This is a genomic window from Streptomyces fractus, assembly GCF_049844455.1.
GTDB lineage: Bacteria > Actinomycetota > Actinomycetes > Streptomycetales > Streptomycetaceae > Streptomyces > Streptomyces fractus.
In genome coordinates this window covers 6,770,563-6,993,583 of sequence record NZ_JBMYHI010000002.1, presented here as the reverse complement: position 1 = coordinate 6,993,583, position 223,021 = coordinate 6,770,563, and the positions used below count along the sequence as shown (strand labels likewise).

The following is a 223,021-nucleotide window of genomic DNA, read 5'->3' as shown; positions in this document are numbered from 1 at the left end:
TTCGAGTTCGGTGCCGCGTGCGCCCGGGCGGGTCGCCGCCTCCGCCGCGAGGTCGACGAGGTACGCGCGCGTGGCGGGCTGCGCGATGCACGGCGCCCAGGGGTAGCGGTCCCCGTAGGCGTTGACGACGGAGGTGTGCGGATGTTCGGCGCCCATGCGGGAGTTGTGGGCGAGCACGACCCACGTGTGGACGTCGAGCCCGGCGCCCGCGAGGGCCTCGGCGGCCTCTCCGTGTGCGTCACCGGGGGCCCAGTCGCCGGCCTCGTACGGGATCAACTCCCGCCCCTGCCAGCGCTGTCGGTCGATCGGATAGAGCACGGCGGCGTGCTCGGCCGTCACGATGCGGTGGCGCGGGTGGCGGGGTGTGAGGGCCCGCGTGGAGTGGTAGGCGGCGGCGAGGGTGACCTGCTGGACGCCGAGGTCGGCGATGCGTCGGGCGGCGTCCGGGTCGCCGTTGACGTCCCAGGGGTAGACGAAGGCGGATGTCCTCATGCGTCGGATCCTTCCAGCAACTGCGCGCCTCGCTCGATGAGTTCGGCGAGCTGCTTGACGTGTTCCTCGCTCGGCTCGTGCAGCGGCGGCCGCACCCCGCCGACGTCGAGCCCGCCGAGCCGCACCCCCGCCTTCACGAGGGAGACCGCGTACCCCCGCCCCTGGTTGCGGAGCTCGACGAGCGGCCGGTAGAAGCCGTCGATGAGCCGGTTCACGGTGGTGTCGTCGCCCGCGCCGAGCGCCTTGTGGAAGGCCTGCGCGAGCTCGGGCGCGAAGGCGAAGACGGCGGAGGAGTAGAGCGTGACGCCGATGCCGCGGTAGGCGAGGCCGGTGAGTTCGGCGGTGGGGAGGCCGTTGAAGTAGAGGAAGTCGGTCACCCCCTCCGCCCGTACGGCGCTCACGGTGCGCTGCATCAGGTCCAGGTCGCCGAGCCCGTCCTTGAGCCCGATCACCTTGGGGTGCCGGGAGAGCGCGACGACGGTCTCCGGCGTGAAGACCGCGTTGTCGCGCTGGTAGACGATGACGTCGAGGGAGGTCGAGTCGGCCAGCTCGGTGTAGTGGCGCAGCAGCCCCTCCTGCCCGGCGACGACGAGGTAGGGCGGCATCGCCAACAGGCCGTCCGCGCCCGCCCGTTCGGCCGCACGCGCGTAGCGGACCGCGAGCGCGGTGCCGTATCCGGCGCCCGCGACGACGGGCACCCGGCCCTCCGCCGCCTCGACCGCGGCCGCGACACAGGCCTCGTACTCCTCGGGCGTGAGCGCGTGGAACTCCCCGGTGCCGCAGCAGGCGAACACGGCGGCGGCGCCGGCCTCGACGCCGCGCCGGACGTGGGTGCGGTACGTGTCGAGGTCCACGGCACCGTCGGGTCCGTAGGCGGTGACGGGGAAGAACAGCGGCCCGCTGGGAATGCTGAGGCGAGCGGCGAGAGGGACTGCGGTCACGGACTCTCCCTGGACAAGTACACGTTCATGATTGGCGTTTACATTTCTGAACAGCCACCGTAAGTGGGCCCTATGCGGCGGTCAAGCGCACGAACTTGCCTTCAGTACGCCGCCCTTGACGGGTGTCACACCACTCCTTAGCGTTCGTAGCATCCACGAATGTGAATACGGCTCACGGACACGGAGATCACGCGCATGCCCCGCACACTCCTCCTCACCGGCGCGGCCGGCGGACTCGGCACCCTGATGCGGGAGCTGCTGCCCCAGTACGGCTACGAGCTGCGGCTGCTCGACGTGCGCCCGGTCGAGGGCGCGCCTGACGCGATCGTCGCCGACCTCAATGACACGGCGGCGCTGCGCGAGGCGGTGCGCGGCGTGGACGGCGTGCTGCACCTCGCCGGGATCAGCCTGGAGTCGACCTTCGAGAAGATCCTCGAGTCGAACATCAAGGGCACGTACCACCTCTACGAGGCCGTACGGGAGGAGGCCGCGTCCCGCGCGGACGGCACGGCGCCCCGCGTCGTCTTCGCCTCCTCCAACCACGCGATCGGCTACACGCCGCGCCCGCGCGTGGAGGACGGCGAGCCGCTGGTCCCGGTCGGGACCCTGCGCCGCCCCGACACGTACTACGGCCTGTCGAAGTCGTTCGGCGAGGACCTCGCCCAGTTCTCCTGGGACGAGCACGGCATCGAGACCGTATCCGTGCGCATCGGCTCCTGCTTCAAGGAGCCCACGGACGTCCGCATGATGTCGGTGTGGATGAGCCCCGCGGACGGCGCCCGGCTCTTCCACGCGGCCCTGACCGCCGAGAAGGTCGGCCACACCGTCGTCTACGGCTCGTCCGCCAACACCCGCCTGTGGTGGGACCTCTCCAGCGCCCGCGCCCTCGGCTACGAGCCGCAGGACGACTCGGAGGCGTACGCGGAGAAGCTGCTGGCCGAGCACGGCCCGCTCAGCGACGACAACCCGGCGCACCGGTACATGGGCGGCCGCTTCATCAACGACCCGCCGATCTGGCCGTACTGATCACAGCGCCGAGGCGGCGGGCGGGCACCGAACGGGCCCGCCCGCCGCCTTGTTCGGGCATCCGCCCCGCCCGAACCCACATGATCCCCCGCTCCCCCGCAGGTCCGCGCCGGACCGCGCGCCCCGCGAAACGGGCAGGAACGGGCGGCATCGGGCCCGCTACAGGCCTGTTCACCTCGACGTACCCCCGGTACAACTTCCGGTGCGGGCCCTTCCGGGCCCGAACGGGCAGTGCCGGGCAGTGACGGACACGAGGGAGGTCGACGGGCATGAGCGCGGAGGAACGACAGCGGGAGATCGTGCGGGCGGCGCGGCACTCCGGCTCCGTCGACGTCACGGAACTCGCGGCCGCGCTCGGCGTCGCGAAGGAGACCGTGCGCCGCGACCTGCGGGCCCTGGAGGACCACGGCCTGGTGCGGCGCACGCACGGCGGGGCGTACCCAGTGGAGAGCGCCGGGTTCGAGACGACGCTGGCGTTCCGCACCACGATGCACGTGCCGGAGAAGCGGCGGATCGCGACGGCCGCCGCGGACCTGCTCGGCGACGCCGAGACGGTCTTCGTCGACGAGGGCTTCACTCCGCAGCTGATCGCCGAAGCGCTGCCGCGCGACCGGCCGTTGACCGTCGTCACCGCCTCCCTCGCCACCGCGGGCGCGCTCGCCGGGAACGACAACACGACCGTGCTGCTGCTCGGCGGCCGGGTCCGCGCGGGCACGCTCGCGACCGTGGACCACTGGACGTCGAAGATGCTCGCCGGATTCGTCGTCGACCTCGCCTACATCGGCGCCAACGGCATCTCCCGCGATCACGGTCTGACCACCCCCGACCCGGCCGTCAGCGAGGTGAAGTCGCAGGCCATCCGGGCGGCGCGGCGCACCGTCTTCGCCGGCGTGCACACCAAGTTCGGCGCGGTCAGCTTCTGCCGCTTCGCGCCGGTGGGCGCCCTGGAGGCGATCGTCACCAGCACCCAGCTGCCCGCGTCCGAGGCCCACCGCTACTCGCTGATGGGGCCGCAGGTCATCCGCGTCTGACAACCCCACGGCTCCAGGAGCATCGATGCGAACCCAGAGCCGCCGCAGGCCACCGGGCCCCCTGCTCGCGATGGCCGCCGCGGGGACGCTGCTCACCCCCCTCCTGTCCGGCTGCTGGGCCGGCGCCGGCGGGCTCGGCACGGGCGGTGACTCCCTCAACGTCCTGATGGTCAACAACCCGCAGATGGTCGAGCTGCAGAAACTCACCGCCCGCCATTTCACCAAGGAGACCGGCATCAAGGTGAACTTCACCGTCCTGCCGGAGAACGACGTCCGCGACAAGATCAGCCAGGACTTCGCCAACCAAGCGGGCCAGTACGACGTCGCGACGCTCTCCAACTACGAGATCCCGATCTACGCCCGCAACGGCTGGCTGCGCTCGCTCGGCCCGTACGTCAGCAAGGACAAGGGCTTCGACCAGAAGGACATCCTCGCCCCCATGCGCGAGTCGCTCACCGGCGACGACGGCAAGCTCTACGGCGAGCCGTTCTACGGAGAGTCGTCCTTCCTGATGTACCGCAAGGACGTCTTCGCGAAGAAGGGCCTGAAGATGCCCGCGCACCCGACCTGGCAGCAGGTCGCGGACCTGTCGGCGAAGGTCGACGGCGCCGAGAAGGGCATGAAGGGCATCTGCCTGCGCGGGCTGCCCGGCTGGGGCGAGTCCATGGCCCCGCTGACGACGGTCGTGAACACCTTCGGCGGCACCTGGTTCGACAAGGACTGGAAGGCCCGCCTCGACGACAAGGGCTTCAGGGACGCCACCAAGTTCTACGTCGACCTCGTCCGCAAGCACGGCGAGTCAGGCGCCGCCCAGTCCGGCTTCGCCGAGTGCCTCAACAACCTCACCCAGGGCAAGACCGCCATGTGGTACGACGCGACCTCCGCGGCCGGCTCCCTCGAAGCGGCCAAGTCCCCGGTCAAGGGCAAGATCGGCTACGTGGCGGCGCCCACGGAGCGGACGGAGTCCAGCGGCTGGCTCTACACCTGGGCGTGGGGCCTGCAGAAGGCGTCCGCCAACCCGGACAAGGCCTGGAAGTTCATCTCCTGGGCGTCCGGCAAGGAGTACGAGAAGCTCGTCGGCGAGAAGTTCGGCTGGGCCAACGTGCCCGCGGGCAAGCGCGCCTCCACGTACGACATCCCGCAGTACCGCGCGGAGGCGGCCCCGTTCCAGGCACAGACGCAGGCCGCCATCGAGGGCGCTCGGGTGCGTGACCCGGGCGTGCAGCCGCGGCCCGCGCCCGGCATCCAGTTCGTCGGCATCCCCGAGTTCACCGACCTCGGCACCAAGGTCTCGCAGGAGATCAGCGCGGCCGTCGCCGGACGCCAGTCGGTCGATTCGGCGCTGGCCAAGTCCCAGAAGCTCGCCGCCGAGATCGCGAAGGAGTACGAGGGCCGATGACCACGACCACCGCTCCGGCGCCCCGCACCGCTCCCGCGCCGGTCGCCCCGAACACCCCGAGCAGGCTGCGCGCCTGGGCGACCCGCGCGCCGCTGCTCCCCGCCCTGGTCTTCATGATCGTGGTCACCCAACTCCCCTTCGTGGCCACGCTCGTGATCTCGTTCTTCGACTGGAACGCGCTGTACCCGGACGCCCGCCAGTTCACCTGGTTCGGCAACTACTCCGAGGTCCTCACCGACCCGGACCTGCGCAAGTCCGTGCTCACCACGATCGTCCTGACGGTGTCGGTGGTCGTGGCGAGCCTGGTCATCGGGCTGTGCCTCGCGCTGCTGCTCGACCGCCGCTTCAAGGGCCGCGGCCTGGTCCGTACGCTGCTGATCGCGCCGTTCCTGATCGTCCCGGTCGCCGCGGCGCTGCTGTGGAAGCACGTCCTCTACAACCCCGAATACGGGCTGCTCAACGGCCTGTTGCACTACGTGGGAGGGCCGCAGCCCGACTGGATATCCAACACCCCGCTGCTCGCGGTGGAGATCTCCCTCATCTGGCAGTGGACGCCGTTCATGATGCTGATCCTGCTCGCGGGCCTTCAGTCGCGCTCCGCCGAGCAGATCGAGGCCGCGCGCGTGGACGGCGCGGGACCGTGGCAGATCTTCCAGCACCTCACGCTGCCGCATCTGCGCAGGTACCTGGAGCTGGGCGCGCTGCTCGGCTCGATCTACATCGTGCAGAACTTCGACGCCGTCTTCACCATCACGTCCGGCGGCCTCGGCACGGCGAACCTGCCGTACACCGTCTACGAGTCCTTCTACCAGGCCCACGAGAACGGTCTCGCCTCGGCGGCCGGCGTCCTGGTCGTCATCGGCTCGATCGTCATCGCGACGTTCGCGCTGCGCGTCGTGTCGTCGCTGTTCCGCGAGGAGGTGTCACGCTGATGACGTTCTCAACGTTCCTGCGCGGCAAGGGACTTGGCCTGCTCGCGTGGCTGGCCGGCATCGTCTTCTTCCTGCCGATCGCCTGGATGGCGCTGACGTCCTTCCACTCGGAGTCGGACGCGGCCACCAACCCTCCCTCCTTCGCCGCGTCGCTCACCCTCGACGGCTACCGCGACTTCTTCGGCGCGGACGGCGGCGCGAGCCCCTGGCCCGCGCTCATCAACTCGACGGTGGCGTCGGTCGTCGCGACGGTGTGCGTGCTGCTCCTCGCGCTGCCGGCGGCGTACGCGCTGTCGATCCGCCGGGTCCGCAAGTGGACCGACGTCCTGTTCTTCTTCCTCTCCACGAAGATGCTGCCGGTGGTGGCGGGCCTGCTCCCGATCTACCTCTTCGCGAAGAACACCGGCTTCCTCGACAACATCTGGCTCCTGGTCATCCTCTACACGTCGATGAACCTGCCGATCGCGGTGTGGATGATGCAGTCGTTCCTGGCGGAGGTGCCGGTGGCGGTGATCGAGGCGGCGCAGATCGACGGGGCGCGGCTGCCGACGGTCCTGACCCGGGTCGTCGCCCCGATCGCCCTGCCCGGTATCGCGGCGACGGCCCTGATCTGTTTCATCTTCTCCTGGAACGAACTCCTCTTCGCGCGGGTGCTGACCGGCGTCGTCGCCCAGACCGCACCCGTCTTCCTGACCGGCTTCATCACCAGCCAGGGCCTGTTCCTGGCGAAGGTGTGCGCCGCGTCCCTCGTGATCTCCCTGCCGGTGCTCGCCGCGGGGTTCGCCGCCCAGGACAAGCTCGTCCAGGGCCTGTCCCTCGGAGCGGTGAAGTGATCGGGGGACTGAACGGGGGACCGAACGGGGGATCTTTCAACATCCGTACGTGTCTTGGAGGTTGCACATGAAGGCCGCGATCGTCGAATCGGTGGGCAAGGTCGTCGTCGGCGAGGTGCCGGACCCGACACCGGGCCCCCGCGACGTGATCGTCGAGGTCGCGGCCTGCGGGCTCTGCGGCACCGATCTGCACATCCTGCAAGGCGAGTTCGCCCCTACGCTGCCCGTGGTGCCGGGACACGAGTTCGCGGGCACGATCGCCGAAGTGGGGCGCGACGTCACGGAGTTGCGGGTCGGCGACCGGGTTGCGGTGGACCCCTCCCTGCACTGCCACGAATGCCGCTACTGCCGGGCCGGGCGGGGCAACCTGTGCGAGCGGTGGGCGGCGATCGGGGTGTCGACAGCGGGCGGGGCCGCGCAGTACGCCGTCGCGCCGGTCGCCAACTGCGTCCCGCTCCCCGACCACGTACAGACCCAGGACGCGGCCCTCATCGAACCGCTGTCCTGCGCGGTGCGCGGCTACGACGTCCTCCAGTCACGGCTCGGCTCGCACGTGCTGATCTACGGCTCCGGCACGATGGGCCTGATGATGCTGGAGCTGGCCAAGCGGACGGGTGCGGCGAGCGTCGACGTGGTGGACCTCAACGCGGACCGGCTGGCGACGGCCCAGCGCCTCGGCGTCTCGTCCTCCGCGGCCAACCCGGACGAGCTGGACCGGCCCACGGGCTGGGACGTCGTCATCGACGCGACCGGGAACGGGGCGGCGATCCAGGACGGCCTCGGCCGCGTCGCCAAGGCGGGCACGTTCCTCCAGTTCGGCGTCGCGGACTACGCGACGCGCGTGACGATCGACCCGTACCGCATCTACAACCAGGAGATCACCATCACCGGCTCGATGGCGGTCCTGCACAGCTACGAACGCGCGGCGGAGCTCTTCGCGGGCGGCGTCCTGGACCCGTCCGTCTTCATCAGCGACCGCCTTCCGCTCGACAACTACCCGCAGGCGCTCGACCAGTTCGCGTCGGGCGTCGGCCGGAAGATCGTCGTGGTGCCCTGAGGCAGCCCTGAGACAGCCTTGAGACACAGGAGTGCGGGCCCGCCCTCTCGGCCGGGCCCGCACTCTGCCTGCTGCGGTCGGTGTCGTACCGCGGTCAGTGCCGCGGACCGCCACGGCCCGTCCGGCCCTCGCCGGGCATGCCGTCGTCCTTCGGGCTGTCGAACTCGATCTTCTCCTTGCGGACGGTGTCGGAGACCTCCTTCGTCTCCGTGACCTTCTCTGTCTCCAGCCGGACACGCTCGACCGGAACGGTCTCCTTGCGGACGACCGGACGCTCCGCGTGCAGCGTCACCTCGGTCTCCGCCTCACTGATCGTGGCCTTCCTGCTGCCGTCGCCCTCGCGGATCGGTTCGCGCACGACGCGGACCTCTTCATGGGACACGGGCACCGACGTGGTGACGTTCTCCGTCTCCACCGTCTTGCGCAGGTGCGCGTGGCCGACCTCCTGCTCCTCGACGCCCACCCGCAGGCGCTCCTCGGAGCGGATCATCTCGTCGGCCTTGCCGTCGCCATCGGCGCCGGCCCCGGCGCGCATGGCCGGCTCGCGTGCGGCGGCACCCGCGTGCCGACCGGCGTCCGACCGCGCACCGGCTCCGGCACCCATGGCGCCGACCGCGCCCGCGGCACCCGCCGTACCCGCAGTGCCCGCCGTACCTGCCGTGCCCATCCGGCCCGTGTCGGTCTGGCCCGGCCTCTGGGGCTGCGTGCCGGCGGCGCCCGCCGAGGGGCGTGTCATGCCGTAGTGCGTGTAGAGCTCGTTCTTCTCGGACTCGTCGAGGTGCTGGTCGGCGTCGACCCGGGGGGCGTCCTTGACCGCTTCCTTCGTGTACCGCACGTTGAGCCGGTCGCTGTCGTGCGTGGCACCCCTCAGCGGCACGAAGGTCTCCTTCATGCCGAAGAGGCCCGTCTTGACCGTGACCCAGTCGGCGTTGCCGGTCCGGTCATCGAGGTAGACCCGCTCGACGCTGCCGATCTTTTCCCCGGTGCGGTCATAGGCGGTGAGCCCCACCAGGGCATCCGGGTTGCTGATCTCGCCCTGCGTCATGCGTGATCACTCCCTTCGGGACATGGAGGCGGCTGGTGACCGCCACGTGGGCCATGTGCCTCAGATCCATCGCGCGTCGGACCCGGGGAGTTCGCAACAAGGAGCTTCACTGGGCGTAGCCGTAACGCCTGGTGGGAGGGCCTTTGCGGCCCCATGGAGGGCCGCCGGGCCGGACCGGGCCGGATACGCCGAGTGCCGCCATACGGGTGAACGGTTGGCGTTCACAACAGTCCCGCCGCTACAGCGCCTTCGCCGCGGGCTTCACCATCCCGCGCACCGTCCGCGACTTCACGAACTCGCCGATCGCCGTCATCTCCCACTCGCCGGAGAACTGCCTGATGAGCTTCGCCATCATCACGCCCGTCTGCGCCTCGGCGTTCGTGAGGTCGAAGCGGACCAGCTCCTCGTCCGTCGCCGCGTCGACGAGGCGGCAGTACGCCTTGGCGACCTCGGTGAACTTCTGGCCGGTGAACGAGTTCACCGTGAAGACCAGGCCCGTGATCTCCTGGGGGATGCGGCCCAGGTCCACGACGATCACCTCGTCGTCACCGCCGCCCTCGCCCGTGAGGTTGTCACCGGAGTGCTTGATCGCGCCGCCCGCGATCGAGAGCTTGCCGAAGTAGCAGCTGTCGACGTGGTTGCGCTGCGGCCCGTACGCGACGACGGAGGCGTCCAGGTCGATGTCCTTGCCCCGGTAGGCGGGCTCCCAGCCGAGGCCCATCTTGACCTGGGAGAGCAGCGGCTTGCCGCCCTTGACCAGGGACACCGTCTGGTTCTTCTGGAGGGAGACGCGGCCCTTGTCGAGGTTGATCTTCCCGGCGCCGGGGGCCGGGGCCGGCGCGGCGGCGGCAGGCGCGGCGGCCGGCGGGGGCGGGGCCATCCGCGGGTCGACCGGCGGCGTCGTCGGCGCGGGCATCGCGGCCGGCGGGGCGGGCGGAGCCTGCGGGGCGGCCGCAGGGGCCGGGGCAGGAGTCGGGGTCGGGGCCGCGGCAGGGGCCGCCGGCTCCTCCACCGACACGCCGAAGTCCGTGGCGATACCCGCAAGGCCGTTCGCATACCCCTGGCCCACCGCGCGTGCCTTCCACGCGCCGTTCCTCAGGTACACCTCGATGACCACCAGCGCCGTCTCCGCGCCGAGCTGCGGCGGCGTGAACGTGGCGAGAACCGAGCCGTCGTCCGCGCCGCGGATCGTGGCCGTCGGCTCGATGCCCTGGAACGACTGGCCCTCGGCGTCGGGGCTCGCGGTGACGACGATCTTCTCGATGCCCGGCGGGACGGCGGCCGTGTCCACCGTGATGGAGTCCGGTGAGGTGCCGCCGCCCGACGTGTACGTCACGCCGGGCCCGGAGGGCTGGTTGTAGAAGATGAAGTCGTCGTCCGAGCGCACCTTGCCGTCGGCGGTGAGCAGCAGGCCCGATACGTCGAGCCGCACGGGCGCCGTGACGTCAACCGCCACGCGCTGCACGGTGAGCGGGATGTTCGAGCCGGGAGTCATTGCGGTCATGCCTGGGGTAACGATCGACCCCGCTTTACCGTTCCCTTACCCGGGACTTTCGCCGTGGACTTTTCTCGCCCCAGCACGCCTGCGGCGCGTAGCTGCGACCTCGGGCGCTTAATTTGCGAGAGTGCCCGTCGTGAACATGCACAAAGGCCACCAAACCGGACCGGCGGGTGAAGACCCCCACCTGGACGACCCGATCACCGCCGAGGGGGTCACCGACGCCGGCGACCTCGGATACAGCAAGAGCCTCCAGCCCCGTCACATCAGCATGATCGCGATCGGTGGAGCGATCGGCACGGGCCTCTTCCTCGGTGCGGGCGGCAACCTCGCCAAGGCGGGGCCCGCCCTCGCGTTCGCCTACGCGATCTGCGGCGTGTTCGCCTTCTTCGTGGTGCGCGCGCTGGGCGAACTGGTCGTGCACCGGCCGTCCTCCGGCTCCTTCGTGAGCTACGCGCGCGAGTTCCTCGGCGAGCGGGGCGCCTTCGTGGCCGGCTGGATGTACGTACTGAACTGGTCCTCGGCCGGCATGGCCGACATCACCGCCGTCGCCCTGTACGTGCACTACTGGTCGATGTTCACGACCATCCCGCAGTGGGTCCTCGCCGCGGTCGCCCTCGCGATCGTGCTGACCATCAACCTCATCTCCGTGAAGAGCTTCGGTGAGATGGAGTTCTGGTTCGCCATCGTGAAGGTCGCGGCTCTGGTCCTTTTCCTGCTGATCGGGATCTTCTTCCTCGTGACGGGGAAGCCGGTGGACGGGACCCACGACCCCGGCGTCTCACTGATCAGCGACAACGGCGGACTCTTCCCGCTGGGCGTGCTGCCCGTCGTCCTCATCACGCAGACCGTGGTCTTCGCGTACGCGGCGGTCGAGATGGTCGGCGTGACGGCCGGCGAGACCGCGGAGCCGGAGAAGGTCGTGCCGAAGGCCGTGAACTCGATCATGTGGCGTGTCGGCATCTTCTACGTCGGCTCGGTCGTGATGCTGACGCTGCTGCTGCCCTGGACGGCGTACTCGGCGGGCGAGAGCCCGTTCGTGACGGTCCTGTCGAAGATCGGGGTGCCCTCGGCCGGCGGCATCATGAACCTCGTCGTGCTGACCGCGGCCATGTCCTCGCTCAACTCCGGGCTCTACACCACGGGACGCATCCTGCGCTCCATGTCGATGGCGGGCTCCGCCCCCTCGTTCACGGCCCGGATGAGCGGCAGCCACGTCCCGTACGGCGGGATCATGCTGACGGCGACGGTGGCGCTGTTCGGGGTCGCGCTCAACGCGTGGCTGCCGGACGACGCGTTCGCCATCGTCACGAACGTCTCCTCGCTCGGCGTCATCTCCACCTGGTGCATGATCATGCTCTGTCACCTGGTGTTCGTGCGGCGCGCGAAGGAGGGCGTCGTGCACCGGCCCGCGTTCCGCCTGTGGGCCTCGCCGTGGATCGAGCTGACGACGATCGCGTTCCTGCTCGCCGTGATCGTGATGATGTGGTTCGACAAGGACGGCGCGGGCCGCAAGACGGTGCTGATGCTCGTCCCGATCGCGGTGTGTCTGACGATCGGCTGGTACGCGGTGCGGGGGCGGGTCCACCGGATCGCCTCGGAGCGCGAGGCGCCGCCGGTGGACCCCCTGGGCTGAACCCTCAGCGCTGGCGCTTCCAGGGGCCCTTGATCGCCAGCATGATGCCGGGCGTCTGGATGTTCGCGTAGAGGGTCGAGCCGTCGGGCGAGAAGGTCACGCCCGTGAACTCGCTGTACTCCGGCTCGTCGGCGGTGCCGATGTTGAGCTCGTTGCGCGCGATCGGGTACGTACGGCCGCGCTCGGTCGCCCCGAACAGGTGCTGGATGCCCTCGCCGTCCTCGGCGATGACCAGACCGCCGTACGGGGAGACGGTGATGTTGTCCGGGCCGTCGAAGGCGCCGTCCTTCGACGGGTCGGGGTTCACGCCGAGCAGCACCTTCAGGGTGAGGGTGCGGCGCTTGGGGTCGTAGAACCAGACCTGCCCGTCGTGCGCGACGGGGCTCTCCTCGCGGGCGAACGACGCGACGACGTAGGCGCCGCCGTCACCCCACCACATGCCCTCCAGCTTGCGGGCGCGGGTGATCTCGCCGTCCTTGAACTGCTTGCGCGTGGAGACGGACTTGGCGTCGCGGTCGGGTACGTCGACCCAGTCGACGCCGTACGTCGTGCCGAGCTTCGTGGCGCGCGACAGGTCGTCGACGAAGCGGCCGCCCGAGTCGAAGCACTTGAATGCCTGGAGCACACCGGCGTCGTCGGCGAGGGTGCGGAGCTTGCCGCGGCCGTGCTCGAAGCCCTTCGGCGGAACCCAGCGGTACAGCAGGCCGTTGGGGCCCGAGGCGTCCTCGGTGAGGTAGGCGTGGCCGCGCTTGGGGTCGATGACGACGGCCTCGTGGGCGTAGCGGCCGAACGCCTTGATCGGCTTCGGGGACTTGTTGGCGCGCCGGTCGGCCGGGTCGACCTCGAAGACGTAGCCGTGGTCCTTCGTGAAGCCCTTCGACCCGGCCTTGTCCTCGGTCTCCTCACAGGTCAGCCAGGTGTTCCACGGGGTGTGGCCGCCCGCGCAGTTGGTGGCGGTGCCGGCGATGCCGACCCACTCGGCGACCTCGCCGCCGCGGCGCACCTCGACGACCGTGCAGCCGCCGGCCGCCATCGGGTCGTAGACGAGGCCGTCGGTCAGCGGCACCGGGTGCGGCCAGTCGGCGCGGGCGCCCGCCAGCTCGTGGTTGTTGACGAGCAGCGTGGCGCCGCGCGGGCCCGCGAAGGTGGCGGTGCCGTCGTGGTTGGAGGGCGTGAACTCGCCGGACTCCAGCTTGGTCTTCCCGGAGTACGTGATGACCTTGTACGAGAAGCCCTCGGGCAGCGAGAGGAGGCCGTCGGGGTCGTCGATCAGCGGGCCGTAGCCGACGCCCTTGTCCTTGCCCTTGAGGACATCGACGGAGGCGTCGTCGGTGGCGGCGAGGGCGTTCGGCGCGGTGGCCAGGGAGCCGACGGACCCGGCGAGTGCGATGCCGGCGCCGGTGACCGCGGATCGTCTGGTGAAGTCCCTGCGAGTGAGCGACATGCTGGCTGTCTCCCGTAATGATCGATGAGAGTGAACGGGCCCTGTTTTCGGGCATACGTTCTCGCTCGCGTATAAACGGCGGTTGAACACCGTCCGACGCCGAGGGGCCCGCTTACATGACTTCCGTGAACCTGCAACCGTCCGATCGCCGCGTACTCGTCTCCGGGGCCTCGCGCGGCCTGGGCCGGGCGCTCGCCCGCGCCTTCGCGGCCAACGGCGACCGGGTGGCCGTGCACTTCGGTTCGCGGGAGGACGAGGCGCGGGCCACGCTCAACTCCCTTGCGGGGGACGGCCATGTCCTCGTCGGCGGCGACATCTCCGACCCGGCGGGCGCGGCATCCGTCGCCGAACGCGCGGCCGAGGGCCTCGGCGGCCTCGACGTCCTGGTCAACAACGCGGCCGTCAACCTGCCGCACCCGCCGGCCACCACCTCGTACGAGGAGTGGACCCGGCTGTGGCAGAGCCACGTCAACGTGAATCTGCTCGGCACGGCGAATCTCAGCCACCTCGCCGCGCGCCGGATGATCGAGCAGGGCACGGGCGGCCGCATCGTCAACATCGGCTCGCGCGGCGCGTTCAAGGGCGAGCCCGACCACCCGGCGTACGGGGCGACGAAGGCCGCCGTGCACGCGCTCGGCCAGTCCCTCGCGGTGGCCCTCGCGCCGCACGGGATCGGGGTTGCGTCGGTGGCGCCCGGCTTCATCGAGACGGAGCGGGTGGCGCACCGGCTGACCGACGAGGTGCGCGCGCAGAGCCCGTTCGGCCGCGTGGCGTCGGCCGAGGAGATCGCCGAGGCCGTCCTGTGGCTCGCCTCGCCGGCCGCGCAGTGGTCCTCCGGCACCGTCCTCGACCTGAACGGCGCTTCGTACCTGCGTACGTGACGTGTGACCCGTGACCCGTGATCCTGGAACCGTGACGCGCCTGGCGGAATCTTCGTAAAGAAGGTCAACAGGCGCATCTCACACCCAAGGCCAAGATTTCACGCAGAACGCCTTGACCGGACTGCCGTGCGGCAATAGACAGACGACAGCAGACAGTTCAGGGGGAGCGAGCCGAATGGACGTACGTCAGGCACGCGGCCTCCATGAGAGCCGGCTGATGAAGCTGGCCAATGTCACCGGAGTCGGGACCGGGAAGGACGAGCACTCGGGCGAGGACGTCATCGTCGTCTTCGTGACCCGCAAAGTGCCCCGCGACCGGCTCCGTGCGGAGGACGTCATCCCCGAAGCGCTCGACGGGGTACCGGTGCGTGTGCTCGCGATCGGCGATGTGCACGCCCAGGACGACGAGGCGTGAGGGGACCCTCCGCACTTCAGCGGTAGGTCAGGGGAATAGAGGTGGTCTGGCGTGCGCCAGCCCGAATTGATGCGCGGACCGGCCGGAGGGCAGCTCAGCGACAGCTCCCGGCAGCAAGCGACGAGCGATTTCCTGCGGCGCGAGGCGCCACTTGCCAATGTGGTCGGCTTCGGCCACGGCGTGAAATGGTCGAACGGCGAGCCGACGGGCGAGGAGGCCGTCCTCGTCTTCGTGACCCAGAAGGTTCCCGAATCCCTGCTGCCTGAACGGGATGTGATCCCGCGTCAGATGGATGACGGGACCCCGACCGACATCGTGGCCGTCGGCCACATCTCCGCCCAGCGCCGACAGAGCCGCCCCTCCGGAGCCCGCTCCGAGGACGTCACGTACGACCCCGACGGCGGTATCGCCCAGCAGTTCTCCGGCCTCGCCCAGCCCCGGCTCGAGGAGCTCGGCGGGCTCGGGACCTTCGAACCGCAGCAGCTCGTGCGCCGGATGCGACCGTGCCCCTCCGGGTTCTCGGTCGGCAACGTCGCCATCACCGCGGGCACCCTCGGCAGCGTGGTCTACGACTTCCTGCCGGGCGCCACCGTGGACCCGCCGGGGCCCGGCCTCGGCACCCCGGCGAAGTTCTACATCCTCTCCAACAACCACGTCCTCGCCGACTCCAACCGGGCCCAGCTGGGCAGCGCCATCGTGCAGCCCGGCCGGTTCGACGGCGGCACGGACCCCGCGGACCGCATCGCCACGCTGTCCCGCTTCATCACCATCCAGTTCGCCCCGCAGACGCCGCTGGAGCGGCAGAACAACGTGGTCGACTGCGCGCTCGCCGAGGTCCAGTTCCAGGACGCCACGCGCGAGCAGTACTTCAGCGGGGCGCCGCGCGCCTGGCGCCGCAAGGCGAACGTCGCGGTCGGCGACCTGGTGAAGAAGACGGGCCGCACGACGAACGTGTCCTTCGGCCGGATCGTCTCGGTCGACGCCACGATCGACGTCAACTACGGCACGGCGGGCACGGCCCGCTTCAAGGACCAGATCCTCACCACGAACATGTCCGCGGGCGGCGACTCCGGTTCGCTCGTGACGTCCTACGACAACGTGGCGGTCGGCCTGCTGTTCGCGGGGTCGTCGACGGTCACGGTCGAGAACCACATCGAGAACGTACGCACCCTGCTGCGTATCGAGATCTCCGAGCAGCTGGCATAGGAGGTGACGTCATGACCACTCAGGCACGCAAGGGCAAGGGCCAGTCCCGCGCGGAACACCGCTTCCACAATCCGCAGGGCGCTGAGGTCAAGACCCGCGACGAGGCGTTCGCCGCGCAGCGCGAGGTGACCGCGGAGGCGCTGACGGTCGACTGCAAGCTGGAGCTGAACAACGGCTCGGTCACCTTCGCCATCACCGCGAAGATAAACCCGAACACACACCCCTTCGTCGTGACCGGCGGCCAGATCACGTCGGGCATCTGCGGGGCCCCATGGGACATCACGGGCGGCTTCGTCGGTGACACCATCCGCCTGGACGCGAAGCGGGCGGGCCAGGGTTCGTGCGCCTCCACGATCACGGTGGTCGGCGAGTACCAGAACCCGCCGTCCTTCAGGGGCACGTACGGCTTCGACGGCGCGTCCTCGTCCTTCAAGCACACGACGCGCTATCTCTGCTAGGCGCACAGCGCCCGGCCGCCGCGTCCAAGCGGCGGCCGGGCGCATTTCAAGCCCCTGCGGCGATTGAGCAGCGGGGCCCGGGGCAGAGCCCCGCGACCGCAACCGCGGCGCCACGAAACCTCAACTCCCGCCGGCGGACCTCGCCTTGAACGCCGCCTTGCGCGCCTCCTTGGCCACCTTCTTGTCCGGGTGAAGCCGCCCCATCGCCTCCAACACGTCGGCCGTGGCGGGGTGTTCGACCCGCCAAGCCGCCGAGAAGAACCCACTGTGCTGCGCGGCAAGCCCCTCCACGAGAGCCTGCAACTCGTCCGAGTTGCCCTCCAGGGAGAGCTGCGCGGCGATCGTGTCGACGGTCAGCCAGAACACCAGGTCCTGCGACGGCGCGGGCACGTCCGAGAACCCGTGCTCGGCCAGCCACACCCGGGCCAGCCCACCCAGCTCCGCGTCGTCGAGCACCTCGCGAAGCGCCGGCTCGGCCTCCGCGCCGACCAGCGAGAGCGCCTGCTGGCAGCGCAGCCGCCGCAGCGGCGCCCACTCGTCCGCGCCGCGCGCCGCACCCAGCAACTCCCGCGCCGCGGCCAGCGGTTCGCGCCGCGCGAGCCACTGCTCGATCTCGACCTGCGCCGCGGCCTGCGGGAACGTGGCGGTGCCGTCGAGCAGCGCGTCGGCGCCCTTGTCGGCGAGGTCGCCGACGGCCGGGGCGTCGAGGCCCGCTTCGAGCATCCGCGCCCGGACCCCGTACAGGCCGAGGGGGGTGAGCCGCACCATCCCGTAGCGGGACACGTCGGCGTCGTCGACAGGGTCGGCGACCGACTCGTCGGCGTCGGCCATGAGCGCCTCGTCGACCGGCTGGAACTCCACGAGGCCGATCGGGTCGAGCAGCCGGAACTGGTCGTCGAGCCGCATCATCGCGTCCGAGACCTGCTCGAGCACGTCGTCGGTGGGCTCGCCCATGTCGTCGGGCACGATCATCGACGCGGCGAGCGCGGGCAGCGGCACGGCCTCGTCGCCGGCGCCGCCCTCGCTGACGGTCAGCAGATACAGGTTGCCGAGCACGCCCTCCAGGAACTCGAACTCCGCCTCGGGGTCCCAGTCGAGCTGCGAGAAGTCGATCTCGCCGCCCTCCTCCATGGCGCCGACCAGGTCGTCCAGGTCGGGCACGCTGGCGTCGGCGAGCACGGTGTCGAGGGCGCCCAGCCACACCGACAGCACGTCGGAGGGGCCTCCGGAGCTGAGCGTACCGAGCTCCTCACCGACCGCGACGGTGCCCTCCTCCTCGTCGACGACCTCCACGAGGCCCGTGTCGACGGCGACGCGCCAGGCCTCGCTCGCGTACGCGGCGCCGTCAGCCTCGTCGACGGCGCCGGTGAGCCCAAGCTCCGCCGCGGCGGCGGACAACTGCTCCTCGACGAGTTCACCGCCCGCGCCGACCCGGGTCTCAGGACCGGCCCAGCGGGCGAGCCGCACCGCGCGGGACAGAAGGGGTGTGGCAAGGGCGTCCCGCGCCAGCTCCGCTTCGGCGGGCAGCCGCACCGGCGGCAGGGGGAGCTGTCTGACATCGGCTGGTTCTCCTCAAGGGCGTACGTTGCGACCGCCAAGCGTAGACGGATTTGCACCCACGCCGCCGGGTTCATGTACCGGTCAGGTTCCCCTCACGCCACCGACATCCGTGGAACCTTGACAACTCGCCGGCTCAGGACGGAAATTGACGCGCGTAGAAGTACACGGGGGCGTACGAAGCCCACGGCGCGCGCCGTGCCGTCCCCGTGGTCCCAGGCCCTGCTCCGCCACCACGTCCCGGCACGCGCCGGCCGCACGTTCCCGGAGGAACCCGTATGCCGAGCAAGCCCGCCCTGTCCCGCTCGCGCCTCGCCGCGCTCGCCGTCGCCTGCGCCGCGGTGTCCGGCACCCTCGTCACGCTCCCGGCCGGCGCGGCCACCGCCGCCGGCGTCGCCATCCACGACATCCAGGGCGCCACCCGGATATCCCCGCTCGCCGGACAGCAGGTCACGGGCGTGACGGGGGTGGTGACGGGCGTCAGAACGTACGGCTCGTCCCGTGGCTTCTGGTTCCAGGACACCAAGCCGGACGCCGACCCGGCCACCAGCGAGGGCATCTTCGTCTTCACGAGTTCCACGCCCACCGTGAAGGCGGGAGACGCCGTCACCGTCTCCGGAACGGTCTCCGAGTACGTGCCCGGCGGCGCCTCGTCCGGCAACCAGTCGCTCACCGAGCTGACGAAGCCCACCGTGACCGTGAACTCGTCGGGCAACCCGGTGCCGGTCACCACGATCAGCGACAAGTCGGTCCCGAGCACGTACGCGCCGCAGGGCGACCCGGCGGCGGGCGGTTCGATCAACAAGCTGCCGCTGCGCCCGAGGGCGTACGCCCTCGACTACTACGAGTCCCTGGAGGGCCAGAACGTGCGCGTCGGCTCCTCCCGGGTCGTCACCGCGTCCGACGCGTACGCGGAGCTGTGGGTCACGGTGAAGCCGCACGAGAACCGCACGAAGCGCGGCGGCACCCGCTACGCCTCGTACGAGGACCAGAACGGGGGCCGCCTCCAGATCCAGTCGCTCGGGACGGTCGACGACTTCCCCGTGGCCGACGTCGGCGACGTCCTGACCGGCTCCACCGAGGGCCCGCTCGACTTCAACCAGTACGGCGGATACACGCTGGTGGCACGGGAGTTGGGGAGCCTGAAGCAGTCCGGCCCCGAGCCCGAGACGACCCGCGCGCAGAAGCCGGGCGAGCTCGCCGTGGCCACGTACAACGTGGAGAACCTCGACCCGTCCGACGCCACCTTCGACGCGCACGCCGCCGCGATCGTCGACCACCTGCGCTCGCCCGACATCGTGTCCCTGGAGGAGATCCAGGACAACAACGGCGCCAAGAACGACGGAACGGTCGCCGCCGACGCGACGATGGGCAAGCTCATCGACGCGATCGTCGCCGCGGGCGGCCCCCGCTACGACTGGCGTTCGATCGACCCGGAGAACAACAAGGACGGCGGCGAGCCGGGCAGCAACATCCGCCAGGTCTTCCTTTTCAACCCGCAGCGGGTCTCCTTCACGGACCGCGCGGGCGGCGACGCCACCACGCCGGTGGGTGTGACCAGCGCGAACGGCAAGGCGGCGCTCACCGCCTCCCCGGGCCGCGTCGACCCGGCGAACACGGCATGGGCGAACAGCCGCAAGCCACTGGCCGGCCAGTTCACGTTCCGCGGCAAGCCCGTCTTCGTGATCGCCAACCACTTCGCGTCCAAGGGCGGCGACCAGGGCCTGACGTCCCAGTACCAGCCGCCCGCGCGCTCCTCGGAGACGCAGCGGCACGCGCAGGCGACGGTGGTGAACACCTTCGTCAAGGACATCCTGAAGGCGCAGCGGGACGCGGACGTGATCACGCTCGGCGACATCAACGACTTCGAGTTCTCCGGCACGACGCAGCGCCTGGAGGCCGACGGCGCGCTCTGGTCGGCGATCAAGTCCCTGCCGAAACAGGAGCGTTATACGTATGACTACCAGGGCAACAGCCAGGTCCTCGACCAGATCCTGATCAGCCCGTCGATCGCGGCGAAGGACGCGTTCGCGTACGACAGCGTGCACATCAACAGCGAGTTCCACGACCAGATCAGCGATCACGACCCGCAGGTGCTGCGCTTCCGTCCCTGACGGGGCGGGCGCGTCACGCGAAGACCCGCGCCAGCCAGTCGGCCCACTCCGCCTCGTTCCGCCCGGCGTCGGCGTCCACCGCGAAGTCGTGGACGCTGACACCGAGGGGCGCGCCCCAGCGGCCGCGGCCGAAGAAGCGGTACAGGGCGTCGTCGGTCCGCAGCCCCACGAAACAAGCGTCGCGGTAGTCGAGCACGGCGTCCAGGGCCGCTCCGGCCGGGCCCTGGACGCGGACCCGCGCGCCGTCCCTCGCGTCGGCGGGCAGGCCGAGCGCGCGGCCGACGGCGGTGAGCGCCTCGCGGTTCGCGGAGGCGCCGGGCCCGTCGAGCGTGGCGAAGGCGATCGGGCGGCCCGCGAAGTACGTCACGTACTGGCGCAGCGTGTGCAGGTAGAAGTCGGTGTGCTTGTCGGCGCCGTCGTAGAGGTCGCCCCAGTTCTCGGTGAAGACGCCGCTGTGGACGTACCGGACCCGGGACCGGCTGCCGCCGTCGCGGGGCTCGATGGCCCAGTCGATCTGGTTGAGCGGCTGACCGGGCGGCAGGGCGGTCGGGTCGTCGGAGCGGACGGTGAGCCGGCGCGGCGGGTCCCACACGGTGAGCACGGAGCGGAAGGGGCCCTCGCCGCCCTCCTTGGGCTCGAACTCCATGGGCCACAGCCAGCCGCCGGACCCCTTGGTGACGGCGTCCCACAGCTGCTGGGGGCGGGCGTCGACCTCGAACTCGCGCGGGATCTCGAACGGCTTTCCGCCGCCACGGGACCCGCTCATGACCGCCGCCCTCGTCGCATGGACCTACGGTCCCACAGGTCGCCCCGGCCCGCCCCCGCGCGACTGTCCACCCTCGTCCGTCCCCCGCCCCAGGCGTGCCAACTGCCCCTGGAACCAGTCGAGTCGGGCCTGGAGCAGCGCCGCCTCCGCGGCCAGTTCCGGCATCCCGGGGGCAGGCCCGGGCGGCCCCGCGCCCGGCGCGGCGCGCACCCGCAGCCCGTCGCCCGCGAGCCGGGCGAACGCCTCCAGGGTCCAGCGCGGACGCCCGCCCACGCACCCCGCGCACGCCGCTTCCAACACCAGCCGCCCGGCGCGCCCCCACCCGGCGTCCGCGAGCACGGCCGCCTCGGCGCCGCACGGGCACGGCCCGAGGGTGGCGGCGCGCACCCGCTGGCGCCCGTAGCGGAAACCGCGCTCGAACCGGATGTAGGGACCGAGGACGGAGACTTCGAGCAGCACCGCCCTACGGTGCACGGACTGCACCAACAGCCCTTCCGCGCACCGGCGTTCGTGGACGCAGTGGAATCCGCAGTCGCAGCGCCGGTGCGGTGCGCGGTGCCGCCGCCCGTACACGCAGCGCGCCTCGTCGAGCACCTTGTAGGGCGCGGCGGCGCCGAGCGAGACACCCAGAAAACCGGCGCCCGCACCGTCCGCGTCGAGCACGGGGTGGGCGATCTTGTAACCGGTGGGCGGCTCCGTCGGACGCTCCTGTGGGAGCCGCAGCCTCATCGCGCGGCCGGGACCTCGGCGGGCTCCGGTGCAACATCGCGCACGGCGACCTCGACGACCAACTCCTGTTCCCGCCCGTCCACTTCGGGGCGCTCGCTCTCCCGCGGCGCTTCTTCGGCGATTCCGGTGGCGAGTGCTTTGCCGAGCCTCATGGTGCCTCCCCTGAACGGCCTTCGGCGACCCGGTTGCCGGTCACCGGCCTCTCATGGTGGCGCATACGACCCGATTTGGCACCAGTGCGTTCGGCGTCCTGGACGAGCAGGGCGTGCTCGTCGGCCACCACGGCCTCGGCCACGGCGACCGCCCGCTCCCCCGCGAGCCGCAGCCCGGCCTGCGACCAGGGCGCGGGCGCCGGGTGTCGGCGCCGCCACCACACGGCGCATGCCGCGTAGATCCCACTCGCACACATCACCGCGGGCGCGGCAAGCGCCATCACCACGTCTCGCACCACACGCACCTCGCCAACGGACCAGCGTCTTCACTGCGGTTCATCGGGTTCCCGCTGTGCCGCCTGAAGCACCCATCTCAGCCAAACCGGACGCTGGACGTCGAATTCAAGCCCCGCCGTTCCGCTTCCGCCTCGACACTTCAGCGGTGCTTCGCACCACCTCGTAGCAGAATTAAGTGGAGCTACATCGCGCCCGGGCCGACACTCCCCTCATGACCGACGCAGCCCCGCACCCCTCCCCCTTCAACCGCGCCCTGTGCGCCATGGTCACGCCCTTCACACGGACGGGTGCGCTCGACCTGCCGGCCGCCCGGAAGCTGGCCGATCGGCTGGTCACCGAGGGCTGCGAGGGCCTCGTCCTGTCCGGCACGACCGGCGAGTCACCGACGACGACGGACACGGAGAAGGCGGACCTCGTACGCGCGGTACGCGAGGCGGTCGACGGCCGCGCGAAGGTCGTCGCCGGCATCGGCACGCCCGACACCCGCCACACCGTCGACCTCGCCCGCCAGGCCCAAGAGGCGGGCGCCGACGGCCTGTTGGTGGTCACCCCGTACTACAGCCGGCCGCCGCAGGACGCGATCGAGGCCCACTTCCGCACGGTCGCCGACGCCACGGACCTGCCCCTGATGCTGTACGACATCCCCGGCCGCACCGGCACCCGCATCGAGCCGGACACGATGATCCGGCTCGCCGACCACCCCCGGATCGTCGCCGTGAAGGACTGCGCGTACGACCTGCTGGGCACCCAACGGGTCATGTCCGAAACGGACCTGGCGTACTACACGGGCTGCGACGAGTACGTCCTGGCGCTCTACGCGCTGGGCGGCGCGGGCTATGTCTCGACGGTCTCGAACGTGGCGCCCGCCGCCTTCCGCGCCATCATCGACGCGTACGACGCCGGCGACACGGCGGAGGCCGCCCGCCGCCAGCGACTCACCGTCCCCCTCACCCACTTGATGATGAACGCGGGCCTGCCCGGCACGGTCACCGCGAAGGCCCTCCTCGGCATCCCGGTCCGCGCACCCCTGCGACCCGCCGGCCACGAGGCGACCGACGGGTTGCGGGCGGCGTGCGAGCGGCTGCTCAGCGCGCGAACCAGGTACGGATACTCATGACGTGACCGCGGGCCCGGCGTGACCATGGGGTAGAAGGCACCATCACCCACGGGGAGACGAGACCGATGAACGCCCGCACCCTGCTGCGCCTGACCGTCACCAATCCGGTGTCCGCGATCTACCTCGGCCTCGTCGGCGCGTCGGTCGTGTTCGAGATCGTCGTCGTGCTCACCTCGTCCGACCCCGGTTTCGTCGGCGTCTGGCCCTTCTTCTTCACCGCCCCCACGTCCCTGGTCGCGGTGGCGGTCATCGACGCGATCGGTGGCGTGGACGCCCATTACTGGGTCCTCACCGTCGGCCTCGCGGTGAGCGCGCTGCTCCAGTCCCTTGCCCTCGGTGCGACCTACGAGGGACTGCGCGGCCGCCTCCGACCGGGGCGGCCCGCCTGACGTCCCCCGGAAAACGGACGAGCGCCCTCCCGTGCGTACGGGAGGGCGCTCGCCTGTACCGGCTGACGCAGGTCAGTTGTGGCTGTGCAGCACCTCGTTGAGGCCGCCCCACACCGCGTTGTTCGGGCGGGCCTCGACCGTGCCGGTCACCGAGTTGCGGCGGAAGAGGATGTTGGAGGCGCCGGAGAGCTCACGGGCCTTGACGACCTGGCCGTCGGGCATCGTCACGCGCGTGCCCGCGGTGACGTACAGGCCGGCCTCGACGACGCACTCGTCGCCCAGCGCGATACCGACGCCCGCCTCGGCGCCGACGAGGCAGCGCTCGCCGATGACGATGCGGACGTTGCCGCCGCCGGAGAGCGTGCCCATCGTGGAGGCGCCGCCGCCGATGTCCGAGCCGTCGCCGACGACGACACCGGCGGAGATGCGGCCCTCGACCATCGACGTACCGAGCGTGCCGGCGTTGAAGTTCACGAAGCCCTCGTGCATGACCGTCGTGCCCTCGGCGAGGTGCGCACCCAGGCGGACGCGGTCGGCGTCGGCGATGCGCACGCCCTTGGGGGCGACGTAGTCCGTCATGCGCGGGAACTTGTCCACGGAGGTCACCTGGAGGTGCAGGCCCTCGGCGCGGGCGTTCAGCCGAGCCGTCTCCAGGTTGTCGACGGCGACCGGGCCGAGCGAGGTCCAGGCGACGTTGGACAGGAGACCGAACAGGCCGTCCAGGTTCTGGCCGTGCGGCTTCACCAGGCGGTGGGAGAGCAGGTGCAGGCGCAGGTACGCGTCGTGCGCGTCGAGCGGCTTGTCGTCGAGGGACGCGATGACCGTGCGGACGGCCACGATCTCCACGCCGCGGCGGGCGTCGGGGCCGATCGCCTTCGCCGCGCCCGCACCGAGCAGCTCCACGGCCTTCTCGGCGGAGAGCTTCTCGGTCCCGGCCGGTCCCGGCTCGGCGTCGAGCCCCGGGGCGGGGAACCAGGTGTCGAGAACGGTGCCGTCGGACGTGACGGTGGCGAGGCCGGCGGCGACGGCGCCGGTGGAGCGGGGAGCAGTGGTGTCGGTCATGGCCCCAAACTTAATCGGCACGGCCCCGCGGAGGCGAACCCGGTCGTCCCCCCGTCTCACCTGCCGGGCGCCCGGCACTCACCGGGAACCGGCCTCACGGAATCAGCCGCTCCAGCATGTCCCGCGTGTACCCGGCGTCGTACTCGCCGCCCGTGAGCAGCACTTGGAGCGAGATCCCGTCCATCAGCGCGACCACTGCCCGCGCGGTGACCGGGTCGGTGCGCCGGGAGACGACCTCGGCGAGCTCCTCGCACCACTCGGCGGCGACGGGCCGCAGCGCCGGCCTGCGCAGCGCGGCCAGGTACAGCTCGTACTCCAGCTCCACGCCGTCCCGGTCCCCCGCCAGCCACTCGCCGAGCACGGCGGCCAGCTCGGCCGGCAGATCGCTGCGCGCGTCCTCGATGGCGTGGTGCGCGGAGAGGACCTTCGCGAAGCCCTCGTTGGCCTGCCGCAGCGCGGCCACCATCAGCTCGTCGAGTGTCTTGAAGTGGTACGTGGTCGAGCCGAGCGGCACGTCCGCCTCGGCGGCGACGGAGCGGTGACTGAGCCCGCCGATGCCCTTCGAGCCGACCACCCGGATCGCGGCGTCGATGATCCGCTGGCGGCGCTCGGGGTCGTAGCGACGCGTCCCCATCAGTGCGCCCCGCCCACATTGAGCAGCACGACCCCGCCGATGACGAGGGCGATCCCGCCGACCTTGGCGAGTGTCAGGCCCTCACCGAGGAACAGCATGCCGATCGCGGCGATGACGGCGGTGCCGGCGCCCGCCCAGATCGCGTAGGCCGTGCCGATCTGCACGGTCTTCAGCGTCTGCGCGAGCAGCGCGAACGCGACGATGTAGCCGGCGACGGTGAGCAGCGAGGGCCAGAGCCTGCTGAACCCCTCGCTGTACTTCATGGCGGTGGTGGCCCCCACCTCGGCGGCTATGGCGCCGGCCAGCAGCACGTATCCCATGTGTACGAGTGTACATAACGGTGGCACGAAAAAGCCCCGCCGGCGATCGGGGCGTGCGGTCGCGGGGCTCTGCCCCGGACCCCGCGCCTCAATCGCCGGCGGGGCTTGATCAGCTCACACGTTGAAGCCGAGCGCCCTCAGCTGCTCACGGCCATCGTCCGTGATCTTGTCCGGGCCCCACGGCGGCATCCAGACCCAGTTGATCCGCAGCTCGTTGACGATGCCGTCGGTCGCGGACTTCGCCTGGTCCTCGATGACGTCCGTGAGCGGACAGGCCGCCGACGTCAGCGTCATGTCGATCGTCGCGATGTTCGCGTCGTCGATGTGGATGCCGTAGATCAGGCCCAGATTGACGACGTCGATGCCCAGCTCGGGGTCGACGACGTCGTACAGCGCCTCGCGGACCTCCTCCTCGGAGGCCGGCTTCATCTCCACTGCCGTGCTGTCGCTCATGCGGTCTTCGCCTCCTCCGCGAAGGCTTGCGCCGTCGCTTCCTTCCACGCCATCCAGCTCAGGAGGGCGCACTTGACTCGGGCCGGGTACTTGGAGACCCCGGCGAACGCGACGGCGTCCTCCAGGACCTCCTCCATCGCGTCGTCGGGCTCGATCTGGCCCTTCGACTGCATCAGCTCCAGGAAGCTCTCCTGGATCCGGCGCGCGTCGGACAGTTCCTTGCCGACCAGCAGATCGTTGAGGACGGACGCCGAGGCCTGGCTGATGGAACAGCCCTGCCCCTCGTACGACACGTCCTCGATCGTCTCGCCGTCATACTTCACGCGCAGCGTGATCTCGTCACCGCACGTCGGGTTGACGTGGTGCACCTCGGCGTCGCCATCCCGCAAGCCCCGGCCGTGCGGGTGCTTGTAGTGGTCCAGGATGACTTCCTGGTACATCGAATCCAGCTTCATGCGATTCCTCGCCAACCCCTCAACCGAAGAAGTTCCGTACGTGCTCCAGGCCGTCGACCAGAGCGTCGATCTCGCCGGGCGTGGAGTACAGATAGAACGACGCTCGCGTGGTCGCAGGAATTCCGTACCTCAGGCAGACCGGCCGTGCGCAGTGGTGACCGACCCGGACCGCGATGCCCTGCTCGTCGAGGACCTGGCCCACGTCGTGCGGGTGGATGTCGCCGAGCGTGAAGGAGATCGCGGCGCCCCGGTCCTCGGCCGTGGCCGGGCCGATGATCTTCAGGTCGGGGACCTCCTGCAGCCGCTTCACCGCGTACTCGGTGAGCGCCTGCTCGTGCTGGAGGACCTTGTCCATGCCGATCGACTGCAGGTAGTCGATCGCCGCGCCGAGGCCGACGGCCTCCGCGATCGGCGGCGTACCGGCCTCGAACTTGTGCGGCGCGGGGGCGTACGTCGAGGAGTGCATGGACACCGTCTCGATCATCTCGCCGCCGCCGAGGAAGGGCGGCAGGTCCTCGAGCAGCTCCTGGCGGCCCCACAGGACGCCGATGCCGGTCGGGCCGCACATCTTGTGTCCTGTGAAGGCCACGAAGTCTGCCTGCAGCGCCTGCACGTCGACCGGCATGTGCGGGGCGGCCTGCGAGGCGTCGATCAGGACCAGGGCGCCGACCTCCTGGGCGCGGCGCACGATGGCCTCGACCGGGTTGTGGGTGCCGAGGATGTTCGACACGAGCACGAAGGAGACGATCTTCGTCTTCTCGGTGATGACCTCGTCGATGTTGCTCAGGTCGAGACGGCCGTCGTCCGTCAGACCGAACCACTTCAGCTTCGCGCCGGTGCGCTGCGAGAGCAGCTGCCACGGAACGATGTTGGAGTGGTGCTCCATCTCCGTGATCACGATCTCGGTCTCGTGGTCGACCTTGTACGGCTCGTCGGCCCAACCGAGCATGTTGGCAACGAGGTTGAGCGACTCCGAGGCGTTCTTCGTGAAGATGACCTCGTCGCGGCTCGGCGCGTTGATGAACGCGGCGACCTTGTCGCGCGCGCCCTCGTACAGCGCCGTGGCCTCCTCGGCCAGCACGTGCACGCCGCGGTGGACGTTGGCGTTGTGCCGCTCGTAGTACCCCGTCATGGCGTCGAGGACCTGGCGCGGCGTCTGCGAGGTCGCCGCGTTGTCCAGGTACACGAGGTTCTTGCCGTCGTGGAGCACCCGGTCGAGGATCGGAAAGTCCTTGCGGATCGCCTCGGTGTCGAGGAGGCCCGGCAGCTGTGTCACGCGGATACGCCACCCTTCGTGTACTTCTCGTAGCCCTCGGCCTCGAGGGTGTCGGCCAGTTCGGGGCCACCGGACTCGACGATGCGGCCGCCCGAGAAGACGTGCACGAAGTCCGGCTTGATGTAGCGCAGGATGCGCGTGTAGTGCGTGATCAGCAGGGTGCCGACCTCACCGGTCTCACGGACGCGGTTGACGCCGTCGGAGACCTGGCGGAGGGCGTCGACGTCGAGGCCGGAGTCGGTCTCGTCGAGGATCGCGATCTTCGGCTTGAGGAGCTCCATCTGGAGGATCTCGTGGCGCTTCTTCTCACCGCCGGAGAAGCCCTCGTTCACGTTGCGCTCGGCGAAGGCCGGGTCCATCTGGAGGGTCTCCATCGCGCCCTTGACCTCCTTCACCCACGTGCGCAGCTTCGGGGCCTCGCCGCGGATCGCGGTGGCCGAGGAGCGCAGGAAGTTGGAGACGGAGACGCCGGGGACCTCGACCGGGTACTGCATGGCCAGGAACATGCCGGCGCGGGCGCGCTCGTCGACGGACATCTCGAGGACGTCCTCGCCGTCGAGGGTGACGGTGCCCTGCGTGATCGTGTACTTGGGGTGACCCGCGATGGAGTACGCGAGGGTCGACTTGCCGGAGCCGTTGGGGCCCATGATGGCGTGCGTCTCACCCTGCTTCACGGTGAGGTCGACGCCCTTGAGGATCTCCTTCGTGGCGTTGTCGGCCTCGACGGTGACGTGCAGGTCTCGGATTTCAAGCGTAGCCATGGGTGTCTCAGGACTCCTGGGTGAGGGAGGCGCCGACGTCGACGAGGACGCTGCCCCCTTCGATCTGTACGGGGTAAACGGGGACGGGGCGCGTGGCGGGAAGGCCGGACGGCTTGCCGGTGCGCAGGTCGAAGGCGGAGCCGTGCAGCCAGCACTCGATCTGGCAGTCCTCCACCTCGCCCTCGGAGAGGGAGACGTTCGCGTGCGAGCAGATGTCGTTGATCGCGAACACCTCGCCCTCGGTGCGGACGACCGAGACCGGCGTGCCGTCGAGCTCGACCCGCTTGGGGGTGTCGCTCTCCAGCTCGCTGAGGTCACAGGCGCGGACGAAGGCCATCAGACCGTCGCCTCCAGCTCGGCCGCGATCTTCTCGAGCAGGCGCTCCTCGATGTCCGGGACACCGATCTGCTGGACCAGCTCGGCGAAGAAGCCGCCGACGACGAGGCGGCGCGCCTCGTCGGCGGGGATGCCGCGGGCCATCAGGTAGAAGAGCTGCTCGTCGTCGAAGCGGCCGGTCGCCGAGGCGTGGCCCGCGCCGACGATCTCGCCGGTCTCGATCTCGAGGTTCGGCACCGAGTCGACCCGCGCGCCGTCCGTGAGGACCAGGTTGCGGTTCAGCTCGTACGTGTCCGTGCCCTCGGCGGCGGCCTCGATGAGGACGTCACCGATCCACACGGCGTGTGCGTCGTCGCCCTGGAGCGCGCCCTTGTAGACGACGTTGGACTTGCAGTGCGGGGTGGCGTGGTCGACCAGGAGGCGGTGCTCCTGGTGCTGGCCCGCGTCGGTGAAGTAGAGGCCGAAGAGCTCGGCCTCGCCGCCGGTGGACGCGTACGTCACGCGCGGGTGCAGGCGGACGACGTCGCCGCCGAAGGTGACGACGACCGACTTGAAGGAGGCGTCGCGGCCGACGAGCGCGTTGTGCTGCGCCACGTGGACGGCCTTGTCGTCCCAGTCCTGGACGGAGACGACGGTCAGCTTCGCGCCGTCACCGAGCAGGTAGTCGACGTTGGCGGCGAGCACCGCGTCACCGGTGTGGTCGATGACGACGACGGCCTCGGCGAAGGCGCCCAGCTCGATGACCTGGTGGCCGTAGGCGACGCCGCCCTCGCCGTGCACGGCGATCCGGATCGGCTCGTCGAGGACCGTCTCCTTGGGCACGGAGACGACCGACGCCTGCTCGAACGCCGAGTACGCCTGCGCGGCGACCCGGTCGACGGGCTTGCCGGCCTTGCCGACGCGGGCGTCGTCGCGGCCGACCGACTCGACGGTGACGCCGGCCGGGGCCTGGACGTCGACCTTGACGCCGCCGGTCGCGGTGGCGGTGCCGTCGTGCAGCCCGCGAAGGCGCTCCAGCGGCGTGAACCGCCACTCCTCCTCACGGCCGTGCGGGACGGCGAAGTCCTGCACGTCGAAGGACGGGGGCGCGCTCATGCGCGTGGCGACGGTCGACTCGGCGGCCACCGCGATGTTTCCGGTGGTCGTCGACCCCGCGGGGATGTTCTGAGCCTCAGCCATGGCTGTCGTGGTGCTCGCTTTCGTGACGTACGTAAGTGGCTTGACGGAGAAGGCGGTTGGGGCCCTTGCGGGCTAGCCGACCGACCCTTCCATCTGGAGCTCGATCAGCCGGTTGAGCTCGAGCGCGTACTCCATGGGCAGCTCCTTGGCGATCGGCTCGACGAAGCCGCGCACGATCATCGCCATGGCCTCGAACTCGCTCATGCCGCGGCTCATCAGGTAGAAGAGCTGGTCCTCGGAGACGCGGGAGACCGTCGCCTCGTGGCCCATGGACACGTCGTCCTCGCGGACGTCGACGTACGGGTACGTGTCGGAGCGCGAGATGGTGTCGACGAGCAGGGCGTCGCACAGCACGTTCGACTTCGAACCGGGGGCGCCCTCGCCGATCTCGACGAGACCGCGGTAGGAGGTGCGGCCACCGCCGCGCGCCACGGACTTCGAGACGATGTTGGACGACGTGTTCGGCGCCATGTGGACCATCTTGGAACCGGCGTCCTGGTGCTGGCCCTCGCCCGCGAAGGCGATGGACAGCGTCTCACCCTTGGCGTGCTCGCCCATCAGGTAGACGGCCGGGTACTTCATGGTGACCTTGGAGCCGATGTTGCCGTCGATCCACTCCATGGTCGCGCCCTCGTACGCCACGGCGCGCTTGGTGACCAGGTTGTAGACGTTGTTCGACCAGTTCTGGATGGTCGTGTAGCGGCAGCGGGCGCCCTTCTTGACGATGATCTCGACGACCGCGGAGTGCAGCGAGTCCGACTTGTAGATCGGCGCGGTGCAGCCCTCGACGTAGTGGACGTAGGCGTCCTCGTCGACGATGATCAGCGTCCGCTCGAACTGGCCCATGTTCTCCGTGTTGATACGGAAGTAGGCCTGGAGCGGGATCTCCACGTGCACGCCCTTCGGCACGTAGATGAAGGAGCCACCCGACCACACGGCGGTGTTCAGCGCGGCGAACTTGTTGTCGCCGGCCGGGATGACGGTCCCGAAGTACTCCTTGAAGAGCTCCGGGTGCTCCTTCAGGGCCGTGTCGGTGTCCATGAAGATGACACCCTGCTCCTCCAGGTCCTCACGGATCTGGTGGTACACGACCTCGGACTCGTACTGGGCCGCGACACCGGCGACGAGGCGCTGCTTCTCCGCCTCGGGGATGCCGAGCTTGTCGTACGTGTTCTTGATGTCCTCGGGCAGGTCCTCCCAGGACTCCGCCTGCTTCTCCGTGGAGCGCACGAAGTACTTGATGTTGTCGAAGTCGATGCCCGACAGGTCCGAGCCCCAGTTCGGCATGGGCTTCTTGCCGAACAGCTTGAGGCCCTTGAGACGCAGCTTGGTCATCCACTCCGGCTCGGACTTCTTGGCGGAGATGTCCTTGACGACGTCCTCGTTGATGCCGCGCTTGGCAGAGGCACCGGCCGCGTCGGAGTCCGCCCAGCCGTATTCGTACTTGCCCAGGCCGTCGAGCTCAGGGTGGGCAGTCTCCTCGATGGGGAGAGTCATGCGGGGTTCCTCCCGGCCGTGCTTGCAGATGCGTTTGTGTCGGTTTGTGGGGCGATGTTGGGGGTGTTCTTGGGGATGAACGTCGTACAGACCCCGTCGCCATGGGCGATGGTGGCCAGTCGCTGTACGTGAGTGCCGAGCAACTGCGAGAACATTTCTGTCTCGGCCTCGCACAATTGCGGGAACTGCTCGGCCACGTGGGCGACTGGGCAGTGGTGCTGGCAGAGCTGCTCACCGACCGGTGCGCTACGCGCCGTAGCAGCGTACCCGTCCGCGCTCAAGGCCCTTGCCAGGGCCTGGGCGCGCTCCTCGGGGGCCGCGGCCTCGACCGCCGCCTTGTAGGGACCGGCCTGCGCGGCGATCCGCGCGCGGGCGAACGAGACGAGCGCCTCGTCCCCGCCGGCCTGCTCCTTGATCCAGCGGAGCGCTTCCGCGGCGAGCTTGTCGTAGGACTGGTCGAAGGCGTCCCGGCCGCAGTCGGTCAGCGCGAACACCTTCGCGGGGCGGCCGCGGGTGCGGGCTCCGTAGACGCGCTGGTCCCTGGGCTCCACGACATTGTCGGCAACGAGTGCGTCGAGGTGGCGGCGGACGGCGGCCTGGGTGAGGCCGAGGCGCCCGGCGAGCTCGGCGACCGTGGACGGGCCGTGGTCCAGGATGGAACGCGCGACCCGGTTGCGGGTGGACCGCTCCCCGGTCGTGAGCTCCTCTTGGGCCTCGCCGACGTTTTTCACAACGCCATTGTTGCGTAATTCCTCAGACCCTGACAAGCGCGGCGGTGATCGGCTCTCGGTGCCGTGCATCACTTAGGCAGACCTAAGTAGTCACATGCCGTGACCTGCGGAAACGATCTTTGATCGATCGGAACGCCCACCCGGGCAGGGTCGGCGCCGACAAATTCCGTGGCGCCCGGGCAACCCCTCCAGGACACTCACCCCATGCCCACACCCCTCCCGACCGGCCCACTCGTCACACAGGCGTCCCTCACGGCGGACCTGCGCGCACTCGGCGTCCGACCGGGCGACACCCTCCTCGCCCACACCTCCCTCAGCAGCCTCGGGTGGGTGAACGGTGGGGCCGTCGCGGTCGTCCGCGCCCTCCTCGACGCGCTCGGCTCCGACGGCACACTCGTCGTCCCGACCCAGTCCGGGGAGCTCACGGACCCGGCCGAGTGGATCCGCCCGCCGGTCCCCCGGGAGTGGTGGGAGACCATCCGCGCCACCATGCCCGCGTACGACCCGGCGATCACGCCCACGCGCGGTGTCGGCGTCGTCCCGGAGACCGTGCGGACCTGGCCGGGCGCCCTGCGCAGCGCTCACCCGCAGACGTCCTTCGCGGCGCTCGGGCCGCGTGCCGCCGCGGTGACCGAGGGGCACGCGGCCGACTGTCGGCTCGGCGAGCGCAGCCCGCTGGCCCGCCTGGAGGAACTGCACGCGCGCGTGCTGCTCCTGGGCGCCGGATACGAGGCGTGTACGGGCTTCCACCTGGCCGAGTACCGCGTCCCGGCCCGCTACGAGGACGCCGGGCGGCCGGGCCCCCACGGGTGGGAGCACGTGCGCGAGGTGGCCATCGACAGCGACCGGTTCGACGAACTGGGCGCCGCCTTCGAGCGCGACACCCCCGTCGTCCGCGGCCGGGTCGGCGCCGCCGGGGCCCGCCTCTTCGGGCTCGCGGACGCCGTGGCGTACGCGGAGAAGTGGCTCCCGGCACACCGCCCCGACACCGACTGACACGGGCGGGCCCACCCGCACCGCCCCGCTCGTCCGCGGAGCGCGCCGCGTCCCTAGACTTGCCCACCATGCGAAGCGAGCCAGTCGTCCACATCACCGGTCTGGTGAAGCGGTACGGATCCAAGACCGCGGTCGACGGCCTCGACCTCACGGCTGCCCCCGGCATCACGGCCGTACTCGGCCCCAACGGCGCGGGCAAGACCACCACGATCGAGACCTGCGAGGGCTACCGCAGGCCGGACTCGGGCACCGTCCGCGTCCTCGGCCTCGACCCGGTCAAGCAGGCCTCCGCGCTGCGCCCCCGGATCGGCGTCATGTTGCAGTCCGGCGGCGTCTACTCGGGCGCCCGCGCCGACGAAATGCTCCGCCACATCGCGAAGCTGCACGCCCACCCGCTCGACGTGGACGCCCTCATCGAGCGCCTCGGCCTCGGCAGTTGCGGCCGCACGACCTACCGGCGGCTCTCCGGCGGCCAGCAGCAGCGGCTCGCGCTCGCCATGGCCGTGGTCGGCCGGCCCGAGCTGGTGTTCCTCGACGAGCCGACCGCGGGCCTGGACCCGCAGGCCCGGCACGCCACCTGGGACCTGGTGCGGGACCTGCGCGCCGACGGCGTCTCCGTCATCCTCACCACGCACTACATGGACGAGGCGGAGCAGCTCGCCGACGACGTGGCGATCGTCGACGCCGGGAAGGTCATCACGCAGGGCACCCCGGAGCAGCTGTGCAAGGGCGGCGCCGAGAACACGCTCCGCTTCTCCGGGCGGCCGGGCCTCGACGTGGCCTCGCTGCTCAAGGCCCTGCCCGCCGACGCCGCGGCCGCGGAACTGACCCCCGGCTCCTACCGCGTCAGCGGCAAGGTCGACCCGCAGCTCCTCGCGACGGTCACCTCCTGGTGCGCCCAGCACGGCGTGATGCCGGAGAAGATCTCCGTCGAGCGGCACACCCTGGAAGACGTATTTCTTGAGATGACCGGCAAGGAGCTGCGCGGATGAGCGCCACCGAAACGCACCGCGGCGCCGGTACGTACACCCCCCACCCGGGAGCCGCCCCGCTCCCCCGCATGATCGCGACGCAGGCCGCGCTCGAGACGAAGATGCTGCTGCGCAACGGCGAGCAGCTGCTGCTCACCGTCGTCATCCCGACGCTGCTGCTCGTCCTGTTCTCGGCCGTCGACATCGTCGACACGGGGTCCGGGAAGGCCGTCGACTTCCTCGCTCCCGGCATCCTCGCGCTCGCCGTGATGTCCACGGCCTTCACGGGCCAGGCCATCGCCACCGGCTTCGAGCGGCGCTACGGCGTCCTCAAGCGGCTCGGCGCCTCGCCGCTTCCGCGCTGGGCGCTGATGACCGCGAAGACGCTGTCCGTCCTGGTCACCGAGGTGCTCCAGGTCGTCCTCCTCACCGTCATCGCGTTCGCGCTCGGCTGGTCCCCGCACGGGAACCCGTTCGCCGTTCTCCTCCTCCTGGTGTTCGGTACGGCGGCGTTCTCCGGCCTCGGCCTCCTCATGGCGGGCACGCTCAAGGCGGAGGCCACGCTCGCCGCGGCGAACCTGGTCTTTCTGCTCCTCCTGGTCGGCGGCGGCGTCATCGTGCCGCTCGACAAGTTCCCCGACGCCGCGCAGTCGGTCCTCGGCCTGCTGCCGATCTCGGCGCTCTCCGACGGCCTGCGGGACGTGCTCCAGCACGGCGCGGCGATGCCGTGGGGCGACCTGGGGATCCTGGCCGTGTGGGCGGTCGTGGGGCTCGGCGCGGCGGGGCGCTTCTTCCGCTGGGAGTGACGTACGGGCCGGGGCGGGGGGGACGTAACCCCCGTCACAGTTGGCCCAGTTACGTCCCCCTCGTGAAGCCGTGCACAAGCGGCGGCCTACGATGGGCCCGTGCCAAAGCTGACCCCCACCGACGCCGCGCGGGCGCTGCGCAATCCGCTCGCCTTCATCGCCGAGTACTGGACCCCCACTCAGCGGACCGTCCAGCGCGCGGCCATGTCCGCCGTCGTCATGACGGTGATCATCGTCTGCACCGGCGGCGCCGTGCGCCTGACCGGGTCGGGGCTCGGCTGCCCGACCTGGCCCAAGTGCACCGACCAGTCGCTGACCGCGACGAGCGAGATGGGCTTCCACGGAGCCATCGAGTTCGGCAACCGCATGCTCACCTACGTGCTGTGCGCCGCGGTCGGCTGGGCGATCATCGCCGCGCGTTCGCAGAAGCCGTGGCGGCGCACGGTGACCCGGCTCGGCTGGGCCCAGTTCTGGATCGTGATGGGCAACGCGGTGCTCGGCGGCATCGTCGTCCTGGTCGGCCTCAACCCGTACACGGTGGCCGCCCACTTCGTCCTGACCACCGCCCTGCTCACGGTCGCCGTCCTGATGTGGCAGCGCACCCGTGAGGGCGACGCCGCGCCGCGTCCGCTGGTCGGCGGTGCCATCAAGCAGCTGGTGTGGTTCCTGGTGGTGGCGGCGTCGCTGCTGATCCTCGTCGGCACGGTGGTGACCGGCGCGGGCCCGCACGCGGGCGACTCCCGCGAGGTCCACCGGATGCCGCTCGACTGGGAGACGGTCGCGAAGGGGCACGCGGTCCTCGCCTGGATCGTCGTGACCCTGACCTTCGCGCTGTGGTTCGTCCTGAAGGCGGTCGACGCCCCCAAGGGCCCGCTGCACCGCACCCGCGACCTGTTCCTGATCCTGCTCGCGCAGGGAATCATCGGCTACGTCCAGTACTTCACGGACCTCCCCGAGATCCTGGTCGGCCTGCACATGCTGGGCTCGGCGCTGGTGTGGATCGGGGTGCTGCGCGTGGTGCTCTCGCTGCGCGAACGCCCGCTGTCGGAGCCGGACCTCCCCTCGCAGACGGGCCAGGCGCTCTCGGCGGTCTGACGCCCCGTACGGGCCCGGGAACGCTCAGGCGGCTCCGAGCCCGTACACCCTCCGCGCCGTCCCCGACGCGATCATCGTCGCCACCCGCTGCGCGTCGCTCAGCGACCACGCGCCGTCGGCGACCCACTCCCCGAGCACCCGCCCGAGCGCCTGCCGGAACAGCCGCGCGCCCACGACGTGCAGCTCGGGCAGGCCCTGCGCGCCCGTGGAGAACAGCAGCTTCCCGAAGGGCGCCAGCTCCAGGAACTCCGCGAACAGCCCCGCCGCCCGCGCCCCGGTGCGGGCGAGTGCCGGGCCCAGGTCCGCGTAGACGTGCGGGAAGACGCCCGCCAGATGCGCCGCGTGGCGGTGGTACGGGTAGCCGTGCAGCAGCACGACGTCCGTTCCGAGCCCCGCCGTGGCGCGGGCGAACTCGGCGAGGGCCACCGGGTCCGTGTGGTCGAGGTGCCCCCAGCGCAGTTGCAGCGGGCGGCCCGATGCGACCGCGATCCACAGCAGGTGCCGCAGCAGCACGGGGTCCGTGAGGGCGCCGCCGACCTGCCGCCCCGCCAGCCACCGGCCCGCCGCGCCGCGCACCTCGCCGGGGCCCGGCGGCTGCGGGGCGAGCGCGAGCCCGTGGCGCACCCCGGCGACCGAGGTGAAGGCGACCGCGCCGGAGGCCGCGGCGTGCACCGATTCGGCGAGGTTCGCGAGGAGGGAGTCGACGGTCCCCGAGGTGTCCGCGACCTGCTCCGCGAGGAGTTCGAGGCGGACGATCTCGTGGGCCTCGCCCTGGGCCGCGGAGGCCAGCTCGGCGGGTCCGGTCAGGTCGTCGGCAAGACCCGTGTCCACGAGGTACGTGGTGATGCCGCTGCCGCGCAGCAGCCTGCGCCCCGCCTCGACGACGCCCAGCTCGCGGCGCCTGGCCAGATAGCGGGCGGGCGGACAGTGGGGTTCCAGACCGAGCAGCGGCGGGCACCAGCGGCGCACCGCGAACCCGGTCTGGGTGTCGAAGAAGGTGGTGCCGGGGGCGGGCGGCCCCTCGCCCCGGCCGAGGTGGGCCTCGAACGTGCCGAGGCCCAGCTCCGTACGCAGCACCCCATGGCAGTACTGATCCACGAGGGACGGCGTTTCGATCATCCGGGCTCCCCGTATATGGACCGTGCTCCTACAGTCCTAACGGGTGAACGGGCGCCTGGTGTTGCTCTAAATTCAACCGCCGAGCTGGATGCCCGCCATCCGCTTCCATTCGTACGGTCCCGTCTCGACCTTCGCCGCGAAATCGCCGTCGAAGTCCTCGTGGACGGTGATGCCCGCCTTCTCGACGGCCTTCTGCGCGACCTCGTACGTCGACGCGACCAGGTCGCCCCAGCCGCCGTCCTCGCCGACGAGCACGATGCGCGTGCCGTGCTCCCCGATGTACGCGAGCTGTCCCTCGACGCCGCCGTGCGCCTTGGCGAACACGCCGATCTCCTTGGCCAGCTTGGCCGCGCGACGCTCGTCCTTGGCCGCCCTGCGGGGTGCCTCAACCGTTTGAGTCTCTGCCATGGACAGGATGCTACCGACGAGTAGTCAAACAAGCGATAAGTGGGGTGCGTGGCCTGGGCCACGCACCCCACTTGTCGAGACCTACCGGGGAATCCTTCTGAGGATCAGCGCAGGAACGGGTCCACCGCGATCGCCACGAACACCAGCGACACATAGGTGATGGACCAGTGGAACAGCCGCATCTCCTTGAGCTTCGCGCCCGAGATCTCGGCCTTGGCGCGGCTCTGCAGCCCGTGCGCCTCCCACAGCCAGAACCCGCCGGCGAGCAGCGCGACCGCCGTGTAGAACCAGCCGGTGTAGCCGAGCGGCTGGAGCAGCAGCGACACCGCCACCATCACCCAGCTGTAGGCGACGATCTGCTTGGCCACGACCTTGTTGGAGGCGAGGACCGGAAGCATCGGAACGCCTGCGCGCGCGTAGTCGTCCTTCACCTTCATGGAGAGCGGCCAGTAGTGCGGCGGCGTCCAGAAGAACATGACCCCGAAGAGGATGATCGGCGCCCACGACATGGAGTTCGTGACCGAAGACCAGCCGATGAGGACGGGCAGGCAGCCCGCGATGCCGCCCCACACGATGTTCTGCGCCGTACGACGCTTCAGGATCATCGTGTAGACGACCACGTAGAAGAGCAGTGCGCCCAGGGACAGCCAGGCCGACAGCCAGTTCACCGCGAAGCCGAACAGCAGCGTCGAGATCACCGCGAGGGCGATGCCGAAGGCCAGGCACTCGTTGGGGCTGACCATGCCGGTGACCAGTGGACGCTGCGACGTGCGCTCCATAAGAGCGTCGATGTCGCGGTCGTACCACATGTTGAGGGCGTTGGCACCGCCCGCCGACAGGTAACCGCCGACACAGGTGATGAGCACGAGCCAGAGGTCGGGCACTCCCTGTTCGGCAAGGAACATCACCGGAACCGTGGTGATGAGAAGCAGCTCGATGATTCGCGGCTTGGTCAGGGCCACGAACGCCTTGACGCGGGCCCCGAACGGCCGCGGGCCCCGACTGCTGCTCGTCAGCGCTCCCGCTGGACGGGATTCGACGGCCGTCACGCACACCCCTGACAGAGACTCCAGCGAGCCCCCGTTGCGGACCACTTGATGTGAAGTCCCGGTAAAGGCTCGCGCGTACCACGCCACTCTAGACGTTGCCCATACCCAGCCCTTCGTGGGGGTGGGTCGTGTTGGTCCGCATGCCGTAAAGCCACTTGGGGAGCCCTTCCGGATGAGCAATTCCGACCACGGATGAGCCCCCATCTGAGCGGCCGCGTATTCACGTGTCGAAAGCGCGCCGACCCCCGTCAGGAGGCGGATCCGACAGACTCCCGGCAGTCTGGAATGACTCGAAAAAAGCACGTCCCAGCGAAGGTAGGCTCGACAACAGCCGGTGACAGACGTCACCGGCATGAGACATGTGGAGAGGAGCCCTGACCCAGGGTGAGCACCAAGCCGACCACCACAGACTTCGAGTGGACCGATGTGGACCAGCGGGCCGTTGACACCGCTCGCGTCCTGGCCGCCGACGCCGTACAGAAGGTCGGCAACGGCCATCCCGGTACGGCGATGAGCCTGGCCCCGGCCGCGTACACCCTCTTTCAGAAGGTGATGCGGCACGACCCGGCGGACGCCGACTGGGTCGGGCGGGACCGTTTCGTCCTGTCCGCGGGGCACTCGTCCCTGACCCTCTACATCCAGCTCTACCTGGCCGGCTTCGGCCTGGAGCTGGACGACCTGAAGGCGTTCCGCACCTGGGGTTCCCGGACGCCTGGCCACCCGGAGTACGGGCACACCACCGGTGTCGAGACGACGACCGGTCCGCTCGGCCAGGGCGTCGCCAACGCCGTGGGCATGGCCATGGCCTCCCGCTACGAGCGCGGCCTGTTCGACCCCGAGGCCGCGACGGGTGAGAGCCCGTTCGACCACTACGTCTACGCGATCGCCGGTGACGGCTGCCTCCAGGAGGGCATCTCCGCGGAGGCCTCCTCCATGGCAGGACACCAGCAGCTCGGCAACCTGATCCTGCTGTGGGACGACAACCACATCTCGATCGAGGGCGACACCGAGACCGCCGTCTCCGAGGACACCTGCAAGCGCTACGAGGCCTACGGCTGGCACGTCCAGCGCGTGGAGCCGAAGGCGGACGGCGACCTGGACCCCGAGGCCGTCTACAACGCCATCGAGGCCGCGAAGGCCGTCACCGACAAGCCGTCGTTCATCGCGCTGCGCTCGATCATCGCCTGGCCGGCCCCGAACGCGCAGAACACCGAGGCCGCGCACGGCTCGGCGCTCGGCGACGACGAGGTGGCCGCCACCAAGCGCGTCCTGGGCTTCGACCCGGAGAAGTCCTTCGACGTCTCCGACGAGGTCATCAACCACACGCGCGGCGCCCTGGAGCGCGGCGCGCAGGCCAAGGCCGAGTGGGACAAGCAGCTCGCCGAGTGGCGCGCCGCCAACCCGGAGCGGGCCGCCGAGTTCGACCGGATCAACGCGGGCGAGCTGCCCAAGGGCTGGGAGGAGAAGCTCCCCGTCTTCGAGACCGGCAAGGGTGTCGCCACCCGTGCCGCCTCCGGCAAGGTCCTCCAGGCGCTCGGCGGTGTGATCCCCGAGCTGTGGGGCGGCTCCGCCGACCTCGCGGGCTCGAACAACACGACGATCGACAAGACGTCGTCGTTCCTCCCGGCGGGCAACCCGCTGCCGGAGGCCGACCCGTACGGCCGCACGATCCACTTCGGTATCCGCGAGCACTCGATGGCCGCGGAGATGAACGGCATCGCGCTGCACGGCCACACGCGCATCTACGGCGGCACCTTCCTGGTGTTCTCCGACTACATGCGCAACGCCGTGCGGCTGTCCGCGCTGATGTCGCTGCCCGTCACGTACGTGTGGACGCACGACTCCGTCGGTCTCGGTGAGGACGGCCCGACGCACCAGCCGGTCGAGCACCTCGCCTCGCTGCGCGCCATCCCCGGCCTCAACGTCGTGCGCCCCGCGGACGCCAACGAGACGGCGATCGCCTGGCGCGAGATCCTGCGGCGCGGCAAGAAGGAGTACGGCGTCTCGCACCCGCACGGCCTGTCGCTGACCCGCCAGGGCGTGCCGACGTACGAGGCGAACGAGGACACCGCCAAGGGCGGCTACGTCCTGGTCGAGGCCTCCAAGGCGACGCCGGACCTGATCCTGATCGCCACCGGTTCCGAGGTGCACCTGGCCGTCGAGGCCCGTGAGCAGCTGGAGTCCGAGGGCATCGCCACCCGCGTCGTCTCGATGCCGTGTGTCGAGTGGTTCGAGGACCAGGACCAGGGGTACCGGGACAGCGTCCTGCCGCCCGCGGTGAAGGCGCGTGTCGCGGTCGAGGCCGGGATCGGTCTGACCTGGCACCGCTTCGTCGGGGACGCCGGTCGCATCGTTTCGCTGGAGCACTTCGGCGCGTCCGCGGACGGCAAGGTCCTCTTCAAGGAGTTCGGCTTCACTCCGGAGAACGTGGCGGCCAAGGCGAAGGAATCCCTCGCCGCGGCCCAGCGCTGACGCCTGTACGACACGACACGTAGGAGATGCAATTTCCATGACAGACGCACTGAAGCGCCTCTCCGAGGAAGGCGTCGCGATCTGGCTGGACGACCTGTCGCGCAAGCGGATCACGTCCGGCAACCTCGCCGAACTGATCGACGAGCAGCACGTCGTGGGCGTCACCACCAACCCGTCGATCTTCCAGAAGGCGATCTCGCAGGGCGACGGTTACGAGCAGCAGCTCGCCGACCTCGCCGCCCGCAAGGTCACCGTCGAAGAGGCCGTCCGCATGATCACGACGGCGGACGTCCGCGACGCCGCCGACATCCTGCGCCCGGTCTTCGACGCGACGGGCGGCCAGGACGGCCGCGTGTCGATCGAGGTCGACCCGCGCCTCGCGCACAACACCAAGGCGACGGTCGCCGAGGCCCGCCAGCTCGCGTGGCTGGTGGACCGGCCGAACACGCTGATCAAGATCCCGGCGACCAAGGCGGGCCTGCCCGCGATCACCGAGACGATCGGCAACGGCATCAGCGTCAACGTCACGCTGATCTTCTCCCTCGAGCGCTACCGCGAGGTCATGGACGCCTACCTCGCCGGCCTGGAGAAGGCCAAGGCCAAGGGCCTGGACCTGTCCACGATCCACTCGGTCGCCTCGTTCTTCGTGTCCCGCGTGGACGCCGAGATCGACAAGCGGATCGACGCCCTCGGCACGGACGACGCCAAGGCGGCGCGCGGCAAGGCCGCCCTCGCCAACGCGCGGCTCGCCTACGAGGCGTACGAAGAGGTGTTCGGCAGCGACCGCTGGGCCGCGCTCGACAAGGCGCAGGCCAACAAGCAGCGCCCGCTGTGGGCGTCGACGGGCGTCAAGGACAAGGCGTACAAGGACACCCTGTACGTCGACGACCTGGTCGCTCCCGGCACGGTGAACACCATGCCGGAGGCCACCCTCGAGGCGACGGCCGACCACGGTCAGATCACCGGCAACACCATCGCGGGCACGTACGACGAGTCCCGCAAGGAGATCGAGGCCGTCGAGAAGCTGGGGATCTCGTACGACGAGGTCGTGCAGCTTCTGGAGGACGAGGGCGTCGAGAAGTTCGAGGCGTCCTGGAACGACCTGCTGAAGTCGACCGAGGCGGAGCTCAAGCGCCTCGCCCCCTCGGAGGGCTGATCCCTTGACCGCACACGGAGCGAACAGCAATCCGCTCCGTGACGCCGCCGACCGACGGCTCCCGCGCATCGCGGGGCCGTCGGGCCTGGTGATTTTCGGCGTTACGGGCGATTTGTCACGTAAGAAGCTGATGCCTGCCGTTTACGACCTCGCGAACCGAGGTCTGCTCCCGCCCGGCTTCTCGCTCATCGGGTTCGCCCGCCGCGAGTGGCAGGACGAGGACTTCGCGCAGGAAGTGCACGACGCGGTCAAGCAGCACGCGCGCACGCCGTTCCGCGAAGAGGTCTGGCAGCAGCTCATCCAGGGGATGCGCTTCGTCCAGGGCAACTTCGACGACGACGACGCCTTCGAGCAGCTCAAGGCGACCATCAACGACCTGGACAAGTCGCAGGGCACGGGCGGCAACTTCGCGTTCTACCTCTCGGTACCCCCCAAGTTCTTCCCGAACGTGGTCCAGCAGCTGAAGAAGCACGGCCTCGCCGACGCCCCCGACGGCTCCTGGCGGCGCGCCGTCATCGAGAAGCCCTTCGGCCACGACCTCGCCTCCGCCAAGGACCTCAACGCGATCGTGCACGAGGTGTTCGACCCGGACCAGGTGTTCCGGATCGACCACTACCTCGGCAAGGAGACCGTCCAGAACATCCTGGCGCTGCGCTTCGCCAACCAGATGTTCGAGCCGATCTGGAACCGGTCCTACGTCGACCACATCCAGATCACGATGGCCGAGGACATCGGCATCGGCGGCCGCGCCGGCTACTACGACGGCATCGGCGCCGCGCGCGACGTCATCCAGAACCACCTGCTCCAGCTGATGGCGCTGACCGCCATGGAGGAGCCCGCCTCCTTCGACGCGGACGCGCTCGTCGCCGAGAAGGCCAAGGTGCTCGGCGCGGTGAAGCTGCCGAGGGACATCGGCAAGGACACGGTGTTCGCTCAGTACGCGGCCGGGTGGCAGGGCGGCGAGAAGGCCGTCGGCTACCTCCAGGAAGACGGCATCGACCCGAAGTCGAAGACCGACACGTACGCGGCCGTGAAGCTGGAGGTGGACAACCGCCGCTGGGCGGGCGTGCCCTTCTACCTGCGGACGGGCAAGCGCCTCGGCCGCCGCGTCACCGAGATCGCCGTCGTCTTCCAGCGGGCGCCGCACTCCCCCTTCGACCACACGGCGACGGAGGAGCTCGGCCAGAACGCGATCGTGATCCGCGTCCAGCCGGACGAGGGCATCACGGTCCGCTTCGGCTCGAAGGTGCCGGGCACGTCCATGGAGATCCGGGACGTGTCGATGGACTTCGCGTACGGCGAGTCCTTCACGGAGTCGAGCCCCGAGGCGTACGAGCGGCTGATCCTGGACGTGTTGCTGGGCGACGCCAACCTCTTCCCGCGCACGGAGGAGGTCGAGCTGTCCTGGAACATCCTCGACCCGATCGAGGAGTACTGGGACAAGCACGGCAAGCCCGCGCAGTACCCGTCCGGCACGTGGGGGCCCGCCGAGGCGGACGAAATGCTCGCACGAGACGGACGGAGCTGGCGCCGGCCATGAAGATCGATCTCACGGACACCACCTCCAGCAAGATCAACAAGGCGCTCGTCAAGGGCCGCCGCGCCATCGGCACCCCCGCCGTCGGCATGGTGCTGACCCTCGTCATCGTCACCGACGAGGAGAACGCCTACGACTCCCTGAAGGCCGCCAACGAGGCCTCGCGCGAGCACCCCTCGCGCACCCTCGTGGTCATCAAGCGCGTCTCTCGCTCCCCCCGCGACCGCACGAAGTCCCGGCTCGACGCCGAGGTGCGGGTGGGCGCCGAGGCGGGCACCGGCGAGACCGTCGTGCTCCGCCTGTACGGCGAGGTGATCAACCACGCCCAGTCGGTCGTGCTCCCTCTGCTGCTGCCCGACGCCCCGACGGTCGTCTGGTGGCCCGTGGACGCGCCGCTGGACCCCGCGAACGACCCGCTCGGGGCGCTGGCCCAGCGCCGCGTCACGGACACGTACGCGGCCGAGCAGCCGGTTCACGAGCTGGAGGCGAGGGCCGAGTCCTACGCTCCCGGTGACACCGATCTGTCGTGGACCCGGATCACACCGTGGCGCTCGATGCTGGCCGCCGCGCTCGACCAGGTGACCTGCGACGTCACCTCGGTCGAGGTCGAGGGCGAGGAGTTCAACCCGAGCTGCGAGCTGCTCGCGATGTGGCTCGCGGACCGGCTCGACGTCCCGGTGAAGCGCAACCTGTCGGCGGGCCCGGGCCTGACCGGCGTACGCATGGAGTCCACCTGCGGCCCGATCGTCCTCGACCGGGCCGACGGCACGCTCGCCACGCTCTCCATCCAGGGCCAGCCGGACCGCGCGGTCGCGCTCAAGCGCCGCGAGACGTCCGAGCTGATCGCGGAGGAGCTGCGCCGGCTCGACCCGGACGACACGTACGCGGCCGCACTGCGGTTCGGCGTGGACCGGCTTGGCGAGCCCGAGGACCAGAAGGCGGTGCCGGAGACGGTGTCGTCGGCGGCCTCGGCCGCGCCCACGGCGGCGCCCGCCCAGAAGGCGGCCGCGAAGAAGGCACCGGCCAAGAAGGCCCCTGCCAAAAAGGCTCCGGCCAAGAAGGCAACGACGAAGTGAGCGCAGACAAGTGAGTGCAGCACCCCAACTCGTCGTCCACCGCGACAAGGAGCTGATGGCGCAGGCGGCAGCGGCCCGGCTGATCACCAAGATCGTCGACGCCCAGTCCGCCCGCGGCTCCGCCTCCGTCGTCCTGACGGGCGGCCGCAACGGCAACGGCCTGCTGGCCGCCCTCCACGCGGCCCCCGCCCGGGACGCGATCGACTGGAGCCGCCTCGACCTGTGGTGGGGCGACGAGCGCTTCCTGCCGGACGGCGACCCCGAGCGCAACTACACACAGGCGAAGGAGGCCCTGCTCGACGCGGTGCCGCTCGACCCCGCGCGCGTGCACCCGATGCCCGCCTCCGACGGGCCGTTCGAGGCGGACGCCGCGGCCGAGGCGTACGCGGCCGAGCTCGCCAACGCCGCGGGGCCCGAGGACCACGGCCCCGTGCCGACCTTCGACGTCCTGATGCTCGGCGTCGGCCCGGACACGCACGTCGCGTCGCTCTTCCCTGAGCTTCCGGCGGTCCGCGAGACGGAGCGCACGGTCGTCGGCGTGCACGGCGCCCCCAAGCCCCCGCCCACCCGCACCACGCTCACGCTCCCGGCGATCCGGGCCGCGCGCGAGGTGTGGCTGCTCGCCGCGGGCGAGGGCAAAGCGAAGGCCGCCGCGATCGCCCTGTCCGGCGCGGGCGAGATCCAGGCCCCGGCGGCGGGCGCGTACGGCCGCGCCCGCACGCTGTGGCTGCTGGACGCCGCCGCGGCGTCGCAGCTGCCGCCGGAGCTGTATCCGCCGGCCGTCGCGTAACGGCGCCCCGCGCAGACCCGAAGGCCCCGCTTCCTCAAGAACTCCCTTGAGGTAGCGGGGCCTTACGCGTACTGCGGCACCCGGTAGTCCGAACCGTCCTTCTCGCGTACGAGGAGCCCGTCCGTGACGCAGTGGCGGCGCAGCGCCGCCGTGTCGTCGTGGACCGTGCGCAGCGCCTCGTTGACCTCGCGCTCGCTGTAGGTGCGCTCGGCGTCGAAGAGGGTGCCCGTGAGGTGCACGAGGAGTTCGTGGCGGACGGCGGGCCGAACCGGTATGGCGGTCAGCCGGCCCCGGGAGAAGAACCCCGTGAGGTGACGCGGAACCCCCGTGGTGGGCTCGGGCGCCCGGTGGTGGCGGAAGACCTCGGGCCCCGCCCGCAGCGAACCGTCATCGAGACGCTCGACGAGTCCCGCGCCGATCAGCTTGCCGAGATGCTTGCGGGCCACCGGGGAGTCGGCTTCACGCGGTGGAAGTTCCTCGAGGACGATGCGCGCGTAGAGCCTGAGTCGTTCGGGGTCGGCGAGCGCCGACATGAGCTGGTCCACAGGGTGCCTCCCGGCTGGGTCACGAACCGGCAGTCTCACGTGCGGAGAGGACTTTGCGCACCCCAATAACGGTTAACGTCCCCGCAGCTCCCGGTACTTCCCGACCAGCGCCCGCGTCGACGTGTCGAGCCCCGGCACCTCCGTGCCCTCGGTGAGCGCAGGCTCGACGCGCTTGGCGAGGACCTTGCCGAGTTCGACGCCCCACTGGTCGAAGGAGTCGATGTTCCAGACGGCGCCCTGCACGAACACCTTGTGCTCGTAGAGGGCGACCAACTGCCCGAGCACGGACGGCGTGAGGTCCTTCGCGAGGATCGTGGTCGTCGGGTGGTTGCCCTTGAACGTCTTGTGCGGCACCAGCTCCTCGGGCACCCCCTCTGCGCGCACCTCGTCGGGCGTCTTGCCGAAGGCCAACGCCTGGGTCTGCGCGAAGAAGTTGGCCATCAGGAGGTCGTGCTGGGCGACGAGCCCCGGCAGCAGATCGGCGACGGGCTCGGCGAAGCCGATGAAGTCCGCCGGGATCAACTTCGTTCCCTGATGGATGAGTTGGTAGTAGGCGTGCTGCCCGTTCGTGCCCGGCGTGCCCCACACCACGGGGCCGGTCTGCCAACCGACCTCCTCGCCATTCCGCTGCACGTACTTCCCGTTCGACTCCATGTCGAGCTGCTGAAGGTACGCCGTGAACTTGGAGAGGTAGTGCGAGTACGGCAGCACGGCGTGCGACTGCGCGTCGTGGAAGTTGCCGTACCAGATGCCCAACAGGCCCATAAGCAATGGGACATTGGACTCGGCGGGCGCGGTGCGGAAGTGCTCGTCGACGAGGTGGAACCCGTCGAGCATCTCGCGGAACGCGTCCGGACCGATCGCGATCATCAGCGCGAGCCCGATCGCGGAGTCATACGAATAGCGTCCGCCGACCCAGTCCCAGAACTCGAACATGTTGGCCGTGTCGATGCCGAACTCCGACACCTTCTCCGCGTTCGTCGAAAGCGCCACGAAGTGCTTGGCGACGGCTTCCTGACCGACCCTCAGCTCGGTGAGCAGCCAGTCGCGCGCGGACGTCGCGTTGGTGATCGTCTCGATGGTGGTGAAGGTCTTCGAGGCGATGACGAACAGCGTCTCCGCCGGGTCCAGGTCCCGTACGGCCTCGTGCAGATCGGCCCCGTCGACGTTCGACACGAAGCGGACGGTGAGGTCGCGGTCCGCGAAGGAGCGCAGCACCTCGTACGCCATCGCGGGACCGAGGTCGGAGCCGCCGATGCCGATGTTGACGACGTTCCTGATCCGCTTGCCGGTGTGCCCGGTCCACTCCCCCGACCTGACCCGGTCGGCGAAGGCGGCCATCTTGTCGAGCACGGCGTGCACGCCCGGCACCACGTTCTCACCGTCGACCTCGATCACGGCGTCCCGCGGAGCACGCAGCGCGGTGTGCAGGACAGCCCGGTCCTCGGTGGTGTTGATCTTGTCGCCGCGGAACATGGCGTCGCGCAGACCGAACACGTCGGTCGCCTCCGCCAGCTCGCGCAGCAGCCGCAGCGTCTCGTCGGTGACGAGGTGCTTGGAGTAGTCGACGTGCAGGTCACCGACCCGCAGCGCCCAGCCGGACCCGCGCGCGGGATCGGCCTCGAACAACTCCCGCAGCTGTACGTCGCCCAGCTGCCCCCGGTGCTTGGCGAGCGCCTGCCATTCGGGCGTCTGCGTGAGTGCTGTCTGCTTGTCGGACGCGTTCATCTCGAACTTCAGCCTTCTCTCGTACCTGCGCACGTACGGTGCCCCGCTGCTGCCGTCCAACCTAATTGATCAGGGTGAATCGGGCCTTTCGGTGCCCACACGAATGAGGGATGAGAGGAGATACGGCTAAGGGCCTGGCACCTTCTCAAGTGCCCGGCCCTTTCGGCGGGTCAGATCTCGCCCCGTAGTTTCGCGAGCGCCTCGGCGAGGATCGCCTCACCGTCCGCGTCGCTGCGCCGCTCCCGCACGTAGGCCAGGTGCGTCTTGTACGGCTCCGTACGCGGCGGGTCCGGCGGGTTGTCCCTGTCCTGCCCGGCCGGGAAGCCGCAGCGCGGACAGTCCCAGGTCTCCGGCACCTGCGCGTCGGAGGCGAAGCTCGGCTGCGTCTCGTGCCCGTTCGAGCACCAGAAGGAGATGCGCAGGCGCGGCGCGGACTCGCCGCGCTCGGCCTCGCCCATCGGCCCCGCCCCGACCCGACTTCCTCGGATCGCGTTGCCACTTGCCACGGTCGTAACTCCCTGCGTGATGGTGCCGCGAAGCGTGTCGGCGTTCGCGCTTCGCCGCGGAGCGCCTCAGTCTACGTAAGGCCCAACGCGCGTCCAGTGCTTGGAGTTACATCGCTCCCCAGACGCAAGCCCCATGATAGGCCGCGTTGTTGAGCGCGTACCGAACATGGGGCTTTACGTGAGAGATATGCGGTTGTGGCGGGCCGGCCCCAGGGACCGGGACCCGAAAGTCAGTTGTTGATCTTCATCAGAATGCCGAGCACCACGATGCACGCGAACCACAGAAGACCGATCACGATCGTGATCCGGTCGAGGTTCCGCTCGGCGACCGAGGAGCCACCGACGGAGGACTGCATGCCGCCACCGAACATGTCGGAGAGGCCGCCACCCTTTCCCTTGTGCATCAGCACAAGGAGCATCAGCAGCAGGCTGAAGACGATCAGGGCGATCGAGAACCCCATAACCACGGCTGGACCAACTTCCTCGGACTTATATGTCGGACTTGTTTGGACGACGGGGCCGAAGCTCGGTGAAGAGCCTCGGCCCCGCAAGGGTACGACGTATGGCGGCTAGCGCCTACTCGCTGCTCGTGTCACTGCTCGTGGAAGCGAACGATCTTGACGAACTCGTCCGCGTCCAGCGAGGCGCCGCCGATCAGCGCGCCGTCGATGTCGGGCTTGGCCATGATCTCCGCGACGTTCCCGGACTTCACCGAGCCGCCGTACTGGATGCGGATCTTGTCGGCGACGTCCTGCGAGTACAGGTCGGCGAGCTTGCCGCGGATCGCCGCGCAGACCTCCTGCGCGTCGTCGGCGCCGCACACCTTGCCGGTGCCGATGGCCCACACGGGCTCGTAGGCGATGACGATGGTCTCGGCCTGCTCGGCGGGCAGGTCCTTCAGGCCGCCCTCGACCTGGGCGAGCGTGTGGGAGACGTGGTTGCCCGCCTCGCGGACGTCCAGCTCCTCGCCGACGCACAGGATCGGCGTCAGGCCGTGCTTGTACGCGGCCTTCACCTTGCCGTTGACGACCTCGTCGGTCTCGTCGTGGTACTGCCGGCGCTCCGAGTGGCCGATCGCCACGAAGGTGCACTTCAGCTTGGCGAGCATCGGGCCGGAGATCTCACCCGTGTACGCGCCGGAGTCGTGCGCCGAGAGGTCCTGGGCGCCGTACTTGATCTTCAGCTTGTCGCCGTCGACCAGCGTCTGCACGGAGCGCAGGTCGGTGAACGGCGGAAGAACGGCGACCTCGACGGCGTCGTAGTCCTTGTCCGCGAGAGCGAAAGCGAGCTTCTGGACGTGCGCGATGGCCTCGAGGTGGTTGAGGTTCATCTTCCAGTTGCCCGCCATCAGCGGCGTGCGGCCCTGTACGGGAGCAGTCATGCGGGGTCAGTCCTCCAGTGCGGCGAGACCGGGCAGCGTCTTGCCCTCGAGGTACTCGAGGGAGGCGCCACCGCCGGTCGAGATGTGGCCGAATGCCTTCTCGTCGAAGCCCAGGGTACGGACCGCCGCGGCGGAGTCTCCGCCACCCACCACGGTGAAGCCCGGGGCGTCGATGAGGGCCTGGGCGACCGCCTTGGTGCCCTCGGCGTAGTCGGGGTGCTCGAAGACGCCCATCGGGCCGTTCCAGAACACGGTCTCCGCGTCGGCGAGCTTCGAGGCGTACAGCTTGCGGGTCTGAGGGCCGATGTCCAGGCCCTCCTGGTCGGCCGGGATGGCGTCCGCGGCGACGGTCGACGGGTTGGCCGGCGTCTTGCCCTTGAGGTCCGGGAACTCGGACGAGACCAGCACGTCCACGGGAAGCACGAGCTCCACGCCGTTCTTCTCGGCGCGCTCCATGTACTCCGTGACGACCGGGATCTGGTCCTCCTGGAGGAGCGAGATGCCGACCTCGTAGCCCTTGGCCTTGAGGAAGGTGTACGCCATGCCGCCGCCGATGAGGAGACGGTCGGCCTTGCCGAGCAGCTGGTCGATGACGGCCAGCTTGTCGGAGACCTTGGCGCCGCCGAGCGCGACCACGTAGGGGCGCTTGACGTCGTCGGTGAGCTTCTTGAGGACGCCGACCTCGGTGGCGATGAGGTAGCCGGCGTAGTGCGGAAGCCGCTTCGGCAGGTCGTACACGGAGGCGTGCTTGCGGTGCACGGCGCCGAAACCGTCGCCTACGTAGACGTCGGCAAGGTTCGCGAGCTGCTCGGCGAAGTCGCCGCGCTCGGCGTCGTCCTTGCTCGTCTCGCCGGCGTTGAAGCGCAGGTTCTCGATGACGGCGATCTGGCCGGGCTCGAGGCCGTCCACGGCCTCGTTGGCGGCGGGGCCCACCGTGTCCTGGGCGAACGCCACCGGCTTGCCGAGGAGTTCGCCGAGGCGCTCGGCGGCGGGCAGCAGCGAGAACTGCGGGTCCGGGGCGCCCTTGGGGCGGCCCAGGTGGGAGGCGACGATCACCTTGGCGCCGGCGCCGGCCAGGGCCTGCACGGTGGGCAGGACGGCGCGGATGCGGCCGTCGTCGGTGATGAGGCCGTCGGCCAGCGGCACGTTGAGGTCGGCGCGGACGAACACCCGCTTCCCGTCGACCCCTTCGGCGAGAAGTTCCTCAATCGTCTTCATGGATGGGCTCCTTGAGAGGGCTGGTCGTGCACGTTCTTGAAAGGCGAGCCTTGGAGGCTGACGCGCGAAGGGTCCGGACTGTCGCGCGGCCTCGCGCGGGTCCGGACCCTTCGCTCACATCTCAGTGCCTTGCTGCTCCAGAACCTTAGAGGCTCAGAGCTGGCCGCCGACGAAGACCGTGAGGTCGACGAGACGGTTGGAGTAGCCCCACTCGTTGTCGTACCAGCCGAGGATCTTCACCGAGTTGCCCTCCTGGACCATGGTCAGGGAGGAGTCGAAGGTGCAGGAGGCCGGCTCGCCGACGATGTCCGAGGACACGATCGGGTCCTCGGTGTAGTACAGGATGCCCTTGAGCTCGCCGTCCGCGGCCTTCTTGAACGCGGCGTTGACCTCTTCCTTGGTGGTCTCGCGCTGGAGCTCCACGACGAGGTCGGTGGCCGAGCCGGTCGGGACCGGGACGCGCATCGCGATGCCGTCGAGCTTGCCCTTGAGCTGCGGCAGGACCAGGGCGGTGGCCTTGGCGGCGCCCGTCGTGGTCGGGATGATGTTCTCCGCGGCGGCACGCGCGCGGCGCAGGTCGCTGTGCGGGAAGTCCAGGATGCGCTGGTCGTTCGTGTACGCGTGAACCGTCGTCATCAGGCCACGGTTGATGCCGAAGTTCTCGTCGAGCACCTTCGCCATCGGCGCCACACAGTTGGTGGTGCAGGACGCGTTCGAGATGACGTGGTGGTTCGCCGGGTCGTACTGGTCCTGGTTGACGCCCATCACGATGGTGATGTCCTCGTCCTTGGCCGGAGCCGAGATGAGGACCTTCTTGGCGCCGCCGGCGATGTGCTTCTCGGCGTCTGCCTTCTTCGTGAAGATGCCCGTGGACTCGATCACGACGTCGACGCCGAGCTGACCCCACGGAATGTCGGCAGGGTTGCGCTCGGACAGCACCTTGATGGTGTGACCGTCGACCGTGATGGTGTCCTCCGTGTGCGACACCTCGGCCTTGAGTCGGCCCAGGATGGTGTCGTACTTCAGAAGGTGTGCGGTGGTCGCGGTGTCACCCAGGTCGTTGACAGCCACGATCTCGATGTCTGCACCCTGCTCAAGGAGGGCGCGGAAATAATTGCGACCGATGCGGCCAAAGCCGTTGATGCCTACGCGGATCGTCACGAACCGATCTCCTCGTTGGTACGCCGGAGTATCGACGCCGGCGAGATTTATTTGGGATGTCCCCGACCGCCTCCGACCCTACCTCCCATAAGCGCTTGAGGTGACATCGAGCGACTCCATGCAGGACACAGCGGCCCGTACTGATGAGTAACGTACGGGCCGCCGTGTATTTCGCGGGTAATTCAGGCTCCGATCAGTCGCTAATTGAGCGCAGGGCCTTTCTGATGAGCGCATTTCGATCGGCCGTCGCGGTGACGTGTTCCAGACCGAATCCGAGGAGCACCGTGTCCGGCGTGCTGATCGCCCCGTAGGTCGTGAACAGGTCCTTGGCGAGCGCCCAGTCCTTCACGGCGGGCGGGCTGCCCGCGGGCGGTCCGGGGACGTTCCAGGCGCCCAGGGACGTCTCGAAGTCCTCGGTCTCGGTGGCCTGGCCCCCGATGACGACGGAGGCGTTGTCGGCGCGCACGCCCTCGCCCCCGGTGCCGGGGTCGGTCACGTAACTCAGGGACACCTCGACGGACTTCCCGGCGTAGGCGCTCAGGTCGTACGTGACCGTCTTCCAGTCGTCCGATGAGCCGGTGAGGCTGTTCCACTGGCCCGAGGTGCCGGAGTTGCCGCAGGCGGCGCCGTCCGGCGTCAGGTAGCGGGTGAGCGCCGGGTGGTCCTGGACGAAGAATCCCGCCTCGCACTCCGTGGGCACCTTGTTCGAGGTCAGGCCGTCCTTGTCGGGCAGGGTCGTCCAGTCCTCCGCACCGGTCGTGTGCGCCTCCAGGAGTACGTGGTCGTAGCCCGGTTCGGTGTCCCACAGGAGCTGCATCCGCAGGGACGGCTGCTGGGCCGCGGTGACCCCGGAGAGGTCGATGGTGCGGGTCAGGCGCTTGTACGCGTCGTCCGTGTGGACGGCGGCCGCCATGCCCGCGCCTTCGTACTGGCCCGCTCCCGCGCTGCTGAACTTCGGCAGCGTGGCGGAGGTCGCCTCGTACAGGCCCGCGCCGTTCAGCGGGTTGCCGGGGGCGTCGCCGAGGGACGCGGCGATCCCGTCGAGGGCGCCGGAACCGTCGAAACGGGTCGCCACGGGGGACGCCGTGCGCGAGTAGGCGCCCAGGTAGTACTGGCTGAAGTCGTTCGTCGTGGTGTCGCCGATGTCGACGGAGCCGCCCGCCTTCTCACCGGCCTCGACGAGCTTGCCGCCCTCGTTCAGGTAGTCGCGTACGGCGAGTTGGGTGGCGAGGGCGGGACGGTCCGCGCTCGTGTAGTGGACGACCGCCTTGAAGTGGCCGAGGACGCCGAGCGGGTCGGGAGCGCCCTGCTTCGCGACGTTCCAGACGACCGGCGAGCGGCCCGCCGCCTTCAGTGCGTTCACGTAGGCGGCCGTTTGCACGCCCGCGGCGTCGTTCTCCGCGACGACAAGTGTGTCGCCCTTGTCGCGTGCGGCGACGGTGTAGGTGAAGTGCTCGCTGCTTGTGTTCTTTCCGGATTTTGTTCGTCCCGTGAACCACACCTCTACCTTGTCGCCCACATCGGCGTCCTCGACCTTCGCCCTATAGGCGTCGAAGTGCAGATTGTCGTCGCCCCCGTAGGTCTCGCCGCCCTTCCAGGCGCGCAATTCCTCATCGTGCGAACGGCCGCCATTGACCCGGTAGTTCAGCTCCTTGTCACGCACGGACTTCCGCGCGGTCACGGAAACTTCCTGGTCGCCACCGCGGGCGTACGAAGTCGTGAACTTCGCCGGGGTGAAGTCGGGCGCCTCCATGCCGACCGAGGACGACGGCTGGTCGGGGTGCGAGGCGGTCTCGGCGACCGACATCGCGAAGGGGATGTTCTTCTCGAACTCGGCCTGGATGAGCTTCTCGTCGTCCGGGAACGTGAAGACCGACGCGCAGTCGCCGGGGTTCCACGCGTCGTTCGGGTCGACGTTCGACGCGGTCTGGCAGGTGCTCATCTCGGGCGTGAACATCGAGGTGCCGTTGACGTTGCCGGCGTGCCCGTCGGCCTCGCCGTTCGTCGTGTACAGCTCCGAGGAGACCTGCGGGTGGTAGCCGGGGATCGCGGACTTCTCCGGGGTGCCGGCGAGCGCCTTGTAGAGCACGTCGTCCGGGGTCGGCGTGGCGACCTGCCAGCCCACTCCGTAGAGCAGCAGTTCGGCGGCGGAGTGGTAATTGATGGCGTAGTCGAAGCCGACGCGCTTCTCGAAGGCGTCGAGGGCCTTGGTCTCCGGCTCGGAGTTCGGGCTCGCGCCGCGGTAGGTCTGGTTCACGGGGTCGGGCGACGAACCCTCGTCGTCGTAGCCCCACTTGTAGGCGAAGTTGCGGTTGAGGTCGACGCCGTCGCCGGTGGTGTACTTGCCGTCGCCGTTGTTGTCGCGCATGTTCTTGCGCCACTGGCGGTTGGCCGCGTCCTTGAACGTCCAGTCGTAGCCGTCGGGATTGGCGGAGAGGACGAACCACATCTCCGTGGAGTCGACGAGCTTCTTGATGCGCCCGTCCTTGGCGTAGTTGTCCACGTAGTGGTGCATCAAGCGGCGGGTCATCTCAGGGGTGATCCACTCGCGCGCGTGCTGGTTCGACATGTAGAGCACGGACGGCTTCGTGCCGTCCTTGGCCTTCTTGGCGTTCTTGCTGAGCTTGAGGGCGAGGATGTCCTGGCCCTGGAGCGTCTTGCCGATGGAGACGACCTTGGTGAGGTCGGGATGCTCCTGAGCGGTGCGGAGGATCTCCTCCTGGAGGCCGCCCTTGCCGCTGTACGGGCGGAAGACACCGTCGCCCGCGGCCTTCACGCGGGCCGTAGCCCTGGCGGTCAGCTTGTGCTCGGTGAGGTCGACGCCCTTCTTGCGGAGGCTGTCGGCCTGCTTGTCGGTGAGGTAGACCTCGACCTTCGAAGTGCCCTTGCCGGGCGCCTGCTCGCCGAGTTCGTGGCCGTCCTGGCCGGCCTGGAGGAGCAGCGGTATCTGCTCCTTCGACACCTCGGCGCGGAACACCTTGACGGCGTCCGCGCCTGGATTGCCTTTCGCCGGACCGTCGTCCGCGTGGGCGACGGGCGCCAGTGCGGCGCCTCCCACCCCGAGGACGAGCGCTCCGACAGCGAGGATCGATCTCGCTCTTCGTCCCGCTCTTCGTCCCGCTCTTCGACGCATGAGCCCCCCCCCTTGCAGTTGTCTGCCACGGTTGTGGCGTGATGCCGCAGAAGCGAACAAACGCCAGACTCGTGACAGTTCATGGTCAAGTCAAGGGGGCGTCCAAGGGGGCCTCAACTCCCGTTCGCGGACGCGGAAAAGCCGGTGGCGGCGCCCGGGATCGGGCGCCGCCACCGGCTTTTCGGAGCTGTCGTGCGAATCAGCCCGCCATGTTCTGCGCGAGGCTCTCCGCCATCTCGTCCGTCATCTCCTCCGCCATGTCCTCCGTGATGTTGGACTCCGTGCCGGGGATGCCGAGGTCCTGGGCCCGCTTGTCCGCCATGGCCAGCAGGCGGCGGATGCGGCCCGCGACGGCGTCCTTGGTCAGCGGCGGGTCGGCGAGCGCCCCCAGCTCCTCCAGGGAGGCCTGCTTGTGCTCCATGCGCAGGCGGCCCGCCGCGGCGAGGTGCTCGGGCACGTCGTCCGCGAGGATCTCCAGGGCGCGCTGCACCCGGGCGCCGGCCGCGACCGCGGCGCGGGCCGAGCGGCGCAGGTTCGCGTCGTCGAAGTTCGCGAGGCGGTTCGCCGTGGCGCGCACCTCGCGGCGCATCCGCCGCTCCTCCCAGGCGAGCACCGACTCGTGCGCCCCCATACGGGTGAGCAGAGCGCCGATCGCGTCACCGTCGCGCACCACCACGCGGTCCACGCCGCGCACCTCACGGGCCTTGCCCGCGATCTGGAGCCTGCGGGCGGCGCCGACCAGGGCGAGCGCCGCCTCGGGGCCCGGGCAGGTCACCTCCAGCGAGCTGGAGCGCCCCGGCTCGGTGAGCGAGCCGTGCGCCAGGAACGCGCCGCGCCAGGCCGCCTCCGCGTCGCAGGTGGCCCCCGAGACCACCTGCGGCGGCAGGCCCCGGATCGGACGGCCTCGGCCGTCCACCAGGCCCGTCTGGCGAGCCAGCTGGTCGCCGCCCGCCACCACTCGTACAACGAACCGCGAGCCGCGGCGCAGCCCGCCGGGCGCCATCACGATCAGCTCCGAGCTGTGCCCGAAGATCTCGAGAATGTCCCGCTTGAGCCGCCGTGCGGCCATCGCGGTGTCCAGCTCCGCCTCGATCACGATGCGGCCGCTCACCAGGTGAAGGCCGCCCGCAAACCGCAGAATGGCCGAGACCTCGGCCTTCCTGCAGCAGGTCCGGGTGACGGGAAGCCGGGAGATCTCGTCCTTCACCGCTGCCGTCATCGCCATGGGCCGATCCTTCCATGCATCCGAAAAATACGGTCGTACGCGGCGGCCAACAGCTCCGGGTCGTGCCTCGGAGTTCCGTCGGGCCTGGCCACCGGCGCCAGCTCGACCGCGGCGCCGAAACGCTCACGCGCGGTTTCGGTCAGGGACTCGCGATCGGGCACGGCGGCCTCGTCGGCCAGCACCACGTCCAGGGCGAGTTTAGGTGCGTGTCGTCCCAAAACTTCCAAATGACGCTGCGGGGAGAACCCCTCAGTTTCTCCGGGTTGCGGCGCGAGGTTCAGCGAGAGGACCCGGCGGGCCTTCGTCTCGACCAGCGCGTCGAGCAACTCGGGGACCAGCAGATGCGGGATCACGGAGGAGAACCAGGAGCCCGGGCCGAGCACCACCCAGTCCGCGTCGAGCACCGCGGCGACCGCCTCGGGGACGGCCGGCGGGTCGTGCGGCACCACATGCACGGACTGGACCTCGCCGCGGGTCAGCGCAACCGTGGCCTGCCCCCGCACCGTCTCGATGTCGTCCGGGCGTGTCGGATCGTGCCCCTTCACCTGGGCCTGGAGCTCCAGCGGGACGGCGGACATGGGCAGCACCCGCCCCTGCGCGCCGAGCAGCTTGCCGACCAGGTCCAGGGCCTGCACATGATCGCCGAGCTGTTCCCACAGGGCGACGATCAGCAGATTGCCGACCGCGTGCTCGTGCAGGTCGCCCTTGGACTGGAAGCGGTGCTGGATGACGCGGGACCACGTCTGCCCCCAGTCGTCGTCCCCGCACAGCGCCGCGAGTGCCTTGCGCAGGTCGCCCGGCGGCAGCACGCCCAGCTCGTCGCGCAGACGGCCGCTGGAGCCGCCGTCGTCGGCGACCGTGACGACGGCGGTGAGGTTGTTCGTGATGCGGCGCAGCGCGGCCAGGGACGCCGACAGGCCCATGCCGCCGCCGAGGGCGACGACCTTGGGGGTGGTGCCCTTGCCCGGCTTCACCGGTGAGGTTCTGCGGCGGATCCTGCTGGTGAGCCGCAGGGTACGTCCCGTCATTCCCGTCCCATGTCGCGGTGGACGACCACGGTCTCCACGCCTTGCGCGGCGAGGCGGGCGGCGAGCTTCTCCGAGGTGGCGACGGAGCGGTGCTTGCCGCCCGTGCAGCCGACGGCGATCGTCACGTAGCGCTTGCCCTCACGGCGGTAGCCGGCGGCGATCAGCTGGAGCAGCTCGGTGTAGCGGTCGAGGAACTCCTTGGCGCTGGGCTGCGAGAAGACGTAGTTCGACACCTCCTCGTTGAGCCCGGTGAAGGGGCGCAGCTCGGGGACCCAGTGCGGGTTCGGCAGGAAGCGCATGTCGACCACGAGGTCCGCGTCGACCGGAAGGCCGTACTTGAAGCCGAACGACATGACGGTGGCCCGCAGCTCGGGCTCCTCCTCGCCGGCGAACTGGGCGTCCATCTTGGCGCGCAGTTCGTGGACGTTGAGGCTGGAGGTGTCGATGACCAGGTCGGCGTCGCCGCGCAGCTCGCGCAGCAGCTCGCGCTCGGCCGCGATGCCGTCGACGATGCGGCCGTCGCCCTGGAGGGGGTGCGGGCGGCGCACGGACTCGAAGCGGCGCACCAGCGCCTCGTCGGAGGACTCCAGGAAGACGATGCGGCGCGTGACGTGCTTGGCCTCCAGGTCCGCGAGGGACTGCCGGAGGTTGTCGAAGAAGCGCCGTCCCCGTACGTCGACGACGACCGCGATCCGCGCCACGTTGCCCTGCGAGCGGGCGCCGAGCTCGACCATGGTAGGGATCAGCGCGGGCGGCAGGTTGTCGACGACGAACCAGCCGAGGTCCTCCAGGCACTTCGCCGCCGTGGAGCGGCCCGCGCCCGACATCCCGGAGATGATCACCAGCTCGGGGATGGCGGCGTCGGGGACGCCCGGCGCGTCGGCGCTCTTGCCGGCTCCCGCTCCGGTGTCGGGGGCGGCGTCCGTGCCCGGTTCCGTACCTGGTCCTGTCCCTGCTCCGGTGCCCGTGCTCACTTGTGCTCCGTGCTGTGGTTGCGGTTGTTCGTGTGCCGCGGGGCCCTGTGGCGTGCCGCTGCCGTCGCTGCTCTCGTGGTCCTGTCCGCTCATGACTCCTGCCCCCGTCGTTCCTCCGGGGCGCCCGCGCTGACGGGGTCCCCGCCGGTCGGCACGTCCGTCATGCCGACCGCTTCGTCTTCGTTTTCAATGATCTCTCCGGTGGCCGTGTTCACCGCGGGCGCGGCGGGGGCGGCCTTGGCGAAGGCCACCACGATGGCCTCGGCCGTCTTGCGGCCTATGCCGGGGACCTCGCAGATCTGGTCGATGGTGGCGGCCCGCAGCCGCTTCACCGACCCGAAGTGCTTGAGCAGCGCCTGCTTGCGCGAGTCCCCGAGCCCCGGCACCTCGTCCAGCGGGCCCGCCCGGAAGCGCTTGGCCCGTTTGGCGCGCTGGTAGGTGATCGCGAAGCGGTGCGCCTCGTCGCGCACGCGCTGGAGCAGGTAGAGCCCTTCGCTGGTGCGGGGAAGGACCACCGGGTCCTCCTCGTCGGGCACCCAGACCTCTTCGAGGCGCTTGGCAAGGCCGCACACCGCGATGTCGTCGATCCCGAGCTCGTCCAGGGCCCGCTTGGCCGCCGCGACCTGCGGCTGCCCGCCGTCGACCACCACGAGCTGGGGCGGGTAGGCGAACTTCTTGGGCCGTCCGTCGTCCTCTGTGAGGCGCGACTCCTCGGGGGCCGCGTCCTCCGGGACCGTCTCGCCCGTGTCCGGCCCCTCGTCCGACCACTCCCGCGACTTCTCCTGGGCGGAGAGGTAGCGCTTGAAGCGGCGGGTGATGACCTCGTGCATGGAGCGGACGTCGTCCTGCCCCTCGAAGCCCTTGATCTCGAAACGGCGGTACTCGCTCTTGCGGGCGAGGCCGTCCTCGAAGACGACCATGGACGCCACGACGTCGTCGCCCTGGAGGTGCGAGATGTCGTAGCACTCGATGCGCAGCGGGGCACTGTCCAGGTCGAGGGCCGCGGCGATCTCCTCCAGCGCGCGCGAGCGCGTGGTGAGGTCGGAGGCGCGCTTCGTCTTGTGCAGGACGAGCGCCTGCTGCGCGTTCCTGTGGACCGTCTCCATGAGTGCCTTCTTGTCGCCGCGCTGCGGGATGCGCAACGACACGTTCGACCCGCGGCGCTCGGTGAGCCAGGCCTGGACGGGCTCCAGGGGGTCGGGCAGCGCGGGGACGAGGACCTCCTTGGGGACGGCGTCCCCGGTCTCCTCCCCGTAGAGCTGCTGGAGCGCGTGCTCGACGAGGTCACCGCTGGTGACCGCCTCGACCTTGTCGGTGACCCAGCCGCGCTGGCCGCGCACGCGTCCGCCGCGCACGTGGAAGATCTGGACGGCCGCCTCCAGCTCGTCCTCGGCGAGGGCGATGAGATCGGCGTCGGTGGCGTCGGTGAGGACGACGGCGCTCTTCTCCATGGCCTTCTTGAGCGCCTCGATGTCGTCGCGCAGGCGGGCCGCCCGCTCGTACTCCATCTCGTCGGCGGCAGCGGCCATGTCCTTCTCCAGGCGCCGGATGTACGTCCCCGTACGTCCCGCCATGAAGTCGCAGAACTCCTCGGCCAGTTCGCCGTGCTCCTCGGGCGTGACGCGGCCCACACAGGGCGCCGAGCACTTGCCGATGTAGCCGAGCAGGCAGGGGCGGCCCGTGCGCTTCGCGTTGTTGAACACGCCCTTGGAGCAGGTGCGCACCGGGAAGACGCGCAGGAGCAGGTCCACGGTGTCGCGGATCGCCCACGCGTGCCCGTACGGACCGAAGTAGCGCACGCCCTTCTTCTTCTGGCCGCGCATCACCTGGACCCGCGGAAACTCCTCGTTCATCGTCACCGCGAGGTACGGATAGCTCTTGTCGTCGCGGTACTTGACGTTGAACCGGGGGTCGTACTCCTTGATCCAGGAGTACTCCAGCTGAAGCGCCTCGACCTCCGTGGACACCACGGTCCACTCCACGGACGCGGCCGTGGTGACCATCGTGCGCGTACGGGGGTGCAGGGTCGCCAGGTCCTGGAAGTAGTTCGCCAGGCGCTGGCGCAGGCTTTTCGCCTTCCCGACGTAGATCACCCGGCGGTGCTCGTCGCGGAACCTGTACACCCCTGGGGAGTCGGGGATCTGTCCCGGCTTGGGGCGGTAGCTGGAGGGGTCGGCCATGTCAGACACCCTACTGGCGGTGTGTGACAGTTCGGGGTGCCGTCAGTGGGGTGGGCGCCGCGGTGTGGGGCGAGTCTTGTCCGGGGCGTTGTCCGGGGCGGGTCGACACGCTTCAATGCCGGTGCCTCACGGCAGTGAATGGCGTCGCACGAGCAGGAGGCCCGGATGCGGTTCGGCGAACGGCGTACGGAACCGGCGCAGGCGCAGACACAGGGCCAGGTGCAGGGCCAGGTGCAGGGCCAGGTGCAAGCGGAGGCGCAGGCGCCGGAGCTGGACGCGGCCCTGCGCTTCGGTCCGTTCCACAACGCGCTGCGGGCCGCGATCGTCGCCCGCGGACTCCCCCTGCACCGCGTGCGCCATCACCTCGCCCGTCACGGGGTCAACATCGGTGTCACCAGTCTCAGTTACTGGCAGCAGGGCGCACGGCGGCCGCAGCGTCCCGAATCGATGCGGGCCGTGCGCGCCCTGGAGGAGATCCTCGAACTGCCCGAGGAGTCGCTGATCCGGCTGCTCGGCCCGGTCGCCGACACCGACGTGCCCAAGCGCCCCGCGACCAGCTCGTACCGGTCGCTCGTCGAGGCGTCCGGGGCCGTCGAGCGGCTGCTCGCGGAGCTGGAGTCCCCGCTGGACGGCGGACTGCACACCGTCGGGCACCACGAGCGGGTGCGGATCGGCGCGCACCGGCAGCTCCTCGGCAGGGAATCGCAGCACATCGTGCGGGCGCACCGCGACGGAGTGGACCGATATGTGGCCGTCCACCATGGCGACCCGGGCTGTTCCCCGGCGGATGTGGCGGTCTACGCCGTGGAGAACTGTCGTACGGGGCGCGTGCGTTGGGACGACGGGACGGGCGTCCTGGTCGCCGAGTTGCTCTTCGACGCGCGGCTCCGGGCGGGTGACACGCATCTGTTCCACTACGGCTTCGAGGACGGGACGGCCGGTTCCGTGTCCGAGTGCGTCCGCGGATTCGGCTTCGCCGGCGGGCAGTACGCGCTCCAGGTCCGGTTCGCGGACGACGCGCTGCCCGTGCGCTGCCACCGCTTCGCCCAGCGGTCGGCCGCGGGACCGCGCGGCGGCCGCCACGAACTCACGCTGAGCGGCCCGCACCGATCGGTGCACATGGTGGAGCCGCAGGTGCGGGCGGGGCTTGTGGGCATCGGGTGGGACTGGGAGTGAACCGTTCCGGGATAATCGTGCCCGGATGCAGGGTCTACGTGCCCGGGTGCACGGCGTGCGTGCCCGGTTCGCGTGAGGCGGTGCCGCGCTCGGCGTGAGGCTTTAGCGTCAGCGTCAGCGTCGAGGTTGCCCGCGGACCCCCACCGTCCGCTCACTCGCTCGCCCGCGCACTCGCTCGCCCGCTCGAAAGGACACACCGTGATAGTCGTCGCCGGAGAGGCGCTGATCGACCTCGTCCCGCAGGACGTGCCCGTCGACGGCGGACCCGTCACCGAACTGCCCGCCCTCGCCCCGCGGCTCGGCGGCGGCCCGTACAACACGGCGGTGGCGCTCGGCCGCCTCGGCTCGTCCGTGGCGTTCTGCTCGCGGGTGTCGCGGGACGCCTTCGGGGAGGCCCTGCTCGGCGGCCTGCGGGCGGCCGGGGTGGACGTGTCCCCGGTCCAGCGGGGCGACGAACCGACGACGCTCGCTGTGGCGTCGATCGGCGCCGACGGCTCCGCCGGGTACTCCTTCTACGTGGAGGGGACCGCCGACCGGCTCTTCGCGGTGCCCGAGGCGCTGCCGGCGGGCACGCGCGCTGTGTCGTTCGGCACTTGCTCGCTGGTGCTCGAACCGGGCGCGAGCGCGTACGAGGACGTGATGCGTTCGGCCGCCTCGCAGGGCCTGTGCACGGCGCTCGACCCGAACATCCGGGCCGGTCTGATCCCGGACGCGGACGCCTACCGGGCCCGCTTCAAGAACTGGCTCGCCTCGACGACGCTGCTGAAGCTCTCCGAGGACGACGCCGAGTGGCTGGGCGGCACGCCGCAGGAGTGGCTGTCCGCGGGCCCCGAAGCCGTGGTGATCACGCGCGGCGGGGAGGGGCTCACGGCGTTCACGCGGGACGGGGGCGAGTACTCGGTGCCGGGCGAGCGGGTCGACGTCGTGGACACGATCGGCGCCGGTGACACCGTCAACGCCGCGCTGCTACACGGGCTTTCGCACCAGGACGCCCTCTCCCCCGCCGCCATCGCCGGGCTCAGCGGCGACGACTGGTCCCGCCTACTGCGGTTCGCCGCGCGGGCGGCGGCAGTCACCTGCTCCCGGCCGGGCGCGGAGCCGCCGTACGCCACCGAACTGGTCGATCCCGCTTGGTGAGACCCGGGCACGGCACCCCGCCCGGCGAGAATCGGGCGCCCCGCCTGGATCGGATCTGGCACCCCTACCCGGCGAGAAAGGGCACCCCACCTGGTGAGGCCGAGAGCCCCTGCCCAGTGAGAACGGGCGCCCCGCCTGGATCGGACCAGGCACCCCTACCCGGCGAGAAAGGCGCCCCGCCTGGAGAAACCCGAGAACCCCTGCCTAGTGAGAACGGGCGCCCTGCCTGGAGAGGGCCATGCGCCCCTACCCGGTGAGGCTCGAGAGCCCCTGCCCAGTGAGAATCGGGCGCCCTGCCTGGAGAGGGCCATGCGCCCCTACCCGGTGAGGCTCGAGAGCCCCTGCCCAGTGAGAATCGGGCGCCCTGCCTGGAGAGGACCAGGCACCCCTACCTGGTGAGGCTCGAGAGCCCCTGCCCAGTGAGAACGGGCGCCCTGCCTGGAGAGAGCCAGGGACCCCTGCCTAGCGAGAAAGGGGCGCACCGCCAGGAGAGGACCGAGAGCCCGTGGCCAGTAAGAACAGGCACCCCGCCTGGAGAGGACCAGGCGCCCCCTTCCCGGCGAGAAGGGCGCACCGCCTGGGGAGAGCCGCGCGGCCCTGCCCGGTAGAGAACCGGGTCCTGTGAACGCTTGGCGCCCCGTGGGGAGTATCCACGGGGCGCCTTCGCTTGTCGGCCGGTGAGGCCGGACCGCCGTCAGGCCTTGCGGGTCTTCCCGGTCGCCTTCTTCGCGGCGGCCTTGGTGGTGGTCGACTTGGTGGCCGCCTTCTTGGCGGTCGTCGCCTTCACCGCGGCCGTCTTCTTGGCCGGGGCCTTCGTCGCCGCCACGGTCTTCTTCGCCGCCTTACGGGGGCGCGCCGCGGGCACGGCCGCGTCGCTGACCCGGTCGGCGCCGAGGACGTCGCGCAGGAACTTGCCGGTGTGGCTCGTCGGGACGGCCGCGACCTCCTCCGGGGTGCCCTCGGCGACGACGAGACCGCCGCCGTTGCCACCCTCGGGGCCCATGTCGACGACCCAGTCCGCGGTCTTGACCACGTCGAGGTTGTGCTCGATGACGATGACCGTGTTGCCCTTGTCGACGAGGCCCGAGAGCACCGTGATGAGCTTGCTGATGTCCTCGAAGTGCAGACCCGTGGTCGGCTCGTCGAGCACGTACACCGTGCGCCCAGTGGACCGCTTCTGCAGCTCGCTGGCGAGCTTCACGCGCTGCGCCTCACCACCGGAGAGCGTCGGCGCGGGCTGACCGAGCCGGACGTAGCCGAGGCCCACGTCGTTGAGCGTCTTGAGGTGGCGGGCGATCGCCGGGACGGCCTCGAAGAAGGTGTGCGCCTCCTCGATCGGCATGTCCAGGACCTCGGAGATGGACTTTCCCTTGTAGTGGACCTCAAGGGTCTCCCGGTTGTACCGCGCGCCGTGGCAGACCTCGCACGGGACGTACACGTCCGGCAGGAAGTTCATCTCGATCTTGATGGTGCCGTCACCGGAACAGTTCTCGCAGCGGCCGCCCTTGACGTTGAAGGAGAAGCGCCCCGGCAGATAACCGCGGACCTTCGCCTCGGTCGTCTCGGCGAACAGCTTGCGGACGTTGTCGAAGACTCCCGTGTACGTCGCCGGGTTGGACCGCGGCGTGCGGCCGATGGGCGACTGGTCGACGTGCACGACCTTGTCGACGAGGTCGTCGCCGTCCACGCGCGTGTGCCGGCCGGGGACGGAGCGCGCCCCGTTCAACTCCCGCGCCAAGTGCGTGTACAGGATGTCGTTCACCAGCGTCGACTTGCCGGACCCGGAGACTCCGGTGACGGCCGTGAGGACGCCCAGCGGGAACGACACGTCGATGTCCCGGAGGTTGTTCTCCTTGGCGCCGTGCACCGTGAGGCGGCGCCCCGGGTCCACGGGCCGCCGGATGTCCGGCATCGCGATGACCTTCTTGCCCGCCAGGTACTGGCCGGTCATCGACTCGGCGTTGCTCAGCAGCTCCTTCAACGGGCCGCTGTGCACGACCTTGCCGCCGTGCTCGCCCGCGCCGGGGCCGATGTCGACGATCCAGTCGGCGACCTTGATGGTGTCCTCGTCGTGCTCGACCACGATGAGCGTGTTGCCCATGTCGCGGAGCCGGACGAGCGTCTCGATGAGCCGGTGGTTGTCGCGCTGGTGCAGGCCGATGGACGGCTCGTCCAGCACGTATAGGACGCCGACGAGGCCGGAGCCGATCTGCGTGGCGAGCCGGATGCGCTGGGCCTCGCCGCCGGAGAGCGTGCCCGCCGCGCGGTTGAGCGACAGATAGTCGAGGCCCACGTCGACGAGGAAGCGCAGCCGCTCGTTGACCTCCTTCAGGACGCGCTCGGCGATCTTCTTGTCGCGCGCGTTGAGCTTCAGTTCGCTCAGGAAGTCGGCGCAGTCGCTGATCGACATGGCCGAGACCTCGGCGATCGACTTGCCCATCACCGTGACGGCCAGGATGAGCGGCTTCAGTCGCGTGCCCTCACAGGTCGGGCAGGGCACCTCGCGCATGTAGCCCTCGAAGCGCTCACGGCTCGCGTCCGACTCGGCCTCGCTGTGGCGGCGCTTCACGAACGGCACGGCGCCTTCGAAGGGCGTCGTGTAGCGGCGCTCGCGCCCGTACCGGTTGCGGTAGCGGACCTCGATCTGCGTCTTGTGGCCGTTCAGGAGCGCCTTCTTGGCGCGCTGCGGAAGGCCCGCGAAGGGGATGTCCGTACGGAAGCCGAGGGCGTCCGCGAGGGCTCCGATGAGGCGGCCGAAGTAGTCCTTGGTGTGCCCGTGCGACCACGGGTGGATGGCGCCCTCGTCGAGCGACTTGTCCTCGTCAGGGACGATCAGCTCGGGGTCGACCTCCATGCGCGTGCCGATGCCGGTGCAGTCGGGGCAGGCACCGAAGGGCGAGTTGAAGGAGAAGGAGCGCGGCTCCAGCTCCTCGAAGGACAGGTCGTCGTACGTGCAGTACAGGTGCTCCGAGTACATGCGCTCGCGCTCCGGGTCGTCCTCGGGGAGGTCGACGAAGTCGAGCACGACCATGCCGCCGGACAGGCCGAGCGCGGTCTCCACGGAGTCGGTGAGGCGGCGCTTGGCGGAACTCTTCACGGTGAGGCGGTCGACGACCACCTCGATCGTGTGCTTCTCCTGCTTCTTCAGCGTCGGCGGCTCGGACAGCTGGATCGTCTGCCCGTCCACACGCGCGCGGGAGTAGCCCTTGGTCTGGAGGTCGCTGAAGAGGTCGACGAACTCGCCCTTGCGCTCGCGCACCAGCGGCGACAGGACCTGGAAGCGGCTGCCCTCGGGCAGCTCCAGGACCTTGTCGACGATGGCCTGCGGCGACTGACGGGCGATGGGCCGGCCGCACTCCGGGCAGTGCGGCTTGCCGACGCGCGCGAAGAGCAGGCGCAGATAGTCGTAGACCTCGGTGATGGTGCCGACCGTGGAGCGCGGGTTGCGCGACGTCGACTTCTGGTCGATCGAGACGGCCGGGGAGAGGCCCTCGATGAAGTCGACGTCCGGCTTGTCCATCTGGCCGAGGAACTGGCGCGCGTACGAGGACAGCGACTCGACGTACCGGCGCTGGCCCTCGGCGAAGATCGTGTCGAACGCGAGGGAGGACTTACCGGAGCCGGACAGACCGGTGAAGACGATGAGGGAGTCGCGCGGGAGGTCGAGCGAGACATTCCGAAGATTGTGCTCGCGCGCGCCACGGACGATGAGACGGTCGGCCACGCCGGTCCGCACCTTTCTGGAGATAAGTGACAGGGGCGGGCCCCCGCCTCTCGAGGTCTGACTCTCGAGGCGCTCACGCCGCGATCTGAGGCGGAGCGGCCCTGAGAAGGCTGTCCTTCGAAGACTAGAGGGAGCCACTGACAACGCCGGTCGGATTCCCTGGTTGGTAACAAACTGGGCCCCGCGGAACTTCCAGGATGCCCGACGCCGCCCTCGACCATATAGCACGCACATTCGATTCATGCGGATCGTAGGCCACCTTCACCCGAACGTGTGGCGGGGCTATCGTCGGCGCCATGAGTGATCATGTGCGCGACCTGGCCTCAGTACGCGAAGCGACCGACCGGCTGCTCGCCGCGGTCGGCACCCTGGACAACGCCGCCGTGGCGGAGCCGTCACGGCTTCCAGGGTGGAGCCGCGGGCACGTCCTCGCCCACCTGGCCCGCAACGCGGACGCGCTCGTCAACGTCCTCGAGGGCCGCCCCATGTACGAGAGCGCCCGGTCCCGCGACGCCGACATCGAACGGGATGCCCCGCGCGGACTGCGCGAGCAGCTCGGCGACGTACAGGACAGCGCCGAGCGCTTCCGGCGCCTGGGGGCCGAGGACGCCGACTGGGCCCGCACGGTGGAGCTGCGCAACGGCGTGAAGGATCTCGCCTCGAACGTGCCGTTCCGGCGCTGGGCCGAGGTCGAGCTGCACCACGTGGACCTCGGGATCGGATACGAGCTGGAGGACCTCTCCGCCGAGTTCACCCAGCGGGAGATCAACTTCCTCGCGAGGCGGTTCCGTGACCATCCGGGCCTGCCGCCCCTGCTGATCAAGCAGGACGACGGCCGGATGATCTCCACGGGCGCCGTGCAGAAGTACTCCCTGGAGGAGATCAAGTCCGGCGCGAGCCCGGACCCCGAGCTCGGCATCGTCGTCAAGGGCCGCCAGGCGGACCTCCTGGGCTGGCTCGCGGGCCGCAGGGACGGCGGCGCCCTCACCGTCGACCGGGGCGCCCTCCCGGCCCTTCCCCCTCTGTAGAGACTCCGTAGAACAGGATTAGGCTGAACTCCATGACGTACAGCGGAGCGGTGAAGGTCGGCGGCCCGGCGGATGTGCACGAGTTGCAGGACCTGATGATCTCCAAGGTCGCGGTCGGCCCGATGGACAACAACGCGTACTTGTTGCGCTGCCGCGCGACCGATCAGCAGCTCCTGATCGACGCGGCGAACGAGCCGGAGACGCTGCGGCACCTCATCGGCGAGGACGGCATCGCGGCCGTCGTCACCACCCACCGGCACGGCGACCACTGGCAGGCCCTCCAGGAGATCGTGGAGGCGACCGGCGCGCGCACGTACGCGGGGCGCGAGGACGTCGAGGGGATCCCGGTGGCGACGGACGTCCCCGTCGCCGACGGGGACACGATCGAGTTCGGCCGGATCACGCTCACGGCCCGCCACCTCGTCGGCCACACGCCCGGCTCGATCGCCCTGATCTACGACGACCCGCACGGCCACCCGCACGTCTTCACCGGTGACTGCCTTTTCCCGGGCGGCGTAGGCAATACGTGGAAGGACCCCGAGGCCTTCGCGAGCCTCATCGACGACGTGGAGACGAAGATCTTCGGCACGCTGCCGGACGAGACGTGGGTCTACCCGGGACACGGGAACGACACGTCGCTGGGCGCCGAGCGTCCCCACGTCCAGGAGTGGCGCGAGCGGGGCTGGTGACCCGCGCGCGACGCTACGCCCGCGCCGTCCCGGGCGCGGCGAGCGCCGCCACTCGCTCCACACCGAACGCGTAGCCCTGCACGCCGCATCCGGCGATCACGCCGTCGGCGCGCAGCGATACGTAGGAGTGGTGCCGGAACTCCTCGCGCTGGTGGATGTTGGAGATGTGGACCTCCACCACCGGCATGCCGTCGCAGGTGTTGAGCGCGTCCAGGATCGCCACCGAAGTGTGCGAGTAGGCGGCCGGGTTGATGACCACGCCGACGTGGTTCTCGCGCGCCTCGTGGATCCAGTCGACGAGTTCGCCCTCGTGGTTGGACTGGCGGAAGTCCACGGTGGCGCCGAGCGCGGCGGCCGCCTTCACGCACAGGGCCTCGACGTCCGCGAGGGTGTCGCGGCCGTAGATCTCCGGCTGGCGCTTGCCGAGCAGGTTCAGGTTCGGGCCGTTGAGAACCATGATCGGGGCGTTGGCGAGCGTGCGCGGCACGAGGGACCTCCGTAGAAGAGCGTTTGCTCCTTGAGGGTCTATCACGGCGCCAATACCGCCCGGAGGGGCGGTGGGTACCGGGCGGTCAGGGCGTGACGGCGAGCTCGATGTACGCGGCCAGGATCACCAGATGGACGCCGCCTTGAAGTGGTGTGGCACGGCCCGGAACGATGGTGAGGGTCGAGACCACCATGGTCAGCGCGAGCAGCACCATGTGCGTCGCGCCGAGTCCGAGGACGAGCGGCCCGGTCAGCCAGTACGAGGCGATGGCGACGGCCGGCACCGTGAGGCCGATGCTGGCCATGGACGAGCCGAGCGCGAGGTTGAGGCTGGTCTGCACGCGGTCGCGGCGGGCCGCGCGGAGCGCCGCGATGGTCTCGGGCAGCAGCACGAGCAGCGCGATGATCACGCCGACGACCGCCTGCGGCATGCCGGCCGCCTCGACCCCTCGCTCGATCGTCTTCGAGACGCCCTTGGTGAGTCCGACGACGGCGACCAGGGCGAGCGCGAGCAGGCCGAGGCTGAACAGGGCGGTCCGGGTGCTCGGCACGTCGGCGTGGTCGTCGGCGTCGATCACCTCGCCGTGCTTGGTGATCGGCAGGAAGTAGTCGCGGTGGCGCACGGTCTGCGTCGCGACGAAGAGCCCGTAAAGGACGAGCGCGGCGACGGCCGAGAAGACCAGCTGGGAGGTGGAGAACTCCGGGCCGAGCTTGCTGGTGGTGAAAGTCGGCAGCACCAGGCAGAGTGTCGCGAGCGTGGCCACGGTGGCGAGGGCTCCGCCGGTGCCCTCGGACTGGAAGATCGCCACGCGGTGCCGCAGCGCGGCCGCGAGCAGGCTGACGCCGACGATGCCGTTGCAGGTGATCATGACGGCGGCGAACACGGTGTCGCGGGCGAGCGTGGAGCTCTTGGCCCCGCCGTCGGCCATCAAGGTGACGATCAGCGCGACCTCGATGATCGTCACGGCCACGGCGAGCACGAGCGAACCGAAGGGTTCACCGACCCGGTGGGCGACGACTTCCGCGTGGTGCACGGCGGCGAGTACGGAGGCCGCGAGGACCACCGCGACGACGGCGACCACGACGCCCGGCAGATCGCGCCCCCAGGTGAACGCGAGCAACACGATCGCGATCGCTGGCACCACCGCGGTCCACTGCGTACTCAGCGCCCGCACTCTGGTGATCATTCATCGATGGTGCCCGTGGCCGGGTGGGGGCGCGACTTCACGGGCGGCGGCGCCCCGGCGGGCGCGGGGCGCCGCGCGCGTACGTCACTTGAGTTCGCGCATGTCCTTGAGGTCGCAGTTGATGAAGGCCGGCGGGCGGGTGCACAGGGCCGACAGCTGCTGGTTGAGCTCGGCCACCTCGGGGCGTTCGTTGCTGCGCATCGCGTCCTCGTAGGACTCGAACTCGATGACCGCGAGATAGCGGCCCGTGGTGTCCCGGTCCTTGAGCATCATCCGGTGCGTGGGGCCGCCCGTGGTGCCCTGCATCCGCTGCTCGAAGGCGTCGAGCACCTCCCGCATCTCGCCGAACCGCTGGGACTCGAAGTCGATGATCTGGATGAACTTCATGGGGTCCTCCCCCGTCGTGCCCTCGCGCCCCCGCGGGACGCGCTCAGGGCACAACGAAGCACCGGGAGCGGCGCGCGGCAATCGGCCGCGTACCGCTCCCGGTGCTGGTAATTCCTACGCTCGACGCCGTCAGGCCTCGATGCTGTCCTTCTGAGCCGCTTCGGCCGCGTCCCTCTCGGCCTGCTTCTTCGAGGCGATGAGGCTGGTGATCGTCGTGATGATCAGGACGCCGCAGATGACGGAGAGCGAGACCGGGATGGAGATCTCCGGTACGTGCACCCCGGATTCGTGCAGCGCGTGCAGGATCAGCTTCACGCCGATGAATCCGAGGATGACCGACAGGCCGTAGCTGAGGTGCACCAGCTTCTTGAGCAGGCCACCGATGAGGAAGTACAGCTGGCGCAGGCCCATCAGCGCGAACGCGTTGGCGGTGAAGACGATGTACGGGTCCTGGGTCAGGCCGAAGATCGCCGGGATCGAGTCCATCGCGAACAGCACGTCGGTCATGCCGATGGCGAGCATGACGACCAGGAGCGGTGTCATGACCTTCTTGCCGTGCTGCTGGATGAAGAGCTTCGTGCCGTGGTACCGGTCCGCGACGCCGAACTTCTTTTCGATCGACTTAAGGACGCGATTCTCCTCGAACTCCTCCTCTTCCTCGTCCGCCATGGCCTCCTTGATGAGCTTCCAGGCGGTGTACAGGAGGAAGGCGCCGAAGATGTAGAAGACCCACGAGAAGTTGGCGATGACCGCCGCACCCGCCGCGATGAAGATCGCCCGCAGTACGAGCGCGATCAGCACGCCGAACAGCAGCACCCGCTGTTGCAGGTGGGTGGGCACCGAGAACTTCGCCATGATCAGGATGAAGACGAAGAGGTTGTCCACGCTGAGCGACTTCTCGGTGATGAAGCCCGCGAAGAACTCGCCGCCGGCCTGGCTGGAGCCCCAGACCATGACGCCGACGCCGAACAGCGCGGCGAGCACGATCCAGACGACCGTCCAGATGCCCGCTTCCTTGATCGACACGTCGTGGGGCTTGCGCCCGATGAAGAAGTCGACCGCGATGAGGGCGCACAGACCGAGAACGGTCAGCACCCACACAGTCATTGATACGTCCACTACTGCGCCTCCGGCGTCGTACGGCTACTGATCAGCGTCGTCGCTGCCGGAGGTCTCTTCCACCCGAGCGCCTTGCGCGTCTCGGGCCGGCGCCCCGGGATCGACCGCCTTCTGGCCTGTCGTCCGTACTGACGGGAACGCCGCGTTGGAGTACTCCCCTCCGCGTCAAGGAGCGTACTAGAAACACCCATGAAAGGTAAAGGTAAAGGTAAAGACGTCACCAAAAGTGCAGGTCAGAGGTCCGCCTTCCGACGGGCTTTTGTCACCTCCGCGAGCACCTGTCGCAGGATTCCGCTGCCCGGCGGGAGCGTCGGCGGCTCGTACGTCCATGCGTGGCCCACCCAGGGGTCGGCCAGGTGGTCGTCGGGGACGGGCGTCAGGCGCAGGAGCGTGCGCCACAGCGGGTCCAGCAGCGGTCCGTACTCGGCCGCGTCCTCCCGGTCGACCACGAGCATCAGGTGCACGCCGACCCCCGGCCCCTCCTCCGCGAGGTAGCGCAGCCGGGTGACGGACCGGTCGTCGAAGCCGTGCGGGAAGTCGTGCACGATCAGGAGCTGCTCGGCGACGTCCAGGTCCGCCGGCAGCGCGTCGGCCGCGCCCGCCCGGACCGCCATCTGTACGAGGTCGACGCGCTCGGTCAGCCGCGTCAGCGTGTCCGCGGTGGCCTTCCCCAAGCTCTCGAATCCGCTCGAGCAGGGGAGACCCCATTGGTCGATGACGTGCACGCTGAACCCGCCCGCCGGATGAGCCGCGAGCAGCCGGGCCGCGTGGAGGACGGCGGTGTGGGCGGCACGCGCGAGCAGCACGGTGGCGCGGTGCACGTCCTACGGCATCGCGTCCAGGTCGACGGCCGGGCGATGGTCGGCCGCGGCCTGGCGCGGGACGTCGAGGCCAGGCCGCGCGGGCGCGCCGGGGTGGGCGATCCGGTCCGCGCCCCGCACGGCGCCCCGGTCGTCGGCGAGCGTGGCGCACGCGACGACCGGGTGGCCGGCCGACACCCGGATCTCCAGACGGGTCCGGGTGAGGGGGTGGTTCTGACCCCTCACCAGTTCGGCCGCCATCGTGGGGCCGCTACAGGCTGGGCAGGATCGCCGGCATCAGGTCCTGGAACGTGCGGCCGTTGGCCGCCGCGCCCAGGGCCGTCATCTTCCAGCCACTGCCCGCACGGTGCACCTTCGCCATGATCTGCGCCGTGTACTTTCCCCCGCCGTCGAGCGTGTAGCGGGCGAGCTCCTGCCCGTTCGTCTCGTCGACCAGGCGGCAGAACGCGTTCTGCACCTCCTGGAAGGTCTGTCCCGTGAAGGAGTTGACCGTGAAGACGATCTGGTCGATGTGGACCGGGACCCGCTGCAGGTCGACGACGATCGATTCGTCGTCGCCGCCCTGTCCCGCGCCACCGACCAGGTTGTCACCGGTGTGCCGCACCGAGCCGTCGTCGCTGACGAGGTGGCGGAAGAACACCACGTCGACGGGCTGCTTGTCGGCGAAGAGGACCGCCGACGCGTCGAGATCGATCTCGCGCGTGCGGGTGCCGAACAGGCCGCGCCGAGGGGCCGCCTGCCAGCCGAGTCCCATCCGTACGGCGGTGAGGGTGCCCCCGCCCTGCTTCTCCAGGCTGATGGCCTGACCCTTGGTCAAGTCGATGCCCACGCACTGTCCCCTCTCGAACCGTCCCCTGTTGCCGCGCCATGTACGCGGTTGGTCCAAACCCTAGAGGGCCGCACTGACAACACGGCCATCGCGGGCGGGGTTTTGTGGCGGTCCTGCGACACGTCCCCGCCACCCCGCCCGTCGTGGCAGGTCAGGCGATGCCTGCCTCCTTCATCTGCCGCAGTTCCTTCTTCATCTCCGACACCTCGTCGCGCAGCCGTGCCGCGACCTCGAACTGAAGGTCGGCGGCGGCGGCCCGCATCCGCTCGGTCAGCTCCTCGATCTCCTCGGACAGCTCGGCCGCGGGCCGGTCGGTGGGAACCGTCTCCTCCGCCTTGCCGCGCTTCTTCCTGGCCGGCGCCTTGTCCGCCTTGCCGGCCGAGGACACGGGGGTCTTGGCACCCTTTCCGTCCTTGCCGCCCTTGCGGTAACCGGTGCCGAGCAGCTCCTCCGTGTCGACGTCCTCGCGCGCGATGGACGCCACGATGTCGTTGATCTTCTTGCGGAGGGGCTGCGGGTCGATCCCGTGCGCCTCGTTGTACGCGACCTGCTTCTCCCGGCGGCGGTTGGTCTCGTCGATGGCCTTCTCCATCGCCGGGGTGATCTTGTCGGCGTACATGTGGACCTGCCCCGAGACGTTTCGCGCCGCGCGGCCGATGGTCTGGATCAGGGACGTGCCGGAGCGCAGGAAGCCCTCCTTGTCCGCGTCGAGGATCGCGACCAGGGAGACCTCGGGGAGGTCGAGGCCCTCACGCAGCAGGTTGATGCCGACCAGCACGTCGAACTCGCCCGCGCGCAGCTCGCGCAGCAGCTCGACGCGGCGCAGCGTGTCGACGTCGCTGTGCAGATAGCGGACCTGGATGCCGAGCTCGATGAAGTAGTCCGTGAGGTCCTCGGCCATCTTCTTCGTGAGCGTGGTGACCAGGACGCGCTCGTCCTTCTCCGTCCGCGTACGGATCTCGTGCACCAGGTCGTCGATCTGCCCCTCGGTGGGCTTCACGACGACTTCCGGGTCGACGAGCCCGGTGGGGCGGATGATCTGCTCGACGTGCCCGTCCGCGCGCGAGAGCTCGTAGTTTCCGGGGGTCGCCGACAGGTAGACGGTCTGGCCGATGCGCTCCTGGAACTCCTCCCACTTCAGGGGGCGGTTGTCGAGCGCGGAGGGCAGGCGGAAGCCGTGGTCCACGAGGGTGCGCTTGCGGGAGGCGTCGCCCTCGTACATGGCGCCGATCTGCGGCACCGTGACGTGCGACTCGTCGATGACGAGCAGGAAGTCGTCCGGGAAGTAGTCGAGCAGTGTGTTCGGCGGGGAGCCGGGCTCGCGGCCGTCGAAGTGCATCGAGTAGTTCTCCACGCCGGAGCAGGAGCCGATCTGGCGGAGCATCTCCAGGTCGTACGTGGTGCGCATGCGCAGGCGCTGGGCCTCGAGCATCTTGCCCTGCTTCTCCAGCTCGGCGAGGCGCTCCTCCAGCTCCTTCTCGATGTCGTTGGCCGCGCGCTCCAGGCGCTCCGGGCCCGCCACATAGTGCGTCGCCGGGAAGATGTACAGCGAGTCGTCGTCGCTGATGACCTCGCCGGTGAGGGGGTGGAGGGTGGACAGCGACTCGATCTCGTCGCCGAACATCTCGATGCGGACCGCGAGCTCTTCGTAGACGGGGAAGATCTCGATGGTGTCGCCGCGCACCCGGAAGGTGCCGCGCTGGAACGCCATGTCGTTGCGCGTGTACTGGATGTCGACGAAGCGGCGCAGCAGGTCGTCCCGGTCGATCTCGTCCCCGACCTTCAGGGGGACCATGCGGTCCACGTACTCCTGCGGGGTGCCGAGGCCGTAGATGCAGGAGACGGAGGCGACCACGACGACGTCCCTGCGGGTCAGCAGCGAGTTCGTCGCGGAGTGGCGCAGGCGCTCCACCTCCTCGTTGATCGAGGAGTCCTTCTCGATGTACGTGTCCGACTGCGGAACGTACGCCTCGGGTTGGTAGTAGTCGTAGTACGAGACGAAGTACTCGACCGCGTTGTTCGGAAGCAGCTCGCGGAACTCGTTCGCCAGCTGGGCGGCCAGCGTCTTGTTCGGCGCCATCACGAGCGTGGGGCGCTGGAGCTTCTCGATCATCCACGCCGTGGTGGCGGACTTGCCGGTGCCGGTGGCGCCGAGCAGGACGACGTCCTTCTCGCCTGCCGTGACGCGCTTCTCCAGCTCGGCGATGGCCGCTGGCTGGTCACCGCTGGGCTGGTACGGGCTGACGACCTCGAAAGGTGCCACCGTGCGTTCGATCTTGGATACGGGCCGCATGGAATCCACCGTACGACCCACCACTGACAACCGGGCCCGAACCACTGTCGGGCCCGGCCTTCAGGGACTCCGGGGTGTCAGTCCCGCGGGATGCGAGAGGCGGGTCGCCCCAGGGGGCGGCGCAGGCGCGGGGCGGCCGGCGCGGGGGTGCCGAGCCGGTCCTCCGCCGCTCGGCTGTCACGCCAGTCGGGGCGGCCCGTGACCAGCAACGGGTCGAACACGACGACCACGCCGGCCAGGAGCAGGAAGCCCAGCGGGCCGATCAGCATGGGCCAGAGGATGGCGGCGGCCGAGTCCCCTCCGGGGGAACCGACGGCGTCCCTGTGCGCGTGGACGCTGACTCCCGCCATCGCCATGTAGTGCATCCCCGAGACGGCGAGCCCCATGATCAGACTCGCGCCGAGGCTCCACATGATGCCCCGCACCTGGACGGCCGCCCACAGGGCGGCGGTCGCCGCCACCATGGCGATGATCACGGACGCGACCACGGTGAACGTGCTGTAACTGATCGTCCCGTGAAGACGCATTCCGGCCATTCCGAGATAGTGCATGGACGCCACTCCGAGGCCCGTGATGGTGCCCCCGGTGAACAGAGCGGTGCCGGTCGCGCCCTTGTAGCCGACGATGAAGACGCCGATGCCGACCATGAGGATGGCCACACCGAGACTCGCGAACGTCGTCAGCGGGTCGTAGCGGATCGGCATGTCCTCCACGCTGAAGCCCATCATCGCGATGAAGTGCATGGTCCAGATCCCGGAGCCGATCGCCGCGGAGCCGAGCGCGAGCCAGCCCACCCGCCAGGTGTGGGCGACGAGCAGGGACCTGGTGGTGCAGCGCAGCCCCAGGGCGCCTCCGAGGCAGGCCATGAGATAGGCCACCACCGGCGTGACGATCCCGTAACTGAAGCCGTCGACCGAACCCTGCATGCGTGACAGCCCTTCCGCCCGTTTTCCGTGAGGTGTGCAGCTCGTCCCTTCGCGCACGGCAACCGAGGCGACCGCGGGTGAGGCAGAAATTAAAGCGCACACGGGAACGTCCGAACGATTCTCCGGCAAAGAAACCGGCCGCGCGGCACGGGGGTCGACCGCAGTTGAGTGACTCCGTTCAACTCGTGACCATCCTGCGCCTACTCTTCGTTCGCTCCCTGCTGTCAATCTCGTACAGTCCGTGATCCCACGACGCATGAGGAGCACACGTGTACGCACGCGCAGCAGCCGCCCTGACCGCAGCGGCGGGCTCCGTCGTCATCGGTGTCCTGGTCCTGCCCACCACCGCGCAAGCCGCCTCCGGACACAACAGCCCCGTGGTCGTCGGCCACCGCGGTGCCTCCGCGTACGCACCCGAGAACACCCTGGCCGCGATCGACAGGGCGCACGCCCTGGGGGTCACCTGGGTCGAGAACGACGTGCAGCGCACCAAGGACGGCGCACTCGTCGTCCTCCACGACACCACGCTGGCTCGCACCACCAACGTCGAGCAGCTCTATCCCGACCGCTCCCCGTGGAACGTGGCCGACTTCACCTCGGGCGAGATCGCCAAGCTGGACGCGGGCAGCTGGAAGGGCGCCGAGTACACGGGCGCGCGGATCCCCACGCTCCACCAGTACCTGCGCCGCGTCGACCACAACCACCAGAAGCTGCTCATGGAGATCAAGTCGCCCGAGCTGTACCCGGGCATCGAGGACCAGATCCTGCTCCAGCTGCGCAGGGACGGCTGGCTGGACCCCGGGGACGTCAAGCACCGGCTGATCATCCAGAGCTTCAACGCGGACAGTGTGCGGACCGTGCACGCGCGGCGCCCGGACATCAAGACGGGCTTCCTCGGCACACCCGCCGTGTCCGAGCTGCCCGCGTACGCGAAGTTCGCCGACCAGATCAATCCGTCGCACACGACGATCTCGGCGGACTACGTCAAGGCGGTGCACGCGCTCAAGGGGCCGCACGGCAAGCCGCTCGAGTCCTACGCCTGGACCGTGAACGACGCGAAGACCGCGCAGAAGGTGGCCGGCCTCGGCGTGGACGGGATCATCAGCAACGCCCCTGACGTGGTGCGGAAGGCCGTCGGCGGCTGACCCGTCCGGCGTTGTCAGTGCCCGGTCGTACCGTGGTCGGCATGAACGCCACTGGACCGATCGAGACCACTACCGCCGAGCCGCGGCAGGCGGTGTGGGCCGTCGTGCGCAGCGGCGGCATCGGACCGCTGCTGCTCGCCGCGACGGACGCCGGTCTGGTGAACGTGGTCTTCCACGCCACCGACGCGGTGCGGGACAAGGCACTCGACCGGCTCGGCTCCCGGCTCGGGACCGAGCCCGTCGAGGCGCCCGACTCTCCCTTGCTCGCGGAGGCGATACGGCAGTTCGCGGAGTACTTCGCCGGCCGTCGCCGCGAGTTCGACGTGCCGCTGGACTGGTCGCTTATCACCGGGTTCAACCGGGAGGTACTGCGCGAGCTGTTCGCCGGGGTGTCGTACGGGGCGGTCGTCGGGTACGGGGATCTGGCCCGCCGGGTCGGACAGCCGGGAGCCGCGCAGGCCGTGGGCCTCGCGATGGGTTCGAACCCGCTGCCGGTCGTGGTGCCGTGCCACCGGGTCGTGGAGCGCGACGGCGGGATCGGCGGCTTCGGGGGCGGCCTCGAGACGAAGCGGAAGTTGCTCGCGCTTGAAGGGGTGTTGCCCGAGCCGTTGTTCTGAGACGGTCCTGGGGCGTGGCGGACGCGCGGAGTCCGCAGGGGTGATCGGGGCGGGGGGTGTGCGTTGAGCACGGACGAGGAACGACTCGAACGACCGAAGGCCACACCCACGGGGGCCGGCCACACGCCGGACAACGGCCAGCCCAAGGGCGTCGAACACACCGACGACACTGGGCGCGCGGGAGACCTCGGCCACGCTGACGACACCGGGCGCACGGCAGGCGCCGGACCCGCCAACGACACCGGGCGCGCGGCAGACCTCCGGAGGGCCGAAGACCACAGGCGCGCTGCAGACTTCGGACGGGCAGGAGGCCTCGGGCGCGCAGGACACCTCTGGCGAGCCGGCGGCTTCAGGCAGGCCGAGCATCTCGGGCCAGCGGGAGACTTCGGACGCGTCGACGACACCGGGCGCCCTGAAGACTTCAAGCACGCGGGAGACGCCGGACGGGCCGAAGACGTCGGGCGCGCGGCAGGCCTCGGGCCGGCCGCGGAACCCGGGGCCGGGCTTGGGGTCGGGCCTCTGCAGCGGCGGACGCAGCGGGTGCTTGTGGCGTCGCAGATTTTGGGTGGGCTCGGGACCGCCACCGGGATCGCGCTGGCCGCCGTGCTCGCCAAGAAGGTCAGTGGGGACGAGGCGCTCTCCGGTCTTGCGTCCACGGCGAGCGTCGCGGGGACCGCGGTGCTCTCCGTGCCGTTGGCGGCGCTGATGAACGCCCGGGGGCGGCGGGCCGGGCTCGTACTGGCCTATCTGATCGGCATGTTGGGCGCCGTCGTGACCGTCGTCGCCGCGGCGATCGGCAGCTTTCCGCTGCTGCTCATCGGGCTGATGGGTTTCGGCGCGGCGTCCTCCGCCAACCTCCAGGCCCGGTACGCGGCCGCCGATCTGGCCGAGCCGGACCGGCGGGCCCGCGCCATCTCGACCGTCGTGTGGGCCACCACGATCGGCGCCGTCCTCGGGCCGAACATAGCGGCGCCCGCGGGCCGCAGCGTCTCCGGGCTCGGCATACCGGCGGAGGCGGGGCCTTTTGTGTGGGCGGCCGGGGTGTTCCTGATATCGGCGGTCGTGGTGCACGTACTGCTGCGCCCCGACCCCCTGTTGACCGCGCGGGCCCTGGCGCCCGCCGAGGAACAGTCGCCCGCCGCGCGCTCCATACGCGCGGGCTTCGCGGCCGTGTCCGCCTCGCCACGCGCCCGGCTCGCGCTCGTGACGGTGGCGGTGTCGCACACGGCGATGGTGTCCGTCATGTCGATGACCCCTGTGGACCTCGAACACCACGGCGCTGGCATCGAGTTGATCGGGCTCGTGATCAGCGGGCACATCGCCGGCATGTACGCCTTCTCGCCGGTGATGGGCCGTCTGGCCGACAAGTTCGGGAGGCTCACGGTGATCGGGCTCGCCGTGGGACTCCTCGCGTGCGCGGCACTGCTCGCCGGTACCGCGGGCGCAAGCCACGGGCAGAGCGCGGCGGCGCTGTTCCTGCTCGGGCTCGGCTGGTCCGCCGGGCTCGTGGCGGGCTCCGCGCTGCTCACCGACTCCGTGCCGCAGGCCGCGCGGGCCGCCGCGCAGGGGCTCTCCGACCTGACGACGAGCCTGTCGGCGGGAATCGGCGGCGCGACGGCGGGCATCGTGGTGGCGACGGCCAGCTACGCGTGGCTGAACCTGGCCGCGGCCTGCCTGCTGCTCCCGCTCGGGGCGTTGGCCCTGTTCACGCGGCGGGCCCAACTCCCGTAGCGGCAGCGGACGTTCGCGCGGAGCTCAGCTCAGGGTGATGTGGTACGCCTTGCGCAGGGTCTCGTGCACCGTCCACGTCGTCCGGTCGCCCTCGCGCAGCACCGCGGCCGTGCCGGGACCCAGTTCCAGGCTTTCGCCGCCCTCGACCTCCACGGTGGCACGACCGCTGACGACCACGAACAGCTCGTTCGCCTCGGTGTCGGTGACCACGCCGGGCGTGATCTGCCAGATGCCGCGCAGCTGCTTGCCGTCGGGCGACTCCCACAGCACCTTTCCGGTCACCTCGGGGGCGCCGGAGACGATCTGTGCGGGGTCGAGGGGCTCGGGTTCGAGGTCCACGTCCGGGACGCGGACGGCGAAGGAGCCAAGGGCGGTTGCGGGTCGATCGTTCGTGGTCATGGCCAGTCACCGTAGATGACCTGCGCCTCTCCTCTCACTGGACGGCCTGTGCCGTAGAGGTCCCGCCGACTGGACGGCTCGTCGAGGCTTCAACAACTCCGTCCGGAAGGCTCCTCAGAACGCCGATTCGGTAGCAGACTCCGCCGTGCGCACAGCCGGAGCATCCGCCGTAGACGAGCCGCAAACGAGTTCACTGAGCCGAAGGGACGGCGATCAGGCATGAGCGGAAACAGGGCAGTCGCATATATCAAGCCGGGAGCGGTGGAGGTCAGGACCATCGAGTACCCGACGCTCGAGCTGAAGGACGGGCCCGGCGTGGCCCCGAAGAACGTGGGCAGGACCTGTCGGCACGGTGTGATCCTCAAGGTGCTCGCCACCAACATCTGCGGCAGCGACCAGCACATGGTGCGCGGTCGCACCACGGCGCCCGAAGGCCTCGTCCTGGGCCACGAGATCACCGGTGAGATCGTCGAGAAGGGCCCGGACGTCGAGTTCCTGAACGTTGGGGACATCATCTCCGTGCCGTTCAACATCGCCTGCGGGCGCTGCCGCAACTGCAAGGAGCGCAAGACCGGCATCTGCCTGAACGTCAACCCGGCACGACCCGGGGCGGCTTACGGCTATGTCGACATGGGCGGCTGGGTCGGCGGCCAGGCCGAGTACGCGATGATCCCCTACGCGGACTTCAACGCGCTGCGCTTCCCCGACGCCGACCAGGCACGCGCGAAGCTCCTCGACCTGACCATGCTCTCCGACATCTTCCCGACCGGCTTCCACGGCGCGGTGACAGCCGGCACCAAGGTCGGTTCGACGGTGTACGTGGCCGGAGCCGGGCCCATCGGGCTCGCGGCGGCGGCATCGGCGCAGCTGCTTGGCGCGGCCGTCGTGATCGTCGGGGACATGAACGCCGAACGGCTCGCCCAGGCAAGGAGTTTCGGCTGCGAGACGGTCGATCTGACGCGCGGCACGGTGGAGGAGCAGGTCGCCGAGATCCTCGGCGTCCCCGAGGTGGACGCGGCCGTGGACGCGGTCGGCTTCGAGGCCCGCGCGCACGGCCCGGACGCGCCCGAGGCACCGGCAACCGTCCTCAACTCCCTGATGGGGCTCACGGCGGCCGGGGGCGCGCTCGGCATCCCCGGCCTGTACGTCACCGACGACCCGGGCGGCGTCGACCAGGACGCGCGCACCGGAACGCTGAAGGTGCGGCTCGGCCTCGGCTGGGCGAAGAGCCACCAGCTCACGACGGGGCAGTGCCCGGTGATGCAGTACCACCGGGGCCTGATGATGGCGATCCTGCACGAGCGCGTGCACATCGCGAAGGCCGTCAACGCGACCGTGATCGGCATCGAGGACGCGCCGCGCGGCTACGCGGAGTTCGACCAGGGCGCGAGCCGTAAGTACGTCCTCGACCCGCACGGCGTCCTGAGCGGCGTCCGACCGGTCTGAGGCGGGCCCGAATCCGGCCCGGGTCGGCCCTCCGTGTCGGCAGGAGGCAGCCGAAGAAAGCCGGAGGAGGCGGGCTCCACGCGCGCGTGGGGCCCGCCTTCCGTCACCTTCCGGCCACTGTCCGGTTCATGGTGCCTCGGGGCGCGACACGCGTCCGCCCGCCGGAGGTGAAGGGCTACTTCCTGCCCCACGCCGAGATCAGCGGCGCCGTCGCCAGGTCCATGGAGCCCTCGGCCACATTCGCCAGGTGCTGGTCGATCTCGTCGTCCGTCGCCAGGCCCGCCGTCACGAGCTGCGCGCGGATCTGCCCGACCGTCGCCGTCTCCAGCGCCGTGCAGGCCGGTGACGCCAGCGGGAAGTACGCGTCCGCCTCGACCTGCCTCAGGCCCACCGCACGCAGCAGCCCGGGCAGTTTGCGGCCGTACGACAGGTCGGCGCCGCGCTCCGCGAGCAGGGAGCGGAAGCCGTGCCGCAGGCGGTTGGCCAGCTGCTGCGCGGGGCCCGCCTCGTCCGGGCAGAGCAGGGGCTGAAGCGCGGGGTCGGCGTCCTCGATGAGCAGCCGGCCGCCGGGGCGCAGCGCCCGGATCATCGACGCCAACGCCCGCTCCCGGTCCGGGACATGGACCAGGACGAGCCGTGCGTGCACCAGGTCGAAGCTCTCCGCGGGCGGCTCGTCGACGCCGACGTCGTGGCGCCGCACCTCGACGGGCGTGCGCGGCGTGGCGGTCTGCCAGGACGTGTCGATGTCGGTGGCCAGGACCCGGCCGGTCGGCCCGACCTTCCGCGCGAGCCACGAGACCACCGACGTGCCACCGGCCCCGACCTCCCAGCAGCGCCAGCCGGAACCGATGCCGAGACGCTCGATGTGCCGGAACGTCGTCGGGTCGAAGAGGACCGAGAAGGCGTCGAAGCGCCGCCCCGCCTCGGGCTGCTGGTTGTCGAGGAGGTACGCGTGCTCGCCTGATCGCATCATGAACCGATCATCCCAGCCCAATCGTTGGATACGGGACATTGCCCAGCGGAGCGGAGTCCTCCGTTCCCCCAGGGGTAGACGCGCTGTCGGTGGCCGCTGGCAGACTGAACCACCACGTCGCCTTCGGGCCGGACACGGGAGGGGCCGAGCATGTCGATGGCGGGCAATCTGCGGAAAGTCGGCGGCCTGCGCAGGGTCGGCAGCCTGCGCAAGGTCGCACGGCTCGCGCGGCGCGCGCCCAAGGTCGACCTGAGCCATCCGGCGCGCTCCCCGCTGGGCTCCGCGGTGGTGAACTGCGTGACCTATCGGGATGGCGTGCGCGAGTCGGGCGACAGCGATCTCGTCGAAGCGGTGCGCGCGGTGCGCAAGTCGGCGGACGGGTTCGTCTGGCTGGGGCTGCACGAGCCGTCGGAGCTGGAGTTCGCGGACATCGCCGAGCTGTTCGACCTGCACCCCCTGGCCGTCGAGGACGCGGTGCACGCGCACCAGCGACCCAAGGTGGAGCGGTACGGACAGACGCTCTTCGCGGTCCTGAAGACGGTCTGCTACGTCGACCACGCGGAGCTCACCGCGACCAGCGAGGTGGTGGACACCGGCGAGATCATGGTGTTCCTCGGCCAGGACTTCGTGATCACGGTGCGGCACGGCCGGCACGGCTCGCTCGGCCCCGTGCGCGAGCGGATCGAAGCGGACACGGAGCAGTTGGCCAAGGGCCCTGCGGCGGTACTGCACGCGATCGCGGACAGCGTCGTCGACGACTACCTGACGGTGATCGACGAGGTCCAGGCCGACATCGACGAGGTGGAGGCGGACGTCTTCGCGGAGAACGGCGCGAAGGCCGACCCCGGCCGGATCTATCAACTCAAGCGTGAACTGCTGGAGTTGAAGCGGGCCGTGGTGCCGCTGTCCCGCCCGATACAGGAGCTTTCGGGACGCCCCTTCCCCGCCGTGCCGCCCGAGATACAGGCGTACTTCCGCGACGTGTCGGACCACTTGCTGCGGGCGGCGGAGCAGATAGCGGCCTTCGACGAACTGCTCAACTCGATCCTCCAGGCCCATCTGGCACAGGTGACGGTCGCGCAGAACGAGGACATGCGCAAGATCACGGCGTGGGCCGCCATCGTGGCCGTGCCGACGATGGGCTGCGGCGTCTACGGCATGAACTTCGAGAACATGCCGGAGGTGCACTGGCGGTTCGGCTATCCGCTGATGATGTCCGTGATAGCGGTGATCTGTTTCGTCGTGTACCGGGGGTTCAAGCGCAACGGCTGGCTGTGAGCCGCGGAGCCGCGCGGGGTGGCGCGTTCACCCGGACCACGCCGGGTGGCGCGGGTCGTCCGCGCGGATGACCACGTCGGCGCTCGCGGCGGGCCCGGTCTCGGAGTCGTAGCGCTCGAAGGCCGGGAGCGTCCACTGCTCGGACTCGGGGGTGCGTCGCCGCAGCGCGCCCGGCGACAGGCTCACGTGAACGGTCAGATCGAAGGGGAACCAGTGGTGCAGCAACAAGGGGCCGTGCATCAACAGCACGCCACCGAGAGGGAGTTGGACGTAGTCGCTGCGTGTCGCGCGGTCCGTGACCGGGTCCCACAGGTCGGGCAGGACGCGGCCCGTGCCGTCCGGTTCGAGCGGTCCGAACACCTCGCGCCACAGGGCGCCCGTGTCGAACCAGCCGCTGTAGTACGCCTCGACGTCCCGGTGCCCGTACTCGAACCGGAGCGAGGCCGGGCGCAGAAAGCCCTCGGTGCCGACCGTGAGCGAAGACCGACCGCGGATGCGCAGGGCCTCGGAGACGAGCGCCGCGAGCTCGCCCGGGCGGGCGGCCGGCGCTCCGTCGAGGGCGACCTTCAGCCACGGGCCGCCGTCGGCCGGCTTCAGGTCGAGCAGCCGCTCGGCGAGGGCGTCGCCGAGCCGTTCCCAGGTGATCGCTTCGAGTCGCACGCACTCCATGATGCAGGGCACGCGCGGGCGGGCATCACGCTCGTATGACCAGAGCCGTCCCACCACCGACCGGGGCCGCACGCAGCCCCCTCGTCTTCCAGCCCGTCAAGCGCAAGCGGTGCGGCGCCTGCCATCGGGGGCCGCTCGGGCTCCTGACCCTGGAGGACGGGCAGCCCCGCTGCCTGGACTGCGCCGACCTGGGGCATCTCGTGTTCCTGCCGCGCGGGGACACGGCGCTGACTCGCAGGGCGCGCGAGGAGAGCGCGCTTTCTGCCGTCGTCGTGCGCTTCCACCGACGGCGCGGGCGGTACGAGCGGCAGGGCGTGCTCGTCGAGGAGCCGGCGCTCGCGCGGGCCGAGGCGCGCTGCCTGGCGGACGCGGAGGCGCGGGCCCGGCGGAGGGTGCGGGACGCGGCGCGGCGGGCGGCGCAGGACGCGGTGTTCGTGGCGGAGTTCGCGGCGCGGATCCGGCGGCTGTTTCCCGGCTGTCCGGAGGACCGGGCGGCGGCGATCGCCGCGCATGCCGGGGCGCGCGGGAGCGGACGGGTGGGCCGGAGCGCGGCGGGACGGGCGCTTTCGGAGGGCGCGGTCGCGGCGGCGGTGCGGGCCGCCGTGCGCCATGTGGACACGCCCTACGACCGGTTGCTGATGGAGGGCGTGCCCCGGTGGGAGGCGCGGTCGCGGGTGGCCGAGACCGTGGCAGCGGTCCTGGACGGGTGGCGGGGGACGCCTCCCGCCCCATCCACCACACCCGCCCCCACCACCGCGCCCGCCGTACTCCACAGAACCGACACAAGCGGCACCGTTCGCTCAATGTAATCGTGAAATCACTGTCCACAACCGACAAACTGCGGCATGATCCCTCTTGATGGGGGGACGCATGATCGAAGGTCCGTATTTCGCGCTGGTCGTGCTGGGGGCGGTCTGGTGCGGGGTCAGCTCAGGGGTGTTCATCGCGTTCTCGACGTTCGTGATGCGCGGGCTGGGCGCGCTACCCAGTACGCAGGGGATCGCCGCGATGAACGCCATCAACGTCGCCGCCCTCACGCCGCCGTTCATGGTCGTCTTCCTCGGCGCGGCGGTGCTGTGCGCGGTGATCGCGGTCGTGACGTTCGTGCTCTGGCCCGACCCGGGCACCATCGAGCTGCTGCTCGGCTGCGCGCTGTATCTGGCGGGCTCCTTCGGCGTGACGGTCCTGGCGAACGTGCCGCGCAACGCGGCGCTGGCCGGGCTCTCCGGCGACGAGGCGACCGAGAGCAGTGCCGCCCAGTGGCGGGCGTACCTCGTCGAATGGGTGCGGTGGAACCACGTACGGGCCGCGACGGGCGCCGCCGCCTCGATCATGTTCGTGCTCGCCCTGACGTGAGCCCGGGCGCCCCGCGCCCGCCCGACGTATCGTGACGAAAAGAGCCACAGCCAGGAGGCAAGAGCCACGGCGTAGGGAGACGGCCATGGCCGACCCCAAGGGCTTCCTCACCACGTCCCGGCAGGAGGCGCCGCGCCGCCCCGTCGGGGAGCGGGTCCGCGACTGGGACGAGGTGTACGCCCCCGGCGGCCTGCTGCCCATCGTCGAAGCGCAGGCCGACCGTTGCATGGACTGCGGGATCCCGTTCTGCCACGAGGCGTGCCCGCTGGGGAACCTCATCCCCGAGTGGAACGACCTGGTCTCGCGGGGCGACTGGCAGGCCGCGAGCGAGCGGCTGCACGCCACGAACAACTTCCCGGAGTTCACCGGCCGCCTCTGCCCGGCCCCCTGCGAGGCCGGCTGCGTCCTCGCCATCAACCAACCGGCCGTGACCATCAAGAACGTGGAGGTCGCCATCGCCGACCGGGCCTGGGACGAGGGCTTCGTGTCGGCGCAGCCGCCAGAGCGGCACAGCGGCCTGACCGTCGCCGTCGTCGGCTCGGGCCCCGCCGGGCTCGCGGCCGCGCAGCAGCTGACGCGGGCCGGACACACGGTCGCCGTGTACGAGCGGGACGACCGGCCGGGCGGGCTGCTGCGCTACGGGATCCCCGCGTTCAAGATGGAGAAGCGCCAACTGGACCGCCGCCTCGACCAGTTGACCAAGGAGGGCGTCCGGTTCCGTACGTCGGTGGAGGTCGGCCGGGACGTCCGAGCCGCCGACCTGCGGGCCCGCCACGACGCCGTGGTGATCGCCACCGGAGCCACGAAATGGCGCGAACTCGATGTCCCTGGGCGCGAGTTGACAGGCGTCGAGCAGGCGATGGAGTACCTGCCATGGGCCAACCGCGCCTACGAGACAGGGGAGAACACGGCACAAGCGTCACCGCTCAGCGCCACCGGCAAACACGTCGTCATCGTCGGCGGCGGCGACACCGGCGCCGACTGCCTGGGCACGGCGGTGCGCGAACGAGCCGCGTCCGTCACGCAGTTGGACATCTACGACAGGCCCGGCGAGGCGCGCGACGAGGACGCCGAGCCCTGGCCGACGTACCCGAAGCTGTACCGGCTCTCCGCCGCGCACGAAGAGGCCGACGAGCTGCGCACGGCGCCCGCGGCCGACGCGGACGCCCGGCTCTTCGCCGCCTCCACGCTGCGCTTCACGGGGGACGCGGCGGGGCATGTGCGCGCCCTGCACCTCGTGGAGGTGGACGCGGCGCGCAGGCCGCTGCCGGGGACAGGGCGGACGCTGCCCGCCGATCTGGTGCTGCTCGCGCTCGGCTTCCACGGGCCCGAGCGTCAAGCAGGCGGTCTCATCGACCAGTTGGGCCTCGACCTCGACGAGCGGGGCCGGCTCGCGCGGGACGCCGCCTTCGCGACGGGCGTGCCGGGCGTGTTCGTCGCGGGTGACGCGGGGCGGGGCGCTTCGCTCGTGGTGTGGGCGATCGCCGAGGGAAGGGCGGCGGCCGCCGCTGTCGACCGCTGGCTCACGGGACGGACCGGGCTGCCGGAGCCGATCGGGGCGCACGACCGCCCGATGACCGTCTGAGCGGACCGTCCGCCGAAGCGGCCGGCCCGTGGCGCGTCACGACAGCAGAAAGTCCGCGGCCCCCGCCTTGGCCCCCTCGATGAACGCGGTGATCTCACCGATGGTGTAGATCAGCGCGGGCCCGTCCGGGTCCGACGACTGGCGTACGGCGACGCGCCCGTCGGCCAGCTTCATGGCTTCGAGGCAGTTGCCTCCGTTGCCGCCGCTCCACGGCTTGTGCCAGCCTTCGCTGCCGAGTTCGCGCGCGGGCATGCCGTTGTAGATCGGCTCGCCGTCGACGCCTCGTATTCGGTCCTTGATCGAGTCCATTCACAGCTCCTTGCGGAGATCGCGGAGGATCTCCTTTGTGCGTTGCGCCGTCGCGGCATGCGCCGCCATGCGGTCCATGACTTCCAGGTGGGTGGCCACCTCGGGGCGCGCGTCGAGGTAGACGGCCCCTGTCAGGTACTCGCTGTAGACCATGTCCGGCAGTTCTGACATGGCAAATCGGAACAGGACGAAGGGTCCGTACGTGCCCGGGTGCGGGCCCGCGGCGAACTCCGCGACCTGAAGCGTGATGTTGGGCTGCTCCATCGCCTCGAGCAGTCGGTCGATCTGGGCGCGCATCACGTCCACGTCGCCGACCGGGCGGCGCAGGGCGGTCTCGTCCATCACGACCCACAGGCGGGGCGCGTCCTCGCGGGTGAGCAGGGCCTGGCGCTGCAGGCGCAGGGCGACGTGCCGCTCGACGACATCCGGGTCCTCGGCGAGCGCGCGGCCTATGGCACCGGACTCGAACACCCCGCGCGCGTAGTCCTCGGTCTGCAACAGGCCCGGCACGAAGTGCGGGTCGTACGACCTGATGAGCCGGGCCGCGCCCTCCAGGCTCACGTACATGGAGAACCAGCCGGGCAGGATGTCGTGGTAGCGCTGCCACCAGCCCGGCTTGTTCGCCTCCTCCGCGAGTCGCACGAAGGAGGCGGCCTCGTCGTCGCCGACGCCGTAGGCCTTCAGGAGCAGTTGGACGTACGGGATCCGCAGCGAGACCTCGGCGGTTTCCATGCGGCGGATCGTCGCGGCGGTCACGCGGAGTACCTTCGCGGCCTCCTCGCGCTTGAGCCCGGCGCCCTCGCGAAGGTCCTGCAGGCGGCGGCCGAGAACGACCTGGCCGACCGTCGGCGCGGACCGAGGTTCGCTCACGCCCCCTACCTCCCAGTAGTCCCGATGTCTGAATCCCGCCACTTTTTATCGCGGGAGAAGGCCCGAAAGAGGTCCCTCACCGGCCGTTTCCCTGCGATTCACCCCCGATGAGGGCCGCGTGGCGCGCTGCTGCGAGCAGTGTGCCATGCCCACTCCACACGGCATACGCCACTCTGCACTTTTCAGAGTGGCTCTTGCCAAGTGTTCATGGCGGGGAGATAGTGGCAAGCGTGACTCCGTCTGCGCCTTTAGGAACAGAAGCCGGCGAAACTACGCTCGGTGACCGTTCGGGTACCCCGACAGGGGCCCACCCGTCGGCGACCCGTCGCAGCAGTTTCGAACTGGCTCCCCACCCGGGCTCCGCCGCTCAGGCCCGGCGCGTGACGCGTACCCACCTCAGTGCGTGGGGCGCGTGCGAGGACACCTGTGACGCGGCGGCCCTCGTCGTGTCCGAACTGGTCACGAACGCGATCGTGCACACCGCGAGCCGGCGCATCCACTGCGAACTGCGCGAACTGCGCGACGACGCCGGTGACCGGCTGCGCATAGCGGTCAGGGACGAGGGCTGCATCCCCGGTGACGCCCGCGCGGGCCGCGTCGCGCCCGAGGAGGAGCACGGCAGGGGGCTCCTCCTCGTGGCCGCGGTCGCCACGGCGTGGGGCGCCCAGGAGACCGGGCCCGGCCTGCTCGTCTGGGCCGAACTGCCCCGTGACGAACGGGCCCCGCGGTCGGCGGGCCCCATCCCCGGCGCATCGGACGGCGCCGGATGGGCCTGGTGAACGCCCGCCCCTGCCGGACGGCGGGCGGAGGAACGACGAACGTGCGAAACAGGATCGGATGGGCGTGGTGACAACGGGCAAGCGGACGATGCACTTGAACTCGCTGGCCGGGCTGGCCCGGAGGCGTCGCCCCCGGCGCCCCGACCACACGGACGCCGCGCGCCCCGGCTGCACGCCCCCCGTGCGGCTCAGCGTGCCTGCGGGCATGACCGCGCCGCTCGGCTGCGACGCCGTCGCGGTGCCCGAGGAGTTCGGCCGGGCGATGGCGAAGCGCCTGCCGCGGATGGGCTGTGTGTACGCGGACGGGGCGCACTGGTGGTGGCTCGTGCCCTCGGACTCCGATGTGTCCCTGGAGTGGCCCGCGCCCGCGTGCTACACGGCGGGCGCCCTGGTGCTCGACGCCCCGCGGACGCCCGACCTGGTGCACTGCCCGGAGGGTTCGGTGCCGTACACGCCGCCGATTCCGCTGTATCTCGCGCTGTGCCGGGTCACGGGGACCACGCCGGTGTGGTCGCGGTCGGTCGGCGCTTCCTGAACCGCGCTCGCCGGCAGGGCGTCAGGCCACGGGTTCGGCCACCGGCGCCCGCACGACGACCAGGAACGCGTCCGTCGCCAGGTCCATGACCACCTCGGCCGCCTGGCCCTCCTGACGGCGCCGGTTCGCGTACTCCTCCGCGGGCCAGGACCCGCGGGGCCCGCCCGCCGGGAAACGTTGCAACACCACTCGTCCGTTGATCATCGCTCGTCCCTGCCCCCGTGATCGTGCCGGTGTGCGGCGCCCGGTGCGTCCGGGCGCTTCATGAGGGAGAACGTTGACAGGGGCGGTTCCGGCTCGCAACGTGACGAGAATGACACCGAGTTGATACCAGGTCAGGTCGTACGCACGGAGATTTGGGCGGGTCTCAGTCGACGTACTCGTCGTGATAGCGCACCCGCGCACTGCCTGCGGGCGCCCCGAGAGCCGACGCGCGCCCCTCCGGTTTCTCCCACTCCTCCTGGCGGCCGAGAGCGGTGAGGTCCAGGAGGTTCGTGGTGAACCCGATGTGGTCCATGCCGCGGGCGAACGTCGAGTACGTGTGGAACACCCGCTCCCCCTCGCGCAGGAAGCAACTGATCGCGGGCTGCTCCTGGATGCTGCCGTCCTCGCCCACGACCGTGGCGCCGAAGTCCTCGTTGAAATCGCCGAGATGGGACGAGTACCAGGGAACCGTCCACCCCATCCGCGCCTTGAACGGCAGGATCCGGGTGAACGGCGCGCGGGACACCGCCGCGAACTCCGTGCCACGCGCGCGCAGATGCGCCAAGTGCCCGATCTGGTCGAGGAATCCGGAGCAGCTGCGGCAGCCCGCGTCCCAGTCGGGCGCGAACATGAAGTGGTAGACGACCAGTTGGGGACGTCCCTCGAACAGGTCGAGCAGTTCCGACTTCCCGTCCGGGCCCTCGAAGACGTACGACTTGTCGATCTCGACCATGGGCAGCTCGCGCCGCCGTGTGTTCAGCGCGTCCCGCGCGCGGGTCGCCGCCTTCTCCAGGGCGAGCAGTTCCTCGCGCGCGGCGCGCCACTCCTCGCGCGTGACCACCTTCGGCAGCCCCATGGTTCCTCCTCCGGTCGTGTCTCTCGTGAGGTGTGACCGGAGGGCTGTGCGGAACTCATCGCTGCCGCGAAAGTTTTTCTGAAGGAAGTCGTGGAGGAGTCCTGTCGTCCCTGCGCGGCCGCTGGGACGCTGGCCGCCCCGGCCCGTCCGGGCCGGCCGGAGGACGGAGCACACCATGCTCGTCGGAACCTGGAACCTGGAGAACCTCTACCGCCCCGGCGGCCCGTACGGCCCGCGCGACAAGGCCACGTACGAGGCGAAACTCGCCTCGCTCGCCGCCACCTTGAACCGGCTGAGCCCCACCCTGCTCGGCGTGCAGGAGGTCGGCGACCCGGCGGCGCTGGACGATCTGGCGCAGCTGCTCGACGGCCGCTACACCGCGACGCTGTCGCAGTACCCCGACGAGCGCGGGATCCGGGTCGGCTTCCTCGCCGACGTCGGCGTGAACGTGGTCGCGGACACGGCCGCGTTCCCGGAGGCCGTGCGCCCCGTGCAGGTCGACGACGGCGGCAGGATGGCTGAGCGGGCGGGCCGCGGCGTGCTCGCCGTGCACTTCTCGACGCGGGCGACCTGGCTCACGGCCGCCGTCTGCCACCTCAAGTCGAAGCTGCTCGGCTACCCGGGCGGCAGGTTCGTGCCGCGCGACGAGGGCGAGCGGGCGCGCTACGCGGCGTACGCGCTGGAACGGCGCGCGGCGGAGGCGGCGACCGTACGCGCCCTCGCGGACACCCTCATCAGGGAGGACGGCCGCCGTGAACGCGTCGCCGTCCTGGGCGACTTCAACGACGAGATGTCCGCCGCGACCACCCAGATCCTCCAGGGGCCGCCCGGCTCCGAGATCGGCACGCCCGGCTTCGACCACGCCGACAGGGGCGACGCGAAGCGGCTGTGGAACGTGGCGCCGCTGATCCCCGAGGAGCAGCGGTACTCGCGGGTGTACGCGGGCCACCGCGAGCTGATCGACCACATCTTCGTCTCGCACGAACTGCTCGGCCACGTCGTGCGCGCCGGGACCGGGGTGCCGCACGAGGAGGACGCCGCGCTCGTACCGCTGCCGTCGGTGGGCGCGGATCCGCAGGAGCGGCGGGACGCGCCGGGCTCCGACCACGCGCCCGTCTGGATGGACCTGCGTCCGTAGGGTCTGCGGCTACGCGGCGAGTTCCGCGAGCAGCACGTCGATCTTCCGCGCGTGCTGCTCGGGCACCCGCCCGGTGTCGTCGACCTGTACGGCGCACGCGGTCGTCGCGTCGACGAGCCGCTCCAGTACGACGGTCACCTGCCGCGAGCCGTCCGAGTGCCGCGCGAGCACCGGCAGTTCGGCTGCGGCGAGGTCCACGGCGGCCCGGGCCTGCGCGAGCGTCCGGTACGCCTCGCGCCGCAGCGCCCACCGCCCGTGCCGGTCGATCCCCTCGGCGCCCGGTGCGGACTCGCTCAGCACATGCCGTACGTAGGCGTGGGCGGCGTCGTGCGCGACGGCGAGCCGCACCCGCACCCCGCCCCCGCGGTGCCCGCCCGGCAGCGGCAGGTGCCCGGCGACCAGCACGATGGCGCAGGCGAGCAGCGTCTCGGTGATCCTGCTCCAGGACGCCTGCGGCTCGCCGCCCACCATCACCAGGGACAGTACGAGGACGGTGACGACGGCGGTCTGCGCGGCGAAGTGCCGGGTGGCGACGGGGATCAGCGCCCCGCAGGCGGCGACGAGCGCGACGAGCCCGAGGGGCTGGGGCAGCACGGCGGCGAGCCCCGCGAAGAGGACCGCGCCCGCGATGGTCCCGGCGGCCCGGCACAGCGCGCGCGAGGCGAGCGGCCCGAGGTCCGGCTTCACGAGGAAGACGGCGGTGGCGGGCAGCCAGTACCAGTGCAGCGGGTGCAGGGCCTGGGCGACGGCGGCGCTGGCGCCGAAGGAGAGTCCGACCCGGACGCCGTACTCGCGCCCGGCGGGCCCGGCCACCCTCCGCAGCACCCCGCCCACGGACGCGCGCCGCCGGCCCGACGGCAGGTGGACGCCGGCCCCGTCGAACGCCTCGGCGGCCCGCAGCAGCGCCTCGTCCAGGGCTCGCAGCCCCGCGTCGGCGCGGGCGGGAGCGGGCAGCGCGCCGGGCGCCTCCCCGTTCCGTATGGCGGCGGCGAGCCGGCGCGGCCCCTCCGCGGCCCGCGCGGGCACCGGCCGCTCGGCCCAGGCGAGCGCGGTGGCGGCCTCGGCGAGCGGGAGGGCGGCGGAGTACTGGCGGCGCAGCCGCAGGGTGGCCCGCGAGCGGCCGGGCAGCAGGGCGTCCTGCGCCTGGTCGAGCGCGGCGGTCAGCGCGACGCGGCGCGCCTGGGCCTCGGGTCCGCCGACGGCGTCGAGCAGCCGGGCCACGGCTTCGTACACGGAGGCGACGGCGGCGCGCTCACCGTCGTACAGGTATCCGAGCCCCTTCGTGCGTACGGGAGAGGGCAGCAGCACCCGCAGCAGGATCAGCCACGCGGCGCCCCCGGCGAACAGCAGCGCCCGCTGCCAGCCGGGCTCCGGCAGCGGCATCCCGGCACCTATGGCGACGGTGACGAGGAACTGGGTCCCGGCGGAGGACGCGACGGGCCCGACGGCGCTGAACGCACCGCCCACGAGCCCGAGCACGGCGAAGATCCCGGCGATCAGGACCCCGGCCGGGACCGTTCCCCCGACGAGACTGCCGACGGTCATCCCCAGCGCCCCGGCGAGCGCGGGCCCGCCGAGCCGCGAGACGGCGGCGAGCCGCGGCCCCGGCCGGTCGTTGACCCCGGCGAGCATGGCCCCGAGCGCGAGCAGCACCCCGCTGGACGGATGCCCGGCGGCGACGGCGACGAGCAGCAGCGGCCCACCGGCCAGGGCCCCGCGCACGACGGCGGGCCACGGCACGGGCGCACGCTGGGCGCGCAGGGCGTGGCTGAGCCAGGGCGGAAGCGATTGCAGGCGGCGCATGGGGCTGAGCAGACTCCTGTCGTACGAGCACGGGGGCGGTGCCGGACGACGTTGGCCAGCCTGAACTGGTTCCCCAAGCGTAAGCGGAGTTGTTGGAGGGGAGGAAACGCCCAGGTTTCCGCAATGTGACACTTGACCGTGCCCACGCGACGTACTGCTCAGGACCACGGCGGCTGGCCGGACCTCCCCGGCGACACGGCCCTGACGATCCACGTCCCGGAGGCGGACGCGCTGGTCCGCACGCCGTCGCGGGCGCACATCACGCTCCTGTACCCGTTCCTCCCGCTGGACCGGATCACGCCGGAGGCGGACGACGGCCTGCGCGCCCTGTTCGCGGCGACACCGCAGATCGCGCTCACCTTCTCCGAGGTGCACCGCTGGCCGGGCGTCCGCTACCTCCGGCCGACACCGGACGACGTCCTCCGCGCCCTGACGAAGTCGATACGGCACCGCTGGCCGGAGGCGGTCCCGTACCGCGGGATCTTCGGCGACGAGGGCCTGGACCCGCACCTCACGCTGGCGAGCGGCGCGGGTACGGACGACATCCCGGAGACGGAGTTCACGGGGGCGCTGCCGCTGCACGCGCGCGTGGAGTCGGTGAAGCTGATCGTGACGGAGGGCGCGGGAACGGGCTGGCGGGACCACCACACATACCCCCTGGGACCGCCCGGCTACTGAACGCGAACTCCGTCGACGGCCCGCACCATCAACTCCCGCGCCTGGTCGATGAGTTCAGTAAGCGGAAGCGCGGGGTCGGCCACCACTCGGTCGATCCCCCGCAGCCCGGCCCGCTCCAGCAGCCGCTTCTCGTTGGTCACCCACTCCCCGCGCGCGGCGAGCACGGCATGGGCGGCCTGCATGGCCGCGACGGCGACCGCCCCCACGACCTCGGTGCGCCCGCCGAGCGGCGCGTTGTTCCCCTTCGCGTACTCCAGGGTGATCGAGGCCCGCCCCCACCACTCCTCGGAGGCCGCCTTGCGCAAGGCGGCCGGATACCCGTCGGGCCTGGGCGTCTCACCGCGCAGCACGCGATTGACGGCGAGCTCGGCGACGACGAGGTAGCTCGGAATCCCGGCGAGATGAAACATCAACGGCTCGACCCGGAGCCGCCCTGCCTCGGCCTCGGCCAACTCGTGCTCGACGACGTCGAGATCCCGGTAATGCACGTCGACACGCCGCCCGTCGACACACAGCCAGGCCCCACCATTGAAGACACCCCCGCCCCAGCCCCCGATCTCGGACACTTCCCCGTCCCACCCGCCGTCCCGCAGATACCGGGGCTCGAAGACCCCCTCGCTTCCCCGGTAGTACACGGCGGTGTCCCAGTCACTCGCGTCGGTGTGCGTGCCTTGGGCCCGGGACCCTCCGAGGGTGACGGCGTGCACACCGGGCAGGGCGTGGAGCCGGTCGGCGAGGCGGTCGAGGAAGACGTCGTCGGTGACGGAAGCGGGTTCGACGGTCATGCGGTCACGGTACGCGCGCGGCGGCCGCCCCGGATCGACCGCCTCACTGCGCCCGACTGGCGGCGGAGTGGGAAGCCCCACGTCAGTTCGCTCCGGCGAGGATTCGCTCCGCCGTTCCTGTCAGGTACCCCTGCCGGAAGAGCTCCCTGATGTCGAAAGTGAGCTCCCCACGGATGTCGGGCCCGAGCCGTTTCCAGCCGAAGAACTCGCAGGCCTGCTTGAGGAGTTCCTCCTCCGTCATGCCCGGACATTCGGCGGCAAGTTCGGCGAGTACCAACCGCCGTTCGACGGGCGGGATGTGCGCGATCTTGCGAGCGCACCGCGGCTGTGAGTGCCTGATCGTCGACTTGCGCTCATACCACCGCGCGCGCGGTGATGTTGCTCCAGTTGCGGTTGGCCTGGATGGCCCGGTCGGTGCCGACGGCGCCAGGCGAACCAGTGCGGGACGTGCGCGAGGCCCAGCAGGGAGGGCGGTGGCCCACAGGCCGATCAGGACCTCCCGGCTGCCGGTCGGCACGAGTTCCATGTTGGGGGCTCGCGTGGTGCGGGCACGGGAAGCGACGACCGACCACCACCCATCAGCACGGGGAGCACCTTCAACTTCCCGCTCGCCGGCTTCGACGAGTTCTAGGACCGCGCCCGCAGCCGCCTGAGGCAGATCCCGTACCGCCCCGACGTGATCGTCAGCCGCCCCACCGAGCCGAGACCGGGCCGCCATAACTCCGATCCCTAACGTTAAGAATTCAACCTGAGGGGACCCTTAACAGGAGGATGAATTCCACACCAACTCGGTTCCATTCACGGGGAGTTACCCTTCTCATGGATGACTCACCCAATCCCTGACACCCACTCGCCATAGGATCCACCTCGCGGAATCCACCGCCTTGCGAATGTCTCCACTTCAGGGGAATTCGGGACTGCAAGATCGAGGTATCCATGCGAGTGAAAATAATCAGCCGCACGTCAGCCGCCCTGTTCGCCACAGCACTCAGCGCGACATTAATGGCCACCGTCCCGGCGGCCGCCGAGACCACCACCCCCACCACGCACGTCGCGCCCGCATCGTCAGCCGCCGCGTCAAATCCGTGCAAGCGACAGAGCTACCGCAAAGTGGTCTACACGTTCTACCGCGGGCCGTCCAAGGTCATCATGAGATGCGGCACCTCTTCAAGGTAGTTTACAATCAAGGCCCTTACGGAGGGCCTGGCTCGAGGGTCAGCCCGCAAGGCATCATCACCGCCACCGTCGAATACACCACTTTCGCAGCAGTGAATTGTTGAGACTGAAATGGCCACAGCGGAGCAGGTTCAAGAGCAACTCATCCAGCGGATCTCGGGAGTTCAGCGGCAAGGCCCTGGCGTTCCCATCGAAGTCCTCGCGGTACGCGTTCCCTCAATCCGTCCGACACTGAACATCGAGATGGATGTCCAGGTGTCCGAGGAGCGCTGGCGGGTCTCGCTCGCCTACGGCGGACCCGACGCGAGCATGGTGAGCGGAGACCTCACCGAGAGTTCGGTGCACACCCTTGAGCTTCTGGTGCGCACCAACCTGTTCGACTGGTGGCACACGAAGGACACGGAGCGCGCGTCCGCCCGCATGGGCCGGCGACTGACCTGACGGCGAAGCCAACGGCGCCATGCGACTCACTCGGCGTGAGGGCCTGCGCCCTGAGGATTCCATACTGTTCCTCGAACTCACGGACCGAACTCCGCTCCGTGAAGAGGCGGCTCTCCTTGTGCACCTCTACGTAGGCGATCCTGCGCCCGTCCGTTGTCTCGATCAAAGTGAACGGACCACCCAGCGCCGCATGTTCGTCGCGACGGAACGGCATCACCTGGATCTCTACATCGCGACGCTGCCCGCACAAGAGCAACTGCTCCAACTGCCCCCGCATGACTCGCTCTCCGCCGATGAGGCGCCGGATCACGGGCCACGGTGTCCTCGTCCAGCAGGGGCCGACGCATACGGAAGACCGCCTCCGCATACTCCTCCGTCTGTAGGAGCCCTGGGACCGCCATGACGGGGAGTCGGAACGGGACGCCATCGCCGAGCTGATCGCCGCCTGGGGCGACATCCCACGAGAGCAGATCGCCATCTGCGTGCCGACCAACGAGATGGCCCAGCAGATCGCGGTGACGCCGGCCCATGCCGGCGTGCGTGGTGTCGAGATCGGCCCCGACGGGCCACGTGGCAGCGAGGGCGTCCACATCGGCACGATGTTCCGGTTCAAGGGCCTTGAGTACCAGCGCATGATCATCGCTGGTGTGAGCGAGGGACTCGTGCCACGGCAGGCCGTGCTCCGGCTTCAGCGCACCGACGCACTGCGCTACAAGCGCGAGCTGCTGCGCGCGCTCGTTGCTGTTCGTCGCCGCGACGCGGTCCCGTGACTCAATGGCGATCTTCTGGCACGGGACGCCCAGCCGGTTCCTCGAACCGCTGCTGACCGCGTGAGGACCGTTCCCGCTCCCCCCAACACACCACCCCATAAACCCCCGCCCCCACCGCCGTCCCGATGAACCACGAATACGCGGCCACCGAGTCGAAGTACGGGACCAACGCCAACACCACCGCCAGCGCCGCCGACGGGACGAATGCCGCGACCGCCTTCGGGTTCACGCCGTGCCGGTAGTAGTAGCGCGAGCCCGGCCGCGCGTCGAAGAGCGCCTCCGTGTCGACCCGGCCGCGCTTCACCCAGAAGTAGTCGAGCATCAGGATGCCGAACAGCGGGCCCAGGAATGCCCCGAGCCCGCCCAGGAAGTAGTTCACGACGTCCGGGTTCGAGTACAGGTTCCACGGCGTGACCAGCAGGGCCAGGACCGTCGAGATCGCCCCGCCCACCTTGAACGTGATCTTCTGCGGCCAGACGTTCGCCAGGTCGTAGGCCGGGGAGACGAAGTTGGCGACGATGTTCACGCCCATCGTGGCGATCGCGAAGGTCAGGGCGCCGAAGACCAGGACCCAGGTGTTGCCGATCTTCGCCACCAGCAGCGCCGGGTCGGTGATCGCCTCGCCGAAGACCTCGACGCTGCCCGCAGTGACCACAACGGACAGCACCACGAAGGCGGTTGAGTTGATCGGCAGGCCCCAGAAGTTGCCGCGGCGGACCGTCTTGTAGTCCGGTGCGAAGCGGGAGAAGTCGCAGAAGTTGAGCATCAGCGTGCCGTACGTGGCGAGGATCAGGCCGATCGCGCCGAACCACTGGCGGAACTGTTCGCCCGTGGAGACCGGGTGCGGCGTCGACGTCAGCGAGATCGTCCAGCCCGCCTTCGCCCAGATCCAGATCGCGAGGGCGAGCATCACCACCCAGATCGCGGGGCCGCAGAAGTCCTGGAACTTGCGGACCGACTCCATGCCGCGCGTGATGATCAGGGACTGCACCAGCCAGAGGAGGAGGAAGGACGCCCAGCCCAGCGCGTGCAGGCCCAGGAACGAGTGCTCCGTCCACGACTTCGTCCCCGGGAACGCCGCCAGCACCATCACGTTCACCGCGACCGACGCCAGATACGTCTGGATTCCGTACCACATGATGGCGATCACGGCCCGGACGAGCGCCGGGATGTTCGCTCCCCAGACGCCGAAGCTGATCCGGCTGACGACCGGGAACGGGACGCCGTGGCGCTGGCCGATGCGGCCCATCGCGTTGCAGCCGATGTAGATCAGGACGAAGCCGACGAGCAGCGAGGTGAAGACCTGCCAGGCGTTGAGGCCGAGCACCAACAGGCCTGCGGCGAACGTGTAGTTGCCGAGGTTGTGGACGTCGGACATCCACAGGGCGAAGAGGTCGTAGACCTTCCACTTGCGCTCGGCCGCCGGCGCGAGATCCGCGTTCGTCAGGCGCGGATCCGGCGGCACGGGGGCGACGGACTGAGAGTGCACTGGCTCGGCCACGGACATGGCGATCCTCCGGCAAGAAGGTTTGGTATACCAATACCGCGCGATCGTCCCGCCGCCGACCCCACCCGGCAATGTCCGTGCGGTTACATCTCCGTAAACCCACCCCGCTCCCCCTGCACCTCCCGGACATCGACGAAGATGGACCCATGACGACGGCAGGATCGGTGGAGCCCCTGGGCGCGGTGCGCGAGCGCGTACTCGCCGCCCTGCGCGAGGACATCATCGGCGGGCGCCGGCGACCCGGCGACCGGCTCGTCGAGCGGGAGCTCGCCGAGCGGTTCGGGGTGTCCCGGGTTCCCGTCCGCGAGGCGATCCGGGCGCTGCTCGCCGAGGGCTTCGTGGCGTACGAGACGCCCCGCAGGGCCGTCGTGCGCACCCTGACCCGCACCGATGTCACCGAACTGTACGAGCTGCGCGAGGCCTTGGAGGTCTACGCCGCCGGGCTCGCGGCCGAGCGGGCCACCAAGGACGACCTGGCGGAGCTGGAGGGGCTGCTCGAGCGCGCCACGCGCGCGACGCGCGAGGGCGACGCCGAGACCAACACCGACGTCAACACCCGTTTCCACGACCGGCTGTTGGAGATGGCGCGCAACGAACTCATCGTGTCGGTGATGCAGCCCGTCAGCGGGCGGCTGCGCTGGCTCACCCGGCGCGGCGAGGAGTGGGCCCAACAGCTGGCCGAACACCGGGAGTTGTACGAGGCGATGGCCGAGGGCGACGCCGACCGCGCGCGGGCGACGGCCCTCACCCACGTCCGCACCAACCACCGCTCCACCGTCCGTCATCTCTTCGGAGACGGCGGAGACGGCGGAGACGGCGGAGACGACAGAGACGATGGCGACGACCCCATCGCGTGACCGTCCATCCGTAACCACAGGAGTCCCACCCCCGTGCCCACCCTCATCGGCGCTGCCCGCACCCGCCCCTGCACCCTCGTCGTGTGCCGGGGCTGCTGTTGCGGCGACGCCCGCAAGTACCCCGGCTACGACCACGACTGGCAGCTGGAGCGCTGGCAGGCGGCGGCGCGGGCCTCGCAGGGGCGGTTCGCCGTGCGGGTCGTCGACTGTCTCGGGCCGTGCGACCAGGCGAACGTCGTCGTGCTCCAGCCCTCCGCCCAGGGTCGCGCCCGCGGCGGGAAGGCCGCGTGGATCGGCTGGTCGATGGGGGACGACGTGACCGACGAGGTCCTGGCGTGGGCGGAGGCCGGAGGGCCCGGTCTCGCGCCCGCCCCGGCCGCCCTGGAGTTGCAGTTCATCGAGGCGCAGGGCGAGCGGGTCAGGCGACGCCGCGGGCGCTGACCCCGACCCCACAGCCGCCGAACCTGTCCAGCGCGGCGACCAGTTCATCGGCGATGCCCGGCGCCCCCGCGTTGTGCCCCGCCTCGTCCACGACGATCAGCTCCGCGTCCGGCCAGGCCCGCGCGAGCCGCCACGGGATGCCGAGCAGATTGCCGAGGTCGACCTGCCCCTGCACCACCACCGCCGGCAGCCCCTTGAGCAGCGGCAGGTCGCGCAGCACCGTGTCGGGCCCGTCCAGGAAGTGGCTCTGCGACCAGTAGTGCGTGACGGTGCGCGCGAAGCCGTAGCGGAAGTCCGGGTCCTGGTAGCGGGGCACGGAGCGCGGCGGCTGCGAGGCGACCGCCGTCTCCCAGTCGGTCCAGGCCAGCGCGGCCCTCTCGCGTACGGCCGGGTCCGGGGATTCCAGGAGCCGGTTGTACGCGGCCGCGAGATCGCCGTCCCGCTCCCCCTCCGGCAGCCCGTCGAGGAACGCCGCGAACGCCTCCGGGAACACCCTCCCGAGGCCCCTCGTCAACAAGTCGACTTCTTCCTGGCTGCCGGTCGCCAGGCCTGTCAGGACCAGTTCGGAGACGGCGTCCCGGTGCGTCTGCGCGTACCGCAGGGCCAGGACGGACCCGAAGGACACGCCCCACACCAGCCAGCGTTCGATGCCGAGATGAGCGCGCAGCAGCTCCAGGTCGGCCATCAGCTTCGGCAGCGTATTGACGCTCATGTCGGTGTCGTACGCGCTCGCCGGCGGCGTGGAGCGGCCCGCGCCCCGCTGATCGAGCAGCACGATCCGGTAGCGCTCCGGGTCGAACAGGCGCCGGGTGAAGGGCGTGGCCCCGGAGCCGGGACCGCCGTGCAGCACGACGGCGGGCTTGCCGTGCGGGTTGCCGCAGGTCTCCCAGTGGATCCGGTTTCCGTCACCTACGTCGAGCAGGCCGTGGTCGTACGGTTCGACAGGCGGGTACAGAGGCATCCGGCGAACCTACTACCCGCCCGCCGCGCCCCGCCTCCGAGTCAGTGGACCTTGATGCTGCGCATGCGCCCGAACGCGTACACACAGCCCGCGAGCGCCAGGTCGGACAGCAGCATGAAGCCGATGGAGTAGGAGTTCTGCGCGGTGTAGATCGCGCCCATGACCAGTGGCGGGACGAAGCCGCCCAGGCCGCCGATGGCGCCGACGATGCCGGTGACCGAGCCGACCTGGGACGGTGGGGTGACCTGTGCGACGAGGGCGAAGACGCTGCCGCTCGCGGTGCCGAGGCCCGCGGCCATGACGAGCAGGTCGATCGTGCCGCCGGGCGCCAGGTGCGGATTGAAGGCCTGCACGATGGCGAAGATCGCGACGACGGCGAGCGCCGTGGCGGTGACGACCGCCGGGTGGATCCGGTCGGAGAGCCAGCCGCCGATCGGCCGGAAGATCACGGTGACGAGGGCGAACCCGGCGGCCTTGGTGCCCGCGTCGACGGGGTCGAGTTCGTACCAGGTCTTCAAGTACGTGGGCAGATACGTGCCGTACGCGACGATGCCGCCGAAGCCGATCGCGTAGAGCGCCGACAGTTCCCAGGTCACCCGGAGCTTCCCGGCCTGGCCGAGGCGCTCGCCGAGCGAGGTCGTCGGGATGGTGCGGCCGGGGTGGTCGCTGATGAGGAACCAGCCGACCACCACGAACGCGGCGAGCGCGATCGCGACGATGTAGAACGGCAGGTTCTCGCCGTGCTTGGCGATGCGCGGGGTGAAGTACCCGGACAGCGCCACACCGCCCATGCCCATGCCGAAGATGCCGACCGCCGCGCCGCGCTTGGCGGGCGGGAACCAGGAGTTCACCAGCGGGACACCGATGGCGAACGTGGTGCCGCCGAGGCCCAGCAGAAAACCGACGATGATCATCGCGAGGTACGAGTCCCTGGCCACCGTCACCAGGAGCACAGGGACGATCGTCGCGGCGGTCACCAGCGGGAACATCAGCTTGGCGCCGAACTTGTCGGTCAGGGCGCCGACCGGGATCCGGCCCAGCGAACCGACGATCACCGGCACGGCGACCAGGAAGGACTGCTCGAACGAGCTGAGTCCCAGGGACTCGCCGAAGGCACTGCCGAGCGGGGCGATGAGGTTCCATGCCCAGAACGTGAGCGCGAAGCCCACGGTCGCCACGATGAGGTTGCGGTAGGCCGCCGCGGGCGGCTTGGGCGTCGTCTCCTGCGCTGTCTCTGCTGCCACACGGCCACGCTAGGAAGCGGGCGGGCCCCCGGCCTGCGGAGCTGGGCCGAACGGGTGGAGCCCGGCGGTGCGCGCCGCGTCCCGCAGAACGCCGCGCAGCATCTCCGGGGTGAGCCTGCCGGTGAAGGTGTTGCGCTGGCTCACGTGGAAGCAGCCGAACAGGGAGAGGTCTTCGCCGCCTTCAGCCCTTGGCAGGTCGACTCGGGCGCCGTGGGCGAAGGCTGGGCGCGGGCGGGGCACCGTCCACCCGGCCTCGGCGAAGGCGGGCAGCGCCGCCTGCCAGCCGAACGCGCCGAGCACGACGACCGCGCGCAGGGTGGGCCGCAGCAGGTTCAGCTCCTGGACGAGCCAGGGCCGGCAGGTATCGCGCTCGGCCGGCGTCGGCTTGTTCGCGGGCGGCGCGCAGTGCACGGGCGAGGTGATCCGGACGCCGTGCAGGGTCAGCCCGTCGTCGGCGCTGACGGCGTCAGGACGGGAGGCGAGCCCGATGTCGTACAGGGCCCGGTAGAGGACGTCGCCCGAGCGGTCGCCCGTGAACATGCGGCCCGTGCGGTTGGCGCCGTGCGCGGCGGGCGCGAGGCCGACGACCAGGAGGGAGGCGTCGTGCGGGCCGAAGCCGGGCACCGGGCGCCCCCAGTACGTCCAGTCGGCGAAGGCGGCGCGCTTGGTGCGCGCGACCTCTTCGCGCCACTCGACGAGACGGGGGCAGGCCCGGCAGCCGCTGATGCGCTCGTCGAGTTCACCGAGACCGCCCATGCCGTCCATGCCGTCCATGACTCCGACGATAGGCGCTACGTGAACGCGGCCCCCAGTGCCACGAACGCGCAGACCAGCACGAACAGGATGGCCAGCAGCGGCCACACGAACCGCAGGTACTTGTCGTAGCCGACCTTGGCGAGGGCCACGCCGCCGATGGTGACGGCGGTCGTCGGCACCCACAGGTTCATCCAGCCGCTGGCCGCCTGCCACGCGGTGACGACGACCGCGCGCGAGACGTCCGCGAAGTCGGCGAGCGGCGCGAGGATCGGCATGGCGAGGGTGGCGTGCCCGGACGTGGACGGGATGAGGAAGGCGAGCGGCAGGTTCACGACGAAGACGATGATCGCGAAGATGCCCGACGAGGTGCCCTTCACGACGCCCTCGATGGCGTGCAGGACCGTGTCCGTGATCTTCGAGTTGTTCATGATCACGGTGACGCCGCGGGCCAGCAGGATGACGAGCGCGGGCGAGACGAAGTCGGCGACCCCCTGGATGATCGTCGAGCTGAGCTTCTGCTCGCCCATCCGCGCGACGAGCCCCACCAGCACGGCGGCGACCAGGAACAGCGCCGCCAACTGCGGGAAGGACCAGTCGAGTTCGAAGCCGTACGGGGTCGCGTCGGCGTCGCCCGTCAAGGCGCTCGCCCAGGGCACCACCGAGAAGATCATGAAGGCGAAGACCAGCGTCGTGGCGACCAGAACGCCCTTGTGCAGGCCTGTGAGTTCGGGCGCCTCGGCCGCCCCGGCGGCCGTCTCGTCGAGGTCCCGGTCCCCCGGCAGGAAGCCCGAGATCGAGCGCTCCGGATCGCTCCGCACGCGCTTCGCGTAGCGGATGACGTACGCGATGGTGACCGCGGTCAGCACGATCCACATCGCGAACCGCAGCGCGATGCCGTCGCCCAGCGAGATGTCGGCGGCCGAGGAGGCGACGCCGGTCGCGAACGGGTTGACGGTCGAGCACAGCACGCCGACGCCCGCGCCGAGGATGATCGCGCCGACCGCCGTCATCCGGTCGTAGCCGAGCGCGAGCATCAGCGGCACGATCAGTCCGTAGAACCCGAGCGTCTCCTCGGCGAAGCCCTCGACCGTGCCGAGGACGGAGAAGACGGCCATGACGCCCGCGATGAGCAGCGCCCCGCGCTCGCGCAGCCGGTGGGCGAGGCGGCCGATGCCGCGGTCGAGGGCGCCGGTCGCGAAGACGACGGTGATGAACGCGCCGATGGCGAGCACGAAGAGGAAGACGCCCGCACTGCCGTACAGATCACCGGAGTTGTCCGGCGAGACGAGGGCGGTCTTCGGGTCCTGGATGCCGTAGAGGCCGTTGACCGGGGCGAGGAAGAGGTCGTTGAGGCGGTCGACGAAGGTCTGCCCGGAGTCGACGCGCTGGTACGTGCCCTCGACGGGCGCGCCCGCGCTGTTCCTGTCGTACGCCCCCGAGGGGATCAGGAACGCGAGCAGCCAGATCGCGATCGTGACGACGGCGAGGACGGTGAGGGCGCTGGGGAAGGTGAACTTCCTCTTCGCCGGGGGCTGTTCGGGGGCCCCGGTCGTGCTGTCCGTGCTGTCGGTGCTGTCCGTGCTCATGAGCCGCTCCGGAAGTCGGCCGCGTACTCCCGCACGAACGCGCACATCGCGACGACGGTCGCGCGCAGTTCGGAGAACAGGACGCGTTCGTTGGGGGCGTGCAGGTTGCAGAGGTTGTCCTGGGCGCCGAAGAGCAGCACCTCGGCGTTCGGCGCGGCCTGCGCGAGGCCGTTGACCAGCGGGATGGAGCCGCCGGTCGCGACGTACGAGGCGTCGGTGCCCCACGCCTCCTTGAGCGCGGCGCGGGCCGCGCGGTAGGCGGGGCCGCCGGTGTCCGCCTCGTATCCGGGGCCGGTGTCGCCGGGGGTGACGGTGAGCTCGATGCCGAAGGGCTTGAGCGAGCGCAGATGCCGTACGAGGAGGTCCTGGGCCTCGCGCGGGTCCTGCTGGGGGTGGAAGCGCAGGTTCAGCTTGGCGCGGGCGTGCGGGACGACGGCCGACGCGGCGTGCTCCACGCTCGGCGCGTCGAGGCCGATGACGGTGATCGCGGGACCGCTCCACAGGCGTTCGCCGAGGGTGCCGCTGCCGAGCAGCGGGAGGCCCTCCTCGACGCCGGCGAGCTCGCGGAACTCCTCGTCGGAGTAGCTCGTGCCGGTCCACTTGTCGCGGCGCAGGCCCTCCACCGCCACGTCCCCGTGCACATCGTGCAGCGTGGACAGGGCCTTGAGGAGGACGAGCAGGGCGTCGGGGGCCGCGCCGCCGAACTCGCCGCTGTGGCGGGCCTCTTGGAGCGTGCGGACCTCTACGGTGACTTCCGCCGCGCCCCGCAGGCCGGTGGTGAGGGTGGGGGTGCCGGGGCGGATGTTGCCGAGGTCCGCGATGACCATGGCGTCGCAGGCGAACCGGTCCGGGTCGGTGGGCGGATAGCCGTCGAAGGGGCTGCCGTACTCCTCCTGGCCCTCGAAGACGATCTTCACGCCGGCGGGCGGCCGGCCGCCGAAGGCCCGCAGCATGCCGAGGTGGGCGATGACGTTCGACTTGTCGTCCGCGATGCCACGGGCCCGCAGCCCGCCCTCGATCGCGGTCGGTGTGAACGGCGGCGACTTCCACAGGCTCTCGTCGCCGGGCGGCTGCACGTCGTAGTGGGAGTAGAGCAGGACGGTCGGGGCGTCGGGCGTGGGCGGCGGGATCTCGCCGAAGATCACGGGTGCGGTGTCGGGCAGGTCGAGGGTCTCGATGTGCTCCACGCCCGCGTCCCGCAGCAGCCCGACGAGCAGGTCGTGGGCCTCGCGCACGGGCTCCGCCGGGTAGCCGGGGAAGGCGACGGACGGGATGGCGGCCAGCCGTTCCAGGTCGGACCGCAGCCCGTCCATCAGTCGGTCGACCGCGGCCCGCGGGTCGCCGGTCGGGTCGATGGCATCCGTGCCGTCCATGTCGTGTGCACCCCTCGCTGTCGAATACGCTCCTTTCGCCCGGATTATCCGGGCTGGGCGGGGACAGTTCGGCCGGGGCTCGCCGACGGGGGCGACAACGGGTTCGGGGCGCGGCCCGCGCGGGACTATCGTCGGACACATGGCATCGCAGACACCGGGGACACCGCAGGCGCCGGACGGTTCGGGCGGCGGCGGGAGCGTGCGGGTCGACAGCTGGATCTGGGCCGTACGCCTGGTCAAGACGCGCTCGGCGGGGGCGGCCGCCTGCAAGGCCGGGCACGTCAAGGTCAACGGGACGAGCGCCAAGCCCGCGCAGGCGCTGCGCGTCGGGGACGAGGTGCGGGTGCGCAGGCCCGGCGAGCGCGAGCGCCTGGTCAAGGTCGAGCGCCTGATCCGCAAGCGGGTCGGGGCGCCGGTCGCCGCCGAGGCCTACGTCGACAACTCCCCGCCGCCGCCCCCGCGCGAGGTGATCTCCCCGGTCGGCATCCGCGACCGCGGCACGGGCCGCCCGACGAAGCGCGACCGCAGGGAACTGGAGCGGCTGCGCGGCGTGTTCGGCCAGGGGCCGCAGGCGCCGGGCGCCCCGGGCCCCGGACAGGACTGAGCCGAGGCCACCAGGAGGGGACCTCGGCTCGGGGCCGGACGACCGGACGACCCGGCGCCGTTACAGCGCCGGGGCCGGACGACGTCAGCGCCGCAACAGCGCCACCAACTCCCGGTTCCGCCCCCGCCGCACCCACGCCAGCACGACGAGCGGCACCAGCAGGATCAATGGCGTCGCGGCGTTCTCCCCGTCGAACGCCACGACCTGCATGAAGAACGCGCCCACCATCAGCAGGCTCAGACCGATCGCCGCGAGCCCGGAGAGCACGGGCACCAACAGGCCGACGGCGCCCGCGACTTCGAGCAGCCCGATGGCGTACATACCGGGCCTGCCCCAGCCGATGCCATTGAAGGCCTCGACGGCCGTGGGGTGCGCGATCAGCTTCGGCAGTCCGCTCGCGATCCCGTAGAACAGGGCGAGCACGATGGTGACGGTGTGCAGCGAGATCCGGGCGGCGCGGGAACGGACGGGCGCGGCCACGACGGCGTTCGACATGACGGTCTCCTCGGTGACGGAAGGGGGGCGCGGCCCGCACGATGCGGTGCGCTGTCACAGAGTTGGACCGGGAGCGGCGCCCGAACTCATCGGCCGCCGCCCGCCGTCACGCCGGTACCGCGCGCACCCAGGTCCCGTCCTCCGTCAGCACCCGGTCGACCTTCAAGTCGGCCTGCGCCAGCGCCTGTTCGAACTCCTCCTGGGTGAGCGGGCGGGCCCGGTACGTCTGCGTCCACACCGCGTCGGGGAACACGTACTCGACCTTCACCGAGCGCACGCCGTCGCCGACCGGCTCCGAGTGCAGCTTGCGGATCGTGAACCCGCCGCCGGGCCCGGTCACCTCACGCGGCAGGTTCTCGTGCGCCCCCGGCCGCTCGCGCTGGATCAGCACGCAGCCGTCCTCGGCGACATGGCGCCGGCACGCGGCGAGCATCCCCGCGCGCACCTCCGCCTCCCCGGTGTGGACGAGGATCGACCCGAGCAGCACCGCGTCGAAGGTCTCCCCGAGGTCGAGGCTCTCGATGGCGCCGCGCACCGTGCGCGCGCCCCGGACCCGCTCCAGCATCTCGGGCGACTCGTCCACCGCCGTGACCTTGAAGCCCCGATCGACGAGCGAGTGCGTCACGCGGCCGACCCCGCAGCCCAGCTCCAGCAGCTTCGCACCCGCGGGCACGGCGCCCGCGACGACGTCCGGCTCGTCCTCGACGGCGAGCCGCGAGTACAGCTCCACGGCACAGCCGTCCGGTGTGATGGCGCCCGGCCCCGTGCCTTCGTATCCCGTACGCATCTCAAGACCCATGCAGGCCCAACGAACCACCCTCACGCGGCGTTCCCCGCCCGCGCCGTTCCCCGTGCGCGGGTTCTGCGTGGCACTCTGGAAGAGGTGCAACGAAAGGAGTGCACATGCCGCATCCGGCGCACTTCATCCGCACCGGTGACGAGCCGGTCACCGCCCGCAGCCCGCTGCGCCTGCGGCTCGGCCTCGCGCTGTTCGGGCTGGTGTGGACGGTCTTCGGCACCGTCGCGTTCCTGCTCGCGCACCGCCCCTGGTGGGCGCTGGCCTGCGGAATCCTGTGGCTGGTCACGACGGTCGACCTGTTCATGATCCTGCGGCACATCCGCCAGGGCCCGCACTACCAGCCGGGCCGGGACGTCCCGCCGTACCACAAGCCCCAGTAGCGGCGATCAGTCGTCGAAGCGCGCCGCCGCCAGGTAATCCGGCTGCGGGTCGAGCGCCGCGGCGAGCCGGAAGTGCCGCCGGGCCTGCTGCGGGCGCGACCACCGCTCGTACGTCCTGGCCAGCGCGAAATGCGCGAACGCGTTGTCCGGCTCGCGCTCCAGGACGATCGTGAACTCCAGCTCGGCCGCCCGCAGTTGCGCGGCGGCGAAGAACGCGCGGGCCCGCAGCAGCCGGGCCGCGGTGTGCTCCGGGTAGACGGCGATCACGTCGTCCAGAAGCTTCACCGCTCCGCGCGGATCGCGCGCGGCCAGGAGCTGCTCGGCGGCGCGATAGTCGATGACGTGCGTCTCCGGTGTGGATTCGGGCACGACGAACCTCCTCCTGGTGTCGACCAGGTCAACACCGTGGACCGTAGGGGCTATTCCTGCCCGCGGCCCGCCGGCGGAACACGCGGCACCGTCAGCGCGAGCGGCTCAGGGACACCGTGAGCACCATGCCCACGAGCACGAGCAGGGCGCCCGCGATCATGAAGGCCCGGTCCACGCCGGGGCGTTCGCCGCCGAGTAGCACGGTCTCGCGCGGGTCCTCGGTGTCGTACGCGACGCTGACGACCCCGCCGGCGGGCAGCGGGCGCCGCTTGCTGGGCGGCACGGGCGAGACGACCTCCACGACCCGCCCGTCGTCCGTCGCGAACTGGAGCAGAGGCCGCTCGGACCCCGGCTGCGGCGGTTTGACCAGGGCCTGCGCTATGTTCCCCGCGCCCTGGACGCGACGGCTGCGCTGCAGGCCGTACGCGCCCGCGACGAGCGCCACCAGGCCGCCGAGCGAGGTGCAGGCGGCGAGGACGATCACGCGGTCGCGGCACGCGCCCGGCGCGCCAGCTCCGCCCAGACCTCGTCGACCCGCTCCCTCAACCGCTCCAGCGGTACGTCGTTGTCGATCACGATGTCCGCGATCTCCAGGCGCTTCTCGCGGGTGGCCTGCGCGGACATCCGGGCCCGCGCGTCCTCCTCGCTCATGCCGCGCAGACGGGTGAGGCGGTCAAGCTGGGTATCGGTGCTCGCGTCGACGACGATCACCAGGTCGTAGAGCGGCGCCAGCCCGTTCTCGGTGAGCAGCGGAACGTCGTGGACGACGACGGAGTCGGGGCCCGCGGTGGCCTCCAGCTCGGAGGAGCGGGTACCGACCAGCGGGTGCACGATCTTGTTGAGCGTGGCCAGCTTGTCGGCGTCCGCGAACACGACCGAGCCGAGTTTCGGCCGGTCGAGGCTGCCGTCCGGAGCGAGCACCTCGTCACCGAACGCCTCCACGACGGCCGCGAGCCCCTCGGTCCCGGGCTCGACGACCTCCCGCGCGATCTTGTCGGCGTCGATCAGTACGGCTCCCCGCTCCACGAGCAGCCGTGACACCTCACTCTTCCCGGCGCCGATTCCGCCGGTCAGCCCCACCTTCAACATAAGCGGAAGCTTAGGCGCTGTGATCAGGCGTCGCCCTCGCGTTCGGCCAGGAACTTCTCGAACTCCTGGCCGATCTCGTCCGCCGACGGGATGTCCAGCGGCTCCGCGAGCATGTTGCCGCGCTGGTCCGCTCCTGCCGCCGCGTCGTACTGGTGCTCAAGGCCCTGGACCAGGGAGACCAGCTCCTCGTCGCCCTCCTGGACCTGGCGGTCGATCTCCGTCTGCGTACGGTGCGCGTCCGTGCGCAGTCCGTGCGCGACGCCCGGCAGCACCATCCCGGTCGCAGCGGTGATCGCCTCCAGGACGGTCAGCGCGGCGTCCGGGTACGCGGAGCGGGCGATGTAGTGCGGCACGTGCGCGGCGACGCCGAGGACGTCGTGCCCGGCCTCCATGAGGCGGTACTCGACGAGGGCCGCGGCGCTGCCCGGCACCTGCGCCTCGTCGAACGGGCTGGCGTGCCCCGGCACCAGGTCGGTGCGGTTGCCGTGCGGGGTGAGGCCGACGGGGCGGGTGTGCGGGACGCCCATCGGGATCCCGTGGAAGTTCACCGCGAGGCGCACTCCAAGGCGCTCCACGATCTGCCCCACCGCGGCCGCGAACCGCTCCCACTCGACGTCCGGCTCCGGCCCTGCGAGCAGCAGGAACGGCGCCCCCGTCGCATCCTGGACGAGCCGCACCTCGAGCACCGGCACCTCGTACTCGGACCACCGGTCGCGCCGGAAGGTGAGCAGCGGCCGGCGCGCCCGGTAGTCGACGAGCCTGTCGTGGTCGAAGCGGGCCACCACCTGGTGCGGCAGCGAGTCGATGAGCCGCTCGACGATCTGGTCGCCGGTCTCACCGGCGTCGATGTATCCGTCGAAGTGGTAGAGCATGACCAACCCGGCCGACTCCTGGGCAAGCGCCATGTCCACGGCGGCGAGCCCCTTCGGCTCCCATGAGTACAAATCCTGCGGATCAAGCACAGTGACCGCTCCTCCTCGTGTTCCAAGACAAGAACGCGCGGAGAGGGTGCGCGCATTCCCGCCCGCACCCATTCTCAGCAGCCTCTTATGCGGATAAGCAGCGCATCAGTACATGTCAGTTGGCCATCACGCGCGCGTGCAGCTTGCCGACGGCCCGCCGCGCGGACGTGAACGCCCCGTGCTGCCAGGCGTCCGTGTAGCTGAGCCAGTCACCGGCGAAGTAGACGCGGCCCGTCGGTTCGTCGAGCGGCTTGTAGCGGGGGTCGTCGGGCCCGCCGGGGGTGTCGTGCCATGCGGCTTCCAGGTGCGGCGTCTGCCGCCAGTGGTGCGAGAACGAGGTCGCCAGCTCGGTCCGGTACTTCTCGCCGTAGATCTTGACGCCCTGCGCGACGGCCCGCGCCTCCCGCTTCTCGGGCGTGAGCTTCGCGTACGCGTCGGCGTCGGTGTCGTAGTTGTAGTAGCCGATCATGAGGCCGCGCTCGCCGTGGAACCCGTACGAGGGGTGCCAGATGTGGCTGAGGTCCATGTCGGTCTCGGTGATGCCGCCGTAGATCCGGTGGTCGGTCTCCCACCACCGGCTCCGGTACTCCAGGCCGATCTTCCCCGCGGACTGCGGCTTGATGGCCTCCAGGGCGCTCTGCACGCCGGAGCCGAGGTTGTGCGGGATCTTGGCGAGGATGTTCGGCGGCAGCGCCCCGACGCAGTAGTCCGCCTCGACGACCCGGGTCCGCCCGCCCTGTGTATACGTGACGGCGACCCCGTCACCCTTGTCCGTGATCTTGCTGACGGCGGCCCCTGTACGTATCCGGGAGGCCCCTATCGCGCGCGTCAGCGCCTTCGGTATCTGGTCCATGCCGCCGACCGGCTGGAACATCAGCATGGCCTGGTCGAAGCCGAACTCGAAGGAGAAGTACCGCCCGACCCCACTGGCGAACACCTCGGACGCGGAGGGCACGCCACCGAGCACCTTGCCCGGCGTCCCGGCCGCGGCGGGCACGGTCGTGTACCCGCGCCGGTCGGACCCTTCGTAGCCGAGCTTGTCCCCCAGCGACCCGAAGTCCTTCAGGAACTCGACGAGCCGCTCCTGGTCGCCGCCGGTCAACTCCTTGTCGAGCGCCCCCTTGTTGGAGGCCTTCGCCAGCAGCTCGGACACATACCCGTACACGTCGGCCTTGGCGGTCCGGTACCGCACGGGCTCGGTCATCCCGGCGCCCTCGTTGAAGATGTAGGCGTCGGCGTTCGTATTGGTGAACACCTCGATGGGCACGCCGAGTTCACGGCAGTAGTCGAGCGTCACCATCCACTGCGGAAGTCTCGCCGGGCCGGCGTTCATGTACTGCCCGTCACTGAACCGCGCGGTCTGCTTGTTCCCGTACGTGTCGACGGTCGAATCGCCGCCCCGCACCGTGAAGTTGCGCCCACCGGTGCGGTCCCTGGCCTCCAGGACCGTACAGTCGTAGCCCGCCTTGCCCAGCTCGTACGCGGTGGCGAGCCCGGCGATACCACCACCCACGATCACCACCTTCGCGGCGCCGCGCCCGCTGAGCGAGAAGTCCCCCGACCGCGGCGCGCGATACGGCAGTTCCCGCTGCGCCGCCTGCGCGGTGGGCGCGAGCCCGAGCGCCCCCATGGTGGCGAACATGGCCCCGGCACCCCCACTGACCCCCACCTTCCGCAAAAACGCCCGCCGACTGCTGCCCGTCCCTGCCGCCTGCTGTGCTGCCATGGCCCGGCTCCCCTCAGGATCAGTGCGATCTTGACTGACCCGGGGATGCTGGCAACACCGTGTTACGCCCCACCACCACTCGGTGTATCCCCCACGTAACGGCTGCCCAGGGGCCCGGTGACCTTTTTTGGGGGCGCGGGGAACTGCGCGCGTAACTACGGCCTACGCCGCACAGCGGACGAGGCCCCCCTCTGTTGCCCAGGGCACAAAAAACGGTTGGCCCGCACCAAAAGGTGCGGGCCAACCGCTAACTACCTGCTAGCGCAGAGCGTTTCAGCTCTGGCCACCCGCCAGCTTCTCGCGAAGCGCGGCGAGCGCCTCGTCCGAGGCGAGCGCGCCGGAGTTGTCGGCCGTCTCCGAGGAGTACGAGCCGCCGCCGCCACCGCTGCCGCCGGACGCGGCCGGAGCCGCACCGCCGGCCGGAGCCGCGGCACCCTCGGCCTCGGCCTGAGCGTCGGCCTCGCGGGACTTGATGACCTGAGCCTGGTGCTGCTCGAAGCGCTGCTGCGCCTCGGCGTACTGGGTCTCCCAGGCCTCGCGCTGGGTGTCGAAGCCCTCGAGCCAGTCGTTGGTCTCGGGGTCGAAGCCCTCGGGGTAGATGTAGTTGCCCTGGTCGTCGTAGGACGCGGCCATGCCGTACAGGGTCGGGTCGAACTCGACGACCGACGGGTCGGCGCCGAAGGCCTCGTTGGCCTGCTTCAGCGAGAGGCTGATGCGACGACGCTCGAGGTCGATGTCGATGACCTTGACGAAGATCTCGTCGTTGACCTGGACGACCTGCTCCGGGATCTCCACGTGGCGCTCGGCCAGCTCGGAGATGTGGACCAGACCCTCGATGCCCTCGTCGACGCGGACGAACGCACCGAACGGAACCAGCTTCGTGACCTTGCCGGGAACGACCTGGCCGATCTGGTGCGTACGGGCGAACTGCTGCCACGGGTCTTCCTGCGTCGCCTTCAGCGACAGGGAGACACGCTCGCGGTCCATGTCGACGTCGAGAACCTCGACGGTGACTTCCTGGCCGACCTCGACAACCTCGGAGGGGTGGTCGATGTGCTTCCAGGAGAGCTCGGAGACGTGGACGAGACCGTCGACGCCACCCAGGTCCACGAAGGCACCGAAGTTGACGATCGAGGAAACGACGCCGGAGCGGACCTGACCCTTCTGCAGGGTGGTGAGGAACGTCTGGCGGACCTCGGACTGGGTCTGCTCGAGCCAGGCACGGCGGGACAGGACCACGTTGTTGCGGTTCTTGTCCAGCTCGATGATCTTCGCCTCGAGCTCCTTGCCCACGTAAGGCTGAAGGTCGCGAACGCGGCGCATCTCGACGAGGGAGGCCGGCAGGAAGCCACGGAGGCCGATGTCGAGGATGAGACCACCCTTGACGACCTCGATGACGGTACCGGTGACGATCCCGTCCTCTTCCTTGATCTTCTCGATCGTGCCCCAGGCGCGCTCGTACTGAGCGCGCTTCTTGGACAGGATCAGACGGCCTTCCTTGTCCTCCTTCTGGAGAACCAGGGCCTCGATCTCGTCGCCGACGGCCACGACCTCGTTCGGGTCGACGTCGTGCTTGATCGAGAGCTCGCGGCTCGGGATGACACCTTCGGTCTTGTAACCGATGTCGAGGAGAACCTCGTCCCGGTCAACCTTGACGATGACGCCGTCGACGATGTCGCCATCGTTGAAGTACTTGATCGTCTCGTCGATGGCGGCGAGGAATGCTTCCTCGTTACCGATGTCGTTGACCGCAACCTGCGGGGTGGTGGCGGTGGTCTCGGTGCTGCTCGTCATGTGGGAAAGGGCTCCGGCGGACATTGAAAGTCGGTGGGTACTGCTACGCCGGGAGCCCGTTTCGCTCTGAAGAAGCCGGACAGCCTTGGAAGCGCCGAATCCGGGCTTCCGTGAGGAACCGGTGGCGCCTCGACAACCGAGGGGACATACAACAGATGCGAGCACAGCCTGCTATGTCCGAGGTGCGCAGGCCCGCAGCGCAACTTGTAGCATACGGGGGCAGCCGGACAGGGTCAATGCGCGAAGGCGCACACCCGGGGCGGATCGCCGCATACCCGGCAGAAAACCAGTCACGCGAGGCCACTGACACCGCAGGGCCCGCAGATTATTACGAGGGAGCCGATCATCCAAGAGTCCGGACCAATGGAAGCGCACGACTCCCCCTCCCCGGTCTCCCCGGTCTCCCCGACCTCCACGGTCGACGACGACTCGACGGCGACCCGGCGGGACGCGGACACCACGGAGAGCGCGCGGGCCAACCGTGGCTGGTGGGACAGGAACGCGGACGACTATCAGGTGGAGCACGGCACGTTCCTGGGCGACGACCGTTTCGTGTGGTGCCCCGAGGGGCTCGACGAGATCGAGGCCGAGCTGCTCGGCCCGCTCGACGAGCTCGCCGACAAGGACGTCCTGGAGATCGGGGCCGGCGCCGCGCAGTGCTCGCGCTGGCTGCTCGCCCAGGGCGCCCGTCCCGTCGCCCTCGACCTCTCGCACCGCCAGCTCCAGCACGCTCTGCGCATCGACGGCGGCAAGGTGCCGCTCGTGGAGGCGGACGCGAGCGTGCTGCCCTTCAAGGACGGCTCCTTCGACCTCGCCTGTTCCGCGTACGGGGCGCTCCCCTTCATCGCGGACCAGGTGCAGGTGATGCGCGAGGTGCACCGCGTGCTGCGGCCCGGCGGACGGTTCGTCTTCTCGGTCACGCACCCGATCCGCTGGGCGTTCCCCGACGAGCCGGGCCCCGAGGGCCTGTCCGTCTCGGCCTCGTACTTCGACCGCACTCCTTATGTGGAGCAGGACGACGACGGGCAGGCCGTGTACGTCGAGCACCACCGCACCGTCGGGGACCGGGTACGGGACGTGGTGGCGGGCGGCTTCCGGCTCGTCGACCTCGTGGAGCCCGAGTGGCCCGAGTGGAACACGCAGGAGTGGGGCGGCTGGTCGCCGCTGCGCGGGAACCTGATCCCAGGTACGTCGATCTTCGTGTGCGAGCGAGACTGAAGGTGTGACCTCACCCTCCTCACCCTCTTCACCCCCTTCTCTTCGTTACGACGCGCTGCACGCCCTTCCCGTACGGTCCGCGCTGCCCGCGCTGCGCTCCGCTCTCGACGGTGCCGGGGTCGCGGTGCTCGTGGCGCCGCCCGGCACCGGCAAGACGACGCTCGTACCGCTGGTGCTGGCCGGGCTGCTCGACGAGGACGCTCCCGTACGTCGTGTGGTGGTCGCCGAGCCGCGACGGATCGCGGCCCGGGCGGCGGCGCGGCGGATGGCGTGGCTGCTCGGCGAGAAGGTCGGGGAGCGGGTCGGCTACACGGTGCGCGGCGAGCGCGTCGTCGGGCCGCGCACCCGCGTCGAGGTGGTCACGACGGGGGTGCTGCTGCAACGGCTGCAACGGGACCAGGAGTTGAACGGCGTCGATGCCGTGATGCTCGACGAGGTGCACGAGCGGCACCTGGACGCGGACACCGTGGCCGCCTTTCTGTGGGACGTACGGGAGGCGTTGCGGCCGGAGCTGAAGCTGGTCGCGGCGTCCGCGACGACGGATTCCGAGGCGTGGGCGTCGCTGCTCGGGGGCGCTCCGGTCGTCGAGGCCGAGGGCGTCTCGTACCCGGTGGACGTGGTGTGGGCGCCGCCCGCGCGTCCGGTGCGGCCGCCGCACGGGATGCGGGTGGATCCGGCGCTGCTCACGCATGTGGCGTCCGTGGTGCGCCGTGCGCTCGCCGAGCGGGACGGGGACGTGCTGTGTTTCCTGCCGGGCGTCGGGGAGATCGCGCGGGTGGCCGGGCAGTTGGGCGCCTTGGGCGATGTGGACGTGTTGCAGGTGCACGGGCGGGCGCCGGCCGCCGTGCAGGACGCGGTGCTCGCGGCGGGGGCGCGGCGGCGGGTGGTGCTCGCCACGGCCGTCGCCGAGTCGTCGTTGACCGTGCCGGGGGTGCGGGTCGTCGTGGACGCGGGGCTCGCCAGGGAGCCGCGGGTGGACCACGCGCGCGGGTTGAGCGCACTGACGACCGTACGGGCCTCGCGGGCGGCCGGGACGCAGCGGGCGGGGCGGGCCGGGCGTGAGGCGCCGGGAGTGGTGTACCGGTGCTGGGAGGAGGCGGAGGACGGGCGGCTCGCGCGCTTCCCCTCGCCGGAGATCAAGGTGGCCGACCTGACGGCGTTCGCGCTTCAGGTGGCGTGCTGGGGCGCCCCGGACGCGTCGGGGCTCGCGCTGCTGGACGCGCCTCCCGGTGGGGCGATGGCGGCGGCGCGGTCCGCTCTGGCCGCGGTGGGTGCGGTCGACGGGGATTCAGGGAGGGCCACCGCGCGGGGTGGCCGGTTGGCCGGGCTCGGGCTGCATCCCCGCCTTGGACGTGCCCTGGTGGATGCGGCTCCCGTGGTGGGCGCGCAGCGGGCGGCCGAGGTGGTGGCACTGCTGAGCGAGGAGCCGCCGCGGGAGTACGGGGATGATCTTGGCGGGGCGTTGCGTTCCGCTCGGCGGGGGCGTGACGCATATGCCGGGCGGTGGGCACGTGAGGTTCGGCGGCTGGCCCGTCTGGTCTCGGGGTCCGCGCCTTCGGCGCGGGAGACGACCCACCCACCCACCCGAAACGCCGCATTGGACGACCCGGCCGGCGGGACCGGGGGCGGGGTCGGCCGCGGCACCGGGGGCAGTACCGGGGCGGGGGTCGACGGCGGCAGAAGCTCCAGCTCCAGCTCCAGCTCCAGCTCCAGCTCCAGCAGCGACGATCACGTCGTCGGGACCGTCGCCGCGCTCGCCTTCCCCGAGCGGGTTGCCCGGCGCCTCGGTGGGTCGCTGCTCATGGTGTCGGGCACCCGCGCCGACGTTTCCGACGGGTCCGCCCTGCGGGACGCCGAGTGGGTCGCCGTGGCCGTCGCCGACCGGCCCGTGGGGGCCGGGCACGCGCGCGTGCGGCTCGGCGCGGTCGTGGACGAGGAGACCGCGCGCCGGGCCGCCGCGCCACTGCTCCACGAGGGCGACGAAGTGGCGTGGGCGGACGGCGAGTTGGTGGCCCGGCACGTCACCCGGCTCGGCGCCGTCGAACTCGCCGTACGGCCGCTCAAGAACCCCGCCCCCGGCCTCGTACGGGACGCTCTGCTGGAAGGGCTGCGGCGCGAGGGGCTCGGGTTGCTGCGGTGGAGCAAGGACGCCGTGGCGCTGCGGGAGCGGCTGGCGTTTCTGCGGCGGCACGTCGGGGAGCCGTGGCCGGACGTGAGCGACGACGCGCTGCACGCGCGCGTGAACGAATGGCTGGAGCCGGAGTTGAGCGCGGCGCGGCGCCGGGCGGACCTCGGGCGGATCGACGCCGGGGAGGCGTTGAAGCGGCTGTTGCCGTGGGCGGGCGGTCAGGCCGCGCGCCTTGACGAGCTGGCGCCGGAGCGGCTCGCCGTGCCGAGCGGCTCGCGGGTGCGGCTCGACTACTCCGATCCCGAACAGCCCGTGCTCGCCGTGAAGTTGCAGGAGATGTTCGGGCTGCGCGAGACGCCGCGCGTGGCGGGGGTGCCGGTGCTCGTGCATCTGCTGTCGCCGGCCGGGCGGCCCGCGGCCGTCACCGCGGACCTGGCGTCGTTCTGGGGCGACGGCTACCGCTCCGTACGAGCCGATCTGCGCGGCCGCTACCCCAAGCATCCGTGGCCGGAGGACCCGGCGGCGGCCGAGCCCACGCGGCACACGAACGCCCGCCTCAGACGCTGACCGGGTCGGGCTCCGGCTCGGCCACCGGTGTCTCCTCCGGCTCGCCGGGGCGCCGGCTGCGCGCCTCCAGCCACAGCGAGAGCGCGAGCAGCAGCGCGCCGAGGATCAGGAAGCCCCACGGCAGGTACGAGGTCAGCAGCAGGACCAGGACGCGCTGGGACTTGACCAGGTCGACCGTCGACTTGATGAAGTCGGGGCGCATCTTGACGTGTCCGGCGAACGCGGTGATCTTCTTGTCGGGATCACTGGCGAGGAGCGTGCCGCCGCGCATCTGCTCCTTGTGGATCTCCTCGCCGTACACGGGGGCACCGGTTGTCGGGTCGACCCAGAACTTGCGGACCGTCGTGTAGTACATCTTCGTGCCGGTCTTGGCGACGGACTCCGGGGTGATGCCCTTGACGGGGAGCTTCTTCGGGAAGGGGACCTGCGTCCACGGGATGGTCTGCTCGAAGTAGTAGACGCTCAGGCCGTGGAAGTTCTGCGTGCCCTTGTAGTGGATGGGCCGAGTGACGCGGGCGCGGGCGTCGAAGTACTCGTAGTCCCGCTTTTCCGTCAGGAAAGGCCACTTGAACTCGATGCCCTGGCGCTTGACCGGGTCGCCGTCGACCGACTCACCCTTGGCGTGCACGGGGGCGGAGCTGTGGGCGTCGAAGATGTAGCGCTCGGGGATCTGGGAGACCATCTTGCCGTCGGGCCCCACCACGTAGGTGAGGCCGTCCCAGACGACGACGTCGCGTCCGGCGGTCTTCTCCACCTTGTTCGACTCTTCGACGTTGCCTTTGAGCGTCTGCACGATGCTGAGCTTGGGGACCTTCTTCTCCTTCATGGTCCCGTAGTCGACAAGGGTCGCGTTCTTCGCCTCCAGGACCATCGTCTGGTACTGGCTCGGTGGGATTTTCGCGAGGCGCGGGAACGCGTACCAGCGCATCAGCGGGGACATCGCCGTGAAGAACACGGCGAAGGCGAGCAGGATCAGGCTGGCCTTGCGGCGCATCGCGGCGGCCCTCCTCAGCTACGGGCGTGGCTCGGGCTCTTACGGGTGTTTGGGTACGGAGTGCAGCAGCGGTTTCGGGGACGTCTCGCCCGGCGGCGCACCGACCGCGGTCATGGTGAGGACCAGGGCGAGCGCCGCGGCGAGACCGATCGCGGCGGCGACGAGAGCGCGCATGTCCGACCTCCCTGCAGCCTTGCGGCACACGGAATCTGATGAGGCGTCAGGCCTCTGGGTCGGTGCACCGTAGCAACGCGGAGCGGGAATGAGAACACGTTGTACGGGACGTAGTTGAGCCCCCGACCATGTGCGGTCGGGGGCTCGACTCGGGTCCGTGCGGCAGGCGTTACGCGGCGGGTTTCGCGGTCACCGTCAGCTCCACGTCGGTCGTCGCGCCGCCTGTCGTGACGACGTGCAGCCAGAACGTGCCGGTCGTGTCGTCCGCGTACAGCTTCGGCAGCGTGAGGTTCCCGGCGGCGTCCGCCTTGAGGCCCTTCAGGGTGTGGATCGTCTTACCGGCCGCGTCCTTGAAGTAGGGGCCCTTGTCCGCCTCGGTCGTGTCGTCCTTGGACTTGACGAGGCTCGCGGTCGCGGTGACCCCGTCGGCCGCGGCGCCGTTGTACGTGGCCTTCAGCTCGACGGCCTTGTCGAAGGTGCCGCCGGCCTCACAGGTCAGATCCTCGCTGCCGACGCGGACCAGCTTGTCGGCGCGCGCGGTGACCGTCGCCGTGTGGTCGAGGCCGGCGACATTGCGGCCGACGACGGTGGCGCGGACCTTGAACTGACCGGTCTTCTTCCCCGCCTTGAAGGCCGGGGCGGTGGCCACGCCGGAGCCGTTCGTGGAGACGGTGGCAGTGGTGCCGCCGGCCGTGAACGTGGCGTCCGTGTCGCCGACGATCGCGAAGCGGATCTTCGCGGAGCCGACGGCGGAGCCCGCCGCGTTCTTCGCCTTGACCTTGACCCGCTCGCTGAAGGAGTCGTCCTGCAGCGCAGCGAGGTTGCCGGTGCCCGCGTCGGCGAGCTTGGTGACCGACTGGGTGGGCGTGGGGGTCGGCGTCGGGGTGGGGCTCGTGGTGGGCGGCGAGGTGGTGCCCCCGCCCCCGCCGGGGCTGGTCGAACCGCCGCCGCCGGACGGGGTCTTGGGCGGCTTCTTGGACGGGTCCTTCGTGGTGGGTGAGTCCGACGGGCGGTCGGAGTTCCGGTGGGTGGGGGTCTGCGAGGGGCTCGCGCCGCCGGTACCGCTGCTGCTCGGGTGCCTGGGCAGCACGCCGGTGCCGTCGGGGACCGAGTGGGAGTTCTTGCGGTAGAACTCCAGCCACTTCAGGACGGTGGAGAGGTAGTCCGAGGAGTTGTTGTAGCTGAGGATCGCCTTGTTGAGGTCCAGGGCGTTCGACAGGTCGCGGTCGGCGCGGCACAGGTAGTGGCCCGCGGCGAGGGCGGCGTCGTAGACGTTGTTGGGGTCCTTCTTGCCGTCGCCGTTGCCGTCCCGGCCCGCCCACTCCCAGGTGGAGGGGATGAACTGCATGGGCCCCACCGCCCGGTCGTGGGTGGTGTCGCCGTCGTAGGAGCCGCCGTCGGTGTCGGTGATCTTCGCGAAGCCGTTGCCGTCGAGGGGCGGGCCGAGGATCGCGTGGAGCGTCGTGCCGTCCGCGTCGACGTCGCCGCCGCGGGCCTGGCCCGACTCGACCTTGCCGATCGCGGCGAGCAGCTGCCAGTCCAGATTGCAGCCGGGCTTCGTGGTGCCTATCTCGGCGGCGGCCTTCTTGTAGGCGTCGAGGACGGTCGCGGGTATGCCGGAGTCCTCGCCGCTCTTCCCGCCCGAACCGCCCGTACCGGGCGCGGCGGTCGGGTCGTCGGTGGGGCTGTCCAGCGGGGGCAGATCGGTGTAGTAGTCCGGGCCCGTCGCCGAGTTCGGCGGATCGTCGCCGGACCTGTCCGCCGCGGAGTTGCCGCTGTCCGTGTGCGAGGGGCTCACGCCGGGTGCCTGGGACGCGGACAGGGCCGCCACCGCCGCGGCTGCGACCGCGGCCGTCATGACTCCCCTGCGCAGTCGCCTGCCGAATACCGCCGCCATTGCGCGAGCCCTCCCCTTGTCGCCGCTACCGACCCGCGCGCTCCCCCAGCGTGCGGATCCCGCCGACCCTACGACAACTTCCGCCGCACAGACACCCGTTCGTGCCCGGTATCGAACGATTGCGCCACTAAGAATGCCGTACGATTCCACGCTCGCACGTACGGGACAACAGGGGGACACGTGCCGTTCACCATCAGCCATGCCGCGGCCGTGCTGCCTTTTGTGCGGCGGGACGGTGCGGGCCGGGGGCCGCTCGTTCCCTCGCTGCTCGTCGCGGGGTCGTTCGCGCCCGACCTCACGTACTACGCGGCGGGCGCGCTGCCGGGGGCCATGGAATTCGGCGCGTTCACGCACTCGTTCACGGGTGTGTTCACCGTGGACGTGGGGCTCGCGCTCATGGTCGTCGCCCTGTGGCGGCTGATCCGGGACCCGGTGCTCGGCCTTGTACCGGGGCGGGTGCGGGGGCGGCTGGCGGCCGTGGTCCGGCCACGGCCGCGTACGGGGTGGTGGCCGCTGTGGTGGTACGTCTCCGCGTCGCTCGGCGCCACGACCCACGTCGTGTGGGACGCCTTCACGCACCCGGACCGCTGGGGCCTGCGCCTCTTCCCCGTCCTCGGCGAGACGTTCGCCGGCTCCCCGCTCTACTGGTACGTCCAGTACGCCGGTTCGGCCGCCGCGCTCCTCGTGCTCGCGGTGTTCGCGTGGTGGACGGTACGGGCCGCTGACCCGGTCCCGGCCCCGCCCACCGGGGAACGGTGGCTCGCGTGGCCCCTGATCGCGGTCTGCGCGTGCGCGGCCGGAACGCTGCGGGTGGCGCGCTGGCTGTCGTACGTGAACGGGTCGGGCCTGACGTGGCAACCGTGGGAACTCGTCCCGGCTTTGTGCTTCGGGGCGGGAGCGGGGGCGGGCCTGGGAGTTGCGCTGTACGCGCTTGCGAGCCACACATGGCGCCCTCAGTCCCCGCCGACGAGTGCGGCCAAATCAAGCCCCGCCGGCGATTGAGGCGCGGGGTCCGGGGCAGAGCCCCGCGACGTGAGCCGGGTGCGGGCCGCGACAACGCCCCCCGCACCCGGCCGACCAGGCCCTAGTGGGCCGCGGACTCCCAGTCCGCGCCCAGCCCCACCGAGACATCCAGCGGGGCCCGCAACCGCACGGCCCCGGCCATCTCGCGGCGAACCAGCTCCTCCGCCGCCGCGGCCTCCCCCGGCGCGATCTCCAGCACGATTTCGTCGTGGACCTGGAGCAGCATCCGGGACTTGAGCTTCGCCTCCGTGAGCGCCTTGTCGACGTTCAGCATCGCGATCTTCACGATGTCGGCCGCCGTGCCCTGGATCGGCGCGTTGAGCGCCATCCGCTCGGCCATCTCGCGGCGCTGCCGGTTGTCCGAGTTCAGGTCCGGCAGGTAGCGGCGGCGCCCCAGCATCGTCTCGGTGTACCCGGTGGCGCGCGCCTCGTCGACGGCCCGCCGCAGGTAGTCCCGTACGCCGCCGAACCGCTCGAAGTACGTGTCCATCAGGCCGCGCGCCTCGCCCGGGTCGATGCCCAGCTGACCGGAGAGGCCGAAGGCGGAGAGGCCGTACGCGAGCCCGTACGACATCGCCTTGATCTTGCGGCGCATCTCCGCGTCGACCGCGTCCCGCTCCACGCCGAAGACCTGCGAGGCCACCGTGGTGTGCAGGTCCTCGCCGGAGTTGAAGGCCTCCAGGAGGCCCTCGTCCTCCGACAGGTGAGCCATGACGCGCAGTTCGATCTGGCTGTAGTCGGCCGTCATCAGCGACTCGTAGCCCTCACCCACCACGAATCCCCGCCGGATGGCGCGGCCCTCGTCGGTGCGGACCGGGATGTTCTGCAGGTTCGGGTCGGTCGACGACAGTCGTCCCGTCGCCGCCACCGTCTGGTTGAACGTGGTGTGGATGCGGCCGTCCGCCGCGATCGTCTTGATCAGGCCCTCGACGGTGACGCGGAGCTTGGCCTGCTCACGGTGGCGCAGCATGATCACGGGGAGTTCGTGGTCGGTCTGCGTGGCCAGCCAGGCGAGTGCGTCGGCGTCCGTCGTGTAACCGGTCTTGGTCTTCTTCGTCTTCGGGAGGTCGAGTTCCTCGAAGAAGACGGCCTGAAGCTGCTTGGGAGAGCCGAGGTTGAACTCGTGGCCCACCGCGTCGTGCGCCTCCTTCACCGCCTGCTGCACGGCGCCCGCGAACATCTGCTCCATCGACTCCAGGTGGGCGCGGTCGGCCGCGATGCCGTGCCGCTCCAGGCGGGCGAGGAGCGTGGACGTGGGCAGCTCGATGTCGGTGAGCAGATCGGCCGCGCCGACCTCCTTCAGGCGCGTACCGAAGGCCTCGCCCAGGTCGAGGATCGCGCGGGCCTGCACCATGAGCGCGTCGGCCTCGGCCTGGTCGTCCTCGTCGGTACCGAACGCGAGCTGGCCGTCGGCCGCGCCGGCCGGGGCCAGCTCGCGGCCCAGGTACTCCAGGGACAGCGCGTCGAGCGCGAAGGAGCGGCGGCCCGGCTTGACCAGGTACGCGGCGAGCGCCGTGTCCATGGTGATGCCGTCGACACTCCAGCCGTGCTCGGCGAAGACGCGCATGACCGCCTTGGCGTTGTGCAGCACCTTCGGCTTCTTCGCGTCGGCGAGCCACGCGGCGAACGCCTTCTCGTCGGCCTCGTCCAGCGTCGACGGGTCGAACCAGGCGGCCTCTCCCCCGGCGGCGGCCAGCGCGACCTCGGTGACCGAGCCCGTGCCCAGCGACCAGGTGTCGACGGACGCCAGGCCCAGGACCGCCTTGCCGTGCTCGGCCAGCCACGGGGCGACCTCGCCCGTCGCCAGCACCTTCCCGTCGAGCTCGACGCCCGGCTCGGCCGGGGTCTCCTCGGCCTCGGCGGCCCCCGGGTCGACGGCGAACAGGCGCTCGCGCAGCGACGGGTTACGGATCTCCAGCGTGTCCAGGATCATCGCGATCGCCGTACGGTCGTACGCCTCGCGCCCCAGGTCGGCGACCGTCTTCGGCAGCTCGACGTCACGCACCATCTCGGTCAGCCGCCGGTTCAGCTTCACGGCCTCGATGTGGTCCCGGAAGTTCTGCCCCGCCTTGCCCTTGACCTCCTCGGCGCGCTCGACCAACTCCGCGAACGAACCGAACTGGTTGATCCACTTCGCGGCCGTCTTCTCGCCGACTCCGGGGATGCCCGGCAGGTTGTCCGACGGGTCGCCGCGCAGCGCCGCGAAGTCCGGGTACTGGGCCGGCGTGAGCCCGTACTTCTCCTCGACCTTCTCCGGCGTGAAGCGGGTCAGCTCGGAGACGCCCTTGGTGGGGTACAGCACCGTCACGTTCTCCGAGACGAGCTGGAACGAGTCCCGGTCGCCGGTGACGATGAGGACCTCGAAGCCGGCGGCCTCGGCCTGCGTGGCGAGCGTGGCGATGACGTCGTCGGCCTCGAAGCCGTCGACCGCGAAGCGCGGCGTGTGCATCGCGTCGAGCAGCTCGCCGATCAGCTCGACCTGCCCCTTGAACTCGTCCGGCGTCTTCGAGCGGTTCGCCTTGTACTCGGTGAACTCCTCGGAGCGCCACGTCTTGCGGGACACGTCGAACGCCACCGCGAAGTGCGTCGGCTCCTCGTCGCGCAGCGTGTTCGCCAGCATCGACGCGAAACCGTAGATCGCGTTCGTCGGCTGGCCCGTCGCCGTCGTGAAGTTCTCCGCGGGCAGCGCGAAGAATGCCCGGTACGCCAGCGAGTGCCCGTCCATGAGCATCAGGCGGGGACGCCCGCCCGAGCTGCCGTCTGCCGCCTTCGCCACCGGATCCACCGTCTTCTGCGTCGTCTTTGGCGTATTCGCTGCTGCTTTCTCTGCCACGCCCACGATCCTGCCACGCCCCACTGACAGCGCGGCCCACCCCGGACCGGCACGGACTCTCCTATGATGCGCAAGTCGATGGGGGTGGGCTGTCGGCTCTGTTGAGATGGCGGTAGATCTGGCGTGCGAGATAGCGCTTTAGGCTCCGCCGAATCTCCTTGCTGGTGCGGCCTTCAGCGGTCCGGCGTTCGACGTATGCGCGGGTGTCGGAGTCGTGGATCATGCGGCTGACTGTGGCCATGTGCAGGGCTCGGTTCAGGCGTCTGTCTCCACCGCGGTTGAGTCGGTGGCGCACGGTGTTCCCCGAGGAGGCAGGGATCGGGTTCACGCCGGCCAGGCAGGCGAAGGCGGCTTCGGAACGCACCCGCCCGTGGTGGGACCAGGCCGTCATCACGACAGCTGCGGTGACGGGCCCGATCCCGGGTTTGTCCAGCAGCCCCGCGGCCGGCGTTGCCCGCACCAACGCTGTCATCGACTTCACGTTGGCGCTCAGTTCCTCGTCGAGGGCGACGATGCGCTTGGCCAGGCGCATGGCTTCCGCCCGAGCAGCCATCGCTGCGACAGGCTCTTCGCGGGTGCGCCAGCGGGAGATTTCGAGAATTTGCCGACCGTTTAGTGCCCGACGCCCATCGATGCCGAGGTCCACGGCCCGGACCAATGCGTTCAGCGCGTTGACGTGCGCGGTCCGCTCGTCAGTCATCTGGTCTCTGGCAGTCACCAGAACGCGTAACGCGGCGCGTTCTCCCTCGTCGGCGCGAGGGTGGCGCAGCTCGTGCTCCTCGAGCGGGAGCGCGGCCTCGGCCATGCGCCGTGCGTCGATCGGGTCGGACTTGCCCTTGCCGCGATGTACCCCCATCCGAGGTGCTTCGATGACCTGGTAGCCGGCGTCGGCGACGGTGCGGGCGAACTGAGCGCCGTAGGTCGCGATGCATTCCATGACCCATAGTGCGGTGAGGTCGCCGCCGGTGCGGCGAGCGGCCCAGGCAACCGCCCGGGTCATGCCGGATCTGCTGGTGGGAAACTCGGCCGTATCGAGCAGTTCGCCGGTCGGGGCGGCCAGGACGACCAGGACATGGTTGCGGGCGTGGGTGTCTACGCCGATGACGTACGGGTGGCTGTGCGCGACGATCGTCACGGTGGTCGGGTGCCTTTCCCTCCGGGGACCAACGGTTCGGCCGCTGACGGCCGGCGTCGGTCTGGGTGAGAGTCACTCCGGGCCAGGACTGTGACGGGCCACGCCGTGAACGGCGGGCAATCTCCTGATCAGGACACCGAGGTGGGCCAGAGCGGCGTCGGCTCCCACCACGTCGGACAAGTCCATGCGAAGGCACCTTCTGAGGGCCACCGTTGACAAGAGTCACGACACGGCGGGACGACCGACACCACCCTGGCAGCCGATCCCAGACCGGCCACCCCGAGTCTCACAGGCGTTGTCACACCCCCGTGCGAAGATCGGAGACGTAGCTCACAGCACCGCACGGCAGGACGCACAGCAGCATCGCAGGACCGCTCAAAGGGGAGCCGAACCATGGCAAGCAAGCCGCCCGCATCCGACCCGGTACAGGACGCGCCGCAGGTCGCGGCGCCGCAGCACCATGCCGCCGGGCTCCCCGCCGTGAAGCACTCGCTCAAGATGGCCCGCGAGCAGATGGGCGTGAAGCGGACCGCGCTGACGCTGCTGCGCGTCAACCAGAAGGACGGCTTCGACTGCCCCGGCTGTGCCTGGCCCGAGCCGGAGCACCGGCACGCGGCGGAATTCTGTGAGAACGGCGCGAAGGCGGTCGCCGAGGAGGCCACCCTGCGCCGGGTGACGCCGGAGTTCTTCGCCGCGCACCCGGTCTCCGACCTGGCGACGCGCTCCGGGTACTGGCTGGGCCAGCAGGGCCGGCTCACCCACCCCATGCTTCTGGAGAAGGGGGCTCCGGACGGGGGAGGCACCCACTACGAGCCCGTCTCGTGGGAGCGCGCCTTCGACATCATCGGTGAGGAACTCGAAGCGCTCACCTCGCCCGACGAGGCCGTCTTCTACACGTCGGGGCGCACGAGCAATGAGGCGGCGTTCCTGTACCAACTGTTCGCCCGCGAGTTCGGCACGAACAACCTGCCCGACTGTTCGAACATGTGCCACGAGTCGTCCGGCTCGGCGCTCACGGAGACCATCGGCGTCGGCAAGGGCAGCGTCCTCCTGGAGGACCTCTACAAGTCGGACCTGATCATCGTCGCCGGGCAGAACCCGGGCACGAACCATCCGCGCATGCTGTCCGCCCTGGAGAAGGCGAAGGCCGGCGGCGCGAAGATCATTTCCATCAATCCGCTGCCGGAGGCGGGGCTCGAGAGGTTCAAGAACCCGCAGACGCCGAAGGGCCTCACCAAGGGCGCCGCTCTCAACGATCTGTTCCTGCAGATCCGCCTCGGCGGCGACCAGGCCCTCTTCCGCCTCCTCAACAAGATGATCCTGGAGACAGAGGGCGCCACCGACGACGCCTTCGTCGCCGAGCACACCCACGGCTACGAGGAGTTCGCGAAGGCCGCCCGCGCCGCCGACTGGGACGAGGCCCTCGCCGCGACCGGCCTGTCCCGCGCCGACATCGAGCGCGCCCTGGAAATGGTCCTCGCCTCCAAGCGCACCGTCGTGTGCTGGGCCATGGGCCTCACCCAGCACAAGCACTCCGTGCCGACGATCCGCGAAGTGGTCAACTTCCTGCTGCTGCGCGGCAACATCGGGCGGGCCGGCGCCGGCGTGTGCCCGGTGCGCGGCCACTCGAACGTGCAGGGCGACCGCACCATGGGCATCTTCGAGCGCCCCGCCCCCGCGTTCCTGGACGCCCTGGAGAAGGAGTTCGGTTTCGCCCCGCCGCGCGAGCACGGCTTCGACGTCGTACGCGCCATCCGCGCCCTGCGCGACGGGCAGGCGAAGGTCTTCTTCGCCATGGGTGGCAACTTCGTCTCGGCGTCCCCCGACACCGAGGTCACCGAGGCGGCGATGCGCCGCGCCCGCCTCACCGTGCACGTCTCCACGAAGCTGAACCGCTCGCACACCGTCACCGGCGCCCGCGCGCTGATCCTGCCGACGCTCGGGCGCACCGAGCGCGACCTCCAGGGCGGCGGCGAGCAGTTCGTGACCGTCGAGGACTCCATGGGCATGGTGCACGCCTCCCGCGGCCGCCTCGACCCGGCGAGCCGGCACCTGCTGTCCGAGCCGGCCATCGTCGCCCGCCTCGCCCGCCGCGTCCTCGGCCCCGAATCGGCCACGCCCTGGGAGGAGTTCGAGAAGGACTACGCGACGATCCGCGACCGCATCGCGCGCGTGGTCCCCGGCTTCGAGGACTTCAACACGAAGGTCGCCGACCCGGCCGGCTTCGCGCTCCCGCACGCCCCGCGCGACGAGCGCCGCTTCCCCACCGCCACCGGCAAGGCCAACTTCACGGCCGCGCCCGTCGAGTACCCGCGCGTCCCCGAGGGCCGCCTGCTGTTGCAGACGCTGCGCTCCCACGACCAGTACAACACCACGATCTACGGCCTCGACGACCGCTACCGCGGCATCCGGAACGGCCGCCGTGTCGTCCTCGTCAACGCCGACGACGCCAAGGACCTCGACCTCGCCGAGGGCTCCTACGTGGACCTCGTGAGCGAGTGGGAGGACGGTGTCGAGCGGCGCGCGCCCGGCTTCCGTGTCGTGCACTATCCGACGGCCCGCGGCTGCGCGGCCGCCTACTACCCGGAGACGAACGTGCTGGTGCCGCTGGACGCCACCGCGGACACCAGCAACACACCCGCGAGCAAGTCCGTCGTGGTCCGCCTGGAACAATCCAGCACCGACTGAGCGTTTGCTCAGCCACCTAGACGACTCAAGCAAGGCACGACGAACGGAGCCGGGCGCCATGGGCGAGCAGAACCACACGCAGTTCCCGCAGCAGGTCATCGACGAGTACGCGGCGCTCGGCATCGACCTCGTCGCCCTGTTCTCCGCCGGGCACCTCGGCACGCGCATGGGCATCGAGATGAAGGAGGCCTCGGCCGAGCGCGTCGTCGGCACCATGCCCGTGGAGGGCAACACCCAGCCCTACGGGCTGCTCCACGGCGGCGCCTCCGCCGTGCTCGCCGAGACCCTCGGCTCCGTCGGCGCGATGCTGCACGGCGGCAGCGGGAAGATCGCCGTCGGCGTCGACCTGAACTGCACGCACCACCGCGGCGCCCGCTCCGGCCTCGTCACCGGCGTCGCGACACCGCTGCACCGCGGCCGCTCCACGGCGACGTACGAGATCGTCATCACCGACGAGCAGGACAGACGGGTCTGCTCGGCCCGTCTGACCTGCATGCTCAAGGAAGTTCCGGACGCGCCCACCGCGTAGCGGAGGACGGCGGGGCGCCTACCGCTTCGTCGTGGGCGCCACCGGCAGCGTCACCGAGCTGTCCCCGGCGCGGACGGTCATCCTCGTGCCCGCCGGGTAGCGCAGCGTGTAGTCGTGGTCGGTGGAGATCAGGACGACGCCGAGCCGGTGCCCGGCCTTGAAGACGTAGTCCTCGGGCTGCATGTCCCAGCGCAGCCGGTACTCGCGGCCCTCGACGACCTTGGACTGGTGCTCGTACGACGTCCGGTTCCGGGCGTCCAGCCAGCCCCGCGTCACGATCTTGTAGTCGGCGGTCTCGGTGCGGTGCTTCGTGCGGTACGCGCAGCCCGTCTCACCGGAGAGACCCGGCACGCCCTCGCCGTAGCAGACCTGCTGCGAGGTGTCGGTGACCGTGCCCGACGTGGCCCGGGTGTCCCGCCCGTAGTCGACGAGCAGCGCGGTCACGTACGGCGACGTACCGGCCAGCGAGGCCCGCACATCGACCTGGGGCACGCCATTGAGCCGGACGTCCTTGTCGAGCGTCCCCGTCGTGTAGGCGAGCCGGTTCGGGTTCGCGGCGTCCGGCGACGTGACGAGGTTCTCCGCGGCGACCGTGCGGCCCGCGTCGGTCAGCGACTGCACACGCTCGGGCCCGGCCTTGCTCCCCAGCGTGCCGTCGGCGCGCATCCGGAGTGTCGTCGAGCGCGTGCCGGCCGCCGGCCAGTCGCTCTGCTGTTTCCAGCTGAAGTCGGCCTGCTCGACGTCGACTTGGGGCTCCTTGGTGACGCCGTTGTCGATGCCGTACAGATAGTGGTCGAACCAGTGGTGGACCTGGCTCAGCCACTCCTCCATGCGCAGCGGCATCGGATTGGTGTGCCCGGCCTGGTGCAGCCACAGCTTGCGCGGCACATGGTTCTTCTTCAGCGCCTCCCACAACTGGCCCGCGTTCTTCGTCTTCACGTTCCAGTCGTTGAGGCCGTGCACGACGAACGTCGCCGCCTTGATCCGGCCGGCGTCCTTCAGGTAGTCGCGCTCCTGCCAGTACGGCGACCAGTCCCCGGTCACCCGGTCCTGATCACGCTCCAGCGAGTCGAGCACCGGCTTGCAGATCTCACGGTCGGCCCGCGAGTACACGTACCTGGCGAGCACGTCGGTGTCCTCGCCCTGGAACGTGCCGGGCGCCACGACGCCGCCGTTCGCGCGGTAGTAGTCGTACCAGGAAGAGATCCCGGAGATCGGCACGATCGCCTTGAGCCCCTCAACCCCCGTGCTGGCGACGGCAGTCGGCAGGGTGCCGTTGTACGAGATGCCCATCATGGCGGAGTCACCGGTCGACCAGTCCGCGCGGATCGGTTCGCCGTCGGTGTCCCAGCCCTTGGCCCGGCCGTTCAGCCAGTCGATCGCGGCCTTCGCGCCGAGCGTCTCATTGCGGCCGCCCGAGGTCGGACAGCCGGTGGAGTCGCCGGTACCGAGGCTGTCGACCTCGGCCACGGCGTATCCGCGCGGCAGGAAGTAGTTGTCGTAGTACCCGCCGTACGCTACGGCCGGACCCGTCAACCCGGCCTTGCCCGCCCGCTGTTGGAACGTCCCGCCCGACTCCGGAAGCCCGTCCTCGTCCAGGTCGACGACATGGTTCGGGACATCGTTGCCACCCGCCCAGTACGGGCTCGCCTCGACGATCGTGGCGACCTTCAGGCCCGCCGTCTCCGTCTCCTTGGGCCGCAGGATCCGCATGCGCACGGTGTCGCGCTTCCCGTCACCGTCGCTGTCGACCTCCGTCTGCACGTCGACCTTCTGCAGTACGGCGTCGGCGCGCGAGAAGACGGGCTGCGTCTCACGGTCCTTGATCCTCAACTCCGCCTGCCCTGCGGAGGGTTGCACGGCATAAGCGGACGGGGCGGCGACCGCCGCCACCAGCGCGCACACCAGGGTCAGGCCAAAGCGTCTCTTGCCGGTGGATCTCACCATCGTGCCTCCAAGGGCGCGTTCGGGAGTTCACTCACGGGACGGGAGGTGACGTGAGGTATTCCACCGCGCAACGCCCTGCCGGGCCAGAGGGCGACCACCGTTTCGACCCACCGCGTACCCCACGCCTCGGGGCTCCGCCCCGGACCCCGCGCCTCAATCGCCGGCGAGGCTCCATGTGTTGGCGGAGCCCCACCCTCCGTCCTACCGTCGAGCATGACCGGCATCGGGCCCGTCGAGCCATACGAACCCGCCGACGACCACACCCTCGCACCCCACCCGGCGGACATCGTCGCCAGCTCCAACTCCCCACGCCCGTATGAACACTGGGCCGCACTGCCACCCCGCAGGCGCAGGCTCCTGATCGCGGGCCTCGCCGCCGCGGCCATCACCTCGGGCGCCCTCCTGATACCGGGACCCGACACACCCGCCCCACCACCGGCCGCACCCTGGCCATCGCAGATCACCCACCTTCACTACGAAGGCCGCGACGGCTCCTCCTTCCGGTTCACCGCACGTGTCGACGGCGACACACCCGTGACCATTCATCACATCTCGCTCACCGAACCCCAGTTGACGATCAGCACCACGCCGCGACCACCCGTGACCGTCACCCCGCACACCCCCCGCACCCTCACCGTACGAATCGACGAGCCGAACTGCTCCGCCGCGGCCCGCCCCCTCAACCTCGCCTACTTCGACCTCACCCTCGAGAACCGGCGCGGCCGGGAACAGCACAGCTTCATCTACGCCGGCACCTACCCGCACGCCCTGAGCACCCAACTCGCCCGGCGCTGCTCCCCACATGAACTCACACAGCAGTAACACTCGGTTACCTCTGCCGCAACGAAGCAATGCGAACGTCGAACCGCACACCTCTGCCCGCGACCGCGGCGAGCCCGCCGATCACCGATCTTGAGAACACCCTGCTCCCCCACGGCACTTGAGGTGATCTTGGTCGGCACCCGCCGGACCGGCACCCCGGCATAACAAGAACGTCACAGCCTCCTCCGCACCCGCTCTCCACCCTCCACCTGCGCTTATAGTCACGGCCAGTCACCGCGCCGCCGGGCGCGTTACTTGCACGGCCCCTGTACCACTCCAGTACGGCCCGGCGAGACCTACGGCCCCCGAACCCGGGAGCCGCGCCAGGGAGAGGATTGATCGTGCGACACCGTTCCTTGCTGATACTCACCACGGTGCTCACCACCGGAGCACTGACCCTCACCGCCTGCGGCTCCCGCGACGACGACGGGAAGAAGGGCGACGGTGGAGGCGGCGGCAACACGACCCTCACCATCGGCGTCGACGCCCCCCTCTCGGGTGAGAACTCCACCACCGGTCTCGGCATCCAGTACGGCTCCCAGATCGCCGTCAACGACGCCAACAAGAAGAAGACCGTCGACGGCGTCACCTTCAAGATCAAGGCCCTCGACGACAAGGCCCAGCCCGCCACCGGCCAGCAGAACGCCACCGCTCTCGTCGGCGACAAGACCGTCGTCGGCGCCGTCGGCCCCCTCAACTCCGGTGTCGCACAGTCGATGCAGCAGGTCTTCGCCTCCGCCAACATGGTGCAGATCTCGCCGTCCAACACCGACCCCTCCCTCACCCAGGGCAAGGACTGGCAGTCGGGCACCAAGAAGCGCACGTACAAGACGTACTTCCGCACCGCCACCACCGACGCCCTCCAGGGCGGATTCGCCGCCGACTACGCCTACAACTCGCTCAAGAAGAAGCAGGCCTTCGTCGTCGACGACAAGCAGACCTACGGCGCCGGCCTCGCCCGCATCTTCAAGGAGCAGTTCGTCAAGGCAGGCGGCAAGTCCGTCGGCACCGACCACATCAACACCGGGGACAAGGACTTCGCCGCCCTCGTCTCCAAGATCAAGTCGTCCAAGGCCGACATCCTCTACTACGGCGGCCAGTACGACGAATCCCAGCTGATCACCAAGCAGCTCAAGGAAGCCGGCGTCAAGATCCCGCTCATGGGCGGCGACGGCATGTACGCCACCACGTACATCGACACCGCGGGCAAGGCCGCCGAGGGCGACCTCGCCACCTCCGTCGGCGTCCCCGTCGACACCATCCCCGCCGCCAAGAGCTTCATCCAGGAGTACAAGGCCAAGGGCTACAAGGGTGACTACGGCGCCTACGGCGGCTACTCCTACGACGCCACCACCGCCATCATCAACGCGGTGAAGGCCGTCAAGGACGCCAACGGCGGCAAGCTGCCCACCGGAGACGAACTCCGCTCCAAGGTCGTCGCCGAAGTCCAGAAGTCCAACTTCGACGGCATCACCGGCAAGGTCTCCTTCGACAAGTTCGGCGACACCGGCAACAAGCAGCTGACCGTCTACCAGGTCACCAACGGCAAGTGGAAGGCCGCCAAGACCGGTACCTACGAGGAGAACTGACCCGGCCTCAGCCCACCGGCTGACCACACCCCCGGGCAGGCACCACACCACGGGCCGCGCGGCAGGACGACCCCACCGCGCGGCCCGTTCCCACACCATCCCGCACCCCCGGTGCACACCACCACCAGCGACATGGAGGCCACGCGGTGAACACCCTGCCGCAGCAGCTGGCCAACGGGCTGCTCCTCGGCTCGATGTACGGCCTGATAGCCATCGGCTACACGATGGTCTACGGCATCGTCCAGCTCATCAACTTCGCGCACGGCGAGATCTTCATGACCGGAGCCTTCGGCGCGCTCACAGTGTCCCTGATCCTTCCCTCCGGCACATCCATGTGGATCCTGCTGCCCCTGATGCTGATCGGCGGCGGACTCGTCGCCGTCCTCATCGCCGTGGGAGCGGAACGATTCGCCTACCGACCACTGCGCGGAGCCCCACGACTGGCACCGCTCATCACCGCCATCGGCCTCTCCCTCGCCCTGCAGGAAGCCGTCCGCAACTTCTACCCCGGAGCCGACCGCCCCCGCTCCTTCCCCAGCATCGGCGGCTCCCACGACCTCGGCAGCATCACCATCCAGGACGGCGACATCTTCCTCCTCGCCGCCGCCGTCCTCTGCATGAGCGGCCTTGCCCTCTTCGTCCGCCGAAGCCGCACCGGCCGAGCCATGCAGGCCACCGCCCAGGACCCCGACACCGCCCAACTCATGGGCATCGACACCAACCGCATCATCGTCATCGCCTTCGCCATCGGCGGCTTCTTCGCGGCCGTCGCCGCCATCGCCTACGGCTTCAAATACGGCAGCATCGACTACCGCATGGGCTTCCTCATGGGCCTCAAGGCCTTCACCGCCGCAGTCCTCGGCGGCATCGGCAACATCTACGGAGCCATGCTCGGCGGACTCGTCCTCGGCATCGCCGAAACCCTCGCCTCCGCCTACATCGACGGCATCCCCGGCATGCAACAACTCGGCGGCCAGACCTGGGGCAACGTCTGGGCCTTCTGCCTCCTCATCCTCGTCCTCCTCTTCAGGCCCCAAGGGCTACTCGGCGAACGCGTCGCGGACAGGGCGTGAACACCATGACCGACACCACCATGACCACCAACACCCCGGCCCGCGGCCTCATCCCCCTGCCGCCCGCCCTCGCCCGCCCCCTCCTCCTCATCGGCGGCATCGCCACCATCGCCTCCGCCTTCCTCGCCTGGACCTGGACCGCGGAATTCCCCGGCGACCTCACCATCACCGGCTACCCCGGCGGCCTCCAATGGCTCACCCTCATCGCCGGCGCCCTCGTCACCCTCGTAGCCCTCGCCCACTACGGCACCCCCGGCCTGCGCGCCCTCGCCCCCACCGGCAGCGACGCACCCGCCGCTCTCACCGCACTCGGCGCCTTCGGCACCACCTGGTTCACCGTCATCGCCATCGCGGTCAAACTCGGCGGCCTCGCCAACCTCGAACCGGGCGGCTGGATCGCCGCCATCGCCTCTCTCCTCCCGGTCCTCGGCGCCTTCGCCCTCCCGAAACCGGCCACCGCGGCAGAGCGCACCGGCACGTCCACCAGCACCAAGGAATCCTTCAAGGCCTACCTCACCAAACCCGACACCCTCACCCCCGGCGCGCTCCCCACACCCTGGATCCAGCGGCTCATCATCACCGCCGTCGTCATCGTCGGCCTCGCCGTCTTCACCTACGGCATCGACACCGCCTACGGCGAACTCTTCATCGGCTACCTCATCGTCGCCGTCTTCGCCGTCTGGACCCTCCACACCACGGGCCTCATCGACCAGTTCTCCCGACTCGTCGCCCGCAACCGCGGCTTCACCATCGCCATGGGCTTCGCCGCAGCCATCGCCTTCCCCTTCACCCAGACCGACGACCACTACGCCAATATCGGCGTCAACATCCTCATCTTCGGCACCGTCGCCCTCGGCCTCAACATCGTCGTCGGCCTCGCCGGACTCCTCGACCTCGGATACGTCGCCTTCCTCGGCGTCGGCGCCTACACCGCCGCCCTCGTCTCCGGCAGCGAGTTCTCCCGCTTCTCCGGCGTCCAATTGCCCTTCTGGGCCGCCGCACTGACCGGCGCCGCCGCCAGCCTCGTCTTCGGCGTCCTCATCGGCGCCCCCACACTCCGCCTGCGCGGCGACTACCTCGCCATCGTCACCCTCGGCTTCGGAGAAATCTTCCGCATCGCCGTCAACAACATGGACGGCGACTCCGGCCCCGACATCACCAACGGCCCCAACGGCATCCCGTCGATCCCCGACCTCAACCTCCTCGGCATCGACTTCAGCCAGAGCCACGACATCGCCGGCTTCACCCTCGGACGCTTCGCCAACTACTACCTCCTCATGGTCCTCATCATGGCGATCGTCGTCCTCGTCTACACCCGCGCCGCCGACTCCCGCATCGGCCGCAGCTGGGTCGCCATCCGCGAGGACGAAACCGCCGCCACCGCCATGGGCATCAACGGCTTCCGCGTCAAACTCATCGCCTTCGCCCTCGGCGCCTCACTCGCCGGACTCGCCGGCACCGTCAGCGCCCACGTCACCTACAGCGTCGTCCCCAACCCGTACCAGTTCGCCGGCGCCACCCCGCCCAACTCGGCGTTCCTGCTCGCCGCGGTCGTCCTCGGCGGCATGGGAACCGTGGCCGGACCGCTGCTCGGCGCGGCACTGCTCTACCTGCTCCCCGAGAAGCTCGTCTTCCTCCAGGACAAGTCGCTCCTCGCCTTCGGCATCGCCCTCGTCCTCCTCATGCGCTTCCGGCCCGAAGGCATCATCGCCAACCGCCGCCGCCAGCTCGAATTCCACGACACCGGCCAACTCGACGTACCGGAACAACGACTGCCCGACGCCGACGAACCGGCCACCACCAAGGCGGGGGCGTGACCACCGTGACCACCACGACCGACACCGTGCTCCACGCCAGCGACGTCACCATGCGCTTCGGCGGACTCACCGCCGTACGCTCCGTCGACCTCACCGTCAACGCCGGCGAGATCGTCGGCCTCATCGGCCCCAACGGCGCAGGCAAAACCACCTTCTTCAACTGCCTCACCGGCCTCTACATCCCCACCGAGGGCAAAGTCGCCTACAAAGGCACCGTCCTGCCCCCCAAGCCCCACCTCGTCACCCAGGCCGGCATCGCCCGCACCTTCCAGAACATCCGCCTCTTCGCCAACATGACGGTCCTCGAGAACGTCCTCGTAGGCCGCCACACCCGCACCAAAGAAGGTCTCTGGTCCGCACTCCTGCGCGGCCCCGGATTCCGCAAAGCCGAACGCGAATCCGAAGAACGTGCCATGGAACTCCTCGCGTTCATCGGCCTCGCCGACAAACGCGACCACCTCGCCCGCAACCTCCCCTACGGCGAGCAGCGCAAGCTCGAAATCGCCCGCGCCATGGCCAGCGAACCAGGACTCCTGCTCCTGGACGAACCCACCGCCGGCATGAACCCCCAAGAAACCCGCGCCACCGAAGAGTTGGTTTTCGCCATCCGCGACAAGGGCATCGCCGTCCTCGTCATCGAGCACGACATGCGCTTCATCTTCAACCTCTGCGACCGAGTAGCAGTGCTTGTACAGGGCGAGAAGCTGGTGGAGGGGACGAGCGAGGTGGTCCAGGGCGACGAACGCGTCATCGCCGCCTACCTCGGCACCCCCTACGAAGGCGCCCCCGAGGACACCGCACTCGAAGACGTACAAGCCGCCGAAGCCCACGCCACGGAAGGAGACACCAAGTGAGCGCGCTCCTCGAAGTCCACGACCTCAAAGTCGCCTACGGCAAGATCGAAGCCGTCAAAGGGATCTCCTTCAGCGTGGAAGAAGGCCAGGTCGTCACCCTCATCGGCACCAACGGCGCCGGCAAGACGACCACCCTGCGGACCCTCTCGGGACTCCTCAAGCCACTCAGCGGCACCATCACCTTCGCCGGACAACCACTCGCCTCGGTCCCGGCACACAAGATCGTCGCCATGGGCCTCGCCCACTCCCCCGAAGGCCGACGCATCTTCCCCCGCCTCTCGATCGCCGAGAACCTCCAACTCGGCGCCTTCCTGCGCAAAGACCCGGCAGCCATCGAGAAGGACATGCAGCGCGCCTACGAACTGTTCCCCATCCTGGGCGAACGACGAAAGCAAGCCGCGGGCACCCTGTCGGGCGGCGAGCAGCAAATGCTCGCCATGGGACGGGCATTGATGTCCCAGCCCAAGCTGCTCATGCTCGACGAACCCTCGATGGGCCTCTCCCCGATCATGATGCAGAAGATCATGTCGACCATCTCGGAACTGAAGTCCCAAGGCACGACCATCCTGCTCGTCGAGCAGAACGCCCAGGCGGCGCTCTCACTCGCCGACCAAGGGCACGTCATGGAAGTCGGCTCCATCGTGCTCTCGGGGAGCGGGGAAGACCTGCTGCACGACGAGTCGGTGCGAAAGGCCTACCTCGGCGAAGACTGACGCCCCCGCTCTACGCGAATGTGGCCCGCACCCCTTCCGAGGGGGCGGGCCACATCGACGTAACGGGCGTGGGCGTCAGCCCTTCGACGCCTTCTTCTCCTCGGCGTCCTGAATGACCGCCTCGGCCACCTGCTGCATCGAAAGACGCCGATCCATCGACGTCTTCTGAATCCAGCGGAACGCGGCCGGCTCCGTCAGCCCGTACTCCGTCTGAAGCACCGACTTCGCCCGGTCCACCAGCTTCCGCGTCTCAAGCCGCTGCGTCAGGTCCGCGACCTCGTTCTCCAGCGTCTTCAGCTCCGTGAAGCGGGACACGGCCATCTCGATCGCCGGCACGACGTCGCTCTTGCTGAACGGCTTCACCAGGTACGCCATCGCACCGGCGTCACGCGCACGCTCCACGAGGTCGCGCTGCGAGAACGCGGTCAGCATCAGGACCGGCGCGATCGACTCACCGGCGATCTTCTCCGCCGCGCTGATGCCGTCCATCTTCGGCATCTTCACGTCGAGGATCACGAGGTCGGGCTTGTGCTCACGGGCCAGCTCGACGGCCTGCTCGCCGTCGCCGGCCTCGCCCACGACGGAGTAGCCCTCTTCCTCGAGCATCTCTTTGAGGTCGAGGCGGATGAGGGCCTCGTCCTCGGCGATGACGACGCGGGTCGTCAGCGGCGGGACGTGCGACTTGTCGTCGTCGACTGCGTCTACGGGCTCGGGCGTCTCGGGGGCGGTCACGGCGGCGCTCCTTGGTAAGGCAGGGCGGGGGTGCTGCTTACAAGAGCCTACCTAGCTGCGATATGGTGGTCGCGCAGCGGGTCGGGGTTGACCTTCGATTCCGCGGGCCCCGGTAGCCCAATTGGCAGCAGGCAATGGATTCAAAACCCATACAGTGTCGGTTCGAGTCCGACCCGGGGCACTTTTCCTTCGATTCGAAGGTTGCAAGCCCGAAGCGGATGCTCACGTTGTCGTGAACATCCGCTTTTTGGTGCCCGTGATACTTCCGTACCGACCCGGCCGGCCCTACTTGGGGCTGTCGTCCTCGCCGATGTGGTGGATGCGGACCAGGTTCGTCGAGCCGGCGACGCCCGGAGGGGAGCCCGCCGTGATGACGACGATGTCGCCCTTCTCGCAGCGGCCGATCTTCAGGAGTTGTTCGTCGACCTGGGCGACCATCGCGTCGGTGGAGTCGACGTGCGGGCCCAGGAACGTCTCCACGCCCCACGTGAGGTTGAGCTGCGAGCGCGTCGCCGACACCGGGGTGAAGGCGAGGAGCGGGATCGGGGAACGGTAGCGGGAGAGGCGGCGGACGGTGTCGCCGGACTGGGTGAAGGCGACGAGGAATTTGGCGCCGAGGAAGTCGCCCATTTCGGCCGCGGCGCGGGCGACGGCGCCGCCCTGGGTGCGGGGCTTGTTGCGTTCGGTGAGCGGCGGGAGACCCTTCGCGAGGATGTCCTCCTCGGCCGCTTCGACGATGCGGCCCATGACCTTGACGGTTTCGATGGCGTATTTGCCGACGCTGGTCTCGCCGGAAAGCATGACGGCGTCGGTGCCGTCGATGACGGCGTTGGCGACGTCGCTGGCTTCCGCCCTGGTGGGGCGGGAGTTGTCGATCATCGAGTCGAGCATTTGCGTCGCGACGATGACGGGCTTCGCGTTGCGCTTGGCGAGTTTGATGGCGCGCTTCTGGACGATCGGGACTTGCTCGAGTGGCATTTCGACGCCGAGGTCGCCGCGGGCGACCATGATGCCGTCGAACGCGGCGACGATGTCGTCGATGTTGTCGACGGCCTGGGGCTTTTCGACCTTGGCGATGACGGGAAGCCGGCGGCCTTCCTCGCGCATGATGCGGTGGACGTCCTCGATGTCGCGTCCGCTGCGGACGAAGGAGAGCGCGATGACGTCGGCGCCGATGCGCAGGGCCCAGCGGAGGTCAGCCTCGTCCTTGTCGGAGAGGGCGGGGACGGAGACGGCGACTCCGGGGAGGTTGAGGCCCTTGTGGTCGGAGACCATGCCGCCTTCGATGACGCGGGTGCGGACGCGGGGTCCGTCGACCTCGGTGACCTCGAGGGTGACCTTTCCGTCGTCGACGAGGATGCGTTCGCCGGTGGTGACGTCTTCGGCGAGGCCGTCGTAGGTGGTGCCGCAGGTCTGTCGGTCGCCTTGGACGCCGCTTTCGACGGTGATGGTGAACTCGTCGCCGCGTTCGAGTAGTACGGGTCCTTCGCTGAATCGGCCGAGTCGGATCTTCGGGCCTTGAAGGTCGGCGAGGATTCCGACGCTGCGGCCGGTCTCGTCGGAGGCCTTTCGCACGCGCTGGTAGCGCTCCTCGTGTTCGGCGTAGGTGCCGTGGCTGAGGTTGAAGCGGGCTACGTCCATTCCGGCTTCGACGAGTGCCTTGATCTGCTCGTACGAGTCGGTGGCTGGGCCCAGGGTGCAGACGATCTTTGCTCGGCGCATGCTTTCGAGCCTAGACCTTACCGACGGGTAGAGAATTGGTCGGTCATGACTACTCAACAACCTTTGCGTGAAGGGCTATTGACAAGGGTTGAATTTGGGCGATGCCGCGCTCTGATGAGCGGCGGGGTGGCTCACAGTGTCGGTGGGTGCATCGTAAAGCGGGCGTTGACCTGGGCCCGTACGTGCTGGCGTTGGGGTTCGAGGTCGAGTGCGGGGGCGGGGTCGGCTTCGGCGCCGGTGAAGGCGGCCGAGCGCATCATGCCGCGGGGTGCGCGGGCCGGGGCGAAGTCGTCGGCGCCGATGTCGGCGATCTCGATGAGTGCGGCGAGGGTGGTGCCGAGGGCCTCGGCGTATTCGCGGGCGCGTTGGACGGCTTCGCGGACGGCTTGCTGCCTGGCCCGGGCGTGCACGGGTGAGCTGGGGCGCAGGGACCACCAGGGTCCTTCGACGCTGGTGAGGTCGAGGTCGGCGAGGCGGGTGGTGAGTTCGCCGAGTGCGGTGAAGTCGGTGAGGTCGGCGGTGATGTGGACGCGGCCGTGGTGGGTGCGGACGCGTTCGCCGCGGCCGCGTTTGGTGAGTTCGGGGGTGATGGAGAGGGCGCCGGTGGCGGTTGTGTCGATGGCGTCGCCGTAGCCCTTGATGAGGTCGAGTACGTGGGTGTTGCGGCGGGTGAGGTCTTCGAGGGCGGTGCGGCGGTCGGTGCCGCGGGCGGCGACGGTGATGCCGATGCGGGCGATCTCGGGTTCGGCTTCGATGTGGGCTTCGCCGCGTACCGCGATGCGGGGGGCTTCGGGGGTGGCGGTCCGGTCGTCGTGGGTCATGCGCTCACCTTGTCATCATCGAAACGAAACCTCTTGAGGCTGTTGCGAGTTGGGGTTGGTGGGCAAGAATCTACGCGCGTCGCTTTGGCGTACACGTAGACGAGGAGACCTCGATGTCGTTGGACCGCAGATCGTTTCTCAGCAGATCCGCCGCGACGAGCGCCGGCGTGGCCCTGACGGGCGCCGCGACAGCGCCGGTCGCGGCAGCAACGACATCGGCGAAGGGGAAGCAGAAGCGGTACGCGTTCACCGTGATGGGGACGACGGATCTGCACGGTCACGTCTTCAACTGGGACTACTTCAAGAACGCCGACTACGTGGACGCGGCGGGCAACGCGCAGGGTCTGGCGCGGATCTCGACGCTGGTGGATCAGGTGCGCGAGGAGAAGGGCCGGGGGAACACCCTGCTCATCGACGCCGGGGACACGATTCAGGGCACTCCGTTGACGTACTACTACGCGAAGGTCGATCCGATCACCGCGGACGGTGGTCCGGTGCATCCGATGGCGCGGGCGATGAACGCGATCGGGTACGACGCGGTGGCGCTGGGCAATCACGAGTTCAATTACGGCATCGAGACGCTGCGGAAGTTCGAGTCGCAGTGTGCGTTTCCGCTGCTGGGTGCGAACGCGGTGGACGCGAAGACGGAGCGGCCGGCGTTCCCGCCGTACTTCATGAAGCGGCTGCGTACCCCGCACGGCAAGGACGTGAAGGTGGCGGTCCTGGGTCTGACCAATCCGGGGATCGCGATCTGGGACAAGGCGTATGTGCAGGGTGTCCTGAAGTTCCCGGGGCTTGAGGAGCAGGCGGCGAAGTGGGTGCCGAAGCTGCGGTCGATGGGCGCGGACGTGGTGATCGTGTCGGCGCATTCGGGGGCGTCGGGGCAGTCGTCGTACGGGGATCAGGTGCCGTATGTGGAGAACGCGGCGGCGAATGTCGCGAAGCGGGTGCCGGGTGTCGACGCGATTCTGGTGGGGCACGCGCACGTCGAGATCGAGCAGCAGTTGGTGACGAACGAGAAGACGGGGAAGACGGTCGTGCTGTCGGAACCGCTGTGTTTCGCCGAGCGGTTGACGTTGTTCGACCTCGATCTCGTCTGGGAGAAGGGTCGTTGGGCCGTCGAGTCGGTGCGGGCGTCGCTGCGGAACACGAATGCGGTGGCGGACGATCCGGAGATCTCGAAGCTGCTCGGGGAGCAGCACGCGGCGGTGGTGGAGTACGTCAATCAGGTCGTGGGGACGGCGAAGCAGACGCTGACGACGGTGGATGCCCGCTACAAGGATGCGCCGATCATCGACTTGATCAACAAGGTGCAGGCGGATGTGGTGGCGAAGGCGCTGGCGTCGACGGAGTACGCGTCGCTTCCGGTGTTGTCGCAGGCGTCGCCGTTCTCGCGTACGTCGGAGATCCCGGCCGGTGATGTGACGATCCGCGATCTGTCGAGCCTTTATGTGTACGACAACACGTTGGTGGCGAAGTTGCTGACGGGTGCGCAGGTGCGGGCGTATCTGGAGTACTCGGCGGAGTATTTCGTGCGGACGGCGGCGGGCGCGGCGGTGGATGTGGACAAGCTGACGAACGCGAACGACCGGCCGGACTACAACTACGACTATGTGTCGGGGTTGGCGTACGACATCGACATCGCGCAGGCGGCGGGTTCGCGGATCAAGAACGTGACGTTCGGCGGCGAGGCGTTGGACGACGCGGCGCAGTTCGTGTTCGCGGTGAACAACTATCGGGCGAACGGTGGTGGCGCGTTCCCGCATGTGGCGTCGGCGAAGGAGCTGTGGTCGGAGTCGACGGAGATCCGGACGCGGATCGCGGAGTGGGTGACGGCGAAGGGCGTCCTCGACCCGGCCGATTTCGCGTCGGTGGACTGGAAGTTGACGCGGGACGGGACGCCGGTGTTCGCCTCGTGAGCGGCGTCTGCCGTGTGGGCCGCTAGTCCTGGAGTTTGACCATGGTGCCGCGCTCCGCTGTCTGTTGTCCGGGCAACGTGGCGCGGTTCTCGTGTCCGGTGAGGCCGAAGGTGGTGAAGGCGGTGCGCCGGGGCTGCGGGTAGGGGTCCTTGCCGGTCAGCGAGTTGAGGATGGTGGCGCTGCGCCAGGCGGCGAGTCCGAGGTCGGGGGCGCCGACGCCATGGGTGTGGCGTTCGGCGTTCTGTACGTAGACGGAGCCTTGGACGCGGTCGTCGAGGACGAGGCGGAAGCGGTCGTCGATGCGGGGGCGTTCGGAGCGGTCGCGGCGCAGGTAGGGGTCGAGGCCGGTGAGCATGCCGCTGAGGGGGCGTTCCTTGTAGCCGGTGGCGAGGACGACGGCGTCGGTGGTGAGGCGGGAGCGGGTGCCCTGCTGGCGGTGTTCGAGGTGGAGTTCGACCTTGGTGGTGGCGACGCGTCCGGCGGTGCGGATGCTGACGCCGGGGGTGAGGGTGGCGTCGGGCCACCCGCCGTTCAGGGTGCGCTGGTAGAGCTCTTCGTGGATGGCGGCGATGGTGTCGGCGTCGATGCCTTTGTGGAGTTGCCACTGGGCGGGCACGAGGCGGTCGCGCTCCGCTTCGGGCAGGTGGTGGAAGTAGTGGCTGTAGTCGGGGGTGAAGTGTTCGAGGCCGAGTTTGCTGTACTCCATGGGTGCGAACGCTTCGCTGCGGGCGAGCCAGGTGATCTTCTCGCGGCCCGCGGGGCGGGCGCGGAGCAGGTCGAGGAAGATCTCGGCGCCTGACTGGCCGCTGCCGACGACGGTGACGTGTTCGGCGGCGAGCAGGCGGTCGCGGTGGGTGAGGTAGTCGGCGGAGTGGACGACGGGGACGGTGGGGGCGTCGGCGAGTGGCTTGAGGGGTTCGGGGACGTAGGGGGCGGTGCCGACGCCGATGGCGACGTTCTTGGTGTAGGTGCGGCCGAGGGCTTCGGCTTCGCCTTCGGCGTCGAGCTGGGTGAAGTCGACTTCGAAGAGGGCGCGTTCGGGGTTCCAGCGGACGGCGTCGACCTGGTGGGAGAAGTGCAGTCCGGGGAGGTTCTCGCTGACCCAGCGGCAGTATGCGTCGTATTCGGCGCGCTGGATGTGGAAGCGCTCGGCGAAGTAGAAGGGGAAGAGGCGCTCGCGGGTCTTGAGGTAGTTGAGGAACGTCCAGTGGCTGGTGGGGTCGGCGAGGGTCACCAGGTCGGCGAGGAAGGGGACTTGGAGTGTGGCGCCTTCGATGAGCAGGCCGGGGTGCCAGTGGAAGGCGGGGCGCTGTTCGTAGAAGGCGGTGTCGAGTTCGGTGAGGGGGTGGGCGAGGGCCGCGAGGGAGAGGTTGAAGGGGCCGATGCCGATGCCGACGAGGTCGCGGGGTGCTTCGGTGGGGGGTGTCGGGGGGTGGGGGGTGGGCGCGGCTGTCATCGGTGCGTGTGTCCTTCCACCAGGTCCAGGAGGGCGGTGAGGTCTTCGGGGGTGGCGTGCGGGTTGAGCAGGGTGGCTTTGAGGTGGAGCTTTCCGTCCATGCGGGCGCGGCCGAGGACGGCGCGGCCCTCGGTGAGCAGGCTGCGGCGGATCGCGGCGATGGTCTCGTCGGTGGCGCCGGTGGGGCGGAAGAGGACGGTGGTGAGGGTGGGGGTGTCGTAGAGCTCGAAGTGCGGGTGTGCGTCGATGAGTCGCGCCAGGTGGTGGGCGAGCGCGGTGACGTCGTCGACGAGGGCGGCGAGTCCGGTGCGGCCGAGTGCCTTGAAGGTGACGGCCGTTTTGAGGACGTCGGGGCGGCGGGTGGTGCGCAGGGAGCGGCCGAGGAGGTCGGGGAGTCCGGCTTCGGTGTCGTCGTCGGCGTTGAGGTAGTCGGCCTGGTGGCCGAGGGCGGCGGTCTCGGCGGTGTCGCGGACGGCGAGGATGCCGGCGGCGACGGGCTGCCAGCCGAGTTTGTGGAGGTCGAGGGCGACGGTGTGGGCGCGGGCGAGGCCGTGGAGTTTGGGGGCTTCGCGGGGGCTGAAGAGGGCGCCCGCGCCGTAGGCGGCGTCGATGTGGAGGCGGGCGCCGTGCCGCTCGCAGATGTCGGCGATCTCCGGGAGCGGGTCGATGAGTCCGGCGTCGGTGGTGCCCGCGGTGGCGGCGACGAGTTTGGGGCCGGGGAGTTCGGTGAGTGCCTCGTCGAGGGCGGCCGGGTCGAGGGTGCCGGCGGGGGCGGGCACGGTGACGGGGTCGGGCAGGCCGAGGAGCCAGGCGGCGCGGGTGAGGCTGTGGTGGGCGTTGGCCCCGGCGAGGAGGTGGACGGGTTCGCCGGGCGGTGCGGCCTCGCGGGCCAGGAGGACGGCGAGCTGGTTGGCTTCGGTGCCGCCGGTGGTGACGAGGGAGTCGGGGGTGGGTGTGGCGCCTGTGCCGTAGACCTCGTGGGCGAGGGTGGTGGTGACGAGGGCTTCCAGGGCGGAGGCGGCGGGGGCCTGGTCCCAGGAGTCCATGGAGGGGTTGAGGGCGCTCGCGGCGAGGTCGGCGGCGGTGGCGACGGCGAGCGGCGGGCAGTGCAGGTGGGCGGCGCACAGGGGGTCGGCGGGGTCGGCGGCGCCTTCGGTGAGGGCGGTGACGAGGGTGCGGAGTGCTTCTTCGGGGCCCGTGCCGTGGGTGGGCAGCAACTCGCCCACGTCGTGGTGGAGTTGTGCCGTGACGGCCTCGGGGCCGCCCGCCGGGAGGGGGCCGCCGCGGTGGGCGGCGCCCTTGTGCAGTGCGTCCAGGACGGTGGCGAGCAACGGCCGCAGGGCGTCGGGGCCTTGGGTACCTCCGGCGAGGGGCGGCGTGCTGCGCATACGGGTCCTTTGCGTGGTTGGCGTACGTGATGCATCAGCTTGCCTTTTGCCTGCTGGTGCGTCCGCCGTACCGATGAAGCTGACCCGAAAGTGGTATCGGTGGGGGTGGGTGTGGGCGTGGGTGTGCTACGGGGCGGGGCGCGCCCCGTGGCCTGTGGGTGGTCCGTTCTCACGCCACGGGGCTCCGCCCCGGACCCCGCTGCTCAATCGCCGCAGGGGCTTGAATCCCTACGACCCGCGTACCTTCAACGCTCGCCGCAGGTCGTCGAGTTGGTCGGTCATTTTGCGGCGCAGGGACGGGATGGGTGCGGACGACTCGTCGGCCAGGTGGGCCTCGCCGAGGCGCAGGGTGTCCGCGTCGATGGCGTACACGGGGAACGCGTGGCGGCCCGCCGCTTCGGCGATCGCGGGGCCGCGGCGTGCGGCGAGTGCGGTGGCGTCGGTGAAGTAGCGGGGTACGTAGCCGCGCAGCAGGTCGCTCTGTTCGGGCTGCCAGAAGCCTTGTGCGGTGGCGGTGAACAGGTAGTTGGACAGGTCGTGGTCCGGGTCGGTGGTGAACATGGCGGCCCAGGCCTCGGCCTTGGTCTGCGGGTCGGGCAGTGCGGCGCGGCAGCGGGCGGCGCCCTCTTGTCCGGTGGCGCTGGGGTCGTGGGCGAGTTCGGCCTCGATGACCGCCTCGTCGACGGTGCCGAGGACGCTGAGCCGGCCGAGGATGCGCCAGCGCAGTTCGGGGTCGAGTTCGGGTCCGCCGGGGACGGCACCGGAGTCGTACCAGTCGCGGATGACGTCGGCGTGCCGGGCGGCGTCGATGAAGTGGCGTACGGCGGTGAGACGGAGTCCGGGGTGGCTGCCGTCCTCTGTGCGGCGGACGAGGTCCTCGCACAGAGCGGTGACGAGGTCGAGGGCCTCGGGCCTGTCGGCGGGGTCGGTGTACCGGTCGGCGACCTGGGTGCGGGTGAAGGCGAGGACGCCCTGGACGAGGGCGAGGTCGCTCTCCTCGGGGAGGTGGGCGGCGACGGTCTCCAGGTAGGTGGCGGGTGCGAGTGCGCCGTCGCGGACCATGTCGCGCAGCGTGTTCCACAGGACGGTGCGGGTGAGGGCGTCGGGGATGCCGGACAGGCCGCGCAGGGCGGCTTCCTCGGACGCGGTGTCGAGGCGGATCTTGGCGTAGGTGAGGTCCTGGTCGTTGGGGACGATCAGGGCGGGGCGTCGGCCGTGGAACGTCAACGGCTCGCCGTTGCCGGGGACTTCAACGTCGAGGCGTTCGCGCAGGACGAATCCGGGGGTGTCGGTGGGAGCGTCGTCGTACAGGCCGAGGGCGAGGCGGTGGGGGCGGCTGCCCTCGCGGTCGACGGTGAGCGTCCAGGTGTCGTCGCTCTCGGTCACCGAGGTGGTGAGGGTGTCGACGCCGGTGGTGCGCAGCCAGGTGTCGGCCCAGGCGTGTACGTCGCGCTCGGTGCCGGAGGCGAGGGATTCGATGAAGTCGGCGAGGGTGGCGTTGCCGAACCTGTGGCGCTTGAAATGGGTGTTGATGCCGGCGAGGAAGTCCTTCTCGCCGAGCCAGGTGACGAGTTGGCGCAGTGCGGAGGCTCCCTTGGCGTAGGAGATTCCGTCGAAGTTGAGGAGCGCGGAGGCCGTGTCGGGCACGGATTCGGGGGCGACGGGGTGGGTGGAGGGCCGCTGGTCGGCGTCGTATCCCCAGGATTTGCGGGCGACGCCGAATTCGATCCAGGTGTCGGTGTACCGGGTGGCCTCGGTGAGGGTCTGGTAGCCCATGTACTCGGCGAACGACTCGTTCAGCCAGATGTCGTCCCACCACCTGAGGGTGACGAGGTCGCCGAACCACATGTGGGCCATCTCGTGCGCGATGACCATGGCGCGGGTCTGGCGCTCGGTGTCGGTGACGGCGGAGCGGTACACGAACTCGTCGCGGAAGGTGACGAGGCCGGGGTTCTCCATGGCTCCGGCGTTGAACTCGGGGACGAACGCCTGGTCGTAGGAGTCGAAGGGGTAGGGCTCCTCGAACTTCTCGTGGTAGCGGTCGAAGCACGCGCGCGTGGCGTCGAGGATCTCTTCGGCGTCGGCGTCGAGGTGGGGCGCGAGGGAGCGGCGGCAGTGCAGGCCGAAGGGGAGGCCGCGGTGCTCGGTGCGGATGGAGTGCCAGGGGCCCGCGGCGACGGCGACCAGGTAGGTGGAGAGCAGCGGGGTGGTGGCGGCCCGCCAGCGGCCCTCCCCCAGGTGTTCGGTGACGCCGTTGGCGAGGACGGTCCAGCCTTCGGGGGCGGTGACGGTGAGGTCGAAGGTCGCCTTGAGGTCGGGCTGGTCGAAGGCGGCGAAGACGCGCTGCACGTCTTCCATGAACAGCTGCGTGTACGCGTAGGTCTCGCCGTCGGTGGGGTCGGTGAAGCGGTGCATGCCCTCGCCGGTGTGCGAGTAGCGCATCGCGGTGTCGATGCGCAGCTCGTGGGTGCCTTCGGTGAGGCCGGTGAGCGGGAGCCGGTTGTCGGCGAGGGTCGCGGGGTCGAGGGGCTGCCCGTCGAGGGTGGCGGAGCGCAGGTCGGCGGGCTTGAGCTCGACGAACGTGTCACCGGCGGCGCGCGCGGTGAACCGGATCGCGGTGCGGGAGTCGAAGGTGTCGGCTCCGGCGGTGAGGTCGAGGTCGACGGTGTAGCGCTCGACGTCGATGAGCCGGGCTCGGGTCTGCGCTTCGCTGCGCGTCAGTACGGGCATGCGGTCATGCTGCCGCATGCCACTGACATCGGGACAGGGTGGATCATGTGGCGGCCCGCCGGGGTCGCGGCCTCGGGGCTTCGCCCCGGACCCCGCGCCTCAATCGCCGGCGGGGCTTGACTGAGCCGCGATTTGTTCGTGGTGGCGGATGACCTCGCTGATGATGAAGTTGAGGAACTTCTCCGCGAAGGCCGGGTCGAGTTTGGCGTTTTCCGCGAGTTGACGCAGGCGTTCGATCTGGCGGGATTCGCGGGCCGGGTCCGCCGGGGGCAGCTCGTGTTCGGCCTTGAGGTGGCCGACCTGCTGGGTGCACTTGAAGCGCTCGGCGAGCATGTGGACGACGGCGGCGTCGATGTTGTCGATGCTGTCGCGCAGGCGGCCGAGCTCGGCGCGCACGGCCGGGTCGACTGCCGGCTTGTCGTTTGGCGTGCTGGTGGTCATGACGGATCACCCTACGTGGAGCATGGGTGGGTCGTCGGGGTCGGGGATCTTGTCGGACCAGCCGCCGGGCACGGTGCGGCCCTGTTGCTCGCGGAAGCGGACGGGTGCGATGCCGACGCGGCGGGTGAACAGGCGGGAGAAGTAGGCGGGGTCGTCGTAGCCGACGCGGCGGGCGACGGCGGCGACGGGGAGTTCCGTGGCGGCGAGGAGTTCCTTGGCGCGGCCGAGGCGGATGCCGAGGAGGTAGTCCTTGGGGCTGCATCCCGCGCCGCGGCGGACGGCGGTGCGCAGTGCGGCGGGGGTCATGCCGTGGCGCGCGGCGTGTGCGGCGACGGACAGCGGTCGGCAGGCGTCGCGGGCGAGGGCCTGGAGGACGGGGTCCCCGTCGGGGGCGAGGTCGGCGCGGGCGCGGCGCAGGGCGACGAGGAGTTCGTGGACCGCGGCGCCGGTCTCCACTTCGAGGAGCGGGTTCCCGCGGCGGGCGGCGCGGGCGATGCGGCCGACGGCGGCGCGGGCCCGTGCGGCGTCGGAGAGGGGGACGACGGGGCGGTCGGGTTCGATGTAGCCGAGTTCGGTGTACGTGGTGGTGGCGGGTCCGGTGAAGTCGACGAAGCACTCGTCCCAGCCGGTGTCGGGGTCGGCGCCGTAGTGGTGGGGACGGCCCGGTGTGAGCCAGATGAGGGCGGGGGCGGTGACGGGGCGGCGGGGTCCTTCGGCGTCCTGGTACCAGCCGCTGCCCGCGGTGATGACGACGGCGACGTGGTGGTCGAGGGTGCGGGGGCCGACGGTGGGCAGCGGGCCGTGCTGGAGTCCGACGCCGAGGCAGACGAGGCCGAGGCGGTGGTGGGCCGGGCTGGGCGTGAAGTACCGCATCCAGGTGTGGTACGTGGGCAATTGTCCCCTCCCGTGGTGGTGCGTGCGGGCGTCCCCGTCCAACACCGGCCGATCTTTGTCCATGGACCCGGTCGGCCGCCAGAGGTGAGGGTGGCGGCCGGCGGGTGACGCGCCCGTGGGGCGATGAGGAGCACGTGATGACGGATTTCCGGGTGGGCGGGGACGACTTCGTAGTGGACGGTCGGCCGGTGCGGCTGCTGTCGGGGGCCTTGCACTACTTCCGGGTGCACGAGGAGCAGTGGGCGCATCGGCTGCGGATGCTGCGGGCGATGGGCCTGAACTGTGTGGAGACGTACGTGCCGTGGAATCTGCACGAGCCGCGCCCCGGTGAGGTGCACGACGTGGCGGCGGTGGGGCGCTTCCTGGACGCGGCTCAGCGGGAGGGGCTGTGGGTGATCGTGCGGCCGGGGCCCTACATCTGCGCGGAGTGGGAGAACGGGGGGCTTCCGCACTGGGTGACGGGGCGGCTGGGGGCGCGGGCGCGTACCGGGGACGCGGAGTTCATGGCGGCCGTGGAGCGCTGGTTCGGGGTGTTGTTGCCGCAGGTCGTGGAGCGGCAGGTCGATCGGGGCGGTCCTGTGCTGATGGTGCAGGTGGAGAACGAGTACGGCAGTTACGGCTCGGACCACCGCTATCTGCGGGCTCTTGCCGATCTCCTCGTGGGGCTCGGGGTGACGGTGCCGCTGTTCACGTCGGACGGGCCCGAGGACCACATGCTGAGCGGGGGTTCGGTTCCGGGGGTGCTTGCGACGGTGAACTTCGGCTCACGCGCGCGTGAGGCGTTCGCGACGCTACGCAGGCATCGTGCCGGCGGGCCGTTGATGTGCATGGAGTTCTGGTGCGGATGGTTCGACCACTGGGGCGCGAAGCACGTCGTGCGGGATCCGCGGGAGGCGGCGGACGCGCTGCGGGAGATCCTGGAGTGCGGGGCGTCGGTGAACCTGTACATGGCGCACGGCGGGACGAGTTTCGGGGGCTGGGCGGGCGCGAACCGGGGTGGCGGCGCGCTGCACGAAGGGCCGCTGGAGCCGGATGTCACGTCGTACGACTACGACGCCCCGATCGACGAGTTCGGCCGTCCCACGGAGAAGTTCTGGCTGTTCCGTGAGGTGCTCGCCGCGTACGCGGAGGGGCCGCTGCCGGAGGTGCCGCGGCGGCCGGCGGCGCTCGCGGGCCCGGTCACGGCCGGCCTGACGGCGTTCACGGCTCTGGACGGGGTGCTGGAGGCGCTGGGCGGCCCGGAGGCGGAGCACGCGGTGCCGCCGTCGTTCGAGGACCTGGACGTGGACCGTGGCCTGGTGCGGTACGCGGTGACGGTGCCGGGGCCGCGGCAGCCGTATCCGCTGCGGGCGCGCGGGCTGCGGGATCTGGCGGTCGTGTACGTCGACGGGGAGCGGGCCGGGGTGCTCACCGAGGAGGAGCCCGCCCTGGCCGAGCCGGTGGATGGCCACGCGCGCGTGGAGCTGTGGGTGGAGTCCTTGGGGCGGGTCAACTACGGGCCGCGCACGGGTGAGCCGAAGGGGATCACGGGCGGGCTGCTGCACGAGCGGCAGTTCCTGCACGGGGTGCGGGCGCGGGGGCTGCGTCTGGACGCCTTCACCGCTTCCGGGGTGGCCGCCCTGCCGGTCGCGGCGGCCAGGGGCGAGGGGCGGGGCCTGTACCGGGGGTCCTTCCAGGTGTCAGGGGCCGGGGACGCGGGGCTCGAACTGCCGGGCTGGGGGCGGGGCTTCGTGTGGGTGAACGGGTTCTGCCTGGGCCGCTACTGGTCGGCGGGGCCACAGGACGCCTTGTACGTGCCGGGGCCGGTGCTGCGCGAGGGCGCGAACGAGGTGTGGGTCCTGGAGCTCGACCGGGCCGGGGAGCCGCGAGTCGTGTTGCGTTGAGGCGGGCACGGAGGGAGCGTCGCGGGCCGGCCCGGGACGCTCCGCGCAGGGCCTGGGAGGCGTCGGGTCGGGTCCGGTACACCGGGCCGGGGCCCGGGGAGGGCTCCCCGAACGGCGCGATCGGAGGCTGGAGGCACGCTTTCCCCGACGACGCGGGAGGCCCCACGGGCGCGCCCGGGCGGGGGCGGGATCCGGGGCCGTGCTCCCCGGGTCCCGCCCCCGCCGCGGCTCAGACGGCCTCGGTGACCTCGAAGGCGTCCAGGGCGAACTCGGCGGTGCCGTCGTCGCCCGTCTTGCGCAGTCCCACCCAGGTCTCACCCTTGTCCGGTGCGGTGAACTCGTAGGTGTGCGTGGCGGGTTCGGTGGCCACGGGCAGCTCCTCGCGGGACAGCTCCTTGGCGTCCGGGTCGTCGACGGCGGTGACCCAGGCGTACTGGCCGGCCTTCTCGTTCTCGTAGCGGAAGGAGACCCGGTACCGCTTGCCGGGCTCGAATCGGGCCGTGTGCGGGACCGTGCGGTACACGAGGCCGGTGTTCTCGCCGCGCGACTTGAGGGACTGGGTGCCGTCGACGACGTCGTCGATCGCCTTGCCGTTCCAGCCGCGCTGGGTGTACGGCGCGTGCCGCTGGGCGATGTGGGTGCGCGGGTCGGTGGAGCCGCCCGCGTCGCCCTTCACGAAGGGTCCCCAGCCCTGCGGGACGTTCTCGAAGTCCTCGCGTACGACGGTGTGTCGGGGCGTGTCGGGCGCCTTCGCCTTCACGACGCGTACGTTGTCGAAGCGGATCCGCGCCGCTCCGGCCGCGGCGCGCAGGGCGAGGGTGACGGGGCCGCCGCCTCCCGGGACGGTGAAGTGGGCGGTCATCCGCTGGAAGCGGGTGCCGTGCTTGCGGTCGGCGGCGACGTAGTTGCCCGCGGTGGAGGTGTCGGTCCGGTTCGCGGCACTCACGCCGTCGGCGGTGCGCACCTCCAGGGTGGCCGTGCGCCGCTCCCCCGCCTTTGCGCCGACCTCGACCTGCACGGACGCCGCGTAGTCGCCAGGGGCGAGCCGGGCCAGGCGCTGGGAGACGGAGGCGGCGGCGCCGGAGCCGACGACGAGTTCGAAGTCGCCGAGTTCGCTGCGCTCGACGGAGGCGGGCCCGGTGACAGTCCAGCCTTTGAGGGAGCCGGAGTTGAAGCCGGGGTCGTGCAGCGATATGCCCTGGCCCCAGTCGGGCTCGCGGTCGAGGTCGGCGCGGTCCCGGTAGAGGACGTACGGCTGGTCGGCCGCGGCCTTCAGCGTCACCTTGCCGCCGGACACGGTGACGTAGGAGTCGAAGACGCGACCCTGGTCGGTGAGCCGGTACAGGGCCACCTTGCTCCTGTTCTCCCACGCGCGCGGGAGTCGCCAACTGGTGCTGCCGCCCTGCGGGTTGTAGTGATACAGCTTCGCCGGGTCGGTGGCTCTGCGTGGTTCCCAGGGCAGCAGATAGGTTCCGGCGTCGTAGACGAGGCGGCCGTCGGTGGTGATGCGGCGGGCGCCGGAGGCGTCGGTGACGCTCGTTGCCGTGGCGCCGAAGAACGTGATCTCGTGCTCGCCCCAGGTTTTGATCGGCTGCGCCTGGAGGTACTTGGCGGGCAGCGAGTGCGTCCAGATGAGGCGGTAGAAGGAGGTCCAGTCGGTCTTGCCGGTCCAGCCCTCGAAGTTGCCCATGCGGGCGATGCCGAGGAGGGAGGGCCACTTGTCGGCGAAGACGTCCTTCTGATGGTGGCGGATGAAGCGGATCAGCTTCGAGTTGATGCCGCGCGAGGTGTCGGGCCCGTAGTCGGCCTCGGTGGCCCAGTGCGACCACAGCGACGACCTCTCGAAGCCGTGGGCCCATTCGGACGTGACGTTCCAGCCCTGTTCGCGGAAGGTGCGCTGGAGGCGGTCGGAGGTCCAGCCGGACTCGCGGAACACGTCGATGTAGAGGGTGTTGAGGGCCGGGTCGGCCTCGCGGCGCAGGTCGGCGAAGCGCTTCACGATGTCGCCGGAGACGAGGTCGCGACGCTGGTCGATGCGGTAGCTCTGGTCGAGCCAGTCCCACTGTTCGTCGCTCTTGTCGACGAGCTTCTCGGAGAAGGCGTTCGCGACGGGGTACGACTCGGTAGCGTTGACGTGGACGGCGAAGTCGCTGTTCCACTTCTTGCCCTCGCGGACCAGGGTGTTGAGGTCGTCGAGGCCGCCCGCGCGCGTGTTGTAGTTCCCGGCGTAGTCCGGGTGCGCGGAGTCGTGGCCCTCGGACTGGTAGCCCTTGAGGAGGGTGTACTGGCGCAGCCCGTCGGTGGCCAGGTGGATGCGTTTGACGTTGTCGAGGGTCGCGAGGAACGGGTTGGTGGCCTGCGAGGCGAAGTTGAACGGGATGTGCGGGACGACCCGCAGATGCTGTTCGTCGGCGCCGCGCGGGGTCACGGCGATGTCGCGGAAGGCGATGGCGGCGTCCTGCCAGTCGACCTTGCCGTCGCCGTTGCGGTCGCCGGTGACGACGACCGTCGCGTACGGGAGGGGTTCGGTGGCGTCGAGCGGGGAGGTGGCGGCGCGGTGGGTCCACTGGCCGGGGGCGAGGCGGGCGGCGGTGTGTCCCTCGCGGCGCACGGTCTCGCGCCACAGGCGGCCGTTCTCCCAGGTGGTTCCGGCCGCGCTGTCGGGCTTGTCGTAGCTGGTGTTGGTCTCGATCGCGCCGCCGAGCCGGTCGTGAGCGACGACGGCGTACGCGCAGCCGGTGGGCGCCTGGGCGGGGCTTTCGGCGGTCGGGGTGACGAGGGTGTCGCCGCTCTTCGCCTTGTCGAGCTGCACGGTGGCGGCGAGGAGGGCGGCGCCGGGCTGGTCGCTGCGCACGGACAGCAGGGCGAGGCCGGGGACCTGGAGGGTGCCGACGCGCAGGGCGGCCGTGTCGCTGATCTTCGTGACGCGCCAGTCGACCTGGTGTCCCTCGACGGCGATACGGATATCGACGGTGGTGCCACCGGTGAGAGTGAGGCGGTAGTCGGCGCGGTCGGCGGCGGGCGTGCACGTCACCTTCGGGGTGTGCTCGGCGCCGTCGATCAAGAGCGTCGTGACCGGATCTGCCTGTGCGTGCAGGACGGCGCCGGTGGCGCGGTCGGTGTAGGAGACGACGACAGGGAAGGCGGTGCTGACGCGGACGTCGAGGTCACGGGAGCGGATGACGGCGACGCCCGCGGCGGTGGAGTCGGTGGACGCGCTGGTGGTCGCGGCGCGGGCCGTACCGGTCGGGGCGAGGCCGAGCGCGGCGCCGGCCCCGGCGACCGCTCCCGCGGCGACGAGCGCTCTGCGGCTGGGGCCCGGCGTCCCGTGCTGCCGTGGAGGGCTCGCGGGCCGGGCCGGCGGGGCCTCCACGCCCCGCGAGCTCTGCGAGTTCTCCGAGTTATCCGAGTTCTCCGACTGCTGGCCTTGGGGCTGCTCGGGCACGGCGCACTCCTTCTCACGGCGGCTTGGCGTGACGATCACGATGCGCCCGGCGCGACGAGGAGCCCATGGACAAAGGGGCGACAGGTCTTGGATTAATGGCCGTACTCTGGAGGCGCCGGGCCCGGGCGCGGGCTCCCGGGGGAACAGGCCCGGCGGCCCCAGGGGGTGCGCGCGTGACGGACGGCGGACCGGTGGTGCACGGCTATCCGCATCTGGAGACGGTGCGTTCGGCGATCACCGCGCTCTACAAACGGCTCTCCTACGACACGGTGCACACGTTCGCGACGAGCGTCGTCCCGGCCGACGTGGCGTTCAGCGACGTCGACGATCTGTATCTGGGTGTGCAGCGGGTGGCGCGTGAGCTGGTGCGGCACTACCGGCTCCCCGACGCGCGGATGATCGTCAGCTTCCGGGAGATGCGGCATGCGGCGAGCGTCGAACTGGCGGCGGGGCCCGAGTACTTCATCGAGCTGAACGACCGGTTCCGCACGCATCGCCGGGACATCGGCGCGGCGCTCGCGCACGAGATCATGCATGTGTATCTGCACCGGTTGGATCTGTCGCTGCCGGGGACGCGGGACAACGAGATCCTGACCGATACGGCGGCCACGTATCTGGGTGCGGGCTGGCTGTTGCTGGACGCCTACCGGGAGGACGCGGCGTCCTCGCAGAAGCTGGGCTATCTGACGCCGGAGGAGTTCGGGTACGTGCTCGCGAAGCGGTACCTCGCCTTCGGTGAGGGACCGGAGACGTGGTTCACGAGTCCGCAGGCGTACTCGGCGTACGAGAAGGGGCTCGAGCAGGCACGGCGTGACGAGCGGCAGCCGCCGCTGACCGCGGCGGGCTGGGCGGGGCGGCGGCGCTACGCGAAGGACCGCCGGTACGCGCAGGACCACGGGCCGCGGGGCCTCGACCCGGGCGGCCCGTACACCTTCTCGACAGCGGTGGACGGGGCGGCGGGGCGGGGCGGCGGGCTGCGGGTGGCGTTCGCGTGCCCGACGTGCCATCAGCGGATCCGGGTGCCGGTGCGGGGCCGGGTACGGGCGCGGTGCGCGCTGTGTCGCACGGTGTGGGAGTGCGACACGTAGGGCCCGTGGCGGGAGAGCGCGGCCGAACTCCCCCGCCGAACAGCCGCGCCGCCCAACCACCGCGCCGCGCCGCCGAACCGGCGTCAGGACGCCCCGTACACGCCTCCCGGTACCGCCGCGCGCGCCAGCAGTTCGCGGGCCGCGTCTCCGGCGCCCGCCGGCGTCCACCGCTCGTCCTTGTCGACGGTCGGGCCCTGCCGCCAGCCCTCCATCACGGTGATCCGGCCGGCCTCCACCTCGAAGACCCGCCCGGTCACCCCGTCCGCCGCGGCCCCCGAGCCGAGCCAGACGACCAGCGGTGACACGTTCTCCGGCGCCATCGCGTCGAAGCCTCCGGCCCCGGGCGCCGCCATCGTCTCGGCGAACGTGGCCTCGGTCATCCGGGTGCGGGCGGCGGGCGCTATCGCGTTGACCTGCACGCCGTAGCGACCCATTTCGGCGGCCGCGACCAGGGTCAGGCCGAGGATCCCGGCCTTCGCCGCGCTGTAGTTGCCCTGTCCGACGGACCCCAACAGGCCCGCTCCGGACGAGGTGTTGACGACGCGGGCCACCGGTGTGCGCCCTGCCTTCGACTCCGCCCGCCAGTACGCGGCGGCGTGCTTGAGGGGCAGGAAGTGGCCCTTGAGGTGGACCCGCATCACGGCGTCCCAGTCGTCCTCGTCGAGGTTGACCAGCATCCGGTCGCGCAGGAACCCCGCGTTGTTCACCAGTGTGTCGAGGCGCCCGAAGGTGTCGACGGCCGCCGCGACGAGCGAGGCGGCGCCGTCGGAGGTCGCGATGTCGCCGCCGTGCGCCACCGCCTCGCCGCCCGACGCCCGTATCTCCTGGACCACTTGGGCGGCCGGGCTGTCCGGTGCGGGTGCGCCGTCCAGGCCCACCCCCAGATCGTTCACGACGACCTTCGCGCCCTCGGCCGCGTACGCGAGCGCGTGCGCACGTCCGAGCCCGCGCCCCGCTCCGGTGACGGCGACCACCCGCCCCGCGCACAGCCCTCGGCCGCCACCGGCTCCACCGTCTTCGCCGACCGGCTTCGCTTCCGTCATCTCACGCCTCCTTGTTGGCAGTTGCCGCGTCCAGGAACGCGGGGAGCTCGCCGCCGCCGTGCATCAGCAGGCTCGCTCCGGTGATGTACGAGGCGGCGTCCGACGCCAGGAACACCGCGGCGTCACCGACCTCGGCCGGCTCGGCCAGGCGCCCTATGGGCACGGTCGCGCCCACCGCGGCGATGCCGTCCTCGTCCCCGTAGTGCAGTTCGCTCAGTTCGGTGCGGACCATGCCGAGCACCAGCGTGTTCACCCGAATTCGGGGCGCCCACTCCACGGCCATGGACCGCGCGAGATGCTCCAGGCCCGCCTTCGCCGCCCCGTACGCCGCGCTGCCCGGCGAGGGGCGGCTGCCGCTGACGCTGCCGATCATCACGATCGAGCCGCGCGCGGCGGCGAGCTTCTCGCGGGCGGCCAGGGACGCGGTCAGCGCCGCCGTCAGATTCAGCTCGAGCACGCGCGCGTGCCGCACCGCGTCCGCCTCAGCGAGCGGCCGGTACGGCGTGCCCCCCGCGTTGTTCACCAGCACGTCCACCCGGTCGAGGCCCGCGAACAGCTCCTCCACGGCCGCCGCGTCCCGCAGGTCGACCGGCATGAACTCGCAGTCCTTCATGGGAACTTCGGGCGGTCTGCGGGCGCAGGTGATCACCCGCGCCCCGGCCCGCGCGAAGGCGCCCGCGATCCCGGCGCCCACTCCCCTCGTGCCGCCCGTGACGACGACGACCCGACCGCTCAGATCCATCCCCGACCCCTTCCCGACCCTTTCGGGTCCACTTGCGCCGTCCGCTGCCCGACCCATTCCGCTCCCCCTCGCCGCCTGCTACCGTCATCGGCGTACCAAACAAACGTTAGGTGGAAAGGTAGCTGAACGCCATGGGTGTCTCCACCTCCTCACCCGAAAAGGGCATCGCCGTCGTCACGGTCGACTTCCCTCCCGTCAACGCACTGCCGGTGCGGGGCTGGTACGACCTGGCGGACGCCGTGCGCGCCGCGGGCCGCGATCCCGATGTGCGCTGCGTCGTACTGGCCGCGGCCGAGACCTCCCGTGGGTTCAACGCGGGGGTGGACATCAAGGAGATGCAGCGCGAGACGGCCGCCGCCGGAGGCGGTCACAGCGCCCTGATCGGCGCCAACCGCGGCTGCTACGAGGCGTTCTCGGCGGTGTACCAGTGCGAGGTCCCCGTGGTCGCGGCGGTCGGCGGCTTCTGCCTGGGCGGCGGCATCGGACTCGTGGGGAACGCGGACGCGATCGTGGCGAGCGACGACGCGACGTTCGGCCTGCCCGAGCTGGACCGCGGCGCGCTCGGCGCGGCCACGCATCTGTCCCGCCTCGTCCCACAGCACCTGATGCGCGCGCTGTTCTACACGTCGCGCACGGCGACGGCCGCCGAGCTGCACGCGCACGGTTCGGTGTGGCGGGTCGTGCCGCGCGCCGAACTGCGGGAGGCCGCCCTGGAGCTGGCCCGGGACATCGCCCGCAAGGACGGCTATCTGCTCCGCCTCGCCAAGTCCGCGTTGAACGGGATCGACCCGGTCGACGTGCACCGCAGTTACCGCTTCGAGCAGGGCTTCACCTTCGAGGCGAACCTGAGCGGTGTCGCCGACCGGGTCCGCGACACCTTCGGACAGGAGACCGAGCGATGACCACACCGGACAAGATCATGACGCCCGACGACGTGGTCGGGCGGCTGCGCAGCGGCATGACGATCGGCATCGGCGGCTGGGGCTCGCGCCGCAAACCCATGGCGCTGGTGCGGGCGTTGCTGCGCAGCGATGTCACGGACCTGACCGTCGTCTCGTACGGGGGCCCGGACGTCGGGCTGCTCGCGGCGGCCGGGAAGATCCGCAAGCTGGTCGCGGCGTTCGCGACGCTCGACTCCATCCCGCTCGAACCGAACTTCAGGACGGCGCGCCAGAAGGGCGCGTTCGAGCTCATGGAGGTTGACGAGGCGATGTTCATGTGGGGGCTGCACGCGGCGGCGAACCGGCTTCCGTTCCTGCCCGTGCGGGCCGGTATCGGATCGGACGTCATGCGCGTCAACCCGGGCCTGCGGACGGTGACTTCGCCGTACGAGGACGGGGAGACGTTCGTCGCGATGCCCGCGCTGCGCCTCGACGCGGCGCTGGTGCACGTGAACCGGGCGGACCGCGTGGGGAACGGGCAGTACCTGGGCCCGGACCCGTACTTCGACGACCTGTTCTGCGAGGCGGCGGACAGCGCGTATGTGTCGTGCGAGCAGTTGGTCGACGGCTTCGGGGCCGACACCGTGCCCCAGACGTTGCTGATCAAGCGGTCCGTGGTGACGGGGGTCGTGGAGACGCCGAACGGGGCGCACTTCACGTCCTGCGTGCCCGATTACGACCGCGACGAGGCGTTCCAGAAGATGTACGCCAGCACGCCCTGGCCCGAGTTCGCCGAGCGGTTCCTGCCGCCCGGCGGTGACGAGAAGCAGTACCAGTCCGCCGTCCAGGCCTGGCACGAGGAGCAGAAGTGAGCGTCACCACGACAGATGTGTCCCGCGCCGAGTACTGCGTGATCGCGTGCGCCGAGGCCTGGCGGGACGACGGCGAGGTGCTGGCGAGCCCGATGGGCCTGATCCCGTCCGTGGGGGCGCGCCTGGCCAAGCGCACCTTCTCCCCCGGCCTGCTGCTGACCGACGGCGAGGCGATGGTGGTCGGGCTCGACGGCTCGGCGGAGGGCTGGCTCCCGTACCGGCAGCATCTGACGATGGTCACCGGCGGGAAGCGGCACGTGATGATGGGCGCGAGCCAGATCGACCGGTTCGGCAACCAGAACATCTCGTGCATCGGCGACTGGGAGCGGCCCGACCGGCAGCTCCTCGGGGTGCGCGGCGCCCCCGTCAACACGCTGAACAACCCGGTGAGTTACTGGGTCCCCAAGCACAGCCGCCGGGTCTTCGTCGAAAAGGTCGACATGATCAGCGGGGTGGGCTACGACAGCGCGGCCGCGGCGGGCCCGTCGGCGACGCGGTTCCATCGCATCCCGCGCGTGGTGACGAATCTCGCCGTGCTCGACTTCGGGGGCGCCGACCACGCGATGCGGCTGGTCTCCGTGCATCCGGGCGTCTCGGTGGAGGAGGTCCAGGAGGCGACGGGGTTCGCGCTGGCGCTCCCGGAGGGTGGCGACGTGCCGTGCACGCGGGAGCCCACGGCCGAGGAGCTGCGGCTCGTCCGGGAGGTCATCGACCCGAAGGGGACGCGGGACCGGGAGGTCAAGCCGGTATGACTCCGCCCTCCGAGCCGGCCCCGTCTTCCGAACGGACGCCACCATCCGAACCGGCCCCGTCTTCCGAACCGACCTCGGACGCCGCCGCGTTCACGATCCCGACGCCGCTGACCAGGCTCATCGGCGTGCGCCACCCCATCGTGCAGACCGGCATGGGGTGGGTCGCGGGACCGCGCCTGGTGTCGGCGGCGGCGAACGCCGGAGCGCTCGGCATCCTCGCGTCCGCGACCATGACGCTCGACCAACTCCGTTCCGCCGTACGCGAGGTGAAGTCGCGCACGGACCAGCCCTTCGGGGTGAACCTGCGGGCCGACGCGGGGGACGCGCGCGAGCGGGTCAAGGTGATCGTCGAGGAGGGCGTGAAGGTCGCCTCGTTCGCGCTGGCCCCCTCGCGCGAGCTGATCGCCGAGCTGAAGGACGCGGGCGCCGTCGTGATCCCGTCGATCGGGGCGCGCCGGCACGCCGAGAAGGTCGCTGCGTGGGGCGCGGACGCGGTGATCGTGCAGGGCGGCGAGGGCGGCGGGCACACCGGTGAGGTCGCGACGTCGGTGCTGCTGCCGCAGGTGGTGGACGCCGTCGACATCCCGGTGGTCGGGGCTGGCGGTTTCCGCGACGGCCGGGGCCTGGTCGCCGCGCTCGCCTACGGGGCGGCCGGGGTCGCCATGGGGACACGCTTCCTGCTGACGTCGGACTCGACGGTGCCGGACGCGGTGAAGGCGAAGTACCTGGCGGCGAGCGTCAAGGACGTCACGGTGACGACGGCGGTGGACGGTCTGCCGCACCGGATGCTGCGCTCGGAACTGGTCGAGTCCCTGGAGAACGCGGGGCGTACGCGCGCGTTGCTGCACGCCGTGCGTCGTGCGACGGGCTTCAAGAAGCTCTCCGGCCTGAGCTGGCCGCAGATGGTGCGCGACGGCCTCGCCATGAAGCACGGCAAGGACCTCACGTGGAGCCAGGTGCTGCTGGCCGCGAACACCCCGATGCTCCTGAAGGCCTCCATGGTCGACGGCCGCACCGACCTGGGCGTCATGGCCTCCGGCCAGGTGGCGGGCCTCATCGAGGACCTGCCGAGCTGCGCGGAGCTGGTCGACCGCGTGATGACCGAGGCCCGTAAAACGCTGGAGTCCCTCCCCACCCCACTCTGACCGAACCGAATCGGTCGATAACAACTGCCCGTGTCCACAAGGGAGTTCATGTATGCCGCACACGTACAGAACAGGGCACACGCACGCGCACACCACGGCATGGACGCGGCGCCGTGCGCTCGGCGCCGCGCTCGGTACGGTCACGGCGCTCGCCGCGGCCCCCGCCGCCATGGCGGCTCCGGGAGCGCCCGCCACCGACGGCATCCGGCAGATCCCCCTCAAGGGGGCGGTGAACGTACGGGACATCGGCGGCTACCGCGCGCGGGGCCGCGGCCGGGTCCGGTACGGACTCGTCTACCGGGCCGACGCGCTGAGCGACCTCACCGACGCGGACGTGGCGCGGGTCGCCGGGCTGCGGCTCGCCGACGTGGTCGACTTCCGGGTGCCGTTCGAGGTGCGCACCGACGGCGCCGACCGGCTGCCCTCGGGCCTGGCGGTGACCGCGCGATCCGTCTCCGACGGCGGCCAGTACGAGCAGTTGATGGCCGCGATCGGCTCGAAGGACCCGGCGGTGCAGCAGGAGGCGCTCGGGAACGGCAAGGGGGCCGCCTCCATGCGCGCCACGTACCGGATGTTCGTGACCGACGCGGCCAACCGCGCCCGCTTCGCCGCCACGCTCCGGGACGCGGCGTACAGCGGCCGGGGCGCGCTGCTCTACCACTGCACGTCCGGCAAGGACCGCACGGGCTGGATGACGTACGTCCTGCTGAGCCTGCTCGACGTGGACCAACGGACCGCGGAGGGCGACTACTTGGCGTCGAACACGTTTCGCGCCGCGCATGACGCGGAGGTTCGTGAGGGGCTGCGGCAGGCGGGGCTCATGCGGGATCCGGACCTGCTGATTCCCGTCCAGGAGGTGCGCATGGAGTATCTGGACGCGGCGCGTGATCAGGTGCGGAGCGACTTCGGCAGTCTGCGCCGGTACGTTGCCGAGGGCCTCGGGGTGGATCGGCGTGTGGTGGAGGTGCTGAGGTCGCGGCTGGTGGGGTGAGGGGCCCGGTTCGAGAGGGTGCGCCTCTGACGGGGCGGAGGTCGCGGGGCTCTTCCCCGGACCCCGCGCCTCAATCGCCGGCGAGGCTTGAATGGCTTGGATCACGCCGCCTGGCGGGGGACGCGCGGGCCACCGCGGCCTCGGCCGTTGCCGCCGGAGCCACCCTGGCCGCCGTTGCCCGATCCGGAGCGGCGACGGCCGCCACCACCCGAACCCGACCGCTGGCCTTCGGTGCTCGCGGCGCGGCCCGTGGTGCCGTTGCCCGAGCCGCCGCGGGAGCGGCGGGAGCGGCGCGGCTTGGTCGCGGCGGCGGGAGCGGTCGGCTCCGGCACGGCGATGACCACGGCGACACCGGACGGCTCGCGCGCGCCCGTGATCTCCGTGAGCTCCTCGGACGAGGAGCGGACCTGGGTCGTACGCGGCTGGATCTTGGCGTCGCGCATCAGCCGCTGCACGTCGCGCTTCTGCTCGGGCAGGACCAGGGTGACCACGCTGCCGGACTCGCCGGCACGGGCGGTGCGGCCGCCGCGGTGCAGGTAGTCCTTGTGCTCGGTGGGCGGGTCGACGTTGACGACGAGGTCGAGGTCGTCGACGTGGATGCCGCGCGCCGCGACGTTCGTGGCGACGAGCGCGGTGACCCGGCCGTCCTTGAACTGCTCGAGGGTGCGGTTGCGCTGCGGCTGGCTGCGCCCGCCGTGCAGCGGTGCCGCGTACACGCCGGTGGCGAGGAGCCGCTTGGCGAGCCGGTCGGCGGAGCGCTTGGTGTCGACGAAGAGGATGACGCGTCCTTCGCGGGCGGCGATGCGCGCGGTGACGGCCTTCTTGTCGGTCTCGTCGGCGATGTGCAGGACGTGGTGCTCCATCGTCGTCACCGCGCCCGCGGACGGGTCGACGGAGTGCACGACGGGGTCGTTGAGGAACTGCTTGACGAGCCGGTCCACGTTCTTGTCGAGCGTCGCGGAGAACAGCATCGTCTGGCCGCCCCGCTCGACCTGCTTGAGGAGCGCGGTGACCTGCGGCATGAAGCCCATGTCGGCCATCTGGTCGGCCTCGTCGAGCACCGTCGTGCGCACCGAGCCGAGCACGCAGTCGCCGCGCTCGATGAGGTCCTTGAGGCGGCCGGGGGTGGCGACGACGACCTCGGCGCCGCGGCGCAGCGCGCCGGCCTGGCGGGAGATCGACATGCCGCCGACGACGGTCGCGAGGCGCAGCTTCAGCGCGTTGGCGTACGGGGTGAGGGCGTCGGTGACCTGCTGGGCGAGCTCACGCGTGGGGACGAGGACGAGCGCGAGAGGGGACTTCGGCTCGGCCTTGGCGCCGGTCGTGTGGGTGAGCAGCGGGAGGCCGAAGGCGAGGGTCTTGCCGGAGCCGGTGCGGCCGCGGCCGAGGAGGTCCCGTCCGGCGAGCGAGTTGGGGAGCGTCGCGGCCTGGATGGGGAACGGCTCGGTGACGCCCTGCTCACCCAGCGTCTTCAGAAGGACGGCCGGCATGTCGAGTTCGGCGAAGCTGTCCACCGCGGGCAGCGCGGGAGTGGTGTTCTCCGGCATGGTGAATTCGCTCGGCGGCGCGGACTGTTGCCTGCGGCGCTGCTCGGGGGCACGGCGCTGCCCGGCTGCGGGACGGGGGCGGCGGGACGGGCGGGCAGAACTGGCCATGCGGCGATGCCTTCCGGGACGGGACAGCAGGAACCGGGGCCCGCACCGTAGCGGTGCGGGCCCCGGCCCGGTGATGCTCGATCCGACGCCGCCGGGTCAGCCCGGCGGGGTCGAGTGATCTACGAGCGAGATCAGGCGGGGAGGATGTTCTCCGCCTGCGGGCCCTTCTGGCCCTGCGTGACGTCGAACGTCACCTTCTGGCCCTCCTGGAGCTCACGGAAGCCCGAGGTGGCGATGTTGGAGTAGTGGGCGAAGACGTCGGCGCCGCCGCCGTCCTGCTCGATGAAGCCGAAGCCCTTTTCCGAGTTGAACCACTTAACGATACCGGTGGCCATGTCGTTCTCCTTAAGAACAGGTAGCAGTCCCCATTCCACGAACGCCCACGTGAACGCCGGAAACCGGGAAATTTCTCCCGGTGAAAACAATAATGCGCCTGAGGAACATTCCCGTCAGGCGCGCATAAAGTCTATGGGTACCAAAACTGCAACGTCATGAATCTTAGCATGGGACCTCACCGCACCGCGATCCCGTCCAGAACCATCGACAGATACTGGCGCGCGATCTCCTCCGGACTGTGCCGTCCGCCGGGCCGGTACCAGGACGCGGCGACCCACACGGTGTCCCGTACGAAGCGGTAGGTGAGGCGGATGTCGAGGTCGGCGCGGAAGACCTGGTCGGCGACGCCGCGCTCCAGGGTGGTCAGCCAGGTCTTCTCGAACCTGCGCTGCGACTCGGCGAGGAACGCGAAGCGTTCCTGCGCGACGAGCTGCTGGGACTCCCGCTGGTAGATGGCGACGGCGGCGCGGTGCCGGTCGATCTCCCGGAAGGACTCGGTGACCAGCGCCTCCAGCGTCTCCCGCGGTCCGAGCTCGTCGTCGAGCACGGTGTCGTAGCCGGACCACAGCTCGTCGAGGAACGTCCGCAGGATCTCCTCCAGCATCGATTCCTTGGAGTCGAAGTGGTAGTAGAGGCTGCCGGCGAGCATGCCCGCGTGGTCGGCGATCTTGCGGACGGTCGTGGCGTTGTAGCCCTGCTCGGCGAAGACCTCGGCCGCGGTGCGCAGGAGCTCACCGCGCCGCTCGGGCGCCGCGTTCGTCGACTGGGACTTCTTCTTCGTAGGCACGGGCCCATTGTCGCGGGCGTCACAGCCACTGGGCGAAGTGGTCCACCGTTTCCTGGCCCGCGCCGAAGCGGCCGGTGCCGAAGGCGGAGCGGAAGAAGAGGAGCGGGCGGCCGTCGGCGCGCGGGGTGGTGAGCGCGGTGACGCGGCCGATGACGATCTCGTGGTCGCCGCCGTCGACGGTGCGTTCGAGCTCGCATTCCAGGTGGGCGAGGGCGCCGTCGATCAGGACGCTGGAGCGGTCGCGCCCGGTGTGCCAGTCGAGGTCGGCGAACTTGTCCGGGCGGCGGGAGCCGAGGGTGCGGCACAGGGCGCGCTGGTCCTCGGCGAGGACGGAGATCCCGAACCGTCCCGTGGGGGCGATGCGGGCCCAGCTGGTCGACGTACGGGCGACGCAGACGAGGACGAGGGGCGGGTCGAGGGAGAGGGACGTGAAGGACTGGCAGGCGAGGCCCGCCGGGGCGGCGGCCTCGTCGAGTCCGGCGACGACGGTGACGCCGGAGGCGAACCGGGACAGGGTGTCCCGGTACTCCCCCGGGTCGATGGCGTCCAGGGTGCTCAGCCGTTCCACTCGTGGCCCCACAGGGAGTCGGCGGTGATCTCCTTGGCCACCCAGGTCTCCGGGTCGACGACCAGGCCGTCCCAGCCGTACTCGACCTGGAAGCCGCCGGGTGCCTGGGCGTAGAAGGACACCATGTGGTCGTTGGAGTGCCGGCCGAGGGAGGAGGCGATGGGGTAGCCGGCCTTCTTCATGCGGTCGAGGCCGTAGCCGACGTCGTCGAGCCGCTCCAGTTCGACCATGAAGTGGACGATGCCCGGGGGCAGGGCGCCCGGGTAGAGGCCGAGGCTGTGGTGGCGGCGGTTCGGGGAGAGGAAGTACATGCGGTACGTGTCCTGGCCGCGCTTGCCGGTGGGGACGGCGGCCGGCGGGAGCTGCATGGAGTCGCGGAGCTGGAAGCCGAGGAGGTTCTCGTAGAAGTCGACGGCCTCGTCGATCTCTACGGCGGGGAGGACGACGTGGCCGAGGCCGAGGTCGCCCGCGCCCGCCTTGGTGTCGGTTCCGGTGACGAAGCGGTTGCCGTAAGGGGCGGCGAGCGGGGTGTGGTCCTGGGCCTGGCCCCAGTAGAGCTCCAGGGGGTTTCCCGCGGGGTCGCTGACGTGGATAAGGCCCTGGACGCGGCGGTCGGCGAGGGTGGCGGCGTCGGCCTGCTTCACGGCGTGACCGGCGGCCTCCAATTCCTGTGCCGCGAGGGCCAGTTCGCGGGCGTTCGCGACCTCGAATCCGGCGGCCAGCAGCCGGTCCTGGGTTCCGGCGACGAACTGGAAGCGGTGGATGCGGTCGTCGATGCGGACGTTGAGCTGCTCTTCCGTGCTGCCCTGGGCCTCGGTCATGCCGAGGATGTCGAGGACGTAGGTGCGCCAGGCGGCGAGGTCGGCCGTCTCGATGCGCAGATAGCCGAGTGCGCGGATGTCCATCCGTAACTCCCGTATGAGACGTATGAGATCGGTCAGTTGGTGAAGAAGTCGATCGCGAGGCGGTTGAACTCGTCGGCCTTCTCGGTCTGCGCCCAGTGGCCGCACTTGGGGAAGACGTGCAGGCGGGCGTTGGGCATCGTCTTGAGGGCGACGAACGCGCCGTCGATCGGGTTGACGCGGTCCTCGCGGCCCCAGGTCAGCAGCGTCTCGTGGGGGATCTTTCCGGCGTCGCGCCAGATCTGGGTGCGCTCGGCCCACTCGGGGTTGGCGAAGGAGGCGCCCATGCGGGCCGTGCCGAGGCGGACGTCGGGGTCGATGGCGCGCTGGTAGCGCTCCTCGACGAAGGCGTCGGTGACGATCGACCGGTCGTACGCGAGCGTGGTCAGGAACGCCCGCATCTGTGCGCGGGTCGGTTCGGCGGCGGTGTTGAACTCGAAGAGCTGCCGGATGCCCTCGGTCGGGTCGGCGTGGAAGAGGTTCAGGAAGATGCCGCCGGGGCCCATCAGGAGGAGCTTGCGGGCGCGGTCGGGGAAGTCGAGGGCGAGCCGGGCCGCGGTGCCGCCGCCGAGCGAGTTGCCGACGAAGTCGGCCTGCGGGATGCCGAGTTCGTCCATGAGGGCGACGGTGGAGCGGGCGGACGCCGTCCAGTAGTCGGCGTCGAGCTCGGGCTTGTCGCTGGCGCCGAAGCAGACCTGGTCGAGGAGGATGGTGCGGAACCCGGCGGCGACGAAGACCGGCAGGTTGGCGCCGAAGTTGGACCAGCCGCTCGCGCCGGGGCCGCCGCCGTGCAGGAAGATCACGACGGGCCCGTCCGCGGGTCCTGCCTCGTGGTAGGCGAGTTGGATGCCGCCCGCCTTCACGGAGCGGCGGGTGTTCTCCGAGGTGTACGAGGCGGTGTGCGGGGCCGTGTGCGGGGCGGTCACAGCATCACGTCCTGGATCTCCAGGCCCAGCGCGTCCTGGCCGTAGATGAGCAGGGCCCGCTCCGGGTCGTTGGCGGCGTGGCCGCGGCCGGTGTGGATGTCGCGCCAGGCGCGCTGGATGCCCGCGGGTCCCGCGCCCGTGCGCATCGCGTTGCCGCCCGCGTTCTCCATCAGCAGGTCGACGGCGGCCGCGGCGCGCTCGGTCGCGAGGACCTGGTCGCGGCGGGCGCGGGCGCGCAGCTCGGTCGGCAACGGGGCTCCGGAGCAGGCCAGTTCGTACATCTCGGCGATGTTGCCGCGCAGCTGCCGCCAGGCCGCGTCGATGTCGCTCGCGGCGCGGGCGAGGCGGATCTGCGCGAACGGGTCCTCGGCGACCTTCTGCCCGTAGCTGACGCGGATGCGCTCGCGGGTCGCGGCGACGAAGCCGTTCCAGGCGCCCTGCGCGATGCCGACGATCGGGGTGGAGATGGTGGTGGTGAAGACGCTCGCGTACGGGAGCCGGTACAGCGGGTCGGGGTTGACCTCGGCGCCGGGCGGGGTGAGGGCGGTGACCGGGCCGAAGGACAGGGCGCGGTGCTCGGGGACGAAGACGTCGTCGACGACGATGTCGTTGGAGCCGGTGCCGCGCAGGCCGACGGTGTCCCACACGTCCTTGATCTCGTAGTCCTGACTGGGCAGCAGGAACGAGCGCATGTCGACGAGGTTGCCGTCGGCGTCGGGCACCAGCGCGCCGAGGATCACCCACGAGGCGTGGTCGCAGCCGGACGAGAAGTGCCAGCGGCCCGACAGCCGGAAGCCGCCGTCGACGGGGGTGACCTTGCCGGTGGGGGCGTAGGAGGAGGAGATGCGGGTGTCGGCGCGCTCGCCGTTCTCACCCCACACCTCGTCCTGCGCCCGCTTCTCGTAGAGGCCGACGTGCCAGGGGTGGACGCCGACGACGGAGGCGACCCAGCCGGTGGAGCCGCAGGCCTGGGCGATCTCCTTGACGCCGTCGTAGAAGACGGTGGGGTCGGCGGCGTACCCGCCGTAGCGCTTCGGCTGGAGGAGGCGGAAGAAGCCGGTCGCGGTCAGTTCCTTGACGGTGGCCTCGGGGACCTTGCGCAGTTCTTCCGCCTCGGTGGCGCGCTCCGCGATGGCGGGCAGGAGGGCGCGGACCGAGGCGAGGACGTTTGTGGTGGTGGGGTCGGTCATGTCGCCGACGCTAAGCGGCTCCGCCGGGGGTGGACAGGTGAGGTTCCCGGTGAGCGGGAAGGGGCGCGCTGGGCGTCCTCCTACGTCGCGGGGCGCTGCCCCGGACCCCGCGCCTCAATCGCCGGCGGGGCTAGATAACCCCGGCCGAGGCGTGGCAAGGTCCATTCAGCGCTGGAGAGGGGCCGTGACGAGGCGGTCCGCCCATTTCTACGGGGGTGTGCTGTGCTCGAAACGGCCCTGGGGGCAGACGCTCCGTTGTCTCTCCTTGAGAAGGCGGAGAAGGTGCTCGCGGCCTTCGACGGGGGACGCGGCCGGCTGTCGCTGACCGAGATCATCCACCGTTCCGGCCTGTCGCGGTCGTCCGCGCACCGCATCCTCGACCAGTTGGTGAAGCTGCGCTGGCTGGACCGGGAGGGCCGTGACTACCGGCTGGGGCTGCGGATGCTGGAGCACGGCGGGCTCGCCGCGCACCACAACCGGCTGATCCGCGCGGCGATCCCGCACCTGGACGCGCTGCACGAGGCCACGGGCAAGCTGGTGCAGCTGTACGTCCTGGACGGCGTGACGGACGTGGTGTGCCTGGAGCGCGCCGGTTCGCTGCCGCAGTCGGTGGGGGACGCGACGGACCGGGCGTATCCGGTGCGGATCGGGGCGCGGCTGCCCGCGCACGCCACGGCCGCCGGCAAGGCGATCCTGGCATTCGGCGACAAGGACGACATCGAGCGGGTCGTCGCGGCCGGCCTGCGGCCGCGGACGCACCGCACGGTGACGCGGCCCGACGTGTTCTGCTCGGAGCTGTCGCGGGTGCGCACGGCGCAGATCGCGTACGACCGCGGGGAGACGTTCTCCGGGCTCGTGTGCTCGGCGGTGCCGTTGCGCGGCGCGGGCCGGGCGGTGGCCGCCGTGTCGCTCGGATCGCTCGGCGGGCTGCGGCCGTTGGAGCTGGCGGCGCCGCTGCTGCACGGGGCGGCGCGGGCGATCTGGCGGGACCTGAACGGACCGGGACGGGCGGCGCGGCACGCGCCCGCCCCGGACGTGACGCCGCAGGACGCGGCGGTGGACCGCACGATCCCCAACCTGCTGGGGTGGGTGCGGTCCGACTCCTGGATGTGAGCCCTGAGGGCCGGTACGCGGGTCAGCCGGCCTGCGGGTGCCACACCTTCGGCCAGTCCGTGGCGCGCAGTTGGGCGTCGAGGCCGCCGTCCGCGTAGAAGACGGAGCCGACGCAGTACGCGGACTTCGGTGACAGCAGGAACTCGACGAGGTCGACGATCTCCTCTGGCCTGCCCGCCCGGCCCGCCGGAATCAGTCCGAGGAACGTCCGGATGCCCTCGGCGGTCGCCGGGTCCTCGGCCGCGGCGCGGGTCATCGGGGTGTCGATGTAGCCGGGCGCGACCGCGTTGAGCCGGATGCCGTCGCCCTGGAAGTCGGCGGCGCGGGTGCGGGCGTACCAGGCGAGGGCGGCCTTGGTGGCCGGGTAGGCGCCGATGCCGCCGTCCCGCGCGCCCGCCTCGTCGGCGATGCGGCGGGCCTCGTCCTCGTCCCCGGCGAGGCAGGCCTCTGCGACGTGCTGCGGCCAGTCGGGCTGGGTGGTCGTCGAGTTGGAGGAGGCGAGGACGACGGAGGAGGTTCCGGCGGCGGCGAGCGCCGGCCGCAGGCCCTCCAACAGGCCGATCGCACCGAAGTAGTTGACCGCTACGAGCAGGCTGGAGGGGCGGCCCGCGCCGCCCGCGAGCCCGGCGAACGGCAGGAACCCGTCGAGCCTGCCGCCGCCGATCCGGTTGATCTCGGCGACGGCGTGGGATCGGCCCTCCGCGGTGCCCAGGTCGGCGGTGACGTCGGCGTTCTTGAGGTCGACGCCGATGACGGTGTCGCCCTGCGCGCGCAGCCGCTCGGCGAGTGCGGCGCCCATGCCGGAACCGGCTCCGGTGACGGCGATCGTGGACATGTGATCCTCCAGCCGCCCGGACTGTCGACCGTCCGGACTCTCGTCGGTGGTAGGGCGTGTTTCGAAAGTAGCGTCGTCCGCCCGCAGGGCGGGCCTCGCGGGGCCTGGTGCGTGCGATCGCAAGGCGCCGGAATGGTCTCGTAGCGGAGCTACTAGGGCATTTCGGCAACGCCGCGAGCGTGCGTGCCAGGCCCCGCGAGGCAGACGGGACTTTCGAAACACGCCCTAGTACTCGATCCGTACATGATCCGTCGTCGGCAGCGCCTGGCAGGCAAGGGTGTACCCCTCGGCGAGGTCCTCGGCGTCGAGGACCTCGTTGTGCCGCAGGGTCACCGTGCCCTCCACGACCCGGCATGTACAGGCCGCGCAGGCGCCCTCGCGGCAGGAGTACGGGGCCGGGACGCCCGCCGCGAGGAGGGTGTCGAGGAGCGGGGTGTGCTCGTCGCCGGCCGCCTCGTGGGTCCGCCCGTACAGGTCGGCGGTGACCGTCACGGAGGAGCCTGCGGGGGCGGGCGCGGGCGCGGTGAACACGTCGCCGGTCAGGGAGAAGTACCGCTCCCGGTGCACTGCGGCCGCGCCCGCCTCCCGCAGGACGTCCTCGGCGCCGTCCATCAGGGGCTGCGGCCCGCACAGGTAGGCGGTGCGGCCCGGTGCGAGCGGGGTGAGGAGTGCGCCGAGCGCGCCGCGGGTGGGCAGGCCCTGGAGGGTCTCCAGCCAGTGGACGACCGCGAACCGGCCGGGGTGCTCCTCCGTGAGGCCCCACAGCGCGTCCCGGAAGATCACCGAGTCCTGGTCGCGGTTGGCGTACACGAGGGTGACCGTGCCGGTGCCCGCGGCGAGCACGGAGCGGGCGATCGACAGGCACGGGGTGATGCCGCTGCCGCCCGCGAGCATCAGCACATCCTCGTCGAGGGACGCGGGCGTGAACGTCCCTGCGGGCGGCAGGCACTCCAGTACGTCACCGGGCCGCACCTCGTCGCACACCCACCCGGAGCCCGCGCCGCCCGGCACCTTCTTCACGGTGATCCGGGGCGGCTCCCCGGTGTACGGGGACGAGGCGAGGGAGTAGCAGCGGGCGCCGCCGCCGGGGACGCGCAGGGTGAGGAACTGGCCAGGCAGGTACGGGAGTTCGGGGGCGTCGAGGACGAGCGACACGGCGTCGGCGGTCTCCCGGACGACCTCGGCCACCCGCAGCGTGAGCACGCCCGCGATCGGCTCGGCCAGGTCAGCGCTGGTCACGCCGGGTCACCTCCAGACGCCCCTCGTCGACGGCCCGGTCGATCGACGCGCGCAGCTCCGGGCAGCCCTGCGCGCCGAGGCACCGGCAGGCGGCCGACGCGGTGTGCGTCCACTGGATCTGGAGGTGGTACGGGCTGTACTTCTCGCAGAGCACCTGGCCGCCGCAGGCGCCGCAGCCGACGGGCGTCATGCCCCGCCCCCGGTGACGTACGAGGTGACGCCGCCCGCCTTCAGGTTCTGCTCGGCCTCGGCGCGCCAGTTGTCATTGGCGTGCCGGGTGTCGAGCTCGAACTCGAAGCGGTCCGTCATCTCGTCCTTGACGTCGGCGGCGTCGACGTAGAACTGCTCGTACCAGCGCCGCAGTTGATAGACCGGGCCGTCCTCCTCGGTGAGGAGCGGGTTGTCGATGCGGGTCTTGTTCTTCCAGATCTCGACGTCCTGCTCGAAGCCGACGGCGAGGCCCTCGCTGGTGACGCGGGCGGCCTCGGCGGCCTCCTCGTCGCTCATGCCGGGCAGCTTCTTGACCATGGCGCCGTACATGAGGACGAAGCGGTCGGGGCCCACCGGGTAGTGGCAGTTGATGAGGACGGTCTCCATCTCGGTGCCCGGCGCGACCTCCGCGTACAGCCAGTCGATCATGTACGAGGGGCCGAAGTAGGAGGCCTCGGAGCGCAGTCCGCCGGAGGCGGAGAGGGTGCCGAGGTCGATGTCGGGGCGCGGCTCGGACTTCATGTACTGGGTGGCGACGTGGCCCTCGAAGACGTTCTTGAAGAACACGGGGAACGAGTAGTGCACGTAGTAGAAGTGCGCCATGTCGACGACGTTGTCGACGATCTCGCGGCAGTTGGTGTCGATGGTGACGGAGTTCCACTGCCAGTCGGACCACAGTTCGCGCTCCTCCAACGGGCCGTGGATTCCGGCGAGTTCGGGGATGTCCTGCTCGGGCGGCGGCGGGTTGCCCTCGGGGTCGTGCCAGACGAAGAGCTGCCTGTTGCGCTCCAGGGCGTGCCAGGTGCGGGTCTTGGCGCGCGGCGGGACGCGGCGGGCGTAGGGGATCTCGCGGCAGCGGCCGTTGCCGCCCCAGCGCCAGTCGTGGAAGGGGCAGGCGAGGGTGTCGCCCTTGACGGTGCCGTGGGCGAGGTTGCCGCCCATGTGCGGGCAGAAGGCGTTGAGGACGTGCAACTGCCCGTCCTCCGCGCCCTCGAAGACGACGAGGGTGGTGCCGAACGCCTCGACCTCGTGGGGCTTTCCGTCGCGGAAGTCGGCGGCGAGGCCGATGCAGTGCCAGCCGCGGGCGAAGCGGGTGGGGGCGGCTCCGGCGTCGATGACACGTACGTCCTGGGTGGTCGTCATGGCACATCAGGCTTTCTGTGAGAGAGCTGAGAGAGCGACGGCGATGTCGATGAGCTGGTCCTCCTGGCCGCCGACGAGCTTCCTGCGCCCGGCTTCCAGGAGGATGTCGGTGGCGCTGACCCCGTAGTGCGCGGCCTGGCGCTCGGCGTGCTTGAGGAACGAGGAGTACAGGCCCGCGTAGCCGATGAGCAGCGAGTTCCGGTCGAGCAGGCACTCGTCGGCCATGATCGGGCGGATCTCGTCCTCGGCCGCGTCGATGATCTTCAGTACGTCGATGCCGGTGCGCCAGCCGGACCGTTCGGCGACCGCGGCCCAGGCCTCGGTCGGGGTGTTGCCCGCGCCGGCGCCGAAGCGGCGGGTGGAGGCGTCGATCTGGCGGGCGCCCGCGCGGACGGCGGCGATGGAGTTGCCCACGCCGAGGCCGAAGTTCTCGTGGCCGTGGAAGCCGACCTGCGCGTCGTCGCCCAGCTCGGCGACGAGCGCGGAGACGCGGTCGGTGACGCCGTCCATGAGAAGGGCGCCCGCGGAGTCGACGACGTACACGCACTGGCAGCCCGCGTCGGCCATGATGCGGGCCTGCTTCGCGAGGGTCTCCGGGGTGGTGGAGTGGGCCATCATCAGGAAGCCGACGGTCTCCAGACCCATTTCGCGGGCGAGTTGGAAGTGCTGCTCGCTGACGTCGGCCTCGGTGCAGTGGGTGGCGACGCGGCAGATCCGCGCGCCGCCTGCGTGGGCCTCGCGGATGTCGTCCTTGGTGCCGAGACCGGGAAGCATCAGGAAGGCGATCTTCGCGTGGGTGGCCGTGTCGACGGCCGCCTTGATGAGCTCCTGCTCGGGGGTGTGCGAGAAGCCGTAGTTGAAGGAGGAGCCGCCGAGGCCGTCGCCGTGGGTGACCTCGATGACGGGGACGCCGGCCGCGTCGAGGGCGCCGACGACGGTGCGTACCTGGCCGGTGGTGAACCGGTGGCGGTGGGCGTGGGAGCCGTCGCGGCAGAAGGAGTCGGTGACGCGGATGTCGAGCGCGTCCGAGAAGGGCTTGGCCAATGCGGTTGCCGGGCTGGTCACTTGGCGATCCCCTTCGCGAACTCCTCGCCGACCCTGGTCGCGGCGGCGGTCATGATGTCGAGGTTTCCTGCGTACGGCGGCAGGAAGTCGCCCGCGCCCTCGACCTCCAGGAACAGGGCGACGCGGGCCATGCCGCCGTTCTCGGGGCGGGCCTCGTCGAACTGCGGGTCCGCGCGCAGCCGGTAGCCGGGCACGTACTCGGCGACCTGGGCGGCGATCTCCTTGACGCTGCGCACGATGGCCTCGTGGTCAGCGTCCTCGGGGAGGGCGCAGAAGACGGTGTCGCGCATGATGACGGGTGGCTCGGCCGGGTTGAGGATGATGATCGCCTTGCCGCGGTCTGCGCCGCCGATGTCCTCGATGCCGCGCGCGGTGGTGCGGGTGAACTCGTCGATGTTCTGGCGGGTGCCGGGCCCTGCGGAGACGGAGGCGACGGACGCCACGATCTCCGCGTACGGCACCGGAACGACCCGGGACACCGCGTACACCATCGGGATGGTGGCCTGGCCGCCGCAGGTGACCATGTTGACGTTGTCGGCGTCTACGTGGGCGGTGAGGTTGGCGGGCGGGACGACGCCGGGTCCTACGGCGGCCGGGGTGAGGTCGATCGCCTTGATGCCCGCCTCCTTGTAGCGGGGGGCGTTCTCCCGGTGCACGTACGCGCTGGTCGCCTCGAAGACGAGGTCCGGGAGTTCGTCCTGCGCGAGCAGCCAGTTGACCCCGTCGTGGCCGGCGTCGAGGCCGGCGGCGCGGGCCTTGGCGAGGCCCTCGCTGGCCGGGTCGACGCCGACCATCCAGCGCGGCTCGATGTGCTCGGAGCGCAGCAGTTTGTAGAGGAGGTCGGTTCCGATGTTGCCGGAGCCGACGATGGCGGCGGTCGCGTTCTTCGTCATACGGACCTCACTTGGTGAACGTCAGGGACACCGGGCCGAGCCCGGTGAAGTCGGCGGTGTACGTGCGGCCGGGCGCGACGTCGACGGCCCGCGTGCACGAGCCGGGCAGGATCAGGTGGCCGGCCTCCAGGCGCACCCCGAACCGGGCGACCGTGCGGGCGAGCCAGGCGACGGACTCGGCGGGGTCGCCGAGGACGGCGTCGCCGCGCCCGGACGCGAGCAGGGCGCCGGTGTCGTCGGTGAGGTAGGCCTCCACGTCTCGCAGGTCCAGGTCGCCGATCGGGCGGCCGGGACCGGTCACGTATCCGGCCGATGAGGCGTTGTCGGCGATGGTGTCGGCGATCGCGATGCGCCAGTCCTCGATCCGGGAGTCGATCAACTCCAGTGCGGGGACGACGTGTTCGGTGGCGGCGTACACGTCGGCGACGGTGCAGTCCTCCCCGGGCAGGGCGGCGCCGAGCACGAAGCCGATCTCGACCTCGACGCGTGGCACGCAGTACCGGCCGACGGGCACGGGGGTTTCCTCGGCCAGTTCCATCGCGGCCAGGAGGTGGCCGTAGTCGGGCTCGTCGACGCCCATCATCCGCTGCATCACGGGCGACGACAGGCCGACCTTGTGGCCGCGGACGGTCTCCCCCGCGGCCAGCCGGTCGCGGATGCCGATGAGCTGGATCTCGTAGGCGTCGACGGCGGTGATGCCGTCGAAGGTCTCCGTCAACGGACGGATCGGCGAGCGCGCGGACTCCGCCGCGGCCAGCGCCTCTGCGGCCTTGCGCCGCTCGTGCTCGGTGAGCATCGGGACCGCTCCTCGCTGCTGGGTTGCGGCGAACGTAGGCGGCGTACGGAGGCGGCGGCGACGGCGTCTTCCCGGTGAGCGGGAAGCCGTGGCTGACCGGGTGGCGGCGGCTCTGCGAGCGTCCCAGGCGTGACCGAGTTCCCACGGAAGGAGCACGCCGGATGACCGGGTACAGCAGTGAGCAGGAGGAGCTGCGGGGCGCGGTGCGTCAGGTGCTCGGCGCCCATGAAGGCCCTGCGGCCTGGGCGCCGCTGGCCGGACAACCAGGACCGGCAGGACCCGCGACCCCGGAAGCACACCAAGCGTTCGGTGTCGCCGCCAGCAAGGCGGTGGACAGGTGAGCGAGTACAGCAGTGAACAGGAAGAGCTGCGGAGCGCGGTGCGTCAGGTGCTCGGCGCCCACGAAGGCCCAGCGGCCTGGGCACCGCCGGCCGGACGACCAGGACTGGCAGGACCCGCGACCCCGGAAGCACACCAAGCGTTCGGTGTCGCCGCCAGCAAGGCGGTGGACAGGTGAGCGAGTACAGCAGTGAACAGGAAGAGCTGCGGAGCGCCGTGCGTCAGGTACTCGGCGCCCACGAAGGCCCAGCGGCCTGGGCACCGCCGGCCGGACAACCAGGACCGGCAGGACCCGCGACCCCGGAAGCACACGGAGCCGCCAGGAAGGCGGTGGACAGGTGAGCGGGTACAGCAGTGAACAGGAGGAACTGCGGGGCGCCGTGCGTCAGGTGCTCGGCGCCCACGAAGGACCTGCGGCCTGGGCGCCGCTGGCCGGGCGGGTCGGGGTGGCGGGGCTCGCGGTGCCGGAGGAGTACGGGGGGTTCGGTGCGGGTGGCGGGGAACTGGCCGTCGTGGGCGAGGAGTTGGGGCGGGCGCTGAGTCCCGTGCCGTTCCTGGACAGTGCGGTGCTCGTGCCGAGGGCGCTCGCGGCGAGCGGGGACGGCGAGGCGTGCGCGCGGCTGCTTCCGGGGCTCGCGGAAGGGGCGCGGACGGCGTCCCTCGCGTGGGCGGAGGACGGCGGCGCGGGCTGGGACACGGACCGGCTGCGTACGCACGCGGTCCTCGACGGGGGTGCGTGGCGGGTGTCCGGCGCGAAGGAGCATCTGCTCGCGTGCGGCGACGACTTCCTGGTGGTGGCGCGGACGGAACGGCACGGCCCGAGCCTGTTCCACGTACCGGCGACGGCGGCCGACGTCCGGGTCTCGCCCGTGCCCGTGATGGACGCGACACGACCCCAGTGGCGCCTGGACCTTCTCCGCACGCCGGCCCGTCCGGTGGGCGAACTCGGCGACGCGGCAGGGGTGTTGTCCGAGGCGCTGGAGGCGGGCTCCCTCGTGCTCGCGGCGGACGCGGTGGGCGGGGCGTCGGCGGTCTTCGAGCTGACGCTGCGGTACGCGAAGGAGCGTGAGCAGTTCGGCCGGCCCATCGGCTCCTTCCAGGCGGTCAAGCACCGCCTCGCCGACCTGTTCACGGAGCTGGAGGCGGCACGCTCGCTCCTCCTCGCCGCCGCGCACGGCGACATTCCGGCCGGGGCCGCGAAGGCGGCGTGCTGCGAGACGTACGAGCACGTCGCGGGCGAGGCGATCCAGCTGCACGGCGGCATCGCCATCACCTGGGAGCACTCCGCCCACCGCTTCTTCAAGCGCGCCCACTCCACGGCCCGCCTGCTCGGCTCCCCCGCCTGGCACCGCGGCCGCCTGTCCCTCGTCTGACCACCCACGACCCTCCCGGCCCTCTACGACCTACGACCCTAAGGACCCGTCATGCCCGAACAGGTGGATGTCGTCATCGTCGGCGCCGGATTCTCCGGCCTCTACGCCGCGTACCGGATGCGTGAACTCGGCCTCAGCGTCGCCGGGTTCGAGCGTGGCGCGGACGTCGGCGGGGTCTGGTACTGGAACCGGTACCCGGGCGCCCGCTGCGACGTGGAGTCCGTCGACTACTCGTACTCCTTCGACAAGGACCTGGAGCAGGAGTGGGACTGGTCGGAGAAGTACGCGACGCAGCCGGAGATCCTGCGCTACATCGAGCACGTCGCGCAGCGGCACGGCCTGCGGCGGCACTTCACCTTCGGCACGTCCGTGGTCTCCGCCGAACTGGACGAGGAGCGGCTGCGCTGGACGGTGCGCACGGACGGCGGACAGACCGTCGAGGCCCGGTACGTGCTGTTCGGCGTCGGCTGCCTGTCGTCCACCCACCTCCCCGAGATCGAGGGCATCACCGACTTCGCCGGAGCCTCGTACCACACGGGCGAATGGCCGCACGAGGGCGTGGACCTCACCGGGCTGCGGGTCGGCGTCATCGGCACGGGCTCGTCCGGCATCCAGTCGATCCCCGAAATCGCCGCACAAGCAGCCGAGTTGACGGTGTTTCAGCGGAGCGCCAACTACTCGATCCCGGCGGGGAACAAGCCGCTGAGCGACGAGGAACGCGCCGCCCAGAAGGCGGAGTACGCCGAGCGGCGCCGCCTCGCCCGGCTCTCCGGCGGCGGCTCGCCGCACCTGGCGCATCCGCTGAGGACGCTGGAGGCCTCGCCCGACGAGCGCCGCGCGGCGTTCGAGGAGCGCTGGGAGCTGGGCGGGGTCCTGTACTCGAAGACGTTCCCCGACCAGCTGACCGACCGCGCGGCGAACGACGAGGCGCGCCGGTTCTGGGAGGAGAAGGTGCGGGCGGAGATCGCCGACCCGGTCGTCGCCGAGCAGCTCATCCCCACCGATCACCCCATCGGCACCAAGCGGATCGTGACGGACGACGGCTACTTCGCGACGTACAACCGCGACCACGTGCACCTGGTGAACCTGCGCGCCAACCCCCTCGAACGGGTCGAGGCGGACGGCATCCGCCTCGCGGACGGCACGCTCGTCGAGCTCGACGTGATCGTGTACGCGACCGGCTTCGACGCGATGACCGGCTCCCTCGACCGGATCTCCGTCACCGGCCGGGGCGGGCGCACGCTGAAGGAGGCGTGGGCGGCGGGCCCGCGCACGTACCTCGGGCTCGGCGTGGACGGCTTCCCGAACCTCTTCAACCTGGCGGGCCCCGGCTCGCCGTCCGTCCTCGCCAACATGATCCTCTGCGGCGAGCAGCACACCGACTGGATCGCCGGGCTGCTCGACCATCTGCGCGAGGGCGGCTACGCGGGCGTGGAGGCGCGCGCCGACGCCGTGGACGCGTGGGTGGACGAGTGCCGGGAGCGGGCCGACGGCACGCTGATGACGGCGGCGAACTCCTGGTACCTCGGCGCCAACATCCCGGGAAAGCCACGGGTGTTCATGCCGTTCGTAGGCGGTTTCGGGGTGTACGGCGACATCATCGAGAAGGTCGCGGCATCCGGGTACCAGGGGTTCGAGCTGCTCAGCGGGTGACGTTCGCCAGATGGGCGAAGGCCGCCGCGCGGGCCGCCTTCGCCTCGGGCAGCGCGGCGTCCCCGCCCATCGTCATGAAGCCGTGGAACGCCTCGTCGTAGCAGTGGTGCCGGGTGGGAACCCCGGCCGCGGCCAGGAGTTCGGCGTAGCGCCGGCCCTCGTCGCGCAGCGGGTCGAGGCCGGCGGTGACGACGAACGCGGGCGGCAGACCGTCGAGCCGGTCGGCTGCGAACGGGGTGGCGCGGGGGTCGCTGGCGTCCTCGGGGCGGCGCAGGTACTGCTGCCAGTACCAGCGCAGATGGTCGGCGGTGACGAAGTACCCCTGCGCGTTCTCCTCGTACGAGGCCGAGTCCCCGGCCGGGTCCAGCATCGGGTAGTACAGGTGCTGGGCGGCGAGCTGCGGCCCGCCGCGCTCCCGGGCGAGCAGCGCGGTGACCGCGGCGAGATTGCCGCCCGCGCTGTCGCCCGCGACGACGAGGGGCCGGTCCGGGTACGCCTTCGCGGTCCACTGGAGCGCGGTGTAAGCGTCCTCGGGGGCGGCGGGGAAGGGGGCCTCGGGGGCGAGCCGGTAGTCGACGGACACGACCGACGCGCCGCTCCCCGCGGCGAGTTCGCGGCAGAACCCGTCGTGCGAGTCGAGGGAGCACAGCACCATGCCGCCGCCGTGGAAGAAGACGACGACGGGCGCCTCCTCGTTCGCGCTCGCGGGGTCGTAGACCCGCACGGGCACACCGTCGGCGTCCAGGTCGGTCACCCGGTGCAACGCGGGAAGCCGGGGCGGCGGCGGGGCGGGGCGCTCCGCGAAGTACGTCCGTACGTCACGGATGTCGGTGAACTCGGTGCCCAGGGCGGGGAACCCGGCGGCGCAGGCGTCGATGAGCGCCTGCACGTCGGGGCGGGGGCGGGCGCCGGGAGGGCTCATCGGGCGTCCCCCTGGCCGCGGTCGCGCGGGGTGAGCGCCGGCATCCGCCCGGCCGACGCGCCGCCGTCCGCGGCGACCTCGGCGCCGGTGAGGTAGGAGGCGTCGTCGGAGGCGAGGAACGCGACGAGCCGGGCCACCTCCTCGGGCCGGCCGATGCGGCCGAGCGCGGCGGCCGGGTGCTCGGTGGTGCCGAGGTGGGCGGTCATCGCCGTGTCGATGGCGCCAGGGAAGACGGCGTTGACGCGGATGCCGTCGCCGCCGAGTTCGAGGGCGGCGGTCCGGCTCAGCCCGCGCAGCCCCCACTTCGCTGCCCCGTACGAGCCGTGTCCCCAGATGCCCTGGACCCCGGCCTGCGAGGAGATGTTGACGATCGCGCCGCCCCGCTCCCCCGCCCGCATGGCGGGGACGGCGGCCTGGACGCCCAGGAACGGGCCGACGAGGTCGACCTTGAGGATCCGCTCCAGCTGCGCGGGGTCCTCGTCGACGATGGGTGACGTCGTGTAGATCGCGGCGTTGTTGACGAGGATGTCGAGCCGCCCGTACGCGCCGACGGCGACGTCGACGGCGTGCGCCCAGGAGGCCGCTTCGGTGACGTCGAGCTTCACGAACCGTGCGGCGTCGCCGAGTTCGGCGGCGACCTTCTCCCCCTCGGCCACGAGTACGTCCCCGAGCACGACCCGCGCGCCGCGCGCCACGAGTTCGCGGGCGATGGCCTCGCCCATGCCGCGGGCCGCGCCGGTCACGAGGGCGGCCTTCCCGGCCAGTTGCCCCTGCCACTCACTCATCGTCGTTCGCCTCCAACTCGGTTCCTGCGTCGGCTCTTCGCCCTACTTCTCACGCGCGCCCCCGGCCATCCGTCCGGCGGCCCGGTGCCCGAACACCATTCCCGTGCCGATGGGCGCGCCGGGGCCCGGGTACACCGCGCCCGTGACGTTCGCCGCCGTGTTCCCCACCGCGTACAGGCCCTCGATCACGGAGCCGTCCCCGCGCAGCACCCGCGCGTCCGCGTCCGTGACGACGCCGCCCTTCGTGCCCAGGTCGCCGAGCACGATCCGCACCGCGTGGAACGAGCCGGACGACAGGGGCAGCAGGCACGGGTTGGGCGCGCCCTCCTCGCCCTCGCCCGCGAAGAACCGGTCGTAGGGGTCGTCGCCGCGCGCGAAGTCCGGGTCGTGGCCCTTCTCCGCGTACTCGTTGAACGCCGTGACGGTCGCGGCGAGGCCTTCCACCGGCACCCCGATCGCCTCGGCGAGCGCCTCCACGGAGTCGGCGCTGTGCCACACCCCGGCGGCCTCGAACGACTCGCGGTCGACCGGGACGAGGACGATGCCGGGCGGCTCCTCGCCGTGCCGCGCGTCCCACACCCACCACACGGGGCGCTCGGGCGCGTCCCCGGCCCCCGCCGCGATCATGGCCCGGCCCATCCGGTCGTAGGACAGGCACTCGTTGGCGAACCGGCGTCCCTCGGCGTCGACGAAGACACCGCCGCGGAAGCCGAGCGCGAACGCGGCCCCGCCGTCGGGGAAGAGGACGGACGGGCACCACCAGCTCTCGCCGAGCAGCGATGTCGCCGCGCCGAGCCCTCGCGCGGCCCGCAGCGCGTCGCCCGTACCGCCGCCCGCGGGACCCATCGTCCAGTCGGCGCCCGGCCCGTTGCCCCAGGCGCGGCGCAGTTCGGCGTCCCGCTCGTAGCCGCCGGCGGCGAGCAGCACACCCCGTCGGGCCCGGATCCAGACCGTACGGCCCTGCGGGTCCCGCACCTCGGCGCCGACGACCCGCCCGTCCTCGTCCTGTACGAGGGCGGTGAACGCGGTACGTGTCCGGGTTCGCCCACCGGCCGCCTCCAGCGCCAGCAGCAGCCGGCCGATCAGCGCGCGTCCGTCCTCCAGCGCCCCTTCGGGCGCCGGCACTCCGAGCCGTTCGCTCCATGCGGGCGGGCGGACGGCGTCGAGCAGCGGCTGCTCGCCCTCGGGGCGCTCCAGGGTGACGGGGAAGACGCCGCGCCCGGCGTCGAAGCGGCCGGGGCCCGGGTAGTAGTCGGGGAACGGCCGGTACTCCAACCGCAGGAACTCGCTGCGCTCCAGGAACTCGACGGTGGGCCCTGCCCCGTCGAGGTACGCGTCCTGCAACTCGTGCGGCGTCGAGTCGCCGACCAGGGAGCGGAAGTACGCGCGGGCCAGGTCGGCGCTGTCCTCGACGCCGGCGCGGGCCTGCGCCTGGTTGCCGGGGAGCCACAGGCAGGCCCCGGCGTACGCGGTCGTCCCGCCGTAGTACTCGGTCTTCTCGACGACGAGGGTGTCGAGGCCGCGCGCGGCGGCGCTGTACGCGCCGGTCAGGGCGGCGCCGCCGGAGCCGACGACCAGCACGTCGACCGTCTCGTCCCACTCGACCACAGGGGTGGCGCTCATTAGAGGACCATCCCTTCTGCAGCCCTCACGAGTAGGGTTGTGACCTCTCGGTCCCGGTGGGTGCATGGCTTGTGTCGCGAGCTGCTCGACGGCCACTGTGAGTTATGCCAGCCCCGCCGGGCCGAGGCCGTCTGATCGGCTTCAGGGACACGCCCCGCAGAGGGCCGATTAATGAGCTCCCGGCAGACGTCCTCACCACCGGGCAGGTCCTTGGCGCACGACACAGAGGTGCTTCTTTCGTGTACATCGGCTGGGACTGGGCGACCGAGACCCACGACGTGACGGTCATGGACAACTCTGGTGCGAGGGTTGACCGTTGGGAGTTCTCGCACACCGAGGACGGCATCGCCAGGACGCTGGCCAAGCTGGCGAAGTGCGGTGCCCCGGCGGACCTTCCGGTGGCCATCGAGACTACCCGCGGCCTGGCCGTGGACAGGCTGCTGGCCGCCGGGCACCCCGTGGTGCCGGTGCATCCCAACGCCTTCCACGCGATGCGCCCGCGATGGGGCGCATCCAAGGCCAAGACGGACGCCGGCGACAGCCTCAAGCTCGCCGACTACCTGCGCACCGACGGCCACTTCCTGCCCCGCCTGGAGCCCACCGAGCAGGCCACCATGGACCTGCAGGCCCTCACTCGGCAGCGGGCCGATCACGTCGAGGCCCGCATCGCGGCTGTCAACCAGCTCGCGGCCCTCCTGGACGCACACTGGCCCGGCGGCAAGGCCGTCTTCTCCAGCCTCGACAGCGATATCGCGCTGACCTTCCTGGAGCGATACCCCACCCCGTCCGCGGCCGCCGAGCTCACCGCCGGACGACTGGAAGCCTGGTGCAAACGGCAGGGATACTCGGGAAAGCGCCCCGGCAGCGTCCTGATCGGGCGCCTGCGCTCCGCTCCCACCGCGGCCTCCCGCCTCAGCAAGAACGTCGTCGGACAGCTGGTACGCACCCAGGTCCAGCTCGTGCGGGGCATCCGCGCGACCATCCAGGCCCTGGACAAGTCCATCGCGGACGCGGTAGCCACCCACCCCTACGCGCCACTCCTCGCGACCATGCCCCGCATCGGCACGGTCAATCTCGGCCAGATCATCGGTGAGCTCGGCCCGATCCTCGAACGCTCCCGCACCAGCGAGCAGTTCATCGCCGAGACCGGCGTCGTCCCGGTGACCCGGGCATCCGGAAAGTCCCGCGTGGTGACCTTCCGCTACGCGACCAACAGACGTGCCCGGCAGGCCATCGTCACCTACGCCGACAACAGCCGACACGGCAGTGACTGGGCCGCAAAGATCTACAACGACGCCCGGACCGCCAAGAAACGCCACCCGCACTCGGCCCGCATCCTCGCCCGCTCGTGGCTCCGTGTGATCTGGGCCTGCTGGCGCACCGGCACCTGCTACGACCCCGAGATCCATCAAGCCAACAACAAGATCAAACCGGCGCTCGACATGCCCAAAACCGCCTAGAGGTTGACTCAGGGAACTCACAGCGTCCCGCTCCTCTCGTGCGACTGGGGAAGGACGGCTCGGGCGCTCCCCGGCACGGCCGGTTCGGCGGGGCGTCGCGGCACGGGCGTGCCGCCGGGCTCGGAAGGAACAGGAGTACGGGTCATGCCCTCACCCTGTCCGCGCCTCACCCGGCACTCCACCACCGGTTCCCGCTCACCGGGAGACGACTCCCCTGGCGGCTCTGGCGGCTTCCCTGGACATACTCAGAGGCGCTCGATGATCGTGACGTTGGCCTGGCCGCCGCCCTCGCACATCGTCTGGAGGCCGAACCGGCCGCCGGTGCGCTCCAGTTCGTGCAGCAGGGTCGTCATCAGCTTGCTGCCGGTGGCGCCCAGGGGGTGGCCGAGGGCGATCGCGCCGCCGTTGACGTTGACCTTCTCGGGGTCGGTGCCGGTCTCCTTGAGCCAGGCGAGGACGACGGGGGCGAACGCCTCGTTGATCTCGACGAGGTCGATGTCGTCCATGGTGAGGCCGGTCTTCTTCAGCGCGTACGCGGTCGCCGGGATGGGCGCGGACAGCATCCGGATGGGGTCCTCGCCGCGTACGGAGAGGTGGTGGATGCGGGCCCGGGGCGTCAACCCGTGTTCCCGTACGGCCTGTTCGGAGGCGAGCAGCAGGGCCGCCGCCCCGTCGGAGACCTGCGAGGAGCAGGCGGCGGTGATGGTGCCGCCGTCGACGACCGGCTTCAGGCCCGCCATCTTCTCCAGGGTCGTGTCCCGGCGCGGTCCCTCGTCGGCGGTGACGTCCCCGTAGGCGACGGACTCCTTCGCGAACCGGCCCTCGTCGATCGCGCGCAGCGCCCGCTGGTGGGAGCGCAGGGCCCACTCCTCCTGGTCCTGGCGCGTGATGCCCCACTTCTCGGCGATGAGTTCGGCGCCGTGGAACTGGTTGACGGGCTGGTCGCCGTAGCGGGCGCGCCAGCCCTCGCTGCCCAGGAACGGGCCCTCGGTGAGGCCGAGCGGTTCGGCGGCCTGCCGGGACGCGAAGGCGATCGGGATCATCGACATGTTCTGCGTGCCGCCCGCGACGACGAGGTCCTGCGTGCCGGAGAGCACGCCCTGCGCCGCGAAGTGGATGGCCTGCTGGGACGAGCCGCACTGCCGGTCGACGGTGACCCCCGGCACCTCCTCGGGAAGCCCCGCGGCGAGCCAGCAGGTGCGGGCGATGTCGCCGGCCTGCGGGCCGACGGTGTCGAGGCAGCCGAAGACGACGTCCTCGACGGCGGCCGGGTCGACCCCGGTCCGCGCGACGAGCTCCTTCAGGACGTGGGCTCCCAGGTCGGCGGGGTGGACGGCGCTGAGCCCGCCCTTGCGCCGCCCGACGGGCGTACGGACCGCATCGACGATGTAGGCCTCGGCCATGACGCATCAACTCCAGTCTGTTCTAGGGATGGTGGGTCTTGCCAATCCCGTCGAGCACCATCGCGAGGTACTCGCGGGCGATCTCCTCGGGGCTGTGTCTGCCGCCCGGCCGGTACCAGGACGCGGCGACCCACACGGTGTCGCGCACGAACCGGTAGGTGAGCCGGATGTCGAGGTCGGCGCGGAACGCCCCGGCCGCCACCCCTTCCTGGAGGGTGGTCAACCAGGTCTGCTCGAACTTGCGCTGCGACGCGGCGAGGAACGCGAACCGCTCCCTGGCCGCGAGCGCCTTCGACTCCTTCTGGTAGATGGCGACGGCGGGCCCGTGCCGGTCGATCTCCCGGAACGACTCGGTGACCAGGGCCCGCATCGTCTCGCGCGGGGCGTGTCCGGCGGCGAGCACGGTGTCGTAGCGGCCCCACAGTTCGTCGAGGAAGCCGCGCAGGATCTCCTCGACGATCGAGTCCTTGGAGTCGAAGTGGTAATAGAGGCTGCCCGCGAGCATCCCCGCGGCGTCGGCGATCCGGCGCACGGTGGTGGCGTCGTAGCCCCGCGCCGCGAACACCTCGGCCGCCGTGGCGAGGAGTTCCCGGCGCCGCTCGGGCGAGGGGCTCATGCGCGCTGGCTGCTGACGGAGACGGTTTCGCCGGTCATGTACGAGGAGTAGCCGGAGGCGAGGAAGACCATCACGTTGGCCACCTCCCAGGGTTCCGCGTACCGGCCGAAGGCCTCCTTCTCGGTCAGCTCGGCGAGCAGTTCCTGCGAGGTGACCTTCACGAGGTGCGGGTGCATGGCGAGGCTGGGCGCCACCGCGTTGACCCGCACCCCGTACTCGGCGGCCTCGATCGCGGCGGTCCGGGTCAGGGCCATCACGCCGGCCTTCGCGGCGGCGTAGTGCGCCTGCCCGGCCTGGGCGCGCCAGCCGATGACGGACGCGTTGTTGACGATCACGCCGTCGCGGCCGGTGCCGCGGAAGGCGCGCAGGGCGGCCCGTACACAACGGAACGTCCCGTTCAAGGTGACGTCCAGGACCTTCGTCCACTGCTCGTCGCTCATGTCGACGAGTGCCGAAGTGCCACCGAGGCCCGCGTTGTTGACGACTATGTCGAGTCCGCCGTGCCGCTCGGCGGTGTGCGCGAAGAGTGCCTGCACCTGCTCCTCGTCGGTCACGTCGCAGGCGAGCGCGGAGACCCGGTCCGCCCCGAACTCGGCGGCGAGTGCCGCTTCGCTCTCCTTCAGGCGGCGCGCGTGCGCGTCGCTGATGACGACGCGGGCGCCCTCTTCCAGGAAGCGGCGCGCGGTGGCGCCGCCGATCCCGGCACCCGCGGCCGCGGTGATGACGGCGCTCCGCCCGTCGAGCAGGTGGTGGCCGGGGACGTAGCCGGGAGCCGTGGAAGCCACCGAACTCATACGCGCACCTCTTTCGGCAGGCCGAGCAGCCGCTCGGCGATGATGTTGCGCTGGATCTCGTCCGACCCGGCGTAGATGGTGTCGGCGCGGGAGAAGAGGAAGAGCCGCTGCCACTGGTCGAGTTCGTACGGCTCGCCCTCGGCGACGGTGGAGGCCGCCCCGCACACGTCCATGGCGAGCTCGCCGAGGCCGCGGTGCCAGGCGGCCCAGTACAGCTTGGCGACGGAGGGGTCGACGCCGCGCCGCGCGTTGCCGGCCATCGCCTGAAGTCCCGTCCAGGCGCGGGCGAGCCGGTCGTGGAGGAGGGGGTCGTCGAGCGCGCCGGTCCTCCCGGCGAGCGCGATCAGCTCCTGCAACTCCCGGCGGAATCCGATCTGCTGGCCGACCGTGGAGATGCCGCGCTCGAACCCGAGGGTGGCCATGGCGACGCGCCAGCCGTCCCCCACGTCGCCGACGACGTACGAGGCCGGGGTGCGGGCGCCGTCGAAGAACACCTCGTTGAACTCGCTGGTGCCGGTGAGCTGCACGATGGGCCGGACCTCGACGCCCGGCTGATCCAGGGGCACGAGCAGATACGACAGTCCGGCGTGGCGGCGCGAGCCGGGCCCGGTGCGGGCGAGCACGAAGCACCACTGCGCCTCGTGCGCGAGCGACGTCCAGGTCTTCTGCCCGTCGACGATCCACTCCGTGCCGTCGTCACCGAGCCGCGCGCGGGTGCGGACGCCCGCGAGGTCGGAGCCCGCGCCGGGCTCGCTGTACCCCTGGCACCACAGCTCCTCTACGCGCCGGATCGGCTCCAGGAAGCGGGACTTGTGCTCTTCGGTGCCGAACCCGATGAGCGTCGGGCCGAGCAGCTGCTCCCCTATGTGATTGACGCGGGCGGGCGCGTCCGCCAGCGCGTACTCCTCGTGGAGGGCGATCTGCGCTTCGAGGCTCGCGCCCCGCCCTCCGTGCTCCTCGGGCCAGCCGACGCACGTCCAGCCGTGGGCCGCCATGTGCCGCTCCCAGGCCAGGCGCTCGGCGAACGCCTCGTGCTCGCGGCCGGGCCCGCCCGCGCCCCGCAACTCGGCGTAGTCACCGGAGAGTTCCTGCTCCAGCCAGTCACGGAAACCGGCCCGGAAGTCCTCGACGCTGTCCATGCTCATAAGCTAACCTACCAAACACTTGTTAGGGAAGGATGTTTCCGATGCCAGCACCGCAGTCCGCCGAGGCGGGCCCCGACACCGGCCCCGACACCGGTCCCTCCACACCCGTCCTGTACGAGGTCAGGGGCCGGGTCGCCCACGTGACGATGAACCGGCCGAAATACCGCAACGCGCAGAACTCGGCGATGACGTACGCCCTGGACGCGGCCTTCTACCGGGCCGCCGAGGACGAGGCGGTGAAGGTGGTCGTCCTCGCGGGCGCGGGTGAGCACTTCTCGGCGGGGCACGACATCGGGACGCCGGAGCGGGACGCGCATCTGCCGTTCGAGCGGCGGGCCGGGCTGTGGTGGGACCACTCGGACAAGCGGGGCGCCGAGTCGCGGTTCGCCCGCGAGTCGGAGGTGTACCTGGGCATGTGCAGGCGCTGGCGCGAGCTGCCGAAGCCGGTGATCGCCTCGGTGCAAGGGGCGTGCGTGGCGGGCGGGTTGATGCTGGCGTGGGTGTGCGACCTGATCGTGGCGAGCGAGGACGCGTTCTTCGCCGACCCCGTCGTCCGGATGGGGATTCCGGGCGTCGAGTACTTCGCGCACCCGTGGGTGATGCCGCCGCGGATCGCCAAGGAGTTCCTGTTCACGGGCGAGCGGATGAGCGCACGCAGGGCGCACGAGGTGGGGATGGTCAACCGGGTGGTGCCCCGGGACGAACTGGCCGCCGCCACACACGATCTGGCGGACCGGGTCGGTGAGATGCCGCGGCTCGGGCTCTCGCTCACCAAGCGCGCGGTGAACCAGGCGGAGGACCTCCAGGGGATGCACGCGGGCATGGACTCCGTCTTCGGCCTGCACCACCTGGCCCACGCGCACAACGCGGAGACGGCGGCGGACTCTCTGGGCGGCATGGACGTCCACGCGATGAAGGAGGCGGGCGCCCGATGAACCTGGAGTTCACCCCGGATCAGGACGCGTTCCGCGAGGAGGCGCGGGCGTGGCTCGCCGAGCACGTACCGGCCGAGCCGCTGCCCTCCCTGGAGACCGAGGAGGGCTTCGCCGCGCACCGCGCGTGGGAGGCCGAGATGTCCGCGGACCGCTGGTCGGTCGTCTCGTGGCCCGAGGAGTTCGGGGGCCGCGGCGTCGACATCTTCAAGTGGCTGATCTTCGAGGAGGAGTACTACGCGGCGGGGGCGCCGGGCCGCGTCTCGCAGAACGGCATCAACCTCCTCGCGCCGACGCTCTTCGACCACGCGACGGACGAGCAGCGGGCGCGCGTGCTGCCTTCGATGGCGAGCGGCGAGACGATCTGGGCGCAGGCCTGGTCGGAGCCGGAGGCCGGTTCGGATCTGGCGGCGCTGCGCTCGCGTGCGGTGCGCACGGACGGCGGGTGGCTGCTGCGCGGCCAGAAGACGTGGTCGTCGCGGGCGGCGTTCGCGGACCGGGCGTTCGGCATCTTCCGTACGGACCCGGAGGCGGCCAAGCCCCATCAGGGGCTGACGTACCTGATGTTCGACCTGCGCGCGCCGGGCGTCACGGTCCGGCCGATCGGCCGCATCGACGGCAAGCCGGCCTTCGCCGAGCTGTTCCTGGACGACGTGTTCGTGCCGGACGAGGACGTGATCGGGGAGGTCGGCAAGGGCTGGCGCATCGCGATGTCCACGACGGGGAACGAGCGGGGCCTCATGCTCCGCTCCCCCGGCCGCTTCCTCGCCTCGGCGGACCGGCTGCTCGGGCTGTGGCGGGAGCGCGGCGCGGACCCGGCGCTGCGGGACCGGGTGGCGGACGCGGTGGTCGGGGCGCGCGCGTACCAGCTGTTCACGTACGGCAACGCGTCGCGGTTCGCGGCCGGTGAGCAGATAGGGGCGGAGTCGAGCCTGAACAAGGTGTTCTGGTCGGAGTACGACATCGCGCTGCACGAGACGGCACTGGAACTGCTGGGCGCGGACGGCGAGTTGACGGAGGGCGAGTGGGCGGAGGGCTACACCTTCTCCCTCGCCGGGCCGATCTACGCGGGTACGAACGAGATCCAGCGCGACATCATCGCCGAGCGGCTGCTCGGCCTGCCGAAGGGACGCCGCTGATGAGGTTCCTCCTGGACGCGGAGCAGGCCGAGTTCGGCCGCACGCTCGACCGGATGCTCACGGCGGCGGACACCCCGTCGGCGATACGGGCGTGGGCGGACGGCGCCCCGGGACCCGGGCGGGCGCTGTGGGGGCGGCTCGCGGAGGCGGGAGTGTTCGCCCTCGCGGTGCCGGAGGCGTACGAGGGGCTGGGTCCGCTGCCCGTGGAACTGGCCGTCGCCTACGTCGAGTTGGGACGCCACGCGGTGCCGGGGCCGGTCGTCGAGACGGCGGCGGTGGCGACGCTGCTGAACGGGACGGAGGCCGCGAAGGAGTGGCTGCCCCGGATCGCGGCGGGAGACGTGCTGGTCACGTTGGACTCCGGGCCCTACGCACTGGACGCGGACTCGGCGGACGCCGTGTTCGTGCTGGACGGCGACGCGGTGCGGCTCGCGGCGGGGCACGGCCCGCTGCGGGAGTCGGCGGACCCTGCACGTCGGCTGTTCGCACCGGACGACGGCGGCGAGGTCGTGGCGCGGGGCGCACGCGTACGGGAAGCGGCGGACATGGCGTCGTTCCTGACGGCGGCGCAGTCGCTCGGCGTGGGCCTGGAACTGCTGCGCCGCACGGTCGACTACGTGAAGCAGCGCGAGCAGTTCGGAGTTCCGGTCGGCTCGTTCCAGGCGGTGAAACACCGGCTCGCGGACGCGCTGGTGGGCCTGGAATTCGCCCGCCCCCTGCTCTTCGGGGCGGCGCTCACAATGACCTCGTCCGACATCGCGGCGGCGAAACTCGCGGCGGGCGAGGCGGCCTACGCGGCGGCCCGCGCGGCCCTCCAACTCCACGGCGCGGTGGGCTACACGGAGGAGTTGGACCTGTCCCTGTGGCTCCGCAAGGCCCGCCCACTGCGCGACGCGTGGGGTTCACCGGCGGAGTGCCGGGAGCAGGTGACCACATCAAGCCCCGGCGACGGGTGGGCACTATCAAGCCCCGCCGGCGATTGAGGCGCGGGGGCCGGGGCGGAGCCCCGAGGCCGCAACGCCGGTGCCGGGCTAACCTGTCCCGCATGAAACGCGCGGGCTGTCTGGTCCTCTCCTTCCTCGCCGTGGCCCCCGCGGCCACCGCCGCCGTCTACCTCCTTTCGCCGGACGACTCGCAGGAAGCGAAAGGCCCTCGCCCCACCGCCTCCGCCCCGGCCCGCCCCGGCAACCAGCCGGAGGCGGAACGCAAGGCCGACGACAAAGTGATCGCCGGCCTGCCGCCCGGCCTCGCCGCCCCGCGGAAGAAGGACCTGGCGCAGCAGATCGTCGCCAGCGCCGAGAACTCGACGCTCAACTGGCGTGGCCAGTACGGCTACATCGAGGACATCGACGACGGCCAGGGCTACACCGCGGGCATCATCGGCTTCTGCACCGGCACCCACGACCTGCTGACCCTGGTCGAGCGCTACACGAAGGCCCACCCGGACAACGGCCTGGCCCGCTACCTCCCCGCCCTGCGCGAGGTCGACGGCACGGACTCCCACAAGGGCCTCGACCCCGGCTTCACCGCGGCGTGGAAGCAGGAGGCCACGCACCAGGCCTTCCAGGACGCGCAGGAGCAGGAGCGCGACCGCGGCTACTTCGACCCGGCGGTCCGCCTCGCCAAGCTCGACGGCCTGGGCACACTCGGCCAGTTCATCTACTACGACGCGATGGTCCTGCACGGCCCCGGCACCGGACCGCACGGTTTCTACGGACTGCGCGAGGCCGCCCTCAAGGAGGCCGACACCCCGTCCCAGGGCGGCCGCGAGAAGCAGTACCTCGACATCTTCCTGGACCTGCGCCGCAAGGCCATGAAGGCCAAGAACCCCGACCGCGACACGACCCGTATCGACACGGCGCAGCGCCAGTTCCTCTACGACGGCAACCTGTCCCTGAAGACACCGCTGACGTGGAAGGTGTACGGGGAGACCTTCCACATCGCGGGCTGAACGCACCGCGACGCCCGCCCAGCGTCCGGTCGGGGACTGTAGGGCGAGCGTCGCGCTCAGTTCCGTACGCCGTTGTACGGGACGTCTATTGACGGAGTGTCACACGGCGAGCGCGCGGTCCGTCGGGCGGATCGGAGCGTGCAGCTCCGACGCCCCGGTCAGGAAGCGGTCCACGCCGCGGGCGGCCGAGCGGCCCTCCGCGATGGCCCACACGATGAGGGACTGGCCGCGGCCCGCGTCACCGGCGACGAAGACGCCGGGAACGTTCGTCTGGAACTCGTCGTCGCGGGCGACGTTGCCGCGCGCGTCGAGGTCCAGGCCGAACTGCGAGACCAGGCCGTTCTCCTGGTCCGTGCCCGTGAAGCCCATCGCGAGGGTGACCAGCTGCGCCGGGATCTTCCGCTCGGTGCCGGGCTTGTTGACGAGCTTGCCGTCGACGAACTCGACCTCGGAGAGGTGCAGCCACTGGACGTTGCCGTCCTCGTCGCCCTCGAAGTGGGTGGTGCCCGCGGAGTAGATGCGCTCGCCGCCCTCCTCGTGCGCGGAGGTGACCTTGTAGAGCATCGGGAACGTCGGCCACGGCTGCGTGGTCGTGTTCCGCTCGTCGTTCGGGCGCGGCATGATCTCCAGCTGCGTCACCGAGGCGGCGCCCTGGCGGTGGGCGGTGCCCACGCAGTCGGCGCCGGTGTCACCGCCGCCGATCACGACGACGTGCTTGCCCTCGGCGGTGATGGGCGGCTGGACGTAGTCGCCCTCCTGCACCTTGTTGGAGAGGGGCAGGTACTCCATCGCGAAGTGGATGCCGTTCAACTCGCGGCCGGGGACCGGGAGATCACGGGACACGGTGGCGCCGGCGGCCACGACCACGGCGTCGTAGCGCTTGCGCAGACCCGCGGCGTCGATGTCGCGGCCGACCTCGACACCGGTGCGGAACTTGGTGCCCTCCGCGCGCATCTGCTCGATGCGGCGGTTGATGTGGCGCTTCTCCATCTTGAACTCGGGGATGCCGTAGCGGAGCAGGCCGCCGATGCGGTCGGCGCGCTCGTAGACGGCGACCGTGTGACCGGCCCGCGTCAGCTGCTGGGCGGCGGCGAGACCCGCCGGGCCCGAGCCGATGACGGCGACGGTCTTGCCCGACAGGCGCTCGGGGATCTGCGGGGCGACGTCGCCCCGGTCCCACGCCTGGTCGATGATCGAGACCTCGACGTTCTTGATGGTGACGGCCGGCTGGTTGATGCCGAGCACGCACGCCGACTCACAGGGGGCCGGGCAGAGACGACCGGTGAACTCCGGGAAGTTGTTGGTCGCGTGCAGGCGCTCCTGCGCGGCCGACCAGTCCTCCCGGTACGCGTAGTCGTTCCACTCGGGGATCAGGTTCCCCAGCGGGCAGCCGTTGTGGCAGAACGGGATGCCGCAGTCCATGCAGCGGGACGCCTGCTTGCTGATGATGGGCAGCAGGGAACCGGGAACGTAGACCTCGTTCCAGTCCTTGACACGCTCCTCGACCGGGCGGGTCTCGGCGACCTCGCGCCCGTGGTTGAGAAAGCCCTTGGGATCAGCCATTGGTCGCCGCCTCCATCATCTTCTCGGTGGTCTCGGTCTCGGAGAGACCGGCTCGCTCGGCGGCGTCCTTGGCGGCGAGCACTGCCTGGTACGTGCTGGGAATGATCTTTCCGAAGCGCTCCACGGCGGTGGACCACTCGGCGAGCAGCTTCTCGGCGACCGTCGAACCGGTCTCCTCCGCGTGGCGGCGCACCACGTCGTGCAGCCACTCCTTGTCGGTGTCGTCGAGCGGACCGACCGCCGGCTGGAGCGCGGCGTTCACGTTGTCGATGTCCAGGTCGATGACGTAGGCGATGCCGCCCGACATGCCGGCCGCGAAGTTGCGGCCCGTCTCGCCGAGGATCACCGCGTGGCCGCCGGTCATGTACTCGCAGCCGTGGTCGCCCACGCCCTCCGAGACGACCGTGGCACCGGAGTTGCGGACGCAGAAGCGCTCGCCGGTGCGGCCGCGCAGGAACAGCTCGCCGCCCGTCGCGCCGTACGCGATGGTGTTGCCGGCGATCGTCGAGTACTCGGCGAGGTGGTCGGCGCCACGGTCCGGGCGGACGATGATCCGGCCGCCGGAGAGGCCCTTGCCGACGTAGTCGTTGGCGTCGCCCTCCAGGCGCAGCGTCACACCGCGCGGCACGAACGCGCCGAAGGACTGGCCCGCGGAGCCCGTGAAGGTGATGTCGATGGTGTCGTCGGGCAGGCCCGCGCCACCGAACTTCTTCGTCACCTCGTGGCCGAGCATGGTGCCGACCGTGCGGTTGATGTTGCGGATGGCGACCTGGGCGCGGACCGGCTGGGCGTCCGTCTGGTCGTTCGCGGCGAGGGCGTCGGCGGCGAGCTTGATCAGCTCGTTGTCGAGCGCCTTCTCCAGGCCGTGGTCCTGCTCGACGATCCGGTGACGGACGGCGCCCGCGGGCAGGTCCGGCACGTGGAACAGCGGCTCGAGGTCGAGGCCCTGCGCCTTCCAGTGGTTCACGGCCCGCTCGGTGTCGAGGAGTTCGGCGTGGCCGACGGCCTCCTCGATGGAGCGGAAGCCCATCTCGGCGAGCAGCTCGCGGACCTCTTCGGCGATGAACTTGAAGAAGTTGACGATGTACTCGGCCTTGCCGGAGAAGCGCTCGCGCAGCGTCGGGTTCTGCGTGGCGATGCCGACCGGGCAGGTGTCCAGGTGGCAGACGCGCATCATGACGCAGCCGGAGACGACGAGCGGCGCGGTCGCGAAACCGAACTCCTCGGCGCCGAGCAGCGCGGCGATCAGCACGTCGCGGCCGGTCTTCAGCTGGCCGTCGGTCTGCACGACGATGCGGTCGCGCAGGCCGTTGAGCAGCAGCGTCTGCTGGGTCTCGGCGAGGCCGAGCTCCCAGGGGCCACCGGCGTGCTTGAGCGAGGTGAGCGGCGAGGCGCCCGTGCCGCCGTCGTGACCCGAGATCAGGACGACGTCCGCGTGCGCCTTGGACACACCGGCCGCGACCGTACCCACGCCGACCTCGGAGACCAGCTTCACGTGGATGCGGGCCTGCGGGTTGGCGTTCTTGAGGTCGTGGATCAGCTGAGCCAGGTCCTCGATGGAGTAGATGTCGTGGTGCGGCGGCGGGGAGATGAGGCCCACGCCCGGCGTCGAGTGACGCGTCTTGGCGACCCACGGGTAGACCTTGTGGCCGGGCAGCTGGCCGCCCTCACCGGGCTTGGCGCCCTGGGCCATCTTGATCTGGATGTCGTCGGAGTTGACGAGGTATTCACTCGTCACACCGAAGCGGCCGGACGCGACCTGCTTGATGCTGGACCGGCGCGCCGGGTCGTACAGACGGTCCGCGTCCTCGCCGCCCTCACCGGTGTTGGACTTGCCGCCCAGCTGGTTCATGGCGATGGCGAGGGTCTCGTGGGCCTCGCGCGAGATGGAGCCGTACGACATGGCGCCGGTCGAGAAGCGCTTGACGATCTCGGAGGCCGGCTCGACCTCGTCGATGGAGATCGGCTCGCGGCCCTCGGACTTGAAGTTGAACAGGCCGCGCAGCGTCATGAGGCGCTCGGACTGCTCGTTCACACGGTCCGTGTACTTCTTGAAGATGTCGTAGCTGCCCGAGCGCGTGGCGTGCTGCAGGCGGAAGACGGTCTCCGGGTCGAACAGGTGCGGCTCGCCCTCGCGGCGCCACTGGTACTCGCCGCCGATGTCGAGCGCGCGGTGCGCGGGCGCGATGCCGGAGGCGGGGTACGCCTTTGCGTGCCGGGCGGCGACCTCCTGGGCGATGACGCCGAGGTCGGCGCCGCCGATCTTGGTGGTGGTGCCGTTGAAGTACTTCTCGACGAAGGCCTCGTCGAGGCCGACGGCCTCGAAGACCTGGGCGCCGCGGTAGGAGGCGACGGTCGAGATGCCCATCTTGGACATGACCTTGAGGACGCCCTTGCCGAGCGCGTAGATCAGGTTCCTGATCGCGTCCTCGGCCGAACCGACCTCGTCGGCCTTGAGGAACGTGCCGGCGCGGACCAGGTCCTCGACCGACTCCATGGCGAGGTACGGGTTGACGGCCGCGGCACCGAAGCCGATGAGCAGGGCGACGTGGTGGACCTCGCGCACGTCACCGGCCTCGACGAGGAGGCCCACCTGGGTGCGCTTCTTCGTGCGGATGAGGTGGTGGTGGACGGCCGCGGTGAGCAGCAGCGAGGGGATCGGCGCGTGCTCGGCGTCCGAGTGCCGGTCGGAGAGCACGATCAGGCGGGCGCCGGCCTCGAGGGCGGCGTCGGCCTCGGCGCAGATCTCGTCGATCCGGGCGGCGAGCGAGTCGCCGCCACCGTTCACCCGGTACAGGCCGGACAGGGTCACGGCCTTCATGCCGGGCATGTCGCCGTCGGCGTTGATGTGGATGAGCTTCGCGAGCTCGTCGTTGTCGATCACCGGGAAGGGCAGGGTGACCGCTCGGCACGTGGCGGCCGTGGGCTCCAGGAGGTTGCTGCCGGGGCCCAGCGGGGAGCGCAGCGAGGTGACGAGCTCCTCGCGGATGGCGTCCAACGGCGGGTTGGTGACCTGCGCGAACAGCTGCGTGAAGTAGTCGAAGAGCAGCCGCGGGCGGGCGGAGAGCGCCGCGATCGGGGTGTCCGTGCCCATCGAGCCGATCGGCTCGGCGCCGGTCTTGGCCATCGGCGCGACGAGGATGCGCAGCTCCTCCTCGGTGTAGCCGAAGGTCTGCTGGCGGCGCGTGACGGAGGCGTGCGTGTGCACGATGTGCTCGCGCTCGGGGAGGTCGGAGAGCTCGATCTCGCCGGCCTCGAGCCACTCCTCGTAGGGGTGCTCGGAGGCGAGAGCGGTCTTGATCTCGTCGTCCTCGATGATGCGGTGCTCGGCGGTGTCCACGAGGAACATCCGGCCGGGCTGCAGGCGGCCCTTCTTGACGACCTTGGCGGGGTCGATGTCGAGGACGCCGACCTCGGAGCCGAGGACGACGAGGCCGTCGTCGGTGACCCAGTAGCGGCCGGGACGCAGACCGTTGCGGTCGAGAACGGCGCCGACCTGGGTGCCGTCGGTGAAGGTGACGCAGGCCGGGCCGTCCCAGGGCTCCATGAGGTTGGAGTGGTACTGGTAGAAGGCGCGGCGGGCCGGGTCCATGGAGGCGTGGTTCTCCCAGGCCTCCGGGATCATCATCAGGACGCTGTGCGGCAGCGAACGGCCACCGAGGTGCAGCAGCTCAAGGACCTCGTCGAAGGAGGCGGAGTCGGAGGCGTCCGGCGTACAGACCGGGAAGATCCGCTCCAGGTTCTCCGAGCCCCCGAAGAGGTCGGAGGCCAGCTGCGACTCGCGGGCGACCATCCAGTTGCGGTTGCCCTTGACGGTGTTGATCTCACCGTTGTGCGCGACGAACCGGTACGGGTGCGCGAGCGGCCACGACGGGAACGTGTTGGTGGAGAACCTGGAGTGCACGAGCGCGATCGCGGAGGCGAAGCGGCGGTCGGACAGGTCCGGGAAGAAGGGCTCCAGCTGGCCGGTGGTCAGCATGCCCTTGTAGACGATCGTGCGCGCGGAGAGCGACGGGAAGTACACGTCGGCCTCGCGCTCGGCGCGCTTGCGCAGCACGAACGCCTTGCGGTCGAGCGCGATGTCCTTCGAGGTGCCGTCCGCGACGAAGACCTGGCGGAACACCGGCATCGTCGAGCGGGCGGTGGCGCCCAGCAGCTGCGGGGCGACCGGGACCTCGCGCCAGCCGAGGACGTTCAGGTCCTCTTCGGCGGCGATCGTCTCGATCCGTGAGACGAACTCCTCGGTGCCCTGTTCGGGCAGGAAGGCGATACCGACAGCGTACGAACCGGCCTCGGGGAGGTCGAAGTCGACCGCCTCGCGCAGGAAGGCGTCCGGAACCTGGGACAGGATGCCCGCGCCGTCGCCCGAGTCGGGCTCGGAGCCGGTGGCACCGCGGTGTTCCAGATTTCGCAGAACGGTCAGCGCCTGCTCGACCAGCGTGTGGCTCGCCTCGCCGGTGAGGGTGGCCACGAACCCGACGCCACAGGCGTCGTGCTCATTTCGCGGGTCGTACATGCCCTGGGCAGCAGGGCGAGCATCCATGTGCGCCCAAGCCTGAGCGCTGTTGGAATGCTGGGACGGCTGGCGCGAGGTACGCATCGGCTCTCCCGTCGTCGTCGTGGCAAGGTACGTGCCGAGGGACGACGTTGGCCCTCTGCGGAGAAGTGCAGCTCAAAAAATTTCGTGCAGATTACATGATGGGTCGGTTCTCGAGAACCGGATACTGCGTTCCAACATGCGGACACCGCGGGTGGCGGCGGAAGAGGCCTCGCCGGGCAGATCGATGTCCGAGGGCCGGGGTGGTGCCGGTGTGCGCCGAGGGCCTCATTGCCCTCAGCGCTTACGGCTCATGCCCCGTGGTCAAGTAATCGAAACCGCGCGGTAACGACTACTTATGCAAAGGGCTGTATAGGCATCTTCAGGCCAGGGCCGCGACCCGTCAACCAGCAAAAGTCCCGAAGACGGTCCCCAGGAGATACGTCACACCCGCCGCTGCGCCACCGAGGGCCAACTGCCGCAACCCGCTGAACCACCAGGAACGCGCGGTCACCTTCGCCACGACCGCCCCGCACGCGAAGAGTCCGACGAGCGCGAGCAGCACGGCGGGCCACAGGGCGCTCGCGCCGAGCAGATAGGGCAGCAACGGGATCAGGGCGCCGAGCGCGAACGATCCGAAGGACGAGACGGCGGCGACCATCGGCGAGGGAAGATCGCCGGGGTCGATGCCCAGCTCCTCGCGCGCATGGATCTCCAGGGCCTGCTCGGGGTCGCGCGACAGCTGCCTGGCCACCTCGTGCGCGAGCTCCGGCTCGACACCACGGGAGACGTACAGCTCGGCGAGCTCCTTCTCCTCGTCGGCCGGATGCTTCCTCAACTCGCGGCGCTCGACGTCGAGTTCGGCCTCGACCAGCTCGCGCTGGGAGGCGACGGAGGTGTACTCGCCCGCGGCCATGGAGAAGGCTCCGGCGGCGAGGCCCGACAGGCCGGTGATGATGATCGTCTGCTGCGAGGCGGCGCCGCCCGCGACGCCGGCCATGAGCGCGAAGTTGGAGACGAGCCCGTCCATCGCGCCGAAGACCGCGGGGCGCAGCCAGCCACCGTTGACATCACGGTGCGTGTGGTTGTCCCGGTGGGCGTCGTGCAGTGCCGCCCCGGTCTCGATGATGGTCATGCTCGTGAACCCCGCTCCCCTGCGACTGCTGTGGTTACGAGTCCGAAAGTACGCGCGAAAAATCGGCCCTGCCAGCAAGGAAGGCCGTACTTACCTGCGGTTTTGCGCTCTGCGCAACACGCTGACCTCCGCCTTCCCGGACTCACCCGTGAGGTGGATCACATGATGGGTGCGTTGACGGGCAGGGAAACCTGAGCGCAACATCCGTAAACGTTTACAGCAGGCGGAAACGTTTACAGCTCAACGGCGAAGGGGCAGGGCGCGGTGCCGAGAACCACAGTCACCCCGAGCGGCGGGCAGCCGACGATCATCTCCATCGCCGAGCGGGCGGGGGTCTCGATCGCGTCCGTCTCCCGTGTGCTCAACGGGATCGGGGCCCGCCCCGCGACCGTCGAGAAGGTCGAGCGCGCCGCCGCCGAACTCGGCTATGTGCCCAACGCGGTGGCCCGCTCCCTCAAGGACGGCCGCACCCGCCAGCTCACCTTCGCGATGCCCGACATCGGCAACCCGGTGTACGTGGCGATGGTCCGCGCCATCCAGTCCGTCGCGAAGGCGGCCGGATATCGCCTCCTGCTGCACTCCACGGACGCCGTCGCCGAGGACGAGCTCGCCGTGCTCCGCAGCCTCGGCGACCGCACCAGCGACGGCCTCATCCTGTGCCCCATCCGCATCACGGACGCCCACGTGGACGCGCTGCGCACGGCGTCCGGCCCGGTCGTCGTCATCGGCTCACTGCCCAACGGCGTCCCGGTCGACAGCGTGCGCGCCGACTCCGTCGAGGGCGTCGCGCTCGCCGTGCGTCATCTGTACGAGACGGGCCGGCGCCGCATCGCCTTCGTCAACGGCCCCGCCGACACGGTCCCCGGCCGCAAGCGCGGCGAGGGCTTCCGCAAGGCCCTCGCGGACTGCGGCCTCGTATACGACCCGCAGCTCGTCGTGCACACGGACTTCGACATCGAGTCCGGGGCCGCGGCCACCGAGGCGCTCCTCGACCTGCGGCCCGACGCGGTGTTCGGCGCCAACGACCAGCTGGCGCTCGGCGCCGCCCGCGCCCTGCACGCCCGTGGCCTGCGGATACCCGAGGACGTCGCGGTCGCGGGGATGGACGACAGCGTGCTGGCGCAGGCCGGCTGGCCCCCGCTGACCAGCGTCGACCTGGGCTCCACCGAACGCGGTCGCCGCGCCGCCGAACTGCTGCTGCACCGCCTGAACACCCCGCCGCAGGCCCCCGGCAGCACCCCCGAGAACCCCACCTCCCGCTCCACCACCGCCCCTCCCCGCCTCGTCGTCCGCGCCTCCACGGGCCGGGCGGCGCCCGACAGTTGAGACACCGAGGATTCCCATGAGTCTCACCGCGCCACGGGACAATGCCGTCCCGGGTAGCCGCGGCACACCACCGCCCCGGACGCCGGGTCAGCGCAAGCGGGCGCTGGGCCTGGACCGGGGGGCGTGGTTCCTGCTGATGCCCGCGCTGATCCCGATCCTGATCCTCAGCGTGGTCCCGCTCCTGTACGGCCTGTCGCTCGCGTTCACCGACTCGCAGGCCGGGCGGACCTCCCCCACGCGGTTCATCGGCCTGGACAATTTCCTGGATCTGCGCCACGACTCGTTGTTCTGGGAGTCGTTCCGGATCGGCCTGGTCTGGGCGGTGAGCGTGACGGCCCTGCAGTTCGTGCTGGCGCTCGGCCTCGCACTGCTGCTCAACCAGAACCTGCGTTTCCGCGGGCTGGCCCGCACCCTGGCGCTCGTCCCGTGGGCGATGCCCGAGGTCGTCGTCGGCATCATGTGGCGGCTCGTCTACCACTCGGACGCGGGCATTCTGAACAAGACGCTGACTCAGTTGGGGCTGATCCACGAGAACGTCGACTGGCTCGCGAACCTGTCGTACGCGCTGCCCGCGGTGATCGTGGTGGGCGTCTGGGCGGGCATGCCGCAGACGACGGTGGTGCTCCTCGCCGGGCTCCAGAACGTGCCGGTCGAACTGCGGGAGGCCGCGCAGCTGGACGGCGCGGGGATGTGGCGCCGCTTCACGGCCGTGACCTGGCCGGCCCTGAAGCCGGTGGTCATCGCCATCACGGCGCTCAACTTCATCTGGAACTTCAACTCCTTCGGCCTGGTCTACGTGCTGACGCAGGGCGGCCCCGGCGGCCAGACCCGCCTCCCGATGCTGTTCGCGTACGAAGAGGCCTTCAAGTACGGGCAGTTCGGCTACGCCGCCGCGATGGGCCTGGCGATGGTCGCGGTGATCGCGGTGCTGCTGACGCTGTTCCTCCGTAAGAAGCTCAAGGAAGATGTGGAGGCGGCGGCATGAGCGCGAGCACGACACTCCCCCGGGTCGCGGGCCGCGCGGGCCAGTATGCGGCGCTGCTCTGCTACATGATCTTCCTGGCCTTCCCGTTCCTGTGGCTGATCTCGACGTCGTTCAAGTCCCCGCAGGAGCTGGGCGCGATCGACCCGAGCTGGCTGCCGCGGCACCCGAGCCTGGACAACTACCGCGCCGCGTTCGACGCGCAGCCGCTGCTCCGCTCGGCGCTCAACAGCCTCGTCGTCGCGGTCAGCGCCTCCGTGATCTCGGTGGCGATCGCGGTCCCGGCCTCGTACGTCATGGTCCGGTACCGGACGCGCGTCAGTCAGGCGGGCACGGGCTGGATCCTGGTCAGCCAGATGTTCCCGTTCGTGCTGATCATCATCCCGTTGTTCCTGGTCCTGAAGAACCTGCGGATGATCGACAGCCTCTTCGGCCTGATCATCGTCTACGTCGTCTGGAACCTGCCCTTCTCGCTCTGGATGCTCCAGGGCTACGTGAAGTCGGTGCCGCGCTCCCTGGAGGAGGCCGCGGCGGTGGACGGCGCGGGCCGTCTGCGCACGCTGACCAGCGTGGTCCTTCCGCTGCTCGCACCCGGCCTCGTGGCGACGCTGATGTTCAGCTTCGTGACCGCCTGGAACGAGTTCTTCTTCGCCCTCGTCCTCCTCAAGTCCCCGGAGAACCAGACGATGTCGGTCATCCTCACCCGCTTCCTCGGCGCCGAGGGAGTGGCCGATCTGGGGCCGCTCGCCGCGGCCTCGGTCCTCGCCACGATCCCCAGCCTCGTCTTCTTCGCGCTGCTCCAGCGGCGGCTCGTCGGCGGCATGCTCAGCGGGGCGGTGAAGGGCTGATGCGCGTACGGAAACTCACCGCGGCGGCAGCGGTCGCGCTCTCCCTCACACTGGTCGCCGGCTGCTCCGGATCCGGCTCGGACTCCGATTCGGCGAACGGCACGGTCACCCTCGAATTCCTCAGCCTCGCCTGGCAGAAGGAGTCGGTCGCGGCCAACAAGGCGCTGGTCAAGCAGTGGAACGACACCCACGCCAAGGTCAAGGTCAAGTACGTCCAGGGCGTCTGGGACAGCATCCACGACCAGCTGCTGACCTCCTTCGAGGGCGGCAAGGCGCCGGACATCTTCCACGACGACGCCTCCGACCTCACCGACTTCGGGCACGGCGGCTACCTCGCCGACCTGAGCCCGTACCTGCCGAAGTCGCTGCGCGCGGACATCCCGAAGGCGTCCTGGGCGACGACGACGTACGGGAAGAAGATCTACGGCATCCCGTTCCTCCAGGAACCGCGCGTGCTCGTCGTGAACAAGAAGCTCCTGAAGCAGTCGGGCGCGCGCACACCCACCGTTCAACACCCTTGGTCCTGGGCCGAGTTCGAGCGCGTGAGCAAGAAGCTGACGCTCGACAAGAACGGCGACGGAAAGCCCGAGCGGTACGGCGTCGCTTGGTCGATGAAGGAGCCCGTCACCCAGTCCGTGAACCTCGCCCAGTCCACCGGCGGCAAGATCTTCTACAAGGACGGGGACGGCAAGAACCGGATCCGCTACGACGCCGCCGACTCGGCCACCGCACGGCTGATCAACCGGCAGGTCGACCAGGAGCACACCGCGCCCAAGTCGGCGCTCGGCATGGCCGGTTCGGACACGCTGCCCGGATTCTTCGCCGGCAAGTACGCGATGCTGCCGCTCAACTTCTCGTTCCGACAGCAGGTCCAGCAGCAGGCCCCCAAGGGCTTCGACTGGACCGTCCTGCCGATGCCCTCCGGTTCCGGCGGGCTTGCCCAGGGCGTCGCCCCGCAGACCCTGTCCGTCTCCGAGGACAGCAAGCACAAGAAGGCGGCGGCCCAGTTCATCGCCTACCTCACACAGGCCGACCACCAGGTCCAACTGGCGCGCGGCGACTGGCTGTTGCCCACCAGCCGCGAGGCTCTGAAGGACCCGTCCCTGACCACGGAGAAGTACGGCTGGAAGACGGGCTCCGAGATGGCGGCCTCGCTGCGCCCGTCCCCGGTGCTCGGGGTGCGGGGCTACGCCGAATGGAAGGACAAGATCGCCACCCCGGCCTTCCAGGAGTACTACAACGGCGCGTTCGGCGTAACAGAGCTGCGCAAACGCCTGGCGGACGACGGCAACCTGATCCTGGACCGCTACCAGCGCTGAGCATCCCCGGCAGCACAGCACCGAGTACCACCAGCACAACCCCAGAGATGAGCACGAACACACCATGAGCGTCAGCGTCGAACCGGACCCTCCCTCGGAGGGACCCCCTTCGGAGGGGCCTTCCTCGGAAGGGCCGGAACAGCCACGCAGACTCCGCACCGTCCCGCACCCTCCCCCCGCGGCCGCGATCTCCCTGCGGGACCGTGCCCGCGGGGCGCTCCTCGGGCTCGCCGTCGGTGACGCGCTCGGCGCGCCCGCGGAGAACATGAAGCCGTCCCAGATCCGCGAACGCTGGGGCCGTATCGAGGGCTTCGTCTCCGCCGACCCGGCGGGCACGGACGACACCGAGTACGCGATCTTCTCGGGCCTCCTCCTCGCCGAGCACGGAGCGGGCCTCACCATCGGGCACGTCGAGCGGGCCTGGCACACGTGGATCGCGGACCGTGACGAGGGCCCCTTCAAGGGGGCCGGTTTCAGCGAACGCGGCACGCTCGAGAACCTCCGCCGGGGCCTCACCGCCCCCATCTCCGCCCAGCACCGGCACGCCTGGAGCGACGGCCTCGCGATGCGCGCGGCGCCCTTCGGGGTGTACGCGGCGGGCCGCCCCGCGGAGGCGGGGCGGCTGGTGTCGATCGACGGCACGGTGTCGCACGACGGGGAGGGCATCCACGGCGGCCGGGCGGTCGCGGCGGGGGTCGCGGCGGCGATGGTCAGCCACAATCCGGACGCGGTGGTCCAGGCGGCGCTCTCCGTCGTCCCCGACGACTCCTGGACCGCGCGCTCCCTGCACCGCGCGGTCTCGGCGGCGCGGCGGGCCCGCCGCGACCCTGACGGCACGCAGTTGTCGATGGAACGGGCGGTCCGCAAGGCCGTCGTCATCGGCGGCTACCCGTGGACGGACCTGGCCCCCGAGGCGGTCGGCCTCGCCTTCGGCGCGTTCGCGGTGGCCCGCGGCGACTTCCGCGAATCGGTCCTCACGGCGGTCAACATGGGCCGCGACGCGGACACGACGGCGGCGGTGGCGGGGGCGTTGGCGGGGGCCCTGTGCGGCGCGTCGTCGATCCCGCCGGACTGGGCGTCCGCGATCGGCCCGGTCCGCGGCTCCTGCCTCCCGTCCATGGCGGGCCGCCACGTCCTGGACGTCGCCGACCGCCTCACGCCTCCGCCGCCGGACCGAACGGGGGCGGTGGCATGAATCCCGATCACGCCACGGGCCTCCGCCCCGGCCCCCGCGCCTCAAACGCCGGCGGGGCTGAAAATACCCACCCCCACCAAGCCCGGCCGGCACACTCCAGCGCAGGTCCGGAAAATCAAGCCCCTGCGGCGATTGAGCAGCGGGGTCTGGGGCAGAGCCCCAGGGCCGCAACCGCATCCGCCGCCACGAACATCGGCCGCATCGAGGGACTACTCCTAGGAATCGCCGCAGGGGACGCCGCCGGCTGGCCGTCGGGACGACACCGCGCCGCACGCCTCCCGGAATGGACAAGACGCCTCACCCGCGAACTCGACACCTTCGCCGAGCAGAACGCCACCACCACCCTCCCCGTCCCCATCGCCCTGAACCAACCCCCCGAACCCCTCCGCCTCGGCCCCTCCGACGACGCCGAATGGGCCGCATTCACCGCATTCGCCGTCCTCTCCGCCTACGCCGAAGGACTCGGCGACCTCCCTCCCGACCACCGCGTCCGCTCCTCCCTCTCCCTCGCCTGGAACACCCTCTCCGACGAGATCGCCGCGGCAGCGGCCCGCGCCGACGAGATCGAATCCGCCGACATCCCCCTGCGCGCCCGCATCTCGGTCCGCGCGGGCCTCGGCAACCTCGCGGCGGGCCTGCGCCCACCCGCCACCGGCCACGACAACCCGCACTACTTCGACGACGCGGCCTGCGTCCGCGCATGCGTGCTCGCGGCCGTCCACCCCGGCGAACCCGAACTCGCGGCGGAACTCGCCGAGTTCGACGCCCGCTACACCCAGGACGGCGACGGCGTGCACGGTGCCCGCGCGATGGCGGCGGCGGTGGCCTCCGCCCTCGGCGGCGCTGACGTCGACGCCTGCGTGGACGCGGCGCTCGCCCAACTCCCGTCCGGCACCGAGATCCACCGCAACGCCCACAGAGCCGTAGAGCTCGGCCGCGCCACGGCGGCGGCCCGCCCCGGACAGCCCGGCAACGCGTTCGCGCTGGTCCCCGTCCTGGAACACGAGATCGTCGACCACGTCTACAGCTACGGCATCGCCGCCGCCGAGACCGTCCCCGTGGCACTCGCCGTGGCGACGGCCGCCGCGGGCTCGGTCACCGAAGCCGTACCCACCGCGGCCTGCCTGTCCCGCGTCGCGGACTCGGCACCCGCCCTGACCGGCGCCCTCACCGGCGCGATCGGCGGCGCGGACGCGCTGCCGCGCACCTGGCGGGACGCCTGCGACATCCTCGCGGGCTGCGCGCTGCCGCAACTCGCGGGCACGGCGCTGACGACCCTGGCCGACCGCCTCGCCCGCGCCACCTCCACGAACTCCCCTGCTCCGGAAGGAACTTCAGCATGAGCTCGGCAGCCGTTTCCACGACCACCTCACTGGAAGACCGCACCACCGGCGCCCTCGTCGGCGCGGCCGTGGGCGACGCGCTCGGCGGCCCGGTCGAGGGCTGGACGCCGGAGGCCATCGCGGAGCGGCACGGCGGCCGGGTGCGCGGCATCGTAGAACCCTTCTACAAGGACGACTGGCGAACGGCCCGCCCCATCGCCCCGTACCACAAGGGCGACGGCCACGTCACCGACGACACCTTGATGACGCACGCCCTCATCCGCGTCTACGAGAAGGTCCGCGACCACCTCGACGCCTACGCGGTCGCCGACCACCTGGTGCCCGACCTGATCTCGACTCCCCGCTGGATCCCGGAACTCGAGGCCGAGGCCCTCCCCCTCCAGCGCATCTTCCTCGCCGAGAAGTGGATCGTCGCGCGCATCCACTACGGGCACGTGGACCCGCGCGAGGCGGGCGTCGGCAACATCGTGAACTGCGGCGCCGCGATGTACATGGCCCCGGTCGGCGCGGTCAACGCGGGCAACCCGCTCAAGGCCTACGAGGAAGCCCTCGACGTCGCGGGCGCGCACCAGTCCTCGTACGGCAGGGAGGCGGCGGGAGTCTTCGCGGCGGCGGTCGCGGCGGCGTACAAGCCGGGCGCGACGCCCGAGTCGGTCGTCGCGGACGCCCTGGCCCTCGCCAAGGACGGCACACGTTCGGCGATCGAGGCGGTCTGCGAAGTGGCGTCCCGCTACGACGACTTCGAGGACGCGCTGACGCCGCTGCGCACGGCGGTGGAACCCTTCGACACGGTCGGCCCGGACTACCGCAAGCCGTCCCTCGGCGCCCGCCGCCCCTCGCGCCTGCACGCCATCGAGGAACTCCCCATCGCCCTCGGCATGTTGCTGGTCGGCCGCGGCGACTTCCGGCACACCGTGCTCGGCTCGGTCAACTACGGCCGCGACTGCGACTCGATCGCCACGATGAGCGGGGCGATCGTCGGGGCGCTGTACGGCGAGGGGGCCGTGCCCAAGGAGTGGAGCACCGAGATCGCACGGGCCAGCAAGCTGGACCTGCACGGCCCGGCGACGTCCCTCGCCCGGATCACGCGCGAGGTGCACGCCAAAGACCTGGACCGCCGTCGCTCGCACGAAGCCGCGTTCGCGGCGGTGGCGGGGCTGTGATGCTGCGCCTCACGTGGGTGCAGCCCGAGGACCTGCTCGGCCATGAGCTGCGCCAGGCGACGCAGGACGGCCGTGACGCGTCCGCGATCGAGCGGCGCTGGGTGGCTGCGGGCGGCCACCTCGCGCCGGACCGCGCGGGCGCGTCCCCCGCCCCGGTACCACCGGAACTCCGCGCTCTGGCCGAGCGGCTGCTCGACGAACTCGCCGCGATGAGCTCGCCGCTGCCGGAGCCGACGGACCTGACGGCGATCGAATCCGCGACAACGAACTCTCCCCCACCCCGCCCCTTCCCGAAACCGGGGCTCCGCCCCGGACCCCGCGCCTCAATCGCCGGCGGGGCTGATCTTTCAGCCCCTCCGGCGGTTGAGGAGGCCCGTCCGGCAGGACTTTCGGGAAGGGGCGGGGTGGGGGACGAGAACGCCCTGCTGGACCGACTCCACGCCGCCTGGCTCGGCCGCGCCGCCGGCTGCCTCCTCGGCAAGCCCGTCGAGAAACTCCCCCTCGAAGGAATCAGGGCCATCGCCCGCTCCACCGGAAACTGGCCGCTGAACACCTGGTTCACCGAGCGCGACCTGGACCCGGACATCGCCCACCGCTACCCGTGGAACCGCCGCAGCGCCCCCACCTCCCTCGCCGAGAACATCGACGGCATGCCGGAGGACGACGACCTCAACTACCCGCTGCTCGGACTGCTGTTGCTGCAACGGCACGGTCAGGACTTCACCACGGACGACGTGGCGAAACTGTGGCTCGACGAACTCCCCGCGGGCCGCACCTTCACCGCCGAACGCATCGCCTACCGCAACCTCCTCACCGGCCTCGAACCCCCGCACACGGCGACGTACCGCAACCCCTTCCGCGAATGGATCGGCGCCCAGATCCGCGCCGACGTCTTCGGCTGGATCAACCCGGGGGACCCGGCCCGCGCGGCCCGTCTCGCCCACCGGGACGCCGTTCTCACGCACACCGCGAACGGCGTGTACGGCGCGATGTTCACGGCCGCCACCATCGCCGCGGCCGCCTCGGGCACGGCGGACGTACACACGGCACTCGCCACCGGCCTGACGGTCGTACCCCCGCACTCGCGCTACGCGCAGGCCGTACGCCGAGGCGTCGAACTCGCCGCGAAACACGCCGACTTCGACGCGGTCGTTGACGAACTGCACGCCGACTACTCCGCCACCCACCACTGGGTCCACGTCCTCCCCAACGCCGCCCTCCTCGCCGCCGCCCTCACCCACGCCGACGGCGACTTCGAGGGCTCCATCTGCCGCGCGGTGAGCGGCGGCTGGGACACCGACTCCAACGGCGCGACCGCCGGCTCGATCGCCGGACTGCTGGCCGGGCACCCCGACGCGCTCGGCGACCGCTGGACCGCCCCTCTCAAGAACCGGCTCGCCACCACGGTCGCCGGCTTCGACGGCATCGGCTTCGACGAACTGGCCCGGCTCACCCTGGAGGCCCGCACATGACGACACCTCAAGAACCCACCGCACACGGCCCCTTGACCGGCCTGCGCGTCCTCGATCTCGCCACCCTCTTCGCCGGGCCGATCTGCGCCACGATGCTCGGCGACTTCGGCGCCGAGGTCATCAAGATCGAGCACCCGCGCCGGCCCGACCCCTCCCGCGGCCACGGCCCGTCGAAGGACGGCGTCGGCCTCTGGTGGAAGACGCTCGGCCGCAACAAGAAGAACCTCACCCTCGACCTGTCCTCGCCCGGCGGCCGCGAGATCCTCCTCAAGCTGGCGGCGGACGCGGACGTCGTCATCGAGAACTTCCGCCCCGGCACCCTGGAGAAGTGGCACCTCGGCTGGGACGAACTCTCCGCCGCCAACCCGCGCCTGGTCCTCGCCCGCGTCACCGGCTTCGGCCAGTTCGGCCCGTACGCGCGCCGCCCCGGATTCGGCACGCTCGCGGAGGCCATGTCCGGCTTCGCCGCGGTCACCGGACAGCCCGACGGGCCGCCGACCCTCCCGCCGTTCGGCCTCGCCGACTCCATCGCCGCGCTCACCACGTCGTACGCCGTGATGGCGGCGCTGCGCGGCCGGGACACGACAGGGCGTGGCCAGGTCGTCGACATGGCGATCATCGAGCCGATGCTGTCGATCCTCGGCCCGCAGGCCACCTGGTACGACCAGCTCGGCTACGTCCAGCCGCGCACCGGAAACCGCTCGACGAACAACGCCCCGCGCAACACGTACCGCACCCGCGACGAGAAGTGGGTCGCGGTGTCGACGTCGGCGCAGTCGATCGCGGAGCGCGTGATGCACCTGGTCGGGCGGCCGGAGTTCATCGACGAGGAGTGGTTCGCGACGGGCTCGGGCCGCGCGCGGCACGCCGACGAACTCGACGCGGCGGTCGGCGGCTGGATCGCCTCCCACACCCGTGACGAGGTGGTCGCCGCCTTCGAGAAGGCGGAGGCGGCCATCGCCCCGATCTACGACATCCGCGACGTCATCGCCGACGAGCAGTACCGGGCCCTCGACTCGATCACCGAGCTTCCCGATCCGGATCTCGGCACGGTGAAGATGCAGAACGTCCTGTTCCGCCTCTCCGAGACCCCCGGCGCCATCCAGTGGACGGGCCGCCCGCACGGCTCGGACACCGACGAGATCCTGGGCGGACTCGGCCTGTCGGAGGCGGACATCACGTCGCTGCGGGAGGCTGGTGCGGTATGAGCGACTCGCTGGAAAAGACGTTCCTGACCTGGCTGTACGTGCCCGGGGACCGCCCCGACGTCGTCGCCAAGGCCCTCGGCTCGGGCGCCGACGTGGTGCTGGTCGACCTGGAGGACGCGGTCGCCCCCGACCGCAAGGCGTACGCGCTCGACGCCACCGCCGAACTCCTCGCCGACAAGCACAGGACGCCGGTGCACGTCCGCGTCAACACGCTGAACGGGCCGCTCGCCGAGCAGGAGGTGCGCCGTCTCACCCCGCTACCCGGCCTCGACGCGCTGCGGCTGCCGAAGGTGGGCGGCCCCGCGGACCTGACCCGCGTACAGGACTGGGCGGTCGAAGTCCCGCCGCTGTACGCCCTGTTGGAGTCGGCGACGGGCGTCGAGCACGCCTATGACATCGCCGCGCACCACTCCGTGCACGGCATCGCGCTCGGTGAGGCGGACCTGCGCGCCGACCTCGGCATCACGGACGGGGCGGGTCTCGCGTGGGTGCGCGGCCGTGCGGTCGTGGCGGCGCGCGCCGCCCGTCTCCCTCCCCCGCCGCAGTCCGTCTACCCGGACGTCCGCGACACGGAGGGCCTGGCCCGCTCCTGCGCCGAGGGCCGCGCCCTGGGCTTCCTCGGCCGCACCGCGATCCACCCCCGCCAGCTCCCGGTGATCGAGGAGGCCTTCCGGCCCACGGAGGCGGAGGTCGCGGCGGCGCGGGAGATCGTCTGCGCGGCGGCCACGGAGGCGGGCGCCCTGGCCCTCCCGGACGGCCGCTTCGTCGACGCGGCGGTGGTGGCGGGGGCGCGGCGGACGCTGAACCTGGCGGTCCGGCCCGGCGCCCCCCGATCGACCTACGGAGGAAACGTCACCCCTTCTTGAGGTCGACGGACTCCCCCGCCTCGTCCTTCGCCTCGCCCTTTGCCTCGTCCTTGGGCGCGTCGTCCGCCTCGGCGGCGTCGTCCTCGGCACCCGGTTCGACGATCTCCTCGCGCCCCGGCCGCTTCCGCGCCGAGAGCACCATGTAGATCACGGCGAGCACGAAGACGCCCAGCGCCGTCCAGTCGTTGAGCCGCAGCCCGAGAATGTGGTGCGCGTCGTCCACGCGCATGTACTCGATCCAGAACCGGCCTACGCAGTACGACGCGACGTACAGCGCGAACGCCCGCCCGTGCCCGAGCCGGAACTTCCGGTCAGCCCAGATGACGAGCAGCGCGACGCCGATGCACCACAGCGACTCGTACAGGAACGTCGGGTGGTACGTGCCCGGCACCCGCCCGTCCGTGTCCGAGGTGATCTTCAGGGCCCACGGCACGTCGGTGGCCCGGCCGTACAGCTCCTGGTTGAACCAGTTGCCCCAGCGGCCGATGGCCTGAGCGAGAGCGATGCCGGGCGCGAGCGCGTCGGCCCAGGCGGGCAGCGGGATGCCGCGGCGACGGCAGCCGATCCAGGCGCCGACCGCGCCCAGCGCGATCGCGCCCCAGATACCGAGGCCGCCCTCCCAGACCTTGAAGGCATCCACCCAGTCACGGCCCGGGCTGAAGTACAGCTCGTAGTCCGTGATCACGTGGTAGAGACGCCCGCCGACCAGGCCGAAAGGCACCGCCCACACGGCGATGTCGGCAACCGTGCCGGCCCGCCCACCGCGGGCGATCCAGCGCTTGTTGCCGAGCCAGACGGCCACGAAGACGCCGATGATGATGCAGAACGCGTAGCCGCGCAGCGGAATGGGTCCGAGATAGACCACTCCGCGCTCGGGGCTGGGGATGAAGGCAAGTTCCATGGCAGGTCCGACGCTACCGTGCCGGGCCGCGAGGTCGACGGGCAGCCCGGCAACGGCTGCGTAACAGCTCCGACTACTTGTTCGCGTCCTCGACCATCTTCTTGAGCTTGGCCGGGGTGAGGCTGTTGTCGCTCAGGATGTCCTTGCCGTTGAGCCGGACCGTCGGCGTCCCGGTGTGCTTCGCGTCCTGGAACGCCTTGTACGACTTCTTCACCCAGCTGTCGTGCGTGCCCTTGTTCACACACGACTTGAACGTGCTCGTGGTCAGGCCGTCGACCTTTCCGGCGAGCTCGATCAGCTTGTCGTTCTTCGCGTACGCGTCGTCGGTCTCCTCCGGCTGGTTCTCGTACAGCACGTCGTGGTAGTCGCGGAACTTCCCGGCGTCCTGTGCGCAGCCCGCCGCGTTGGCCGCGCGGAGCGAGCCCTCGCCCTTCAGGTTCGAGTCGATCAGCGTGACGAGGTGGTACTGGACCCTGAGCTCACCCGCGTCGGCCAGTTCGTGGATCGTCGAGCGGTACGTGTCCTCGAAGGTCTTGCAGGCGGGGCAGCGGAAGTCCTCCCAGATCTCGAGCGTCGACTTCGCGTCCGCCTTGCCGACGGGGATCGCCAGCTTGTCCTTGCCGTCGGCACCCTTCGGCGCGACCACGGGACCCGACGACGCGTCACTGGAACTGTCGTCTCCCGAATTCGCGGCGACCACCCCGATCACCGCGGCCAGGCCGAGCACACACACGACGGCCGCGCCCACGATCAACGTCCTGCGCCGCTTCTCAGCGGTCTTCTGCTTCTGGCGCTCGGCGGCAAGGCGTTCGCGGGCCGCGCGCTTTCCCTCTCGGTTCTTCTCGCTCACACCAGCGCCAACGAACCGGGAAGGCACGAGCGTGCCTCCCCGGTCCGGTTTCCATCCGTATGGGTGACGTAACTCCCTGTGACTACGGGTGGTTGCTAGGGCGTGTTTCGAAAGTAGCGTCGTCCGCCCGGAGGGCGGGCCTCGCGGGGCCTGGTGCGTGCGATCGCAAGGCGCCGGAATGGTCTCGTAGCGGAGCTACTAGGGCATTTCGGCAACGCCGCGAGCGTGCGTGCCAGGCCCCGCGAGGCAGACGGGACTTTCGAAACACGCCCTAGGCCTTGGCCCTTACGCCCGCGGCGAGTTCACCGGCGAGGGCGCGCACCGCCTCGAGCCCGGCCTTCTCGTCGGGGGCGTCGAGCATCCGCTTCACGAACGCCGAGCCGACGATGACGCCGTCCGCGAAGCCCGCGACCTCCTTGGCCTGCGTGGCGTTGGAGACGCCGAGGCCCACGCAGACCGGAAGGTCGGTCGTGGCCTTGGTGCGCTCGACGAGTTCCTTGGCCTGGTTGCCGACGGACTCGCGGGTGCCGGTGACACCCATCAGGGACGCCGCGTACACGAAGCCCGAACCGGCCGCCGTGATGGTGGCCAGGCGCTCGTCCTTGCTGCTGGGCGCGACGACGAAGACGGTCGCGAGACCGTGCTTGTCCGCGTGCTCCCGCCATACCGCCGACTCCTGCACCGGCAGGTCCGGCAGGATGCAGCCCGCGCCGCCCGCCTCGGCGAGCTCGGCGGTGAACCGCTCGATGCCGTAGCGGTCGATGGGGTTCCAGTACGTCATGACGAGGACCGGCTTGCCGGTGGCCTCGTGCGCCTCGCGGACGGTGCGCATGACGTCCTTGATCTTGAGGCCGCCGCGCAGCGCGATGTCGTCGGCGGTCTGGATGACCGGTCCGTCGAGCACCGGGTCGGAGTGCGGCAGGCCCACCTCGACCACGTCGGCGCCGCCGTCGAAGGCGGCCTTGACCGCTTCGATGCCGCCGTCGACGGTCGGGAAACCGGCGGGCAGGTAGGCGATGAGGGCGGAGCGGCCCTCGGCCTTCGCGCCGGCGAGGGTGTCGTTCAGCAGCTCGATGTTTCCGCTCACTTGGCGGCCTCCTCGTCGGAACCGTCGTACAGGCCGAAGTAGCGGGCGGCCGTGTCCATGTCCTTGTCGCCGCGCCCGGACAGGTTGATGATGATCAGCCCGTCCTTGCCCAGCTCCTTGCCGACGTCGAGCGCGCCCGCGAGCGCGTGCGCCGACTCGATGGCCGGGATGATGCCCTCGGTCTGCGAGAGCAGCCGCAGGGCCTGCATCGCGGCGTCGTCGGTGACGGCGCGGTACTCGCCGCGGCCGCTGTCCTTCAAGTACGCGTGCTCGGGGCCGATGCCCGGGTAGTCGAGGCCCGCGGAGATCGAGTACGGCTCGGTGATCTGGCCCTCGTCGTCCTGGAGGACATAACTCCTGGACCCATGGAGGATTCCGGGTTCGCCCGCACTGAGCGTGGCCGCGTGCTCGCCGGTCTCGATGCCGTGCCCGGCCGGCTCGCAGCCGATCAGGCGGACGTCGGCGTCCGGGATGAACGCGTGGAACAGGCCGATGGCATTGGAGCCGCCGCCGACGCAGGCGATCGCGGCGTCGGGCAGCCGTCCGACGCGCTCCAGGATCTGGCGGCGGGCCTCGACGCCGATGACCCGGTGGAAGTCGCGGACCATCGCGGGGAACGGGTGCGGGCCCGCGACCGTGCCGAACAGGTAGTGCGTGTTGTCGACGTTGGCGACCCAGTCGCGGAACGCCTCGTTGATGGCGTCCTTCAGGGTGCGGGAGCCGGACTTCACGGCCTCGACCTCGGCGCCCAGCATGCGCATCCGGGCCACGTTCAGGGCCTGGCGCTCGGTGTCGATCTCGCCCATGTAGATCTTGCACTCGAGGCCGAGCAGCGCGCAGGCGGTGGCGGTCGCGACGCCGTGCTGGCCCGCGCCGGTCTCGGCGATGACGCGGGTCTTGCCCATGCGCTTGGTGAGCAGGGCCTGGCCGAGCACGTTGTTGATCTTGTGCGAGCCGGTGTGGTTCAGGTCCTCGCGCTTGAGGAAGACGCGGGCGCCACCGGCGTGCTCGGCGAACCGGGGCACCTCGGTGAGGGCGGAGGGGCGGCCGGTGTAGTTGACCAGGAGGTCGTCGAGCTCGGCGGCGAAGGCCGGGTCGTTCTTGGCCTTGTCGTACTCGACGGCGACCTCGTCCACGGCGGCGACGAGGGCCTCCGGGATGAACTTGCCGCCGAACGCGCCGAAGTAGCCCTCGGCGCTGGGGATGTGACCCTCGGGGTCAGGAATGAAGTACTCGCTGGGCATGCGTAACCCTCACGGTGAGTTGGGTGGTGACTGGTCGCCGTGGGGGCGTGGGTGACTGCGCAGCACGCGCCCGCGCCCCTTGCTGGGGCCCAAGGTACGTACTCGATCGCGGACGCCGCCGGTTGCTCACTCGCGCCCGCGCGGCGGTGGCCGTCCGGTGGTCGGCGGTGGCCGCCCGCTTGTCAGGTGTGGCACCCGCGCCCCTAGGTCCTGTCTTCAAACTCCCGTCGTCGCCCGAAGGGCGGCCGCGCGGCGACTGGTGCGTGCGATCGCAAGGCGCCGGAAGGTCCTAGTAGCGGAGCTACTCGGGCCGTTCGGCAACGCCGCGAGCGTGCGTGCCAGTCGCCGCGCGGCAGACGGGAGTTTGAAGACAGGACCTACAGGGCGCCTCGCCATCGCATGCCGTTGATCTGGCCCGGCTCCGCGCCGATGTGGTACCTGACCCGCCTGCCGCGCACACGGCGCGCCGGAGCCCGGCAGCCGCGGGGGCGGCAACCGGGAGCGAGGCGGGAGGCAATGGCCATGGCGGTGAGTCTACCGTCCGTGCCGCAGGGCGGGGTGGGCGCCGGCGGCGACGAGGTCGGCGACGGCGGACTTCGGGTCGCGGCCGGTCACCAGGGACTCGCCGACGAGGACGGCGTCCGCCCCCGCGTTGGCGTACGCGATCAGGTCGTGCGGGCCGCGCACGCCGGACTCGGCCACCTTGACGATGTGGTCCGGGATGTCCGGGGCGACGCGCTCGAAGGTGCCGCGGTCGACCGAAAGGTCCTTGAGGTTGCGGGTGTTGATGCCGATGATCTTGGCCCCGGCCTCGATCGCGCGCTCCACCTCGTCCTCGTCGTGCGCCTCGACGAGCGGCGTGAGGCCGATGGACTCGGCGCGCTCGATGAGGGACTCCAGGGCGGGCTGCTCCAGGGCCGCGACGATCAGCAGCGCGAGGTCGGCGCCGTACGCCCGGGCCTCCCACAGCTGGTACGACGTGACGATGAAGTCCTTGCGCAGGATCGGGATGTCGACCTTGGCGCGGACGGCCTCGAGGTCGGCGAGCGAGCCGCCGAAGCGGCGCTGCTCGGTGAGGACGGAGATGACGGCCGCGCCGCCCGCCTCGTAATCGGCGGCGAGGGCGGCCGGGTCGGCGATCGCGGCGAGCGCGCCCTTGGAGGGGCTGGACCGCTTGACCTCGCAGATCACCTTGACGCCGTCGCCCTTGAGCGCGGCCACTCCGTCCTTGGCCGGGCGAGCCTTCGCCGCGCGCTCCTTGAGCTCGTCGAGGCTGACGCGCGCCTGCCGCTCCGCAAGGTCGGCACGGACTCCGTCGATGATCTCGTCGAGCACACTCACGCGAGCGGACTCCTTTCCGGGCATCCCCTGGGTGGCCATCTGGTCTTTGTGAATGATATCCGCCGGAGGGCGAAGGTCCCGCATCCGGTTGACGCTGGTCCCACTACCTGGACAAACGCAGTTGATCAAGGGCTTAGGAAGCCACCGAACGGCAGGTTCCGGACAACCGTGAACGCGAGCACGACCCCGCCGAGGGTCCACAGCTGTACGCGGCCGAGCGCGAAGCTCACGGCCCGGCCGCGGGCCGCCCGCACCGCCCACACCGTCCAGACGACGGCGAACAGGGCGTACCCGACGACGGCGAGGGCGTTGTCCCCGAGCGCGCCGGCGAGATCCCCGTGCGCGACCGCGTGGGCGCTGCGCAGCCCGCCGCAGCCGGGGCAGTAGGCGCCCGTGAGCTGGAGGAACGGGCAGCCCGGGTAGTGGCCGGGCTCATTGGGGTCGACGGCGCCCACATAGGCGAAGGCGAGGGCGACACCCCCGAGCACGCCGAGCGGTACGCCGAGCCGGCGAAGGGCGCCGAAGCGGGCGGGGGCGGTGTCGGTCGTCTCCACGGTCACCCGTGAATTCTGCATCCGCGGGCCCGGTCCCGCTCCCCGGAAAACACGAAAGGAGTGGGGCGGCCGGTCGGTCGGCCGCTCCACTCCTTTCGTGGGTCCTTACGAGGGCTCAGGCCTCCGAGCCGGCGGTCTGCGCGGTCCCGGTGGACGGGAGCCGCAGCTCGGCACGCTTCGGCTTGCCCATGCCCATGGCGCTCATCGCGCCGCCGACGATCGCGGCGATCGCGAGCAGGGCGATGCCGGCCCAGAAACCGGCGATGCTGCCCATCACCATGAAGGCGCCCGCGACACAGAAACCGATGAAGGCGATGATGACACCGGTCCAGGCGGCCGGGGTGTGTCCGTGGCTGCTGTCCGCCATGGCTTGCTCCTCGTTGCTTATGGCCTATGCGTACGCATGACGTACGACGTTCCTATCTATTGTCCCGCACCCGCGAACAAGCTCGGAACGCGGGGTGCGGGCCGCGCTATGCGCCAGTCGGGTCCTCGCCGCGGTCGAGGGCCTTCCAGAGTTCCTCGGGGCGGTCCGGGTCGACGGGCTTGGCGCGGCGGGTCCGCGGGGCGCCGGAGCGCTCGTAGCGGCCGCCCATCGACGGCCAGGCCGCGCCGTACACCACGGCGAGGATCCCGGCGATCAGGATGAGTGCGCCGCCGGCCGCCGAGACGTACGGCCATGCGGTGGTGCTGAGGGCGTGGATGGTGGCGGAGGCGTCACCGGCGGCCTGCGCCGCCTTCTCGTCGAGCGCGGCGCTGTCGCCCGCGCCGAGCACGGCGGCGGCGACGGCGCCCGCGCCGCTGAGCGCGAGCAGCAGGGCGACCAGGACGCGGCCGACCTTGCGGACCGCGAACACGGCGACGAGCGCGGCGAGGCCCACTATGGCGAGGGCCGCGGGGACGCCCGTGACGTCGCTGCCCTTGGCGGTCAGCGGCAGCTTGCCGCCCGCGACGGCGGCGAAGCCCGAACTCCACTCCTGCCGGGAGGCGAGCAGGGCGATCGCGGCTCCCGCGGCCCCGCAGAGCAGGGCGACGGCGAGGCTTCGCCGGCCGCTCGACGAGGAAGCGGCCGGTTCGTCCGACTCGGCGGCATCGTTACGGGGGTGCGGTACAGCAGTCACGTACTCCACTATCGCCTGTCTGTACGGGTTTACGTGCGCCGGGGCCCGGAGTCGTGCGTCACGTCACAGGGCGTTCCGCCTCACATCCGGTTCGCGGTGTGCACGGCGCGCAGCACCGCCGCCGCCTTGTTGCGGCACTCGGTGTCCTCGGCGACCGGGTCGGAATCGGCCACGACACCCGCGCCCGCCTGCACGTACGCGGTTCCCTCACGCAGCAGCGCCGTACGGATGGCGATGGCGGTGTCGGAGTCCCCGGCGAAGTCGAGGTAGCCGACGCAGCCGCCGTAGACGCCGCGGCGCGAAGGCTCCAGCTCGTCGATGATCTGCAGCGCGCGCGGCTTGGGGGCGCCGGAGAGGGTGCCGGCCGGGAAGCAGGAGGTCAGCACGTCGAAGGCGGTGTGGCCCTCGGCGACGGTGCCCGTCACGGTCGAGACGATGTGCATGACGTGCGAGTACTTCTCGATGGACATGAAGTCGACGACCTCGACGGAGCCGGGCTCGCAGACCCGCCCCAGGTCGTTGCGCCCGAGGTCGACGAGCATCAGGTGCTCGGCCCGCTCCTTGGGGTCGCCGAGCAGCTCCTCGGCGAGGTCGTGGTCCTCCTGCGGGCTCGCTCCGCGCGGCCGGGTCCCGGCGATGGGGTGCACCATGGCGCGCCCGTCCTCGACCTTGACGAGGGCCTCCGGCGAGGAGCCGACGACGTCGAACCCGTCGAAGCGGAACAGGTACATGTACGGCGACGGGTTCGTGGCCCGCAGCACCCGGTAGACGTCCAACGCGCTTGCGGTGCAAGGGGTTTCGAAGCGCTGGGACGGGACGACCTGGAAGGCCTCGCCCGCCCGGATGCGCTCCTTGATGTCCTCGACGGCGTCCTGGTACTGCTTGCCGCCCCACAGGGCAGCGAACTCGGGCAGCTCGGACGGCGGCAGCGCGGTGGGGGCCGTCTCGACCGGCTTGGCGAGGTCGGCCTCCATCGCGTCGAGGCGGGCGACGGCGTCGGCGTAGGACTCGTCGACACCGGTGTCGAGGTCGTTGTGGTTGATCGCGTTGGCGATCAGCAGCACCGAACCGTCCCAGTGGTCGAGCACGGCGAGGTCGCTGGTGAGCAGCATCGTCAGCTCGGGCAGCTTGAGGTCGTCCCGCTCGCCGGGTCCGACCTTCTCCAGCCGGCGCACGATGTCGTACCCCAGATAACCGACCATGCCGCCGGTGAACGGGGGCAGCCCCTCGTAGCGCGGGGTGTGCAGCGTCTGGACGGTGGCGCGCAGCGCGGCCAGCGGGTCGCCGTCGACCGGGACACCGACCGGCGGCGTGCCCAGCCAGTGCGCCTGCCCGTCGCGCTCGGTCAGGGTGCCCGCGGAGTGCACGCCGACGAACGAATAGCGGGACCATGAGCGGCCGTTCTCCGCGGACTCCAGGAGGAACGTGCCGGGCCGCTCGGCGGCGAGCTTGCGGTACAGGCCGACGGGCGTGTCACCGTCCGCGAGGAGCTTGCGGCTGACGGGGATCACTCGGCGGTCGGTCGCGAGCTTGCGGAAGGTCTCGAGGTCCATGGAACGAGCCTACTTCCGTCGGGGGGACGCCCCGCGCGCCTGGTCGAGTGGTGGACGGCGCCCCGCTAGAAGGGAGCGGTGACGAAGACCAAGAGCCACCGAAACCCCCGCACGGTGAGGGCCCTGTCCGGGATCGCCCTCGCCGCCGTCGCCATGACCGCGCTGACCGGCGCCGCGCCCGCCCCCGACGCATGGGCCGCGCCCGCTCCCGGCGATGTCGAGGCGCGGGCCGAGGCCGCGGGCCTGGAGATGCTCGACACCGAGAAGCTGACCATGCACATCCACCCCCACCTCACCGTGTACGCGGGCGGCCGTCAGGTGACCGTCCCCGCCGACATCGGCATCGACCGCACCGGCGAGAAGCCCCGCTTCAGCCCACTGCACACGCACGACACCAGCGGGACCCTGCACGTGGAGTCGGCCCAGTGGCAGGACTTCACGCTCGGACAGTTCCTCACGGAGTGGGGCGTGCGCCCCCTGTGCCTGGCCGAGGTCGACGGCAACACGGTGGCCGGGGACCCGGCGAGCATCGTCCTCCGGGACCGTCAGGAGATCACGCTGCGCTGCCGCTGACGGGCAGCTCGTCGCGGTCGAAGCAGGTGCGGGCGCCGGTGTGGCAGGCGGCGCCCACCTGGTCGACCTTGACGAGGACGGTGTCCGCGTCGCAGTCGAGGGCGACCGACTTCACGTGCTGGAAGTGGCCCGAGGTGTCGCCCTTGACCCAGTACTCCTGGCGGCTGCGCGACCAGTACGTGCAGCGTCCCGTGGTCAGGGTGCGGTGCAGCGCCTCGTCGTCCATCCAGCCGAGCATGAGCACCTCGCCGGTGTCGTACTGCTGGGCGATGGCGGGCACCAGGCCGTCGGCGCTCCGCTTGAGGCGGGCGGCGACGGCCGGGTCGAGGCTGCTGCTGGGTACGGGCGCACTGGTCATACGGACCATTGTGCCGCGCCGAGTCGAACGTCCACTGTCCGGTGCGGCGCGGCCGGTCGTAGGCTGGCCGTATGTCGACCCATGCCAAGCGTGAACGACTTCTGCTCGCCGACCTGTTGGAGGCGTCCGGGCCGGACGCCCCCACGCTCTGTGAGGGCTGGAACACCCGGGACCTCGCGGCGCACGTCGTGGTGCGCGAGCGCCGCCCGGACGCCGCGGGCGGCCTCCTCGTCAAACAGCTCGCGTCGCGCCTGGAGCGGGTGCAGGCCGAGTTCGCGGAGAAGCCGTACGAGGAGCTGATCCAGCTGATCCGCACCGGGCCGCCGCGCTTCTCGCCCTTTTCCGTCAAGCAGATCGACGAGGCGTCGAACGCGATCGAGTTCTACGTCCACACCGAGGACGTGCGCCGCGCGCAGCCCGACTGGACACCGCGCGAGCTCGACCCGGTCTTCGCCGACGTCCTGTGGTCGCGCCTGGAGCGGATGGCGCGGGTGATGGGCCGCAAGGCGCCCGTCGGCCTGGTGCTGCGCCGTCCCGACGGCCAGACGGCGGTGGCCCACCGCGGCGCCCCCGTGGTCACGGTCACGGGCGCGCCCGCGGAGCTGGTGATGTTCGCGTTCGGCCGGCAGGAGGCGGCGGACGTGGAGCTGGACGGCGAGAAGTCCGCGGTCGAGCGGCTCACGGAGACGAAGGCGCTGGGGCTCTGACCGCCTGCGCGGCCAGGCGGTGCGCGGTGAGGGCGAGCCCGAGTTCGACGAGGTCGGCGGGGCGGGTGAGGCTGC

General features: G+C 70.7%; 205 protein-coding genes, 1 tRNA gene and 4 pseudogenes (2 of these 210 running past the window's edge). 86 read left to right on the top strand and 124 right to left on the bottom strand.

The features are described from left to right. Window positions 1–492 carry the 5' end (the start) of a hypothetical protein gene (locus ACP4E5_RS33645; protein ID WP_425835348.1) on the bottom strand. Its footprint begins 672 nt before the window's first position, so the window shows 492 of its 1,164 coding nt (coding positions 1–492); its start codon is at window positions 490–492; the stop codon falls past the left edge of the window. Next, entirely contained in the window at window positions 489–1,433 is a 945-nt protein-coding gene (locus ACP4E5_RS33640; RefSeq protein WP_425835346.1) for a 5-dehydro-4-deoxyglucarate dehydratase, read from the bottom strand. Before ACP4E5_RS33640 ends, ACP4E5_RS33645 begins: the two co-directional genes overlap by 4 nt. A 195-nt stretch (window positions 1,434–1,628) precedes the next feature. Between ACP4E5_RS33640 and ACP4E5_RS33635 the strand changes: the two genes are divergently transcribed. The 6 genes from ACP4E5_RS33635 (at window position 1,629) to ACP4E5_RS33610 (ending at window position 7,711) form a co-directional block, all read left to right on the top strand. Next, the gene (locus ACP4E5_RS33635; protein WP_425835344.1) at window positions 1,629–2,459 is read left to right on the top strand and encodes an NAD-dependent epimerase/dehydratase family protein; all 831 of its coding nucleotides are present in this window, start codon (window positions 1,629–1,631) and stop codon (window positions 2,457–2,459) included. A gap of 269 nt (window positions 2,460–2,728) precedes the next feature. Next, window positions 2,729–3,490: a DeoR/GlpR family DNA-binding transcription regulator gene (locus tag ACP4E5_RS33630; protein ID WP_425835342.1), complete on the top strand. Its 762-nt coding sequence runs from the start codon at window positions 2,729–2,731 to the stop codon at window positions 3,488–3,490. A gap of 25 nt (window positions 3,491–3,515) precedes the next feature. Then, window positions 3,516–4,889 (top strand): ABC transporter substrate-binding protein, encoded by a 1,374-nt coding sequence (locus ACP4E5_RS33625; RefSeq protein WP_425835340.1) that lies wholly within the window; start codon window positions 3,516–3,518, stop codon window positions 4,887–4,889. Further along, window positions 4,886–5,821 (top strand): carbohydrate ABC transporter permease, encoded by a 936-nt coding sequence (locus ACP4E5_RS33620; RefSeq protein WP_425835338.1) that lies wholly within the window; start codon window positions 4,886–4,888, stop codon window positions 5,819–5,821. Before ACP4E5_RS33625 ends, ACP4E5_RS33620 begins: the two co-directional genes overlap by 4 nt. Further along, on the top strand, window positions 5,821–6,654 hold the full coding sequence (locus tag ACP4E5_RS33615) for a carbohydrate ABC transporter permease (protein WP_425835336.1): 834 nt from the start codon (window positions 5,821–5,823) through the stop codon (window positions 6,652–6,654). The genes ACP4E5_RS33620 and ACP4E5_RS33615 overlap by 1 nt, the downstream gene beginning before the upstream one ends. A gap of 67 nt (window positions 6,655–6,721) precedes the next feature. Next, complete coding sequence (locus ACP4E5_RS33610; RefSeq protein WP_425835334.1) at window positions 6,722–7,711, top strand: zinc-dependent alcohol dehydrogenase family protein; 990 nt, start codon at window positions 6,722–6,724, stop codon at window positions 7,709–7,711. A gap of 94 nt (window positions 7,712–7,805) precedes the next feature. Here the strand turns inward: ACP4E5_RS33610 and ACP4E5_RS33605 are convergent, their stop codons facing one another. Further along, window positions 7,806–8,756: a PRC and DUF2382 domain-containing protein gene (locus ACP4E5_RS33605; RefSeq protein WP_425835332.1), complete on the bottom strand. Its 951-nt coding sequence runs from the start codon at window positions 8,754–8,756 to the stop codon at window positions 7,806–7,808. 238 nt (window positions 8,757–8,994) lie between these two features. Beyond that, complete coding sequence (locus tag ACP4E5_RS33600; protein ID WP_425841852.1) at window positions 8,995–10,251, bottom strand: TerD family protein; 1,257 nt, start codon at window positions 10,249–10,251, stop codon at window positions 8,995–8,997. A gap of 145 nt (window positions 10,252–10,396) precedes the next feature. Here ACP4E5_RS33600 and ACP4E5_RS33595 point away from each other — a divergent pair, with 145 nt between their 5' ends. Next, the gene (locus ACP4E5_RS33595; RefSeq protein WP_425841849.1) at window positions 10,397–11,890 is read left to right on the top strand and encodes an amino acid permease; all 1,494 of its coding nucleotides are present in this window, start codon (window positions 10,397–10,399) and stop codon (window positions 11,888–11,890) included. A gap of 4 nt (window positions 11,891–11,894) precedes the next feature. Here the strand turns inward: ACP4E5_RS33595 and ACP4E5_RS33590 are convergent, their stop codons facing one another. After that, a complete protein-coding gene (locus tag ACP4E5_RS33590; RefSeq protein ID WP_425835330.1) occupies window positions 11,895–13,334 on the bottom strand; it encodes an alkaline phosphatase PhoX in 1,440 nt (479 codons plus the stop codon). A gap of 116 nt (window positions 13,335–13,450) precedes the next feature. On the opposite strand from ACP4E5_RS33590, the gene ACP4E5_RS33585 reads away from it, so the two are divergent. The 4 genes from ACP4E5_RS33585 (at window position 13,451) to ACP4E5_RS33570 (ending at window position 16,294) form a co-directional block, all read left to right on the top strand. Next, window positions 13,451–14,215 (top strand): SDR family NAD(P)-dependent oxidoreductase, encoded by a 765-nt coding sequence (locus ACP4E5_RS33585; RefSeq protein ID WP_425835328.1) that lies wholly within the window; start codon window positions 13,451–13,453, stop codon window positions 14,213–14,215. Between the two features lie 175 nt (window positions 14,216–14,390). Next, window positions 14,391–14,630: a hypothetical protein gene (locus ACP4E5_RS33580; protein ID WP_425835326.1), complete on the top strand. Its 240-nt coding sequence runs from the start codon at window positions 14,391–14,393 to the stop codon at window positions 14,628–14,630. A 51-nt stretch (window positions 14,631–14,681) separates the two neighbouring features. Continuing rightward, the gene (locus ACP4E5_RS33575; protein WP_425835324.1) at window positions 14,682–15,836 is read left to right on the top strand and encodes a chymotrypsin family serine protease; all 1,155 of its coding nucleotides are present in this window, start codon (window positions 14,682–14,684) and stop codon (window positions 15,834–15,836) included. Window positions 15,837–15,847: 11 nt separating this feature from the next. Next, window positions 15,848–16,294 carry a hypothetical protein gene (locus ACP4E5_RS33570; protein ID WP_425835322.1) on the top strand — a complete coding sequence of 149 codons (447 nt, stop codon included), beginning with the start codon at window positions 15,848–15,850 and terminating at the stop codon, window positions 16,292–16,294. A gap of 120 nt (window positions 16,295–16,414) precedes the next feature. Here ACP4E5_RS33570 and ACP4E5_RS33565 read toward each other — a convergent pair. After that, window positions 16,415–17,853, bottom strand: a pseudogene (locus tag ACP4E5_RS33565) (hypothetical protein). A gap of 276 nt (window positions 17,854–18,129) precedes the next feature. Here ACP4E5_RS33565 and ACP4E5_RS33560 point away from each other — a divergent pair. Continuing rightward, window positions 18,130–19,965: an endonuclease/exonuclease/phosphatase family protein gene (locus tag ACP4E5_RS33560; protein ID WP_425835320.1), complete on the top strand. Its 1,836-nt coding sequence runs from the start codon at window positions 18,130–18,132 to the stop codon at window positions 19,963–19,965. A 13-nt stretch (window positions 19,966–19,978) separates the two neighbouring features. On the opposite strand, the gene ACP4E5_RS33555 is transcribed toward ACP4E5_RS33560, so the two are convergent. Genes ACP4E5_RS33555 through ACP4E5_RS33540 form a run of 4 tightly spaced genes read right to left on the bottom strand, consistent with a single transcriptional unit; the run spans window position 19,979 to window position 21,908 of the window. After that, window positions 19,979–20,731: an SRPBCC family protein gene (locus tag ACP4E5_RS33555; protein WP_425835318.1), complete on the bottom strand. Its 753-nt coding sequence runs from the start codon at window positions 20,729–20,731 to the stop codon at window positions 19,979–19,981. A 24-nt stretch (window positions 20,732–20,755) separates the two neighbouring features. Beyond that, the gene (locus ACP4E5_RS33550) at window positions 20,756–21,460 is read right to left on the bottom strand and encodes a hypothetical protein (RefSeq protein WP_425835316.1); all 705 of its coding nucleotides are present in this window, start codon (window positions 21,458–21,460) and stop codon (window positions 20,756–20,758) included. After that, window positions 21,457–21,612: a hypothetical protein gene (locus tag ACP4E5_RS33545; protein WP_425835314.1), complete on the bottom strand. Its 156-nt coding sequence runs from the start codon at window positions 21,610–21,612 to the stop codon at window positions 21,457–21,459. The genes ACP4E5_RS33550 and ACP4E5_RS33545 overlap by 4 nt, the downstream gene beginning before the upstream one ends. Continuing rightward, the gene (locus tag ACP4E5_RS33540) at window positions 21,609–21,908 is read right to left on the bottom strand and encodes a hypothetical protein (protein WP_425835313.1); all 300 of its coding nucleotides are present in this window, start codon (window positions 21,906–21,908) and stop codon (window positions 21,609–21,611) included. Before ACP4E5_RS33540 ends, ACP4E5_RS33545 begins: the two co-directional genes overlap by 4 nt. Before the next feature lie 212 nt (window positions 21,909–22,120). On the opposite strand from ACP4E5_RS33540, the gene dapA reads away from it, so the two are divergent. Both dapA and ACP4E5_RS33530 read left to right on the top strand, forming a co-directional pair. Continuing rightward, window positions 22,121–23,026, top strand: a complete 906-nt coding sequence (gene dapA, locus ACP4E5_RS33535) for a 4-hydroxy-tetrahydrodipicolinate synthase (protein WP_425835311.1) — start codon at window positions 22,121–22,123, stop codon at window positions 23,024–23,026. A gap of 65 nt (window positions 23,027–23,091) precedes the next feature. Continuing rightward, window positions 23,092–23,415 (top strand): SCO4225 family membrane protein, encoded by a 324-nt coding sequence (locus tag ACP4E5_RS33530; RefSeq protein ID WP_425835309.1) that lies wholly within the window; start codon window positions 23,092–23,094, stop codon window positions 23,413–23,415. Between the two features lie 72 nt (window positions 23,416–23,487). Here the strand turns inward: ACP4E5_RS33530 and dapD are convergent, their stop codons facing one another. The 11 genes from dapD to ACP4E5_RS33475 form a co-directional block, all read right to left on the bottom strand. Further along, window positions 23,488–24,477, bottom strand: a complete 990-nt coding sequence (gene dapD / locus ACP4E5_RS33525) for a 2,3,4,5-tetrahydropyridine-2,6-dicarboxylate N-succinyltransferase (protein ID WP_425835307.1) — start codon at window positions 24,475–24,477, stop codon at window positions 23,488–23,490. Window positions 24,478–24,571: 94 nt separating this feature from the next. After that, complete coding sequence (locus ACP4E5_RS33520; protein ID WP_425835305.1) at window positions 24,572–25,111, bottom strand: TetR/AcrR family transcriptional regulator; 540 nt, start codon at window positions 25,109–25,111, stop codon at window positions 24,572–24,574. Further along, window positions 25,111–25,431: a DMT family transporter gene (locus ACP4E5_RS33515; RefSeq protein WP_425835303.1), complete on the bottom strand. Its 321-nt coding sequence runs from the start codon at window positions 25,429–25,431 to the stop codon at window positions 25,111–25,113. The genes ACP4E5_RS33520 and ACP4E5_RS33515 overlap by 1 nt, the downstream gene beginning before the upstream one ends. 114 nt (window positions 25,432–25,545) lie before the next feature. Next, entirely contained in the window at window positions 25,546–25,884 is a 339-nt protein-coding gene (locus tag ACP4E5_RS33510) for a metal-sulfur cluster assembly factor (protein WP_361081375.1), read from the bottom strand. Then, window positions 25,881–26,339: a Fe-S cluster assembly sulfur transfer protein SufU gene (gene sufU, locus ACP4E5_RS33505; RefSeq protein WP_425835301.1), complete on the bottom strand. Its 459-nt coding sequence runs from the start codon at window positions 26,337–26,339 to the stop codon at window positions 25,881–25,883. Before sufU ends, ACP4E5_RS33510 begins: the two co-directional genes overlap by 4 nt. Window positions 26,340–26,358: 19 nt before the next feature. After that, window positions 26,359–27,615, bottom strand: a complete 1,257-nt coding sequence (locus tag ACP4E5_RS33500) for a cysteine desulfurase (protein ID WP_425835299.1) — start codon at window positions 27,613–27,615, stop codon at window positions 26,359–26,361. Then, window positions 27,612–28,376: a Fe-S cluster assembly ATPase SufC gene (sufC, locus tag ACP4E5_RS33495; RefSeq protein WP_425835297.1), complete on the bottom strand. Its 765-nt coding sequence runs from the start codon at window positions 28,374–28,376 to the stop codon at window positions 27,612–27,614. Before sufC ends, ACP4E5_RS33500 begins: the two co-directional genes overlap by 4 nt. 7 nt (window positions 28,377–28,383) lie before the next feature. After that, entirely contained in the window at window positions 28,384–28,713 is a 330-nt protein-coding gene (locus ACP4E5_RS33490) for a non-heme iron oxygenase ferredoxin subunit (protein ID WP_425835295.1), read from the bottom strand. Next, window positions 28,713–29,891: a Fe-S cluster assembly protein SufD gene (gene sufD / locus ACP4E5_RS33485; protein WP_425835293.1), complete on the bottom strand. Its 1,179-nt coding sequence runs from the start codon at window positions 29,889–29,891 to the stop codon at window positions 28,713–28,715. The genes ACP4E5_RS33490 and sufD overlap by 1 nt, the downstream gene beginning before the upstream one ends. Window positions 29,892–29,963: 72 nt before the next feature. Further along, window positions 29,964–31,388, bottom strand: a complete 1,425-nt coding sequence (sufB, locus tag ACP4E5_RS33480) for a Fe-S cluster assembly protein SufB (RefSeq protein WP_425835292.1) — start codon at window positions 31,386–31,388, stop codon at window positions 29,964–29,966. Beyond that, entirely contained in the window at window positions 31,385–32,119 is a 735-nt protein-coding gene (locus tag ACP4E5_RS33475; protein WP_425835290.1) for a helix-turn-helix transcriptional regulator, read from the bottom strand. Before ACP4E5_RS33475 ends, sufB begins: the two co-directional genes overlap by 4 nt. A gap of 204 nt (window positions 32,120–32,323) precedes the next feature. Here ACP4E5_RS33475 and ACP4E5_RS33470 point away from each other — a divergent pair, with 204 nt between their 5' ends. From ACP4E5_RS33470 to ACP4E5_RS33455, 4 genes are all read left to right on the top strand, one after another. After that, window positions 32,324–33,115 carry an AAC(3) family N-acetyltransferase gene (locus ACP4E5_RS33470; protein ID WP_425835288.1) on the top strand — a complete coding sequence of 264 codons (792 nt, stop codon included), beginning with the start codon at window positions 32,324–32,326 and terminating at the stop codon, window positions 33,113–33,115. Between the two features lie 68 nt (window positions 33,116–33,183). Then, complete coding sequence (locus ACP4E5_RS33465; RefSeq protein ID WP_425835286.1) at window positions 33,184–34,107, top strand: ABC transporter ATP-binding protein; 924 nt, start codon at window positions 33,184–33,186, stop codon at window positions 34,105–34,107. Next, window positions 34,104–34,892, top strand: a complete 789-nt coding sequence (locus ACP4E5_RS33460; protein ID WP_425835284.1) for an ABC transporter permease — start codon at window positions 34,104–34,106, stop codon at window positions 34,890–34,892. Before ACP4E5_RS33465 ends, ACP4E5_RS33460 begins: the two co-directional genes overlap by 4 nt. Window positions 34,893–34,991: 99 nt before the next feature. Beyond that, window positions 34,992–35,987 carry a COX15/CtaA family protein gene (locus tag ACP4E5_RS33455; RefSeq protein ID WP_425835283.1) on the top strand — a complete coding sequence of 332 codons (996 nt, stop codon included), beginning with the start codon at window positions 34,992–34,994 and terminating at the stop codon, window positions 35,985–35,987. Window positions 35,988–36,011: 24 nt separating this feature from the next. Here ACP4E5_RS33455 and ACP4E5_RS33450 read toward each other — a convergent pair whose 3' ends face one another. The 3 genes from ACP4E5_RS33450 to ACP4E5_RS33440 form a co-directional block, all read right to left on the bottom strand. Then, entirely contained in the window at window positions 36,012–37,106 is a 1,095-nt protein-coding gene (locus ACP4E5_RS33450) for an amidohydrolase family protein (protein WP_425835282.1), read from the bottom strand. A 72-nt stretch (window positions 37,107–37,178) separates the two neighbouring features. Continuing rightward, the gene (locus ACP4E5_RS33445) at window positions 37,179–37,514 is read right to left on the bottom strand and encodes a hypothetical protein (protein ID WP_425835281.1); all 336 of its coding nucleotides are present in this window, start codon (window positions 37,512–37,514) and stop codon (window positions 37,179–37,181) included. A gap of 104 nt (window positions 37,515–37,618) precedes the next feature. Then, the gene (locus ACP4E5_RS33440; protein ID WP_425841846.1) at window positions 37,619–38,569 is read right to left on the bottom strand and encodes a heme o synthase; all 951 of its coding nucleotides are present in this window, start codon (window positions 38,567–38,569) and stop codon (window positions 37,619–37,621) included. Between the two features lie 378 nt (window positions 38,570–38,947). Here ACP4E5_RS33440 and tkt point away from each other — a divergent pair, with 378 nt between their 5' ends. From tkt to pgl, 5 genes are read left to right on the top strand one after another with little or no spacing between them, the layout of a single operon-like run. Next, complete coding sequence (tkt, locus tag ACP4E5_RS33435; RefSeq protein WP_425835280.1) at window positions 38,948–41,035, top strand: transketolase; 2,088 nt, start codon at window positions 38,948–38,950, stop codon at window positions 41,033–41,035. 37 nt (window positions 41,036–41,072) lie between these two features. Then, the gene (gene tal, locus ACP4E5_RS33430; protein WP_425835278.1) at window positions 41,073–42,191 is read left to right on the top strand and encodes a transaldolase; all 1,119 of its coding nucleotides are present in this window, start codon (window positions 41,073–41,075) and stop codon (window positions 42,189–42,191) included. A gap of 4 nt (window positions 42,192–42,195) precedes the next feature. After that, window positions 42,196–43,731 (top strand): glucose-6-phosphate dehydrogenase, encoded by a 1,536-nt coding sequence (gene zwf / locus ACP4E5_RS33425; protein WP_425835276.1) that lies wholly within the window; start codon window positions 42,196–42,198, stop codon window positions 43,729–43,731. Beyond that, the gene (gene opcA, locus ACP4E5_RS33420) at window positions 43,728–44,804 is read left to right on the top strand and encodes a glucose-6-phosphate dehydrogenase assembly protein OpcA (protein WP_425835274.1); all 1,077 of its coding nucleotides are present in this window, start codon (window positions 43,728–43,730) and stop codon (window positions 44,802–44,804) included. Before zwf ends, opcA begins: the two co-directional genes overlap by 4 nt. A 10-nt stretch (window positions 44,805–44,814) precedes the next feature. Then, a complete protein-coding gene (pgl, locus tag ACP4E5_RS33415) occupies window positions 44,815–45,594 on the top strand; it encodes a 6-phosphogluconolactonase (RefSeq protein WP_425835272.1) in 780 nt (259 codons plus the stop codon). A gap of 62 nt (window positions 45,595–45,656) precedes the next feature. Here pgl and ACP4E5_RS33410 read toward each other — a convergent pair whose 3' ends face one another. The 12 genes from ACP4E5_RS33410 to uvrC all read right to left on the bottom strand — a co-directional run bounded on the left by ACP4E5_RS33410 (window position 45,657) and on the right by uvrC (window position 60,673). Further along, on the bottom strand, window positions 45,657–45,878 hold the full coding sequence (locus ACP4E5_RS33410; RefSeq protein ID WP_425841844.1) for a DUF2087 domain-containing protein: 222 nt from the start codon (window positions 45,876–45,878) through the stop codon (window positions 45,657–45,659). A gap of 333 nt (window positions 45,879–46,211) precedes the next feature. Further along, window positions 46,212–47,867 carry a glucose-6-phosphate isomerase gene (gene pgi, locus ACP4E5_RS33405; RefSeq protein ID WP_425841841.1) on the bottom strand — a complete coding sequence of 552 codons (1,656 nt, stop codon included), beginning with the start codon at window positions 47,865–47,867 and terminating at the stop codon, window positions 46,212–46,214. Window positions 47,868–48,037: 170 nt separating this feature from the next. Next, window positions 48,038–48,373, bottom strand: coding sequence for an RNA polymerase-binding protein RbpA (locus tag ACP4E5_RS33400; RefSeq protein ID WP_003976875.1), 336 nt, complete (start codon window positions 48,371–48,373; stop codon window positions 48,038–48,040). Window positions 48,374–48,603: 230 nt separating this feature from the next. Continuing rightward, window positions 48,604–48,834 carry a preprotein translocase subunit SecG gene (gene secG / locus ACP4E5_RS33395; RefSeq protein ID WP_018533286.1) on the bottom strand — a complete coding sequence of 77 codons (231 nt, stop codon included), beginning with the start codon at window positions 48,832–48,834 and terminating at the stop codon, window positions 48,604–48,606. A 131-nt stretch (window positions 48,835–48,965) separates the two neighbouring features. After that, window positions 48,966–49,721: a triose-phosphate isomerase gene (gene tpiA, locus ACP4E5_RS33390; RefSeq protein WP_425841838.1), complete on the bottom strand. Its 756-nt coding sequence runs from the start codon at window positions 49,719–49,721 to the stop codon at window positions 48,966–48,968. Window positions 49,722–49,760: 39 nt separating this feature from the next. Next, window positions 49,761–50,972 carry a phosphoglycerate kinase gene (locus ACP4E5_RS33385; RefSeq protein ID WP_425835265.1) on the bottom strand — a complete coding sequence of 404 codons (1,212 nt, stop codon included), beginning with the start codon at window positions 50,970–50,972 and terminating at the stop codon, window positions 49,761–49,763. Window positions 50,973–51,125: 153 nt separating this feature from the next. Further along, on the bottom strand, window positions 51,126–52,133 hold the full coding sequence (gene gap / locus ACP4E5_RS33380) for a type I glyceraldehyde-3-phosphate dehydrogenase (protein WP_425835263.1): 1,008 nt from the start codon (window positions 52,131–52,133) through the stop codon (window positions 51,126–51,128). A gap of 193 nt (window positions 52,134–52,326) precedes the next feature. Continuing rightward, window positions 52,327–55,266, bottom strand: a complete 2,940-nt coding sequence (locus ACP4E5_RS33375; protein ID WP_425835261.1) for a M14 family metallopeptidase — start codon at window positions 55,264–55,266, stop codon at window positions 52,327–52,329. 199 nt (window positions 55,267–55,465) lie between these two features. Beyond that, complete coding sequence (whiA, locus tag ACP4E5_RS33370) at window positions 55,466–56,491, bottom strand: DNA-binding protein WhiA (RefSeq protein WP_425835259.1); 1,026 nt, start codon at window positions 56,489–56,491, stop codon at window positions 55,466–55,468. Beyond that, window positions 56,482–57,519, bottom strand: coding sequence for a gluconeogenesis factor YvcK family protein (locus ACP4E5_RS33365; RefSeq protein WP_425835257.1), 1,038 nt, complete (start codon window positions 57,517–57,519; stop codon window positions 56,482–56,484). The genes whiA and ACP4E5_RS33365 overlap by 10 nt, the downstream gene beginning before the upstream one ends. Beyond that, window positions 57,516–58,586, bottom strand: a complete 1,071-nt coding sequence (rapZ, locus tag ACP4E5_RS33360) for an RNase adapter RapZ (RefSeq protein ID WP_425835255.1) — start codon at window positions 58,584–58,586, stop codon at window positions 57,516–57,518. Before rapZ ends, ACP4E5_RS33365 begins: the two co-directional genes overlap by 4 nt. Continuing rightward, complete coding sequence (uvrC, locus tag ACP4E5_RS33355) at window positions 58,583–60,673, bottom strand: excinuclease ABC subunit UvrC (protein ID WP_425835253.1); 2,091 nt, start codon at window positions 60,671–60,673, stop codon at window positions 58,583–58,585. The genes rapZ and uvrC overlap by 4 nt, the downstream gene beginning before the upstream one ends. Before the next feature lie 165 nt (window positions 60,674–60,838). Between uvrC and ACP4E5_RS33350 the strand changes: the two genes are divergently transcribed. Both ACP4E5_RS33350 and ACP4E5_RS33345 read left to right on the top strand, forming a co-directional pair. Further along, window positions 60,839–61,849, top strand: coding sequence for a hypothetical protein (locus ACP4E5_RS33350; protein WP_425835251.1), 1,011 nt, complete (start codon window positions 60,839–60,841; stop codon window positions 61,847–61,849). Between the two features lie 198 nt (window positions 61,850–62,047). Next, entirely contained in the window at window positions 62,048–62,986 is a 939-nt protein-coding gene (locus tag ACP4E5_RS33345) for a carbohydrate kinase family protein (RefSeq protein WP_425835249.1), read from the top strand. 694 nt (window positions 62,987–63,680) lie between these two features. Here the strand turns inward: ACP4E5_RS33345 and uvrA are convergent. Beyond that, window positions 63,681–66,710, bottom strand: a complete 3,030-nt coding sequence (gene uvrA / locus ACP4E5_RS33340) for an excinuclease ABC subunit UvrA (RefSeq protein ID WP_425835247.1) — start codon at window positions 66,708–66,710, stop codon at window positions 63,681–63,683. A gap of 296 nt (window positions 66,711–67,006) precedes the next feature. Between uvrA and ACP4E5_RS33335 the strand changes: the two genes are divergently transcribed. Further along, window positions 67,007–67,738 carry a maleylpyruvate isomerase family mycothiol-dependent enzyme gene (locus ACP4E5_RS33335; protein WP_425835245.1) on the top strand — a complete coding sequence of 244 codons (732 nt, stop codon included), beginning with the start codon at window positions 67,007–67,009 and terminating at the stop codon, window positions 67,736–67,738. Between the two features lie 32 nt (window positions 67,739–67,770). After that, a complete protein-coding gene (locus ACP4E5_RS33330; protein WP_425835243.1) occupies window positions 67,771–68,427 on the top strand; it encodes an MBL fold metallo-hydrolase in 657 nt (218 codons plus the stop codon). Between the two features lie 13 nt (window positions 68,428–68,440). Here the strand turns inward: ACP4E5_RS33330 and aroQ are convergent, their stop codons facing one another. From aroQ to ACP4E5_RS33285, 9 genes and pseudogenes are all read right to left on the bottom strand, one after another. Continuing rightward, window positions 68,441–68,914, bottom strand: coding sequence for a type II 3-dehydroquinate dehydratase (gene aroQ / locus ACP4E5_RS33325; RefSeq protein WP_425835241.1), 474 nt, complete (start codon window positions 68,912–68,914; stop codon window positions 68,441–68,443). Between the two features lie 85 nt (window positions 68,915–68,999). Then, on the bottom strand, window positions 69,000–70,100 hold the full coding sequence (locus ACP4E5_RS33320) for a calcium:cation antiporter (protein WP_425835239.1): 1,101 nt from the start codon (window positions 70,098–70,100) through the stop codon (window positions 69,000–69,002). An 84-nt stretch (window positions 70,101–70,184) separates the two neighbouring features. Continuing rightward, the gene (locus ACP4E5_RS33315) at window positions 70,185–70,487 is read right to left on the bottom strand and encodes a hypothetical protein (protein WP_425835237.1); all 303 of its coding nucleotides are present in this window, start codon (window positions 70,485–70,487) and stop codon (window positions 70,185–70,187) included. A 129-nt stretch (window positions 70,488–70,616) separates the two neighbouring features. Next, window positions 70,617–71,606, bottom strand: coding sequence for a TerC family protein (locus ACP4E5_RS33310; protein WP_425835235.1), 990 nt, complete (start codon window positions 71,604–71,606; stop codon window positions 70,617–70,619). 233 nt (window positions 71,607–71,839) lie between these two features. Continuing rightward, window positions 71,840–72,397: pseudogene (locus ACP4E5_RS33305) on the bottom strand (TerD family protein); the annotation flags it as partial. 33 nt (window positions 72,398–72,430) lie between these two features. Further along, window positions 72,431–72,667, bottom strand: a complete 237-nt coding sequence (locus tag ACP4E5_RS33300; RefSeq protein ID WP_425835233.1) for a hypothetical protein — start codon at window positions 72,665–72,667, stop codon at window positions 72,431–72,433. A gap of 10 nt (window positions 72,668–72,677) precedes the next feature. Next, window positions 72,678–73,244, bottom strand: a complete 567-nt coding sequence (locus tag ACP4E5_RS33295; protein WP_425841835.1) for a TerD family protein — start codon at window positions 73,242–73,244, stop codon at window positions 72,678–72,680. A 163-nt stretch (window positions 73,245–73,407) separates the two neighbouring features. Further along, window positions 73,408–75,549: an excinuclease ABC subunit UvrB gene (gene uvrB / locus ACP4E5_RS33290; protein WP_425835231.1), complete on the bottom strand. Its 2,142-nt coding sequence runs from the start codon at window positions 75,547–75,549 to the stop codon at window positions 73,408–73,410. 77 nt (window positions 75,550–75,626) lie between these two features. Next, a complete protein-coding gene (locus ACP4E5_RS33285; protein WP_425835229.1) occupies window positions 75,627–76,475 on the bottom strand; it encodes an MHYT domain-containing protein in 849 nt (282 codons plus the stop codon). 269 nt (window positions 76,476–76,744) lie between these two features. Between ACP4E5_RS33285 and ACP4E5_RS33280 the strand changes: the two genes are divergently transcribed. The 3 genes from ACP4E5_RS33280 to ACP4E5_RS33270 all read left to right on the top strand — a co-directional run bounded on the left by ACP4E5_RS33280 (window position 76,745) and on the right by ACP4E5_RS33270 (window position 79,968). Beyond that, on the top strand, window positions 76,745–77,620 hold the full coding sequence (locus tag ACP4E5_RS33280; RefSeq protein ID WP_425835227.1) for a glycerophosphodiester phosphodiesterase: 876 nt from the start codon (window positions 76,745–76,747) through the stop codon (window positions 77,618–77,620). Between the two features lie 41 nt (window positions 77,621–77,661). After that, window positions 77,662–78,237, top strand: a complete 576-nt coding sequence (locus tag ACP4E5_RS33275; RefSeq protein ID WP_425835225.1) for a methylated-DNA--[protein]-cysteine S-methyltransferase — start codon at window positions 77,662–77,664, stop codon at window positions 78,235–78,237. 519 nt (window positions 78,238–78,756) lie between these two features. Beyond that, entirely contained in the window at window positions 78,757–79,968 is a 1,212-nt protein-coding gene (locus ACP4E5_RS33270) for an MFS transporter (RefSeq protein ID WP_425841833.1), read from the top strand. Between the two features lie 24 nt (window positions 79,969–79,992). Here ACP4E5_RS33270 and ACP4E5_RS33265 read toward each other — a convergent pair whose 3' ends face one another. Next, window positions 79,993–80,367 (bottom strand): cupin domain-containing protein, encoded by a 375-nt coding sequence (locus ACP4E5_RS33265; RefSeq protein WP_425835223.1) that lies wholly within the window; start codon window positions 80,365–80,367, stop codon window positions 79,993–79,995. Window positions 80,368–80,586: 219 nt separating this feature from the next. Between ACP4E5_RS33265 and fdhA the strand changes: the two genes are divergently transcribed. Further along, window positions 80,587–81,813, top strand: coding sequence for a formaldehyde dehydrogenase, glutathione-independent (fdhA, locus tag ACP4E5_RS33260; protein ID WP_425835222.1), 1,227 nt, complete (start codon window positions 80,587–80,589; stop codon window positions 81,811–81,813). A 175-nt stretch (window positions 81,814–81,988) separates the two neighbouring features. On the opposite strand, the gene ACP4E5_RS33255 is transcribed toward fdhA, so the two are convergent. Beyond that, entirely contained in the window at window positions 81,989–82,786 is a 798-nt protein-coding gene (locus ACP4E5_RS33255; protein WP_425835221.1) for a methyltransferase domain-containing protein, read from the bottom strand. Between the two features lie 150 nt (window positions 82,787–82,936). Here ACP4E5_RS33255 and ACP4E5_RS33250 point away from each other — a divergent pair, with 150 nt between their 5' ends. Then, entirely contained in the window at window positions 82,937–84,064 is a 1,128-nt protein-coding gene (locus ACP4E5_RS33250) for a magnesium and cobalt transport protein CorA (protein WP_425835220.1), read from the top strand. Between the two features lie 27 nt (window positions 84,065–84,091). On the opposite strand, the gene ACP4E5_RS33245 is transcribed toward ACP4E5_RS33250, so the two are convergent. Beyond that, window positions 84,092–84,724 (bottom strand): nucleoside/nucleotide kinase family protein, encoded by a 633-nt coding sequence (locus ACP4E5_RS33245; protein WP_425835218.1) that lies wholly within the window; start codon window positions 84,722–84,724, stop codon window positions 84,092–84,094. Window positions 84,725–84,768: 44 nt separating this feature from the next. Between ACP4E5_RS33245 and ACP4E5_RS33240 the strand changes: the two genes are divergently transcribed. The 3 genes from ACP4E5_RS33240 (at window position 84,769) to ACP4E5_RS33230 (ending at window position 87,674) form a co-directional block, all read left to right on the top strand. Continuing rightward, a complete protein-coding gene (locus tag ACP4E5_RS33240) occupies window positions 84,769–85,542 on the top strand; it encodes a DUF2293 domain-containing protein (protein ID WP_425835216.1) in 774 nt (257 codons plus the stop codon). A gap of 61 nt (window positions 85,543–85,603) precedes the next feature. Then, window positions 85,604–86,089, top strand: coding sequence for an anthrone oxygenase family protein (locus ACP4E5_RS33235; RefSeq protein WP_425835214.1), 486 nt, complete (start codon window positions 85,604–85,606; stop codon window positions 86,087–86,089). 85 nt (window positions 86,090–86,174) lie between these two features. Beyond that, window positions 86,175–87,674: a glutamate synthase subunit beta gene (locus tag ACP4E5_RS33230; RefSeq protein ID WP_425835212.1), complete on the top strand. Its 1,500-nt coding sequence runs from the start codon at window positions 86,175–86,177 to the stop codon at window positions 87,672–87,674. A 36-nt stretch (window positions 87,675–87,710) separates the two neighbouring features. Here the strand turns inward: ACP4E5_RS33230 and ACP4E5_RS33225 are convergent, their stop codons facing one another. Beyond that, window positions 87,711–87,983 carry a DUF397 domain-containing protein gene (locus ACP4E5_RS33225; protein WP_385765527.1) on the bottom strand — a complete coding sequence of 91 codons (273 nt, stop codon included), beginning with the start codon at window positions 87,981–87,983 and terminating at the stop codon, window positions 87,711–87,713. After that, window positions 87,984–88,853 (bottom strand): helix-turn-helix domain-containing protein, encoded by an 870-nt coding sequence (locus ACP4E5_RS33220; RefSeq protein WP_425835210.1) that lies wholly within the window; start codon window positions 88,851–88,853, stop codon window positions 87,984–87,986. It abuts the gene before it with no gap. 380 nt (window positions 88,854–89,233) lie between these two features. Here ACP4E5_RS33220 and ACP4E5_RS33215 point away from each other — a divergent pair, with 380 nt between their 5' ends. Together ACP4E5_RS33215 and ACP4E5_RS33210 are read left to right on the top strand one after the other, a co-directional pair. Then, a complete protein-coding gene (locus ACP4E5_RS33215; protein WP_425835208.1) occupies window positions 89,234–89,632 on the top strand; it encodes an ATP-binding protein in 399 nt (132 codons plus the stop codon). Window positions 89,633–89,690: 58 nt separating this feature from the next. Beyond that, entirely contained in the window at window positions 89,691–90,167 is a 477-nt protein-coding gene (locus ACP4E5_RS33210) for a hypothetical protein (RefSeq protein WP_425835206.1), read from the top strand. Between the two features lie 21 nt (window positions 90,168–90,188). On the opposite strand, the gene ACP4E5_RS33205 is transcribed toward ACP4E5_RS33210, so the two are convergent. Both ACP4E5_RS33205 and ACP4E5_RS33200 read right to left on the bottom strand, forming a co-directional pair. Continuing rightward, on the bottom strand, window positions 90,189–90,371 hold the full coding sequence (locus ACP4E5_RS33205; RefSeq protein WP_425835204.1) for a hypothetical protein: 183 nt from the start codon (window positions 90,369–90,371) through the stop codon (window positions 90,189–90,191). Between the two features lie 163 nt (window positions 90,372–90,534). After that, complete coding sequence (locus ACP4E5_RS33200) at window positions 90,535–91,227, bottom strand: DUF899 domain-containing protein (RefSeq protein WP_425835202.1); 693 nt, start codon at window positions 91,225–91,227, stop codon at window positions 90,535–90,537. Between the two features lie 175 nt (window positions 91,228–91,402). Here ACP4E5_RS33200 and ACP4E5_RS33195 point away from each other — a divergent pair, with 175 nt between their 5' ends. Continuing rightward, a complete protein-coding gene (locus ACP4E5_RS33195) occupies window positions 91,403–92,365 on the top strand; it encodes an endonuclease/exonuclease/phosphatase family protein (RefSeq protein WP_425835200.1) in 963 nt (320 codons plus the stop codon). Window positions 92,366–92,374: 9 nt separating this feature from the next. Here the strand turns inward: ACP4E5_RS33195 and ACP4E5_RS33190 are convergent, their stop codons facing one another. Continuing rightward, window positions 92,375–94,168 carry an FUSC family protein gene (locus tag ACP4E5_RS33190; RefSeq protein WP_425835198.1) on the bottom strand — a complete coding sequence of 598 codons (1,794 nt, stop codon included), beginning with the start codon at window positions 94,166–94,168 and terminating at the stop codon, window positions 92,375–92,377. 138 nt (window positions 94,169–94,306) lie between these two features. Between ACP4E5_RS33190 and ACP4E5_RS33185 the strand changes: the two genes are divergently transcribed. Next, complete coding sequence (locus tag ACP4E5_RS33185; RefSeq protein WP_425835196.1) at window positions 94,307–94,846, top strand: 2'-5' RNA ligase family protein; 540 nt, start codon at window positions 94,307–94,309, stop codon at window positions 94,844–94,846. Here ACP4E5_RS33185 and ACP4E5_RS33180 read toward each other — a convergent pair. Next, a complete protein-coding gene (locus ACP4E5_RS33180; protein WP_425835194.1) occupies window positions 94,840–95,631 on the bottom strand; it encodes a nucleotidyltransferase domain-containing protein in 792 nt (263 codons plus the stop codon). The two genes, ACP4E5_RS33185 and ACP4E5_RS33180, sit on opposite strands and share 7 nt — an antisense overlap. 82 nt (window positions 95,632–95,713) lie before the next feature. Continuing rightward, window positions 95,714–95,872 carry a hypothetical protein gene (locus ACP4E5_RS33175; RefSeq protein WP_425835192.1) on the bottom strand — a complete coding sequence of 53 codons (159 nt, stop codon included), beginning with the start codon at window positions 95,870–95,872 and terminating at the stop codon, window positions 95,714–95,716. A 1,178-nt stretch (window positions 95,873–97,050) separates the two neighbouring features. Here ACP4E5_RS33175 and ACP4E5_RS33170 point away from each other — a divergent pair. Continuing rightward, a complete protein-coding gene (locus ACP4E5_RS33170; protein WP_425842188.1) occupies window positions 97,051–97,248 on the top strand; it encodes a hypothetical protein in 198 nt (65 codons plus the stop codon). Window positions 97,249–97,324: 76 nt separating this feature from the next. On the opposite strand, the pseudogene ACP4E5_RS33165 reads toward ACP4E5_RS33170, so the two are convergent. Continuing rightward, window positions 97,325–97,595 (bottom strand): annotated as a pseudogene (locus tag ACP4E5_RS33165) (Scr1 family TA system antitoxin-like transcriptional regulator); the annotation flags it as partial. A gap of 54 nt (window positions 97,596–97,649) precedes the next feature. Between ACP4E5_RS33165 and ACP4E5_RS33160 the strand changes: the two are divergent. Continuing rightward, window positions 97,650–98,082: pseudogene (locus tag ACP4E5_RS33160) on the top strand (3'-5' exonuclease); the annotation flags it as partial. Here the strand turns inward: ACP4E5_RS33160 and ACP4E5_RS33155 are convergent. Continuing rightward, window positions 98,020–99,525: an NCS1 family nucleobase:cation symporter-1 gene (locus tag ACP4E5_RS33155; protein ID WP_425835190.1), complete on the bottom strand. Its 1,506-nt coding sequence runs from the start codon at window positions 99,523–99,525 to the stop codon at window positions 98,020–98,022. The pseudogene ACP4E5_RS33160 and the gene ACP4E5_RS33155 sit on opposite strands and share 63 nt — an antisense overlap. A gap of 146 nt (window positions 99,526–99,671) precedes the next feature. Here ACP4E5_RS33155 and ACP4E5_RS33150 point away from each other — a divergent pair, with 146 nt between their 5' ends. Further along, window positions 99,672–100,382 carry a GntR family transcriptional regulator gene (locus ACP4E5_RS33150; protein WP_425835188.1) on the top strand — a complete coding sequence of 237 codons (711 nt, stop codon included), beginning with the start codon at window positions 99,672–99,674 and terminating at the stop codon, window positions 100,380–100,382. A 33-nt stretch (window positions 100,383–100,415) separates the two neighbouring features. Next, window positions 100,416–100,823, top strand: a complete 408-nt coding sequence (locus tag ACP4E5_RS33145; RefSeq protein ID WP_425835186.1) for a (2Fe-2S) ferredoxin domain-containing protein — start codon at window positions 100,416–100,418, stop codon at window positions 100,821–100,823. On the opposite strand, the gene pip is transcribed toward ACP4E5_RS33145, so the two are convergent. The 5 genes from pip to ACP4E5_RS33120 are packed head-to-tail and all read right to left on the bottom strand — an operon-like array spanning window position 100,801 to window position 106,743. Then, window positions 100,801–101,784 carry a prolyl aminopeptidase gene (gene pip, locus ACP4E5_RS33140; RefSeq protein WP_425835184.1) on the bottom strand — a complete coding sequence of 328 codons (984 nt, stop codon included), beginning with the start codon at window positions 101,782–101,784 and terminating at the stop codon, window positions 100,801–100,803. The two genes, ACP4E5_RS33145 and pip, sit on opposite strands and share 23 nt — an antisense overlap. Before the next feature lie 41 nt (window positions 101,785–101,825). Next, window positions 101,826–103,028: a nitrate/nitrite transporter gene (locus ACP4E5_RS33135; RefSeq protein WP_425835182.1), complete on the bottom strand. Its 1,203-nt coding sequence runs from the start codon at window positions 103,026–103,028 to the stop codon at window positions 101,826–101,828. A 9-nt stretch (window positions 103,029–103,037) separates the two neighbouring features. After that, window positions 103,038–103,784: a uracil-DNA glycosylase gene (locus ACP4E5_RS33130; protein WP_425841830.1), complete on the bottom strand. Its 747-nt coding sequence runs from the start codon at window positions 103,782–103,784 to the stop codon at window positions 103,038–103,040. A 35-nt stretch (window positions 103,785–103,819) separates the two neighbouring features. After that, the gene (locus tag ACP4E5_RS33125; protein WP_425835180.1) at window positions 103,820–105,370 is read right to left on the bottom strand and encodes a YfcC family protein; all 1,551 of its coding nucleotides are present in this window, start codon (window positions 105,368–105,370) and stop codon (window positions 103,820–103,822) included. Continuing rightward, on the bottom strand, window positions 105,367–106,743 hold the full coding sequence (locus ACP4E5_RS33120) for a M20/M25/M40 family metallo-hydrolase (RefSeq protein WP_425835178.1): 1,377 nt from the start codon (window positions 106,741–106,743) through the stop codon (window positions 105,367–105,369). The genes ACP4E5_RS33125 and ACP4E5_RS33120 overlap by 4 nt, the downstream gene beginning before the upstream one ends. A 139-nt stretch (window positions 106,744–106,882) precedes the next feature. Here ACP4E5_RS33120 and ACP4E5_RS33115 point away from each other — a divergent pair, with 139 nt between their 5' ends. Beyond that, a complete protein-coding gene (locus ACP4E5_RS33115) occupies window positions 106,883–107,347 on the top strand; it encodes an RNA-binding S4 domain-containing protein (protein WP_425835176.1) in 465 nt (154 codons plus the stop codon). Window positions 107,348–107,431: 84 nt separating this feature from the next. Here the strand turns inward: ACP4E5_RS33115 and ACP4E5_RS33110 are convergent, their stop codons facing one another. Then, on the bottom strand, window positions 107,432–107,842 hold the full coding sequence (locus tag ACP4E5_RS33110; protein ID WP_425835174.1) for a DoxX family protein: 411 nt from the start codon (window positions 107,840–107,842) through the stop codon (window positions 107,432–107,434). Between the two features lie 106 nt (window positions 107,843–107,948). Further along, the gene (locus ACP4E5_RS33105; protein ID WP_425835172.1) at window positions 107,949–108,629 is read right to left on the bottom strand and encodes a class I SAM-dependent methyltransferase; all 681 of its coding nucleotides are present in this window, start codon (window positions 108,627–108,629) and stop codon (window positions 107,949–107,951) included. A gap of 116 nt (window positions 108,630–108,745) precedes the next feature. Here ACP4E5_RS33105 and ACP4E5_RS33100 point away from each other — a divergent pair, with 116 nt between their 5' ends. Then, the gene (locus ACP4E5_RS33100; RefSeq protein ID WP_425835170.1) at window positions 108,746–109,021 is read left to right on the top strand and encodes a DUF6343 family protein; all 276 of its coding nucleotides are present in this window, start codon (window positions 108,746–108,748) and stop codon (window positions 109,019–109,021) included. Window positions 109,022–109,027: 6 nt separating this feature from the next. Here the strand turns inward: ACP4E5_RS33100 and ACP4E5_RS33095 are convergent, their stop codons facing one another. The 6 genes from ACP4E5_RS33095 to rpsA all read right to left on the bottom strand — a co-directional run bounded on the left by ACP4E5_RS33095 (window position 109,028) and on the right by rpsA (window position 114,961). Then, complete coding sequence (locus tag ACP4E5_RS33095) at window positions 109,028–109,390, bottom strand: tetratricopeptide repeat protein (protein ID WP_425835168.1); 363 nt, start codon at window positions 109,388–109,390, stop codon at window positions 109,028–109,030. A 91-nt stretch (window positions 109,391–109,481) separates the two neighbouring features. Next, window positions 109,482–109,874 carry a hypothetical protein gene (locus ACP4E5_RS33090; protein ID WP_425835166.1) on the bottom strand — a complete coding sequence of 131 codons (393 nt, stop codon included), beginning with the start codon at window positions 109,872–109,874 and terminating at the stop codon, window positions 109,482–109,484. Next, a complete protein-coding gene (gene coaE / locus ACP4E5_RS33085) occupies window positions 109,871–110,479 on the bottom strand; it encodes a dephospho-CoA kinase (RefSeq protein ID WP_425835164.1) in 609 nt (202 codons plus the stop codon). The genes ACP4E5_RS33090 and coaE overlap by 4 nt, the downstream gene beginning before the upstream one ends. Before the next feature lie 23 nt (window positions 110,480–110,502). After that, window positions 110,503–111,441 (bottom strand): PAC2 family protein, encoded by a 939-nt coding sequence (locus ACP4E5_RS33080; protein ID WP_425835162.1) that lies wholly within the window; start codon window positions 111,439–111,441, stop codon window positions 110,503–110,505. A gap of 115 nt (window positions 111,442–111,556) precedes the next feature. Next, window positions 111,557–113,083 (bottom strand): flavin monoamine oxidase family protein, encoded by a 1,527-nt coding sequence (locus ACP4E5_RS33075; protein ID WP_425835160.1) that lies wholly within the window; start codon window positions 113,081–113,083, stop codon window positions 111,557–111,559. A 357-nt stretch (window positions 113,084–113,440) separates the two neighbouring features. Next, complete coding sequence (rpsA, locus tag ACP4E5_RS33070; protein WP_425835158.1) at window positions 113,441–114,961, bottom strand: 30S ribosomal protein S1; 1,521 nt, start codon at window positions 114,959–114,961, stop codon at window positions 113,441–113,443. Window positions 114,962–115,324: 363 nt separating this feature from the next. On the opposite strand from rpsA, the gene ACP4E5_RS33065 reads away from it, so the two are divergent. Beyond that, window positions 115,325–116,179 carry a class I SAM-dependent methyltransferase gene (locus tag ACP4E5_RS33065; RefSeq protein WP_425835156.1) on the top strand — a complete coding sequence of 285 codons (855 nt, stop codon included), beginning with the start codon at window positions 115,325–115,327 and terminating at the stop codon, window positions 116,177–116,179. Window positions 116,180–116,183: 4 nt separating this feature from the next. Then, window positions 116,184–118,874 (top strand): ATP-dependent RNA helicase, encoded by a 2,691-nt coding sequence (locus ACP4E5_RS33060; RefSeq protein WP_425835154.1) that lies wholly within the window; start codon window positions 116,184–116,186, stop codon window positions 118,872–118,874. On the opposite strand, the gene pgfA is transcribed toward ACP4E5_RS33060, so the two are convergent. The 3 genes from pgfA to ACP4E5_RS33045 form a co-directional block, all read right to left on the bottom strand. Continuing rightward, window positions 118,864–119,868, bottom strand: coding sequence for a cell envelope lipid trafficking protein PgfA (gene pgfA / locus ACP4E5_RS33055; RefSeq protein WP_425835152.1), 1,005 nt, complete (start codon window positions 119,866–119,868; stop codon window positions 118,864–118,866). The genes ACP4E5_RS33060 and pgfA overlap by 11 nt on opposite strands. 39 nt (window positions 119,869–119,907) lie before the next feature. Beyond that, window positions 119,908–120,042 carry an SPW_0924 family protein gene (locus tag ACP4E5_RS33050; protein ID WP_266720761.1) on the bottom strand — a complete coding sequence of 45 codons (135 nt, stop codon included), beginning with the start codon at window positions 120,040–120,042 and terminating at the stop codon, window positions 119,908–119,910. 169 nt (window positions 120,043–120,211) lie between these two features. Beyond that, window positions 120,212–121,939, bottom strand: coding sequence for a lytic transglycosylase domain-containing protein (locus ACP4E5_RS33045; protein WP_425835150.1), 1,728 nt, complete (start codon window positions 121,937–121,939; stop codon window positions 120,212–120,214). Between the two features lie 180 nt (window positions 121,940–122,119). Here ACP4E5_RS33045 and ACP4E5_RS33040 point away from each other — a divergent pair, with 180 nt between their 5' ends. Then, window positions 122,120–122,941, top strand: a complete 822-nt coding sequence (locus ACP4E5_RS33040; RefSeq protein ID WP_425835148.1) for a DUF4184 family protein — start codon at window positions 122,120–122,122, stop codon at window positions 122,939–122,941. 82 nt (window positions 122,942–123,023) lie between these two features. Here the strand turns inward: ACP4E5_RS33040 and polA are convergent, their stop codons facing one another. Together polA and ACP4E5_RS33030 are read right to left on the bottom strand one after the other, a co-directional pair. Next, complete coding sequence (polA, locus tag ACP4E5_RS33035) at window positions 123,024–125,693, bottom strand: DNA polymerase I (protein ID WP_425841827.1); 2,670 nt, start codon at window positions 125,691–125,693, stop codon at window positions 123,024–123,026. 163 nt (window positions 125,694–125,856) lie between these two features. Beyond that, window positions 125,857–126,930 (bottom strand): IS110 family RNA-guided transposase, encoded by a 1,074-nt coding sequence (locus ACP4E5_RS33030; RefSeq protein ID WP_425824813.1) that lies wholly within the window; start codon window positions 126,928–126,930, stop codon window positions 125,857–125,859. 393 nt (window positions 126,931–127,323) lie between these two features. Here ACP4E5_RS33030 and ACP4E5_RS33025 point away from each other — a divergent pair, with 393 nt between their 5' ends. After that, on the top strand, window positions 127,324–129,618 hold the full coding sequence (locus tag ACP4E5_RS33025; protein ID WP_425835146.1) for an FdhF/YdeP family oxidoreductase: 2,295 nt from the start codon (window positions 127,324–127,326) through the stop codon (window positions 129,616–129,618). 58 nt (window positions 129,619–129,676) lie between these two features. Further along, window positions 129,677–130,147: a PaaI family thioesterase gene (locus tag ACP4E5_RS33020; protein ID WP_425835144.1), complete on the top strand. Its 471-nt coding sequence runs from the start codon at window positions 129,677–129,679 to the stop codon at window positions 130,145–130,147. Between the two features lie 18 nt (window positions 130,148–130,165). On the opposite strand, the gene ACP4E5_RS33015 is transcribed toward ACP4E5_RS33020, so the two are convergent. Continuing rightward, window positions 130,166–132,094 (bottom strand): Xaa-Pro dipeptidyl-peptidase, encoded by a 1,929-nt coding sequence (locus ACP4E5_RS33015; protein ID WP_425835142.1) that lies wholly within the window; start codon window positions 132,092–132,094, stop codon window positions 130,166–130,168. A gap of 213 nt (window positions 132,095–132,307) precedes the next feature. On the opposite strand from ACP4E5_RS33015, the gene ACP4E5_RS33010 reads away from it, so the two are divergent. The 6 genes from ACP4E5_RS33010 to ACP4E5_RS32985 all read left to right on the top strand — a co-directional run bounded on the left by ACP4E5_RS33010 (window position 132,308) and on the right by ACP4E5_RS32985 (window position 138,962). Next, window positions 132,308–132,916, top strand: a complete 609-nt coding sequence (locus tag ACP4E5_RS33010) for a hypothetical protein (RefSeq protein ID WP_425835140.1) — start codon at window positions 132,308–132,310, stop codon at window positions 132,914–132,916. Window positions 132,917–133,272: 356 nt separating this feature from the next. Beyond that, window positions 133,273–134,505 (top strand): branched-chain amino acid ABC transporter substrate-binding protein, encoded by a 1,233-nt coding sequence (locus tag ACP4E5_RS33005; protein ID WP_425841824.1) that lies wholly within the window; start codon window positions 133,273–133,275, stop codon window positions 134,503–134,505. A 146-nt stretch (window positions 134,506–134,651) separates the two neighbouring features. Further along, window positions 134,652–135,578: a branched-chain amino acid ABC transporter permease gene (locus ACP4E5_RS33000; protein WP_425835138.1), complete on the top strand. Its 927-nt coding sequence runs from the start codon at window positions 134,652–134,654 to the stop codon at window positions 135,576–135,578. Between the two features lie 5 nt (window positions 135,579–135,583). Further along, on the top strand, window positions 135,584–137,395 hold the full coding sequence (locus tag ACP4E5_RS32995; protein WP_425835136.1) for a branched-chain amino acid ABC transporter permease: 1,812 nt from the start codon (window positions 135,584–135,586) through the stop codon (window positions 137,393–137,395). Window positions 137,396–137,445: 50 nt separating this feature from the next. Next, window positions 137,446–138,249, top strand: coding sequence for an ABC transporter ATP-binding protein (locus tag ACP4E5_RS32990; protein ID WP_425841821.1), 804 nt, complete (start codon window positions 137,446–137,448; stop codon window positions 138,247–138,249). Then, the gene (locus tag ACP4E5_RS32985; RefSeq protein WP_425835134.1) at window positions 138,246–138,962 is read left to right on the top strand and encodes an ABC transporter ATP-binding protein; all 717 of its coding nucleotides are present in this window, start codon (window positions 138,246–138,248) and stop codon (window positions 138,960–138,962) included. Before ACP4E5_RS32990 ends, ACP4E5_RS32985 begins: the two co-directional genes overlap by 4 nt. A 75-nt stretch (window positions 138,963–139,037) precedes the next feature. Here ACP4E5_RS32985 and ACP4E5_RS32980 read toward each other — a convergent pair whose 3' ends face one another. After that, the gene (locus ACP4E5_RS32980) at window positions 139,038–139,694 is read right to left on the bottom strand and encodes an ANTAR domain-containing response regulator (RefSeq protein ID WP_266720737.1); all 657 of its coding nucleotides are present in this window, start codon (window positions 139,692–139,694) and stop codon (window positions 139,038–139,040) included. A 106-nt stretch (window positions 139,695–139,800) separates the two neighbouring features. On the opposite strand from ACP4E5_RS32980, the gene ACP4E5_RS32975 reads away from it, so the two are divergent. Further along, a tRNA-Leu gene (locus ACP4E5_RS32975) sits at window positions 139,801–139,875 on the top strand. A 104-nt stretch (window positions 139,876–139,979) separates the two neighbouring features. On the opposite strand, the gene pyk is transcribed toward ACP4E5_RS32975, so the two are convergent. Beyond that, entirely contained in the window at window positions 139,980–141,416 is a 1,437-nt protein-coding gene (gene pyk / locus ACP4E5_RS32970; RefSeq protein WP_425835131.1) for a pyruvate kinase, read from the bottom strand. 131 nt (window positions 141,417–141,547) lie between these two features. Next, entirely contained in the window at window positions 141,548–142,237 is a 690-nt protein-coding gene (locus tag ACP4E5_RS32965) for an SIMPL domain-containing protein (protein WP_425835129.1), read from the bottom strand. A 113-nt stretch (window positions 142,238–142,350) separates the two neighbouring features. Here ACP4E5_RS32965 and ACP4E5_RS32960 point away from each other — a divergent pair, with 113 nt between their 5' ends. Further along, window positions 142,351–144,156, top strand: a complete 1,806-nt coding sequence (locus ACP4E5_RS32960; protein ID WP_425835127.1) for a bifunctional metallophosphatase/5'-nucleotidase — start codon at window positions 142,351–142,353, stop codon at window positions 144,154–144,156. Between the two features lie 22 nt (window positions 144,157–144,178). Here the strand turns inward: ACP4E5_RS32960 and ACP4E5_RS32955 are convergent, their stop codons facing one another. The 5 genes from ACP4E5_RS32955 to ACP4E5_RS32935 all read right to left on the bottom strand — a co-directional run bounded on the left by ACP4E5_RS32955 (window position 144,179) and on the right by ACP4E5_RS32935 (window position 151,044). Further along, on the bottom strand, window positions 144,179–145,612 hold the full coding sequence (locus tag ACP4E5_RS32955; RefSeq protein WP_425835125.1) for a lysine N(6)-hydroxylase/L-ornithine N(5)-oxygenase family protein: 1,434 nt from the start codon (window positions 145,610–145,612) through the stop codon (window positions 144,179–144,181). Then, window positions 145,609–147,000 (bottom strand): pyridoxal phosphate-dependent decarboxylase family protein, encoded by a 1,392-nt coding sequence (locus ACP4E5_RS32950; RefSeq protein ID WP_425835123.1) that lies wholly within the window; start codon window positions 146,998–147,000, stop codon window positions 145,609–145,611. Before ACP4E5_RS32950 ends, ACP4E5_RS32955 begins: the two co-directional genes overlap by 4 nt. A gap of 228 nt (window positions 147,001–147,228) precedes the next feature. Next, window positions 147,229–149,730, bottom strand: coding sequence for an aminopeptidase N (pepN, locus tag ACP4E5_RS32945; protein WP_425835121.1), 2,502 nt, complete (start codon window positions 149,728–149,730; stop codon window positions 147,229–147,231). A 99-nt stretch (window positions 149,731–149,829) separates the two neighbouring features. After that, a complete protein-coding gene (locus ACP4E5_RS32940) occupies window positions 149,830–150,171 on the bottom strand; it encodes a chorismate mutase (RefSeq protein WP_425835119.1) in 342 nt (113 codons plus the stop codon). A 6-nt stretch (window positions 150,172–150,177) separates the two neighbouring features. Then, on the bottom strand, window positions 150,178–151,044 hold the full coding sequence (locus tag ACP4E5_RS32935) for a helix-turn-helix domain-containing protein (RefSeq protein WP_425841819.1): 867 nt from the start codon (window positions 151,042–151,044) through the stop codon (window positions 150,178–150,180). A gap of 158 nt (window positions 151,045–151,202) precedes the next feature. On the opposite strand from ACP4E5_RS32935, the gene ACP4E5_RS32930 reads away from it, so the two are divergent. Further along, on the top strand, window positions 151,203–152,948 hold the full coding sequence (locus ACP4E5_RS32930) for a glycoside hydrolase family 35 protein (RefSeq protein ID WP_425835117.1): 1,746 nt from the start codon (window positions 151,203–151,205) through the stop codon (window positions 152,946–152,948). A 229-nt stretch (window positions 152,949–153,177) separates the two neighbouring features. Here ACP4E5_RS32930 and ACP4E5_RS32925 read toward each other — a convergent pair whose 3' ends face one another. Beyond that, window positions 153,178–156,321 (bottom strand): endo-alpha-N-acetylgalactosaminidase family protein, encoded by a 3,144-nt coding sequence (locus ACP4E5_RS32925; RefSeq protein ID WP_425841816.1) that lies wholly within the window; start codon window positions 156,319–156,321, stop codon window positions 153,178–153,180. Window positions 156,322–156,566: 245 nt separating this feature from the next. Here ACP4E5_RS32925 and ACP4E5_RS32920 point away from each other — a divergent pair, with 245 nt between their 5' ends. Beyond that, window positions 156,567–157,481 carry a zinc ribbon domain-containing protein gene (locus ACP4E5_RS32920; RefSeq protein ID WP_425835115.1) on the top strand — a complete coding sequence of 305 codons (915 nt, stop codon included), beginning with the start codon at window positions 156,567–156,569 and terminating at the stop codon, window positions 157,479–157,481. An 83-nt stretch (window positions 157,482–157,564) separates the two neighbouring features. Here the strand turns inward: ACP4E5_RS32920 and ACP4E5_RS32915 are convergent, their stop codons facing one another. Next, the gene (locus ACP4E5_RS32915) at window positions 157,565–158,524 is read right to left on the bottom strand and encodes an SDR family oxidoreductase (protein ID WP_425835113.1); all 960 of its coding nucleotides are present in this window, start codon (window positions 158,522–158,524) and stop codon (window positions 157,565–157,567) included. 1 nt (window position 158,525) lies between these two features. Next, window positions 158,526–159,266, bottom strand: a complete 741-nt coding sequence (locus ACP4E5_RS32910; protein WP_425835111.1) for an SDR family oxidoreductase — start codon at window positions 159,264–159,266, stop codon at window positions 158,526–158,528. A gap of 131 nt (window positions 159,267–159,397) precedes the next feature. Here ACP4E5_RS32910 and ACP4E5_RS32905 point away from each other — a divergent pair, with 131 nt between their 5' ends. The 5 genes from ACP4E5_RS32905 (at window position 159,398) to ACP4E5_RS32885 (ending at window position 163,907) form a co-directional block, all read left to right on the top strand. Next, on the top strand, window positions 159,398–160,168 hold the full coding sequence (locus tag ACP4E5_RS32905) for an enoyl-CoA hydratase family protein (RefSeq protein WP_425835109.1): 771 nt from the start codon (window positions 159,398–159,400) through the stop codon (window positions 160,166–160,168). Further along, the gene (locus ACP4E5_RS32900) at window positions 160,165–161,019 is read left to right on the top strand and encodes a CoA transferase subunit A (protein WP_425835107.1); all 855 of its coding nucleotides are present in this window, start codon (window positions 160,165–160,167) and stop codon (window positions 161,017–161,019) included. The genes ACP4E5_RS32905 and ACP4E5_RS32900 overlap by 4 nt, the downstream gene beginning before the upstream one ends. Then, complete coding sequence (locus ACP4E5_RS32895; protein WP_425835105.1) at window positions 161,016–161,771, top strand: CoA-transferase subunit beta; 756 nt, start codon at window positions 161,016–161,018, stop codon at window positions 161,769–161,771. Before ACP4E5_RS32900 ends, ACP4E5_RS32895 begins: the two co-directional genes overlap by 4 nt. A gap of 95 nt (window positions 161,772–161,866) precedes the next feature. Beyond that, window positions 161,867–162,916 (top strand): NAD(P)H-dependent flavin oxidoreductase, encoded by a 1,050-nt coding sequence (locus ACP4E5_RS32890; RefSeq protein WP_425841813.1) that lies wholly within the window; start codon window positions 161,867–161,869, stop codon window positions 162,914–162,916. 52 nt (window positions 162,917–162,968) lie between these two features. Beyond that, window positions 162,969–163,907 (top strand): tyrosine-protein phosphatase, encoded by a 939-nt coding sequence (locus tag ACP4E5_RS32885; protein ID WP_425835103.1) that lies wholly within the window; start codon window positions 162,969–162,971, stop codon window positions 163,905–163,907. 101 nt (window positions 163,908–164,008) lie between these two features. On the opposite strand, the gene ACP4E5_RS32880 is transcribed toward ACP4E5_RS32885, so the two are convergent. From ACP4E5_RS32880 to hsaA, 7 genes are all read right to left on the bottom strand, one after another. Next, window positions 164,009–165,562, bottom strand: coding sequence for a DEAD/DEAH box helicase (locus ACP4E5_RS32880; RefSeq protein WP_425835101.1), 1,554 nt, complete (start codon window positions 165,560–165,562; stop codon window positions 164,009–164,011). Between the two features lie 131 nt (window positions 165,563–165,693). After that, window positions 165,694–165,897 (bottom strand): cold-shock protein, encoded by a 204-nt coding sequence (locus tag ACP4E5_RS32875; protein ID WP_266720703.1) that lies wholly within the window; start codon window positions 165,895–165,897, stop codon window positions 165,694–165,696. Window positions 165,898–166,073: 176 nt separating this feature from the next. Beyond that, window positions 166,074–166,685 (bottom strand): TetR/AcrR family transcriptional regulator, encoded by a 612-nt coding sequence (locus ACP4E5_RS32870; protein ID WP_425835098.1) that lies wholly within the window; start codon window positions 166,683–166,685, stop codon window positions 166,074–166,076. Window positions 166,686–166,704: 19 nt separating this feature from the next. Further along, window positions 166,705–167,253, bottom strand: coding sequence for a flavin reductase family protein (locus tag ACP4E5_RS32865; protein ID WP_425835096.1), 549 nt, complete (start codon window positions 167,251–167,253; stop codon window positions 166,705–166,707). Next, window positions 167,241–168,158, bottom strand: a complete 918-nt coding sequence (locus ACP4E5_RS32860) for a VOC family protein (protein ID WP_425835094.1) — start codon at window positions 168,156–168,158, stop codon at window positions 167,241–167,243. Before ACP4E5_RS32860 ends, ACP4E5_RS32865 begins: the two co-directional genes overlap by 13 nt. Window positions 168,159–168,190: 32 nt before the next feature. Next, window positions 168,191–169,081 carry a 4,5:9,10-diseco-3-hydroxy-5,9,17-trioxoandrosta-1(10),2-diene-4-oate hydrolase gene (gene hsaD / locus ACP4E5_RS32855; RefSeq protein WP_425835092.1) on the bottom strand — a complete coding sequence of 297 codons (891 nt, stop codon included), beginning with the start codon at window positions 169,079–169,081 and terminating at the stop codon, window positions 168,191–168,193. Next, the gene (gene hsaA / locus ACP4E5_RS32850) at window positions 169,078–170,271 is read right to left on the bottom strand and encodes a 3-hydroxy-9,10-secoandrosta-1,3,5(10)-triene-9,17-dione monooxygenase oxygenase subunit (protein WP_425835090.1); all 1,194 of its coding nucleotides are present in this window, start codon (window positions 170,269–170,271) and stop codon (window positions 169,078–169,080) included. The genes hsaD and hsaA overlap by 4 nt, the downstream gene beginning before the upstream one ends. 255 nt (window positions 170,272–170,526) lie before the next feature. Between hsaA and ACP4E5_RS32845 the strand changes: the two genes are divergently transcribed. After that, entirely contained in the window at window positions 170,527–171,384 is an 858-nt protein-coding gene (locus ACP4E5_RS32845) for an IclR family transcriptional regulator (RefSeq protein WP_425835088.1), read from the top strand. 22 nt (window positions 171,385–171,406) lie between these two features. On the opposite strand, the gene ACP4E5_RS32840 is transcribed toward ACP4E5_RS32845, so the two are convergent. The 7 genes from ACP4E5_RS32840 to ACP4E5_RS32810 form a co-directional block, all read right to left on the bottom strand. After that, window positions 171,407–172,219 (bottom strand): SDR family oxidoreductase, encoded by an 813-nt coding sequence (locus tag ACP4E5_RS32840; RefSeq protein WP_425835086.1) that lies wholly within the window; start codon window positions 172,217–172,219, stop codon window positions 171,407–171,409. 225 nt (window positions 172,220–172,444) lie between these two features. Then, window positions 172,445–173,458 (bottom strand): 2Fe-2S iron-sulfur cluster-binding protein, encoded by a 1,014-nt coding sequence (locus ACP4E5_RS32835; RefSeq protein ID WP_425835084.1) that lies wholly within the window; start codon window positions 173,456–173,458, stop codon window positions 172,445–172,447. Further along, window positions 173,445–173,648, bottom strand: coding sequence for a hypothetical protein (locus ACP4E5_RS32830; RefSeq protein ID WP_425835082.1), 204 nt, complete (start codon window positions 173,646–173,648; stop codon window positions 173,445–173,447). Before ACP4E5_RS32830 ends, ACP4E5_RS32835 begins: the two co-directional genes overlap by 14 nt. Next, window positions 173,645–174,811 (bottom strand): 3-ketosteroid-9-alpha-monooxygenase, oxygenase component, encoded by a 1,167-nt coding sequence (locus tag ACP4E5_RS32825; protein ID WP_425835080.1) that lies wholly within the window; start codon window positions 174,809–174,811, stop codon window positions 173,645–173,647. Before ACP4E5_RS32825 ends, ACP4E5_RS32830 begins: the two co-directional genes overlap by 4 nt. A 6-nt stretch (window positions 174,812–174,817) precedes the next feature. Beyond that, a complete protein-coding gene (gene dmpG, locus ACP4E5_RS32820; RefSeq protein ID WP_425835078.1) occupies window positions 174,818–175,876 on the bottom strand; it encodes a 4-hydroxy-2-oxovalerate aldolase in 1,059 nt (352 codons plus the stop codon). Then, on the bottom strand, window positions 175,873–176,769 hold the full coding sequence (locus ACP4E5_RS32815) for an acetaldehyde dehydrogenase (acetylating) (protein ID WP_425835076.1): 897 nt from the start codon (window positions 176,767–176,769) through the stop codon (window positions 175,873–175,875). Before ACP4E5_RS32815 ends, dmpG begins: the two co-directional genes overlap by 4 nt. Before the next feature lie 7 nt (window positions 176,770–176,776). Continuing rightward, a complete protein-coding gene (locus ACP4E5_RS32810) occupies window positions 176,777–177,565 on the bottom strand; it encodes a 2-keto-4-pentenoate hydratase (RefSeq protein WP_425835074.1) in 789 nt (262 codons plus the stop codon). 161 nt (window positions 177,566–177,726) lie between these two features. On the opposite strand from ACP4E5_RS32810, the gene ACP4E5_RS32805 reads away from it, so the two are divergent. The 3 genes from ACP4E5_RS32805 (at window position 177,727) to ACP4E5_RS32795 (ending at window position 180,930) form a co-directional block, all read left to right on the top strand. Next, a complete protein-coding gene (locus ACP4E5_RS32805) occupies window positions 177,727–177,906 on the top strand; it encodes a hypothetical protein (RefSeq protein WP_425835072.1) in 180 nt (59 codons plus the stop codon). A gap of 336 nt (window positions 177,907–178,242) precedes the next feature. Then, complete coding sequence (locus tag ACP4E5_RS32800) at window positions 178,243–179,277, top strand: acyl-CoA dehydrogenase family protein (RefSeq protein ID WP_425835070.1); 1,035 nt, start codon at window positions 178,243–178,245, stop codon at window positions 179,275–179,277. A gap of 51 nt (window positions 179,278–179,328) precedes the next feature. Next, window positions 179,329–180,930 (top strand): flavin-containing monooxygenase, encoded by a 1,602-nt coding sequence (locus ACP4E5_RS32795; RefSeq protein ID WP_425835068.1) that lies wholly within the window; start codon window positions 179,329–179,331, stop codon window positions 180,928–180,930. Here the strand turns inward: ACP4E5_RS32795 and ACP4E5_RS32790 are convergent. The 3 genes from ACP4E5_RS32790 to ACP4E5_RS32780 are packed head-to-tail and all read right to left on the bottom strand — an operon-like array spanning window position 180,920 to window position 184,260. After that, a complete protein-coding gene (locus tag ACP4E5_RS32790; protein WP_425835066.1) occupies window positions 180,920–181,852 on the bottom strand; it encodes an alpha/beta hydrolase in 933 nt (310 codons plus the stop codon). The two genes, ACP4E5_RS32795 and ACP4E5_RS32790, sit on opposite strands and share 11 nt — an antisense overlap. Continuing rightward, window positions 181,849–182,637 (bottom strand): SDR family NAD(P)-dependent oxidoreductase, encoded by a 789-nt coding sequence (locus ACP4E5_RS32785; protein ID WP_425835064.1) that lies wholly within the window; start codon window positions 182,635–182,637, stop codon window positions 181,849–181,851. The genes ACP4E5_RS32790 and ACP4E5_RS32785 overlap by 4 nt, the downstream gene beginning before the upstream one ends. Before the next feature lie 42 nt (window positions 182,638–182,679). After that, window positions 182,680–184,260, bottom strand: a complete 1,581-nt coding sequence (locus ACP4E5_RS32780) for an FAD-dependent oxidoreductase (protein ID WP_425835062.1) — start codon at window positions 184,258–184,260, stop codon at window positions 182,680–182,682. A gap of 239 nt (window positions 184,261–184,499) precedes the next feature. Here ACP4E5_RS32780 and ACP4E5_RS32775 point away from each other — a divergent pair, with 239 nt between their 5' ends. Continuing rightward, window positions 184,500–185,720 carry an IS110 family RNA-guided transposase gene (locus ACP4E5_RS32775; protein WP_425826047.1) on the top strand — a complete coding sequence of 407 codons (1,221 nt, stop codon included), beginning with the start codon at window positions 184,500–184,502 and terminating at the stop codon, window positions 185,718–185,720. A gap of 245 nt (window positions 185,721–185,965) precedes the next feature. Here the strand turns inward: ACP4E5_RS32775 and ACP4E5_RS32770 are convergent, their stop codons facing one another. The 4 genes from ACP4E5_RS32770 to ACP4E5_RS32755 are packed head-to-tail and all read right to left on the bottom strand — an operon-like array spanning window position 185,966 to window position 189,672. Continuing rightward, entirely contained in the window at window positions 185,966–187,123 is a 1,158-nt protein-coding gene (locus ACP4E5_RS32770) for an acetyl-CoA C-acetyltransferase (protein WP_425835060.1), read from the bottom strand. Window positions 187,124–187,145: 22 nt separating this feature from the next. Next, window positions 187,146–187,739 (bottom strand): TetR/AcrR family transcriptional regulator, encoded by a 594-nt coding sequence (locus ACP4E5_RS32765; RefSeq protein WP_425835058.1) that lies wholly within the window; start codon window positions 187,737–187,739, stop codon window positions 187,146–187,148. After that, the gene (locus ACP4E5_RS32760; protein ID WP_425835056.1) at window positions 187,736–188,533 is read right to left on the bottom strand and encodes an SDR family oxidoreductase; all 798 of its coding nucleotides are present in this window, start codon (window positions 188,531–188,533) and stop codon (window positions 187,736–187,738) included. The genes ACP4E5_RS32765 and ACP4E5_RS32760 overlap by 4 nt, the downstream gene beginning before the upstream one ends. Then, window positions 188,530–189,672 carry an acyl-CoA dehydrogenase family protein gene (locus tag ACP4E5_RS32755; RefSeq protein WP_425835054.1) on the bottom strand — a complete coding sequence of 381 codons (1,143 nt, stop codon included), beginning with the start codon at window positions 189,670–189,672 and terminating at the stop codon, window positions 188,530–188,532. The genes ACP4E5_RS32760 and ACP4E5_RS32755 overlap by 4 nt, the downstream gene beginning before the upstream one ends. 47 nt (window positions 189,673–189,719) lie before the next feature. On the opposite strand from ACP4E5_RS32755, the gene ACP4E5_RS32750 reads away from it, so the two are divergent. From ACP4E5_RS32750 to ACP4E5_RS32735, 4 genes are all read left to right on the top strand, one after another. Next, a complete protein-coding gene (locus ACP4E5_RS32750; protein WP_425835052.1) occupies window positions 189,720–190,613 on the top strand; it encodes an enoyl-CoA hydratase in 894 nt (297 codons plus the stop codon). Further along, complete coding sequence (locus ACP4E5_RS32745) at window positions 190,610–191,749, top strand: acyl-CoA dehydrogenase family protein (RefSeq protein ID WP_425835050.1); 1,140 nt, start codon at window positions 190,610–190,612, stop codon at window positions 191,747–191,749. The genes ACP4E5_RS32750 and ACP4E5_RS32745 overlap by 4 nt, the downstream gene beginning before the upstream one ends. After that, complete coding sequence (locus ACP4E5_RS32740; protein ID WP_425835048.1) at window positions 191,749–192,732, top strand: acyl-CoA dehydrogenase family protein; 984 nt, start codon at window positions 191,749–191,751, stop codon at window positions 192,730–192,732. The genes ACP4E5_RS32745 and ACP4E5_RS32740 overlap by 1 nt, the downstream gene beginning before the upstream one ends. 62 nt (window positions 192,733–192,794) lie before the next feature. Beyond that, window positions 192,795–193,700 (top strand): chitosanase, encoded by a 906-nt coding sequence (locus ACP4E5_RS32735; RefSeq protein ID WP_425835046.1) that lies wholly within the window; start codon window positions 192,795–192,797, stop codon window positions 193,698–193,700. 99 nt (window positions 193,701–193,799) lie between these two features. On the opposite strand, the gene ACP4E5_RS32730 is transcribed toward ACP4E5_RS32735, so the two are convergent. The 3 genes from ACP4E5_RS32730 to ACP4E5_RS32720 all read right to left on the bottom strand — a co-directional run bounded on the left by ACP4E5_RS32730 (window position 193,800) and on the right by ACP4E5_RS32720 (window position 200,935). Beyond that, window positions 193,800–195,263 (bottom strand): glutamate synthase subunit beta, encoded by a 1,464-nt coding sequence (locus ACP4E5_RS32730; protein WP_425835044.1) that lies wholly within the window; start codon window positions 195,261–195,263, stop codon window positions 193,800–193,802. Continuing rightward, complete coding sequence (gene gltB / locus ACP4E5_RS32725; protein WP_425835042.1) at window positions 195,256–199,863, bottom strand: glutamate synthase large subunit; 4,608 nt, start codon at window positions 199,861–199,863, stop codon at window positions 195,256–195,258. The genes ACP4E5_RS32730 and gltB overlap by 8 nt, the downstream gene beginning before the upstream one ends. A gap of 340 nt (window positions 199,864–200,203) precedes the next feature. Continuing rightward, window positions 200,204–200,935 carry a VIT1/CCC1 transporter family protein gene (locus ACP4E5_RS32720; protein WP_425835040.1) on the bottom strand — a complete coding sequence of 244 codons (732 nt, stop codon included), beginning with the start codon at window positions 200,933–200,935 and terminating at the stop codon, window positions 200,204–200,206. 264 nt (window positions 200,936–201,199) lie between these two features. Here ACP4E5_RS32720 and ACP4E5_RS32715 point away from each other — a divergent pair, with 264 nt between their 5' ends. From ACP4E5_RS32715 to ACP4E5_RS32670, 10 genes are all read left to right on the top strand, one after another. Further along, window positions 201,200–202,261 carry a LacI family DNA-binding transcriptional regulator gene (locus ACP4E5_RS32715; RefSeq protein WP_425835038.1) on the top strand — a complete coding sequence of 354 codons (1,062 nt, stop codon included), beginning with the start codon at window positions 201,200–201,202 and terminating at the stop codon, window positions 202,259–202,261. A 16-nt stretch (window positions 202,262–202,277) separates the two neighbouring features. After that, the gene (locus tag ACP4E5_RS32710) at window positions 202,278–203,246 is read left to right on the top strand and encodes a carbohydrate ABC transporter permease (protein ID WP_425835036.1); all 969 of its coding nucleotides are present in this window, start codon (window positions 202,278–202,280) and stop codon (window positions 203,244–203,246) included. Continuing rightward, a complete protein-coding gene (locus ACP4E5_RS32705; protein ID WP_425835034.1) occupies window positions 203,243–204,091 on the top strand; it encodes a carbohydrate ABC transporter permease in 849 nt (282 codons plus the stop codon). The genes ACP4E5_RS32710 and ACP4E5_RS32705 overlap by 4 nt, the downstream gene beginning before the upstream one ends. Beyond that, window positions 204,091–205,410 carry an ABC transporter substrate-binding protein gene (locus tag ACP4E5_RS32700; RefSeq protein ID WP_425835032.1) on the top strand — a complete coding sequence of 440 codons (1,320 nt, stop codon included), beginning with the start codon at window positions 204,091–204,093 and terminating at the stop codon, window positions 205,408–205,410. Before ACP4E5_RS32705 ends, ACP4E5_RS32700 begins: the two co-directional genes overlap by 1 nt. Window positions 205,411–205,474: 64 nt before the next feature. Further along, window positions 205,475–206,605 (top strand): ADP-ribosylglycohydrolase family protein, encoded by a 1,131-nt coding sequence (locus ACP4E5_RS32695; RefSeq protein ID WP_425835030.1) that lies wholly within the window; start codon window positions 205,475–205,477, stop codon window positions 206,603–206,605. Beyond that, a complete protein-coding gene (locus ACP4E5_RS32690) occupies window positions 206,602–207,948 on the top strand; it encodes an ADP-ribosylglycohydrolase family protein (RefSeq protein ID WP_425835028.1) in 1,347 nt (448 codons plus the stop codon). Before ACP4E5_RS32695 ends, ACP4E5_RS32690 begins: the two co-directional genes overlap by 4 nt. Continuing rightward, window positions 207,945–209,111 (top strand): ADP-ribosylglycohydrolase family protein, encoded by a 1,167-nt coding sequence (locus tag ACP4E5_RS32685; RefSeq protein ID WP_425835026.1) that lies wholly within the window; start codon window positions 207,945–207,947, stop codon window positions 209,109–209,111. Before ACP4E5_RS32690 ends, ACP4E5_RS32685 begins: the two co-directional genes overlap by 4 nt. Beyond that, window positions 209,111–210,583, top strand: coding sequence for an ADP-ribosylglycohydrolase family protein (locus ACP4E5_RS32680; protein ID WP_425835024.1), 1,473 nt, complete (start codon window positions 209,111–209,113; stop codon window positions 210,581–210,583). The genes ACP4E5_RS32685 and ACP4E5_RS32680 overlap by 1 nt, the downstream gene beginning before the upstream one ends. After that, complete coding sequence (locus ACP4E5_RS32675; protein WP_425835022.1) at window positions 210,580–211,791, top strand: CaiB/BaiF CoA transferase family protein; 1,212 nt, start codon at window positions 210,580–210,582, stop codon at window positions 211,789–211,791. Before ACP4E5_RS32680 ends, ACP4E5_RS32675 begins: the two co-directional genes overlap by 4 nt. Continuing rightward, entirely contained in the window at window positions 211,788–212,657 is an 870-nt protein-coding gene (locus tag ACP4E5_RS32670) for an HpcH/HpaI aldolase/citrate lyase family protein (protein ID WP_425835020.1), read from the top strand. The genes ACP4E5_RS32675 and ACP4E5_RS32670 overlap by 4 nt, the downstream gene beginning before the upstream one ends. On the opposite strand, the gene lgt is transcribed toward ACP4E5_RS32670, so the two are convergent. The 10 genes from lgt to ACP4E5_RS32620 all read right to left on the bottom strand — a co-directional run bounded on the left by lgt (window position 212,644) and on the right by ACP4E5_RS32620 (window position 221,308). Beyond that, window positions 212,644–213,558 carry a prolipoprotein diacylglyceryl transferase gene (lgt, locus tag ACP4E5_RS32665; protein ID WP_425835018.1) on the bottom strand — a complete coding sequence of 305 codons (915 nt, stop codon included), beginning with the start codon at window positions 213,556–213,558 and terminating at the stop codon, window positions 212,644–212,646. The genes ACP4E5_RS32670 and lgt overlap by 14 nt on opposite strands. Before the next feature lie 73 nt (window positions 213,559–213,631). Further along, window positions 213,632–214,408: a DsbA family protein gene (locus tag ACP4E5_RS32660; protein ID WP_425835016.1), complete on the bottom strand. Its 777-nt coding sequence runs from the start codon at window positions 214,406–214,408 to the stop codon at window positions 213,632–213,634. Window positions 214,409–214,679: 271 nt separating this feature from the next. After that, window positions 214,680–215,495: a tryptophan synthase subunit alpha gene (gene trpA, locus ACP4E5_RS32655; RefSeq protein ID WP_425835014.1), complete on the bottom strand. Its 816-nt coding sequence runs from the start codon at window positions 215,493–215,495 to the stop codon at window positions 214,680–214,682. Next, a complete protein-coding gene (trpB, locus tag ACP4E5_RS32650; RefSeq protein WP_425835012.1) occupies window positions 215,492–216,739 on the bottom strand; it encodes a tryptophan synthase subunit beta in 1,248 nt (415 codons plus the stop codon). Before trpB ends, trpA begins: the two co-directional genes overlap by 4 nt. A 377-nt stretch (window positions 216,740–217,116) precedes the next feature. Next, on the bottom strand, window positions 217,117–217,263 hold the full coding sequence (trpM, locus tag ACP4E5_RS32645) for a tryptophan biosynthesis modulator TrpM (RefSeq protein WP_425835010.1): 147 nt from the start codon (window positions 217,261–217,263) through the stop codon (window positions 217,117–217,119). Window positions 217,264–217,273: 10 nt separating this feature from the next. Further along, on the bottom strand, window positions 217,274–218,080 hold the full coding sequence (gene trpC, locus ACP4E5_RS32640; RefSeq protein ID WP_425835008.1) for an indole-3-glycerol phosphate synthase TrpC: 807 nt from the start codon (window positions 218,078–218,080) through the stop codon (window positions 217,274–217,276). Window positions 218,081–218,205: 125 nt separating this feature from the next. Then, complete coding sequence (locus ACP4E5_RS32635) at window positions 218,206–218,655, bottom strand: DUF2752 domain-containing protein (RefSeq protein WP_425835006.1); 450 nt, start codon at window positions 218,653–218,655, stop codon at window positions 218,206–218,208. Window positions 218,656–218,749: 94 nt separating this feature from the next. After that, entirely contained in the window at window positions 218,750–219,001 is a 252-nt protein-coding gene (locus ACP4E5_RS32630; RefSeq protein WP_425835004.1) for an HGxxPAAW family protein, read from the bottom strand. A 106-nt stretch (window positions 219,002–219,107) separates the two neighbouring features. Then, the gene (locus tag ACP4E5_RS32625; protein ID WP_425835002.1) at window positions 219,108–219,764 is read right to left on the bottom strand and encodes a TIGR02234 family membrane protein; all 657 of its coding nucleotides are present in this window, start codon (window positions 219,762–219,764) and stop codon (window positions 219,108–219,110) included. Window positions 219,765–219,835: 71 nt separating this feature from the next. Beyond that, the gene (locus tag ACP4E5_RS32620) at window positions 219,836–221,308 is read right to left on the bottom strand and encodes an anthranilate synthase component I (protein WP_425835000.1); all 1,473 of its coding nucleotides are present in this window, start codon (window positions 221,306–221,308) and stop codon (window positions 219,836–219,838) included. Window positions 221,309–221,386: 78 nt separating this feature from the next. Here ACP4E5_RS32620 and ACP4E5_RS32615 point away from each other — a divergent pair, with 78 nt between their 5' ends. Next, the gene (locus ACP4E5_RS32615) at window positions 221,387–221,881 is read left to right on the top strand and encodes a hypothetical protein (protein WP_425834998.1); all 495 of its coding nucleotides are present in this window, start codon (window positions 221,387–221,389) and stop codon (window positions 221,879–221,881) included. Here the strand turns inward: ACP4E5_RS32615 and hisI are convergent. Beyond that, on the bottom strand, window positions 221,862–222,239 hold the full coding sequence (gene hisI, locus ACP4E5_RS32610; protein WP_425834996.1) for a phosphoribosyl-AMP cyclohydrolase: 378 nt from the start codon (window positions 222,237–222,239) through the stop codon (window positions 221,862–221,864). The two genes, ACP4E5_RS32615 and hisI, sit on opposite strands and share 20 nt — an antisense overlap. Before the next feature lie 71 nt (window positions 222,240–222,310). Between hisI and ACP4E5_RS32605 the strand changes: the two genes are divergently transcribed. Continuing rightward, a complete protein-coding gene (locus tag ACP4E5_RS32605) occupies window positions 222,311–222,946 on the top strand; it encodes a TIGR03085 family metal-binding protein (RefSeq protein WP_425834994.1) in 636 nt (211 codons plus the stop codon). Here the strand turns inward: ACP4E5_RS32605 and ACP4E5_RS32600 are convergent. Then, window positions 222,918–223,021: the 3' portion of an RsbRD N-terminal domain-containing protein gene (locus tag ACP4E5_RS32600; protein ID WP_425834992.1), read on the bottom strand. The gene runs 1,156 nt beyond the window's last position; 104 of the gene's 1,260 nt are visible here — the last part of the coding sequence; its start codon lies beyond the right edge, outside the window; its stop codon occupies window positions 222,918–222,920. The genes ACP4E5_RS32605 and ACP4E5_RS32600 overlap by 29 nt on opposite strands.

What these genes read in the sequence shown, in the direction of transcription:
- ACP4E5_RS33635 (WP_425835344.1), top strand. Translation starts at nt 1,629, where the DNA reads ATGCCCCGCACACTCCTCCTCACCGGCGCGGCCGGCGGACTCGGCACC.
- ACP4E5_RS33630 (WP_425835342.1), top strand. Translation starts at nt 2,729, where the DNA reads ATGAGCGCGGAGGAACGACAGCGGGAGATCGTGCGGGCGGCGCGGCAC.
- ACP4E5_RS33625 (WP_425835340.1), top strand. Translation starts at nt 3,516, where the DNA reads ATGCGAACCCAGAGCCGCCGCAGGCCACCGGGCCCCCTGCTCGCGATG.
- ACP4E5_RS33620 (WP_425835338.1), top strand. Translation starts at nt 4,886, where the DNA reads ATGACCACGACCACCGCTCCGGCGCCCCGCACCGCTCCCGCGCCGGTC.
- ACP4E5_RS33615 (WP_425835336.1), top strand. Translation starts at nt 5,821, where the DNA reads ATGACGTTCTCAACGTTCCTGCGCGGCAAGGGACTTGGCCTGCTCGCG.
- ACP4E5_RS33610 (WP_425835334.1), top strand. Translation starts at nt 6,722, where the DNA reads ATGAAGGCCGCGATCGTCGAATCGGTGGGCAAGGTCGTCGTCGGCGAG.
- ACP4E5_RS33605 (WP_425835332.1), bottom strand. Translation starts at nt 8,756, where the DNA reads ATGACGCAGGGCGAGATCAGCAACCCGGATGCCCTGGTGGGGCTCACC.
- ACP4E5_RS33600 (WP_425841852.1), bottom strand. Translation starts at nt 10,251, where the DNA reads ATGACTCCCGGCTCGAACATCCCGCTCACCGTGCAGCGCGTGGCGGTT.
- ACP4E5_RS33595 (WP_425841849.1), top strand. Translation starts at nt 10,397, where the DNA reads ATGCACAAAGGCCACCAAACCGGACCGGCGGGTGAAGACCCCCACCTG.
- ACP4E5_RS33590 (WP_425835330.1), bottom strand. Translation starts at nt 13,334, where the DNA reads ATGTCGCTCACTCGCAGGGACTTCACCAGACGATCCGCGGTCACCGGC.
- ACP4E5_RS33585 (WP_425835328.1), top strand. Translation starts at nt 13,451, where the DNA reads ATGACTTCCGTGAACCTGCAACCGTCCGATCGCCGCGTACTCGTCTCC.
- ACP4E5_RS33580 (WP_425835326.1), top strand. Translation starts at nt 14,391, where the DNA reads ATGGACGTACGTCAGGCACGCGGCCTCCATGAGAGCCGGCTGATGAAG.
- ACP4E5_RS33570 (WP_425835322.1), top strand. Translation starts at nt 15,848, where the DNA reads ATGACCACTCAGGCACGCAAGGGCAAGGGCCAGTCCCGCGCGGAACAC.
- ACP4E5_RS33560 (WP_425835320.1), top strand. Translation starts at nt 18,130, where the DNA reads ATGCCGAGCAAGCCCGCCCTGTCCCGCTCGCGCCTCGCCGCGCTCGCC.
- ACP4E5_RS33555 (WP_425835318.1), bottom strand. Translation starts at nt 20,731, where the DNA reads ATGAGCGGGTCCCGTGGCGGCGGAAAGCCGTTCGAGATCCCGCGCGAG.
- ACP4E5_RS33550 (WP_425835316.1), bottom strand. Translation starts at nt 21,460, where the DNA reads ATGAGGCTGCGGCTCCCACAGGAGCGTCCGACGGAGCCGCCCACCGGT.
- ACP4E5_RS33545 (WP_425835314.1), bottom strand. Translation starts at nt 21,612, where the DNA reads ATGAGGCTCGGCAAAGCACTCGCCACCGGAATCGCCGAAGAAGCGCCG.
- dapA (WP_425835311.1), top strand. Translation starts at nt 22,121, where the DNA reads ATGACCGACGCAGCCCCGCACCCCTCCCCCTTCAACCGCGCCCTGTGC.
- ACP4E5_RS33530 (WP_425835309.1), top strand. Translation starts at nt 23,092, where the DNA reads ATGAACGCCCGCACCCTGCTGCGCCTGACCGTCACCAATCCGGTGTCC.
- dapD (WP_425835307.1), bottom strand. Translation starts at nt 24,477, where the DNA reads ATGACCGACACCACTGCTCCCCGCTCCACCGGCGCCGTCGCCGCCGGC.
- ACP4E5_RS33520 (WP_425835305.1), bottom strand. Translation starts at nt 25,111, where the DNA reads ATGGGGACGCGTCGCTACGACCCCGAGCGCCGCCAGCGGATCATCGAC.
- ACP4E5_RS33515 (WP_425835303.1), bottom strand. Translation starts at nt 25,431, where the DNA reads ATGGGATACGTGCTGCTGGCCGGCGCCATAGCCGCCGAGGTGGGGGCC.
- ACP4E5_RS33510 (WP_361081375.1), bottom strand. Translation starts at nt 25,884, where the DNA reads ATGAGCGACAGCACGGCAGTGGAGATGAAGCCGGCCTCCGAGGAGGAG.
- sufU (WP_425835301.1), bottom strand. Translation starts at nt 26,339, where the DNA reads ATGAAGCTGGATTCGATGTACCAGGAAGTCATCCTGGACCACTACAAG.
- sufC (WP_425835297.1), bottom strand. Translation starts at nt 28,376, where the DNA reads ATGGCTACGCTTGAAATCCGAGACCTGCACGTCACCGTCGAGGCCGAC.
- ACP4E5_RS33490 (WP_425835295.1), bottom strand. Translation starts at nt 28,713, where the DNA reads ATGGCCTTCGTCCGCGCCTGTGACCTCAGCGAGCTGGAGAGCGACACC.
- sufD (WP_425835293.1), bottom strand. Translation starts at nt 29,891, where the DNA reads ATGGCTGAGGCTCAGAACATCCCCGCGGGGTCGACGACCACCGGAAAC.
- sufB (WP_425835292.1), bottom strand. Translation starts at nt 31,388, where the DNA reads ATGACTCTCCCCATCGAGGAGACTGCCCACCCTGAGCTCGACGGCCTG.
- ACP4E5_RS33470 (WP_425835288.1), top strand. Translation starts at nt 32,324, where the DNA reads ATGCCCACACCCCTCCCGACCGGCCCACTCGTCACACAGGCGTCCCTC.
- ACP4E5_RS33465 (WP_425835286.1), top strand. Translation starts at nt 33,184, where the DNA reads ATGCGAAGCGAGCCAGTCGTCCACATCACCGGTCTGGTGAAGCGGTAC.
- ACP4E5_RS33460 (WP_425835284.1), top strand. Translation starts at nt 34,104, where the DNA reads ATGAGCGCCACCGAAACGCACCGCGGCGCCGGTACGTACACCCCCCAC.
- ACP4E5_RS33450 (WP_425835282.1), bottom strand. Translation starts at nt 37,106, where the DNA reads ATGATCGAAACGCCGTCCCTCGTGGATCAGTACTGCCATGGGGTGCTG.
- ACP4E5_RS33445 (WP_425835281.1), bottom strand. Translation starts at nt 37,514, where the DNA reads ATGGCAGAGACTCAAACGGTTGAGGCACCCCGCAGGGCGGCCAAGGAC.
- tal (WP_425835278.1), top strand. Translation starts at nt 41,073, where the DNA reads ATGACAGACGCACTGAAGCGCCTCTCCGAGGAAGGCGTCGCGATCTGG.
- opcA (WP_425835274.1), top strand. Translation starts at nt 43,728, where the DNA reads ATGAAGATCGATCTCACGGACACCACCTCCAGCAAGATCAACAAGGCG.
- pgi (WP_425841841.1), bottom strand. Translation starts at nt 47,867, where the DNA reads ATGAACGCGTCCGACAAGCAGACAGCACTCACGCAGACGCCCGAATGG.
- secG (WP_018533286.1), bottom strand. Translation starts at nt 48,834, where the DNA reads ATGGGGTTCTCGATCGCCCTGATCGTCTTCAGCCTGCTGCTGATGCTC.
- tpiA (WP_425841838.1), bottom strand. Translation starts at nt 49,721, where the DNA reads ATGGCGGGCAACTGGAAGATGAACCTCAACCACCTCGAGGCCATCGCG.
- ACP4E5_RS33385 (WP_425835265.1), bottom strand. Translation starts at nt 50,972, where the DNA reads ATGAAGACGATTGAGGAACTTCTCGCCGAAGGGGTCGACGGGAAGCGG.
- ACP4E5_RS33375 (WP_425835261.1), bottom strand. Translation starts at nt 55,266, where the DNA reads ATGCGTCGAAGAGCGGGACGAAGAGCGGGACGAAGAGCGAGATCGATC.
- whiA (WP_425835259.1), bottom strand. Translation starts at nt 56,491, where the DNA reads ATGGCGATGACGGCAGCGGTGAAGGACGAGATCTCCCGGCTTCCCGTC.
- ACP4E5_RS33365 (WP_425835257.1), bottom strand. Translation starts at nt 57,519, where the DNA reads ATGACGGGACGTACCCTGCGGCTCACCAGCAGGATCCGCCGCAGAACC.
- rapZ (WP_425835255.1), bottom strand. Translation starts at nt 58,586, where the DNA reads ATGAGCGGACAGGACCACGAGAGCAGCGACGGCAGCGGCACGCCACAG.
- uvrC (WP_425835253.1), bottom strand. Translation starts at nt 60,673, where the DNA reads ATGGCCGACCCCTCCAGCTACCGCCCCAAGCCGGGACAGATCCCCGAC.
- ACP4E5_RS33350 (WP_425835251.1), top strand. Translation starts at nt 60,839, where the DNA reads ATGCGGTTCGGCGAACGGCGTACGGAACCGGCGCAGGCGCAGACACAG.
- ACP4E5_RS33335 (WP_425835245.1), top strand. Translation starts at nt 67,007, where the DNA reads ATGAGTGATCATGTGCGCGACCTGGCCTCAGTACGCGAAGCGACCGAC.
- ACP4E5_RS33330 (WP_425835243.1), top strand. Translation starts at nt 67,771, where the DNA reads ATGACGTACAGCGGAGCGGTGAAGGTCGGCGGCCCGGCGGATGTGCAC.
- ACP4E5_RS33320 (WP_425835239.1), bottom strand. Translation starts at nt 70,100, where the DNA reads ATGATCACCAGAGTGCGGGCGCTGAGTACGCAGTGGACCGCGGTGGTG.
- ACP4E5_RS33315 (WP_425835237.1), bottom strand. Translation starts at nt 70,487, where the DNA reads ATGAAGTTCATCCAGATCATCGACTTCGAGTCCCAGCGGTTCGGCGAG.
- ACP4E5_RS33300 (WP_425835233.1), bottom strand. Translation starts at nt 72,667, where the DNA reads ATGGCGGCCGAACTGGTGAGGGGTCAGAACCACCCCCTCACCCGGACC.
- uvrB (WP_425835231.1), bottom strand. Translation starts at nt 75,549, where the DNA reads ATGCGGCCCGTATCCAAGATCGAACGCACGGTGGCACCTTTCGAGGTC.
- ACP4E5_RS33285 (WP_425835229.1), bottom strand. Translation starts at nt 76,475, where the DNA reads ATGCAGGGTTCGGTCGACGGCTTCAGTTACGGGATCGTCACGCCGGTG.
- ACP4E5_RS33275 (WP_425835225.1), top strand. Translation starts at nt 77,662, where the DNA reads ATGAACGCCACTGGACCGATCGAGACCACTACCGCCGAGCCGCGGCAG.
- ACP4E5_RS33265 (WP_425835223.1), bottom strand. Translation starts at nt 80,367, where the DNA reads ATGACCACGAACGATCGACCCGCAACCGCCCTTGGCTCCTTCGCCGTC.
- fdhA (WP_425835222.1), top strand. Translation starts at nt 80,587, where the DNA reads ATGAGCGGAAACAGGGCAGTCGCATATATCAAGCCGGGAGCGGTGGAG.
- ACP4E5_RS33255 (WP_425835221.1), bottom strand. Translation starts at nt 82,786, where the DNA reads ATGATGCGATCAGGCGAGCACGCGTACCTCCTCGACAACCAGCAGCCC.
- ACP4E5_RS33250 (WP_425835220.1), top strand. Translation starts at nt 82,937, where the DNA reads ATGTCGATGGCGGGCAATCTGCGGAAAGTCGGCGGCCTGCGCAGGGTC.
- ACP4E5_RS33240 (WP_425835216.1), top strand. Translation starts at nt 84,769, where the DNA reads ATGACCAGAGCCGTCCCACCACCGACCGGGGCCGCACGCAGCCCCCTC.
- ACP4E5_RS33235 (WP_425835214.1), top strand. Translation starts at nt 85,604, where the DNA reads ATGATCGAAGGTCCGTATTTCGCGCTGGTCGTGCTGGGGGCGGTCTGG.
- ACP4E5_RS33230 (WP_425835212.1), top strand. Translation starts at nt 86,175, where the DNA reads ATGGCCGACCCCAAGGGCTTCCTCACCACGTCCCGGCAGGAGGCGCCG.
- ACP4E5_RS33225 (WP_385765527.1), bottom strand. Translation starts at nt 87,983, where the DNA reads ATGGACTCGATCAAGGACCGAATACGAGGCGTCGACGGCGAGCCGATC.
- ACP4E5_RS33210 (WP_425835206.1), top strand. Translation starts at nt 89,691, where the DNA reads ATGGGCGTGGTGACAACGGGCAAGCGGACGATGCACTTGAACTCGCTG.
- ACP4E5_RS33205 (WP_425835204.1), bottom strand. Translation starts at nt 90,371, where the DNA reads ATGATCAACGGACGAGTGGTGTTGCAACGTTTCCCGGCGGGCGGGCCC.
- ACP4E5_RS33200 (WP_425835202.1), bottom strand. Translation starts at nt 91,227, where the DNA reads ATGGGGCTGCCGAAGGTGGTCACGCGCGAGGAGTGGCGCGCCGCGCGC.
- ACP4E5_RS33195 (WP_425835200.1), top strand. Translation starts at nt 91,403, where the DNA reads ATGCTCGTCGGAACCTGGAACCTGGAGAACCTCTACCGCCCCGGCGGC.
- ACP4E5_RS33190 (WP_425835198.1), bottom strand. Translation starts at nt 94,168, where the DNA reads ATGCGCCGCCTGCAATCGCTTCCGCCCTGGCTCAGCCACGCCCTGCGC.
- ACP4E5_RS33180 (WP_425835194.1), bottom strand. Translation starts at nt 95,631, where the DNA reads ATGACCGTCGAACCCGCTTCCGTCACCGACGACGTCTTCCTCGACCGC.
- ACP4E5_RS33175 (WP_425835192.1), bottom strand. Translation starts at nt 95,872, where the DNA reads ATGACGGAGGAGGAACTCCTCAAGCAGGCCTGCGAGTTCTTCGGCTGG.
- ACP4E5_RS33170 (WP_425842188.1), top strand. Translation starts at nt 97,051, where the DNA reads ATGGATGTCCAGGTGTCCGAGGAGCGCTGGCGGGTCTCGCTCGCCTAC.
- ACP4E5_RS33155 (WP_425835190.1), bottom strand. Translation starts at nt 99,525, where the DNA reads ATGTCCGTGGCCGAGCCAGTGCACTCTCAGTCCGTCGCCCCCGTGCCG.
- ACP4E5_RS33150 (WP_425835188.1), top strand. Translation starts at nt 99,672, where the DNA reads ATGACGACGGCAGGATCGGTGGAGCCCCTGGGCGCGGTGCGCGAGCGC.
- pip (WP_425835184.1), bottom strand. Translation starts at nt 101,784, where the DNA reads ATGCCTCTGTACCCGCCTGTCGAACCGTACGACCACGGCCTGCTCGAC.
- ACP4E5_RS33130 (WP_425841830.1), bottom strand. Translation starts at nt 103,784, where the DNA reads ATGGGCGGTCTCGGTGAACTCGACGAGCGCATCAGCGGCTGCCGGGCC.
- ACP4E5_RS33125 (WP_425835180.1), bottom strand. Translation starts at nt 105,370, where the DNA reads ATGAGCACGGACAGCACCGACAGCACGGACAGCACGACCGGGGCCCCC.
- ACP4E5_RS33120 (WP_425835178.1), bottom strand. Translation starts at nt 106,743, where the DNA reads ATGGACGGCACGGATGCCATCGACCCGACCGGCGACCCGCGGGCCGCG.
- ACP4E5_RS33115 (WP_425835176.1), top strand. Translation starts at nt 106,883, where the DNA reads ATGGCATCGCAGACACCGGGGACACCGCAGGCGCCGGACGGTTCGGGC.
- ACP4E5_RS33110 (WP_425835174.1), bottom strand. Translation starts at nt 107,842, where the DNA reads ATGTCGAACGCCGTCGTGGCCGCGCCCGTCCGTTCCCGCGCCGCCCGG.
- ACP4E5_RS33105 (WP_425835172.1), bottom strand. Translation starts at nt 108,629, where the DNA reads ATGCGTACGGGATACGAAGGCACGGGGCCGGGCGCCATCACACCGGAC.
- ACP4E5_RS33100 (WP_425835170.1), top strand. Translation starts at nt 108,746, where the DNA reads ATGCCGCATCCGGCGCACTTCATCCGCACCGGTGACGAGCCGGTCACC.
- coaE (WP_425835164.1), bottom strand. Translation starts at nt 110,479, where the DNA reads ATGTTGAAGGTGGGGCTGACCGGCGGAATCGGCGCCGGGAAGAGTGAG.
- ACP4E5_RS33075 (WP_425835160.1), bottom strand. Translation starts at nt 113,083, where the DNA reads ATGTTCGCCACCATGGGGGCGCTCGGGCTCGCGCCCACCGCGCAGGCG.
- rpsA (WP_425835158.1), bottom strand. Translation starts at nt 114,961, where the DNA reads ATGACGAGCAGCACCGAGACCACCGCCACCACCCCGCAGGTTGCGGTC.
- ACP4E5_RS33065 (WP_425835156.1), top strand. Translation starts at nt 115,325, where the DNA reads ATGGAAGCGCACGACTCCCCCTCCCCGGTCTCCCCGGTCTCCCCGACC.
- pgfA (WP_425835152.1), bottom strand. Translation starts at nt 119,868, where the DNA reads ATGCGCCGCAAGGCCAGCCTGATCCTGCTCGCCTTCGCCGTGTTCTTC.
- ACP4E5_RS33050 (WP_266720761.1), bottom strand. Translation starts at nt 120,042, where the DNA reads ATGCGCGCTCTCGTCGCCGCCGCGATCGGTCTCGCCGCGGCGCTCGCC.
- ACP4E5_RS33045 (WP_425835150.1), bottom strand. Translation starts at nt 121,939, where the DNA reads ATGGCGGCGGTATTCGGCAGGCGACTGCGCAGGGGAGTCATGACGGCC.
- polA (WP_425841827.1), bottom strand. Translation starts at nt 125,693, where the DNA reads ATGCTCATGGACGGGCACTCGCTGGCGTACCGGGCATTCTTCGCGCTG.
- ACP4E5_RS33025 (WP_425835146.1), top strand. Translation starts at nt 127,324, where the DNA reads ATGGCAAGCAAGCCGCCCGCATCCGACCCGGTACAGGACGCGCCGCAG.
- ACP4E5_RS33020 (WP_425835144.1), top strand. Translation starts at nt 129,677, where the DNA reads ATGGGCGAGCAGAACCACACGCAGTTCCCGCAGCAGGTCATCGACGAG.
- ACP4E5_RS33015 (WP_425835142.1), bottom strand. Translation starts at nt 132,094, where the DNA reads ATGGTGAGATCCACCGGCAAGAGACGCTTTGGCCTGACCCTGGTGTGC.
- ACP4E5_RS33010 (WP_425835140.1), top strand. Translation starts at nt 132,308, where the DNA reads ATGACCGGCATCGGGCCCGTCGAGCCATACGAACCCGCCGACGACCAC.
- ACP4E5_RS32995 (WP_425835136.1), top strand. Translation starts at nt 135,584, where the DNA reads ATGACCGACACCACCATGACCACCAACACCCCGGCCCGCGGCCTCATC.
- ACP4E5_RS32990 (WP_425841821.1), top strand. Translation starts at nt 137,446, where the DNA reads ATGCGCTTCGGCGGACTCACCGCCGTACGCTCCGTCGACCTCACCGTC.
- pyk (WP_425835131.1), bottom strand. Translation starts at nt 141,416, where the DNA reads ATGCGCCGAGCAAAGATCGTCTGCACCCTGGGCCCAGCCACCGACTCG.
- ACP4E5_RS32965 (WP_425835129.1), bottom strand. Translation starts at nt 142,237, where the DNA reads ATGACCCACGACGACCGGACCGCCACCCCCGAAGCCCCCCGCATCGCG.
- ACP4E5_RS32960 (WP_425835127.1), top strand. Translation starts at nt 142,351, where the DNA reads ATGTCGTTGGACCGCAGATCGTTTCTCAGCAGATCCGCCGCGACGAGC.
- ACP4E5_RS32955 (WP_425835125.1), bottom strand. Translation starts at nt 145,612, where the DNA reads ATGACAGCCGCGCCCACCCCCCACCCCCCGACACCCCCCACCGAAGCA.
- ACP4E5_RS32950 (WP_425835123.1), bottom strand. Translation starts at nt 147,000, where the DNA reads ATGCGCAGCACGCCGCCCCTCGCCGGAGGTACCCAAGGCCCCGACGCC.
- pepN (WP_425835121.1), bottom strand. Translation starts at nt 149,730, where the DNA reads ATGCCCGTACTGACGCGCAGCGAAGCGCAGACCCGAGCCCGGCTCATC.
- ACP4E5_RS32940 (WP_425835119.1), bottom strand. Translation starts at nt 150,171, where the DNA reads ATGACCACCAGCACGCCAAACGACAAGCCGGCAGTCGACCCGGCCGTG.
- ACP4E5_RS32935 (WP_425841819.1), bottom strand. Translation starts at nt 151,044, where the DNA reads ATGCGGTACTTCACGCCCAGCCCGGCCCACCACCGCCTCGGCCTCGTC.
- ACP4E5_RS32930 (WP_425835117.1), top strand. Translation starts at nt 151,203, where the DNA reads ATGACGGATTTCCGGGTGGGCGGGGACGACTTCGTAGTGGACGGTCGG.
- ACP4E5_RS32915 (WP_425835113.1), bottom strand. Translation starts at nt 158,524, where the DNA reads ATGACGGAAGCGAAGCCGGTCGGCGAAGACGGTGGAGCCGGTGGCGGC.
- ACP4E5_RS32910 (WP_425835111.1), bottom strand. Translation starts at nt 159,266, where the DNA reads ATGGATCTGAGCGGTCGGGTCGTCGTCGTCACGGGCGGCACGAGGGGA.
- ACP4E5_RS32905 (WP_425835109.1), top strand. Translation starts at nt 159,398, where the DNA reads ATGGGTGTCTCCACCTCCTCACCCGAAAAGGGCATCGCCGTCGTCACG.
- ACP4E5_RS32900 (WP_425835107.1), top strand. Translation starts at nt 160,165, where the DNA reads ATGACCACACCGGACAAGATCATGACGCCCGACGACGTGGTCGGGCGG.
- ACP4E5_RS32885 (WP_425835103.1), top strand. Translation starts at nt 162,969, where the DNA reads ATGCCGCACACGTACAGAACAGGGCACACGCACGCGCACACCACGGCA.
- ACP4E5_RS32880 (WP_425835101.1), bottom strand. Translation starts at nt 165,562, where the DNA reads ATGGCCAGTTCTGCCCGCCCGTCCCGCCGCCCCCGTCCCGCAGCCGGG.
- ACP4E5_RS32875 (WP_266720703.1), bottom strand. Translation starts at nt 165,897, where the DNA reads ATGGCCACCGGTATCGTTAAGTGGTTCAACTCGGAAAAGGGCTTCGGC.
- ACP4E5_RS32860 (WP_425835094.1), bottom strand. Translation starts at nt 168,158, where the DNA reads ATGGACATCCGCGCACTCGGCTATCTGCGCATCGAGACGGCCGACCTC.
- hsaA (WP_425835090.1), bottom strand. Translation starts at nt 170,271, where the DNA reads ATGACCGACCCCACCACCACAAACGTCCTCGCCTCGGTCCGCGCCCTC.
- ACP4E5_RS32840 (WP_425835086.1), bottom strand. Translation starts at nt 172,219, where the DNA reads ATGTCCACGATCGCCGTCACCGGAGCCGGTTCCGGCATGGGCGCCGCA.
- ACP4E5_RS32830 (WP_425835082.1), bottom strand. Translation starts at nt 173,648, where the DNA reads ATGACGCCCGTCGGCTGCGGCGCCTGCGGCGGCCAGGTGCTCTGCGAG.
- ACP4E5_RS32825 (WP_425835080.1), bottom strand. Translation starts at nt 174,811, where the DNA reads ATGACGACCACCCAGGACGTACGTGTCATCGACGCCGGAGCCGCCCCC.
- ACP4E5_RS32815 (WP_425835076.1), bottom strand. Translation starts at nt 176,769, where the DNA reads ATGACGAAGAACGCGACCGCCGCCATCGTCGGCTCCGGCAACATCGGA.
- ACP4E5_RS32810 (WP_425835074.1), bottom strand. Translation starts at nt 177,565, where the DNA reads ATGCTCACCGAGCACGAGCGGCGCAAGGCCGCAGAGGCGCTGGCCGCG.
- ACP4E5_RS32805 (WP_425835072.1), top strand. Translation starts at nt 177,727, where the DNA reads ATGACCGGGTACAGCAGTGAGCAGGAGGAGCTGCGGGGCGCGGTGCGT.
- ACP4E5_RS32795 (WP_425835068.1), top strand. Translation starts at nt 179,329, where the DNA reads ATGCCCGAACAGGTGGATGTCGTCATCGTCGGCGCCGGATTCTCCGGC.
- ACP4E5_RS32790 (WP_425835066.1), bottom strand. Translation starts at nt 181,852, where the DNA reads ATGAGCCCTCCCGGCGCCCGCCCCCGCCCCGACGTGCAGGCGCTCATC.
- ACP4E5_RS32785 (WP_425835064.1), bottom strand. Translation starts at nt 182,637, where the DNA reads ATGAGTGAGTGGCAGGGGCAACTGGCCGGGAAGGCCGCCCTCGTGACC.
- ACP4E5_RS32780 (WP_425835062.1), bottom strand. Translation starts at nt 184,260, where the DNA reads ATGAGCGCCACCCCTGTGGTCGAGTGGGACGAGACGGTCGACGTGCTG.
- ACP4E5_RS32770 (WP_425835060.1), bottom strand. Translation starts at nt 187,123, where the DNA reads ATGGCCGAGGCCTACATCGTCGATGCGGTCCGTACGCCCGTCGGGCGG.
- ACP4E5_RS32765 (WP_425835058.1), bottom strand. Translation starts at nt 187,739, where the DNA reads ATGAGCCCCTCGCCCGAGCGGCGCCGGGAACTCCTCGCCACGGCGGCC.
- ACP4E5_RS32760 (WP_425835056.1), bottom strand. Translation starts at nt 188,533, where the DNA reads ATGAGTTCGGTGGCTTCCACGGCTCCCGGCTACGTCCCCGGCCACCAC.
- ACP4E5_RS32755 (WP_425835054.1), bottom strand. Translation starts at nt 189,672, where the DNA reads ATGGACAGCGTCGAGGACTTCCGGGCCGGTTTCCGTGACTGGCTGGAG.
- ACP4E5_RS32750 (WP_425835052.1), top strand. Translation starts at nt 189,720, where the DNA reads ATGCCAGCACCGCAGTCCGCCGAGGCGGGCCCCGACACCGGCCCCGAC.
- ACP4E5_RS32745 (WP_425835050.1), top strand. Translation starts at nt 190,610, where the DNA reads ATGAACCTGGAGTTCACCCCGGATCAGGACGCGTTCCGCGAGGAGGCG.
- ACP4E5_RS32740 (WP_425835048.1), top strand. Translation starts at nt 191,749, where the DNA reads ATGAGGTTCCTCCTGGACGCGGAGCAGGCCGAGTTCGGCCGCACGCTC.
- ACP4E5_RS32735 (WP_425835046.1), top strand. Translation starts at nt 192,795, where the DNA reads ATGAAACGCGCGGGCTGTCTGGTCCTCTCCTTCCTCGCCGTGGCCCCC.
- ACP4E5_RS32730 (WP_425835044.1), bottom strand. Translation starts at nt 195,263, where the DNA reads ATGGCTGATCCCAAGGGCTTTCTCAACCACGGGCGCGAGGTCGCCGAG.
- gltB (WP_425835042.1), bottom strand. Translation starts at nt 199,863, where the DNA reads ATGCGTACCTCGCGCCAGCCGTCCCAGCATTCCAACAGCGCTCAGGCT.
- ACP4E5_RS32720 (WP_425835040.1), bottom strand. Translation starts at nt 200,935, where the DNA reads ATGACCATCATCGAGACCGGGGCGGCACTGCACGACGCCCACCGGGAC.
- ACP4E5_RS32710 (WP_425835036.1), top strand. Translation starts at nt 202,278, where the DNA reads ATGAGTCTCACCGCGCCACGGGACAATGCCGTCCCGGGTAGCCGCGGC.
- ACP4E5_RS32705 (WP_425835034.1), top strand. Translation starts at nt 203,243, where the DNA reads ATGAGCGCGAGCACGACACTCCCCCGGGTCGCGGGCCGCGCGGGCCAG.
- ACP4E5_RS32700 (WP_425835032.1), top strand. Translation starts at nt 204,091, where the DNA reads ATGCGCGTACGGAAACTCACCGCGGCGGCAGCGGTCGCGCTCTCCCTC.
- ACP4E5_RS32695 (WP_425835030.1), top strand. Translation starts at nt 205,475, where the DNA reads ATGAGCGTCAGCGTCGAACCGGACCCTCCCTCGGAGGGACCCCCTTCG.
- ACP4E5_RS32690 (WP_425835028.1), top strand. Translation starts at nt 206,602, where the DNA reads ATGAATCCCGATCACGCCACGGGCCTCCGCCCCGGCCCCCGCGCCTCA.
- ACP4E5_RS32685 (WP_425835026.1), top strand. Translation starts at nt 207,945, where the DNA reads ATGAGCTCGGCAGCCGTTTCCACGACCACCTCACTGGAAGACCGCACC.
- ACP4E5_RS32680 (WP_425835024.1), top strand. Translation starts at nt 209,111, where the DNA reads ATGCTGCGCCTCACGTGGGTGCAGCCCGAGGACCTGCTCGGCCATGAG.
- ACP4E5_RS32675 (WP_425835022.1), top strand. Translation starts at nt 210,580, where the DNA reads ATGACGACACCTCAAGAACCCACCGCACACGGCCCCTTGACCGGCCTG.
- ACP4E5_RS32670 (WP_425835020.1), top strand. Translation starts at nt 211,788, where the DNA reads ATGAGCGACTCGCTGGAAAAGACGTTCCTGACCTGGCTGTACGTGCCC.
- lgt (WP_425835018.1), bottom strand. Translation starts at nt 213,558, where the DNA reads ATGGAACTTGCCTTCATCCCCAGCCCCGAGCGCGGAGTGGTCTATCTC.
- trpB (WP_425835012.1), bottom strand. Translation starts at nt 216,739, where the DNA reads ATGCCCAGCGAGTACTTCATTCCTGACCCCGAGGGTCACATCCCCAGC.
- trpM (WP_425835010.1), bottom strand. Translation starts at nt 217,263, where the DNA reads ATGGCCATTGCCTCCCGCCTCGCTCCCGGTTGCCGCCCCCGCGGCTGC.
- ACP4E5_RS32635 (WP_425835006.1), bottom strand. Translation starts at nt 218,655, where the DNA reads ATGCAGAATTCACGGGTGACCGTGGAGACGACCGACACCGCCCCCGCC.
- ACP4E5_RS32630 (WP_425835004.1), bottom strand. Translation starts at nt 219,001, where the DNA reads ATGGCGGACAGCAGCCACGGACACACCCCGGCCGCCTGGACCGGTGTC.
- ACP4E5_RS32620 (WP_425835000.1), bottom strand. Translation starts at nt 221,308, where the DNA reads ATGGACCTCGAGACCTTCCGCAAGCTCGCGACCGACCGCCGAGTGATC.
- hisI (WP_425834996.1), bottom strand. Translation starts at nt 222,239, where the DNA reads ATGACCAGTGCGCCCGTACCCAGCAGCAGCCTCGACCCGGCCGTCGCC.
- ACP4E5_RS32605 (WP_425834994.1), top strand. Translation starts at nt 222,311, where the DNA reads ATGTCGACCCATGCCAAGCGTGAACGACTTCTGCTCGCCGACCTGTTG.